We start from the raw sequence: 223,917 nt of genomic DNA on the forward strand, positions 1-223,917 counted from the left end.
ACTCAATGCACAGCGCAAACAGCGTGGAGAGCCGGAGCTGGATTCCATGCAGTTCCTCAAGTTGGTGCGCGAGAAGCTGAAGATCATGCAGATCTCCGACGAACTGCTGCACCGCGCCGTCAACGAAGGTTTCTCCGGCGGCGAAAAGAAGCGCAACGAGATTTTCCAGATGGCGGTGCTTGAACCGAAGCTGGCGATCCTCGATGAAACCGACTCAGGCCTGGACATCGACGCACTCAAGCAGGTGTCGCAAGGCGTGAACGCGCTGCGTTCGCCGGATCGTTCCTTCCTGGTGATCACCCACTATCAGCGTCTTCTGGATTACATCGAGCCGGATTTCGTGCACGTGCTGGCCGATGGCCGCATTGTCGAAAGTGGCGACAAGGCGCTGGCGCTGAAGCTGGAAGAACATGGCTACGCCTGGGTCAATGAGGCAAGTGCATGAGCTCGTCCGCGCCGCTTCCTTTTATTGAAGGTCTGCGCGACGCCGCGAGCTTGCGCCTACCCGGCAGCGGGCGAGCGTGGCTGGACGCCGCGCGCCGTGAAAACCTTGAAGCTTTCATCGCCGCGGGCTTACCCGATACCCGCGCCGAAGCGTGGAAGTACACCGCGCTGCGTGCGCTGGGCCAGCGCCGGTTTGCGCTGGGCGATCCTGCTGCCGCCACGCATGCCATCGACACGCATGTGCTGAAACTTCCCGGCGTGGATGGGCCGCGCCTGGTATTCGTCAACGGCGTGTTTCGCGCAGACTTGTCGCGGCTTGAAGCGCTGCCGGCTGGCCTTACGCTGCAGCCGCTCTCGCAGGTGCTGGAGCAAGATCCGGAGCCGCTGCGTTTTTCGCTCAGCCGCCATTACCGTGAAACCGGTGATATCTTCGCGCGCCTTAACGCGGCGCTGGCCGGGGATGGTGTCGTGTTGCGTGTTGCCGCAAACGCGCGCATCAACAAGCCGGTACAGATCTGCTTCGTCGGTGCGCCGGCGCAAAATGATCTGGCCTGGCATGCGCGCAATGTGATTGAACTGGGTGAGGGCGCCAAGCTCGATCTGGTCGAGCATCACCTTTACAGCGCTCCACATAAGCACCTGGGCACCCTGGTCACCGATATCGTGCTGCAGAATGGTGCCCATCTTCAGCATGTATTGCTTCAGAACGCGGGTGAGGACAGCACGCTGATCCGCCGTGGCAGCCTGCACCTTGGTGCGAAGTCGCAGGCCACGATGCATGTGCTGGAACTGGGCGGCGCGCTGACGCGCCACGATCTGCATGCCGAACTGCGCGGCGACGAGGCGCGATTCGACACCCGCGGTGTGTTCGTGCTGCGCGGGCGTCAGCATGTGGATACGCAGTTGTCGATTCGCCATCAGGCGCTCAATACCGCTTCGGAATCGATCTGGCGCGGCGTGGCCGACGAGCGTTCACGCGGCGTGTTCCGTGGCGCCATCGTGGTGGCTGAAGGTGCGGATGGCGCCGACGCCAGTCTCAGCAACAAGAATCTGCTGCTGTCCTCGCTGGCCGAGATCGACACTAAGCCAGAGCTGGAAATCTATGCCGATGAAGTGAAGGCCGCGCACGGGGCCACTGTTGGTCAGCTTGACGAACGCGCGCTGTTCTACCTGCGTTCGCGCGGTTTGCCACAGGCTGAAGCGCGTGCACTGCTTACGGCGGCATTTTGCCGAGCGGTGTTTGCTTCGCTGCCGAACGAAACCCTGCGCGATTATTTTTCCGAAGCGCTGCTCGCGCATCTGCCCTGAATCACATCATGAACGCCAAGCCCAGCCATCCTTCCGTCGACTTCGATGTACAGCGCGTCCGCTTGGATTTTCCGTTGCTGTCACGCACCGTGCACGGCAAGCCGTTGGTGTATTTCGATAACGCCAACACCAGCCAGAAGCCGCTGTCGGTGATTGAAGCGGTGGATCGTCATTACCGCGAGCACAATGCCAACGTCGCGCGTGCGGTGCATCAGTTGGGCGAGGAAGCCACTGCGGCATACGAAAGCGCACGCGACAAGCTGGCGGCTTTCATCAACGCCGGTTCGCGCAACGACGTGGTGCTGACTTCGGGCACGACGCAATCCATGAATCTGGTGGCCTACAGCTACGCGTTGCCGCGCCTGCAGCCGGGCGACGCGATCGTCACCACGGTGATGGAGCATCACGCCAACATCGTGCCGTGGCAGCTGGTGGCGGCGCGCAGCGGTGCGACAGTCAAGGCCGCGCCGATCGATCAGCGCGGTGAATTGATCCTGGAGAAGTTCTTCGAGCTGTTGACGCCGGAAGTGAAGCTCGCCTGCGTCACGCATGTTTCCAACGTGCTCGGCACGGTGAACCCGGTGCGTGAGATCGCTCGCGAATGCCGCCGCCGTGGCATTCCGCTGCTGGTGGATGGCTCGCAGGCAATGCCGCACCGCCCGGTAGACGTGCAGGCACTCGGCTGCGATTTCTACGCCATCACCGGCCATAAGATGCTCGCGCCGACCGGCACCGGAGCGCTGTGGGCGAAGCGGGAACACCTGCAATCCATGCCACCGTTCTTCGGTGGCGGCGAGATGATTCGCGAAGTGCGCTTCGATGGCACCACCTTTGCCGATCCGCCGCACAAGTTCGAAGCCGGTACCCCCAACATCGCCGGTTTTGCCGGTGTCGGTGCGGCCATCGACTACATCCAGTCGCTCGGTTTCGAAGCGACCCGCGCGTGGGAGCACGAATTGCTTACCTACGCCACGGAGCGCTTGCGCGAGATCCCGGGGCTACGCATCTTTGGTGAAGCGGCCGACAAGGAGCCGGTCATCTCCTTCCTGATCGAGGGTGCGCAGGCCACCGACCTGGCCACCTTGCTGGATCTGGAAGGCGTGGCGGTGCGTTCGGGTCATCACTGTGCACACCCATTGATGCAGTTCTATGGCGTGCCGGCTACGCTGCGCGCCTCGCTTGCGTTCTACAACACCCGTGAAGAAGTCGATGCTTTCATTGCCGCTTTGTTGAAGGTGCGCAAGTTGCTGCTCTGACTCAAGCGCAGGGTTGTAGTGTGCTAACGCAACCCGTGATGGTGCGGAGGGTTGTGGTGAGGTGTGAGTTTGCCCAATACGGCCGGCAGGACCATGCAAGCGACGAGCGCCAGCAGCCACGGGTTCGTCAGTTGATAAGATTTCACCGCCGCCTGCCCAAGTTGCAGCCACTCAGGGCCACACATCACCGCCAGCCCCACCATCATGGCGCACAGCGCGCCGAGCAGTACGCTGCTCAGCCAGAGCTCCGGCTGCCTATCACTGGCCGAACGTCGTTTGACCCTGAGTGCCATCTGGATGGCGAAGTCGTCCGGTAGCTGCAGGTCCAGGGGTTCCCGCAGTGCCCGCGTTACGGCGCGGTAGCGTTGCAGCTTCGCGTCGTCTTCTGGGCCTAGTCCGAACCGCTCCGCCTGCAGCGCCCGTTCCTGCAGGGTCCATTCGCGCTCGTCGACAGGGTCGTGGGGCGGTTGGGGTGAATGGGTCATGAGGGTACTCCTTGCACGGATTCCAGCACTTTGCGCAGGCCAAGGCGGGAACGGAACAGATGGCTCTTGATGGTGCCGTTGGCGAGGCCGGTGATGCCGGCTATGTCCTCGATCGATAGTTCATCGAGATGATAGAGCGTCAACACAGTACGTTGCATGGGGGGCAGCGCTTCGATCGCAGCATGCAGATGTCCGGCCATTTCGCTGCTGGCGTAGGCCGATTCGAGGTCGAAGCCGTCGCCAATGTTCTCCACCAGGCTGGACATATCCTCGTCGGCGCCCAGGTCGACCACGGCGATACGTTTGCGTTCCAGATGGCGAAGGGCAATGGTGTAGGCGACCCGGCCTATCCATGATTTGAGCGTACTTTCAAAACGGTACTGATGCAGGCTCTGATGCACGCGCAGGAAGGTTTCCTGGCAAAGGTCGCGGGCATCTTCCGGGTGCCGGACCATGCGGTAGATGATGTGCCAGCACAGCGCCTGATACTCGCGCACGAGGCGTTCGAACGCACCGGGGGCATTCGCCAGTACGGCTTCGACGAGCGGACGATCCGGGTGTTTGCTCATGCGGCGCGGGTTCCATGACACCTGCATAGATACGGCCGGGGTTATCCTGGTTGCAGCTCCCGATTGCAACCAGTATGAGCCTGGTCGTATCTCTGTGATCACAAGCCCCTCCTGGGTACCTCGACTTCCGGAGAAAAACGTGAACTTGGATGATCTTCACCTTGTCCCGATAGTGCTCTTTGTTTGCGTGACGTTTTGCATCACCTACGTCATCAGGCTACTGGTCGATGCGCGGATACGCCTCAAGATGCTCGAATCCAGTTCGAAGGAGCTTATCGAATCGATCGTACAGCGAGAGCAGCATCTTCGCCGGATGGCCTCCCTGCGCTGGGGCATCGTGCTCGCTGCCGAGGCGCTGGCGTTTGGAGCGATCCAGTATGCGGGCTGGACCACCGTCACCCCTGGTGTGGTTGCCTTGCTGATCGGCGCCTTCGGATTTGGCTCGCTGATTTTCTTCGCTGTCTCGCGCCGCCTTGGCTGAGCCAGGGGGAGCTGGCATGCCTTTCTGCGGCTGCTTATCATCTAAGGATGACTGCAGATACCACTCCCATCTTCCGCCTCGCCGTCAGCGCCGATGTCGAGGCGATCGTCGCCCTGGTCGAGTCCGCCTATCGCGGCGAATCCGGCCTGCGCGGCTGGACGACTGAAACCCATTTGCTGGATGGTCGCCGCACCGATGCCAGCTTGGTTGCTGAATTGTTGAATGCACCGGATGGCGCCGTATTGCTGGCGCTCGAAGGCGATGTACTGCTCGCCTGCTGCCACATCGAAAAGCACGGGCAATCTGCCTACTTCGGCATGTTTGCCGTCAGTCCGGCCCGGCAAAACGCGGGGCTGGGCAAGCAGGTGCTGGCCGAAGCCGAGCGCTACGCGCGAGATGTCTGGCAGTGCGCCGCCATGCACATGAAGGTGATCGACGCGCGCAGCGAACTGATCGCTTGGTACGAGCGGCGCGGCTACCGGCGTACCGGCGAATACTCACCGTTCCCTTATGGCAATGAGCGCTTCGGCATTCCGCGCCGCGACGATCTGCGCTTTGAACTGATGATCAAGCCCTTTTCGGAAGTAACCGCATGAGCGATGCATGGGTGGAAGTGGGTACGCGTTCGGAACTGCTGCCCGGTGAGTTCAAGGTGGTATGGGATGGCGACACTGCCATTGCCGTTTTCAACATCGATGGTGATTTGTATGCCGTGGAAGATATTTGCACACATGACGGCGGTGAACTGGCCGGTGGCGATGTGATCGGATTTGAGGTGGAGTGTCCGCGTCACGGTGCGCGCTTCGATCTACGCACGGGCCAGCCGACGTGTCCTCCGGCTTATGAACCGATTCACCGGTTTCCAGTGCGCGAAAGCGATGGCCTGATCTGGACGCGTGACGATCGTTGAGTACGGCGCATACGTAAGCGTCGCGATATTTTCACGATGAAGCGCTGCATCCTTCGCGGGATGCAGCGTTTTTTATGGGCGATGTCTTCACACTTTGTTCTCAAAGAAGAGCATGTCACGCATTTGAAATGCGGCGGTGCTTTAACAGCGACAGTGTGCGTTGATAGTTGTTGACGATTCTTTCATCGCCGAATTGATACACCGCAACATAAGATTTCAGCGTTTGAAGCAAGTGTGATGTTGTGCACATGGCTCGTCGTCATGTGTGATGACTTCGCAAAAGCGGTGTGGGCGATGCAAAGCATGCACGTAGGTGTCGTCACTATGCGTAAAGGCAAGTCTTAGCGTTGGTCAGGAGCGTGCAACGCACAAGCAGGGAGTCAGTCACGCCAGTGATGTCGTCTGGCGATTCGTCAGCGGGCGTCTGATCGGCAGTATCCAATCGTTCAACACGTGTGCGAGTTCCTCATGGCCATGCCCTGGCTGTGATGGGTGGTTTTGCCTCGAAAAACAAAAACGCAGATGACTGCGCCGGGAAGAGTGTGTCCAGGGGTACCAGGTACCAATCACAAACGTACCAATCACAAGCGCAAGTGCAACGCAGATAGACGATACGCGGGAATGCGTGCACTCGCCAGGAGACTGCGCAATGAACCTCGAGCCGGATATGTCGCTGCCATTGACCACCGCCCAGCGTGGACTGTGGGTAGGCCAGAAGATCGGTGCGGCGGACGCCACGTTGAATATCGCCGAAATGCTGGAGATTTGCGGGCCGGTGCAGCCCGATCTGTTCGTGCGGGCCTTATGGCAGGTCACTCACGAAGCGGAAACCTTGCGCGTGAGCGTGATCGAACATCACGGTCAGCCGCGTCAAATCATTCGGTCAAGTTATCACGGTGACTTTCCGTATCTGGACCTCAGTGGCGAAGCCAACCCACGCGCAGTGGCGGAAGCTTGGATGATGGAGGAGCTGAGCCGTCCCGTCGATCTGGCCAATGACCCTCTATGGGTCAGTGCTTTGTTCAAGGCCGCGGATGATCGGTATTACTGGTATCAGCGCGCACATCACGTGGTTTACGACGGTTACAGCGGTGGCGTGATTGCGCGCCGATTGGCGGAGCTATATACCGCTTATGTGGAAGGGCGTGAGCCTGCGCCCTGCGAGTTCGGCTCGTTGAACGAATTGATCGATGCCGAGTCGGCTTATCGTGATTCGGACCGGCTCCGTCGAGATCGCGATTTCTGGAAAGAAAAGCTCGCTGACCTGCCTGAGGCGGTATCCCTTGCGCGTCTGGGTCCGCACAGCAGCATGGGCGGATTGAGGCGTAGCACCGGCCACTTGTCCATCGACACCGTGCAGCGTTTGCGTGAGCTCGGTAAGCAGACCGCGACCAGCCTGCCGCAAATCCTGATTGCGCTCGTAGCTGCTTATTACCATCGGGCCACCGGCGCGAACGATCTGGTGATCGGCATGCCGGTATCCGGGCGCATCAACGCAGCGCTGCGTCGAACACCCGGCATGGTTGCCAATATCGTGGCCATCCGCCTGAGCTTTACGCCACACACCACGGCGGCGGATCTGTTTGCGCAAGTCGCGCAGACCGTCAGGCAGGCGCTGCGGCACCAGCAATATCGCTATGAGGATTTGCGCCGCGATCTGAGCATGATCGGTAAGGGCAAGCATATTGCATGGCTGGGTGTGAACATCGAGCCGTTCGACTACCAGCTTCAGTTTGCCGGTGCAGGCGTTATTTCGCATAACGTCTCCAACGGTTCCGGTGAAGACCTTACGATCTTCGTCTATGACCGCGGCGACGGCAGCGAGCTGCGTTTCGATTTCGACGCCAATCCCGTGCTGTACAGCGTGGCCGAACTGGACGAGCACCGCCGCCGTCTTGCCTTGCTGGTTGATGGCGTACTGGCCGATCCGCAGCAGCCGTTGCGGCAAATCGACATACTTGGATCGCAAGAACGCGAGCGCCTGTTGCACGATTGGAATGCGACTGCAGCGCCGCTGATGCCGGAAAGCCTGCCTGCACTGATTGCCCAGCATGCACAGCACACTCCCGATGCGCCAGCATTGATTTGCGAAGCAGCAACACTGACTTATCGCCAATTGCATGAGCGTAGCGTGCTCCAAGCCCGCCAACTGATTGCCGATGGTGTGCTGCCGGGCGATATCGTGGCTGTAATGTTGCCGCGCAACGAACAATGGCTGATCGTGTTGTTGGCGATCATGCGCGCGGGTGCTACCTATCTGCCGCTCGATCCGGATGGCCCGCCCGAACGCATCGCCATGATGCTGGACGACGCATCGCCGATCGCGCTGATCGCCCCGCCGGAGTTGTGTGCACGCTTTGGGCTGGGTGGCATGTTGTTGCTGCATCCCGAACATCTCGATGCCTTGCTGGATATCACGGCACCCGAGCCCGATCTGTCTATGCCGGAAAGCACCGCCTACGTGCTCTACACCTCCGGTTCTACCGGCCAGCCCAAAGGTGTGGAAGTCACGCATCGCAATCTAGGCAATCTGCTGCAAGGCATGCGCGAGCAGCTCGCACTTGTCGCCAGCGATCGCTTCCTGGCCATCGCCACCATGGTCTTTGATATCGCGATGCTGGAGCGCTTTCTGCCGCTGACGTCGGGAGCGAGCGTGGTGATTGCCAGCGCCGAGACGGTACGCCATCCGCCGGCCTTGCTGCGTCTGATGCAGCAGCATCACGTGACTCATATGTGGGCCACGCCATCATTGTGGCGGGTCATACTGGCGAGTCCGGACGCGCAGCTGAAACAATTGCATGCCCTGGTTGGTGGCGAAGCCCTGAGTGCTGAACTTGCCGCTCGTTTGCTGCAACAGGCTACACGCGTTACGCAGCTTTACGGACCCACGGAAACCACGGTGCTGTCCACCGCCATCGAATTGAAGGACATTGGCCGAGACGCGCCGCCTATTGGTCGTCCGATCCTCAACACGCGGCTTTATGTGCTTGATCAAGACCAGCAGCCGGTGCAGACGGGAGCTATGGGTGAGCTGTATATCGCCGGCGCAGGTGTAGCGAAAGGTTATCTGCATCACCATCAACTTACCGAAGCGCGCTTTCTGAGCGATCCGTTTGCTAATGATGGCAGCCGCATGTATCGCACCGGCGATCTGGTGTATTGGAACGATAAAGGGTTGCTTCACTTCGTCGGCCGTGCGGATGGTCAGGTGAAAATTCGTGGTCATCGCGTCGAGCTGGGCGAAATCGAATGCCAGCTGGCACGGCATAGCGCGATTGCGGACGCTGCTGTCGCGGTACATCGCGAGGACGATGGTACGTTGGTCCTGGTGGGTTACGTTGTGATGCGTCAGGGAAAGAGCATCAGCATCGACGCTTTGCGCAGCCACCTCGCACGGTTCCTGCCCGAGTACATGATTCCTTCGCATGTCATCGTGCTCGACGCGATGCCCCTCACGGCCACTGGCAAGCTGGACCGGAAAGCCTTGCCCGCACCAACACGTTCCAGCAAGGTCGCCTACGCTGAGCCGGTGACCGATGTGGAAAAGAAACTTGCGTCGTTGTGGCAGCAAGTGTTGGGCGTGGAGCGTGTGGGTCTGCACGACAATTTCTTCCAGTTGGGCGGTGACTCGCTCACTGCGGCAGAAATGGTGGCGCGCTTTCCCGAGCATTTTGGTATGGAATTGCCGCTGGCTAGCCTTTTCGAGGCGTCGACCATCGCTGGCCTGGCGGCCTATCTGCAACGTGCGCAGACGACGGGTGACCCGCTGGCGGTCGTGCTGCCGCTTCGCATGGCGCGTCACGAGCGTCCCTTGTTCTGCATACACCCGGCGATAGGCCTTAGTTGGGGTTACGCGAGCCTGCTTCGTTATCTGGATGAGCAACTGCCGGTTTATGGTTTGCAGTCTCGCGGCCTGCGAGGCGACGCTTCGTTGCCCGGCAGCGTTGCTCAGATCGCTGCCGACTACTTGGTACAGATGCGCCGCATTCAAGCGGAAGGCCCGTATCGGATGCTCGGTTGGTCACTGGGCGGTTTGATTGCCCACGAAATAACGGCCCAGTTGCGGGCGGCGGGTCAGCAGGTGGAATTCCTGGCTTTGCTCGATGCCTATCCGTTTGTCGTGGACAGCGCTTCGTCAAACGCGGGTGAGGCGGAAGAAATCAAGGCGATTCTGCGTTTCCTCGGCTTTCATCATCATGCCGCCGAAAACCCGCCGACGCACTTGGCCGCACTCACTGATCTGCTGTGCAAGGAATACGGCGTTTTCAACATGCCGCTAGTGCAGGAAATCACTCGCAACGATCCGCAACTGATTGAGCACGTCTCGGCCGTTACGCTCAACAACCTGCTGCTCGCGCGCAAGCATGCACCGCAACGCATCGATGCTGATGTGATGTTCTTCCATGCAGCGATCAAGGAGGAGGTTGATCTCAGCGATCAGCTCTATGACAAGCCCGAGGCGTGGCAGCCTTATGTCGGTGGCTGGCTTGATGTGCGCGAAGTGGCATGTCACCACCAGACCATGCTGGACGCGACGCACGCCGCGCAGATCGGCAAGCTGGTGATGCAGCGACTGCATGCACTGCAATCGATCCGCGTACCCGCAGTTTCGTTGCCGGTGGTTGCGGGTGCGACGCAGCCATCTGCAGGGAGTGTGGCCTATGCGTGACGCCATCTCCCATGGTGCTCCTATCGCGATCTTCACCATCGGAACACAAGGCGATATTCGGCCTTGTGTCGCGCTGGGCGTCGGCCTGCAGCGCGCCGGTTATCCGGTGCGGATCGTCACCAGCGACAATTTCGAAGGCATGGTGCGCGCTGCAGGATTGGACTTTTATCCGTTGACGGCCAATTTTCAAACTCTGCTCGATTCCAATCGCGAGATTGCGGATCAGGGCTTGGACATGTCGGCCATGGCGCGCATCTCACGCCGCTTTTACGCGGAGTGGGCGACGCATTGGGCGCGCGAAGGCATGGCAGCGGCCGAAGGCGCGGGCTTGCTGATCGGTGTAGCCAACAGCACGTTGCTGGCCAAAGCGGTGTCCGAAGCGCGCGGCATTCCTTTTGTTGGCGCGCAGTTGCAGCCGCTGACACCTTCTCGTTTCATGCCTCCGCTGGTGCTGTCGGGTGCTGGCAAGCTGCCGCCTGCTTTGAACATGACGATGTACAACGTGCTGCGCCTGTTGGTGTGGCATGTGATGAAGCCGGCCATTAACAACATCGTGCGCCCGCAGCTCGGTTTGCCGCGCTATCCGTGGTACGGGCCGTATTTCAATAACCGTCAGCATCGCGTGTTGTACGGTTTCAGTCGCCACGTAGTGCCCAGACCCGCTGACTGGCCGCCGACCGCGCAGATCACCGGCTACTGGTTTCTCGATCAGCCGGAATGGCAACCATCGCAGACGTTGCGCGAGTTTCTCGATGCAGGATCCAAGCCCATCTATGTCGGCTTTGGCAGCATGGTCAGCACGCGCGCGGAGCAATTTACGGCAAGCGTGCTCGACGCTGTGCGCAGAAGCGGGCAGCGCGCTGTGCTCGCAACCGGTTGGGGTGGCTTGGCCGGCAATGAAGGAACGCAGGACGGACAGCTCTATTTCACTCGCAGCGTGCCGCATGACTGGCTGTTTCCGCGCATGTCAGCCGCCGTCCATCATGGCGGTGCAGGCACTACGGCGGCGGCCGTTCGCGCCGGTATTCCATCAGTGATCGTGCCGTTTTTCGGCGATCAACCGTTCTGGGCGCGTTGCTTGCAACGCGAAGGTGTTGCACCGGCGATCGTGGATCGCCGCAACCTGCAGGCTGAAGCACTTGCTGAGGCCATCGATATAGCCGGGAAGAAACCGATGTGCCAGGCAGCGGTATCGCTGGGGCAAAAGGTGCGCGCCGAGGATGGTGTGGAGCAGGCGATTACAAGCTTGCGGCAATGGGGCTTGCTGGAGCCGTTACACGATGAGCGGGAGACGCGCGAAGCGTGGGTGCACGCTGCTGTGACCTAAAATTTTGTGCTTGCCATAATTTCTCCCTTTCCCACGCGGCAGGGTAGGGTTACGGGTGCGCTGAACCAAACTTCACCACCACACGCTGCCCGATGCGCAGCGGCGTGGCCGGTGCTTGATCAAAAGCGAGCACGCATTCCACGGTACGCGTATTGGCGCGCACCTGCGGGTCATCTTCCAGTGTGCTTGCGCCGAACACATTGCCGATGCGCAACACATGCGCCTTCATCGGGGCCATGCCACTGCCGCTGTCGTCGTCCACTTCCGCTGCCATGCCGTCATGCACGACGCCGACGAAGGATTCATTGAGTTCGGCACGTACGATGCGCGGCGCATCGGGCAGCATCAGCAGGATCGGCCCGGCAGCCGGCGACACAGAAGCACCAGGTTGCACCATGCGTTGCACGATCTGGCCATTGACGGGCGCGCGCAGGCTGCGAAGTTCCAATTGGTAGCGCGCACCTGCAACCTTTTGCGCAGCGAGAGCCACATTGGCGTGCGTGTTTTCCAGTTCAGCGCGAGTTTGCTGGGCGGCCTGACGTGCATCATCGGCGCTTTGGATATCGCCAGCGCCGGCTTTTGCTGCCTGTTCCAGGCGAGACGCACGCAGGTCGGCGGCCTTCACACGCTCATCCAGCGCATCGGACTGTGCTTGTGCCTGTTGCTGCTCGGCCAACGCAGAATCCAGCGCCAGCTTGGCGGGTTGCGGATCGAGCTGGACCAGCAACTGGCCCTTCTGTACCTGTTCGCCTTCATGCACATCCACACTCTGCACCACGCCTTCGCTGGGCATGCTGAGCTTTAGCAGTCCGCCTTCAATGTCGATGCGTCCGCGCGCAATGGCCGAGTAAGCGGGGGCGGCAGCGTTATTGGTCGCCGGCGCATCGCTGTTCGAGCAGGCAGCCAGCAGCGTGGCCGCGAGAAGAACGAGCGGGAGGCGAAGGTGACGCAGATTCATGCAGAAGGCTCCTTGGCCTCGGATGCAGCAACTTGTGATGCGGCGGGAACATGGTCGCTCAGAATACGGCCATCTTCCATCGCCAGTACACGGTCGGCATGGCCGACCAGGCGCGGGTCATGGCTGACGCACAGCACCGTGGTGCCGTGGTTGCGGGCAATGCGATGGAGGATATCGATCACGATCTGGCCGTTGGCGGCATCGAGCGCGCTGGTGGGCTCGTCGGCAAACAACAGTTCCGGTTGCTTGGCCAGCGCGCGCGCAATCGCTACGCGTTGCTTTTCACCGCCGGAGAGTTCGGCGGGGCGCAATTGCATGCGAGGCCCGAGGCCGACTTCTTCCAGTGATTCGATCGCGCGCTGGCGCGCCATGCCTTTGGCCAGGCCCATGTAGCTCAGCGGCAGTTCCACCTGCTCCAGCGCAGATAATGCCGGGAACAGGTTGAAGCCCTGGAACACGAAGCCGGTGTGCTGCAGGCGGAAGTGTTCCAGCGCGCGCATGCTAAGGCCGCTCAGTTCGTGGCCCAGCGCGCGTACGTCGCCCGCGTCGGCCGGCTGCAAGCCGCTGAGGATCGCCAGCAAGGTGCTCTTGCCGCAGCCGGAAGGGCCAGAGATCAGCGTCAGTTCGCCGGCACGCACATCCAGTGTGAGGTCATGCAGCACTGTGCTTTCAACACGCCCGGATACGAACGACTTGCGCACGTTGCGCGCCTGCAAGGCGGGTGTTGCTGTGGATGATGATTGCAAAACCGCAGACATGCTCACCTCAACAAACTGGCAGGGTCAGCGCGCCGCAGGCTGCGCATGGTGGCCAGCCCGGATATGAGCGCTAGCGCCATGCTCAGCGTCAGGCACACCGCGGCAGTCAGCGGATGCAATTCCATCGGGACGCTGCGATTGCGCGCAATCATCAGCAGCACGATGCCGATCACGACGCTGCATACGATGCCGAGCGCACCTACCCAGAACGCCTGTTCCATAATCACTTTGCGCAAGGCGCCGCGGCCGACACCCAGCGCATTCAACGTGGCGTATTCGCGGATCGAGCCAATCACCGCGGCGATCAGCGTCTGGCTGGTGATCACCGCACCAACCAGAAAAACAATGCCGGCCAGGAACAACACGCCTGCGCCCGCGCCGGTATCCAGCATCCAGTAAAGCTGCGACTGGCGGGCAAATTCTCTGGCCGTCCAAACGGTATAAGGGCCGAATGCATTCGAATCACTCAGCCGTTTGGCGATCATCTTCGCTTTGTGCGGATCGCGCAGCTTGGCGACGAAGTACGTCATCATGCCCGCGTCTTCCGGCGCGACATCGAGCACGCGCGCGGTATCCAGCGATGACACGATGTTGACGCCGCCCAGTGCACGCAGGCCGCTGCTCACGCCAACCACGCGCACGCGCTGGCCGTTGATTGCCGCCGTGTCTCCAATGTCTACCCCAAGGCTGTCCAGATCTGCCTTGTCGACAATGACTGCGCCCGGTTCGTTCAATCGCGCACGCAAGGCCGGGGGCAGCGCCTTGGAGAACATCATCGCGTCGGGACTGGGATCGATGCCGGACACGAACACCGACACGCCGCCGGTATCGCGCGGGCCGCGCCAGTCAGCATCCACCCAGCGGAATGGTTCCACCTGGGTGACATCCGGATCCATGCGAAGCCGCATCGCGACGTCCTCGCTGATCGGACGCCCCAGATTCACGCTCTGCGTACCGGGATAACCGGCCCACAAATCACCCGATGACCCGGTGATGTAAACGCTGGCGCTACCGAAAATGCCCAGCACCAGCGCAGCCTGCAGCAATTGCAGCAAGCTGGCGAAGCCCACGGCGAGAATCGCGGGTAGAAAGCGTCGCCATTCGTGCACTAAGGTTTTGCGTGCGAGCGCAACCATCAGTGCAACTCCGGTGTGGCTTGATCAAGCTCACTTCCCCGTATGAAGGGAAGGGGATTGATGACCGCAAAAGGGTGTACTGCGGCGCGCATCAGGGCGCGTCCTTGTGCTGCGGGGCATCGTTTTCTTTGGCGATGTTGATCGGCGGCAATGGCGCGCCGCCCAGAGCCTTATAAAGCGAGACATAAGCCATATCCCGTTCACCGCGTGCCGAGATCAAGCTGAGTTGGGCGTTCTGCTGGGCGATCAGCGAGTCCTGCAGTTCGAGCGTGCTGCCCAGGCCGAGGCTGCGGCGCTTGTCTTGCGCGGCGGCGCTACTGTCCAGCGCCTGCACGACCTGTTCGGCGGCGGCCTCGCGCAGATGCAACTGCTGCAAGTCGCCCATGGCGGTCTCGGTTTCGGCCACGCCTTGCAGCACGGCCTGGCGATAGCTGTAGACGGCGGCCTTCAGTTCGTGGTTCTTGGCATGGGCCTGAGCGACGCGCATACCCCAGTCAAACAAGGGCATGTCGACCACGGGGCCGGCGGAAAAAATGCCTTCGCCGGAACTAATCGTGCGATGGTGGTGCAGGATCGTCAAAGACCAATCCAGCGAGCTACCCAGGCCGATATGCGGATAGACGTCCGAGCGGGCGATGCCCGCTTCACCGGCTGCACGCAACACATCCGCTTCGGCAGCGGCGATTTCCGGGCGTGTACGCAGCAGGTCCGGCGGCGCGCTGGTCAGCTGCCAACTGCCCAATTGCGGTTGGGGACCGGCTTGGTCCAGCCAGGCCGGATCCGGCTCCGGTTGACCCAGCAATGCTGCCAGCTGCTGGGCGTTGGCGTTGATCGCACGCTGCGGATCGCTCAGCGCCATGTCTGCACGCCCCAGTTCAGCCTCGGCGTTGGCCACCTCGGCGGGCGAGGTCAGCTTCAAACCTTCGCGCACCTGCAAAAGCCTCAGCTTTTCGCGATTGGCGTCACGTATAGCGGTAAGCAGCTGCGCCTGTTCCTGGGCCGTACGCAGTTCGACCCAGCATCGCACTACGTCGGCCACCAGCGTGACGTAGGCACTTTGCAATTGCGCATGGGCCTGATCCAGGGTGCCGTCGGCCATACGGTGCGTGCTCTTCCAGGCGCCGAAAAACGGCAATTCCCAGATGGCGTCAAAGCCGGCAATGAAATACGAAGCACTGGCATTCGGTTCAATCACCTGGTTGGTGTCGGCCTTCAGGCTGGGCAGGTATTTGTCGGTAGCGTGCTTATAGAGCGTGCGTGCAGCGATCAGGTGTTCGGTGGCGGCAGCCACATCCAGGTTGTGGTCCAGCGCACGCTGTACCAGCGAGTTCAGATATGGGTCGTTGAACGCCAGCCACCAGCTGCGCAGGTCCGGTTGTGCGGGATTGGTCGGTGAAACGGCAGCGTTGCGCCAAGTTTGGGGCAACGGCGGCTTCAATTCCGGCAAGGGCGCCGCGTGGCAACCCGCCAGCACGGTCAGCACCAACGCAGGAAGCAGGCGGGGCAGGCCGCCAATACGAAGGAATTTGCGCAGGGTTGAATCGTGCACGTGCTGAAGACCGTTGTGAAAGGCGTGCAAGCAAAACGTAAGCATATCTGGTCGGACCCAAGATTTGGCTTACTTACGCAAGGCTTGCTTACCTAGAAAGGAGACCGAAAGGGGGGGGCGGTCAAGATGACTGCCACCCTGATGTTTACCTTGATGCTGGAGTGGCTTGCGCGTGACTGCCTGGAACATCCTCTGCGACTTCGACGGCACTATTTCAGTTGAAGACGTGATCGACTCGCTGCTGGACCGTTTCGGGCGCCCCGGATGGGAAGCGCTGGAGCAAGACTGGCGTGCCGGCCGCATTGGCTCACGTGAATGCATGAGCGGCCAGGTAGCCCTGCTCGATATGCGCAAGGAAGAACTGGATACGCATCTGGATGGCCTGTGGATCGACCACGCCTTTCCGGCGTTCGTGGCGCGCTGCAGCGAATTGCAGACGCCGATCCGCGTCGTCAGCGATGGCCTGGATTACGCCATCCATCGTATTCTCGGTCGCTACGATCTGGATCATCTTCCGCTGGCCGCCAACCACCTGGCGCCGGCCACGCCGCCGCGCCAATGGCAGCTCACCTCGCCGTTTCAGGCGGAAGGTTGCCGCAGTGGTACCTGCAAATGCGCGTGCGTGGCACAAGCGCGCAAGACGAGCGGCAAGACGTTGTTGATCGGCGATGGCGCTTCGGATTTCTGCGCTGCCGATCAGGTTGATTTCGTGTTCGCCAAGCATCGCCTGATCGAACATTGCCGTGCCGCTGGCATCCCCTATGTGCCGATCACCGGTTTCGAGGATGCACTGGATCTGTTGCCGCGCCTGCTTGATGGCAGCTTGCTGGCTGAGCATGTGCAGTCGGTATTGCCGGCGGTTTCCAATTTCTGATTTTTTGATGCGTGCGATGTGTTTCGTCGCTCCGTCATGTCGTCCGTCGTCCCGGCGTAGGCCGGGACCCAGCGACTTGCGGGCCTTCAAAGTCACTGGGTCCCGGCCTGCGCCGGGACGACGGTAAGGCAAGATTGCGGCGCAACGCATAACTTAAGGTTTCTTTCTCACCTCTTCTCTTTGGTATCTCCCCGATGAACGCCTACGACCCCAACGCCCTTGTCGGCGTGATCCCCGACGCCCAACTGCTGGCCGACGAAGCCGAATGGAGTTCCTTCGGCGACACCGTGCACTACGTCGATCCGCCCAAGATCTTCCGCCATGGCGAAGGCAGCTGGATGTACGACACCGCTGGTGTGCCGTTCCTCGATCTGCAGATGTGGTACTCGGCGGTGAACTTCGGCTACAGCAACAAGCGCCTCAACGACACACTGAAGCGCCAGATCGACGTGTTGCCGCAAGTCGCCAGCCAGTATCTGCACCAGACGCGTATCGAACTGGCTAAGACCATCGCGGTGGACGCGCAGCAGAAGTTTGGCATCAAGGGCCGCGTGCACTTCAACGTCGGTGGTGCGCAGGCGGTGGAAGATTCGCTCAAGCTGGTGCGTAACTACAAGAACGGCAAGAGCCTGATGTTCGCCTTTGAAGGCGGTTATCACGGTCGTACGCTGGGCGCGTCGTCCATCACCTCCAGCTATCGCTATCGCCGTCGCTTTGGCCACTTCGGCGAGCGTGCGATGTTCATTCCGTTCCCGTATCCGTTCCGTCGCCCGAAGGGCATGACGCCGGACGAGTATTCCGACGCCTGCGTGCGCCAGTTCGAGCGCCTGTTCGAAACCGAATACAACGGCGTATGGGATCCGAAGGTCAATCAGGCCGAATACGCCGCCTTCTACGTTGAGCCGATCCAGGGTACTGGCGGTTACGTGATTCCGCCGAAGCATTTCTTCAAAGATCTCAAGAAGGTGCTCGACAAGTACGGCATCTTGATGGTGGTCGACGAAATCCAGATGGGTTTCTGGCGCACCGGCAAGCTGTGGTCGATCGAGCACTTCGGCGTCACGCCGGATGTCATCGTGTTCGGCAAGGCGCTCACCAACGGCCTCAATCCGCTGTCTGGCTTGTGGGCGCGCGAAGAGATGATCAACCCCACCATCTTCCCGCCGGGCTCCACCCATTCCACCTTCAACTCCAACCCGCTCGGTACGTCGTTGGGTCTGGAAGTGATCAAGATGGGCTACGAGCTCAATTACGAAAAGACCGTGGCCGAAAAGGGTGCGCATTTCCTCGACGCGCTGAAGGATCTGCAGAAGCGCCACAAGGAAATCGGCGATGTCGATGGTCTAGGTCTCGCCCTGCGCGCTGAAATTTGCACTGACGATGGCTTCACGCCTAACAAGGCACTCTTGGACAAGATGGTCGATATTGGCCTGGCAGGTGATCTTGAGCACAACGGCAAGAAGATCGGTCTCGTGCTTGATGTAGGTGGCTGGTACAAGAACGTGATCACGTTCGCACCGTCGCTGGACATCACGCATGAAGAAATCGATCTTGCCATCTCGCTACTCGATCAGCTGATCACCAAGGCAAAGAAGGCGATGTAAGACGGTTGTGGCGGACAGCTGGACGTCTGCCTATGAAAAAGTTTTTGTCGACATTTCCCATGCAGGGGAAGCTGGCAAACACGGCGGCGCTTAGCGCCGCCTTTTTTTATGCGGCGTAACGTTGCTTTGCGCATCTTCGTGCTGCGGGTTAGGCATCACTCATAGGCACGATGTTCACGTTCATCCCCGCTTGACGGGGAAGATGATTTCTACGCGCAAGCCACCTTTTTTGCTCGCTGCGAAATAACGCACTTTGGCGTCGTGCCATTCGGCGATGCGTTGCACGATGGCCAAGCCCAGGCCACTGCCTTCCTCGGCACAGCCGGGTACGCGGAAGAAGCGTTCGCCGAGGCGTTCGATCCACGCAAGCGGCACGCCGGGACCGTTGTCTTCCACCGCGAGGCAGATGTCTTCGCCTTCACGCGAAAGTGCCACGGTCATCAGGGCGCCACTGCCGGCATAACGCAGGCTGTTGTCGATCAGGTTGTCGAGCATTTCTTGCAGGCGGTGGCGATCGCCGTCGATCCATAACGGACCGGCGGGGCCGTCATAGCCGAGGTCGATATTCGCCGCGATCGCCTCGTGCACACGCTGCCCGACCAGTTCAGGAATCAGGACGGCCATATCAAGCGGCTCGCTATCGCCGTCTTCATGCTCGATGGTTTGCGCACGCGTGAGGGCCAGCAGCTGGCTGGAGGTGCGGTTGGCGCGTTGAATCAAGCGCTGAATGTGGTTAAGTGCGTCTTGGACCGTGGCCGAATCGGAACTGGCCTGCGCGCGCTCAGCGTGCACGCTCAAGCCCGCCAGCGGTGTGCGTAGCTGATGCGCGGCGTCGGCGATGAAGCGTTCCTGCAAGGCAAGCATGGCGCGCAGGCGCGCGAACAGGCCATCGATGGTGCGCGTCAATGGCAGGATTTCCTCGGGTACGTCTTCGTCGCCGATCGGCGCCAGATCGTGCTGGCGGTTGGCCAATTGCGTGGTGAGCGGGTCGAGTTGCCGCAAACCGGTACGCACGCCCAGCCATACCAGCAGGAAGGCGGCAAAGATCAACACGGTTTGCGCGGGAATGCTCAGCAGCAGGATCTGCCGCGCTTCCATGTGGCGGTCGTGCAGGGTTTCGGCGACGGTGACTTCAAGCTCATCCGTGGCGTCGCGCGGATTGGTCATCTGGATGCTGGCCGCGCGCAGGGCGTGCTTTTCGATCTGGATGTCGTAAAGCTGGGTTTCGTTGCCGTCCTTGAACAAGCCATCCGGCGGCAGCAGCGTGGGATTGCCCGCGACCAGACCGTGCTTGGCGCTGAAAACGCTGAAGTAGTTGCGTCCTTCCGGCTCGTATTCCAAAAGGAATGCTGCCTGTGATGTCACGTTGCCGTCCGGGCTTTTGGTCGCCATCAACTGCACCAATGTCAGCGTGTCATCGATCAGATTCTTGTCGTGCACGTGATTGGCGTAGATCAGCGCGCCGACATAGGTGATGAGGCTGTTCATCAGCAACAGCGCCAGCAGCGGCACCATCACCGTCATCAGCAGACGTGTGCGCAGGCTGCGACGCCCCCAGCGCCACTGGCTCATGCCTGCTTGACCTCTTCGAGCAGATAGCCGAGTCCGCGAATGGTGCGTACTTGCGTGCCCGAGTCGACCAGTTTGCGACGCAGGCGGTAGATGGCGATGTCCAGGCCGTTGTCGGTGAGTTCTTCGTCCCAGCTGCATAGTGCTTCGATCAATTGCGCGCGGCTGGTGACGCGGTCGGGACGTGCGGCCAATGCTTCAAGCAGGCCGAATTCGCGTGCGGTCAGTTCCAGCGGGGTGTCGTCCACCCAGGCGCGATGGCCGGGCAGATCCAGGCGCAGCCGCCCCAGGGTGAGTTCCGGCGCACCTTGTGTGGTGTAGCGCCGCAAAAGCGCACGCACGCGTGCTTCGAATTCGGCCAGCGCGAAGGGTTTGACGAGGTAGTCGTCGGCGCCTAGATCCAGCACCCGTACGCGTTCGCGCAGACCTTCGCGCGCGGTGACCACCAGCACCGGCAGCCCGCTGCCGCGTCGGCGCACGCGCTGCAATACCTCGCTGCCATCGAGGTTAGGCAGGCCCAGATCGAGCACCAGCAGGTCGTAAGGGGTGTCTTTGAGCGCGGCATCCGCGCGCGCGCCATCGGCCACATGGTCGACGGCATGGCCGCCTTGGCGTAGCGCGGCGCTAACGCCCGCGGCAATGGATGGATCATCTTCGGCAATCAGGATACGCATGGTTCTCTAGGCTCCGTCAGGCCGGGTGGATTCGGGTGGTTTGTTCATGAATTTCAACATCTTCCCCGATGCCGCATGAATGCCCCATGCCTGGTGGGATGCAGCTTAACGCCTGTTGTTGAATGCGCACAGAGTAGGGTTGTGGGAGCTTGCCGTACTGTTCAAGTCCCTCGCGAGGCATCCCAGCGATCCGAAGGTGGTGCCGTAGGGCATGCAGGGAAGGGGGCGCTTAGCGCCTTTCCATGACTTATGGTTGATGTGGGGGCGACTATGGTTGACCCACGCTTGGTACATCTCTTGGGGAGATCGTTCGATGAGACTTGCAACGGATAGGGGCAAGCCGTGGCTTGCTGCAGTCGTTTTGCTGTGGTCATGCCATGCAGGGGCGCAGGCACCCGTGCAGCCTGCATCGGCAGCATCGACCGCAGTCGCGCAAGACATTCCGTTTGCGCCGGCGCATGACACCATCATCACGCAGAAGAGTTCGCCCGATGCGTGGGGCGGCGAGCGCACCGGCAACGAGCCGACCTTGTCTGATCGCGTGGTGAGCTACACGATCGATGCGGATCTGGATGCGACCAAGCACGCCGTGACCGGCAAAGAACATATGACTTGGCGCAATCGAAGCGATCGCCCGGTAAGCAGTGTCTATTTCCATTTGTACCTGAATGCTTTCCAGAATGAAGGCAGCACCTTTCTCACAGAGCGGAAGGTGCTTGCTTCGGATGGTGGCTCGCGCGGTGTTGGCGTATTGAAAAAGGGACAGTGGGGTTGGATTCGCCTGCAACAGGTGCAGCAGGGCGGCACGTCATTGAAGTGGAGCTTTGTGCATCCCGATGGCGGACCGGAAGCTGACCAGACGGTGGTACGCATCGACCTTGCGCAGCCAGTGCCGCCCGGCGGCACGCTGGCGCTGGATATCGACTTTCTCAGTCAGCTGCCGCGTGTGGTGGCACGCACCGGATGGTGGGGTGATTTCAACCTGATCGGCCAGTGGTTTCCGAAGATTGGCGTGCTGGAATTACCAGGTGAACGCGGCGCCACACAGGTGCGCTGGAACGTGCACGAGTTCCATTTCAACAGCGAGTTCTTTGCAGACTTCGGTTTGTTTGACGTCCATCTGACTGTGCCCAGTGATTACACGGTGGGTGCGGTTGGTCAGTTGCAAGGCGCGCCGGAACAGAAGGACGGCAAGACGACCTATCACTTCGTGCAGGGCGATGTGCACGACTTTGCCTGGGTGGCAGCCAAGGATTTCAAAACTCTGGATGGCACCTACGAAGGACCGGGCAGCCCGAAGGTGGCTGTACGGGTGATCTATCCGCCGGAATATGAAGCCAGCGCCGCGCCAAGCCTGAAATCGAGCATCGATGCGATCGGCTATTTCTCGCGCACGCTGGCGCCGTATCCGTATCACACGTTGACGGTGGTGATTCCGCCTTACAACGCGGATGAGGCGGGCGGCATGGAATACCCGACCTTCTTCACGTCTGACGCGTACAAGTACGTGGAGCCGGATACCTATACGCAGATGCTCAGCGATTTCGTGAACATCCACGAATTCGGCCACGGTTACTTCTACGGCATCCTGGCTTCCAACGAGTTTGAGGAACCGATGCTCGACGAAGGGCTAAATGAGTTCTGGGACAACCGCATGTTGCGCGAGCGACATCAGGATCTTGTGCTTGCTACGCCTTTCACCAAATGGCTGGGCATCACGCCGCACATCGATGGTTTCCAATACGAGCGGATGACGGCATTCTTGCAGCGTCCTCATGATCCACTGGCGCAGAACAGCTGGGACCGCCTTTCCAGCCTCAGCTACGGCACGGTGTACTCGCGCACGACGACTGCCATGCACGACCTGGAAGCCCGCTTGGGGCAGCCTGCGCTGGAGAAAGCGTTCCGTCTGTATTACCAGCGCTGGCGCTTCCGTCATCCTTCCGTAGCAGATTTCCGCGCGGCGCTGATCGACAGCTCCGGCAACGCGAAAGACGTGGACGAGATCTTCAATGACTACGTCTACGGCACGGCTGTGATGGACGATCGCGTCGACGCCATCGATACAAGCGAAGTGTTGCCTCAGGCTGGCGTCACCTGGAAGGACGGCAAGGAAACGGAAGTTGTCGTATCCGACCTGGACAAGCAAATCGATAAGCAGCGCGAGGAGTGGAAGAAAGCGCATCCAAAGGCAAAGCCCGGCGATCCAGGACCTTTCCCCTGGCATAGCACGGTGACGGTCGTACGTACCGGGGTGCCGGTGCCGGAACTGCTGCGTGTTACGTTCGAGGACGGCACGCATGAAGATGTCACGTGGAATGACGATCGTCGCTGGGTACGCTTCGATTTCACCAAGCCTAGTAAGGCGGTGTCGGCGGAGCTCGATCCGGATGCGCACAACTTGCTGGATGCCGACCGGATCAACAACAGCCTGACCAATACACCCGATGGTGCGGCTTCGCGGCGCTGGACGGCGGATATCGCCGCTGTTCTGCAAACCTTCTACTCCATGCTGGGGACGCTGTGATGGCTTACAACATGCCTCGTTCCGCCGGTTTTTCCAGTCTAGGGACTGCCATGAGAGCCGCCGTGCAATGGCGGCTTCTGTTGCTGTGGCTGGTGATCATGCTGATTCCCGCCACGGTGGTGGCTTTGCCACTCTGGCACATGCTGGGCGGTATACTTGATACCTCCGTACATGCCTCCGAATGGGCGCAACACTTCAGCGACCTGATGTTTTCGGACGTGATTTTTGCGTTGAGCAATCACTTCCAATGGCTTGGCGCGGTCGCGATGATCGGGTTCGTGCTGACGCTCCTGTTATCGCCGTTCCTGGACGGCATGATCGTCGGCAGCGGCCGGGCAGGGCGAGCGCTTGGCTTTGGTGAGGTGCTGCAAAATGGCCTGATTGAATACGGCCGCATGTTCCGCGTGATGTTTTGGTCTTTACTGCCGTATGGCCTTCTGATGGTAGTGATGGCAGCAAGCGGAAACATGGTGGGCAAGTACGCCGAAACAGCGGTGCTGGAATCGCAGGTGAGTGCGTATTCCAACCTTATGCATGTGCTGGTGCTGGTTGTCTTTGTGATAGTGCAGTCGATCGTGGAGTCAGCACGCGCGGCGTTCATTGCCGATGTCACGCTGCGTTCCGCGACGCGTGCGTTGTGGCGCGGTATCAGGCAGCTGGTGCGACGGCCGCTGAAAACATTGTTGTTTTATCTGACGGTGACGGTAGTGGGATTGCTGCTGGCGTCAGTGTTTGCGGTTGCGCGTATTCATGTGACGGCGTTTGGCGGCCTGGGTTTCCTGCTTGCGCTGCTGCTGAGTCAGCTGATCGTTGTGATCATCGGCTGGATGCGCGTGGCGAGGTTGTTCGCGTTGGCTGAGGTGGCGCGTACGGTGGTGCCGGTAAGGGCGCAGGCAGAGTATCGCTGACTCGATTGGGTGCGCTGCTGTGAGGGTTGGGTTACGTTGCACTAACCCCACGAGGGCCTTGTGCGAGTTGCACCAATAGCAACTCGCCGCCACCTTCGATCCGAATGCGCTGACGAGGAAGCGCATCGATCCATAGACTGGATCCTGCCTCTATGTTCATCTGCTCATCTTCCACGCGCACTTCAGCCTGACCGCTGAGCAAATACACAAACCACGGCCACGATTCGCGCGCCGGCAACCACATGCTTCCATTCAACGGCCGCGCGATCAGGTTTCCTTCCGCATCACCACGCAGCATCAGGTTGAAAGCGCGCGTGGGGCCTTCCGGCAATTGCGCGTGCGGTGCATCAGCGCCATCAAAATGCGTGACGGATAGTCGCAATAGCGAAACGTCACGCTGATCGCCGAAATGCAGGTGGATGGGTGCGTCCAGTGCAACGAATTGCCGCTGTGTGCCGGGATAAGGCGAAAACGCGCAGTCCTGCGTAATGTCGGCGATGCTCAATCGCCATTGCCAGTTGCTCTCATCCGGTCCACTGGCGATGACGGTGGTTGTTCCTGCGCCGTTGGCCCATGCTTGCGTGCGCAGTGCATCGGCGGGTACGGGGCGGAGTGCGCTCATGCCCAGGCGCGGCAGGGCTCGCGGTGTGGCGGGTAGTAGGCGAAGATGTGGGTGTCGCTGCCGAAGAAATCGATGTCTTCGATATGTTCGCCGCCGAGACGCTCGGCGACGCGATCGGACGCGTCGTTGCCGACGCGGACCATGCTGATCACGCGTTGTATGTGCAACTGGTCCCAGGCGTAAGCGAGTACGGCAGCACCGGCTTCGGTGGCGTAACCGTGGTGACGATGTTCGGGCTTGAGCATCCAGCCCATTTCGATATCCGGCCAGCCTTCCGGATGCAGCAGGCCGGCGCGGCCGATGAATTCACCCGTGGATTTCAGTTCCAGCGCCCACATGCCGTAACCGCGCAATTGCCAGTGGCCGATCAGCATGGCGAGCGAGCGCCAGGCGTTGGTGCGGTCCAGTGGCAGGCCGTCGCCGATCCAGCGCGTGCTTTCCGGGTCGGCGAGCATCGCGGCGTAGTCGCTGAAGTGGCGTTCCGTAAGCGCCGTCAGGCGGAGGCGAGGGGTTTCCAGGGTGGGAATTTGGATCATTTCGGATCAATCGCTGAGACTGGCGCTGTCCAGCACACGGGCTAGCGCGCGGGTCGTTGTCATCAGACTCTCGTACCAGGGTAGACCTACGATTTTCTCACCAGTGGCGGTGTCAATAAAGTCTTCCGCCTGGCCGGGTGGGAGCAGGTGACGATAGTCCACGGTGATTTCAGTGCCGGCAGGCAGGTCTTTGGGGGCAAATACGAAGCCCAGATGCCACAGGCCGGTCGGCTCGAAACTGTGGTTGATGTAGCACTCGTCGGGCCAATCCGGCGAGAGGGTGTAGCGATCCTCGAACCAGCGGGCGCTGGCATACATCTGGTCCGGCTTGGCGAGCAGATCGTCCAAGCGATAGGTCTGGTCGATGGCGTCCGGGGCCGTGATGATCCGGCCTGCGCTCACGGTCTCCTCCAAAAACAAGCCTTTGCCCGCGCCCTGGATCTTGGAGGCGTCGATACGGTAGCGGGGAAGAATCATGTGGGTTGGCGGCGTTGGCAGGCGGTTGATCGGCGCGGAGTGTAGCCCAAGCGGCTGTTAAGGGTATCGTCATGCGGCGAAATGGGCTTTAGGCGATACGGCCCACAACGGGCCGTATCGGCTGGTCAAAAAATGATCAGTTTTGCGCTGCTCCTTCGGTAGCCGGTGCAGCTTTCTTGGCGCGCTTGGGCTTGGCGGGTGCTTCAGCCTCGGTCTTGGCGCCTTCGCCGCTAAGCAGAATGGCGTCGTGGTTCTTCTGCAGCGTGGCCTGGCCGATACCCTTCACCTGGGTCAGGTCGTCGGCGCTCTTGAACGGACCATGCTCCTCGCGGAATGCCACGATGGCTTTGGCCTTGGTCAGACCGACGCCGGTCAGCGATTTGGCGATGGTTTCGGCGTCGGCGGTATTGATGTTCACCGGCGTGGTGGCGAAGGCGGGCAAAGCAACAGCAAGCGCCAGTGCGGCGATGGCGATGATTTTCTTCAACATGCGTGATATCTCCCTGGGTCAAAAGTCGCGGCCTTTTCCGTGCCGCGATGTCACTTTGCGCCGCAGCCGGTGCGCCTTCCCAGTCGGTGAAGTGCTTGCTTACGTGCTCGTCTGAAGCGGCTTTTGTTGTCAGCGCTCGCGTGCGGGATGTGTGCGCAAGCGGTCGTTTCTCACCTGCTGGGGTGAAACGGGGCTGCTAGAATCGCTTTTTCACTTCAGCCATGGAGTCCGCATGGATACCGCGCGTATTACCCGCTTCGTCAGTGATCTTTGGGATGCTGAAATCGTCCCACAGCTGATGGATTACATCCGGATTCCCAACAAGTCGCCGATGTTCGACAAGGATTGGGTGGCGCACGGCTACATGGATGCCGCCGTAAAGCTGATGGAAACCTGGGCTCGCACCAAGTTGCCGTCGTTGCCGGGCGCTACGTTGGAAGTGGTACGTCTGGAAGGCCGCACGCCGCTGATTTACATCGAAGTGCCGGGCCAGAACGACGACACCGTGGTGCTGTATGGCCATCTCGACAAACAGCCGGAAATGACCGGCTGGTCCGAAGGTCTCGGCCCGTGGACGCCAGTGTTGAAGGGCGACAAGCTCTATGGCCGCGGCGGCGCGGATGACGGCTATGCGATCTTCGGCTCGCTTGCCGCGCTGCTGGCGCTGCGGGAGCAGGGCGTGCCGCATGCGCGCTGCGTGATCCTGATCGAAGCCTGCGAAGAATCGGGCAGCTATGACTTGCCGTACTACGTGGATCACCTTGCTTCGCGCATCGGCAATCCCTCGCTGGTGGTGTGCCTGGATTCGGGCTGTGGCAATTACGACCAGCTCTGGCTGACCACCTCGCTGCGCGGCATGACCGGGGGTGAGCTGACGGTGCAGGTGCTGGAAGAAGGCGTGCATTCGGGCGATGCGTCCGGCGTGGTGCCGTCCAGTTTTCGCATCCTGCGCGAGCTGCTGTCGCGCCTGGAAGATCCGGAAACCGGCCGCATCAAGCCGAAGGAGCTCTATGCGGAGATTCCGCCGCAGCGCATCGAGCAGGCCAAGGCCGCGGCCGGTGTGCTGGGTAAGGAGATCTACAGCAAGTTCCCATTCGTCGAAGGCATGCAGCCGGTGACGCACGACCTCACCGAACTGGTGCTCAATCGCACCTGGCGTCCGCAACTGGCAGTGACTGGCGCGGATGGTTTGCCGCCGCTGGAAAGCGCCGGCAATGTGCTGCGCCCCAAGACCGCGGTGAAGCTGAGTTTGCGGGTGCCGCCGACATCGGATGGCGCCAAGGCTGGCGAGTTCGTCAAGCAGTTGCTGGAAAAAGATCCGCCGTACGGCGCCAAGGTCAGCTTCAAGCTGGAAAAGGATGGCAGCGGTTGGAATGCGCCGCAGCTGTCGCCGTGGCTGGAAAAGGCCGTGTCCGCGGCGTCCGAGCAGTATTTCGGCAGGCCGGCGGCGTACATGGGCGAGGGCGGCTCGATTCCGTTCATGGGCATGCTGGGCGCCAAGTTCCCGCAGGCGCAGTTCCTGATCACCGGCGTGCTCGGCCCGCATTCCAACGCGCACGGCCCTAATGAGTTCATCCACATCCCGACCGGCAAGAAGGTCTCGATGGTCGTGGCCGACGTGGTCGCACGCCACTTCGAGCAGGGGAAGCGGTGACCGACGCCACGCAGCTGGCGGCTAATTGGGCGGTGGTGCGCAGGCGGGTCGACGAGGCCTGCCGCGCAGCCGGACGCGATCCGTCCGAGGTGGCCATCCTGCCGGTCAGCAAGACCTTCGGGCCGGAAGCGGTGCGTGCGGCCATAGCCTTGGGCTTGCGCCGTTTCGGCGAGAACAAGGTGCAGGAGATTCGCGACAAGGCTGCTGCCCTGGCCGATGAAGCGATCGAGTGGGTGGTGATCGGCCACCTGCAAACCAACAAAGCCAAGGATGTGGCGCGGCTGGCCAGCGAAGTGCAGTCGCTGGACCGGCTGGAACTGGCAGAAGCCCTGGACCGCCGACTGCAAATCGAAGGCCGCAGCCTGGATGTGCTGGTACAGGTGAAGACCGCTCAGGAGGAAACCAAGTCCGGCCTGCCCGCAGACGAGCTGCCCACCTTCCTGACCCAGTTGCGGGACTATCCCACGCTGCGGGTACGCGGCCTGATGACCTTGGCGACGCTCTCCGAAGATCCTGGCGAGGTGCGGGCCTGCTTCCGCCAGCTGCGCGAACTGCAGGACCGCTGCACTGCCGAGGGCCACGAACTGCCGCGGCTATCCATGGGCATGAGCTCCGATTTTCCGCTGGCCATTGCCGAAGGCGCGACGGAAGTGAGGGTAGGCACAGCGATTTTTGGGAGTCGCCTTAAGGCCTGAATGTGTGAGTTTCGTCGCGCTCCGAACGTAAAGATTGCCTAAATTTTTGGCGGGCCCTCGCCAATTGTGCGTAAGGTTCTAAATTTTCACCTTTTAATTCATGTACTTACGAGACGGCTATAGGGTTTTCGTATTTAGCGGACGATGGAGTTCAGTTAACTTCATCCGAACATGTCGGCGGTTGCGCTTTGTTACTTTCACTGCTTCGTCACGGTCACCGCAGGGGGCGGCGACCGGGCAAAACCGCCCAGAGATCCACAAATGCCCAAAACGCGACTTGTACTCGCCGCGCTTGCCTCGGCTATGTGCCTTTCAAGTCCAGTGCTCGCAGCCACCGCCGATAGTGGTGTTCAGGCACAGGTTTCCGGAAAGATCTCCAGTTCGCTGTTGAGTCCGCTGGCTGCTTTCAGTGCCGCACCCTCTCTGGCGCAATCCACGATTCCTACCCAGCTTCCGATTGCTGCTCTGGCGACTGCCAAGAGCGACACGGCTGACCAGGTGGATGCTGCCGACATCGCAGCCCAGTTCAGTGATGCGAAGACCTCTCAGGATCTGCGCGACATGCTGGTTGGCTTGGCCATGCAGTTGCGTCATGTGCGCTATGTGCGCGGTGGCCGCGATCCTTCCACGGGTTTCGATTGCAGCGGTTTCGTGCGCTACGTGTTCGAACATGCGCTGGGCCTGCAGCTGCCCACCAACTCGGCGTCTCAGTACCTGATCGGCCATATCGTTCGCCGCAACGACATGCAGCCGGGCGACCTGGTGTTCTTCCGCACTGCCGATCGTCGTGGCCGTGGTCGCATCTCGCACGTTGGCATCTACCTGAGCGACGGCCAGTTCATCCATTCGCCGCGTCGTGGCGAGTCGGTACGCGTCGACAATCTGGCCGACAGCTACTGGTCCAAGCGCTTTGCCGGTGCACGCCGTCCGGATGCGATGGCCGAAATCGATTCCAGCACGCATAACGGCTGATTCTTCCTTCCAGAGGAGCTTCAGCGAAAAGGCCACCGTCAGGTGGCCTTTTTTGTTGGGTCAGGCGTGCGGGATACTTAGCGAAATACCCCTCGAGGTTTTCATGCCAAACCGCTTGCCGCCTGTTACCCGTAACTTGCTGATCGCCAATGTCGCCGTATTTCTGCTGCAGCAGGTGATGGGTGATTACCTGGTGGCGCACTTCGCCCTGTGGCCGTGGGGGCCGGATCAGCTTGCGCAAGCGGACAACGGCAGCGTGATCAGCGTTGGCTTTCGCCTGTGGCAGCTGGTGACTTACGCCTTCATGCATGGCGGCTACATGCACATCTTCTTCAACATGTTTGCGCTGTACATGTTCGGCGGCACCATCGAGCGCACGTTCGGCTCGCGCAGTTTCACGCTCTATTACTTCGTGTGCCTGGTGGTGGCGGCGCTGACGCAGCTGGTGGTGGTGAAGTACTACACCCATGGCTACGAGCCGACCCTGGGCGCATCCGGCGCAATCTTCGGCCTGCTGCTCGCCTTCGGCATGCTCTATCCGCAGGAGAAGCTGATGCTGATCTTCCTGCCGATTCCGATTCCTGCGTGGCTGTTCGTGATCGGTTATGGCGCAGTGGAACTCGTGCTGGGCGTGACGGGCAAGCAAGCGGATGTCGCGCATTTCGCCCACCTCGGCGGTATGCTGGGTGGCTTTTTGATGATCGAGTACTGGCGTGGCAAGCTGCCGATCAAACCGCAGCGGCGCCTGATGCGTTGATCGAACAAGTCCACTGACAGGCTGACTTCATGACCCAACATTTGCAGCGCCAGTTGACCTCGCGCCTGATTACCTTCATGGCGCTGGGCATGGCCATCGGCACGGGCCTGTTCCTGGGTTCGGCCAACTCCATCGTGTTGGCAGGCCCGTCGGTGATTTTCGCCTACATGTTTGGCGGCATCATGATCTACATCATCATGCGCGCGCTGGGCGAGATGGCCGTACACGAGCCGGTTGCCGGTTCCTTCAGCAGCTACGCGCATCGCTATCTTGGGCCGTTCGCCGGCTACCTCACCGGCTGGAATTACTGGCTGCTGATGGTGGGTGTGGGCATGGCCGAGAGCACCGGCGTGGGCATTTACATGAAGGAATGGTTTCCCGAGCTGCCGCAGTGGATTTGGGTGTTTGCCAGCGTGGTGATGATCGGCACGCTCAACCTGATGGCCGTGCGCGTGTACGGCGAAATGGAATTTTGGTTCACCATGATCAAGGTGGTGACCGTGGTGCTGATGATTCTGGGCGGCGCCGGCATGATCTGGCTCGGCTGGGGCAATGGTGGGCAGCCGTTGGGTTTTAGCAACCTTTGGGCCCATGGCGGCTGGCTCCCCAATGGGCTGAACGGCATGGTGCTGGCGTTACCGATCGTGGTGTTCGCTTTCGGTGGCATCGAAACCATCGGCATGGCGGCGGGTGAGGCTGCTGATCCGGCGCGCAATATTCCGCGTGCGGTGAATTCGGTGTTGTGGCGCATTTTGATTTTTTACGTCGGTGCGCTGACCGTGATCATGGCGATCTATCCGTGGAACCAGCTTGGTACGCAAGGCAGCCCGTTCGTCAGCACCTTCGCGAAGCTAGGTATCCATCAGGCCGCCGGTATCATCAACTTCGTGGTGATCACTGCCGCGCTGTCAGGTTTCAACAGCACCACTTTCAGCGGCAGCCGCATGCTGTACAGCCTGTCGCATAAAGGGCAGGCGCCTGCTTTTCTTGGCAAGGTCAGTGAACAAGGCGTACCGATCCGTAGCGTCCTGGCGTGCATGGCATGCCTGGTGCTCGGTGTGTTGCTGAACTACCTGCTGCCCGGTCGCATCTTCGCGATGATGATGTCGATTCTCTCATTCAACACCGTGTGGACCTGGATGATGGTGCTGATCGCCCATTTCAGTTTCCGCCGCCGCCACGGTGCTACGGCATTTCCCTTGCGCGTATGGCCGTTGAGCAGTCTGGTGTGCATGGCCTTTTTGCTGTTTGTGCTGGTGATGCTGGGGTATAGCCCGGATACGCGTGTCGCGTTGTATGTGGGTGTGGCGTGGGTGGCGCTGTTGAGCGTTGCGTATGCGGTGTTTGGCGTGGGGCGCAGGATGAGTCTTGCATCTACCGATGCGAATGCTGCGTAACGCTTCGTTTGACTTACGTAGGTTGGTGTAACCCCGAATCAAGTTTAGGGTTACACCAACTTGCCATGCTCAGCGCAGCGCCAAGAAATCCGCACTGACCACAAAACGCACGGCATCCAATCGCAGCCGCGCCTGCGGCAATGCACTGAGCAGCGCAGAGCGTTCTTCCTCGACGTGAGTGACTTCGGCCTCGCTGATCGACAGATTGATGGATTGCAGCGCACGCAGGCGAGCTAATTCAGCGTCCAATGTGTCTCGCGCTTCGTTAACGGCATCGGCAATGCTACCTTGTGCGCGCAACGCTGCAGCGGCTTCAGCCTTCTCCAGCATCGGCGGCACCAGCTTGGCGAGGAATTTGCGATAACGCGCCACTTCAATGGTGCGATCGCCCGCCTTGCGGATAGACGCATCACCCGGCTGGAAGTTGGCGCGTTCAGTGAGCTTGGTGTCGATCGTGACAACGATCGGCTGCGTGGGCAGGAAACGTTCGGCGTCAAGGCTGCGTTCGGCCACGCATTCGAGCACATAGACCGCTTGCAACAGTGCGTTGCGTGGCGGTAACGCGTCATCGACCATGAAGCCGGCATTGCCGCGTTCGCTGGAAAGCGCGAGATCGAGTGCGGCCAGGATCATCGGATGATCGAGCCGCAACAGCGGAAGATCTTCGCGGGAGAGTGCTACATCGCGCGAGAAGGTGATGGATTGCGGACCTTCGGCGAAGCCGGGCAGGGCGTCGGTGGACAGGTATTGCGGATCGAGCAGCACGACTTTTCCACCGAGTTCTTCGGCGTGAATGCCGAAGGATTCGAGCAGGCGCTGCTGGAAGGCGTCGCGCGACGGATCATCGTCTTCGCGGCGGAATGCCTGGGCCAGTTCGTCCGCATGCAGATCGCGGCTGGCGGCGAGTTCCAGCAAATGATCGCGGCCGGCGCGAATCAATTCGGCCATCTGTTCGTGGCTGGCGCGCGTTTCGGCCAGCAACACATCCAGTTCCTGATCGCGCAGATCATCGCCGCGCGCGTGTTCGTCGGCCAGCCGTGCCAAGGGCTCACCGAAGCGACGTAGCAACTCGCGGCCATCCGCGGGACTGGTGCGGAAGGCATCCACGCCTTCGTCGTACCAGCGGGCGAGCACATGCTGCGCGCTGTTAGCAACGGCGATGATGTGGATGCTGATGTCGTGTTTCTGACCGATACGGTCCAGTCGGCCGATGCGTTGTTCCAGCAGGTCGGGATCGAGCGGGAGATCCCACAAGATCAGCCGGTGCGCGAACTGGAAGTTGCGGCCTTCCGAACCGATCTCCGAACAGATCAGCAGGCGTGCACCGTCGGCTTGCGCAAAATAAGCGGCATTGCGGTCGCGCTGGATGATGCCCAAGCCTTCATGGAAACGGGCGATGCCGGCACCGGTGCGCGTGCGCAGCGCCTCTTCCAGGGCAAGCACCTTGGCCTGGCTGCGGCAGATCAGCAGGAATTTGTCTTGCGGATAACGCTCCAGCAGCGCGACCAGCGTATCGATACGTGGGTCATTGCTGTAATCCACCTCCAGCACCGGAACAGGCTGCTGGAGGTCAGCATGGAATTCGGCGAGCAGCGCTTGGCGCGTGTTGTCGTCCTGGCGATCGGTTTCGATGAGTTCCCATACCGGCAAGCGCTGCGGAAAACCGCCGATGCCGGCGCGGCGATTGCGGAACATCGAGCGGCCGGTGCCGTGGCGATCGATCAGCGCGGCCAGCAGTTCGCGGCTGTGTTCGGGCTTGGTGGTGTCGGCCAAGTAGCCTTGTAGCGTCGCATCGCTCTCGAAGGCCTGATGCAGCTGCTTCAGCTCGCCAGCTTCCAACGGTGTGCGTTCCAGCAGCTTGTCGGCAATGTGTGAAAGTGACTGGAAGCGTTCGGATTCGGCCAAATAGGCGTTCAGGTCGTGATAGCGCTGCGGATCGAGCAGGCGCAGTCGCGCGAAATGGCCGCTGCGTCCCAGCTGTTCCGGTGTCGCCGTCAGCAGGATGACGCCCGGCGTGGCGGCGGCGAGCTGCTCGACCAGGGTGTAACGCGGGCTGGCTTCTTCCGGCGTCCAGGCCAGATGATGGGCTTCGTCCACCACCAGCAGATCCCAGCGAGCATCAAGCAATTGGCTGGCGCGCTTGGGGCTATGTTCGAGGAAGCTGAAATCGGCGATGACCAGTTGTTCGTCATCAAATGGGTTGTGGCCGCTGTCGGATTGCTCCACCGCCTCGCAGCGCTCTTCGTCGTAGATCGCAAAGCTGAGGTTGAAGCGACGCAGCAACTCGACGAACCACTGGTAAACCAGCGTATCTGGCAGCAACACCAACACGCGTGACGCGCGGCCGGTAGCGATCTGGCGGGCAATAACCATGCCGGCCTCGATGGTCTTGCCCAGGCCGACTTCATCAGCCAGCAACACCCGTGGTGGATGGCGCGATGCGGCAATCGCGGCCACACGCAACTGATGCGGCACCAGCCCGATACGCGCCGAACCAAGCCCCCAACTGGCTGAGCGGCGCGCATCAGCGCGGCGCTTCAGCCCTTCCAGGCGCAGCTCGAAATGATGCACCGGATCGGTACGACCACCGATCAACCGATCATCGGCCTGACTGACGCTTTGCTCGTCATCCAACTGCCCTTCGTGCAGCTCGCGGCCCTCGCCGCGATAGACCAGCAGCCCTTCCTGCTCCTCGATCCGCTCCACCAGAAAGGCGATGCCCTTACCGGCCACCCGCTGCCCAGCGCGGAATTCGGCGCGCACCAGCGGTGCGGAATCGACCGCATAAGGGCGCAGGACCCCCGATTTGGCAAACAGCACCTGCACCCCGCGCCCTTCGACGCGCAGCACAGTGCCGAGGCCGAGCTCGGGCTCGGCAGTGGAGATCCAGCGTTGACCGGGTACGAACATTTCACAGCCGTTTGTGACAAGGGTCGACAATTATCCGCTCCCTTGGTGGTCGAAGGAACCATTTGTGGTTGATGGGGTGCTCGATGAGCACTAGCGGACGGGAAGAGGGCGTCGCCAACTATCACGACTGTAGTCACAGTTCGTCTATGAGGTGGGGCATATCCCGGTTGGGTCGAATGACCACTCGTCGGGAAAATCTCGTCGTTCGTCAGAAATCCCTTTCATTGCGTGAGTTCGATCCTTTCGGGTTGATGCTGGATAGGTAGACTTGCCATCCAGGGGCTTATGGGGGAATGCCAACCATGCATCGTTTTATCGCGCCAGCGAAGCGCTTTGGTGGGCGTGCCCCGCTAGAAGGGCGTCCTTCTTCTGTCTGCCCGTCTGTGATTGCTGCGCGCAGGCAGGATCGCGGCTTCACGCTTGTTGAGATGATGGTCACCGTTGCCGTGGCGGCGATCTTGCTGGTGATCGCGGTACCGAACTTCACCCAGGCTATCAATGCCAACCGGCTCACGACGGCGGCAAACGCCCTGATCGGCGCGCTGAACAATGCGCGGATGGCAGCGATCCAGCGCAACGCATCGGTCCAGTTCTGCAGCAACTCTGATACCACCAACACGACCGACGCACTGGGCACTGCCTGCGGTACGAATGCTGGCGCAGTCCTCGCGCTGACCAGCCCCGGCGCCACGAGCACCACGCAGGTGCTGGCGGCGCCCTCTGAACTGGGCATTTCTTCGATACAGATCAGCGGCACGATGCAGGCGATCCGTTTCAACGGGCAAGGGCAGGGCTTATATCCCGGCACGGCTACGCCTTTCGACTCCGGTTCCCCGCAAACCGTCCCGGTCGTGGATGTTTGTTCAACCGCACTCAGCACCAACAACCACATCCAGGTGTTCATGGCTGCCGGCAACATCATTACCAGCAGCCCCAGCCCTACTACGGGAGCCTGCCCATGATGCGACATAACGGTTTTCGCATGGCACCTGCCAAGCAATCCGGCGTGGGTTTGATCGAAGTGCTGATCGCCGTGCTGGTGCTGTCCATCGGGTTTCTCGGCATGGCCGCGATGCAGGCACGTTCGCTGTCGATGAACAACAGTTCGATGGCACGCAGCTTTGCTGTCATGGAGAGCTATTCCATCCTCGATGCCATGCGTGCAGATTTGGTTGCAGCGCAGAGTGGTGCTTACAACGTCGCCTCAGTCAACGCCAGCGGCAGCGGCTGCCCCACGGCGACCGGCACGTTGGCCGATGCGCAGCTCACCCAATGGTGCACCCAGCTGGTTGCCGGTCTTGGTGCGTCTGCCAGCGGGTCGATCAACTGCACAGGCAGCCTGGGACTCTGCACCGTTACCGTGACGTACGACGACAGCAAGTCCGTGTCTGCTACCACGGATACTACGGGCCAGCAGACCGTCACTACCCAGGCCATGCTATGAACCGCCGCCCCGCGAAAGCCGTTGTCGGCTTCTCCCTGATCGAGTTGATGGTGGCCATGTTGCTCGGCCTGATCGTCATCGCTGGTGTGACCAGTGTTTTCCTCGCCAACCAGCAGGTCTATCGCACGAATGGCGCGCTGAGCGATGTGCAGCAGAGCACCCGTATGTCGTTCGAGATGCTGGCGCAGAACATTCGCGAAGCCGGGCTGCTGGGCTGCGGCAACAATGGCCAGGTGGCCAATGTGTTGTCGGATGGTCCCTACGGCGATGACAGCGACTGGTGGGCCAACTGGAGCAACAACTTGATGGGCTATGGTGCGGGCACCGCGACCAACCCGGCGTTCACCGGCGCCAATGCGGTCACCAACCAGGTGGCAGGTACCGATTCGCTGATGATATTGAGTGCGGCGGATGTCGGCCTGACCGTCAACACTCAAACGTCGACCAGCACCTCGTTCTCGCTCAACGGCACGAGTACCGACCTTGTTCCCGGCGCGATCATGATCGTATGCGATCCCTGGCAGGCAACCATCTTCCGCGCCAACAGCTATGCCGGGGGCAACCTCGGCTATGGCGGGGAATGGGGAGGCAACACGGTCAATTGTTCCACGGGTCTGGCCTATCCCACGGTGTGCGGGACGGGTAATACCTACATCTACGCTGCCAACTCGCCGATCGCGACCGTGGCGGCGGGCGTGTGGTACCTCGGCACCAACCCGGCCGGAACCACCTCGTTGTACCTTGCCAGCGTGAACACTGCTGCGGGTACAGTCACGCCACAAGAGATGGTGCGTGGCGTAACCAAGATGAGCATCACCTACAACATGGCCAACACGACAAGCTTCGTCCAGGCGTCCGCCGTGACCAATTGGCCATCGGTGGATGCGGTACAAGTCAACTTGACTTTGCAGCAGAGCAGTGGTCCCTACGCGGGTACCTACACCGGTAGCAGCGCGTCCGCCGCTCCGCCGATCAAGCGCGTTTACACCGTCACTTCCACCGTGCGTAACCGGGTGCAATGACATGAGCCGACTTTCCGTACGTGGTTTGCCCGCCCGACTCCCTCCGCGCTCCCGTCAGAGCGGCGTGGCGCTGGCCGTGGCGCTGATCCTGCTGTTGGTCATCACCCTCGTGGGTCTTGCCGCTGTCAGCGGCACCATCGTGCAGCAGAAGATGTCGGCCAATTTCTACGATCGCGAAGTGGCCTTTCAGGAGACCGAGGCGGCCATGCGCGAAGCCGCGTTGGCCATCGAAAACGATACGTCAGCTGGCGCGTCTTTCAATTGCTCGGCATCCAGTGGCAACGTGTGCCAGTCCAACCCGTTCACCGATACCGGCGTGCCTGCCAGCAACATTTACAACGTGACCCAGTACGCCGCCGGCGGCATGGCGGCCAGCCAGCCGCAGTACATCATCGAGTACATGGGCAACTTCCAGGTGCCGAACCCGACCGTGAAGCAAACCAGCAAGATGAGTTACGGTCAAACGCCCGCGCCGCAAACAGCGGATTTCTACCGCATCACCGCGCGCAGCGGCGATCCAACTGTGATCAGTGACCGCGCCTATGTGTTGCTGCAGTCGGTATTCCGAAATTGAGTGATGCAAACAACCTGCCGTGAGCGGGATTCATCCGCGCACGGAACGAACGAATCCGCGCGCACCGCGTGCTGGAAAGTCTTGAAGGGGGCGAACCCATGAACAAACAAATCTGCGTGGCCCTGTTTGCGTTGGCCGCCATCTTGGCAGGCGGCAACGTAGCGGCCCAAAGCAGTTCCAGCTCATCGTCCAGCTCGTCCGGCACCTGTGGACAGGCGGGCGGCACGTGTGCCGAGAATTTCCAAGGCGCGGCGGCCAGCTTGCAATGGACGACCTTGGGGACGAACAACGGAGCTGCATCGTCCAATGCTTGCCTTACAGCAGGTAATGGCACCGGTTCCATACAGGCATGCCCCAGCACGCTTGCCGGCTACGCGATCCCGGCAAATGAACAAACGGTAGGGCAGGGTGCTTTGTTGCTTACGCCCCCCGTGGGCTACCAGACCGGCGCCATCCTGTCCGCATTTCCCCCGTTCCCGTTGAGCCAAGGCATCGACATCACTTTCACCACCTATTCGTTTGGTGGCAACAGCTACAGTAGCGCCTCAACATCAGCCGGAGACGGTGCGGACGGCATTACGTTCATCCTCACGGATGGCACCAAGACTGCTCCGACCACGACAGGCGGTAACGGTGGTGCCATGGGTTACGACTGCTCCAACGCCAACGCTGGTGCTTACCAAGGTATTGCCAATGCCTATCTTGGCCTGGGCATTGACGAATACGGTAACTTCCTCAACAGCGGCAATTGGAGCACCAGCACAACCAATGAAGTTACCCCGCAAGTTCCCCCTATAACGGTGAAGAACAAGACGTATTACTGGGTATACGGCGATAACGGCAGCGCAGGCATATTCAATTCCAACGACGCCTTCAATGGTGAATCGACAACCGCCAACGGTACCAACAAGTGGGGTGGTACAGGGAGCTCGCAGTATCAGCCCGAACGCATTGGCCTGCGTGGTTCGGGCAATACCACCTGGGCAGCGCTGCAAGCACTGAATTCGAGCTACTACTCAGGTTCTACTCCTAATGCGAGCAAGATTTATGCGGCATGCCAGTCCGGTAAATACGTTTCGGGCGGTAGCAGCGGCTCGTACACATACACCGCGCTTCCTGACGGCAATTACAACGCCATCCCCGGTGGTTATGCGGTACTGCCAACCGCGAACTTGATCGCGAACGAATCGACGGGTGTCACGCGTAATCCCACGACGAATTCACAGGGAGTTGCGAACCCGCTCGCATGGCCGATTACCTACGAGTTGAAGATTTCGGCCGGGGGCCTGCTCAGCCTTTCCTATAGCTACAACGGCGGCTCCATGAACCCGGTGATGACCAATACCAACATCGAAACGAGCAATGGCACTTTGCCATCTTCGTTGCGTTTTGGTTTCTCCGCGGGTACCGGTGGCGGATGGAACTCGCACGAGATCACCTGCTTCAAGGCTTCGCCGCTGTCCTCTACCAGTAGCGCGGCGGCCAACACCATCCAGTCGGGGCAGTACAGGACGGGCACGCAGATCTATCTGGCCAGTTATTCAGCTGACCCCTGGTGGGGCAGCTTGCAGGCCATCGCGCTGAATGCGGACAGCAATGGTGACCTTGTCGCCAACAGTACGGCCACCTGGGATGGCAAGTGCACACTGACCAGTGGTTGGTGCGACACCATGGGGACCAATACCAACGGCAATCCGCTCCATGAAGTTACGGCTTCCAATGGGTTCGTGACGCCTGAAAACCGCGTGCTGATGACTGCGACGGGCAACGACGTAACGACGACAGGAAGTGGCGTTGGCTTTTCGATGCAACAGTCGTTGAGTAGTTTTCCTTCGGCCGTGCAAACCGCATTGAATGCCGCTACCAGCGGCGACACCACCAGCACCGGCCAGCAGCGCCTGGACTGGCTGCTCGGTCAGCGCTGCTTCGAGCAGTTGTACAGTAGTACGCAATCCACCAGTGGTCCGTGGGAGTACTCGGGCGACTGCACCACTACATCCGCCGGTAGCCAGAATGCGCGCACCTATGTGCTGGGTGACATCGTTGACTCCAGTCCCACGTGGGTGGGTGCGCCGGTGGCGGGCCAATACAACAATGCTTTCAGCGATGGCTTGTACGGCAGCAACGTTTCGCCGCCGGAAAACCAGAGCAGCGCGCAAACCTACGGCACGTTCGCCGGCAACAATGCGAGCCGCCTCAACGTGGTGTACGTGGGCAGCAACGATGGCTACCTGCATGGCTTCGAGGCAGGCTACTTCACCAGCGGTGTTTTCAGCGATCCCAGCGGCACAGGCATCGGTGACAACGACGGCAAGGAAGTGATTGGCTACATGCCGTACAACGTGTTGCTCAATCAGTCGGCCCAGCTCACCAACCCGCTTTACTCGCACCAGTACCTGGTGGATGCCACGCCAGGCGCGGGCGACCTGTTTTATAACAACCTTTGGCACACCTGGCTGGTGGGTGGAGTGGGCTCCAACGGTAAGGAGATCTATGTGCTGGACGTTACCACTCCGGGCAATTTCTCCGAGAGCAATGCCGGCTCGCTAGTGATGGGCGACTGGACCAACGCTACCATGCCGCATCTGGGCAACACGGTGGGGACGCCTTCCGTCGTGCGCATGCATAACGGCCAGTGGGCGATTATCTTCGGCAACGGCCTGAACAGCGGCACGAGTGCCGGCGTCTACATCGGCTTGGTGACCTCCACCACGAATACGAAGACGGGTGCGGTTGCGGGTGCGGTGACGTTCCTATTCCTGGACACCGGGGTGGGTTCGTCCTCCAGCAAAAATGGCATCGCTTACGTCACCCCTGTGGATCTGGATGGCGATGGCATCATGGATTACCTCTATGCCGGCGACCAGCAGGGCAACGTGTGGCGCTTTGACGTGACCAGCAATAACGCCGCCAACTGGAGCGTTTCCAACTTTGGCAGTGGTACGACATCCACCTGCAGCAATAGCAGCAATGTCAATAATGGCAGTGTGGTCACCGCAGCCTGCTCACCCTTGTTTACCGCAACGTCCACACTGACTAACGGCACCGCTACCAACACCGCATCGCAGCCGATCACCACGAGCATTGTCACGGCCACCGTCCTGACCAATGGCGTGAGCCGCAACATGCTGTATTTCGGCACCGGCGAGCAGACGCCGCAAACCGGCAACTCGGGTGTGCTGTATGCTCCCACGTCCACTGGCTCCGGCAGCACCGCCACCCAGCAGCAGACGTTCTATGGCATCTGGGACTGGAACATGAGTAACTGGAACAGTCTGTCAACCGTCCAGCTTGCGTCGGAAACGGGCAGCAAGACCATTTCGACCAGCAGCCTGTCACCGGTAACCTCCACGGAAACGGCGGTCACCGGTCAGGGGCAGATCACGGGTTATCGCACTTTGTCCGCCGCCACTACCATTTGCTGGGCCGGCAGCAGCACCTGTTCATCGGGCAACTCGCAGTACGGCTGGATGTACAACTTGCCGGACAGCAACGAGCAGATCATCTACAGCCCTGCCATTATCGATGGCGTGGTGGTGGTGAATACGGCCATTCCGCCTGCGGTGTCGAACACCCAATGCACGGCGAACACCCAGACTGGCTGGACGATGGCTTTCGATGCGATCAACGGTGGCCCGGTGGCAGGAGGCTTCTTCACTTCGTCCAGTGGCCTCATCATCAGCGGCGAGCAGTTCAACGGCGTCGGCACGCCCACTGCTGTGAGCTACAACGGCAATATCTATATGGTGAGCCAGACCGTAACGGGCGGCGCAGCCATCTATCGTGTGAACCCGCCCAACAACAACGGTCCGGGCCGAGTCTCCTGGCGCGAAATCAGGAATTGAGCATGAGCATCCAGCAAACATCCAAACCGCAGCGTGCTGCTTCGTTAGGCTTCACCCTGATCGAGTTGATGATCGTGGTGGCGGTCATCTCGATCCTCGCGGCGATCGCGATCTCCTCCTACTCGAGTTACGTGGTCAAGACGAATCGGTCGGCGGCGACGGGCTGCATGTCCGAGTATGCGAACTACATGGAGCGCTTCTACACCAACAGCCTGAACTACGCGGAAACGCCTGCCTCCAGTTCCACGGCAGCTCCCGTGCCGAACCCGGCGACCGGTTCGCCGATATCTCCCATGGTGCTGGATTGTGCATCCACGGCGCAGACTGGCAACAACTACGAGTACGGGGTGCCGGCGCCGACGGCGACGAGCTATATCATCCAAGCCACACCGATCGGTTCGCAGGCCACGCGCGATACGCAGTGCGGCACGCTTACGTTGGACCAGCATGGTACGCGCACCAACTCCGGTACCGGCACTTTGGCGCAGTGCTGGGGTGGTTGAGGCTTAGCTTTCAGCCCACATCCGCAACAGGTTGTGATAGCAGCCGGTGAGCTTCACCCGCGACGCTTCATCACCACCTGTTGCGGCAAGCCGCTGGATGGCGTTGTCCAGATCGAACAACAGCGTGCGCTGACCATCGTCGCGCACCATGCTTTGTATCCAGAAAAAGCAGGCTAGCCGGGTGCCGCGTGTAACAGGATTCACACGGTGCAGACTGCTGGCGGGGTAGAGGATCAGGTCGCCGGCGGGGAGTTTGACGGTTTGCGTACCGTAAGTATCTTCAACCAACAGTTCACCACCGTCGTAGCTGTCGGGTGGGGCGAGGAAGAGGGTGGCGGAGAGATCGGTGCGGATTTTCTGCCCAGTGCCGGGGAGCAGGCGGATCGAGCCGTCGACGTGGCTGCCGAAGTGCATGCCGCCTTGGTAGCGGTTGAACATGGGTGGATAGACGCGATTGGGTAGGGCGGCGCTGATGAATAGCGGGTGCCGTTCCAGCGCAGCGAGCACGATGTCACCCAGTTCGAGTGCTGTGGTGGAGCCTTCGGCGAGCTGTTGATTCTGTTTGACGTGGATGCCTTGGTGGCCTGCGGTGACGCGGCCGTCGACCCAGGGAGCGTTGTTGGCATTGAGCTGGCTGTGAAAGTGGCCTAGCTGTTCGCTGTTGAGCAGGTTGGGGATGTGCACCAGCATGGTGGAACCTCGGATTGATGCAACGCGATGGTGTTACTGCATCAGCGAACTGAGGCTTAGGGCTTTGGGTATAGACAAAGTCGCTGGGTCCCAGCCTTCGCTGGGACGACGAGCAAGCTTACGGCAGGCCAGACATTCGTTGCTAATCACGGCAGTGGCGGCATGACTGTTCCAGCATTAGAACTTATAGGTAAATGTCACCATTTCTGTGCGCCCAATGCCCGGCACGGAGCGACCACCGTCCGATTGGATCAGCGCGTCAAAATAGCGCTTGTTGGTCAGGTTGAGCACGTTGAGACGAATATCGTAGCTGGGCTGATGAAAGGCCACCGTGGCATCCCAGCGGGTATAGCCACCGACGCTGACTGCATCTGTGTTTGCCGCGTAGCGTTGTGACATATAGGTCGGGCCGCCACCAGCTTCCCAGTGTTCGGCAAAGGTGTAAGTGGTCCAGGTGGTGAAGGTATTGCGCGGCGTGTTGGCCGGTATGTTGCCCTGGGTGCCGTCCACGGCTTTGACGATCTTGCCGTCCATATAACTGTAGCCGGAGAAGATCTGCCAGTTCTTGGTCAGGTGGCCGACCACGCCAAGCTCGGCGCCGCGTACGCGGATGTTGCCATCCAGGGTGTATTCGCCGGTTGAGGTTTCGCTGCGCGCGTTGGTTTGTTCCAGGTTATACAACGCGGCGTTGATCGCCACCGCGTCATCCATCAGGTTCCATTTGCCGCCGATTTCGTAGGAGCGATTTTTCTCCGGCGCCAGATCCTGCGTGCCGTTGGTCAACGTGAGCTGCTCCAGCGACGGGTCGAACGAGGTGCCGTAGGACACGTAGTACGACTGCTTTTCATCCGGCTGATAGATCACGCCACCGCGCACGCTGGTGAAGTAAACCGTTTGCTGCGCGTATGCGGGTAGCGAGACCGAGTTGCTGATGTGCGCGTCGAATTCGTCGCGACGCACGCCAGCCACCACCATCCATTGGTCGTTGAGCTTGATGGTGTCGTTGGCGTACACCGCCGCGGTTTTGCCGACCGATTGCGCGTAATTGCCAACCGTGGTGGTGACGTTGGGCGGTGTGGACTCTTGCACGGGATCCAGCAGCGAGAGCAGTGGCAGGCCGTTACGCGTGTAACCCTGGTTGTTATACGTTTCGCGCGCCAGTTCCACGCCGGTGATCAGCGTGTGTTGCAGGCTGCCGGTATCGAACTGGGTGGTCAGGTCGGTCTGACTGTCGAGGATGGTGTCGTGAATGACACGATCGTGGCTGGCCAGCTGCACGTACAGATCTTGCAACGGCACATTGGTGGGATTGCCCAGCGTCTTGTTGAGCGTGACGCCGGTATTCGTCACCACGCTGTTGGCGGCGGTTTCGCGTGCGTTGGTGTCGTATTGGCTGTACATCAGCTGCGTGCGCAGCTTCACGTTGTCGGAAAAGATGTGTTCCAGTCGCGCATTGAATTCGTTGACGCTCTGGTTGGTGCGATCGTCGGTGAGGCCGTACCAGTTCTTGTAGCTCACATCGGCCGGGCGGCCATTGATGGGTGGCAGGCCGTAGTCAGGCATGTCGTGGTTGCGCTGGATCAGTGCGGAAAGCGTGATCTGTGTCGGCGTGCCGATGCCGAAGCGCACTGAGGGAGCAATGCCGAAGTCCTGGTTCTTTTGCACGTCGCGCGTGGTGTGCATGTCCTGGCCGTACACTTCCACACGTGCGGCAGCGGTGTTGGACAGCGGCTGATTGAAATCCGCGGTGGTGCGATAACGATCATCCGAGCCAAGGGTGGTGGTCACTTCGCCAAACGACTTCAACTCCGGCTCCTTGGTCACCTGATTGATCACGCCGCCGGTGGAGCCGCGGCCGAACAGCATGGAAGAGGGGCCTTTGAGCACTTCGATCGCATCCAGATCGAACACGTCGCGGTAGTACTGGCCGGGATCGCGAAAGCCGTCGAGATAGATATCGGTGCGCGCGGTGAACCCACGCAGGTTGATGTTGTTGCCGATCTGGCCTCCTTCCGCACCACCGATAGTGATGCCTGGCACGTTGCGCAATGCATCCTGCAGTGAGGTGGCGCCCTGCGCATCGAGCAGATCGCGATTCACCACCACCACGGTTTGCGGGATGTCGCGCAGCGAGGTCGGCACCTTGGCGCCCACGGTGGAGGTATCGGTTTCGTAGTCGTTGCCGACGATGCTGCCGGTCACGTGCACCGAGCCCAGGGTCTTGGGCTTGTTGTCGCTGGCGTTCTGCGAACTGCTGGCGGTGTCGCTGGGCGAAGCGGTGGTTTGCGCATGTGCTGCGGCGGGAAGGGTTAGGGCAACCAGCAGGGCGGCGTGCAGAGGGGAGGCGCGAAAGTTGGCGGGCATAGGGACCGGATCGGGAAGGTGAAAAGGTGATACCGAACAGATGGTTGGCTCGCTTGAGTGCTTCGCTTGAGCCCATGGCTCTACAACTGCCACCTCAATCCCGCTTGCTGCCCCTGACTAGTTCAGTAAATGCGAATCGTTGTTATTATCACATCAAGTTACGAAGTTGTGAAGCAACTTACGAATCAGATGCTCCTTCTTCGTCCATGGGATCGCTCACGGGTCGCGAGGGGTAGGTGTCGGTTTCCAGCCAGCGCAAAGAAAAAGCCCCGCACTCGCATGCGGGGCTTTTCGTTTTCACATCGCGGCCATTACGCCGTGACAGATGTCGATCGACTTACCAGATCTTTACTTGCTTATCGCCGGAGCGGACCATCGGATCGGTCGGTTTGCACTGGAACGCTTCGGAGAAGGCCGTCATGTTCGACGGCGCACCGATGGCGCGCAGCGAGGCCGGTGCGTGCGGATCGGTGTTCAGACGCAGCAGCGCCTGCTTCTCACGCGTGTTGTTGCGCCACACACGCGCCCAGCTCAGGAAGTAGCGCTGGTCTTGGGTGTAGCCGTCGATCTTTTGCTGCGCTTCGTCCGGATTCTTCTTCAGTGCATTTTGCAGCGCGTCGTAGGCCACGTTGAGGCCACCCAGATCAGCGATGTTTTCGCCCAGGGTCAACTGGCCGTTAACGTGCACGTCCGGCTTGTCCTTGAGCGGTGCATAGTTGTTGAACTGATCGACCAGCTTGGTGGTGCGTGCCTTGAATTGCGCCTTGTCTTGCGCGGTCCACCAATCGGCCTTGTTGCCGTCGCCGTCGAACTGGCTGCCCTGATCGTCGAAGCCGTGGCTGGATTCGTGACCGATCACCGCGCCAATGCCACCGTAGTTGATGGCATCGTCACCGTTGGCATAGAAGAACGGCGGCTGCAGGATCGCGGCCGGGAAGTTGATCGTGTTGGTGCTCGGGTCGTAGTAGGCATTGACCGTCTGCGGGGTCATGCCCCATTCGGTGCGGTCCGTCGGCTTGCCGATGTGGCCGATATCCCAGTCGTAGTTGAACTTGGCCGCGGCCATCACGTCGCCGTAGTAATCACCTTGTTTGATATCAAGGCCGTCCCAGCTGCGCCAGTGATCGGGATAACCGATTTTGGGTAGGAACTTGTTCCACTTGTCGAGCGCTTTCTGCTTGGTGGCATCGCTCATCCAGTCCGAATTCTGGATGTGCTCCTTGAGCGCTTCACGCACGTTGGTGACCAGTTCTTCAGCGCGCTGCTTGGCTTCAGGTGTGAATTCCTTGGCGACATACAGTTGGCCAAGTGCCTCACCCATCGAGCTGTTGACGGTGTCCAGTACACGCTTCCACTGAGGCTTCTGTTCCGGCTGACCGGAGAGGGTCTTGCCGTAGAAATCGAAACGGTTGTCCTGGAAGGCGGTGCTGAGGAACGGCGAGGCATCGTCGATGGCATGGAAGCGCAGGTAGGCCTGCCACTGCGAAAGCGGTGCGGTGGTCAGCAGCTTGTCGAACTCGGCGAAGAACTTCGGCTGCGACAGCGAGAAGCCCTTGTCGATGGTCAGACCTTGTGCCGAGAAGAATTTTTCCCAGTTGAAATGCGGGGTGACCTTGTCAGCCTGCGCCACGCTCACGAAGTGGTATTCGTTGTCCAAGTCGCGCAATTGGGTGGGCGAGAGCGAGGACTTGGCGAGCGACGTTTCGAAGGCGAGCACGTCATCGGCCTGCTTCTTCGCATCGGCATCCGACACGCCGATGAGGGTCAGCGACTTGGCGATGTACGTCTTATAAGCGTCGCGCAGATCCGCCTGCTTCGGATCGGTGTAGTAGTCAGGCGTGGGCAGACCCAGGCCGGACTGGTTGGCGAAGCCGATCTGGATCTTGGCGTCCTTGAAATCAGCACCAGAGCCGAAGTTGAACACCTGCTGGTCACCCTGGGCGAAGCTCTCGTCGATAAACGAGACCACGTCAGCCGGGCTCTTCAGCGCTGCGATCTTGTCCAGCTTGGGCTTGATCGGATCGAAGCCGGCCTTGTTGACGGCGTCCTGATCCATACCCGCCTGGAATAGCAAGCCGATCTTCTGTTCGATCGAGCCGGGCGCGGCTTGTGCGGCGTTCTTGGCGGCCGCATCGACGATATCGTGCTGCGTGTTCAGGCTTTGCTCGGCGAGCTGGTTGAAGGCGCCCCAGCTGGTGTGATCCGACGGAATCGGGTTCGCGCTGATCCACTTGGCATTGACGAAGCCGTTGAAGTCCTGGCAGGCATTGATGCCGTTGTCCAGCTCGTTGACGTCGAAAATGCTGGCCGGTTTAGCGGCGCTGGCGGTGGTCGAAGCGCCAGCCGGTGCGCTGGCGGCGGGTGCCGGAGCCGGTGCTGGCGCGGCGGCCTGTTCCTGCTTGCCGCAGGCGGCCAGGGCAAAAGTGACGCTCGCGGCGAGCAACAACGGCTTCAAGTGCTTGTAGGTCATGAATATCCCTCTGGTGGTCAGTGAATCGCCCGCGGGCGGCTTCCGGTCATGCTGGCCGCGCGGATACGCCTGATGGCGGCCATGACCGCCCAAGCTAGGTCAAAGGTCATGGGCGCCACAGTGTCAAAGGTCAGGGGTGGGGTAGGCGGCCGGAGTGGCCGTTTGTGCGCCAGTGCCGACATTTTTGGCGAGGGCAGCGACGGTCTTATGGCTGTTATGACGCCGCCATCCCTGCGGTTGGACAGAACGCCAAAGTCTGTTCAACACGAAAAGTGAGGCTGAGTCCCGGCGATGCATGCGGGTGCGTCCGGCTGTCCCGGAACCTTCATATCCAGATGGTTCAATTCGGAGCATGCCAAGGGCTGCGCCATCAGTGCGGCCCGTGGCCTGTCGTAAGGGGGAATCCGTAGAAATGGGTGCTGTACCAACCCTGTGTCGTCGTACCCACTCCAGGAGTTTTCACATGTTCAGTCTTCGTATGTTCCGCAAGGCAATCTTGCCTGCGTCGATCGCCTTGATGGGATTCACGCTCGCCTATGCCCAGGTCGATCCAAGCTCGAATCAGAACGCCGATTTCTCTGCACATTCCCCGTGGCACGGCGGCGGCCGCTCACCACAAGATCAGCTTCCCACCGCGACGCCGATCAAGCATCTCGTCGTGATCTTCGATGAAAACCGTTCGTTCGATCATTACTTCGGCACCTATCCGGTGGCGGCAAATCCTCCGGGCGAACCAGCGTTCAAGGCCAGGCCTTTCACGCCACAGGTCGACGGCCTCTCGCCGGCACTGTTGAACGACAATCCGAACAAGCTCAACCCCATCAACGGCGTCAATGCGGTGAATCCTTTCCGCCTTGATCGCACGCAGGCCAACACTGAAGGTCAGAACCACAGCTACACGCCGGAGCAGCTCGCGTACGACAACGGCGCCGCCGACCGTTTCCCCGCCTACACGGGTAACAACACGGTGACCACGACCGGCGCGTTCGGCACGCATGGTCTTGTGATGGGTTACTTCGATGGCAATACCGTCACCGCGATGTGGAACTATGCGCAGCACTTCGCGATGGACGACAACGCTTATACCGACACCTACGGTCCTTCGACACCAGGCGCGATTGCCGTGGTATCGGGCACCAACAATGGTGCCAAGGTTGTACTTGGCTCGGCTTCGACCATCCCTGACACCCAGGGCGGCCTGACTTTGATCGGCGACACCGATCCGGCCTATGACTCGTGCTCCTCGACCAGCAGCACGGTGTCGATGACGTCGAAGAACATCGGCGATCTGCTCAATGCCCACCACATCACCTGGGGCGGTTTCATGGGCGGCTTCGACCTGACGGCCGTGAACGAAAACGGCACCACCGGTTGCCAGCGCAGCACCTATTCGAGCGTGCTGGATGCCACCGAGACCGACTACACGCCGCACCACAACTGGTTCCAGTATTACGCCACCACCTCGAATCCGGCGCACACGCGTCCGACCTCGGTGGAAGAGATCGGCTATACCGACGACAAGGACAGCACGTCCACCCCGGTACATCATGAGTATGACGTGCAAGATTTCATCAAGGCCGTCAAGTCTGGCAATTTCCCGTCGGTGAGCTATATCAAGCCGCCCGCCGTGCATGATGCGCACCCGGGCAACTCCGATCCGTTGGACGAGCAGGAATTCGTGGTGAAGCTCATCAACTTCCTGCAGAAACAGCCCGATTGGGACAGCACTGCCGTCATCATCACTTATGACGACTCGGATGGCTGGTACGACCATCGCTATGCCTCGCCCACCACGTCGTCCTTCGACTCGACCACTACAGAAGGTTCGGTCACCGGCGCCGACCAGCTCAATGGTCCGGGCATCTGCAATGCGACGGGTGCCAAACAGGGCGTGGGCCTCAATGGTGGCACGGTCAACGGTCGCTGTGGCCCCGGCACGCGTACGCCATTCCTCGTGATCTCGCCGTATGCACGCGTCAACTATGTGGATGGCACGCAAATCACGCAGGCTTCGGTAGTGCGCTTCATCGAGGACAACTGGCTGCATGGCGAGCGTATTGGCCAAGGTTCGGGCGATGCCACCACCGGCAGCATCATGGGTATGTTCGACTTCAACCGCCGCCGCTTCGATCTGGCGCAACCGTTGTTCCTCGATCCCAACCAGGGCACACCGATTAACGACTGGCGTGACCCCTGGCATTCCTGATCGCAGGCTCGGCGCGGGATCATTGCCAGATCTCGGCCTAGCACACAGCGAATGAAGCCCATCCCTGCTCCGTGACATGTCGCGGAGCAGGGATGTTTTCCGGGCCGCATCGCATTCCATCACGCTATTGCCTTGGACATGCCTTTGACTTCGGATACCCCGACATTACGCGCGCAAGCACGACATAAGCCGTTTCGGCTGTTCAAAATCCTGCTTGGCGTAGCTTGCGTATGCAGCTGCCTGACGAGCTACGCGTTTATCAACCAAGCCACGAAACTACAAAGCGATACGGCCGACAACAGTGGCATCAATCCGCATCCGGTCCATCTGAAATTGCCGCAGACGAATCCGCTGAGCGCGGTTGCGCAGCTCGGCAAATCCCTGTTCTTCGATCCGATGCTATCGGGTTCCGGACGGCAATCGTGTTCTTCTTGCCATAGCCCCGCATACGGCTACAACCCGCCTAACGCACTGACGGTGCAAGAGGGTGGAAAGGATCTACACCAGGCCGGCTATCGGCCGCCGCTCTCGCTTGCGTATCTGTATCGGCAGCCGCCTTTCAGCATTGGCCCCGATGCAGCCGATAACGACGTAGCGCCAGACCTCAATGCGATCGCTGCATCCGTACGCGGCGATTCGCGCGCGACCAAGCAAGCAGGCGTGGCGCCTGCCGCGCCAGCCATGGTGGCGCAAGGCGGCTTGTTCTGGGACGGTCGCGCCGATTCGCTGCAACGACAGGCGTATTTGCCGCTGCTCAATCCCGTGGAAATGGCCAACAGCAGCATCGATGACGTGGCACACAAACTGGTGAACAGCCGCTATCGCCAATCGTTCACCCTGTTGTTCGGACCTGGCATTGTCAACGATCCGCAGCAGCTGGTTTCCGAGGCTATGTTCGCCATCGGCCGCTTTCAGATCGAAGACCCGTCTTTTCATCCGTTCACCAGCAAGTACGACGCATGGTTGCAAGGGCACGCACGACTGACGGCCACCGAACTGCGCGGGTTGCGCGTTTTCAACGACCCGAAGAAAGGCAATTGTGCAGGCTGCCACCTCAGCCAGCCGAGCCGTGATGGCTTGCCTCCGCTGTTCACCGACACGCAATACGAAGCATTGGGCGTACCTCGCAACACCGCGCTGGTGCTAAACCGGGATCCGCATTACTACGATCTCGGTATTTGCGGCCCGTTCCGCAAGGATCTCGCACACCAGACGCAATACTGCGGCATGTTCCTCACACCCACGCTGCGCAACGTAGACAGGCGCGCGGTGTTCTTTCACAACGGCGCCTACCACACGCTGACGCAGGTAATGGATTTCTACAATTTGCGCAGCGTCGCGCCCGAAAAGATCTATCCGCACGATGCGAACGGCAAGCTGGAGCTATACAACGATATACCAGCGGCTTATCAAGGCAACGTCGATATCACCGATGCACCCTTCGACCGTCACGTTGGCGATTCGCCGCCGCTCACCGCTGAAGATATCCAAGACATCATCACCTTCCTCCATACACTGGACGACGGTTACTCGTCCGCTTCCCTGCGGACAGAGCTCACGCCAGCACGCTCAAATTCATCGCGTTAGCAGGAGCGATGCCGTTGTACACCAGACGACGGTGGCCAAGACGAGCCAGCGTGCCGACGCGAGCAACGGAATGTTGCTCGCGGTTACTTGGTGCCAAGGATGGCCAGCTGTGCTGCATTGAGGCGCAGCACAGGGTAAGCGCCAACGGCCTGTACGCTGTACCACGGGGAACGCTCGAAGAAGAACTCCAGTCGCGCGCGACTGTTCGCAGCAAAGGTCGGATCATCGTGTAGTTTCTGCTCGAATTCAGCCTTCAACTTGGGATCTTTCGCCATCATGTCGCGCGCCAGTTTCTCCAGCACGCGTGGTTCGCCATATTCCTTGGCCTCGAAGATCGCATTGAGATAACCCCAGTGCAGCAGGGAATCCGGTGCTTGAGGTTCGAGTAGTTCAATGGCGACATTGGCGGCGCGTTGGTTCAAGGGCACGATGACCGAGCCGGGCGGAAGCCTGACTTCGGTCGGCGCGGTATGCAGGCTGAAGGTGCGCAGCATCACATGCCCTTCAAAGGGTTCGCTGGCCCATTGCGGCTGATCGAGCTGATATGCCTCCGCCTCGACTTTCTTCATCGGATGGCCAATGCGCCGGTAAGCAATGCCGTGCGTATCCAGCTTTTCGATGATGCTGGTCCATTCGCCTGGGATGACATAGGCGGCAGGCGGGGTGATCGACAGGTCGGGCAGCAGGCCGTTCCAGTTGTCGATGCGGTAGGTCTGCGGCTTGCTGGGATCGTATTGGATCCAGGTATCGTTGGAGATGTCGCTGTGGGTTTGCGTAAACGTATAACCCTTCAGTTCGAACGGCGCTGACGTGGGATCGAGCTTGAAGGTCAGCGGCACTTGCACGTTGGCGTTGCCTGCACGCGCGATCGTGTCAGCATCGGCCTTGCTGGTCGCAGCCAGCAGTGCCGATGGGTCGCGATTGATGTCGCCGAGCAACACAGCAAGAAGATCGTAGATGGCGTGCACGCGCACCGCGTATGACTTCAGCATATGCGTTTCGAGCAGTAACGCGGGACGGTTCTGCAAGGCGGCGTAGCCGGTGGAGAAGCGCGGGCCGGAACCAAAATTTTCGATGCCTTTGCGTGGATCGCGACCGTCCTTGAATTCCAGATAGATTGAAGCCAGATGGCCGCGCTTTTCATACGCAGGCATGGTTTCGTCGACGATCGTTTTCCGCTGCCATCTCGCGATGGCAGGATCGAGCTTGTGCGGATCTTCGGTGTACCAGGTCAGGTCGTATTGGTAATCGGCGCCGTCGGTGGTGTGCACATCGATCAGGAAATCCGGCAGCCATGTCTGCCAGAGTTTCAGCCAGTCCTGCATTTCCGGTGCATCAGCCTTGATGTAGTCGCGGTTGAGATTGAGGTATTGCGACTGGCCGCGAAAGCCCATGCTTTCCGGACCGTTCTGGTTGATGCGGTTGTAGGGCGAGCTGTTCTCGTGCCCGTCTACGCTGAAAACGGGAATGTAGACCAGCACCAAGTGATCGAGCAGGTGCGGATATTTGCCGGTGACAGCGATATCGCGCAGCAGCATCAGACCCGCATCCTTGCCTTCGATTTCACCGGGATGGATGCCGGCTTGCAGCAGCACGATGGGCTTGTGTGCTGCACGCGCCGCGTCTGGCGTGAACGTGCCGTCGCTGCTGGCGATCACGACAGTCATCGGTCGGCCTTGCGGCGAGATGCCGAAGGTCTCCAGCTTGATCTTGCCGGGTGCGGTCTGTTGCAGGCGTTGCAGATAAGCCAGCGTTTGTTCGTAGCTGGGCGTGGTGCGGAACTGCGAGGTTTCGGCGGGCGTGATCCAGTCGCTGTCGTGCGGGCCCGCGGCATGAGTGGTCATGGCGAACGCTCCGAGCAAGAGCGAAAGGAAAACGCGGCGGTAGCTCATGCACGATCCTCGGGTGGCGCGGCCCGCAAACTGGCCGGTGGAGCCGGCAAGGTATCAGGCGCGACCGCACCGCCGGAAATGATAAAAGCCATGGCCTGGTCCATCGTCCAGTCGGTAGGCGTCAGCTCTTCCACGGGTACTACTTCCAGATAGCCACCGGTCGGATTGGGCGTGGTCGGAATATAGACCGCTGCCATCTCGCGACCGGTACCTTCCTCGGTCATCACGCGCGTGACGAAACCCACCACTTTCATGCCCTTGCGCGGGAAGTCCACCAGCACAACGCGTTGCACCCCGCTGGGTTTGTTCTGCAGCACGGCCATCAGTTTCTTGGTGCCGCCGTAAATGGTCTGCACCAGAGGAATACGTTGCAGCAAGGTATCGAAGGTATTGAGCAGGCGCTGGCCGATCACGCGGTTGGCAAGAAAACCGAGCAGATATAACGCAAGCAAGGTCAGCAGCAGCGCCAGCACATAGGTCGCCCAACTCTGGCTGAGCTGATTGGCCGTATGTGGTGCGACGAATCCCAGTGTGCCGAGCAGTGCCGTGACCAGTGGTGCGCCCAGTTCTGCGAGCAGGCCGACCACGAATTTGAAAACCAGCCAAGTGACCCATAACGGCATGAAGGTCAGCAGGCCGGTGATGATGTAGCGTTTGAAGCGCAACCGCTGCATAGGAAGGTTTTTCGAGTGGGGAGTGGGGAGGGCCCATTGTAGGGGAGAGCCCTTCACTGCCGCTTGCCGTCACTTCCCGAATAACCGTGGTGCGCGAAGCATAGGAGCATCCGAAGATGCTAGGACGCTTGCGATGAAGCCACCGGGGTGGCCGCCAAATCGGGGCGTTCGCGTGGCTTGAGTCGAACGTAAATCTGTTTGCGCACGATGGCGATCACCTCGCCAGCCGCCGTTTTTATCTGCACTTCGAACCACCGCAGCACTTTCTCGCCGTCTGCCGCTGCGGTGCGCAGCTCATCCAGTACGCCGGATTCCAGTTTGAAATGGGCATACACATCGGTACGACCGGGAGCGACGAAATCGATCGCGCCAGCTTTGTCCCACACGTAATGGTCTTTGCCCAGGTGATGCAGGATCAGCAGCATCCAGAACGGATCGGTCATGGCGAACAGATTGCCGCCAAACTGGGCCCGCACGTAATTGCGATTCCATGGGCGCAAGCGCAGCACGACGCGCGCCTCGGTGTAGTCCTCGTCCAGGCTCAGCACGCGAATGCTGTTGCACAGGAACGGTGGCCACACGTTCAGCAGGCGACGGAAGAGGGAGGCGCGCATGAAGGTAGTGCTCCGGAGAGGAGCACCTAGCGTACCATACTCATGCGTATGGTTTGTCGGTCAGAACAGCAGCGATGCCATCCGCCGGCGATAGCGGCCCACCAGTTCGGCATCATCCAGCGTGTTGAACGCCGCCAGCAGGCGCTTCTTGGCTTGTCCGTCGTTCCAGTCGCGCGCTTTTTCAAGCAGCAGCAGCCAATGTTCGAGGCCTGCTGCAGGATCGCTACCCAGCAACAGGCGCACGCCGAGCAGATCGTGCGCTTCCCAATCCTGCGGATTGGCTTGCACGCGCTGTTGGAGCACATCCAAGGAGGGCTTGCCTTCAAGCGAACGCACTAGATCAAGCTGGCTGCGCAGGCGTACAGCACGCGAGTCTGTGGCGAGGTTGGCGGGCAGGGCGTTGAGCTCGGCTTCGGCGGCCGAGGCGTGGCCGGCCTGGGCCAGTGCGATCGCCAGTTCGAGCTTGAGTTCGGATTGGTCCGGCGAGGCCGCCAGCTCTTGTTGCAGGCGATTGATGGTCTGCTCAGGCGATTCCGGCGGTGCGGCTTCGGTGGCCTCATCGACATCGCCGTCCAGCGGCTGCAGATGACGGGACAGAAATTCACGCAGCTGGCCTTCCGGAAGGGCGCCGGCAAAACCATCGGCAATCTGGCCGTCCTTCACCAGCATCACGGTGGGGATGCTGCGGATACCGAACATGCCAGCTAATTCCTGGTTCTTGTCGACATCGACCTTGCCCAGGCGGAATGCGCCGTTGAATTCATTGGCCAGCTTTTCCAGCAAAGGCCCGAGGGATTTGCAGGGGCCGCACCAGGTGGCCCAGAAATCCACCAGCACCGGGGTCTTGAGCGAGGCTTGCAGCACCTCGGCTTCGAAGTTTTCCTGGTCCACGTCAAAAATGTGCGGGCTGGCGACGGCAGCGTTCACGAGATGCTCCTGAGAATTCATGCCCACACAGGTCGGGGCAGCGCGAAGCATATCAAGGGATATCGACGGACAACCCCGATGGTATTCGCGAAGAATGAATCAGCGGATTCCGCTTGCGCGCATGAAGGCCCTGGATTTGCGAGAATCAGCCGTATGAATTTGCCATCCTCCCCTCGCGGACAGGTCAATCCAGCGCTCACCTCGACGCTGCTGATCTGCGAGCACTGCGACACGGTTTATCGCCGCCGCCCTCTGGCGCGTGGCGATGTGGCCCGTTGTACGCGTTGCCATGCCGTGCTGGAAAGGCATCAGCGGATTGGCCTGGATGCGATGCTGGCCTTGGTGGCGGGGGTGATGGTGGTGTTCGTGCAGGCCAATGTTTGGCCGATCATCACGCTGAGCTTGAATGGCGAGCAGATCCGCACCCGCCTGTGGGGCATCATTGCGATGATGTGGCAGGAGCATTCGCAGGTGGTGGCGGTGCTGGCGGCAGCGACGCTGTTCTTCTTTCCCCTGTGCAAGATGCTGACGCTGGGCTGGCTGCTGATTTTTGCCCGGGCAGGGCGTCGGGCTCCCGGCTTCAAGTCGTTGATGGTGCTGCTGCACTACATTGGTCCTTGGACGATGAGCGAAGTGTTTGTGCTCGGTGTACTGGTTTCGATCGTCAAGGCACATCTGTATTTCGATGTGACGCCGGATGCGGGTGTGTATGCATACGCGGTGCTGGCGATCTTCATCACGATTTTTTCGGGCATTGATGTGCGCCGGTTCTGGGAGCTGCTTCCGGAGGAGGCGTCGTGAGTGCCTTGCCACGCGCGCACGAACTGGGCCTCATCGGCTGCCATGTGTGCGGCCTGGTCTGCCGCGATACGCAGATCGCCGACGCAGCTTGTCCCCGTTGTGGCAGCGCGTTGCACCGGCGCAAGCCCAATAGCTGCGCACGCACCTGGGCGCTGCTGATTGCCGCCTTCATCCTGTACATTCCGGCCAATCTGCTGCCGATCATGCGCACGGTGAGCCTGGGGGATGTGGACGACAACACCATCCTCAGCGGCGTGATCGAGTTGTGGGTAAAGGGGTCGCCGGATCTGGCGGTCATCGTCTTCACCGCCAGCATCGTGGTGCCGATGATGAAGTTCCTGGTGATCGGCACGCTGTTGCTGAGCGTGCGCCATTGCGGCACCACCTGGGCGCGCACGCAGCGCGCCAAGTTGTACCGGCTGGTGGAGTTCATCGGTTACTGGTCGATGCTGGACGTGTTCGTGGTGTCGCTGTTGACGGCTTTGGTGCAGTTCGGGTTCTTCAGCCAGGTGGAGCCGCTGCCCGGTGTTGTGTATTTCGGGCTTACCGTGGTGCTTACCATGCTCGCCTCCATGAGTTTTGATCCGCGCCTGATATGGGACTGCAAGGACGAAGATGACTGACAAAACACAATCCGATCTCGGAGGCCAACTACCGGAACCGGTGGTGCGTCATCGTCGCGTCAGCGCTTCGTTGATCTGGCTGGTGCCCATCGTGGCAGCCCTGGTGGGGCTGTCGCTGGTGATCAATGCGTGGATGCAGCAGGGGCCGGCCATCACCATCAGCTTCCAGAGCGCTGATGGCCTGGATCCGGGCAAGACCGTGGTGAAGTACAAGGATGTAGTGATCGGCAAGGTCACCACGATCCGCCTCAGCCCTGATCGCAGCAAGGTGAACGTCAAGGTCGACCTTGAAAAGAGTGCAGCGGGCATCGCGGTTTCCGATACGCGCTTCTGGGTCGTGCGTCCTCGGATCGGGCTGGGCGGCGTCTCGGGTATCGATACCTTGCTGTCCGGCTCGTTTATTGGTGTGGATGTTGGCCAGTCGAAGCAGGAGCAGACGGATTTCGTCGGTTTGGAAACGCCGCCATCGGTGACGCACGACGCGCAAGGCAAGAGCTTCATCCTGCATACGGGCGATCTCGGTTCGCTCGATATTGGTTCGCCGGTGTATTTCCGGCGCCTTCAGGTCGGACGCGTGGCCTCGTACAAACTCAATGACGATGGCAAGGGTGTGACCTTGCAGATCTTCATCGAGCGTCCTTATGACAAGTTTGTCACCACCGATTCGCGCTTCTGGAACGCGAGCGGCGTGGACGTATCGTTGGGCGCAGATGGCCTCAAGCTCAACACGCAATCGCTGGCAACGGTGTTGGCCGGCGGCGTGGCGTTCCTGGATTCACCCGGGCCGCATCCCAGTGCGGAGCCGGCGAACGAGAATGCCGTCTTCACCCTGTTTGACACGCAGGCCAACGCGATGGCGCCGCCGGATGGCGAGCCGCATTACATCCGCATGCGCTTCGATCAGCCGTTGCGTGGTCTGACTGTGAATGCGCCAGTCGAATTCCTCGGCATCAATATCGGCAACGTGGTCTCGATCCGCATGGACTACGACGAAAAGACCGGGCATTTCCCGATCTACGTGGGCGCTGTCATCTATCCCGACCGCCTCGGCGCCGCGCACCAGAAATTGGTGGCGCTGGCCAAGTCGCAGGGTGACAACGACGATCTCTCGCACATGATGGGCACGCTGGTTCAGCACGGCCTGCGCGCGCAAGCGAAGATCGGCAACCTGCTGACCGGCCAGTTGTTCATCTCGCTCGATTTCCTGAAGAACGCGTCGAAGGCGGAATACAACCCGGATGCGCGTCCGTTGGAAATCCCCACTGCGCCGGGCAACTTCGACAAGTTGCAGGAGCAGTTGGCGGACATCGTCGACAAGATTCAGAAGATTCCGTTCGACAGCATCGGCAACAACCTCAACGAGACTCTGGCAACGCTCAACAAGACGCTGAACCAGGTCAACAATCAGGTGTTGCCGGAGTTCCAGGGCACGCTCAAAGGTGCCAATCAGACACTGGGTACGGCAAACAACGCGTTCTCGCCGGATTCACCGCTGCAGCAAAACCTCAACAGCACCTTGCAGGAGCTGCAACGCATGGCCCGTTCGCTGCGTACGCTGACGGATTACCTTGATACGAATCCGAGCTCGCTGATCCGTGGACGCAGCAAGGATGCGCCACTGCCGGCCAACAGTCCCACGTCCACCGCCCAGCCGCAGCAAGGGAGCAAGCCATGATTCGTATGCGACACCTGATGGTGGCGTTCGGCGCAGCGGCGCTGGCAGCTTGTGCTTCGGCGCCGGTGCACTACTACACGCTTGTCCCGGCACCGGACAGCACACAGGCCGACGCGACCCCATCCCCGGCAGGCTTCCAGTTCGAACTGCTGCCGGTGGGCATTCCGGCGCAGGTCGATGTGCCGCAGCTCGTGGTCCGGCAAGGTGGGCAATCCGTGGCCTTGCTGGATGGCCAGCGCTGGATCGCGCCGCTGGCTGATGAAGTGCGGAGTGCGTTGTCAGTGGACCTGTCGCATCGCCTGAATGCACAGGACATCGGCAGCGGTCTGCCGGTCGACGGCAAGCCGGTGCTGCGCATCAAGATTGACCTGCGCCGCTTTGAGTCGTCTCCCGGCAACTACGCGCTGATCGACGCCACCTGGTCGATTCGCCCGCTGAAGGGTGACACCGTGCTCACCTGTAGTAGCCACATCAGCGAGAACCCGGGGCAGGGCTACGACGGGCTGGTCGCCGCCCATCAGCAGGCCTTGTCCGATCTGGCTGGACGGATTGCCAGCGTTGCGCCGGCCTTGGCGGCGGGTGGTGCGCCTGCTTGTCCGGCGCCCTGGCTGACCAGCCTGCAGCCCTGAGCTTTGCTCCCTCTCCCCTTTGGGGAGAGGGTTGGGGTGAGGGGTGGCCTTGCAGAGAGCAGCATCCAAGCGTTGACAAGAGTTTTGATGTTGCTCCGCCCGGCGGCCGGCGCAAGCCTTGGCCCCTCACCTCAATCCTCTCCCCGGAGGGGAGAGGAGGCCAGCGCAAAGAGCCATGTTTTATGCCATTTCTGCTAGTCTGGCGCGTTCAACGCAGCGCATGGCGATGGACGCCTTGCGCTAGCGAAAACGCATAACGGCGCCGGATCATGCAGGACATTCAAGACCAGGGTTCCACGAACGATTACAACCCGCAGGCGGTGGAATCCGCCGCGCAGCAGTATTGGAACGCGCAGCACGCGTATGAGGTAAAAGAGGATCCCTCTCGTCCCAAGTACTACTGTCTGGCCATGTTGCCGTACCCATCCGGCGCGCTGCACATGGGCCATGTGCGCAACTACACCATCGGCGATGTGATCAGCCGTTTCCAGCGCATGAACGGTAAGAACGTGCTGCAACCCATGGGTTGGGACGCATTCGGCTTGCCGGCGGAAAACGCGGCGATCAAGAACAACACCGCGCCAGCCAAATGGACTTACAAGAACATCGACCACATGCGTGAGCAGCTCAAGTCGCTGGGCTACGCCATCGACTGGTCACGCGAATTCGCCACCTGCCGCCCGGACTACTATCGCTGGGAACAGCTGATGTTCACGCGGTTGATGAAGAAGGGTATGGCCTACCGCAAAAACGCGGTGGTGAACTGGGATCCGATCGACCAGACCGTGTTGGCCAACGAGCAGGTGATCGATGGCCGCGGCTGGCGTTCCGGCGCGCTGGTGGAGAAGCGCGAGATCCCGCAGTGGTTCCTCAAGATCACCGATTACGCGCAGGAACTGCTCGACGGCCTGGACACACTGCCCGGCTGGCCGGATGCAGTGAAAACCATGCAGCGCAACTGGATCGGTCGCAGCGAAGGTCTGGAAATCCACTTCGCGGTGGAACACTCTGCGTCAGAGCAGGAAGCCGAGCCGCTCACGGTTTTCACCACGCGTCCCGATACCTTGATGGGCGTGACCTTCGTTTCCATCGCCGGCGAACATCCGCTGGCGCTCAAGGCGGCCAAGAGCGATCCGAAGCTGGCTGCGTTCCTGGATGAACTCAAGCATGGCGGCGTGTCCGAGGCTGAGCTGGAAACCCAGGAAAAGCGCGGCATGCCGACCGGCCTGTTCGCTATTCATCCCATCACGGGCGACAAGGTGCCGGTGTGGGTGGCCAACTTCGTGCTCATGGGCTACGGCACCGGCGCGGTGATGGCGGTGCCTGGCCATGACGAACGCGATTTTGAGTTCGCGCACAAATACAGGCTGCCGATCAAGCAAGTGATTGCGGTCGAGGGCGCCGATGCTGAGTACGACCCGCAGCATTGGAAAGAGTGGTATTCGGACAAGACCCGCGCTGATATGCGTGTGGTGAACTCTGGCGATCTCGACGGCAAGACCTATCGTGAAGCCTTCGACTTCCTCGCCGATAAGCTGCAGACGAACGGCAAGGGCTTGCGCCGCGTCAACTGGCGCCTGCGCGACTGGGGCGTTAGCCGCCAGCGCTACTGGGGCTGCCCCATTCCGATTATCTATTGCCCGCAGTGCGATGCCGTGCCGGTGCCGGAAGACCAACTGCCGGTGGTGTTGCCGGAAGATGTCGCTTTCTCCGGCGTGCAATCGCCGATCAAGGCCGATCCCGAGTGGCGCAAAACCACCTGTCCGCAGTGTGGTGGTCCAGCCGAACGCGAAACGGATACCTTCGATACCTTCATGGAATCGAGCTGGTATTACGCCCGTTACACCAGCCCGGGCGCGAACGGTCAGGTGGACGAGCGTGCCAACTACTGGCTGCCGGTGGATCAATACATCGGCGGCATCGAACACGCGATCCTGCATCTGCTCTATTTCCGCTTCTATCACAAGCTGATGCGTGACGCGGGTCTGGTCAAATCGGATGAGCCCGCTACCAATCTGCTGTGCCAGGGCATGGTGATTGCCGAGACCTTCTATCGCGAAAACGCTGATGGTTCGAAGGATTGGATCAATCCCGCTGACGTCGAAATCCATCGCGATGAAAAAGCGCGCGTCACGGGTGCGGTGCTGAAGGCCGACGGCAAGCCGGTGCTGATCGGTGGCATCGAGAAGATGTCCAAGTCCAAGAACAACGGCGTCGACCCCCAGACCATGGTGGAGAAATTCGGTGCGGACACCGTACGCCTGTTCTCCATGTTCGCCGCGCCACCGGAACAGTCGCTGGAATGGAGCGAAGCCGGTGTGGAAGGCATGGCGCGCTTCCTGCGCCGCTTCTGGCGTGAAGTGCTCACGCACGTCAGTCAGCCGGATCATCCAGAGGTCGATCTGACGGCGCTTGATGCCGGTCAGAAAGCCCTGCGCCGCCAACTGCACGAAACCATCCAGAAAGTCAGCGACGACTTCGGCCGCCGCCATGCTTTCAACACAGCGATTGCTTCGCTGATGGAACTGCTCAACGCCTTGAGCAAGTTCTCCGATCAGAGCGACCAGGGCCGCGCTGTGCGTCACGAAGTGCTGGAAACCATGGTGCTGCTGCTCAACCCGGTAGTGCCACATGTCAGCCATACGCTGTGGCAGGCGCTTGGTCATTCGCAGCGCGTGCTGGATGACCAGCCGTGGCCGAAGGTGGATCCACAGGCGCTGGTACGCGATTCGCTGACCTTGGCCGTTCAGGTGAACGGCAAGCTGCGCAGTACCATCGAGGTACCGGCCAGCGCCTCGAAGGAGGAGGCCGAGGCGCTGGCGCGTGCGAACCCGAATGTGGCAGCTTTCCTCGAAGGCCAGACTGTACGCAAGGTCATTGTCGTGCCCGGCAAGATCGTCAACATCGTCGCAGGATGATTTCATGAACCACCGCATGCTCAAGATCGTTTCACTGCTGTCCGTGCTTGCACTCGCGGCCTGCGGCTTCCACCTGCGTGGCAGCGCGGCCTTGCCCAAGGGCATGGAGCGCGTGCACATCACGGTCAGCGGCGGCGGCGATTTCCAGCGCAAGTTGGCGCGCGCCTTGCTGGCATCGAACGTAGTTATTGAGGACAAGGGCGGCCCGGGCATTGCCGAGTTGCATGTGCCGGCGCAGAACTTCACCGTCCAGAGTCTGACGATCAGCGGTGCTGCACAGGTGACCGAATTCGCCGTGCGCTTCCATGTTGCGTTTACCGCATCCGATGCCAACGGCAAGACGCTCGTACCGATGGAAACCATCAACCTGCAGCGCGAATACAGTTACGAGGCCAGCCAGGTGGTGGGTACGCAATCGCAGATGGAGCAAATCCAGGGCAGCCTGATCGATGACGCCATCCAGGCGATGCTGTTCCGTCTGCAAGCCGTTGCGAAGCATGGCGAGGCAGCTGCAGCCAAAGCGGCGGGACCATTGCCGGCGGATGCCAGCACCACGCAGGAGCCGACCCAGTATATGAATCCGTCGTTCGATAGCGGCGATTAAGTCCTATGCCGTTTAACCACGCGCAGTGGCAGAAGGCACTGGCTGCCAACAGCCTGAGCCCCGTGTACCTGCTCGCCGGCGAAGAGTTACTGGTGCTTGAAGCTGCCGATGCCTTGCGCGCAAAAGCGCGCAAGCTCGGTTACACCGAGCGCACCGTGCTCGATGTCGTCGCACATTTCGACTGGGATGAACTGGCCCGCTCTGCCGCCGGCATGTCCCTGTTCGCTACGCGCCGCCTGCTTGATCTACGCCTTCCCACCGGTCGCCCCGGCATCGAAGGCGCCAAGGCGATTACCGAGTTCTGTGCCAATCCACCGCCTGACGTCACTCTGCTGATTACGGCGGTGGAGTGGAGCAATAAGCACGAGGGTGCGTGGACCAAGCAAGTCGACAGCGCGGGTGCCCTGGTAGTGTTCAATGCGCCGCGGCCGAACGAGTGGGAAGCCTGGATCGGTGCACGCCTTGCGTCACGAGGTCTCACCGCTTCGCCCGAGGCCGTTTCCCTGCTTGCTGAGCGTGTAGAAGGCAATCTGCTCGCCGCTGCGCAGGAAATCGACAAGCTGGTAGTACTGCACGGGCAGGGCAGGATCGATGCTGCCGAGATGGAACATCTGGTCGCCGATAACGCACGCTACGATGCGTTCAAGCTCACGGATGCGGCATTGGGTGGCGACGGCGCGCGCGCCTTGCGCATTCTCGATGGTCTGCGCGCCGAAGGCGACGAACTCATCGCCTTGATGGGCTGGCTGGTCAATCAACTGCAATTGGCGCTGCGCTTGGCCAACGCCCACGACTTCGCTGCACAAGCTCGCGCCGAACGCTTGTGGCCCGCGCGCGAACAACTTTTCCGCAAGGCGTTGCGCCGCGCTCCACGCGAACACTGGATGCAATGCCTGGCGCGCGCTGCGCGTATCGACCGCATCGCCAAAGGGCGCGAGGCCGGTGACGCGTGGCTACAAACCCAGCGTTTGATCGCGGCGATCGCCGAGCCGCGTGCAGCGCAGGCGTTGGCGTAATGAATCGCAGGTACGGTCAGTAGGAAGCCTTGCATGAAACCGCTCGCGATCTTTGGCGGCACCTTTGACCCGATTCACATCGGTCACCTCAGCGTTGCCTGGGAAGCCGCCGAACTGCTCGACGCCGAAGTGCGCTTGATGCCAGCCAGCGTGCCACCTCATCGTCTGCCACCCACCGCCAGCGCGGAACAACGTGTGGCGATGCTGCGTGCCGCGTTGCGCGGGCAGTCGCGCCTGACGCTCGATACGCGCGAACTGGACCGCAGCGGGCCTTCCTACACCATCGATACCTTGCATGAACTGCGCAAGGAATTCGGAGATCGCCCGCTGGTGCTGTTGCTCGGTGCCGATGCTTTTGCCGGATTGCGCAGCTGGCAGCGTTGGCGCGAATTGTTCGACGTCACGCATATCGGCGTGATCAATCGCCCTGGCGTTGATACATGTATTTCAGTCGAGCTGGAGCGCGCAGTGGCGCCGCGCCGCACGGAGGATCTTGCCGTTATTCGCAGACAGCCGGCGGGGCGCATGATCGAGCTGGTGGTGACGCCGCTGGAGGTCTCTGCGACACGTATTCGCGAGTTGCTTGCCGTGGGAAGGGATCCGCGTTATCTGCTGCCTGCCGGGTTGTTTGATGATCCGGCGTTGTTGGCACCTTATCGCGAATCGTTTGCGCATTGAGGGCGTGCTGCAGATCTTGTCAGGTGATGCTGCGCAAACCCAACCAATGCCGTGCGCATCGGATTCAACTCACTCGAAACGCCACAAAACTCATCGCCACCGAATTCATGCAATAACGCAACCCCGTCGGCGCCGGCCCGTCATCAAACACGTGCCCAAGATGGCTATCACAGCCCGCACAAGTAACAGCAGTGCGAACCATGCCGTAACTGGTGTCGCGATTCTCGATCACATTCTGCTTCGCAATCGGCTGCCAGAAACTTGGCCAGCCGGTGCCGGAGTCGAATTGTGTCGCCGCATCGAATAACGCGGTACTGCAACCCGCGCAACGATAGAGACCTTTGCTGTTGGGTTTTTCATGCGATCCGCTGAATGCCATCTCCGTGCCGGCACGGCGCATCACGTTAAAGGCAGCGTCGGAAAGACGCTGGTGCCATTGCGCATCGGTTAGCACCAGTTTTTGAACATGACAGGGGCCGAGATTGTGGCCGTCATCGTCGGAGAAGCATTCGAGCAGCATGTCTTGCGCCGGCATGGCCGCCGGAGTGGCGGCTGTCATGACGTTGCGATTTTTTCCTCCAAGCAGGCGGATGGCCGACACGCTGCCAACGGCAAGTGCGGCACCACCACCGAATACGGTGAGGAGGAAGCGGCGCCGATCCATGGTCTTGTTGGCGAACGTGGAGCTCATGCGAATCTCCTGTGAGTCTCAGCCGAAAGTGAAGGCGTAGACGTGTACGCCAGAATCAAGAAAGGTGATTTCGAAAACGCGATCGCCGGTGCCGTGCGTCTGGCGTACGAGCTGATAAAGACGCTGGCTGGTGACGGTACCGTTGCCGTCGGCATCGATATCCGCGCCGTGATCCGCACCTGGCGCCTTGCCGTCGAGTGTGACGCGGAAGCGTACGGGCTTGCCGTCGCTGTCCGGGCCAAGCACAAGATGCAAATCACGGCCTTGAAAGCGGTAGACGATGCTGCCGTCTGCTTGATCGAGTTTCGCGCTTTGTTTGCCGACGATCCAATGACCGTTCAACGCCCATTCGTTGATCTGCAATGTGTCGGGAGCGTGATAGTTCAAGCTGTCGTCGTGTGCAATCTGTCCGCTGGCGAAATGTTCGCTGCGCGCATAGCCGACATAGGTTTCCGGTGAGCGGTTCGTATCACCGGAACTGGCGGCTTCCGCGCCAGCAGCGTTGGGTTGCACGTAGCCAGTGGGCAGGTTCGTATAGCCGGCGTCGCTCAGAAGGCGGCGGATCAGGTCTTCGCTGCCGGCATAGTCGCCTTCGCCGAAATGATGGCCGCGAATCTGGCCTTGGGCATCGATGAAGTAATGCGCGGGCCAGTATTCGTTGTTGAAGGCTTGCCAGATGGCATAGTTGCTGTCGACGGCCACCGGATAGGTGATGCCGAAATCACGCACGGCCTTGGCAACATTGGCGGGATCTTTCTCGAAAGCGAATTCCGGTGAATGCACGCCGATCACCACCAATCCATGATCGCGGTATTTCTGCGCCCACGCATTCACGTAAGGCAGAGAACGGATGCAATTGATGCAGGAATAGGTCCAGAAATCGACCACAACCACCTTGCCACGCAACGATTCAGGTGTGAGCGGCGGGCTGTTGATCCATTGCGTCGCGCCGGACAGGGCGGGCAATTCGCCTTCCACCGGCAGCTTGTCACCGGCTTTGGGCGCAGGTGATGCGGCAACCGGGGCAGGTCGTACAGCGTCGAGCAGGTGTTGTTCAATGCCGTTGGTGCTGGCTAGCGAAACACGCGTCAGCCAACCCGTATCTACACCGAGCGCAATGGCCACGACGCCACAGAGCACCAGTGCGCCCAGGCCACGGCGTACCCATTCGCCCGCACCCAGCGAGCGTTTCATCAGGGCGAAGACACGGCCGCCCACCAGCAGCGCCAGCGCCAGCGAAACGGCGGCACCGCCCGCATAGGTGAGCAGCAGCAACGCAGTCTGCACATTGGCGCCATTCAGCGCGGCGCCGGTGAGTATCGTGCCCAGGATGGGGCCAGCGCAGGGTGCCCACAGCAAACCGGTGGCAATGCCCAGACCTGCTGCAGACCAGGGCGAATCCTTCTGCAGCGACGAACGCTGGCTGAGTGTATTGCCCAGCTTCACAAACGGTCGGCTGATCCAGTCGGCCAGATGTGACGAAAGCAAACTTGCGCCGAATATCGCCAACACCGCCAACGCGAGATAGCGCCCGTACTGATTGGCATGTACAGCCCAGCCGCCAGCGACGGCAGCCAGCGAGGCGACCAGCGTAAAGGTAAGCATCATGCCGGCGAGCATCGGCAGGCCATTGCGTAGGAAAGGGCGGTCCGCCCGCGCAAAGACAAAGGGCAGGATCGGCAGGATGCACGGGCTGAGGATGGTGATCAGGCCGCCCAGGAAGGTTGCAATCAGCAGGAGCATGTATCGGCTCGTTGGATTCGTTTCAGTCGACTATTCGCTGCTCATGATGCGCCGGTTACGTCCGCGGGTGGACCGATTCATTCAAACATGTATGACGCGGTTTCGTTTCTGTAACGGGCGTACGTCCTGGAGCGAAAGTAGCAAGAGGCGCCCGAATGTATGCAGCGATGTCGCAAATCCTGGCTTTGAATACCTTGACCTTTGACGGAACGTGGGTACTACTACGGGAGCGTTTACGCCAAGCCCCGGGTATCGACACGTCCGTGCAAGCCGAATTCAACAGCGCCAGCGAACAGACTGACCGGCAACGGGCAGCATGGATGGCCGCCGCGCAAGCAGGCGACCAGCGCGCCTATGCGCGCTTGCTGAACGAATCGGTCGGGTTGATTCGGGCGGTGGCGCGGCGACAGGGTGTGGCGACAGACGCGCTGGATGATGTGGTGCAGGAAACCCTGCTGACCGTGCATCGCGTTCGCCACACCTTCGATCCTGCCCGTTCGTACGATGCATGGCTGGCGGCGATTGCCGCGCGCCGTGCGATCGATGTCTTGCGCGGGCAGGGCCGGCGCGATCGACGCGAAGTGCACGACGAGCTGGCCTATGACAACCATGCCGATCGCGACGACGCCACCGCCAGTGCCGAGCGGGCGCAGGAAGCGATGCGCTTGCGCAAAGCTATCGATACCTTGCCGCCGGGCCAGCGCGAAGCTGTCGAGCAGTTGGGTTTGAAGGAGCGCTCGCTGGCTGAGGCGGCGAAGTATACCGGTCGCAATACCGGCGCATTGAAAGTGAACCTGCATCGCGCATTGAAGACCTTGCGCGATCGACTGAATGGAGACAGCTGATCCGATGTCCGACGCATCGCGCCACGAAGCCTTGATCGACGTGCTCGGCGCCGAACTGACGCCGGTGCGGCGCTTGGCGCCGCCGTGGCGGCGTGCGTTGGGCTGGCTGCTGGTGGTGGCGGTCATTGCCGTCGTGCTGTTCGTCCGTTATGGCGCCAGCACCATGTTGCATCGCTGGGCTGCGGCGCCGGACCTGGGCTGGGCGGCCATCGGGGCGGTGACTACGGCCATCACGGCGTCCCTGTCGGCCTTTGCGCTGGCAGTGCCGGGCCGCTCCCTGCGCTGGATGTGGCTGCCGGTGCCCAGCGCCGTGTTGTGGATCGGCGCGAGCGGCCTGGGCTGTTTGCGGGCGCACATTCCGGGCATGGCGGTGCTGGATCTGCACGAAGCCAATCATTGCCTGATCTTTATCGTCAGTTTCTCGATCCCGCTGTCGGGCTTGCTCATCTGGCTGTTACGGCGCGCCTGCCCGCTGCGGCCGGTACTGACGGCGGTCTTGGTGGGCCTGGCCAGCGCGTCAGCCTCGGCCAGCCTGCTGGAGATCTGTCACAACTTCGACGCCGCGGCGTCCGATCTGCTGATGCACGCGATCGCGGTGGGCATCGTGATCGTGACTAATGCGCTGCTGGGCGGCCGCTTGCTGTTCCGTGCCTGAGCCGCTGTCGCGCCGATCCCGACTCTGAACGGGGCGGGGGCCGCCAAACCGCTTGACCTGCTGTCATGGCAAGGCGGATATACTGCAGCCGCGCCATCCCGCGCAGTCGATACGCTGAGAGGCCCCAACTCTTGATCACATCCCACCATGCCAAGGCCGTCAACACGGCCACCCTGCGCAAGACCGTTATCGCCGCACTTGAAGATCTCAAAGCCAAAGACATTCGTGAGATCGATGTTCGCGGCAAAACTTCTATAGCCGACCTGCTCGTGATTGCTTCCGGCACCTCGGCACGCCACGTCAAATCCATCGCCGACGAAGTGGTCAAGTTCGCCAAAAAGGCGGGCGTGATGCCGCTTGGTGTCGAAGGCGAACAGGAAGCGGAGTGGGTGCTGGTGGATCTGGGTGACGTAATCGTGCACGTCATGCTGCCGCGCATCCGCGAATTCTATGGGCTGGAACGCCTGTGGACCGTTGGTGACCGCGACGCCGAGGGCGAAGCTGCCCTGGCAACGGGCTAATAAATGAGCCTGCCTCATGCCCTCGCGTAGTCCGCGTTGTTTCTGAGAGGCCGTCAGGTGGCAGTGCGTGACGCAGAGCCATACTCACTGTATGGCCAAGCCGCGCGCTGCCGCATGGCGGCCTCTCAGAAACAACCCTTCGGGCCGGGTCTGTTTGCCCGTATGCCTACGTCATCACTCAGTTGTGTATCGACATACACGCCCTCGTTCTTCCTTGTCCTGCGTGCAAACAGATCCCGGCGCGGACCACGCGAGGGCACGAGGCAGGCTCACTAGCATGCGTGCCCGCCTAATCGCCATCGGCGAACGCATGCCCGCATGGGTAGCGGAAGGGTTTGCCGAATACCGCAAACGGCTATCCCACGATTTGCCTCTTGAATTGATCGAACTGAAGCCCGGCACACGCGGCAAGGGCCGCGATGATGCGCGCGCGATGCAAGATGAAGGTGCTGCCATCCTCGCTGCGTTACCTCGCGACATTCACGTCATCGCACTTGATGGCCGCGGCAAGACCTGGTCCAGTGAAGAACTCGCAGAGCAACTTGCGAAATGGCGCATGGCCGGCCGCGATCTGGCCTTTCTGATCGGCGGTCCAGATGGCCACTCTGCTGAAGTTTTGGCGCGTGCTGATCAAAAGTGGTCATTGGGTCCGCTGACCTTGCCGCATATGCTGGTGCGGTTGGTGCTGGCCGAACAGCTTTATCGCGCAACGACCTTGCTTGCCGGTCATCCCTACCATCGCGCGTAACGCAGGCCGACATAAGTCTCCGGCGCGGTGATGTATCGCGCCTTATCCCAGGAGACCGCATGAGCTTCAGCATTCGCCAAGCCACCATCCATGATCTCGACACGTTGGTGCCGCTGTTCGACGGCTATCGACAGTTCTACCTGCAACCCACGGATCCAGAGCGTGGGCGGCGTTTTCTTGCCGAGCGGTTTGCGCACCACGAATCAGTGATTCTGCTGGCAAGCGATGAGCGGGGTGCAGGACTTGGTTTTGTCCAGCTTTATCCGTTGTTCTCTTCGGTGAGTGCGACGCGCATGTATTTGCTCAACGATCTGTTTGTGTCAGCTAATGCGCGGCGGCAGGGCGTGGCCAAGTCATTGATGACTGTCGCGGCGGATCTTGCACGCAAGCTTGGCGCTGTCAGCATGACGCTAGCGACGGCGTTGGATAACCAGCCTGCACAAGCGTTGTACGAATCGCTGGGATGGCAGCGCGAAAAGCATTTTTGCGAATATGTGTTGGCGCTGACGTAGGTTGGGTTACGCTCTGCTAACTCAACCGACGGATGGAACTGTGGCATGACAGTCACGACGGAAAACATCATCCAGACCGGCGAACCAAGCCGCACGGCATGGCGCGTTGCCACGTTGCGAGCGGTGCATCAATTGCTCGACGAGCCTGTGGTGCTGGACGACCCGATTGCCTTGCCGATCCTCGGTGCCGAATTCGAGGCGGAACTGCGCGAAGATCCTTATGCCTACAATGAACCGCTTGCGCGTGGTTTGCGCGCCGCGTTGGTGGTGCGTAGCCGCGTGGCGGAAGATGAGTTGGCGCGTGCGGTGGATGCGGGCGTTCGGCAATACGTGGTATTGGGTGCGGGACTCGATACCTTTGCTTACCGCAACCCGCATCACGGCGTGGATCTGCGCGTGTTCGAAGTCGATCATCCATCGACGCAGCAATGGAAGCGGCGCTGCCTGCATGAAGCGGAGATTGCCTCGCCGGAAAGCCTGGTTTTCGCACCCGTGGATTTCGAGCGTGGCACGCTCGCGCAAGGGCTGGCGGATGTTGGTTTTCGCAGCGATCAGCCGGCTTGTTTTTCATGGCTGGGTGTGACGATGTATCTCACTGAAACGGCCATCATGGAGACCTTGGGTTTCGTCGCACAGCGACCTAAAGGCAGTTCCATCTGTTTCGATTACCGCGTGCCCGAAGCCATGCTCAATCCGATCCAGCGTGTCATCGGCGAAGTGATGGGGCAACGTGCGGCGGCAGTGGGTGAGCCGTGGATTTCTGCTTTTGATCCTGCCGTGCTGCAGAAGCAGTTGCTTGAGCTAGGTTTCAGCGAAGCGGAAACCTATGATCCGGATACGCTCAATCTGCGATATCTATATCGCCGTAAGGACGGATTGCGTACCGGTGGGCGCGTGATGTGCGCGAGAGTTTGAAGCGTGCCAGATATGACTCCCTCCCCTTGCCAAGAAGGGGAGGAAGTCGATGCAGCTTTATGCTGATTACAGCCCGATCGCCGTTTCAGCCTTCACGTACGGCAGGTTGTGCGCCTGAGCTACCGGCTCACAGGTCACCTTGCCTTCGAACACATTCAGGCCGTTGCGCAGATGGACGTCTTGCGCCAGCGCCTTCTTCCAGCCGTTGTTGGCCAGCGACAGTGCGAACGGCAGGGTGACGTTATTGAGTGCAAACGTCGACGTACGCGCCACGGCGCCCGGCATGTTGGCGACGCAGTAATGCACGACGCCGTCGACCACGTAGGTCGGGTCGGAATGCGTGGTGGCATGCGAGGTCTCAACGCAGCCGCCCTGGTCGATGGCGACGTCGACGATCACCGAGCCCGGCTTCATCGTGCGGACCATGTCATGCGTGACCAGTTTCGGTGCCGCAGCGCCCGGTACCAGCACGGTGCCGATCAACAGGTCGGCGCGGCGCACCAGTTCCTCGATGGCGGAGCGGGTCGAGAACACGGTGGAGATCGAGGTGCCGAACTGGGTGGCGAGACGCTTCAGGGCGTCAGCCGAACGGTCAACCACGGTCACCTTGGCGCCCATGCCTACGGCGATCGTGGCCGCATGGGTGCCAGACACGCCGCCGCCCAGGATCACCACTTCAGCGGCCGGCACGCCCGGCACGCCGCCGAGCAGCACGCCGCGTCCACCCTGTGCTTTTTCCAGCGAGTGCGCACCCACCTGCGGAGCCAGGCGACCGGCGACTTCGGACATCGGAGTCAGCAAGGGCAGCGCGCCGTTAGCGGCGGTCACCGTTTCATAAGCGATGCAGATGGCGCCGGAGGCGACCAGGTCGTGGGTCTGCTCGGCGTCGGGAGCCAGGTGCAGGTAGGTGAACAGGATCTGGCCCTTGCGGAGCTTCTTGCGCTCGACGGCCAGCGGCTCCTTCACCTTCACGATCATGTCGGCTTCGGCAAAGATCTGGTCGGCATTGTCGACGATCGTGGCGCCGGCGGCGATGTAGTCGGCATCGGTCAGGCCCGCGCCGATACCGGCATCCTTCTGCACCATGACCTGGTGGCCGTTATGCACCAGTTCCTGCACGGATGATGGGACGAGGCCTACGCGATACTCGTGATTCTTGATCTCTTTCGGCACACCGATGCGCATGAATATTCTCTCTGAAAAAGGGTGGTCGCGTACCGGACCTCCCGGTTTCGCGCGGATCGCAGTATGATCGAGACATTGCACAATTTCTCGCTGATTATGAGCCTGATTAGGCTTAAATTTCGTATGAAATTCGAAATAATCTGGTATTCGTGGCAGGTATGACGAATAACTTTCCCCCTTTGGATGACCGGGATCGGGCCATCCTCCGACTACTTCAGCAGGATGGCCGTCTGGCCAATCAGGATCTTGCCTTACAGATCAATCTGTCCCCATCGGCGTGCCTGCGACGGGTCAAATTGCTTGAGGAGCGAGGGCTGATTTCAGGTTATGTGATGTTGCTGGACGAGAAAGCGGCCGGTCTGCCAGGCACGGCGTTCGTGCTGGTGACGCTCGACCAACAGGGCCGTGCCGCGCTGGATGCATTTGAGGCGGCCATCCAACGGCATCCGGAAGTCACGGAATGCTGTCTGCTCGCCGGCACCGCCGATTACATGGTGCGCGTGGTCTATGCCGATTCCGCAGATTTCGAACGTATCCACACCGAAATCCTGACTCAGTTGCCAGGTGTGGTACGCGTGCAGTCGACGTTGGCGTTACGTACCGTCAAGAAGACCACGGCCCTACCTATGTGAGTGGCAACAGGGAGTTTGCATGGCACGAGACAAGGGTTTGGAAGAACTGTTGAACGATGAATTGGCCGATGAACATGGCATCACACAGAAGGCGATGTTCGGCGGCTGGGCCTGGCTGTTCAACGGCAATCTGCTTTGCGGTGCCCGCCATGACGGCATGTTGGTGCGCTTGGGCAAAGGCCAGTATGGATGGGCGCTGCATGTGCCGAGTATCGTGCCGATGATGTCCGGCAGCCGTCACATGGATGGTTGGGTGCGAGCCGCTCCCGAAGCCTATGGCGACGACGCGCTGCGCCGCAAATTGATCGATGCGGCGTTGGTGTTCGCGCGATCATTGCGGGCGAAGTAAACAAGTCATCGTCACGCCACGTTATGCTCGACGTGATCATTATTGATGGAGGAAGGCGTGCTTTATCTTGCTTCGCAATCACCGCGCCGTCGCGAATTACTGCAACAAGCCGGGCTGGTTTTTTCCGTGCAGGACGTTAACGTGCCCGAGCATCGCGCGGTAGATGAATCACCGCAGGATTACGTTCACCGGGTCGCACGCGATAAGGCGCGTGCAGGGCTCGCGCGCTTGCAGGCGGACGATGGCGTAGATGCGGTCGTGCTCGGCGCGGATACCGAAGTAGTGCTGGATGGCGATGTTTTCGGCAAGCCGCAACATGCCGATGATGCGGCAGCGATGTTGCGTCGCCTTTCCGGGCGTACGCACGAAGTGATTTCAGCCGTTTGGCTAGTGGCGGAAGGGCGCGAGCAAGGTGATGTCTGCGTGTCGCGTGTTCGCTTCGCGCCGCTCGATGAAGCCATCATTGCCGCCTACGTCGCCAGCGGTGAACCCTTCGGCAAGGCTGGCGCTTATGCGATCCAGGGGTGTGGCGCCACGCTGATCGAACACCTTGATGGCAGTTATTCCGGTGTGATGGGATTGCCGTTGTTCGAAACAGTGCGGTTGCTCAAACGCTTCAATCTGGTTGTGCCGGTGTAACGCTCATACGCACCGGCTTATGTCGCAGCAAACAGTGCAATCAGCGCAAACAAGTTGTAGACCCCATGCGTGATGACCGCAGGCCACAGGGAGGCTGATTTAAGCCGTAGCCAGCACAGCACCGCAGCGAGCAGGATCAGGTTTGGTATGGCGTACCACTGAAAATCCAGACCGCCCAGATGCACAACGCCAAACAGCGTCGAGCAGATCGCGACCGACCAGCGTGTGGAGAGTCGATGCATCAACGCGGAAAGCAGCACACCGCGGAACAGCAATTCCTCGATCATGGGACCAACCGTGATAGCCACGATGGCCAGCGGCAGGCGCAGATTGCCCGATGCCTGACGGCTGAGTTCTTCCACGTTCTGGGTAATGTCGTGACCATGCGCCAACAGCTTCGTGATCATCGCGCCGATAGGCGGCATGATCAGGCCCATCAACAAAGCCGCCACGTACCAATGCGCGGACAACGGTGCATGCCATCCGAAACCTGGCGGTCTTGGCCGTGGCCACAACGCAGGCCATGCACGATGCACGAGCCAGAACATCAGCAAGGCGATGAGCGGTAAGCCCAGGATCACCAGCAGCGCATTGCTGTCGGGATTGGACAATGTGTGCCAGACGCGCGCGTGCACTTGTGCATGCGAGAGATCCGGATGGCGCAGCGTCTCCAGCAAACCAATCGCCGCGCTGACCACCGTACCGGCGGCTATCTGCAGCAGAAAATAAATCACGATCAGACCGAGCGCATACAGTACGCCCGGGATTCGCATCGTGCCCGCCGGCGGTGCCGGCCTGCTGGGCCATATCGTCATGGTGGGGCTTCAGCCTGCCAGCGTGGCACGTACCAACCCCAGCGCCGCCATCACCGCGAGTGCCCCCCAGCCCACCATGCTGACGAGGTAGCCCGGGCCTCGCTTCTTGGCATCCTGCAGATAGGCCAGTGCATACCAGGCACGCCCAAGCACCCAAACCAAGCCGGCCAGCCCTGCCCAAAACACGTAACCGTAATGTGCGGCCAGCCACAATGTGGGGAGGAACATCACCGTGTTTTCCAGCGTATTCATCTGTACGCGATAGGCGCGCTCGAAGGCGGGATGTCCGACGGTTGCCGGGGCTACGATGCCGTATTTCCCGCGTGCGTGACCCACGGCGAACATCACGCCGAATTGCAGGACGACCGTCAGCAGCGTCACCAGGGCGGGCAGGTTTTGGATCATGATGAACTCATGTGGCAAGGAGATGCCACTTTAGCGGTTTGGTGCGAAGCTGTGGGCAGCGGCCAGGGTGGCCGGACGGCGCATTGACAACGTATTGAGTCGGGGGATGTATGGACTGGCAGAAAGGCGAAGAAAGTCAGAATGTGGAAGTCGATAGCGGCGGCGGTGGTGGCGGCCGCGGTTTTGGCGGTGGCCGCATGGGGATCGGCGGTCTGATCATCCTGGCTTTACTGGGCTGGATCTTCTTCAAGAATCCGCTGGCCTTGCTGGACCAGAGCGGTGGTCAGCCAGGTACCTCCGCACCGAGCAGCCAACCGGCACAAGTCGATCCGCAGCAAAAGGAATTCGTGTCGCGCATTCTCGGATCGACCGAAAAGACCTGGGGCGATATTTTCAGCAGCATGGGCCGCACCTATGTCGATCCTAAGCTCGATCTCTTCAGTGGCGGTGTAAATACCGCGTGTGGTGCGGCATCAACCGCGGTGGGGCCGTTCTATTGTCCGGGGGACCAGAAGGTTTATCTGGACCTGGATTTCTTCCGGGAACTGGATACACGCTTTCACTCCAGCGGTGATTTCGCCCGCGCCTATGTGATCGCTCATGAGGTGGGCCATCATGTGCAGAACCAGTTGGGCATCTTTGCCAAAGTGAGTCAGTTGCAGCGGCAAGGTGTGCCGATGGAAGGCGCCGATGGCTTGTCGGTACGACAGGAATTGCAGGCGGATTGTTTTGCCGGCGTCTGGGCCAATCGCACCCAGCAGCGCTTGCAATGGTTGCAGCCTGGCGACGTTGAGTCAGCACTGAATGCCGCCAGCCAGATCGGCGACGACACCTTACAGCGTGAAGCCCGCGGCACCGTGGTGCCGGATTCGTTCACGCATGGCACATCCGCGCAGCGTGTGAAGTGGTTCAAGACCGGCCTGCAGAGTGGCGATATCCAGCAGTGCAATACGTTTAGTGGGCCGCTTTGAATAGCAGATATGCAGCGCTGTTTTTCTGTCGCGTAAAGAGTGCAGATCTGTGCATTTTCGAGATGTCTCATTACGCCTCACCGTCATCCTGGCGAAAGCCGGGATCCAGTGTCTTTCTGCACCAAAGTCGCTGGATCCCGGCTTTCGCCGGGATGACGGTGAGGTAAGACGGCTCCTCTCGCCAAAGTTAAGTCCGGGACGGGGACTGAGCTTAGGGACGTACAGGCTTGGTTTCTGGCACATGCTCAGTATCCAGGTCATTGCTAGACTCTCCCGCGAGTGCGCCAGGGGGCGCGTGCCATCCATCATCCATGACTCATCCGTGCCTGCACTGCGGCGCCTGTTGTGCGCATTTTCGTGTGGCTTTCCACTGGTCCGAAGCTGAGTCGGATATGGGGGGCGAAGTGCCGCGTGAGCTTACGGAAAAACTCGACCCACATCGTCTGGTGATGCGGGGCACGCAGGCGTCCCACCCGCGCTGTATGGCGCTGGAAGGTGTTGTCGGGCAGGAGGCATCCTGCGGTATCTATGCGCGACGTCCTTCCGTGTGCCGGGAAGTGCAACCTTCCTGGGAGTTCGGAGTACACAGCCCGCAATGCGATAAGGCGCGTCTAGCGCATGGCTTGCGGGTGCTGGGTCAGGAAGATTGGGTCACGAAGTCCGGCGCGATCACGCTGCCGTGACGGCCATGTCCTCGGTGTCGAAGCGATAGATATCCATCGCCAGAAATCCTAAGTCGATACCCGCATCAATGCGTTGCGCGGCGGTGTGTTCGCCCGCAGCACCGAGTGCCACATAAAGCGGTAATAGGTGTTCGTCGGTCGGATGCGCACGCTCTGCAAACGGTGCCTGGCGACGGTAATCAAGCAACGCGCCGATGTCACCATCCTGCATCTTCTGTTCGATCCATCCGATGAACGGGCGCACATACGGCGCTTCCTTCTCCTGGCTGTAACCGGCGCGAAAATCGTGCAAATTGTGGGTGATGCTGCCGGAGCCGATCACCAATATGCCTTGCTCGCGCAGGGGTGCCAGGGCGCGGCCCACAGCGTATTGATGCGCGGGTCCGAGGTTTGGCTGGATGGATAACGGCACAACCGGGATGTCGGCATGCGGATATAGCAGTCGCAGTGGCACCCACGCGCCGTGGTCCAGCCCGTGAGTCGGATCGAGTTGCGAAGCGAGTCCGGCTTGGTCAAGCAAGCGTGCGATATGCAAGGCGAGCTCGGGCGCGCCCGGAGCCGGATAGCGAATCTCGAACAGTTCGCGCGGAAAGCCGTAGAAATCGTGGATGGTTTCGGGCTGCGGCGCGCCACCGACGGTGGGTTGATGCGCCAACCAGTGTGCACTGGCGATCACGATCGCCTTGGGCCGGGGCAAGTCTGCAGCCAGCTCCGCCAGTCGCTCGCCGACCTTGCCAGGGTGCAAGGCGGTCATAGGGGAACCGTGGGAGATGTACAGGCTGGGTAGGGTGGTCATGGCCACCACAGTATGGGCTCGTCGCGGTCTTTACAGCAGCTGGCGATGTGAAACGCAGCGTTGCAAATGCAGAACAATCCGTACTGGCCACCGACTATGCATGGCCTTCATTTCCCCTTTTACGGGAATGAAGGCCATACGGATTGTCGTTTACTTCCGCCGCGGCGGCTTCCCACCACCCGGCTTCCCGCCGCCATGGCCATGCGGCTTCGGTTTGCCGCCGTGGCCGCGTGCATGCGCCGGCTTGAAGCCCGGTTTGTGCGGCGGGCGTTCGCCGACGGTATCGTCCTTGCCATCCCATTCGCTGATGCGCAGTGACTGCTGGTTCACCCACACCTTTTTCAGGTGCTGGAAGATTTCACCCGGCATGCCGTCAGGTAGGTCGATCAGGCTGTAATCGCCGCGGATGCTCAGGCGGCCGATGTACTGGGCTTCCAGTCCGGCTTCGTTGGCGATGGCGCCGATGATGTTGCCGGGCTTCACGCCGTGCTCGTGTCCCACTTCGATGCGATAGGTGCGCTTGCCCGCTTCGGTCGCGTGCGGGCGCACCTGGCGCGGTGCGAAGTCGCGTTGATCACCATCGCGATGACGCGGTTCACGTGCAGGACGGCGTGCTTCGCCATCGTGTGCATGGCTGGGACGTGCGTCGCGCTCGCGCGAATGTTCGCGTTGTTCGCGTTTCGTCGGCGGTTCCAGCAGCAGCGGGCGATCACCCTGCGCAATGCGCGCCAGTGCGGCGGCGATTTCGACGGCCGGGATGTTGTGTGCCTGCTCGAACTGCTCGATCAGTTGCTGGAACTGCTCCAGACCGCCCATGGCGAGCGTATCGGAGATGTTTTGCTTGAAGCGCTCAATGCGGCGGTCGTTGACGGCTTCGACGGTCGGCAGCTTCATTTCTTCGATCGGTTGGCGCGTGGCGCGCTCGATCGCGCGCAACATGCCTTTCTCGCGCGGTGTCACGAACAGGATGGCTTCGCCGCTACGTCCGGCACGGCCGGTGCGGCCGATACGGTGCACGTAGCTTTCGGTGTCGTAGGGGATGTCGTAATTCAGCACGTGACTGATGCGTTCCACATCCAGGCCACGCGCAGCGACGTCGGTAGCCACCAGGATGTCGAGCTTGCCGTCCTTGAGCTGCTGGATCACGCGTTCGCGCTGCGGTTGGGCGATATCGCCGTTGATGGCGGCAGCGGCCAGACCGCGCGCCTGCAGTTTCTCGGCCAATTCCTCGGTCGCCTGCTTGGTGCGCGCGAAGATGATCATCGCGTCGAAGGGCTCGGCCTCGAGAATGCGGGTCATCGCATCCAGCTTGTGCATACCGCTCACCCACCAGTAGCGCTGGCGAATGTTTGCTGCGGTGGTAGTGGCGGCCTTGATGGTGACTTCGACCGGTTCCTTCAGATGTCGCTGGGCGATCTTGCGAATCGGCGGCGGCATGGTGGCGGAGAACAACGCCACCTGGCGCTGCGGCGGCATGGTCTGCATGACCTTTTCGACGTCGTCGATAAAGCCCATGCGCAGCATTTCGTCGGCCTCGTCGAGCACGGCAAAGCGCAGTTCGGATAGATCCAGTGTGCCGCGGTCAAGATGATCGATCACGCGACCCGGCGTACCGACCACAACGTGCACGCCGCGACGCAGCGCCTGCAATTGCGGGCCATAGCTTTGTCCGCCGTAGATGGGCAGCACCTGGAAGCCCGGCATATGCGCGGCATAGCGCTGGAACGCTTCGGCCACCTGGATGGCCAATTCACGCGTCGGCGCCAGCACCAGCGCCTGCGGCTTGCCGGGGCGCATTTCGATGCGGGAGAGGATTGGCAGCGCGAAAGCAGCGGTCTTGCCGGTGCCGGTCTGCGCCTGGCCCAGCACATCGCGCCCTTCCAGCAGCGGCGGAATGGTGGCGGCCTGGATCGGCGAAGGCGATTCATAGCCCACATCGGTCAAGGCACGTAGCACTTCCGGTTTAAGCGCAAGCGCAGAGAAGCCAGCGGAAGCCGGTTCGTGGTCAGGGGACGGGGACGACATGGGAGAAACCTCGACGAGGCATGCACGGCGGCATGCAGGAGAATGGACACTATTGTAACAGCCTCAGACGCACATACCCTTGCCTGACAGGTGTTATAGGAACATGAGCATGAAAAATCGCTTGAAAGACCGCATTGCCTTGGTGACTGGCGCTTCATCCGGCATTGGCGAAGCGACCGCTTTGGCCTTGGCCGAGCAGGGCGCCAAAGTGGCGATCGCGGCACGCCGCAAGGATCGACTCGACCAGCTTGCCGGCAAGCTGGTCGAGCTCGGCGCCGAGCCGCTCGTGCTGCCTGCCGACCTGATTCGTGAAGCAGAGGCACAGCGCATCGTGAAGGAGACTGAGGCGCATTACGGCCGCCTGGATATTCTGGTCAACAACGCGGGCGTGATGTACCTGGAACCGGTAGCCGAAGCCGATCTCGGTCGCTGGCGCAGCATGCTGGAATTGAACGTGCTGAGCCTGATCGCTTCCACCCAGGCCGCGCTCGCCGGTATGCGGGCGCGTCGCGATGGACATATCGTGAATGTGGCGTCGGTGGCCGGGCGGGTTGCCAATCCCGCCGCAGCCGGTTACGCCGCGACCAAATTCGGTGTTGTCGGTTTTTCCGAATCGCTGCGACGCGAAATCTACAAAGACAACATCCGTGTCAGCGTGATCGAACCAGGCATGGTGGATACCGAGCTGCGCGAGCATGTCGCGCATGAGGCAAGCCAACGTGCCGTGAACGCGCGCGCAAGTGAGACGCGGCAGCTGCAGGCTGAAGACATTGCCGACACGATCCTGTTCTGTGTCACGCGACCGGATTACATGTGCATCAACGAAGTGCTGTTGCGTCCAACGGATCAGGAGCGGTGAGCGAACACGTAATGGCTGCACCGTTGCTGCAAACACCACGGACTCGCATTCGCCTGGCTGATGATGCCGATGCACCGAAATTGCTGCGTTATCGCCTGGAAAATCAGGCGCATCTGTCATCGTGGGAACCTCTGCGTGAGTCGGAGTACTACACCCTGGCGCATTGTGCGAAGACGATTGCCGAGGGGCGTGTGCATGCGAGCCAGGATCGAGGTTATCCGTTGATCGCATTCGATCTGGATGAGCAGCACATTCTCGCCACGTTTACGTTCGCCAACCTCGTGCGTGGTGCGTTTCAGGCGTGTCACCTTGGGTACGGCGTTGCCGCGCGGATGCAAGGTCAGGGGCTGATGCAGGAGATTTTGCGACCCGGGATAGATTGGGCCTTCGACGAACTGGACCTGCATCGCGTGATGGCCAATTACCTGCCGCGCAATGAACGCAGTGCGAAGCTGCTGACACAACTGGGGTTTGAGCGTGAGGGCTACGCCAAGCGCTATTTGCAGATTGCCGGGGTGTGGGAGGACCACATCCTGACGGCGCGGGTGCGGTCTGAGGTGTGAGCCTTTATATCTCTGCGGAAGACTCAATTTCCCTCAGCGTCATCCCGGCGAAGGCCGGGATCCACGCTTCGCACTCGCCATGGATCCCGGCCTTCGCCGGGATGATGCTGAGGAAAGAACAGATATCTGGAGAATCGTTACGCCTTCGCCGCCGGTCTGCGCCCACCCGAGCGCCGCTTGCGATTACCCATGGCGTGTTCGCCGCCACCATTGCTCTGCTGCTTATGCCCGTGCGGGCGATGCGACGAACCACCCTGCCGCTGCGGGCGCGCCTGGCGCTGTCCCTGTTTCGGACGTGGCGCTTGTGCATCCAGCCGCAACGGTGAAGACAATTCGAAGCCCGGCACTTCGTTGATCGCGATGTCCTGATTGAGCAATTTGCGAATATCGCGCAGCAGCCCGGATTCCTCATGGCTGACCAGCGACAGCGCAATGCCTTCGGCACCAGCGCGGCCTGTACGGCCGATGCGGTGCACGTAATCTTCGGCCACCATCGGCAGGTCGTAGTTGATCACGATCGGCAATTGGTCGATGTCGATACCGCGTGCGGCGATGTCGGTAGCCACCAGCACGGTGATGCGTCCGCTCTTGAAGTCGCTGAGCGCACGCGTACGTGCGTTCTGGCTCTTGTTGCCGTGAATGGCGGCAGCGCGCAAACCTGATTGCTCCAGGTAGCGCACCAGCTTGTCCGCGCCATGCTTGGTGCGGCTGAATACCAGGGTCTGACGACGGCTGTCCTGGCTCAGTACGTGCAACAGCAGGTCGCGCTTGCGTGACGCATCCACCGGATGCACGTGATGGCTCACCGTGTTGGCCACACTGTTGGCTGGCGTGACCGACACCTCGCGCGGTGAATGCATGAACTGCATCGCCAGCGATTTGATTTCCGGTGCGAAAGTGGCGGAGAACAGCAGCGTCTGGCGCTGCTTGGGCAATGTGCCGATGATCCGCTTGAGCGAGGGCAGGAAGCCCATGTCGAGCATGCGGTCGGCTTCATCCAACACCAGTACCTGGATGCCGCTGAGATCGATCGTGCGCTGCTGCATGTGATCGACCAGTCGTCCCGGCGTGGCAATGACGATATCGACACCGCGGCGCAAGGTCTGCATCTGCGGACCCATGCTCACGCCGCCGTAGATGGCGGCGCTGCTGATGCGCAGGTGCTTGCCGTAATCACGCACGTTATCGAGGATCTGCGCGGCGAGTTCGCGCGTCGGCGTCAGGATCAGCGCATGCGGACGGCGCGTGCCCGCTGGTGCGCCGGTTGATAGCCGCTGTAGCAACGGCAGGGAAAAGGCAGCGGTCTTGCCGGTGCCGGTTTGTGCGGCAGCGAGCAGATCGTGACCTTCCAGCACCACGGGAATGGCGCCGGCCTGGATGGGGGTGGGTTCGGCGTAGCCTTGATCGGCAAGCGCGCGCAGCAACGCAGGGGCTAGGCCCAGCGATTCAAATGACATGTAAAGCTCCTGTGTGCAACCCGGAGCTCTTGATGCAGAACCGCGTTGCTGTTTCGGTAGGTATATATGGGGCGTCGGGGAAGCGTGACCGCCCGGATGGGCGTACCCATCCGCGGAGTATACATGAAGCGCAGTTTCGCCGTCGGTGCGCTCGTTCAGGCGTGATAGCCTCCCGCAGTCGCAAATCGGGAGTACCGCATGTCCGTCCTGTCAGCCTTGCGTGAATTGAACCACGAGCAACGGCATACCGTGCTGGCGAGTTTCCTCGGATGGACGCTCGACGCGTTCGACTATTTCATCTTCACGTTCGTGATTGTTGGCATCGCCAATGAGTTTCACGTCGACCGCACCGAAGTCACCTTGGGCGTGTTTCTGACCCTGGTGGCCCGTCCCATCGGCGCGTTCCTGTTCGGCCGCCTGGCTGATCGCTATGGACGCCGGCCGATCCTGATGATCGACGTGATCCTGTTTTCGGTGTTTGAGTTGGCCACTGCGTTTTCGCCGACGATTACCGTGCTTTTGGCGATGCGCTTCCTGTTCGGCGTGGCGATGGGAGGCGAGTGGGGCATTGGCGCGTCGCTGGTGATGGAGTCGATTCCGCCGAAATCGCGTGGGCTGGTGTCAGGCCTGCTGCAGAGCGGTTATCCCTGCGGATTTTTCATCGGCGCACTGGTCAACTGGCTGCTGGTCGACCACATCGGCTGGCGTGGATTGTTCGTCGTCGGTGCCGTGCCAGCCCTGTTGGTGCTGTATATCCGCCGCAAGGTGCCCGAATCGCCGGCCTGGGAAGCCAGTCAGGCCCAGCATGGCAAGCGCAGCCTGGGCGAGGCCATGCGCGGGCATTGGAAACTGGCGATCTACCTGATGTGCCTGATGGCTGCCTTCAACATGTTCAGCCACGGCTCGCAGGACATGTACCACACCTTCGAAGAGGTGGATCTGCATCTGCCGACTGGATCGAGCGCAGCGTTCGTGCTGGTGGCTTTGCTCAATCTCGGCGCGCTGGTCGGTGGCATTTGCTTCGGCGCCTGGTCGGAAAAGATCGGCCGGCGCCGCGCCATGATGATCTCTGCGCTGCTCGCTATTCCGGTCATTCCTCTCTGGACCTACGGTGGCTCAATGCTGCTGTTAGGGATCGGGGCATTTCTGATCCAGGTGATGGTGCAGGGCGCATGGGGCGTGGTGCCGACCCATCTCAACGAGCTGTCGCCGGATGCTGTACGCGGCACCTTGCCGGGTTTTGCCTACCAGATGGGCAACCTGATCGCGGCGGGAACCGCCACGGCGCAATCCTGGCTGGCCAGCCAGCACGGGCTGGGCCTGCCGCTGGTGATGTCGTTGTGGATCGGGGTCGTTGCCCTGCTGCTGGCTGTGCTGGTGTGGCTGGGACCGGAGGCGCGGGGCGTAGGCTTCGGCCAGCCGCGTAGCTGATAGAATCGCCGCTTTCGCTTCTATCGAGAGACAGGCAATGAAGGCTGGCAAGGACAAGGTCATCGCGTTCCACTACACGCTCACCGTGGACGGCGAGAAGGTTGAAAGCTCGCACGAAAACGGGCAGCCGTTGTGGATTCTGCTTGGCCACGGCCAGCTGATTCCGGGTCTGGAAAAGGCGCTGGAAGAGCATGGCGCAGGCGACACGCTGCAGGTCGAGATTCCGCCGGCCGAAGGCTATGGCGAGCGCCAGGAAGGCCAGATCCAACGCGTGCCGAAGAAGTATTTTCAGGACGCCAAGCATCTTAAGCCGGGCACGGTGACCGTGCTGGCGCTGAAGCAGGGCGGTCAGCGCGCCGTGACGGTGCACAAGGTCGGCATGAGCACCGTCGATGTGGACCTCAACCATCCGATGGCCGGCAAGATGTTGAACTTCGATGTCGCGATCCAGGAAGTACGCGATGCGACCGAGGAAGAAATCCAGCACGGGCACGCGCATCCGCCGGGTGCTGAAGCGCACTGATCGCATCACTTCCTCCCCTGCCAGCGAGGGAGGAGAAAAGCACAACGGCGCCAGAGGGCGCCGTTGTTGTTTTCATATCCGCTGAAAATCAAACCAGCGTGATCTCCACATCGATATTGCCGCGTGTCGCGTGCGAATACGGGCAGATATCGCGATGGGCGATATCGACCAGCTCCTGCGCCACGGCGCGATCGATACCCGGCAGGCTCACTTCCAGCTTCACCGCGATGCCAAAACCGGTCGGTTCGCGCGGACCGATGCCGACATGGCCAGTCACCGACGCTTCTTTCAGCGTCACTTTCTTCTCGCGCGCCACATAACGCACCGCGCCTTCAAAGCAGGCCGAATAACCGGCGGCGAACAGCTGTTCCGGATTGCTGCCGTGGCCGCCCGGGCCGCCCAGTTCCTTCGGCACCTTCAGGTCGAAATCCAGCACGCCATCGCTACTGTGGATATGGCCTTCGCGGCCGCCCTTGGCAGTGGCGGTGGCGGTATACAGGATCTTGGTGGGATTGCTCATGGTCTTGGTCTCATTCGTCGTCGGTGGGAGCGGCCAACTGAGCCGCCAGGGATTTGAGCTCGTCACGCAGGTGAGTGAACGCGTCGACGGACATACAAAGTCGTTCGGCCAGGCAGCGCGGGATATCCGCCGCGCGTTCGTACAGCTTATGGCCGGCATCGGTCAGGGAGATTTCCACTTCGCGCTCATCGCTCTGACGGCGGCGGCGGGCCAGCAACCCGGCTTGTTCCAGGCGCTTGAGCAGAGGCGTGAGAGTGCCTGAATCCAGCTGTAGCCGGGCGCCCAACTCACGCACGGTCAATCCATCGCGCTCCCATAACACCAGCATCACCAGGTATTGCGGATAGGTCAGCTCCAATGCGTCCAGCAGGGGGCGGTATGCCGCCGTCATGCGGCGCGACGCAGCGTACAGCGCAAAGCAGAGCTGTTCGTCGAGAAGCAGGGATGGGCTGGCGAGGGTCTTCATGTGGATAAAGATAGCATCAAATTTAATTGTGCACAATATATTTTTTGTGAAGAGGCCGTCCAAGGAGGAGCGGTGAGGTTAGGGCGCATTGACGACCCCCGCAAAAAGGATGCGGTTATTGGATCGGTCACCGATGGTCAGGAAGAACGGCCGGTCGACGACCATCGAGAACGGCGGACTCGGCCGCGCTATGGCGGAGGCTCTGAGGATGACCGACGTGGCTGCCGACGCCTCGGTGGAAACCTCGTCCATAGCAAAGGCTGTTTTGTGCAGAATCTCGCTGATCATCAGCGCGTGTCCTTGGACGATGCCGTGGAATTGCGCGTCATCGGCAAACGGGCGCCGCATGCCGAGTGCTTTCAGTTCATCACCCAGCGTGGTCGAGAAGGTGGATTTCAGCTTGGGCAATTGCAGTGAGCCAGACTCTCGACGCAATCCGCCGAGCATCGCTTTCCAGGATGTTTCGTCGATGGAGGCGAGCCATGTGTGGATGCTGATTTGCTGCTTGGGCAGGAACACCGTCAGCACCAGATGATCGTCGCCGCTGTACGGCAGTTGGATGATCTGGCCGCTGTCGTTCTCGGCGTAATTGAATTTGTTGACCTGGAACATGGTGTCGACATCGGCGGTTTTGCCGCTGGCGAAGTGAAAAGGCCTTGGTTTCGTATCTTTTTTGTCGAAGGGCAACTGCCAGATCCCTTTGAAGTACAACACGGCCGTCAACACGATGCCGGTGTTCGGCACCGTATCCAATACGTGCGTGATCATGCCGTGGGTGTGCTGGCTCACGAAGTCGTTGATGGCGGCCGGCGCGGTTTGCGGGCTGGTGCTTTGCACATGCACGCCTGGCAACCCCGCGGCAAAGGCAGGTAGCAGCTGTTCTACCGGTGCAACCCAGATATCCATGGCCGACTGCGCGGAATTGAGCGACGTGTTGTCGATGCTTTGGTAGTCGCCCGTGAGCGCAACGATTTGCTGCTCGGTTTCACCTTCCGCGCCCGTAGCCACTGCGGCCAGCGCGGTGCGAATGTTGCGCGGGGCAATGATGACGTTGCTATCGGCATGCTCCGCATTGATCTGTTTGAGCAGCGCGAAGCCGAGGGATGCGTCACTTGGCATGGTGGCCTCTGCCCATAGCGGGCCAGACAACGAAAACAGCAGTGCCAGAACTGTCGCTTGCAGGCGCATGCTTGCATGCCTCCTGGGGAAAGACGCGTCGTTAGTCATGGATCGTAGGCGAGATCCAGCATGATCGATAGTGCGCCCGGCAGAAAGGTATGTGACTCCAGGGCGCAATGCCGGGAATCAGTCCAGCAGCCGCTTGCCGTAGACGAAATGATCACGCCAGTAGGGGCCGTCGATGTCGTCCAGGCGCACCGTGCCGCCACTGTTCGGCGCGTGCACAAAGCGTCCTTTGCCGACATACACGCCCACATGGCTGATGTCGCCGCTACGGCCGAAGAAGACCAGATCGCCGCTCATCAGGTCATCCATGCTGCGTACTTTCACGCCGTCGACGGAGGCCATGTCGCGCGAGCTGTGCGGCAGCATGATGTTGGCGGCATTGCGGTAGATGTAGTCGACCAGACCGCTGCAATCAAAACCGCCCTCAGGAGTGTTGCCGCCCCAGTGATAAGGCGTGCCGACCAGGGCCATGGCGCGGAACAGCACATCATTGGCGGTGCCGACCGAATTTTCCGGTGCGCGCGCCGGTTCGTCGGCCAGTTCCGAGTGCGAGGGCTTGTAGGTAGCTTCCCGGCGCGGCGAGCTGGCGCAGGCGGCTAGCAGCAACAGCAGGCCGATCAGTGCGGCTTGGCGCAGCACATGGGCGGATGATCGGTGTTTGTCGGTATCGCTCGCGCTGGCCAGGGCCATAAAAACCTCGGCGTGTTTGTGCCGAGGTTATAGCAAATCAAAGGCTTGGGTGGAAGTTCTCAGAAACTGGAGGAGCTTGGTTGGGAAGGTCCTCCATCGCCGGGCGGCGGGGGCATGTCGGCGCCGGGAGGTGGTGGGGGCATCGGGCCGTCGGGTGATGGGTCATGGGGTGATAAGCCGTGGGGCGGCGGTCCGGGTGGATGGGGTGGCAGTTGGGTGAGGCTGAAGAGCACAGGTACTTTCGTCCAGGCCTCCACCGTCTTGCCGTTTTCCATCCTCGGACTGAAGTGCCATTTGATGGCGGCGTCGCTCGCGACTTTGGCGAGTTCGGGCGAGGCTTTGGTGCTGTCACTGTCGATGGTGACCTGGCGGGCTGTGCCATCGGTGCGAACCAGTACCTTCAATATCACCAGGCCCTGCTCATGGTTTTTGATGGCATCCGGCGGGCAGTGTGGCTGCATCGATGCGTTGAATGGGATGCCCTGCATGGGTCCGTGGGTGCTGCCGGCATGCGCTGGGTCGCTGGTTTGGGCGATGACGGTGCTGCTTGCGAGCAACGCTGTCAGCGCGACATAGCTGAGTCGGCGGCGCCATGCGTTGCATGGTTGGCGACTTATCATGGTGAGATGCTCCTTCGATGGTGACTCGCCTTTGCAAGCGCTGCCAGATCGTAGGTGAGCGGGCCGCAGGCACGCATCGCCCGCGCTGCGGGCGGTTTGGACAAGCAGTTGTCCGCTAGGGCCCAGGAACCTCGATGTCCTGCTGCGACAGAGTCGCGCCACTGGCATTCCATGCGCGCAGGCGATAACGCCCGGGATAGAGGTACAACACGTTGTGCGAACGGGTGTGAGTGAAGGTGTAGCGATCGGCGGGAATGGCTGTATCGGGTTCGTTGGAATAGTGTGCTTCGATGACGCACGGAAGTTGCCCGTTGCACATGTCCAGCGCGATCGGGAACGCCACGCGCTGGTGATTCAGTGTCAACCAATCCGGCCGATCATCCAGGTCGAACGGCGTGCGTGGCAGAACGATTTCGCGGCGCAATACATCTGCCTTCATGATGCCGTTGACATCCAGATCGCGCTCGGCCGCGGGCGGCAGGATGACTGTGACGTCGTGGCGTAGCGAATCGGACGTCCAAATCGTGTCGCTGTGACGGTTACGCAAGACAATCGGCCCCCGCGGCATGAAACCCACCGCCACGGTGCTGTAAAAGCCGAAGTCGATGCCACCCACCGCGACATCGCGAAATTGCACCTGATCGACGCACAAGGGATCGTAGCCGCTCAGTTGCTTCAGCTGCATGGCCATGGGTTGGATATCGTCGCCAAGATTGCCAGGCGCTTTGTCGATATGCGAATACCCTGCGTGCACGAACAGTTTCGCCTTTGGGTCTTTGGCGAAGACCTTCTCATAGAGCGTTCGTGCTTCCTGGGTATCGCGATCATTCAACGATGCCCTTTCCGGATCGTAGGGCACCAGGATGTAGCCGAGCTTGATCGCCTGCCGGATGATTTCACCGTAGAGCGGCTCCAGCAGGTATTCGGTGCCGGACTGATCGGTGGCATAGCCACGCTGCATCAGATTCGGATCCTCTTCACCTAGCGCCTCTACCGCGAAGTACTGGAAACCCAGTGCACGCAAGCGCGGTAGCAGCTCCAGCGTGAGTTCACGCGTGTGCGCGTCGTGATGCGCTTCGTTAATCATCACGATATGGCGCTTGGCAGCCAGTTTCTCGACGGCGTACGCGGCATCGACACTGTGCCAGTCATCGACGGCCGGCAAGGGCATCTTGCGGGGTGGCGCGATGCGATTGTCGAAGGGAAAAGTCATCAACGCCTCGTCGTAGAGGCCAAGCTCGCTGTCCACGGTGGCTAACAACTGCTGCGCAAGCGATTTGTCGTCACCATGCAGGACGGGTATGACCGAAGTGAGGTAGCTATAGCGAGCAAGACCGTTGGGCGCCGAGCCGAACTGGCGGAGCAGTTCACTGGTCGATGGCGGGGCGCTCGAAGGAGTCGCTTCGGCATGCGCGCTGCTGGAGGCCAGCAGCACGGTGGTGCAGAACAGGCACGTCAGGCTCGCTTTGAACATCGGTCGATGTGGGGAAGGGACGATGTTTTGGTTGCGTGGTATCAGCCTGCGACGATGTCCGGCTCGGCGCAAGTACCAATCGGGTATTGATTGCGGGGAAGTGGCATGCCGGAGGGTGGTAAAAGGACATAACGCCGCTTCCCCTGTGAGCCTCTGCGGGCGGGTCGCTACAATGGGCCGATGGATACTTCCCGCAGTGATGTATTGATTCTTGGTGGTGGTGTCGTTGGTTTGTCCTGCGCGCTGTATCTGTTGCGGGCGGGCGCCAGTGTGCGCGTGCTGGAGCAGGGCACGCCCGGTTGCGGCAGCTCGCACGGTAATTGCGGCACGATCACCCCCAGTCACGCCGCACCGCTGGCGATGCCGGGCATGCTGAGCGTGGCCTTACGCTCGATGTTCCGCGCCGATGCGCCGCTGTACCTCAACCCGCGTTTCGATGGGTCACGCCTGCGCTGGCTGATGGGCTTTGCACGTCACTGCAATTGGCGTGATTTCGAACGCGCCGCGCAGGCGCGTGCAGCCATCCTGCAACGCTCGCGGCGGCTGCTGGCAGGACTGATTCGAAGCGAAAACCTTGATTGTGAATTCGTTGAATCCGGCGTGATGTACGTTTATCGCGAGCCTGGCCCGATGGCGGCGGACGAGCATCACCATGTGAGCGTCCTGGAACGCCTTGGCATCCCTGTGCAGCGATTGCGTGGGGATGAGGTAGAAGCGATGGAGCCGGCGCTCAAGCCAGGTGTAAAGGGTGGTTTGTTCCACCCGGAAGATGCGCGCCTGCGGCCGGACCGCTATGTGGCCGAACTCGCGCGACTGGTTCGCGAACGGGGCGGCGTGATCGAAACCGGGACAAAGATCGAGCGCTTCGATACGGAAGCACGCCGCATCGTCCGTGTCGGTACGGAGCGCGGGGATTTTTCTGGCGACCGCGTGGTGCTTGCATTGGGCGCGTGGTCGCCGTTGCTTGGACAACGGCTGGGTTTGCGCCTGCCGATGCAGCCCGGCAAAGGTTATTCACTGACTTACACGCGCCCTGCACTGGCGCCGCGCCACGCACTGGTGCTGCGTGACGTATCCGTGTGCGTCACGACCTGGGACAGCGGTTTTCGGCTGGGCAGCACCATGGAATTTTCCGGCTATTCGGAAGGTCTCAACCGCACCCGTATCGACGCGTTGCGGCGCGGCGCGGCGCAAGGTTTACGCGAGCCGGAAGGTCCGGAGCTGTGCGAAGAATGGTGGGGCTGGCGTCCGATGAGCGTGGACGAAGTGCCGATCATCGGTCCGAGCACGCGCTGGTCGAACCTGCATCTGGCCACGGCGCACGGCATGCTGGGTGTCAGCATGTCGGCAGCGACCGGCGAGCTGGTCGCAGCGCAGCTCAACGACACGAGGCCTACATTGGATCCAACACCATACGCACCCGCGCGCTTCGATCTCTAGCCAAGCAAGAGTGATCGAAACGACTTGATTCCCCTGAGGAGATGATGATGAGCGAACGCTTCGATCTGATCGTGCTGGGAGCGGGTTCGGGAGGTTTAAGCGCCGCGCAACACGGCGCAAGGCTTGGGGCGCGCGTGGCATTGTTCGATGCCGATGTCTTGGGCGGAACCTGCGTGAATCGCGGCTGCGTGCCGAAGAAAGCCATGTGGTACGCTGCACAGATTGCCGATATGCATCGGCTGGCTTTCGATATTGGATTCGAAACGACGCCGATACACCTGGACTGGGCGCGCTTTCGCGATTTGCGCGATCGATACATCGCCGGTATCCGTCAGCGTTACGCCATGCGCCTGGATACGGCAGGCATCCGGGTGATACCGGAAACGGCACGTCTTGTGTCGACCGATACCGTCATCACCGAGCAGGGACTGCAAGCCAGCGCGTCGCATATTGTCGTGGCTACGGGTGCACGTCCACGTCGCCTGGACATACCGGGTTTCGAGCTTGGGATGGTGTCGGACGACATCTTCATGCTTGACGCACGTCCGCGGCATATCGCCATCGTCGGCGGTGGTTATGTCGCGGTTGAATTCGCCTGCATGATGCACAGCCTGGGTTGCGAGGTGGATTTACTGGTACGCGAACATCTGCTCGCGGGCTTTGATCAGGAACTGGTCGAAACGCTTGCCATGCAGATGCAAAAGCGAGGCATCAAGGTACTGCGTCATACCTCGATCAAGGCGGCCCACGGCAAGCGTGATGCCATCACCCTGGAAGCCGCCGATGGTGGCGAACATGGTGTCTACGACGCTGTGCTATGGGCTTTGGGGCGCACGCCGAATAGCAGTGATATCGGATTGGAAAATCTCGGCGTGGCTTGTGATGAAGAGGGCCATATTTTGGTCGACGCGTTCCAGAACACCAGCGTGCCAGGCATCTATGCGGTGGGCGACGTGACTGACCGCCGAGCCTTGACGCCGGTGGCCGTTGCCGCCGGGCGCGCGTTGGTGGATCGACTGGTGGGTGGCCATGCGGACGCAAAGTTCGACGACAGCGCCATACCCAGCGTGGTTTTCGCCGAACCGCCGCTGGGTATGGTCGGTCTCACCGAGCAGCAGGCGCATGCCCGCTATGGCGATGCCGTCAGCGTGCACAGTGGCCGCTATACGCCGCTGCTGATGATGGTGGCCGGACGATCGGAGCAAAGTGTGGTGAAGCTGGTTTGTGTGGGTGACGATCGCAAAGTGGTTGGCATCCATGTATTGGGTCCTGGCAGCGACGAGCTGCTGCAAGGTTTTGCGGTAGCGCTGCAAAAAGGGCTGTACTGGCGCGACCTGAAAGCCGCCATCGCCATCCACCCCACCGCGGCGGAAGAACTGTTGTTGCTGCATTGAGTGTTGCCGCGCCAAACTTGGGTGATGGATACCTTCTCGCTCAAACGCGGCAACGTCCCGTTGCTGATCAGCCTGCCGCACAACGGCAGCCACATTCCTGATGAACTGGCCCGGCGCATGCACCCGCCGGCGCGCCGTTCACCGGATACCGACTGGCACGTCGCGCAACTTTACGAGCCGCTGGCCGAGGAGCTGGGCGCCAGCGTGCTCAAGCCGGTCGCCTCTCGCTATGTGATCGACCTCAACCGTCCTGCTGACGGCCAGGCCCTCTATCCAGGACGGCGGGAAACGGGACTAGTCCCGACCATAGGCTTCGATGGCGAGCCGCTCTACCTGGATGGGCAGGAGCCGGACGCGGAAGAGATCCGGCAGAGGGTCGAGCACTGGTGGCAGCCTTACCATGCCGCCTTAGCCGCGGAGATGGCTCGGCTGAAAGCCGAGCACGGCCAGGTGGTGCTATGGGAAGGGCATTCGATCCGCAGCCACGTGCCGATGCTGTTCGAGGGTCGCCTGCCGGACTTCAACCTGGGCACGGCTGACGGGGTCAGCTGCGGCGCGGACTTGCAATGGAGCCTCACCAACGTGATGGAGGCCCAGTCACGCTACGACTTTGTAGTGAACGGGCGCTTCAAGGGCGGCTACATTACCCGGCACTACGGCAAGCCCGCGGAAGGAGTCCAGGCGGTGCAGCTGGAACTGTCCCAGTACCGGTATATGGACGAAGACAGCTTCGCCTGGGACGCCGCCAAGGCGGCCCTGGTGCAGGACACCATTCGTCAGTTATTGCGGCAGTGCCTGACCTGACCCTGTCGAAAATTCTCACGGGAAGCTCGGGTTGCGCTGCTTGCTTAATTTATGAGCAAAACGTGCGATTTTCTTAATTCCGTTCAGTTCCGGTATGCCGAGACCGAGGCATTGTTAAGACGTCACGCCGCCCGCGTAAGCCGGGTTCCGGCCGGGTCCGTGACAATCAAAAATCTCGAGGCTCATGATCATGATGCGTAAACTTGCGATCGCTTCTCTGCTTGTTGCAGGTGTGGCCCTCTCCGGTTCGGTGTTCGCCCAGGACACTTCGGCGGCCGCTCCGGCTTCTTCGTCGACCTCGTCGGCTCCCGCCAAGCACGCGCACAAGGCGAAGTCGACCACCGGCACCAAGAACACGCACAAGACGAAGAAGGCTGCCAGCAGCGAGCCGGCTTCCAGCAGCACCGCCGGGAAGTAATCGTTGTAAAACGGTTCGGTATACCGAGAACCCCGGTTGGCACTGCCAGCCGGGGTTTTTAATGTGCTTGTCATTGTTGAAGAGCCTTCTGTGGCGTCATTCCCGCGAAAGCGGGAATCCATCGTGCACTGAGGCAAAAAAGCAATCATGGATTCCCGCTTTCGCGGGAATAACGTCTAGGCAGAATGGGGTTTCATAAAAATTCGGGATAGCTGCGAGACTCTGGAAAAGCTATATCCAATAAAGCGTGTGTTTCAGCGTGCTGAAGACGGCAACGCCGCGATGCATTTCAATTCGATCGCGATCGGCGTTGGCAATGCGGTGATGCCCAGCGTGGTGCGGCACGCATCCACGCCTTTGAAATAGTCCGCATAAAGACGGTTGTAGACGGGAAAATCGTTCGCCATATCGGTGAGAAACACCGTGACATCCACCAATTGCTCCCAGTGCGCGCCACTGGCCTCCAGCACCGCGCGCACGTTGGCGAACACCTGCCGGCATTGCTGTTCGATGTCGTAGCTCAGCAACTTTCCATCCGCGTCGTAGACATTGCCGGGAATGGTGTTGGTGCCGGGCTGGCGTGGGCCGACGCCGGAAAGAAACAGCAGATCGCCCACGCGACGCGCATGTGGATAAGCACCGACTGGCGCCGGTGCGCCATCCGTGCGTATCACCTCACTCATCGCTGCACTCCTGCACGGTGCATCACCTGTTGCAGCGCTCGTTCGTAGACTGGGCGCAGGGCTTCGCGTGAGTCGACGTGCATGTCGAGGTCGTGCATGTGACCGTTTGAGAGGCTATAGCACCACGCGTGTACGGATAGTTTCTGTCCGCGCTCCCACGCTTCCATCACAATGGTAGTGGCGCAGACATTCACGACTTGCTCGATCGCGTTGAGTTCGCACAAGCGCATATTGCGCAAGGGCATCGAGTTGAGCGCGTTGAGCATGTCGATATGCTTGTGCGCCACATCACCGACATGGCGCAGCCAGTTGTCCACCAGGCCCAGACGACGTTCGTCCAACACAGCTTGCACGCCACCGCAGCCGTAATGGCCGACGACGATGATGTGTTCCACCTTCAACACATCCACCGCGAACTGGATCGCGCTGAGGCAATTGAGGTCGCTGTGCGACACCACGTTGGCGACGTTGCGCTGCACGAAGATCTCGCCAGGCGGCAGATCCACGATCTGCGTCGCGGGCACGCGTGAATCGGAGCAGCCGATCCATAAATACTTCGGTGACTGCTGCTTGGCCAGCCGCTCGAAGAATTGCGGATCGGCTTGCGTCACGGCGTCCGACCAGCGGCGGTTGCTGTCGATCAGGTCTTGCAGTGGACTGCTCAAGGTCTTTTCCTCAATAACGAATGCAGATGTTGCGCGGCTCGGTGAAGAATCGCAGGGCTTCCGAACCGCCTTCGCGGCCGACGCCCGATTGCTTGCTGCCGCCAAACGGCGTGCGCAAGTCGCGCAGCAGCCAGCAGTTGATCCACACGATGCCGAATTCCAGTTGTGCGCCCATACGATGGGCGCGCGACAGATCCGTCGTCCACAGCGAGGCAGCTAGTCCGTAGCCCGTACCGTTAGCGATAGCCACCGCCTCGGCTTCGTCCTCGAACGGAATCAGTGTGACGACAGGACCGAAAATTTCCTGCTGGTTGGTGGCGGTGTCGTTGGGCAGACCATCGATCACCGTGGGTGCGATAAACCATCCATCCGCGCAACGTCCGGTTGGGGATAGCACATGGCCGCCAGTGAGAATCTGCCCACCCTCGTTGCGCGCTTGTGTGATGCAGCTCATCACTTTGTCGAAATGTTCGCGCGACACCAGTGCACCCAGGTCGCTGGAAGCATCTTGCGGATCGCCGACGCGCAAAGCTTTCACGCGACTAAGATAGCGTTCGCGGAAGTTGTCATAGATCGAGCGTTGAACCAGCAGACGTGAACCGCACAGGCAGATTTCGCCTTGATTGGCGAAGCCCGAACGCACAATCGTGTCGAGATTTTCATCGGAAAGATCAGCGTCCGCGAACACGATGGCTGGATTCTTGCCACCCAATTCCAGTGACACTTTCTTGAATTGTGGCGCTGCCGTGGCGGCAATGCTGGCGCCGGTGCGGGTGCTGCCGGTGAACGACACCGCCTTGATCGCGGAGTGCTCGACCATGGCCTGGCCAGTGGTCGGTCCGCGCCCTTGCACGATATTCAGCACACCGGGTGGAAAGCCAGCTTCGATGCTCAGTTCGCCCAGCAGTGAGGCAGTGCAGGGTGTGATCTCGGAAGGTTTGGCGACAACGGCATTACCGCTGGCCAGTGCAGGCGCGATCTTCCATGTGAACAGATACAGCGGCAGATTCCACGGACTTATGCAGCCGACAACGCCAAGCGGGCGGCGCAGGGTGTAATTGATCGCGCCGCTTTCCATGGCATGCGACTCGCTGTCCCAGCTGATGATCGCTGCAGCGAAGAAACGTAGGTTGGACACAGCACGCGGAATATCCAGGCGGCGGGCGAGGGCGATCGGCTTGCCGCTGTCGCGCGATTCCAGTGCGGCGAACTCATCCAGCCGTGCTTCGATCAGATCGGCCAGCCGGTTGATCAGGCGAGCGCGTTCTTCCGATGGTGTGGTCGCCCACCCCGGCGCTGCCTTTTGCGCTGCCTTCACGGCGGCATCGACATCCGCGGCGGTGGAGTCGGGGCAGTGCGCAAACACTGCGCCGATAGCGGGCTCGTAGATATCGAGCCAGCGATTGTCCAGGGGCGCCTGCAGGCGACCGTCAATAAGATTGGCGAGGCGTGTGCTTGGCATCCCTGCAAGCTTAGAACTTGTGGGCCAGGAATGCACCGGACGGCGTCGTATGTACGATTCAATAAGCCCCTCTCCCTCTGGGAGAGGGGTTGGGGTGAGGGTGCGATCAGCGTGTGATGTTGATGACTTGCACAAGCCTTCGTCGTTTCGCTTCGCCCGGAACCTCACCCGCCTGTCGGCACCCTCTCCCAAAGGGAGAGGGACTCACTCGGGTTCCGAACGGAACAGCAGAGTTCGCCCTACTTGCACACACTCAACTCAACGCCTTCGTTCGTCCACCATCCACCGCGATACTTACGCCGTTGACGTAAGCCGCCGCCGGCGTACAAAGAAACGCGATGACCGCCGCCACTTCACCCGGCTCGCCAAAGCGGCGTGCAGGTACCGCAGCAACCATCTCTTTGGCCAGTTCTTCTTCGCTACGTCCGCTCTTCTGCGATTGCGCCGCAAGCAGGCCATCCAACCGGGCTGTGCGGGTGTAGCCGGGAAGCACGTTGTTGACGGTAATGCCGTCAACAGCCAATTCGCCCGACAAGGTTTTTGCCCACGCCGCAACCGCGGCGCGAATGGTGTTGGACACACCAAGGCCCGGAATGGGCTCTTTCACCGAGGTGGAAATGACGTTGATCAGTCGGCCATAACCACTGCTGCGCATGCCCGGCAGCACGGTTTGCAGCAATACCTGTCCGGCAATCAGATGCTGGCGGAAGGTGTCTTCGAAAGCGGCGGGCTCCGCACTGTTCGCAGGACCACCCGGCGGGCCGCCGGTGTTGTTGATAAGAATCTGTACCGGATGGGCCGCCACGATGTCCGCGACAGCGGTTTGCAGGCCGTGGGTGTCTTGCATATCGACACTCCACCAGTCATGGCGTTGCGCGGCATGTTTGCGCGGCAGGCTTTCGGCGACAGCCTTGAGCTGTTCGGCGGAACGCGCCAGCAAAGTGACGTCGGCGCCAAGTTCCGCCAGTTCCAGGGCTGTGGCGCGGCCAATACCCTGGGATGCCCCACAGACGAGTGCATGACGGCCGCTGAGGTTCAAATCCATGAGTGTTCCTTAAGGATGCTCTGACCCATTCTACGTAGGCGTCACCGGCTCTGTCCGTTCGCAGGCCTTCGGGCCATCGATCCTTACGAGGGTCAGGTGTGGCTATGCCATTGCATCGTCAGTGCCGCAATCCAGCAGGCCCACGCGATCCACTGGCTATAACGCCAGACACGCCACAAGCGTGTGAGCGAAACATTGCCAATCGCGGCAATAGCGGGCGAGCGCAGCACGTGCTGCATGCGCAACCACAGTTGTGGACCATGGGCTGCGGCGCTGCCGGTGCCGGTATCGATGATCACTTTCCAGTGTTGCGGATAATCTTCGCGCAGGTGTTTGGCGATACGAAACGGCAGCACGGCATGCGCGGTGAAGCAGGCCAGGCCGATCAGCAACAGCCCGATATAGACCACAAACGAAATCAAGGACCGCTCCAGCTCAAATGCACGGGAATGTCGTTACGCAAGGTGTGTAGCAGGCCATCGCCTTCTGGCGCTTTGCCGCATACCGCCTTGTTGACGGCTTCAGAATACGCCTTGTCCATCATGCCGACCCAGACCGTTCCATCTGGGCCGTGCTCGATCTTGTAGCTTCCGCCGGTCGACACCGCCGCCGGCGTGTTCGCGCTGGCGGTGGAGAAGGTACTGGCGGATTGTTCCCAGTACGTGTTGTCGGTTTGTTGCTTGCCGGAGCTGTAGACCACCAGATAGCGCGCCCGCTTGTCCGTGACGGTCACGCTGCCGAACGCACCGCTGTCGCTGCTGCTCCAGCCCATGTACTCACACAGTTTCACATCCTGCGTATCGATCGGCTGGAACGCATCGTTGAGCTGCACGATGGTCGGCGCGAACAGATAGCTGCCGCTGCCGACCGAGCGTCCGTTGATCTCCGATTTTACGGCGATCTTGTAAGGCAGCTTGGCATCGGCCGGTAGCTTGAAGCTCAGGAAGTAGCTGTGCACGCCGTTGATGGCCGCCACCAGACTGCCGTTGCCCAGTACGAACTGCTGCGGTGTCCACGGCAGCTGATTCGCGTACGAGAAGTCGGCAAAGCTGCTGCAGCATGGGCTGGCCTGTTCAAGGTCCTTCCTGGCATCAGCCAATGACTTAGGTGGCGGACTCTGCGGGAGCAAGGTCGGCAGCGTGGGCAGCTTGACGCTATGGCAGGCGGCAAGCAGCAGGATGACAACGAACGTAAGAAGCAGTCGTAGACGCATAAGCAATATCGATCAGAACTCGGCACTCCCTGCCGCGCGGGGGTAGGGGATGGCATCACGGATGTTCGACAGTCCGCACACATACACCAGCAGGCGCTCGAAGCCGAGACCGAAGCCGGCGTGGGGTACGGTGCCGTAGCGGCGCAGGTCACGGTACCAATCATAGGTGGCAATATCGAGACCGAACTGGGCCATGCGGCGGTCGAGGTAGTCCAGGCGTTCCTCGCGCTGGGCACCGCCGATGATCTCGCCGATACCAGGGGCGAGCACGTCCATCGCGGCGACGGTTTTTCCGTCGTCGTTAAGACGCATGTAGAACGCCTTGATCTGCTCCGGATAGTTCATGACCACCACCGGACGGCCAACGTGCTTCTCGGCCAGGTAGCGCTCGTGCTCGGTTTGCAGATCGATGCCCCAGGCGACCGGGAATTCGAAGTGCTGGCCGGATTTCTTGAGGATCTCGACGGCTTCGGTGTAATCGATGCGCTCGAACGGCTGGGCGACGAAGTTTTCCAGGCGCGTGATCGCTTCAGGCAGCACGCGTTCAGCAAAGAACGCCATGTCATCGGCACGCTCTTCCAGCACCGCTTTGAAGATCGCCTTGAGGAAGGCCTCGGCGCAGTCGGCGTTGTCGTTGAGATCAGCAAAGGCGATCTCCGGCTCCACCATCCAGAACTCGGCCAGATGGCGCGGCGTGTTGGAGTTCTCGGCGCGGAAGGTCGGGCCGAAGGTGTAGACCTTGCTCATCGCCAGCGCATACGCCTCGACGTTGAGCTGGCCGGACACGGTAAGGAACGCTTCGCGGCCGAAGAAATCCTTGCGGAAATCGATCTTGCCCTTGTCGTCGCGCGGCAGGTTGGCCAGATCCAGCGTGGACAGGCGGAACATGTCGCCTGCACCTTCGGCGTCGGACGTGGTGATGATCGGGGTGTTGATCCAGAAGAAGCCTTGCTCGGTGAGGTGGCGGTGGATCGCCATCATCATCGTGTGGCGCACGCGCGTCACCGCGCCGAACAGGTTGGTGCGCGGGCGCAGGTGGGCGACCTCGCGCAGGAATTCCATCGAGTGCTGCTTGGGCTGGATCGGGTAGGTTTCCGGGTCATCGACCATGCCGGTAACGACCACGCTATCGGCCTGGAGTTCGAACGTCTGGCCCTTGCCCTGCGACGGCACCAGTGTGCCGCTGACGATGACGCCCGCGCCTGCGGTGAGGTGTTTAACCTCAGTTTCGTAATTGCCAAGGGTGGATGGTGCCACGGCCTGGATGGGGTCGAAGCAGGAACCGTCGCTGACATTCACGAACGACAGGCCAGCCTTGGAGTCGCGCCGGGTGCGTACCCAGCCGCGCACTGTCACTTTGCTGCCGGCTTCGATTTTGCCGGAAAGGGCCTGTTTGACGCTGACCACCGTCATGGATTGAAACTCCTGGGAAGAGCGCCCACTTGTTAAGGGCGTGAAGGCGAGCGGGCATGATAATGTAGGCCCCGCCCGCACTGCGACATGCCATCCGTGCCAAGCGCGCCTAATTACTAATTAGAGTCGACCGATCCAGACCCGTTGTCGTTATGACCATTTCGATCACTCCTACCGCCAATCAACGCATGCGCCAATTCCTGGCGCAGTCGCCTGACGCCGCCGGCGTCCGCTTTGGCGTCAAACGCACCGGCTGTTCCGGCTTCGCCTATGTGGTGGACCTGGCCGAAACGGCGGGCAGCGAGGACCAGACCTTCCAGATCGACGGCGTCCCGGTGATCGTGGACACCAAGAGCCTGCCACTGGTCGACGGTACCGTGATCGACTTTCAGCGCCAGGGTCTCAACGCCAGCTTCGTGTTCCACAACCCCAATGCGACCGGGGAGTGTGGGTGCGGGGAAAGCTTCACGGTCGGTTGATCTCGCCTGAAGCGCCTTCAGCGCCGAGAACAGCTCCCCGGCTAGCGGAATAGCGGCCGCTGCGAGTGGCCCAATCAATTCAGCCACTTGCCCCACTTCATCCACTTCGCCTACAATTCCGCTTCTGTCTGCACCCATATACACGCAGGCAGTCCCTTGCCTCACCGCACCGGCGGGAGGCTGCATGGCTCGTAAGGGCCACATCCATAAGGAGTTTCTCCGATGACCTTGCGTCATTACGAAGTTGTGTTTCTGGTCCACCCTGACCAGAGCGAGCAGGTTCCGGCGATGATCGAGCGCTACAAAGCGCTGATCGCTTCCGACGGCGGCAAGATCCACCGCCTGGAAGACTGGGGCCGCCGCCAGCTGGCCTACCCGATCGTGAACCTGGCCAAGGCTCACTACGTGATGCTCAATATCGAAGTGAGCCAGAGCGTGCTGAACGAACTGGAGTCGGGCTTCCGCTTCAATGACGCCGTGCTGCGTCATCTGGTCATCAAGCGCGACGAGGCCGATACCGATCAGTCCTTCATCCTGAAGAGCAAGGAAAAGGACGATGCGAAGTCTTCCCGCCGCCGTGACGACGACGCCGAAGGCGACGACCGCCGTGTCGGTCGCGCTGACAGCGACGACGCCGAACTCGAAGACTGATTAGGAGCGATAGACCATGTCCAAGTTCTTCCGCCGCCGCAAGTTCTGCCGCTTCACGGCCGAAAACGTCAAAGAGATCGACTACAAGGATCTCAACACGCTGCGCCAGTACATCACTGAGAACGGCAAGATCGTTCCCAGCCGCATCACCGGCACGAAGGCTCGTTACCAGCGTCAGCTGGCCACGGCCATCAAGCGCGCACGCTTCCTGGCGCTGCTGCCGTACACCGACAACCACGACGTCTAATCGCGCGTGGGTCCTTCGCCGTTGAGACGAGGGGCAAGCTTTAACCCTCTCGTCGTCTACCAAGTGATAGAGGCGAGAGGGGCAACACTTCGGACAACCGTCCACGGCTGCGCCGGCCACTGCGGTGCTAACGAATTGAGGATTGACCCATGGAACTGATTCTTCTTGAAAACGTGCGTAACCTCGGCAAGCTTGGCGACAAGGTCAAGGTGAAGCCGGGCTACGGCCGCAACTATCTGCTGCCGCAGGGCAAGGCTGTTCGCGTGAACGCCGAAAACCTGGCCGCGTTCGAAGCTCGTCGCGCTGAATACGAAGCCAAGGCCAACAAGCTCCTGACCGACGCCGAGTCGCGCAAGGCGAAGCTGGCCGACGTGTCGGTGACGATCTCCGCCAACGCCAGTCCCGAAGGCAAGCTGTATGGCTCGGTTGGTCCGCGCGAGATCGCTGACGCGCTGCAGACTGCTGGCCACGACATCCACAAGGGTGAAGTGATCCAGGGCGAAGGCCCGATCCGCCATATCGGCGAGTTCGAGGTCGTGATCAGCATGCACGCTGACGTGCAGGGCACCGTCAAGGTGATCGTGATCGGCGAGAAGTAAGCCGCTTACGCCATCTTTCGATGGATGCAGACGGGCGCCGTTCGGCGCCCGTTTGTTTTGGAGCGGCCTGCGGATTTCTTATCCCCAGCTAATCACAAGATATCCACAGACTTATTGTCTCGTTCCTTGAGACTGCGCCGCGTATGCTCGCAGCTTGTGCCTGCCTACATGGCTTTGTGCACCTTCCTTGCTACAGGGAATGTCCATGTCCTTCGTGCCCGAACGCAAATCTGGCAATAACCACAACAACAGTGCCATTGAAGCCCTGCGGGTTCCTCCGAACTCCATCGACGCAGAACAGGCGGTGCTTGGCGGCTTGATGCTGGCGGCCGATGCGCTGGATAAAGTCGCCGACAAACTGGCCGAGGTGGATTTCTACCGCAAGGATCACCGGCTGATCTGGCGCGCCATCAACGAGCTTGCCAACAAAGGTATGCCGTGTGATGCAGTCACGCTGGGCGACTGGTTCGAAGCCAATGGGTTGGCGGAGATGGTCGGCGGCGCGAGCTATCTGATCGAACTGGCCAATACCACGCCGAGCGCGGCCAACATCGCCGCCTATGCAGAAATCGTGCGCGAGAAGTCGGTGCTGCGGCAGCTGATCGATGCCGGTACCGCGATTACCGAAGACGGCTATCGTCCGGAAGGCAAATCCGTGCACGAAGTGCTGGAAACGGCCGAGCAGCGCGTGTTCCACATCGCCGAATCCGGCGCACGCGGCAAGCGGGAAACCGTGTCCATGCGCGAGGCGGTCAAGGATGCGTTCCGCCTGCTGCACGAGCGCTACCAAAATCGCGGTCAGCTCACCGGTATCTCCACTGGCTTCACCGACCTGGACAATCTCACGTCCGGCCTGCAGCCCTCGGACCTGATCATCGTCGCGGCGCGTCCGTCGATGGGCAAGACCGCCTTCTCGGTCAACATTGCTGAAGCCTGTGCTTTGCGCGCCAAGAAACCGGTGGTGATTTTTTCGATGGAAATGTCGGCGTCGCAGCTGGCGTTCCGTCTGATTTCTTCGGTCGGCCGCATTCACCAGCAGCACCTGCGCAATGGCGATCTGGCCGAAGAAGATTGGCCGCGCGTCACCAACGCCATCGCGCTGCTGTCCGAGGCGAAAATTTTCATCGACGACACCCCCGGTCTCTCGCCGGTGGAAATGCGTTCGCGTTCGCGCCGCGTCGCACGCGAGCACGGCGGCCTGGGTTTGATCGTGGTCGACTACTTGCAGCTGATGCAGGTGCCGGGCAACAAGGAAAACCGTGCGACCGAAATCTCGGAAATCTCGCGCTCGCTGAAAGGTCTGGCCAAGGAACTCAACGTGCCTGTGATCGCGCTGTCGCAGCTCAACCGTTCGCTGGAACAGCGCGCGGACAAGCGCCCGATGATGTCGGACCTGCGTGAATCCGGCGCTATCGAACAGGACGCGGACGTGATCATGTTCATCTATCGCGATGAGTACTACAACAAGGAATCGCCGGATAAGGGCCTGGCCGAGATCATCATCGGCAAGCAGCGTAACGGCCCTACCGACACGATAAAGCTGACCTTCCTCGGCCACTACACCAAGTTCGAGAACTACAGCCCCGATACCTATACCGGGCACTTCTAAGAGCCCGTGTACGGTCTCTTGGCGGGTGCTGCCCGCACTTTGCCATCGCAATGCCCTGATCCGCCGCTCGCTGGCCGGTAACCTATGATGCAGCGGGCGTTGTTCCCGCGCCTTGGAACACCTCTTTTGAGCATTCAGGAATCATGAGTCGTACAACCGTCGCCACCATCCATCTGGGCGCGCTGCGCCACAACCTCGAACGGATCCGGTCGTTGGCCGAACCTGCTAAGGTCATGGCGGTGGTGAAGGCGGATGCCTACGGACATGGTCTGGAGCGTGTCGCCCGCGCGCTGGACGGTGCGGCAGATGCGTTTGCGGTGGCCTCGCTCGGCGATGGTTTGCGCTTGCGCGCGGCCGGACATCGACAGCGCATCGTGGTGCTGTCCGGTCCCGATCAGGCCGGCGATATCGCCGAAATGCAACGCCTCGGCCTCGACGCGGCGATCCATCACGAAAGCCAGCTGCGCTGGCTGTCGGAAGCGTCGCCGACACGCGGACGTCTGCGCGTATGGCTGAAGGTCGATAGCGGCATGCATCGGCTGGGATTTGCGCCGGAACGCGCTGCGGCCGTGCACGCGCAATTGTCAACGATGACCGGCATCGATCCGGATATCGGCTTGATGACGCATTTCGCCGAGTCGGAGGTATTTGATGGCGAGCGAACCCGCGAGCAGATCCAGCGTTTCCAGCAGGCGACAACGGGATTGTCCGGGCCGCGCTCGCTTTCCAATTCCGCGGCCGTGCTCGGCTGGCCGGATGCGCGTGGTGAATGGGTGCGCACCGGCGGCCTGTTGTATGGCCTCTCGGTCGTTGAAGGGAAAGCCGGCGAGGATTTCGGTTTTCGCGCGGCCATGACGCTCTCCACGCGCCTGATCGCGATCAACGCCATCAGGCGTGGCGAGCGCATCGGCTACAACGGCTTGTGGGAGTGTCCGGAAGACATGCCCGTCGGCGTCGCTGCGGTCGGCTATGGCGATGGCTATCCACGCAGCGCTGCCGCCGGTACGCCAGTACTGGTCGGCAACCAGCGCGTACCGCTGATCGGACGCGTGTCGATGGATCTCATTACTTTGGATCTGCGCCAGGCGCCTGACGCGAGGGTGGGTGATCGCGTCGTGCTTTGGGGGCCGGAGTTGCCGGTGGAAATCGTTGCCGCCCAGGCCGGTACGATCAGTTATGACCTTACCTGCGGTATGACGCGCCGAGTACTGTTCGTTGAAGACGATAATTGAACAAGGACTGATAAGGGACTATATTTGGTCCTATGTTCCTGGATGGGTAGCGTCATGAGCCTTGCATCACAAATCAAGCCGATCAGCTATCTGAAAGCTAATGCCGCGGAGGTCCTAGAAACACTCGCCGAAACGCATGAGCCCATGATCATTACTCAAAACGGCGAGGCGAAGGCAGTGATTCAGGACATCGCTTCCTACGAAAAAACGCAAGAAACGCTTGCGCTGTTGAAGCTTCTGGCCATGGGGCAAAAAGACGTTGAGGCAGGTCGCACCCAACCACTGAATGAAGTTATCACTCGGCTTCGGGCGAAGTACAAATCAAGCTGATGCGCTACCAAGTACGGATCGGCGAGCAAGCCGAACGCGACCTGGAGTCCATTTATGACTACATAGTCGCTAGTGATGGGGCTGCGCAAGCGCAACAAGTACTCGACGCGCTGATTCAGGTGGCCGAATCCTTGACCGGGATGCCCGAGCGTGGAAATTGTCCGCGCGAGCTGGGCGGATCGGGCTTTACACAATACAGGCAGGTCATTCGTGCGCCATGGCGAATTATTTATCATGTCGTTGGCAAGCAAGTATTTATAGACGTTGTTGCCGATGGCCGCCGTGACCTACGTTCATTGCTCGCGCAACGGTTGCTCGACGCCTGAATGCCTGCCTGTGGCTCGATCTGTCCGACAGATATGTCGCGGATGATGTCTCGCAGCCTGCGACGACTTCCGATTAAGCTCCTGCCACTGAACCCACGTATCTGACCCCATGGCCAAAGCAAAAACTGCCTACGTCTGCGCCGATTGCGGTGCCGAGCACACCAAATGGCAAGGCCAGTGTGTCGAGTGCGGTGCATGGAATACGCTTTCCGAATTCGTGGTGCAACCGGTGCAGAAGTCGATCGCCGCTGCACGGCAGGGTGGTTATGCGGGTGCTGCCAATACTGTGCCGCGAGTGACACCGCTTACCGAAGTCCTTGTCACAGCCGAGTCACGTACCTTGACCGGCATTGGTGAACTGGATCGCGTGCTTGGCGGTGGCCTGGTCGATGGTTCGGTGGTGCTGATCGGTGGCGATCCTGGCATCGGCAAATCGACTTTGTTACTGCAGATGCTCGGCAAGTTGGGCGAGAAACTTCCCAGCATTTATGTCACGGGCGAGGAGTCATTGGCACAGGTCGCCTCGCGTGCGCAGCGGCTTGATTTGCCATTACAGCCGCTGCAGGCACTTGCCGAAACCGGCATCGAGCGCATTCTCGATCAAGTCGCGGCTTCGCGCCCGCGTGTGCTGGTGATCGACTCCATCCAGACGATCTGGACTGACTTGCTCACCGCGGCGCCAGGTTCGGTCAGCCAAGTGCGTGAATCCGCGGCCAAGCTCACGCGTTTCGCCAAAGAAACCGGCACCTCGGTCTTTCTCGTTGGCCACGTCACCAAAGAAGGCGGCATCGCCGGTCCGCGCGTGCTGGAACACATGGTTGACGCCGTGCTGTATTTCGAAGGCGACTCCGGCAGCCGTTTTCGCGTGCTGCGCGCATTCAAGAACCGCTTTGGTGCGGTGAATGAACTGGGCGTGTTCGCCATGTCCGAAAAAGGATTGCGCGAAGTACCCAATCCTTCGGCGATTTTCCTATCTGCACATAGTGGTCCGACATCCGGCAGCGCGGTCATGGTGACGCGCGAAGGCACGCGCCCGTTGCTGGTGGAAGTGCAGGCGCTGGTGGATCAATCCTCGCTGGGCAATCCGCGCCGCGTGGCGTTGGGGCTGGAGCAGAATCGCCTGGCGATGTTGCTGGCGGTATTGCATCGGCATGGCGGCGTTGCCGCTTATGATCAGGACGTGTTCGTGAACGTCGTCGGCGGTATCCGCGTGCAGGAAACTGCAGCCGACTTGCCTGTCCTGCTGGCGGTGCTTTCCTCGCTGCGCGATCGTCCTTTGCCGGAGAAAACCATCGCTTTCGGTGAAGTGGGTCTTTCCGGCGAAATTCGCCCGGTGCCCAATGGCGAGGAGCGTATGAAAGAGGCCGCCCATCACGGCTTTCAACGCGCGATCGTACCCAAGGCCAACGCGCCAAAGAAAGGACGTGTCGGCGACATGGAAGTGATCGGTGTGGAGCGGCTTGCGGATGCGATCGACGCTTGCCGCTAGGTGTGGTTCGTTGCATTGGTGTAGTTGCAATGACGAACCTTTGATCTATATGAGCCTACAAAAAAAAGGGAAATGGCTTATCGCTATTGTGAAAGTGCCGTGTGAGTCTCAATGCGACTATCGAGAGTCATTCCAAGGGAGGCACCATAATGTCGGACTACGCGCAGAACACCTCTGCTGCCAAGGATGCTGTTAAGGCCATTCATTTATTTGCTACGGTAGGATCTCCTACTGCGCGCGGCGGGTGGGTGTCCGATGCATCCTCAGATATGAAGATCTCCGGATTGGCGGTTCCCTGTGTAGGAGATACGGTGACATACAGCGACGGAAGTAAAGCTGTCATCATTGATGGTGCTGGTTTTGGAGCCTCCTACCTTGATAAACCATTCGCCTTGGTCGGGAGCCGGCTTGATAACGGCGATCACATCACTGCCACCCTCCAAGCCTGTGGGCATGGTGTAACCGAATATCAGGGTAAGCCCATCGAAGGGCTGTTCGATCCGTCCTACGTCCATCCATTCAAGGTATTGGATGTTTGACGATTGGCCGTCGCCAACGAATTCTTTGTAAGAGACGTCATCCACGGGTGCCATGCCATCCGGTTGCCAGCCTATGGCACGCCGTGTCGAGACCGTCATTCAACAAGATGGAGCTAGCACATGTCAGCGATAGCCAAGTTCGGCGATCCCACGACAACGGGCGGGCATGTTCTCGCTTTTTCAACCAATACCGCCAACGGTGGTGTAAGCGTCGCTTGGCACGGTGATAAAGCAACTTGTGGGGTCTGCAAAGGTGGGCCATGGCCGATTGTTGGATCAGGCACACACATGCGAAATCAGGGTCGCCCGGTGGTTGTGCATGGCGATTGGGTGCTCTGCCCTTGTAAGCGTAATCGCGTGATCGCTATGGCCACGAATATGAATTACGGACATCGTAATGAAAATGATGGGCAAAGAGGCGCGAAGCAGGTTGGGTATGCGGGAAGGATGGTGAAGGCTTGGACTCCTGATGCCTCTTCTGATGTTCAAGCTGAGAGCGATGAGGAAATTATAGAGCAGGGCTTTGCTCTACTTGAAAACGGTACGACACCTGTCGACGGATACCGTTATGACCTTTACTTCGAAGGCGTTCTGCACACAAGCAAGGGGACGTATTCATCGGATGGTAAAACGGTAGGCGTCCAAGGACAGAAAACCTTGAGGCTTGTCACATGGATGGCGCGAGACTCAGCGAGTAAAGATTTATGAATGATCCATATCCCTTCGGTAGTGCTTATTCGGGTGAGTCGGATTACTGCGAATCAACTAAGAGCGCACCCGAAATACTGGATGCGCAAACCAAGCAGTTGGCAGCGATGGCTTATGGCGAGGCGTCGCCGAAAAATAACTCAGATGAAATGATGGCGCTGGCAAGTGTCTTGGTACGTCAGCGTGACGCGCGTGGTTATAGCGATATACAGACGTTCGCAAAGAAGGAGCGAACGTTTTCTTACGTGGTGAGTGATGGCAATGTACGCTATCGGACAATGATGAGGGCTTCTGACGAGGATATTGCGCGCAATGCTGGTATGCAGGCAGCTGTTGCTGCTGCGCGAAATGCTCTGAATTACGGTCCAGATAAGTCCAATGGCGCTTACTTTTGGGATGGTGCTGACATTAAGAGCAATTATGCCAATCATGCTAAAGTTAAAAGAGGCGTGAGATTCACTGATCTGAGTCATAATATTTACGGGATAAAGGAGTCGATCAAGCTTGTTATTCAATACCAGTACACGAAGAAGAAAAACAAGAAGACAGGGGATGTCGTCGTTGAGCAAAAAGAAATTGCTAGGTATGACCATCTTTATGAGTCCACTGCTGGAGTCGGTGGAACAATTTTTTGGAAATTTGGTCAAGACTACATGAATGCTACGCACGCAAAACCATATAAATGAAGATAGTCTTTCTCGTTACTCTCTTGATCGCCATGTCCAGCGCAGTATCTGCTGCACCGCCGTCTGAGTTGTTGGTGCGTAGCTGCCTTCAGGATAAAAGTGCGTCACCTTCTATAGTCGTTAGTGATCTCGATACTTCCGCCATTATTGAGGAAAATGATTACTCCGATGGTTTTAACGCGCCTTATTTTTTCAAGTACAAGGGAGGGGATGTTGGATACGCGGAGAGCAAGCATGCCAAGGCTATTATTTTTAAGGGCAAGCTTTATCGGTTATCGTCAGCCATCCTATTGGGGGACAATCATGGCTCTGAGCGGGACGCATTTACACCTAGCCTCGCAGACTGGAGCATGGTCGAGGAAGGAGGGCAGGAGTATCTTTGCGTCAGTTTCAATTTTGACGGATTGGGTCAGAGTGGAGACTTTCAATACGTGCACGGCGGCTACCTTCTAAATACGCGGACTCAGGAGCTGTATTACTCTGTGCGTTACATCCGGCCATACAAATGAATAAGCTCGTATTTGCTGCCTTATTGGGTGTCGTGTCTGGATCAGTTTTTTCTTCGCCACCGTCCGAACTGCTGGTGCATAGCTGTCTTCAACATGAGGCGGCTGCGCCGTCTGTGACTGTTAAGTTGCTTGATCCGCATGAGATCGTGGAGCAGGATGATTATGCGCAGGGCTTCGATGCTCCTTACACTTTTCAGTACAAAGGAGGGGATGCGGGATATGCGAAAAGAAAAAGCGATTTGGCTTTAATTTACATGGGAAAGCTTTATAGGCTGTCCTCGGCGATGCCGCTAGGAGACAACCACGGAGTTAAGCCGAGTTCGTTCACACCTTACCTGGCACATTGGAGCATTGTCCAACAAGGAACGCAGCAGTATTTCTGCGTCAGCTTCAATTTTGATGGGTTGGGTCAGAGTGGAGACTTTCAATATGTGCACGGCGGATACCTTCTGAATACGCAGACTAAGGAGCTGTATTACTCAGTGCGCCACACTCGCCCATCCGGTGAGTAGTGCAGTCAAACGGTGGCTGTATCTCTGTCCGCTGCAGCTGACGCCCGTGGAACCTTAATCGACGCTAGGGTGCCTTGATCCTAGGCTATGCTGGCGCGCGATCCTCGGCAGTGCCTGCTGAGCGATTGCTTCCAAATATGTGTTGGTGCCATTCAGATCATCCGAGTGTCCACGTTGGTGGAACACCAAGCCTTGGTGTCTGGTGAGGTTTGCTGGGTTTTAGTCGACGGCCCGGTGCAGGATCAATTCCAGCACGAACTTCGAGCCAAAGAACGCCAGCACCAGCACAGCCATGCCGGTCAGTGTGAGATTCACTGCGCTGCGTCCGCGCCAGCCATGCTTCCAGCGGCCGTAGAGCAGGGCGCCGAACACCAGCCAGGCGAAGACCGACAACGCCATCTTCATCAGGTTTTGGCCGAGCAGGTCGGTGATGAACAGGATGCCGGTCAGCAACGTCAAGGTAAGCAGCATGAAGCCCGCGCCGATCAGGCGGAACAACAGCGACTCGGTCAAGGTGAGTGGCGGGAGCGCGCTCAGCCAGGAGCCCAATTGACGATGCCGCAATGCGCGTTCCTGCACGGCCAGCAGAATCGCCATGGCAGCAGCGATGGCGAGCACGGAGAACGCCAGCAAAGCGATGGTCGCATGCAGCTTGATGTGCCAATCCATCGATATCGGCGCCGTTGGCGGTGCCAGAAAGCTGTCGATCCAGACCAGCGCCGCGCTCAGCGGAAACACGATCACGCCTAGTGCCGCGACCGGGCGGGAAAGGTTGACCAGCAACGTCAGTGCCGACACGACACAGGCCACCAGCGACAACGCCGCAAAGAAATGCAGATCCAGCGCACCGCGATGCATCGCGAGCAATCCACCTGCATGGGCGAGTACGGCGATCGTGGCAATGGCGAGCGCAGGGCGGGCGAAGGTCGCTGGCGCCGACTGGCTTCCGCCAAATAGCGGCCGCGCCAGCAGCAGACTGGCGAGCAGGTAGCAGACGATGGCGAAGATCGAGAGGGCGGGCAGCATGGCGTGCAAGTGTCGCATACGCGATTCATGGGGTGAACGCGGTGAATTGCCTCCCGTGTGCGCCTTACGGATCGCGTATGTCCCGCAAGGGGCCGAACGGCTCGTTGACCTCGGCTGGCAATCGCTTTCACGAGTGAGCCGGGCAGGTCTGGTATATTGCGCGGTCAATCCTGCTATTCAGCCCTCATCATGTTCGAGTCGCTCAGCCAACGCCTCTCAGCCACCGTCAACCGCCTGCGCGGGCGCGGTCGCCTGACCGAGGAAAACATTCGCGAAAGCCTGCGCGAAGTGCGCATTGCCTTGCTCGAAGCCGACGTGGCCTTGCCGGTGGTGCAGGCGCTGATCGAGCGCGTGAAGGTACGTGCGGTCGGCCAGGACGTGTTGAAGAGCCTTTCGCCGGGCCAGGCGCTGGTGAAGGTGGTCAGCGACGAGCTGACTGCCTTGATGGGCACGGCCAATAGCGAGCTCAATCTCGCCCAGCAGCCGCCAGCGGTGGTGCTGATGGCCGGCCTGCAAGGCGCCGGTAAAACCACCACGGTGGCCAAGCTGGCCCGCTTCCTCATTGAGCGCAAGAAGAAGCGCGTGATGGTGGTGAGTTGCGACGTATATCGTCCGGCCGCGATCGAACAGCTGCGCACACTGGCCGAACAGGTCGGCGTGAACTTCTTCCCGTCCGAAAGCGGCCAAAATCCGGTCGATATCGCCAAGGCGGCGATTTCGGCGGCGCGTAAGGAAGTGATGGATGTGCTGCTGATCGACACCGCCGGCCGTCTGCATGTCGACGAAGCGATGATGGCCGAGATCAAGGCGCTGCACGCCGCGGTCACGCCGATCGAAACGCTGTTCGTGGTCGACTCGATGACCGGCCAGGATGCCGCCAACACCGCCAAGGCCTTCAGTGAAGCGCTGCCGTTGACCGGTGTGGTACTGACCAAGACCGATGGCGATGCGCGCGGCGGCGCGGCGCTGTCGGTGCGCTATGTCACCGGTCGCCCGATCAAGTTCCTCGGCGCGGGTGAAAAGACCGATGCGCTGGAGCCATTCCATCCGGACCGCATCGCTCAGCGCATTCTCGGCATGGGCGACGTGCTGTCGTTGGTCGAGGAGGTCGAGCGCAAGGTCGACCAGGAAAAGGCGCAGAAGCTCGCCACCAAGGTGATGAAGGGCAAGCGCTTCGATCTCAACGACATGCGCGACCAGCTCGAGCAGATGACCAACATGGGCGGTCTGGCCGGCCTGATGGACAAGCTGCCGGGCGTTTCCGGCCTTCCCGACACGGTGAAGTCCAAGGTCGACGACGGCGAAATCAAGCGCATGGTGGCCATCATCAATTCGATGACCAAGAAAGAGCGCCGCCATCCCGACCTGCTGAACGGCTCTCGCCGTGCCCGCGTGGCGCGCGGTTCGGGCACCCAGCCGGCGGACGTGAACCGCCTGCTGAAGCAGTACATGCAGATGGAAAAGATGATGTCCAAGCTCTCCAAGGGCGGCACCAAGGGCCTGCTGCGGCAAATGCGTGGCGCTATGAAGGGCATGGGCGGCGGGTTCCCGCCGATGCGCTGAAAGTCGGGAATCGTCAATCGGGAATCGCAAATGGTTAAGAGCGGTTGCCTGCGGGCTAGGGATCTACGCTTGCCCCGATTCTCGATTCAGCTAACCCCTTCCTTTTTCCCAAGATTTCATTAAAATGTCCCGTTTACCGCGTCCGTCCTAGGACGCGTTTGCCGAGCATGCCGGCAACTCTGGAGCTTTTACTATGGTTAAGATTCGTCTTTCGCGCGGCGGCGCCAAGGGCCGTCCGTTCTACCACGTCGTTGTGACCGACTCGCGCAGTGCGCGTGATGGCCGCAATATCGAGAACGTAGGTTTCTACAACCCCGTCGCTTCGGGCAAGGACAAGCGCCTTGAGCTGAACGTCGCACGCGTTCAGGAATGGGTGTCCAAGGGTGCCCAGCTGAGCGACAAGGTCGCCGCGTTGGTGAAGGAAGCCGGCAAGCAGCAGGCTGCCTGAGTATGACCGCAGCCGGTCGGCGCGTCCTGGTGGGACGCATCGTCGGGTTGTACGGCGTGCAGGGCTGGCTCAAGGTTGAATCCTGGACTGAGCCCCGCACGCAGATCTTCAAGTACCAGCCCTGGCTGCTCTCATCGGCGCCGGATCAGGAAACGGAGATCGCAAGTGTCAGCGGTCGACCCCAAGGCAAGGGCCTCATCGCCAAATTGCCGGGGGTGGACGACCGGGATGCCGCAGCAGCACTGGTAGGACAGGATATTTATGTCGCCCGTGAACTGTTGCCGCCGCCTGGTAAGGACGAGTACTACTGGGTCGATCTCGAGGGTCTCGAGGTCGTCACCACGGAAGGCGTGGCGTTGGGACGGGTCACTCACCTGTTCGCCACCGGCGCCAACGATGTGGTGGTGGTAAGGGACGGCGAGCGCGAGCGGCTGGTTCCTTTCGTCCAGGGTGTTTACGTGCGTTCGGTGGATTTATCCGGTGGACGCATGGTGGTGGACTGGGACCCTGAATTCTGAAGATTGAGGGTCCGATGCGCATTGATGTCGTCACGCTGTTTCCCGACTTCATGCGTCAGTGCGCCGCTGTAGGTGTCGTAGGACGCGCGCAGCAGCGTGAGCTGTTGCAGGTGGAAACCTGGAACCCGCGCGATTACGCCACCGACAATTACCGTACCGTGGACGGCCGCACCTGCGGCGGTGGTCCCGGCATGGTGATGCTGATCGAGCCGTTACGCGCAGCCCTTAGGGCCGTACGTGACGCGGCACCGGGTCCGGTGCATGTGATTTATCTCAGTCCGCAAGGAGCGCGGCTGACGCAGGGTAGGGTGGAAGCGCTGGCGAAATTGCCGCGCATCGCCTTGCTCTGTGGACGTTACGAAGGTGTGGACGAGCGCCTGCTGGCGCACGAGGTCGACGAAGAGCTTTCTATCGGCGACTATGTGCTGTCCGGCGGCGAGCTTGGAGCCGCGGTGATCATTGATGCCGTGGGCCGCCTGCAGGAAGGTGCGCTGAATGACGCGCAATCGGCCGAGCAGGATTCGTTTTCGAACGGACTGCTCGATTGCCCGCACTATGCAAAACCGGTGCACGATGCACTGGGCGACGTACCGGAGGTGCTGCTTTCCGGCGATCACGCGGCCATTCGCCGCTGGCGTCTGAAGCAGTCGCTGGGACGGACCTGGTTGCGACGTCCCGATTTATTGGCGCAGCGCGTGCTGGATAAAGAGTCCCGTGCGCTGTTGGATGAATTCCGCCGCGAATATGCTCGAGAAGAGCAGGCACAGAAGCCATCGCGGCAAAACGATGCGGTCAATGAAGACCGCAATCATTGAGAAAAGACAGGTGTTGCCATGAACAAGATCATCGAACAGTTCGAAGCCGAGCAGATCACCCGCCAGCTGCCGGAGTTCGGCCCTGGCGACACCGTGGTGGTCAACGTCAAGGTGAAGGAAGGTAACCGCGAGCGCGTACAGGCGTTCGAGGGTGTCGTTATCGCCAAGCGCAGCCGCGGTCTGCATTCCGCTTTCACCGTGCGCAAGATCTCGCACGGCACCGGCGTGGAGCGCGTGTTCCAGGCGCACAGCCCGACCATCGAGTCGGTGCAGGTGAAGCGCAAGGGCAAGGTCCGTGGCGCCAAGCTGTATTACCTGCGCGGTCTGGAAGGCAAGGCTGCCCGCATCAAGGAAGACATCGGCGCCGCTTCGTCGGCCGACTGATTCCGGCGCACATCGTGCAAAGAAAACCCGCGGAGCGATCCGCGGGTTTTTTGTTTATAGCCTTTATAGCCGCGCAATATGGCGCTTTAGCCCTCACCTCTACAGCGACGCGAAGCTAGTCCCGTGGATGTGCAGGTTTTATAGGTTCACCGCCAACCGCTGCGGCTCCTGCAGGAAGTTGCCCTGCACAAAGTCCACGCCGCAAGCGAACAGCATCGAGGTGCTGGCCGCATCCTCCACCCATTCGGCCACGGTCATGCGCTTCATCTCATGCGCCTGCTGGCAGATCTCGGTGATCTTTTTCTGGTTTTCCGGATGCTGCGGAAGATCGGCCATAAAGCTGCGATCGATCTTCAGATAGTCGGCATCGATATGGTTAAGCAGCTGGAAGGAATTGAGGCCTGAACCGAACTGTTCCAACGCAAAGAAGCCGCCGAGTTTTTTCCAGGCCGTAATGAATTCCTGCGCCGGGCGCAGCATGGTGACGACCTTGCTCTCGGTCATTTCCAGCACCATCCGACCACTCTTGAGATTGGCCTGTTTCAGCGTGCGCTCCAGCCACGGCAGCAGGTTGGCTTGCTGCTGCAGCGACTCAGGCGTGAGCTTGATGAAGAAGGTGGTCGGGAAACCAAGCCGCTCGCGCGACTTCAGCGCGCTGATCGCCTGGTTCAGTACCCAGCGGTCGATTTCCGCGTTGAGACCGTGCTTTTCGGCAATGGGCATGAAGAAGCCTGGCGGCACTTCGCCCTGTGGGCCGTTCATGCGCAGCAGTATTTCCGAGTAATCGCCTTCGGCATCCTGCAGGCTGATGGTTTGCTGGTGATATAGCGAGAACTCGTTCTGGGTTAACGCCTGCCGCAACAGGCCCAGCCAATTGCGCTCGCGTTCCGCGTCGGCCTTTTCTCTTGCAGCCGGATCATGCAGCTCAATGCGGTTGCCACCCTGGCTCTGTGCGCTGCGCAGGGCCTGGCTGGTCTGGTTGAGCAGCATGTCGGTATTGGCATTCTTTTCGCCCAGCAGGCTGCCGCCGATGCTGGTGGTGAGCGTGATGGACTGCGTACCAAGATCGAAAATGCCGCGCGCGATCAGCTGCTGCAAGTTGCTGATCCAGGTGCGGATGTCGTCGTCGTTTTCGGTTTGCAGGATCACGCCGACGGTATGTTCGGCCAGCAGACCGGCGACATCTTCCTGGCCCAGTTGTGCACTGACGCGTTTGGCGAAGGCAGCCAGCAATTCATCAGCCTTGCCCAAGCCGATGCCGTTGACGATCTGGCCCCAGTTGTCCGGTTCGATCAGCAGCAGGGTCTGGCCCTTGCGCCCTTCGCTGGCGGCGGCGACGGCGTTGTCGATCAGTTCCAGTGTGCGTGCGCGGTTGAAAAGCCCGGTGACGGAGTCACGCTGCAGTTGCTCAACCAGCGCCGGATCGATCTGCTGGCGCCGGAAGACGATTTGCAGGCAGGGCTCGCCTTCGAAGGTAGCGTGGGCGAACTCCGCCGTGGCCGGAAATGTGCTGCCGTCCGCGCGGCGCGCGTGCAGTTCCAACCGGTCGTTGGCTTTCTCACCACGGGACAGCGCACGCAGCAGATTCTTGAAGCTGTCGGCATTGGCCGGCCCGATCAGGTCCAGGACCGGCAGACCGAGCAGATCGTCGTAGTCGGCGTAGCCAAAAGTATCCAGGTAGGAACGATTGGCGCGCACGTGCATGCCTTCGTGCACATAAGAGATGGGGTCGTTGGAGGAGTCGAGCAGGGCATCGCAGCGGCGCTCGGATTCGCGCAGGGCCGTTTCGAGCCGGCGAACTTGCCGGCGCGTGTTGAGTGAGTCGAATTCGCGCTTGATGACCGTGATCAGCTGCTTGGGTTGGCTGCGCGAGGCGACGCCTTGCACGCCATCCTGGAACATTTCCGCGACGCCCTGATCATCGATTTTCGTCACGCAGGCGATCAGTGCGATATCGCGCGCGCTGGCGTCGATCTGCTGAGCGACGTTGCGCAGCGGCAATCCGTTCACGCCGGGGTTGAATAGCACGAGGTCGGGGCCGAGCTCTTCCAGCGCAGTGTGGATCTGCTCCGTGGTCGTTGCCCTCGCGGGCCGTACCGCAATGCCCGCGTTACGCAACAAAGTGATGATCTGTTCCGCGTCCTCGATCGAATTCTCGATGAAGAGGATCTTTATAACGGAGTCTGTCTTCATGGGCGCGTCGTGCTTCCTTGGATAGGGCGGCCCCTGCGGAAGGTGTCCGAGGGCTCACCGGCACTACATCGAAGTTTTAGCGGATTCCGTTCAGCCTCGCCACCGTTAATTCACATAAAGGTGACGAAGCGCATTCCTTGCTTACATTGGCCGCTTGGAAGGATCGCCTTCAACTTCGCGGACCAGCTTGGGAACGAGATAGCCGGGCAGGCGAGTGCGGATGGTCTCTACCAACGCCTGTGCCTGCTCATCGGTGACTTCGAAATGCGCCGCGCCCTGCACGCGATCGAGCTGGTGCAGGTAGTAGGGCAGCACGCCTGCCGCGAACAGACGCTCGGACAATGCCACCAGCGCATCGGCGTTGTCGTTGATGCCACGCAGGAGCACCGACTGGTTAAGAAGTGTTGCACCCGCCTCGCGCAGGCCTGCGCACGCTGCGTCCACGGTGCTATCAAACTCGTTGGCATGATTAGCGTGCAGCACCACCACTTTCTGCAGCGGCAGCGCATGCAGCCATTCAAGGAAGGGCGCGTCGATACGCTCGGGCAATACCACTGGCAGGCGTGTATGAATACGCAGGCGAGTGATGTGCCGAAGTCCGGCCAGCCCGCGGCTGAGCTCCTCAAGCTTGCTGGTGGCCAGCGACAGCGGATCACCGCCGGAGAGGATCAGCTCGTTAATCGACTTGTCATGAGAGACGTGCTCCAGGGCCTCTTGCCACTGGTTTGCCGCGGCCATCTCATCGCCATACGGGAAGTGCCGCCGGAAGCAATAGCGGCAATTGATCGCGCAACTGCCACTGGCAATCAGCAGCGCTCGACCCTGGTACTTGTGCAGTACACCTTGCGCTTCGCGGGAAGCCAGGTCGCCGACGGCATCGGTCACGAAACCCGGTGTCTGTTCCAGTTCAGCCAGTTGTGGCAGCGCTTGCAGCAGCAACGGATCCCGCGCATCGCCAGGGCGCATGCGGGCCACGAAGCCGCGGGGGACGCGTAGCGCGAAGCCGGCATCATCCGCAGGCAGACGGCCGGCGAGGTGACCCAGCGCGAGCAGGTCCAGCAGCTCGCGGCTATCGGTGACCGCCTCGCGCCAAAGCTGCCGCCAGTCGGATGTGACAGAGGGTGTAATGCGGGCGCCAGAGCTTGCGGTTATCATAGTGGGCTGGATACGGGCCTGCTGGCCCCTAAACAATCTATTTTAGCCGCTATTGGGCGGCAGTTTTCCCTATTGGAGCGAAGTAAATGGCCAGTTACGACCTTAATGGCGTCAAGAACGGTCTGAAGATCATCGTCGACGGCGATCCGTACATCATCACCGAAGCCGAGTTCGTCAAGCCGGGCAAAGGCCAGGCCTTCACCCGCATCAAGATCCGCAACCTGCTCAACGGCCGTACGACGGAAAAGACCCTCAAGTCCAGCGACTCCTTCGAGGGCGCGGACGTGGTCGATACCGACATGCAGTTCCTCTACAGCGACGGCGAATTCTGGCACTTCATGCATCAGGAGTCGTTCGAGCAGCATCAGGCCGACGCCGCCGCCATGTCTGATACAGCCAAGTGGCTGAAGGGCGAGGAAGAGTGCGTGGTCACCCTGTGGAATGGTCGCCCGATCTCGGTGCAGGCGCCGAACTTCGTCCAGCTGAAGATCGTCGAAACCGACCCGGGTCTACGCGGCGATACCTCAGGCGGCGGTGGCAAGCCGGCCAAGCTGGAAACGGGCGCTGTGGTGCGCGTGCCGCTGTTCGTGAATCAGGAAGAAATCATCGAAGTCGACACCCGCACCGGCGAATACACCAAGCGTGTCAAGTGACACATCGGCTCGCGCTTTAGCGCGGCTTGCCGATGTGTCATCCCGGCGCAGGCCGGGATCCAGTTCCAATAAATGTGCGAAGCACACAAAACCTAAACACCTTGAGTGCTTCGCGTAATTTAAAACTGGGTTCCAGGCGTCAGCGGAACGACACTCAAAACCCCTGGGGCGGACATCGTAAGATGTACCGCCCCATCTTGTATCCATCCCCAGCAAGGCAATTGACCGATGAGCCAGCACGCTCCGCAGACTGTTGATCTACTCATCGAGGCCCGGTGGGTCGTTCCGGTCGAGCCGCACAACATTGTGCTGGAACACCACGCCGTGGCCGTGAACGGTGACCGCATTGTCGCCATCCTGCCGATTGCGGAAGCGCGGCAAGCCTACGCGCCGCGAGAGCGCGTCGAACTGGGTGATCACGCGTTGATCCCCGGTCTGATCAATAGCCACACGCACAACCCGATGACCCTGCTGCGCGGCCTTGCCGACGATCTGCCGCTGATGGTCTGGCTGCAGCAGCACATCTGGCCGGTGGAGGCCAAGGTGATCGGTCCGGAATTCGTGCGCGATGGCGTCGAACTTGCGGTCGCCGAAATGATCCGTGGCGGCACCACCTGCGCCAACGAAAACTACTTTTTTCCTGATGCCATCGGTGCGACGTACCACAAGCTTGGTTTCCGCGCGGTGGTCGGCTTGCCGGTCATCGAATTTCCCACGGCGTGGGCGCGTACGCAGGACGAATACTTCGAGCGCGCTGCCGAAGTGCACGACGGCTTTCGCCATGATGCGCTGATTCGCACCGCGTTCGCGCCGCATGCGCCATATACGGTCTCGGACGAATCATTCGAGCGCATTCGCGTGCTGTCCGATCAGCTCGACATCCCAGTGCATCTGCATCTGCATGAAACCGCTCACGAGGTGGAAGACGAGCGCAAGAAGAGTGGCCTGCGTCCGTTCCAGCGCCTGCAGAAACTGGGTCTGGTCAACGATCGCCTGATCGCCGTGCACATGACCCAGCTCACTGAGGGTGAAATCGCAGCATGTGCTGAATCGGGCGTGTCAGTGGTGCATTGCCCCGAATCCAACCTGAAGCTCGCCTCCGGTTTTTGTCCGGCGGAGAAGTTGCGCAAGGCAGGCGTGAATGTCGCTGTCGGCACCGACGGCTGTGCTTCCAACAATGACGTCGACATGTTTGGCGAAATGCGCACCGCGGCGTTGCTGGCGAAAGCGGTGGCTGAGGACGCAGCAGCTTTCGACGCGGGGTATGCCTTGCGTTCTGCCACCATCAACGCAGCCAAAGCGCTGGGCCTGGAAGCCAGCGTCGGTTCGATCGAAATTGGCAAGCAGGCGGATCTCGCCGCGGTTCGACTCAGTGATCTGGAAACCCAGCCGTTGTTCCATATCGTGTCGCAACTCGTCTATGCCACAGGCCGCCACCAGGTCAGCGACGTATGGATTGCTGGTAAGCGCAAACTGGCGGCACGAGAACTCGTCGATATGGACGTGCCCGGCATCCTGGCGCGCACACATGCCTGGCGCGAACGCATTGCTGCGGTGGATTCGGTTTGAAGGCAATGAATATGAATCGTTATCTCGTCATGTTATTCCGCCGTCCGCAGGTCGATCCCGCTGTGGTGCCGCTGCACCAGCAGTTCCTCGAGGATTTGCGTGCACAAGGCCGCAACGAGATGTCCGGTCCGTTTGGCGACAAATCGGGCGGTGCCTATCTGTTGCGTGCTGAGTCGATGGAGCAGGCACTGGCGATTGCCCACAGCGATCCGGCGCACACCAGCGGTGGATGGGATATCACGCTTTACGAATGGAACGCGCGTTAAATTGAGCGAATTAGCTGGAGTCTTCACCATGACCGCACAAAACGTCAGCCACGACGAAATCGCCCGCTTCGACAAACTGGCGGCACGCTGGTGGGACCCGGATGGCGAATCGCGCCCGCTGCATGATCTCAATCCGGTACGACTCGACTACGTGGCTTCGCGCGTTGCGCTGCGCGGTGCGAAAGTCGCCGATGTCGGCTGCGGTGGCGGTCTGCTTAGTGAAGCATTGGCCCGTGCCGGTGCGGATGTGGTCGGTATCGATCTCGGCTTGAAGGTGATCGAGATTGCACGACTGCACCTGCACGAATCCAATCTTAAGGTGGATTACCGCAAGCAATCGTCCGAGGAACTGGCTGCGGCCGAACCGGCCAGTTTCGATGCTGTGTGCTGCATGGAATTGATCGAGCACGTGCCTGATCCCGCCGCGCTGGTGAGGGATCTGGCGGCCATGCTCAAGCCGGGCGCGCGCCTGTTCATGTCCACGCTCAATCGCACACCGGCGGCGTTCGGTGCGGCGATTCTCGGCGCGGAATACCTGATGCGAATGCTGCCGCGCGGCACTCACCATTACGCCCAGTTCCTCAAACCCTCCGAGTTGGCGCGCCTGCTTCGACAGGAAGGTTTGGAGCTGGAGGACGTCAGCGGCTTTGGCTACAACCCGATGACGCGCAAGGCATGGCTGAGTCGCATCACTGCCGTCAATTATCTTCTCTGCGCACGCAAGCCCGCATGAAATCACTACCTAAATCGCCGCAAGGCGTACTGTTTGATCTGGACGGCACCTTGCTGGACAGTGCGCCGGATCTGCACGCTGCACTGGCTGTCTATTGCGACGAAGTCGGTGCAGCCGTGCCGTCATACGCCATGGTTCGCGAGGTCGTGTCGCGGGGTTCGCGCGCCATCCTGCGTTGCGCGTTTGCGGAAACCGACGAGCAATTGTTCGAGCGTATGCCACGCTATCTCGAGCTTTATCACTCGATGATGTCGCGGCACACGCGCCCGTTCGAAGGCATCGATCCGCTGCTCGATGCGATGGAAGCCAACGGTCTTTCATGGGGCATCGTCACCAACAAACCGGGTTACCTCACCGATGAGTTGATCCGTCGGATTGGCTGGAATGATCGCGTTTGCGCGGTGGTTTCCGGCGATACGTTGCCGGTGCGCAAACCCGACCCTGCGCCGGTGCTGCTGGCCTGCGAACGCGGCGGATTGGATCCCGCGCGCTGCCTGTTCGTCGGCGACGACCGGCGTGATGTGCAGGCCGGCAACGACGCGGGACTCTATTCGGTGGCTGTGCATTGGGGTTATCTCGATGGTGGCGATCCGCACGTGTGGGGCGCCGATGCGGTCGTCGAACATCCGCGCCAGCTCGCCCAGATGCTCCAGTTGAAGGTGGTGGCGTGAGCCTGGATGTTTCCCAGCACGGCGCCCTGCAGAGCTACATCGACAAATGGCTCGCCGTGCAACCCCAGCAGCGGATGGCGCTGGTGTTTGTCGATCCGGGCAAATATCCCGGCCATGTCGCGCTGGCGGCGCTGGAACAGGAGCTGCTGTCGGCGGCCTACGGCATTCGCGAACCGCACGTAGCTGCCACCAAGCTCAACTGGTGGGCGGAAGAACTGAGTGGCGCTGCTGCCAGCGGTGGCCGTCATCCGTTGACACGAGTGCTGTTCGACGATGAGCGCGCACACGCGCTGCCGCAGGAACAGTGGCTCGCGCCGGTGCTGGCAGCGATGGCGCAGTTGGAAGAGGGCACGGCGGTGGATTTCGCGGCCCAGCTCAACGCCGCCTCCGCGCTGCACGGCGCGCTGGCTAACTTGGAAACGGTCTGGTGGTATGGCCAGGCGGTATCGTCCGAACGCGCCGCGCGCTTGGCCACCTTGAGCCATCTGCTTTACGCGCTGCGCCGTCTGCAGGACGATGCCGAGCGCGATCGCCTGCCGCTGCCGATGGCGAGGCTGGCCCGCTTCAGCTTGAACCGGACCAGCCTGCGCGAGTCCAGCGACGCCCGAAATCAGGCCATCAAGGCCCAACTGGATGATTTGACGTCGGCCTGGACCGAGGCGGCACGCCTGGATGGTCCTTTGAGCGTGTTCCGCGCGCTTGAGGCCGGACAGGGTGAGCGTCTGGTGCGCAAGGCCGCAGGTGCGGGCGAGCCCCTGGCGATACTGCAGCAGGGTGGTCCAGACAGCGGCTTTCTGGCCACGCTGCGTGCCTGGCAGGCAGCGCGACATTGGCGGACCCGCGTTGCCGCGTAAACGCACTGTTTCCTTGTCTGGGCCTGTTGCGACGCGGCAAGCTGCCCCAAGATAGAAGGGTCTCGCGGTGCCCGATAGCCGGGCTGTTACAGGACATTCCCATGCATACCCACGAAAACACCGTTCGTCTGATGCCCGATGTCGCCACCCAGGCGCAGCCGCATCTGGTTGGCGCGCTGGATTGGGTCGGCATGGATGGTATCGAAGTGCCCGTGCAATTTGATGCCGGCAACGGCGAGGTGCAGCGTTCCAGTGCCCAGGTTGGCGCCTTCGTGAACCTCACCAGGCCGGATCGTCGCGGCATCCACATGTCGCGTCTCTATCTGCTGGTGGATCAGTACCTGAGTTCGCAAACCGTCGATGCGGCGATGCTTGAATCCCTGCTGCGGGCTTTCCTCGAATCCCATAAGGATCTGTCCGATCGCGCGCGCATCAGCATCCGCTTCGACCAACTGGTGCGCCGCGCCGCGCTGCGCAGTGACAACAGCGGCTGGCGCACCTATCCGGTATCGATCGAAGCCAGTCTGTGCGAAGAAGGTTTTCGCATGGAGCTGGGCACCGAGGTGGTTTACTCCTCGACCTGTCCGGCCTCCGCCGCCCTGTCACGCCAGTTGATCCAAGAGCAGTTCACCAAGGATTTCGATGCCGGCAAGCCACTCGATCACGCTGCCGTACTGGCCTGGCTTGGCAGCGAAAAGGGCATCGTCGCCACACCGCATGCCCAGCGCAGCGTCGCCCGTTTGCTGGTGCGCTTTGTCGACGGTGCGCCGTTGAACTTGATCGCGCTGCTCAATCGCGTCGAACACGCACTCGGCACGCCAGTGCAGACCGCCGTGAAGCGCGAAGACGAGCAAGCGTTTGCACTCGCCAACGGCGGTAACCTGATGTTCTGCGAAGACGCCGCGCGCCGCATTCAGCGTGCTTTGGATGCCGACGACGGCATCGCTGATTTCCATGTGCGCCTTGAACACCAGGAAAGCCTGCATCCCCATGATGCCGTGGCCTACGCCAGCAAGGGCGTGTCCGGTGGCTACGGTGAGCGGGCCTGATCAGGCCCGCACGAGTTTAAGCTCCCCTGCATGGCGCGGTTGCTATGATCCGCGCCAGACAGATAAGGAGTTGCTATGAAGTTTCGTCACGGCTTGCTGTTGGTCGGCGTGCTTGCACTTGCCGGGTGCAGCTGGATGCCTCATTTCGGTAAGGACAAGACGCCCAAGCAGATGACGCTGATGAAGTCACTGACCGGCGAAGTGGACTACAGTCTCGCCCACGAGATACCCGCCGACGCGTATCTGGAAGTTACGCTGGCTGATGTCAGCAAGCAGGATGCGCCTGCGCGTGTTATTGCCACCGATCACATCGCGCCCATCGGACCGTCACCGGTGACCTTCGTGCTGAGCTATGAACCGTCTCAGTTGGGCGATGGGGTGGATTTTGCGGTATCGGCACGCATCAAGCAGGGCGATCGCACGCTGGCGCTCAACGATACGCAGGTGAGTGTGCTGGGGCGATCCGGCAACGAAGGGCCGGTGCGGGTGGTGATTGCGGAGATTCATTGAGGCGAGAGAACTCGCCGAAGTGCTTCACCTTGAGGTCATTGACCACCTTGCCTCACCGTCATTCCGGCGCAGGCCGGAATCCATGGCAAGTACGAAGCGTGGATTCCGGCCTGCGCCGGAATGACGGTGAGGGGTAATGAGCATCACTCATGGCGTTGTGAGTGATGCTCGTGCAGGCGAACTTAAGCCTCTTTCTTACCGATCAAACGTTAACCGCTCGCCCTGCACCGTATCGTCAACCCGCGAGCCATCCCACACCTTGCGGCCATTGACGAAGGTCGCCGCAATCGAGCTGCTGAAGGTATAGCCCTCAAACGGCGACCAGCCACACTTGGAAAGGACCTCTTCGCGCCGCACGGTGTGTGACTTACGCGGATCCACCAGCACCAGGTCCGCGGCATAGCCTTCGCGCAGGAAACCGCGTTCGTGCACGTCGAACAACTGAGCCGGCGCATGGCACACGGCTTCCACCACGCGTTCCAACGTCAATTTTCCTTCCGTCACACGCTGCAGTGCCGCCTGCAGCGCAAACTGCACCAGCGGCAGGCCTGAGGGTGCCTTGTCGTAAAGCTGGCCTTTTTCTTCCAGCAAGTGCGGCGCGTGATCGGTGGCGAGCACGTCGATGCGGCTTTCTGCCACAGCCTTGATGATGGCTTCACGGTCCGCGGCTGTCTTGACCGCCGGATTGCATTTGATCAGGAAGCCGAGGCGCTCGTAGTCCTCGTCACTGAAATGCAGGAAATGCACGCAGGTTTCAGCGGTGATCTTCTTGCCCTTGATCGGGCCGGGCTGGAATAGCGCCAATTCGTCGGCGGTGGAGATGTGCAGCACATGCAGGCGCGTACCATGCTTCTGCGCCAGCGAGATGGCGAGCCGGGTCGACTTGATGCAGGCTTCGCGCGAACGGATCAGCGGATGTTCGCGCGCGGGAATGTTATCGCCATATTTTTCGCGTGCCTTGGCATGCAGGGCATCGATCATCGGCGTGTCTTCGCAATGGGTGATGATCGGTGTGGGCGTGTCGCGGAAGATGCCATTGAGCGTTTCGGGATTGTCGACCAGCATATTGCCGGTGGATGCGCCCATGAACACTTTCACGCCTGGCGCGGCTTTGGGGTCCAGCGCGCGGATCGCGTCGAGGTTGTCGTTGCTGGCGCCCATATAGAACGCGTAGTTCACTGCCGAGGTTTCCGCGGCGCGGGCATACTTGGCTTCCAGCGATTCGCGGTCCAGCGCCGGCGGCTTGGTATTGGGCATCTCCATGAAGCTGGTGATGCCGCCAGCGGCGCAGGCGCGCGATTCGTGCGCGATATCGGCCTTGTGTGTCAGGCCCGGCTCACGGAAATGCACCTGGTCGTCGATCATGCCGGGCAGCAGCCACAGGCCGGTGGCATCGATCACCTCTTCGCCCGGACGCGCATCCAGGCCGCCGCCAATCGTCTCGATGTGGCCATGCTTCACGCGCACGTCGGCGTAGAAGCGGCGGCCCTCGTTGATCAGTTCGGCATTCTTGATCAGCCAGTTGTTGGACATGGGGACTCCAGTGGAAAGGCGGGAAACGTCAGGCTAACGCTCATTCTAATGCTCGTCGCTCCCTGTTCCCTGTTTTCCATGCGCAGCGCGACAGCGCGGCAGATGAAAGTGCTCGGGAACCGGATCGCTGCCGCCTTCGCACAGCGGCTGACAGCGTAATATGCGCCATCCGGCCATCAGGCTTCCTCGCCACGGACCGAAGCGGGACACGGCAATGCGTGCATAATCGGAGCAACTGGGGTAAAAGCGACAACGCTGTCCCAACAGGGGGCTGACAAAGCGCTTGTAGAGTTTGAGTAGGAAAAGGATCAATCGACTCACGGCATTCATACTGCCGAAACGCCTGTAGCACTTAAGGATGATCTAATCGATTCTACGCGGGTGGCATTTAGAGCACCCTTAATGCTGCAAGTATTCCAGAAGGAAGGTTGCCGGTGTGAGGGTATTGGGCTATAACACCGGGCCGCCACAGCCAAAATGGTGAAGGTAAATGGCGAAAACCACGCATAACTCCACCGCCGCCAAGAAAGCTTCAAAGGGAAAGGCGGGGGGCAAGGGCAGTGAAGCCAAGGTCAGCAAGGCCAAGGTCGCTGCGGGCAAGTCTGCCAAGACCGCCGCGCCGGCCAAGAAAGCGGCGGTGAAGAGCGCGCCAGCCAAGACGGCTGCCAAAAAGGCGCCGGTCAAGAAGGCTGCCGTCAAGAGTGTCGCCAAACCTGTCGCCAAGCCGCAGCCGAAGAAGGCCGAGCCGGTCAAAAAGGCTGCTGCCAAACCCGAGCCCAAGCATGCTGCTCCGGCCAAACCAGCGCCTGCCAAGCCAGTTGCCGTCAAACAGGCGCCGGCGAAGAAGGCTGCTGAGGAAAAGATCACTGCCAAGCCGGCACCCAAGCCTGCTCCGGCGCCAGCAAAACCACCGGTCGCCGCGAAGGCTCCGGCCGTAAAAACTGCAACACAGCAACCCGTATCATCACAGGCCGCCCGCCCCCTTCTGGGCAAGGTAGCCAGCGCCGTCGGCCCGACGGCGCCGCGCGTAGCCAACGCCACCGCGAATCACTCAACAACCAAGAAGCAGAAGACCACGCAGTCCTCAATGAATAACACCGCAACAACCCTCGATAATGGCGTGACCCGTGAAGACGGGCGTTACGCGCTGCCCCTGACCACCAACATCGATCTGCCGCCAGGCTACCGGCCTTCTTCCAACGAGGAGTACATGAATCCTCGTCACCTGGCTTATTTCCGCAACAAGCTGCGGGAATGGCGCGATCAGTTGGTGGAAGAATCCCGCCAAACCATGGAGAACCTGCGCGACGAAGTCCGCGATGTGGGTGACGAAGCCGAACGCGCCACTCGCGAGACCGAAAACTCACTGGAACTCCGCACCCGCGACCGTTACCGCAAGCTGATCTCCAAGATTGACAAGGCCCTGCGCCGGATCGAGGAAGGCCGCTACGGTTACTGCGAAGAGACTGACGAGGAAATCGGCTTGGAGCGTCTTGACGCCCGCCCGATCGCCACCTTGTCGCTCGATGCGCAGGAACGCCGTGAGCATCTGCAGAAACAGATGGGCGACTGAGTCTTCTCGGCACCTGGAAAAAGCAAAGCCCCGCCATGTGCGGGGCTTTGTCGTTTGGCGCCCTCTCCCTTTAGGGGACAGGTTGCTGTCTATAGTTTGTCGGCGGCGTACGTCTTCAGCTTTGCCAGCATGGCCGCCAAGCCATTCGAGCGGGTGGGCGACAGATGCTTGGCCAACCCGATCTGCTGAATGAACGCCGGTTCAGTCGCGACGATTTCCGCGGCAGAACGGTCGGAATACACGCGCAGTACCAAGGCGATCAGCCCGGAAACAATGGCCGAGTCGCTGGTGGCGTCGAAATGCATGTGTGAGGCATCGCCGCTTGGCACCAGCCAGACCATGGACTGGCAACCGTGCACGCGGTACTCCTCGGTTTTCCATTCGTCCGGAAAGGGAGGCAGTTGTTTGCCGAGATCGATCAAGTATTGGTAGCGCTCGGTCCAGTCGCCGAAGAAGGCGAATTCCTCGGCGATATCCTGTTGGGCCTGGGCGGCGCTGGCATTGGCAATCGTGTTCATGTGCTTATTATCGCGCGGATCGCCATGCCAGGTCCGAATCAATGCTTTACGACGCTCCAGCGGGTGCCCTGGGCGCCGTCTTCGATCACCACACCCATGGCGGTCAACTCGTTGCGGATGGCGTCCGCCCGGGCGAAATCCTTCGCCGCACGTGCGGCGCGGCGCGCTTCCAGCAACGCCTCGACCTGCCCAGCATCCACGTCCTGGCCGCTGGCCTGTTTGAACCAGGCTTCCGGATCGTCCTGCAGCAGGCCCAGTAAAGCGCCCGCCCCAAGCAGGGCAGCCTTGGCGATGGCCGATGGCGCTTGGCGCGCGGCATCGGCCAGCACGGACAGCTCGGCCAAGGCTTTGGGTGTGTTGAGGTCGTCGTTGAGTGCGTCCTCGACCAGCTCAGGCACCGGCAGCGGCTGACCCGGATCGAGTTCGATATGGCTGAGGTCGCGCAGTACGCGATACCAACCATCCAGCGTACTGATCGACTGGGCGATGGCCGCGTCGGACCAATCCAGCGGCTGGCGGTAGTGGCCACGCAGCAATAGCAGTCGCAAGGCTTCCGGCGGATGCATCTTCAGCAGCTCATGGACATGCAATACGTTGCCCAGCGACTTGGACATTTTGCGTCCATCGAACGTGAGCATGCCGTTGTGCATCCACCAGCGTGCGAACACCTTGCCACCATGGGCGCAGGTCGACTGGGCGATTTCGTTCTCGTGATGCGGAAACTGCAGATCCACGCCGCCGGCATGGATGTCGATGGTTTCGCCCAGGTGCGCGGCGCTCATCGCCGAGCATTCGATATGCCAGCCTGGACGACCGCGGCCCCAAGGACTGTCCCAACCGGGCAGCTCCGGCGTGGAGGGCTTCCACAGTACGAAGTCGGTGGGATTCTTCTTGTAGGGTGCGACCTCGACGCGCGCACCGGCGATCAGCTCGTCAGTGTCACGCCCTGAAAGTGCGCCATAGGCCGGGTAGGAACTTACGTCGAACAGCACATGGCCTTCGGCGACATAGGCATGTCCGCCAGCCACCAAGGTTTCGATCATCGTGATGATCTGGCCGATATGCGCGGTGGCGAAGGGTTCGATATCCGGCGGCGCGGTACCAAGCTTCGCCATGTCTTCGCGATAAGCCTCGGTGAAGCGTCCAGTGATGGTGCCGATCGGTACGCCTTGCTCGATGGCGGCGTTGTTGATCTTGTCATCCACGTCGGTGATGTTGCGAGCGTAGACCACCTGCGGGTAATACCGGCGCAACAGTTTGACCAGCACGTCGAACACCACCGGGCCACGCGCATTGCCGATATGCACATAGCTGTAGACCGTGGGCCCGCACAGATACACCGTCACCCGGTTCGGATCGAGTGGCGCAAACGGCTCGATACGACGGCTGAGGCTGTTATAAAGCGAGGTCGGCATGGGCGATAGGTCCGCGGTCTGGGTCGTGCAGGCAAAGGAGTCGGGCATCTTATCAAGGTCTTGCGGCCAGACTGACGGGATGTATGTCGAATGTGTCTTAAAGTTCCAATTCTCAACACAAAATTAGGCACTAAGTTGCGGTACTTCTAAGCGTGGATTCAGCGTGAATTTGCTGCAATTTCACTATGCGCGATAGGCGCTTTCATCCCCCCTTTGCGGAGGTTGTTCATGAATAACAAGATGCTGTTGCTTCCCCTGCTGGTGCTCTTAAGCGTGTCCACCGGCGTGGCAGCGCAGACCGGCTATGGCAATTATCCGCCGCCCCCGCCGCCGCCGGGCGCTGGCCCAGCGCCAGCGCCGGGTGCCGGTGGTGATAACGCGCACTATGCCTGGGCTGATGTGCTGCGTGTCGATCCGGTCTACGGCATGGTGCAGACGGCCACCCCGACACAGCAGTGCTACGACCAGCAGGTCGTCCAGCAGACGCCCAGCAACAAGGGTATCGGCACGGTACTGGGTGCTGTGGTTGGTGGCGTACTGGGTAGCACCATTGGTCATGGCCGCGGCAATACTGCCGCGGTGGTTGGCGGCGCTGTGGTCGGCGGCGCGGTCGGCAACTCGGTCTCCAGTGGCGGCCAGACCGTCACCTCTGACCAGACTGTCTGCCAGCCGGGTAGCCAGGTCACTCAGCAGCGTCAGATCATTGGCTACGACGTTGAGTACCGCTATCACGGTGACGTTTATATGTCGCGTCTGAGCTATGACCCGGGTGAGCGCCTGCGCGTGCGGGTCAACGTGGCGCCTGCCGACTGATCAACGCATCCCTTTGATGAAGGCGGCCGCTGCCTGGGCACGGCCGCCTTTGTTTTGCTCGCTCCCCAAAGTCGAATACATCCTATGTTCTCCCCGCATGGGGTCTCCGTACGGTTTTCTGTTGCATGGCAACGAAAATCCAGTCATGATTAAAGTTCAACCACCCGGAAGCCTCATGTCCGCAGCCGTCTATACCGCTACCGTGCTTACCAGCGCCCGCATGGCCGCTGGCATGACATCGCGTGCGCGTCGACCGCTGGACCGACATTCGGCCGGGTAGGCTGTCGCCACGTTGCATGCGTAATACGACGACAAAACCCGGCCTTCGTGCCGGGTTTTTTGCTTTTTTGGACTGGAGTCAACGATGTCGCTTCGTCACTTCCTCACCACCCAGGATTACAGCCGCTCCGAGATCGACGCACTGCTGGAGCAGGCCGCTGCGTTCAAGCGTTCGCCGCGCGGCCAGCAGCTTGCCGGCAAATCGGTGGCACTGCTGTTCTTCAATCCGTCGATGCGTACGCGCACCAGTTTCGAGCTGGGTGCTTTCCATCTCGGCGGCCATGCCATCGTGCTGTCACCCGGCAAGGACGCATGGCCGATCGAGTTCCGTCCGAACGTCGTCATGGATGGCGAGGCCGAGGAACATATTGCCGAAGTCGCGCGCGTGTTGAGCCGCTACGTGGACTTGATCGCGGTGCGCGCTTTTCCGAAGTTCCAGGACTGGTCCATCGATCGCGAAGATGCCGTGATCAAAGCTTTCGCGCAATACGCGACAGTGCCGGTGATCAATATGGAAACGATCACTCATCCCTGCCAGGAACTCGCGCACGCGCTGGCGCTTAAAGAGCGTTTCGGCGATCTCACCGGACGCAAGTACGTGCTGACCTGGACTTATCACCCCAAGCCGCTGAACACCGCGGTGGCAAATTCCGCGTTGCTGATCGCCACCAAGATGGGCATGGACGTGACCTTGCTGTGTCCCACGCCCGATTACGTGCTGGACGAACGCTACATGGCTTTCGGCGAACAGAACGCCAAAGAAAATGGTGGCTCGCTCAAGGTCAGTCACAACATTGAGGAAGCCTATCGCGGCGCCGATGTGGTCTACGCCAAGAGCTGGGGTGCGCTACCGTTTTTCGGCCGCTGGGAGCAGGAAAAGCCGACCCGCGATGCGAACAAGCATTTCATCGTCGATGAAGCCAAGATGGCGCTGACCAACAACGGCGTCTTCAGCCATTGCCTGCCGCTTCGCCGGAACATCAAGGCCACCGACGCGGTGATGGATTCGCCGTCCTGCATCGCCATCGACGAAGCCGAGAACCGCCTGCATGTGCAGAAAGCGGTAATGACTTCGCTGATCGGCCAGCGCTGATCAGAAGAACAAGCCATGTATCTGCCAAAGTCCTTCCACGAAACGCGCATCGATGTACTGCATGCGCTGATTCACGACTATCCGTTCGGTACCGTGGTGATGCATACGTCCGATGGATTGGTGGCCAATCACTTGCCCTTCGAATTGGCAGGCGACACGTTGCTGCAAGGACATGTCGCGTGCGGCAACGAGTTGGCCAAGGCCGATGGCGCGCAGGTGTTGGTGATGTTCCAGGCTGCAGACGGCTACATCAGCCCCAACTGGTACCCCAGCAAGCATGAAACCGGGCGTGAAGTGCCGACCTGGAATTACGCTGTGGTGCATGTCCACGGCCGTCTGCGGGTGATCGAAGACAAGGTCTGGTTGCGCGGCTTCCTGGAAAGACTGACGGATCGTCACGAGGCAGCGCAACCCATGCCCTGGCACGTCAACGATGCGCCCGAAGATCACATCGAAAAAATGCTCAAGGCGATCGTCGGCCTGGAAATCACCATCGATCGTATCGAGGGCAAGTTCAAGTTGAGCCAGAACCATCGTGATGCCAATCGCGCCGGCGTGATCAAGGGGTTGGGTGAGCGTGCCGGTTTGCGCGATGACGAGCTGACCGAACTTATGCAACAGGCCGAGGGTCGCAGGAATGGCTGAAAAACATCACCAATATCCCGTCGAAGTCGTGTGGACCGGCAATCACGGTACGGGTACCAAGACCTACCAGGGCTACGGCCGTGAGCACGAAGTCCGCATCGCTGGGAAACCCGTCATTGGCGGTTCTTCGGATGCTGCTTTTCGTGGTGATGGCACGAAACACAATCCGGAAGATCTGCTGGTTGCCTCCCTGTCCAGCTGCCACATGCTCTGGTACCTGCATCTTGCAGCGGTGGCCGGCGTGGTCGTCACCCACTATGTCGATGCGGCGGTAGGCACGCTGGTCGATCGTGGCGATGAGGGACGCTTTACCGAAGTAGTGCTGCGTCCGCAGGTGACGATCAGCGCCGACAGCGATCCGGCCCGCGCCGCGGCGGTGCACCAGGATGCCCATCACGCCTGCTTTATCGCTAACTCCGTCAACTTTCCGGTGCGTTGCGAACCGCGCATTGTCATCGAATCGCCGTAAAACCTTTCTCTTAAATTAGCCTCTCTTTTGGACCTCGCATCATGAGCAAAGATATCGTTCTCGCCTTTTCCGGTGGCCTCGACACCAGCTTCTGCATTCCCTACCTGCAACAGCGCGGCTGGGCCGTGCACACCGTGTTTGCCGACACTGGTGGTGTGGATGATGAAGAACGCGCCTATATCGAAGCACGTGCGAAAGAGCTGAAGGCAGCCAGCCATGTCACCATCGATGGCGGCCCGGCGATCTGGAATGGTTTCGTCAAGCCGTTCGTGTGGGCGGGCGAGGGTTATCAGTCGCAGTATCCGTTGCTGGTATCCGACCGTTACCTGATCGTGGATGCGGCGCTGAAGCGTTGCGCCGAACTGGGCACCAAGGCCATCGCGCACGGCTGCACCGGCATGGGCAATGACCAGGTGCGTTTCGATCTGGCGGTGAAGGCGCAGGGCGATTACGAAATCGTGGCGCCGATCCGTGAGATCCAGAAGGAACACACCGAAGTCCGCGCCTACGAGCAAAAGTATCTGGAAGACCTCGGCTTCGGCGTGCGCGCCAAGCAGAAGGCCTACACCATCAATGAAAACTTGCTCGGCCTGACCATGTCCGGCGGCGAGATCGATCGCTGGCAAGCGCCGGGCGAAGGCGCCGTGGGCTGGTGCAAGCCGCGCGCCGAATGGCCGTCCAAACCGTTGCGTCTGAAGATCAGCTTCGTCAACGGCGAAGCCGTTGCATTGGACGGCGAAAAGATGGCCGGCCACACGATGCTGGCCAAGCTCAACAGCTTGCTCGCGCAATATGGCGTGGGCCGCGGCATCTACACCGGCGACACCACCATCGGCCTGAAGGGCCGCATCATTTTCGAAGCACCGGGCCTTGCTGCCTTGCTGGTTGCCCATCGTGCGTTGGAAGAAACGGTGCTCACCAAGCACCAGAATCGCTTCAAGCCGGATGTGGCGCGCAAGTGGGTGGAACTGGTGTACGAAGGCTTCTACCACGATCCGCTGAAGACCGATCTCGAAGCGTTCCTGGCCTCCAGCCAGGCAGCCGTCAACGGCGACGTCACGCTGGAGACCAACGGCGGCATCGTCAACGCAGTGGCCGTCGAATCCAAGCACATTCTCAATGCCAAGGGTGCAACTTACGCGCAGGCGGCAGACTGGGGCGTGGCCGAGGCAGAAGGCTTCATCAAGCTGTTCGGCATGAGCAGCACCTTGTGGGCCGAGGTCAACCGATGAGTGTGGAACTCGACAGGAGCACGCTGTTAGACACGACGCTGGCGCACCTGCGTGCATTGGTTTCGTACGACACACGCAATCCGCCGCGCGAAATCGGCACCGGTGGCATCTTTGACTATTTGCGCGAACACCTGCCAGGTTTCGAAGTAAAGGTCACCGATCACGGTGCGGGCGCAGTGACGCTATATGCCGTGCGTGGCAAGCCGAACTATCTGTTCAACGTGCACCTGGACACCGTGCCGGATTCGCCGCACTGGACCCAGGATCCTCATGTCCTGAAGGTGACGGAAGATCGCGCGATCGGCCTGGGCGCTTGTGACATCAAAGGTGCCGCCGCCGCACTGGTGGCAGTGGCCAATGCCACAGCCGGTGATATGGCGCTGCTTCTATCCACGGATGAAGAGGCCAATGACCCGCGTTGCATCGACGCCTTTCTCAAGGAAGGTCATGCTTATGAGGCCGTCATCGTGGCCGAACCGACGCGTGGCGAAGCCGTGCTCGCGCATCGCGGCATCCATTCGGTGCAGATACGGTTTACCGGGCAGGCCGGGCATGCTTCCGGCGAGCTGCGGCCCAGCGATAGTGCCTTGCATCAGGCGATCCGCTGGGGCGGCGCGGCGCTTGATTACGTCGACCGCCAATCGCACGAACGCTTCGGTGGTTTGACAGGCCTGCGTTTCAATGTTGGTCGTGTTGAAGGCGGCATCAAGGCCAACATGATTGCCCCGACGGCGGATGTGCGTTTCGGCTTCCGCCCGCTGCCCAGCATGAATCCCGATCATCTGCTGGAAACCTTCCGCACGCTGGTCGAACCACAGCCGGAAAGCTATACAGAGCTGTTCCGTGGCGTTTCCCTGCCAGCCGGTGACACGGCGACAGCCGAAACACGACGCCTCGCTGCGCGTGATATCGCCGACGAACTGGGTATTCCCGTCGGCAACGCCGTGAACTTCTGGACTGAAGCGGCTCTGTTCTCGGCGGGCGGTTATATCTCCTTCGTCTACGGCCCTGGCGATATCGCGCAGGCGCACACCGCCGACGAATGGGTCGCCCTGGACCAACTGCAGCAATACGCTCAAACCATCTACGAGATCGTGAACCGTGGAAGCGCATAAGAACACCCGTCAGACCATTGTGCGCCTGCTCTCCGCGATGGGCAGCGCCAAGGAAATCCAGCAATACCTCAAGCGTTTTTCACAGCTTGATGCCAAGCGCTTCGCGGTGGTGAAGGTCGGCGGCGCCGTGCTGCGCGATGAGCTGGCCGATCTCACTTCGTCGCTGACCTTCCTGCAGCAAGTCGGCTTGACGCCGATCGTGCTGCACGGTGCAGGTCCTCAGCTGGATGAAGAGCTTCAAGCGGCCGGCATCACCAAGCAGACCGTCAATGGTTTGCGCGTGACATCACCCAAGGCATTGGGCATCGTGCGTCGCGTGTTCCAGCAGCAGAACCTGCGGCTGGTGGAAGCGCTGCAGGCCATGGATACGCGCGCCACCTCCGTGCCGTCCGGCGTATTCATGTCCGGCTTTCTGGACAGGGATGTGTACGGTATGGTCGGCAAGGTCGACAGCATCAATCTCGCGCCCATCGAGGCCAGCTTGCGTGCGGGCTCCATTCCGGTCATCGCCAGTCTGGGCGAAACCGACGAAGGCCAGTTCCTCAACATCAACGCCGATTTTGCCGCCAACGAGCTCGTGCGCGTGCTGGAGCCGTACAAGATCATCTTCCTCACCGGCACCGGTGGCTTGCTCGACGACAAGGGACAGGTGATCGACTCGATCAACCTCAGCACGGAATACGATCACCTGATGGCACAGCCGTGGCTTAATGGCGGCATGCGCGTGAAGATCGAGCAGATTGCCGATCTGCTGCAAAGCCTGCCGTTGACCTCGTCAGTGTCGATAACGCGTCCGTCGGAGCTGGCGAAGGAACTGTTCACGCACAAGGGTTCCGGCACGCTGGTGCGCCGTGGCGAAAAGGTCTTCCGCTTCGAAAGTTGGGAGGGCGTGGATCGCGAACGCATGCGCACGCTGATCGAGTCGAGCTTCGGCCGCAAGCTGGTCGACAATTATTTCGATCGCACCACACCCTATCGCATCTACGTGAGTGAAAACTATCGCACCGCGATGATCCTCACGAATGAAAACGGCCTGATCTATCTCGACAAGTTTGCCGTGCTCGACGATGCCCAGGGCGAAGGTCTTGGCCGCGCCGTGTGGCTGGTGATGCGCGAGGAAAATCCGAGCCTGTTCTGGCGTTCACGCCACGGCAACCAGATCAACCATTTCTATTACGCCGAATCGGATGGCTGCTACAAGCAGGAGCGCTGGAAAGTGTTCTGGTACGGTCTGGATGGCTTCGACACGATTGCACGTTGCGTTGCGCATTGCGCCACGCGCCAACCGACTCTGGTGGATTAACGGTCATGACCACTTCCAAGAAACGCATTGGTATCGTCGGCGCGCGTGGTCATACGGGTGCGGAACTGATCAAGCTGGTTGCGGCGCATCCGTCGCTTGAACTGGCCTATGTGTCCTCGCGCGAACTGGATGGACAACGCGTGGATGCGCAGGTCAGCGAATATCACGGCGATCTGCGTTACACCTCACCCGCGCACGATGAACTTCCCGCGCTGGATGCCGATGTCGTGGTGCTCGCTTTGCCCAACGGCAAGGCGTCCGTGTGCGTGGAAGCGTTTGACAAGGCAGGCAAGGATCCCGTCATCGTGGATCTTTCCGCCGATTATCGCTTTGACAGCCATTGGTACTACGGCCTGCCGGAACTTACGCGCAACAAGTGGCGTGGCGAGAAGCGCATAAGCAATCCCGGTTGTTATGCGACTGCCATGCAGCTTTCCGTGGCGCCGCTCAAGGACGTGCTGGCCGCACCGCCGGTGTGTTTCGGCGTATCCGGTTATTCAGGCGCTGGTACCACGCCTTCTGACAAAAATAATCCGGAGAAGCTGCGCGACAACCTGATGCCGTATTCGCTCACCGGTCATATGCATGAGAAAGAAGCGAGCCGGCACCTGGGCATCCCGGTGGAATTCATGCCGCATGTTGCACCGCATTTTCGCGGCTTGACCGTCACCACCAATCTCTATCTTTCCCGTCCGCACAAGCGCGAAGACATTCTCGCGCTGTTTCAGCAGGCGTACGCTGGCGAGAAGCTGGTGCGCGTGCTGGACGAGGCGCCGTGGGTCAGTCAGATAGCCGGCAAGCATCACGCTGAAATTGGCGGCTTTGCGGTGTCGGCCGATGGTAAACGCGTGGTGGTAGTGGCGACCCTGGATAACTTGCTCAAGGGCGCAGCCACGCAGGCGGTGCAGAACATCAATCGGGTGATTGGTGTGGATGAGTACGCGTCGATACCGGTTTGACGCCCTCTCCCCTCCGGGGAGAGGGCTGGGGTGAGGGGCGCGCTTGCCGTGAGCTCAAGATGCCTCGAAAGCATGCTTCAAACATCTTTTAGTTTTCATTCAATTTCACCGCAAGACTGGCCCCTCGCCCCAACCCTCTCCCCGGAGGGGAGAGGGAGCCAAGAAGACGAGACCAAGCGCATGACCGACCTCCTTTGGCAAAAAGCCGGCGTCGCAACCAACGCCAAGATCATGAAGTTCCTTGCCGGCGACGATGTGCTGCTCGATCGCGAGTTCTTCCTGCACGACATCACTGCCAGCAAAGCGCACGTGGAAGGTCTCGCGAATATCGACGTGATCAGTACGCAGGAATTGCAGGATCTCAAGCGTGAACTCGATACGCTGGCCGATGATTTTCGCGCGGGTAACTTCGTACTGGATGAGCGATACGAAGATGGCCATTCCGCCATCGAGGCACGCTTGACCGAGCGTCTCGGCGATGCGGGCCGCCGTGTGCACACCGGACGCAGTCGCAACGATCAGATCCTGGTGGCAACCCGTTTGTGGCTGAAGGAAAAACTGGCGGAGCTGGAGGCGCACTGCCGCACCATCGCGGATGTGTGTTTGCAGCGGGCCGCACAACCTGCACTGGCCTTGCCCGGCTACACGCACTTGCAGCGTGCAGTCGTTTCTTCCACGGCGATGTGGTTCGCGGGCTTCGCTGAAGGCTTTATCGACGATGCCTGGCGCGCACGGCAAACCGCTGCCTGGATCGATGCCAACCCGTTAGGTACCGCAGCGGGTTATGGTGTGAATCTGCCGCTCGACCGCGCACATACCACGCAGGCACTGGGCTTTTCTCGCATGCAGGTATCTCCCATCTACGCGCAGCTATCGCGTGGCAAGTTTGAAATGGCTGTGATGGAAAGCATCAGTAGCGCCATGCTCGATGCGCGCCGCCTCGCCTGGGATCTGTCGCTGTTCACCACGGCGGAATTCAATTTCGTATCGCTGCCGTCTGAATACACCACTGGCAGCTCCATCATGCCCAACAAGCGCAATCCGGACGTGGTCGAGCTTCTGCGCGCATCGTACGCGACGGTTGCGGCGTCGCGTTGCGAGATCGAGCAACTGCTTTCGCTGCCTTCCGGCTATCAGCGCGATCTGCAGTTCTCCAAGGGTTCGTTGTTCCATGGTGTAACGCATGGACTGGCTGCGCTTGAACTGCTGCCGGACTTGCTGGCGCGGATGCAATGGAACGAAGCGACCATGCGTGCCGCGATCGAGCCGGCCATGTATGCCACGGATGTGGCGATCGAGCAGGCTGCGGCTGGGGTGCCGTTCCGGGACGCGTATCGTGCGGCAGCGGAAGCGGCGACGGCTGCAGGACAGGGACGCACGCCGGAGGCAAGTCTTGCGGCGCGCACGTCGCCGGGCGCTGGCAACGATCTTCAGTTGGATGTGTTGAAGCAACGTCTCGCCCATCTTTCGGCTTGATGGAGGCACCATGGCCGCAGTCAGCACGAGCAATGCGGAGCATTACACCTGGGGACAGGCTAGTGATGGCTGGCACTTGCTAGCCGCGGACGATCTGAGCGTGATCGAGGAACGCATGCCGCCCGGTGCTTTCGAGCAGCGGCATCGGCATGTGCACTCGCGTCAGTTCTTCTATGTACTGGAAGGCGAGGCGACACTGGAACTCGATGGCACATCGCATCGCCTGCATCGTGGCGAAGGCTTGCATGTGGCGCCGGGGAGCGCGCACCAGATGCGCAACGAGAGTAATGGCGAGGTGCGTTTCGTCGTGATTTCTGCACCGAAGAGCCACGGCGATCGCGTCGCTGCACCCTTGGAAACCGTCATCGCATGACAATGGCCACACGCCAACTTCCCGAGCGTGCACTGCCATCTTGGCAGCGTGCCGTTCTGAAGGTGGGAAGCAATCTGCTTGCCGCCGATGGCGGTGGATTGACGCCGCGCTACGCAGAGGGTTTGGCTGCCTTTATCCATGCCAGCCATGCCGCCGGGCGCCAAGTTGTGCTGGTTTCGTCGGGTGCGGTTGCGGCAGGCCGCGCCTTGATGCGTGAACATGCTGCGCCTGGGGTTGATCTTGCGGCGCGCCAGGCGCTTGCCGCGCTTGGCCAAGCGCCCATGATTGCTCTGTGGCAGGGTTTGTCGGAGCGGCCGGTCGCACAAGTGCTGCTTACCCATGACGACCTGCGCAATCGCCGCCGTTATCTGAACGCGCGCGCCACCTTGCGCGAGCTGCTTGCTTTGGGTGTCCTGCCAGTCGTCAATGAAAACGACACTGTCGCCGTGGACGAACTCAAGCTGGGCGACAACGATAATCTGGCCGCGATTGTTGCCGCGCTGGTCGACGCGGATTTGTTGCTGATCGCTTCCGACGTCGATGCACTGTACAGCGCTGATCCGCGCCGCGACCCTCAGGCGCAGCCCCTTGGACACGTACCCGAGCTCACGCCCGAAGTCATCGCCATGGCCAGCGGTAGCGGCACTGCCGTAGGCACCGGCGGCATGCGCACCAAATTGGAGGCGGCCGCCAAGGCGGCAAACGCAGGCATTCCTACCGCCCTGTTCAGCGGACGCGATCCTGGAACGGTGGGTGCACTGGCGCAGGGTTTACTGCGTGGCACCCTGATCGACGTGGCCCGCAATCGCATGCAGGCGCGTAAATACTGGTTGCGACATGCGCCAGCAGGCAGCGGCCGGATTCGCGTGGACGCCGGTGCCACACGCGCGCTGCTCGGTGGGCGCGCATCGCTGTTGCCCGGCGGTATCGTTGCGGTGTCGGGCGAATTCCACCGCGGTGACCTGGTGGAAATCGTCGATGGCGCCGATCGGCCAATCGCACGTGGCCTGTGCCAATACAGCGCTGTTGACGTGATGCGCCTGGCAGGTCGTCACAGCCGGGAGATCGGTCAACTGCTTGGCTACAGCTATGGCGCCGAGATCGTACATCGCGACGATCTAGCTACCCTTGTGAATCCTGAAGCGACTGCTGGAGGAATGGACGCATGAGCGAAATTCGCAACCTGGCTCTGGCATGCCGTGACGCGGCGCAAGTGATGTTTGCACTAGATAGCGACACCAAGCGTAAACTGCTACGCGACATGGCCGATGCACTGGAAGCGCAATGCGACATCATCCTTGCTGCTAACGCGCATGATTTGCAGGAAGCCCACGCGAAAGGCATTCAGGGCGCGATGCTTGATCGCCTGAAGCTGGATCAGCCACGCGTAGCCGGCATCGCCACCGCTGTGCGCGAAATCGCCGCGTTGCCTGATCCGGTGGGTCTCGTGACCCGTCGCGAGACTCGTCCGAACGGACTGGAAGTGGAGCGTGTGCGTATTCCGCTCGGCGTGATCGCGATGATCTACGAAGCACGCCCGAACGTTACCGCTGACGCCGCAGCGCTGTGTCTGATGGCGGGCAATGCGGTGATCTTGCGCGGCGGCTCGGAAGCCATCCACTCGAACGTAGCGATTGCCAACGTACTGCGCGACGTACTCGAACACCATGATATTCCCTCTGCAGCCTTGACCTTGATCGAGGATCTGCGTCGGGAAACCATGGTTGAGCTGCTGCAGCTCAGCGATATCGTGGATCTGGCGATTCCACGTGGTGGGGAAGGCTTGATCCGCTTTGTTGCCGAACACGCACGCGTGCCGGTGATCAAGCACTATAAAGGCGTCTGTCACCTCTTCGTCGATGCGTCTGCTGACGAAGCGCTGGCGCTGAATTTGCTGGTGGATGGCAAGACTTCGCGGCCCGGTGTTTGCAATGCGTTGGAGACATTGCTGATTCATCGCGATATCGCTGCTTCCTTTTTGCCGCAAGCGGTACGGGCGCTGGAGGAACGTGGTGTCGAATTGCGTGGCTGCGAGCGCTCCCGTGCGATCGCTCCAGGCATGCGTGCCGCCACGGACGACGATTACGCAGCGGAGTTCCTGGACTTGATCCTTGCCGTGCGCGTGGTCGACGATCTTGGCGCAGGCATCGGTCATATCCAGCGCTTCGGTTCCGACCACACGGAAGTGATTGTCACGCGCGACCACGAAGCAGCACGCCGATTCATACAAGCGATTCGTTCTGCGGTCGTCATGGTCAATGCGTCGTCGCGCTTTTCTGATGGCGGCGAATTGGGTCTGGGTGCCGAAATCGGCATTTCCACGACCCGCCTGCACGCCTACGGTCCCATGGGAGCTGAGGCGCTTACCGTGGAGCGATTTGTGGTGCGTGGTGAAGGGCAGACCCGGCATCCTGCCAGCCGCCTGGAGGGTGGCTAGACAAGGCTGTTGACCCGTTTCGCGGTTGGGAAGCGGGTCAATGACGTTTTAGCGGGTGTCCGACTGTCGTTTTCAGCCGAGGGCTTGAGTCAAGTCAGTTTTTTCCAGGCGCGTACTGCTTCCGCAAATGCCAGGCAATCGGCAAAACGGTTGTAGAGCGGGGCCGGCGAAATGCGGATCACATCCGGCTCACGCCAGTCGCCGATGATGCCATGCTCCATCAGGTATTCGAACAGCGCACGCCCTTGCTCGCGACCACCAAGCACGCGAATGGAGAGCTGTGAACCGCGGCGTTCGGCTTCTTTGGGTGTGATGATATCCAGCACATCAGCCAGCTGAGTTTGCACCAGCCATTCCAGATAGCCGGTAAGTTGCAGCGATTTTTCGCGCAGGCGTTGCATGCCTGCGCGATGGAAAATCTCCAGCGAGATACGCAACGGCACCAGCGCGAGAATGGGTGGGTTGGAAAGCTGCCAGCCATCCGCTCCGGCCGTGGGCACGAATTCGGGTCCCATCTGGAATCGTGTGTGCTTGTCATGCCCCCACCAACCAGCGAAGCGGGGTAGGGTGGCATGAGCATGCCGAGCGTGTACGAAAGCACCGCCAACGGCGCCAGGACCCGAGTTCAGGTATTTGTAACTGCACCAGATGGCAAAGTCGGCACCGCTGTCATGCAACTGCAGTGGAAGATTGCCAACAGCGTGGGCGAGATCGAAGCCCACGACGCAGCCGTGTTTATGTGCAAGCGTGGTGATCGCTTTCAGATCGAACGTCTGGCCGTTGCGGTATTGCACCCCAGGCAGCATCACCAGTGCGATGCGCGAGCCATGCTCAGCCAGCGCGCGTTCGATGGCGCCCATGGAAAGGGTGCCGTTCGGCTCATCGCCTTCCAGCTCGATCAGCGACAGCTTCGGGCTGAAGCCGTGATAACGGATCTGCGATTCCACCGCATAGCGATCGGTCGGAAAGGCACCCGCTTCGATCAGGATCGCATGACGATCGGGCGTAGGGCGGTAGAAGCTCACCATCATCAGGTGCAGATTGACGCCCAGCGTGTTCATCGCGACGACTTCTTCAGGCTGAGCGCCGACGACTTCAGCCAGATGATCGCGCACGAATTCGTGGTAATCCATCCACGGCAAACGGCCTTTGAAATGGCCTTCTACGCCTAGTTCACCCCAGTAGCTGAGTTCTGCGTTGACCGCTTCGCGCACGGCGCGCGGCTGCAGGCCCAGGGAGTTGCCGCAGAAGTAGTGGCTTTCGCCGCCTTCATGCGGCGGGATCAGAAATTCGTCGCGAAACGTGCGCAGCGGATCGGCGGCATCGCGAGCCTGGGCCCAGGCGGTAGTGGCTTCATACGGTGCGGACATCAGTGCATTCCAACTTGGTTCGTACATGGCCCGTGAGACGGGGCATGACAGATAGACAACACGCGGGCGATCAAGTGCCTAGCGTCGAGGCAATCGAGCTGCAACCTTTGTCAAACGTCGCCGCCCATTGCTGCCCCGCTTCGCTGGCCGACGGGCGTGCGCAACGCAGCTGTATCGCATGACCGTCGTGGAACCAGTAGCGCTCGATATAGGTGTATGGCGTGCCGCTCTCGCTCGCTGTGTAGACGAAACTGTTCTGGTCGCTCGATCTGCTCTGGCCGGGCTGATAGTCCTTCAGCTGCTTCGCCTTGGCGACGGCGCCGCCGACGTAGTCGTTGAAGTCCTGCAGGTTCGTTACCTGCTTCACCGTGACGCTGACACGCGCGAGCGTGGTGCTTGCGCTGGGTGATGGATCGGGCACTTGGAACACGCGTACTTCCGGATCGCCATCGACCTGCATGATGCCTACCCAGTTGGACGGCGTGCTGAAGTGCACACTGCCGGACGCCATGCTGACATCGTCGGCTTGCGCCACTGTGAAGCCGCCAAGCAGCAGTGCGGTAGTCACGATCATGTAACGCCGGAAATTCATGCGTGCTCCTGAACATTATTGGAAAGGAAGCGTTGTTGCGGCAGCCCCAGCCACTCCAGCGCCGTGCCGTGAAACAGGCGGGCGCGGGTCGGGTCGTCCAGTTTCAGCGACTCGATGCCGCTACCCGGTTCCTGCTCCCCCAGCGGGAAAGGATAGTCGGTACCGAGCATCACGCGGTCGACGCCGGTCACATCCAGTAAATAGCGCAGGGCCTGTGGATCGTGCACGCAGGAATCGAAGTACAGGCGCTTGAGGTATTCGCGCGGATTGCGGGGGTTGTCGGTGGCGACCAGATCCGGCCGCATGCGGAAGCCGTGCTCGATGCGACCGATCGTCCACGGGAAGCTGCCGCCACCGTGGGCCAGCATCACCCGCAGCTTGGGCAGGCGTTCCAGCACACCACCGAAGGCCAGGCAACATGCTGCGCGCGATTGCTCGGCAGGCATACCCACCAGCCACGGCATCCAATACTTGGGCATGGTGGCGGCGCCCATCATGTCCCAGGGATGCACCATGATGGCCGCGCCCAGGTCGGCGGCGGCTTCGAAGAACGGGAACAGTTCCGGTGCATCCAGATTCCACTCGTTGCAGTGCGAGCCGATCTGCACGCCGCACAGACCCAGTTCGTCGATACAGCGTTCCAGCTCACGGATAGCCAGCTCTGGCGATTGCAGCGGTACGGTGCCGATACCTGCGTAGTGCCTTGGGTAATCGCGGCAGATCTCGCCCATGTGATCATTGAGGTGCCGGTGCAACTCCAGCGCTTGATAGCCTGGAGCCCAGTACGAGAACAGCACTGGCACGGTGGAAATGACCTGCACGCTCACACCGAAGCGGGCGTAGTCGGCGATGCGATGCTGCGGGTCGAACGAGGATTCCCACACCTCGCGGAAGAACTTGCCGTCCTTGTAGATGCGATGCCGGCCGTCGGTATGGTTCATCACCGGAAAGGCGTCGTTGCCGAACTTGGCAGCGAGGTTGGGCCAGTCGCGCGGGAGAATATGGGCGTGGGTATCGATTTTCAGCATGCGCCAAGTGTAACGCCTGCCGGTGTCTGGGACCTGTGCAGCCGAATGACTCCCGCCTTTGCATGTCCCGCGAGGACTGCCATCAGGCTGGGGTGGGGTTATTCGCTTTTGCGCAATGCAACGTAAGTGCGGAGCAATCCCCTTCCGGCCTCTTATGTTCCGCAGAGGGAGGCGCGTGCATCAGGGATGTACGCGCTTAATCCCCTGCGCGGCTGCCGTTTCCTGCGGCCCACGCCCCACGACATACGCAAGTGTGTTGACGTTGTCGACCAGCCGATCGCTGATGCGAACCAGTTGCTCGGCGCGCGGCTTGTCATCGGCCATGGCCAGCAGGGACGACAGGCTGCGCTGCAATTGGCGCAATTCCGGCGCCACCGGCGGCGGCTGATTGTCGCGCAAGGCGATGGCCAGAGCGTCCAGGTGTGAAGCAGCCCGTTCGATGAAGTGCGTGACTTCCACCTGTTCCGGCAGGTTGTCGCAATCATGCAGCAGGGCTTCCAGCGTCATCGCGGTGCGCGCCAGGCGATTGCCGTTGAGGAACAGGGCATTGGCCAGTTCCAGCAGTGCCAAAGGCGTGGCCGGTTCCGCCTGCATGCGGTCCAGGGATGCTTGCGCGTTGGTGCGGATAGTACGGGCGGCAGTGCGCGCTTCGCGGTGCGCGTCGCGCCGTTCGGGACGGCCCAGCGCACGCAAGTAGTTGGCGTAGGCTTCCAGCATGTCCGACAGTGCGGCACGTGCACGGCCACGTTCCCAGGTTGGCCATACGATGTAAGCCAGCAAGGCCATGCCGCTGCCCAGCACGGTATTCAATACGCGATCCACTACAGCCGTGCCGGAATGGACGCCTTCAAACGAAAGAAAGATCACCACCGTGCCGGTCAGCGCCGCTACCGCAATGCCGTAATGCGCGGTGGCGAGATAGCGGAACGCCATGCACAGCACCGCCATCAGGGCCAGATGCGTCCAGGCGTCATGCGGCGTGATATGCAGTAGCGCTGTGGTCAGCACCAGGCCAAGAATGGTGCCGACAACACGCAGCAAGCCGAAATTGAAGGTGGCGGCGAAATCCGGACGCAGCACAATGGCAGCGGTCATCGGTAGCCAGTAGCCGTGCGGCAGGTGCCAAAGGCGCGAGACCAGCAAGGCTATGCTCAAGCAGACCGCACAACGCATCGCATGACGGAAGGCCACCGAATGCGTGGTGAGATTGGCGCGCAAGGTACCGAGTGCCGAGTTGCCGCGCAGCGCCCGAGGCAGCCGCATTTCCGCGTCAGCAGCGCGGATTTCGCCGCGCGAGCCAGCCCAGTTCGCATTGCGCACTGCCGCGGCCAACTGGCCCGAAAGCGCGTGGATATGCGCCGCGATGCTGTCGTCACGCGTATTGTTATCGAGCAAGGCGCGTTCGCTGGCTTGCAAGGTCTGCAGCGTGCGCGAGGCTTGTTCCGGTGATTCACCTGCTTCGAGCGCCTCGGCGACGGCGACCAGCACGCGCGCGGCATCGTTGCGGAACATGGTAAGGATGTTTTCGGCGCCATGCAGATCGCTCATGGCGACCAGTTCAAGGCGGATGCGCTCGGCCAGTTCCAGCAGCACCGCGAAGGCCTCCATCGCACGGCCGCGCGCGTGATGACGGCCGAGCAAGGTTTGCTGCAGCGTCGTCATCGCGTCGGTCAGGGCGGGAACGTCCTCAGCATCCTGCACGTGCTCTCCCGCCAGTGATGCCAGGCCACGATAGACAGCGGCCAGCGCGTAGCGCTCCGGACGATATCGTTGCAACGGCCATGCAGCTACCGAGAACAACGCCAGCAGCAAACCGCCGGCGAAAATCAACGCCGCGCCGGTGAACGCCTCATGCACGGTGGCGGGCGTTGCGGCGGTGACGACCAGCAGAATCATGCTGGTCATGCCGACGCGTGCGATATCGGTACCGAATACCACCAGCAAGCCGCCAAAGAAGCCGAACGCTGCCATCGCCAGCGTGATCGGCAAGAGGTCGCCGCCGATCAGAAAACCGCACAGAGACGCCAACCCTGCCGCCAGTGATGCCAGAAACAGCTGCCATAGCCGTTGGCGATACGGGCCGGGCTGATCGGAGAACATAGTGTCCAGCGCGCCGGCAGCAATCGCCAGACCGGCTTCCTGATGGCCGGTGAGCATGCCGATCGCCAGTGGCAGCACGACCGCGGCCGTATTGCGCACGACCACCCACAGCGGCACATCCGGACGCTTGGTCGCAGTCAGGCTTTGCAACACGCTGGTGCGTAGCGAGTAGGCTCGGGTTGACATGGCGGGGGACGATGCCGTCGATGCATCGATTCTGCCTTACTCGCGTGGTCGGTGTCGCGTGTGGAGCGAACGAAAAACAGGAAGGATGTGTTCCTTCATCACCGACACGGGTATCTCTATTTCCCGTAAGAAGAACTCTTGCCTCACCGTCATTCCGGCGCAGGCCGGAATCCATTCTCAGAACTTCGCGCACGTCGCACCTTGGCAAAACAGCAGCTTGCGGACCTGTACTGAAGATGGATTCCGGCCTGCGCCGGAATGACGGTGAGGCGGGATGGGTATTTTCGAAGAATGCTTCGACGCTATCTCTCTCTGCGATAGAGAAGTGCAAAGAGCCGTACTTACGCGCGCCCGGCAAATTCACCCGTCAGCGTATTCACCCACACCTTTTCATCATTGGTGATGTACTCAGGCACCTGGATTTCGATGCCGGTGTTGAGTTTGGCGGGCTTGGTGCGCTTGGTGGCGCTGGCACCTTTCAGTTCCGGTGCCGTGTCGACCACGGTCAGCGTCACGCTGGTGGGAACCTGCAGGCCGACAGGCGCATCGTCGATCACCTGCACGTAATAACCTTCCACGCCTTCCACGATGTACCCGGCATTGTCACCGACGACTTCCGGGCCGAGCGTGTACTGCGTGTAATCTTCGTTATCCATGAACACGAATGCGTCGCCGTCCATGTACGAAAAGTTCGCCGGACGACGCGCCAGATCCACTTCTTTGAGATCATCATCGGCACGCAGGCTGAGGTCGAACTTGCGCCCGCCGGGAATCGAATACAGCGTAAAGCGGAACGTAACATTGCCGCCACGCGCGGTCGGCGAGCTGCGCTCGATATCACGTACCTGATAGACGGTGCCTTCGTGCTCGATCACGTTGGCTTTCTTGACGTCGGAAGCTTTCATGGATTTAAGCCGGGAATGAAGAGTAGGGAGTAGGAAATAGTCAAAAGCGTAGCGTGCGAGAGCGGGATGAAGAACCGGGTCTTGCGACTACCGATTCCCCATTCGCCCATTCGTTACTTGGACTGCAGCCGCACCGCGCCATCCAGGCGAATCGTTTCGCCATTGATGTAGCGGTTACCGAGGATGAAGGCCACGGTGGAGGCGTATTCATCCGGCTTGCCCAGGCGCGAAGGGAAGGGGATCGAGGCGGACAGGGATTCCTGCACCTGCGGCGGCATACCGTCGACCATCGGCGTCCAGAAGATGCCCGGCGCGATGGTGGCGACGCGAATGCCGAAGCGCGACAGCTCGCGCGCCATCGGCAGGGTCATGCCCACCACGCCGCCCTTGGAGGCGGAATAGGCGGCCTGGCCGATCTGCCCTTCGTAGGCGGCCACGCTGGCGGTGTTGATGATCACGCCGCGCTCGCCGTCCTCACCGGCTTCGTTGCCCTGCATCAGGGCCGCGCCGGCCTTGGCGACGTTGAAGCTGCCGACCAGGTTCACCATCACGGTGGTGGCGAAGGTGCCCAGGGCCATCGGACCATCTTTGCCCAGCACGCGGCCGGCACCCAGGATGCCCGCGCAATTCACCACCACGTTCAGGCCACCCATGGCTTCACGGGCGGCGGCCACGTTGGCAGCCACGCCTTCTTCGGAAGTCACATCGGTACGGAAGAAACGCGCGCTGCTGCCCAAGGCCTTGGCTGCTTCCTGACCCTTGTCCTCGTTCACGTCGAACAGGGCGACCTGGCCGCCGTTCGCTGTCAGGTGCTGGGCAACGGCATGGCCGAGGCCGGAGGCGCCGCCGGTGATGATGGCCTTGACTTGATTGAGCTGCATGGGGGAGTTCCCTGGAACCTAAAACTGCAATGGTAGCGCACCGGCGCTGGCCCTCGCTCCCATGCGCTGGCTGAACGGCGGCACGGAACATTCACGTAGCATTCGGGAGGCTGACGCAATCTTGATGTTCGCATCGAGGCGATGAACTTCGAAACGGTACCTGACAACGCCATGGATTGCGGTATCCGCCACAAGGAAAGTGCCCATGCGATTCCCGTGCAGTAACAATTTTACGAGGAGTACGTCATGAAGAAAGAACTTGGAGTAATGGTCTTTTGCGGCGCGATGCTGGTGTCGTCGCAATTCGTCATGGCCCAGGCCTACCGTCCGGGACCGCCCCCGCCGCCTCCGCCGTCCCGCTACCGCGGCATGTACGATCAGGGTCGCCACGAAGGGTGGTACAAGCGCGGCGGTTACGTCCCGGCCCAATACCGCCGCGGCACCTACGTGGTTTCCGACTGGCGCCGCTACCGGCTGCAGCCGCCGCCGCGTGGTTATCAGTACATCCGCAGCGACAACGGTGATTTTCTGCTGGCGGCGATTACGACCGGTGCCATCTTGAGCATCATTGCAGCCAGCCATTGATAGCGGGTCATGCCTGACATCAAGGGATAACTGTTTGTCGGAGCGTCCATCTCACTGAGTGCGTCGTCCCGGCCAAGGCCGGGACGAACCTTCATGGCGCGAGCAATTCCCGCAATGCCGTCGAATCAACCATCGATGAAAAAGCATGTACCGCCGCAGGTGGATTCGTGGCGGGTTGCAGCTCTTTCTGCCACACGCCCACATCCCACCATCGCTCCAATTTGTAACCGGCCTTACGCCACACGCCAGCGGGCGTGAAACCCATCGCTTCGTGCAAGGCCACACTCACTTCGCCAGGTAGCGTAATCACGCCAACCGCCTGGTTGATGCCTTGCAAGCGCATGACATCCAGCAGCACGGCATAAAGATGCCGCGCAATGCCGCGGCGTCGGGCGTCGGCATGCACATAAATGGACGTTTCGGCAATCCAGTCGTAAGCGGCACGTTCGCGAAATCGTGTGGCATACGCGTACGCAAGCACCTGTCCGTTTTCTTCCCAGACCAGCCATGGATAGTGCTGGAGCCGGGTGAGAATGCGTTGTCGCATGGCGTCGGCGCCAGGCAGTTCGGTTTCGAAAGTGATCGCCGTGTCGATGATGGTGGGAGCGTAAATGGCGTGAATAGCGTCGGCGTCTTCAGAGCGTGCGATGCGGATCATTTCATGTATTTCCAATTGCGGTGTTTGCCTTCCGTCAGCCACTCCACGGCAGTAGCCATGCGTTTCTGCCGGGTGGCATCGGTTTTGGCTTCGGTGATCCAGTCGACGTATTCGCGTTGCGCACTGGGGCTGAAAGCTTCGTAATGTTTGCGGGCCGCTGCGTGTTGTTTCAGCAGTGCCGCAAAATCGGAGGGCAATGCAGGTGATGGTTTGCGTGCAGCTTTGGGTCGTGGTTGCTTGGTGCCCGTTTCGTTGACCGCCATGGCCTTGCGGACATAGGCGGCAAGCTCCTTTTTGCCCGGCAGATCCTTCACCGAAACAATCTTGCCAAACTGACCCATGCCTTCATCGGCCGAAGTGCCCACGACTTCCTTGTAATGGCGGAAGTGAAAGCTGCAATGTTGCTTGAACGCTGCCATCGCACATATCAGGCTACCCCTGTAGCTGAAGTGAGGGCAGCGCCATTTGATGGCTTCTTCCACCTGCGGGCAGGCGGCGTGCACAAGTGCGCGGAGGTGGTCGAGGATAGGGCGTGCGAAGTCAGGCGCTTGCTTGATGTAGTCATCGACGCGCGGATCGTAATGGGGTTTGGCCGATGTCATTCGGGATCCCTCGCATGTGCTTCGCCAGAGCGATAAAACCCTATAGTTCGAGAATATAAAAACGATCGCAGCTGAAATGGCCGGTGCCACCCATCGGCGCATCCATCGTCGTAAAACCGTGCCTGCGATACAGCGTCTGCGCGGCATCCATGCCGGTAAGGGTTTCAAGATAACAGCGCTTGAAGCCGAAGCCACGCGCCGCATCCAGGCAACGCGCCATCATGGTATTGCCTGCACCGATACCGCGTGCCTCAGGCAGAAAGTACATCTTGCGAAGCTCGCACACATTAGCGGCGCCACCCTCAAGTGGTGCGACACCGCCGCCGCCGATCACGCTGCCGTTGCGCTCGACCACGAAATAGACACTGCGTGGACGGGAATAGGATGTGTGCATGTCATCCACTTCGGCATCGTGAATGGCGAAGCCGGGGCCATCGGCGCCGAATTCCGGCATCACGGTGCGAATGATGGAAGCGACTGCAGCGTTGTCGCGCGGTTCGATGGGGCGAATGATGAAATCGGGCATGCAGGTAAGCTTAGCGTCTGTTGGAAGCGAATGAACAGGAACAGTGTCCTGTTGGCTTTCCATGGTCGATGGCGCTTCCCTAACCCTGGTGCCGTCATTCCCGCGGAAGCGGGATTTAGGCACGAGGCCACAATGGATTCCCGCTTCCGCGGGAATGACGGCATCAGGGTAGATGCCTATGGGTGTCAGGCGGCGGTACGCGCCTTGGTCACGCGGCTGGCGGTAGGTTTATTGAGCTGTGCAGAAAGCCAGGCGCCGGTGGCGACCAGCAGGTCCAGGTCGATGCCAGTCTGCATGCCGATGCCGTGCAGCATGTACACCACATCCTCACTGGCGACGTTGCCGGTGGCGCCTTTGGCGTAAGGGCAGCCGCCCGTGCCGGACACGGCACTGTCGACGACACGCACACCTTCGTCCAGGCAGGCCATGATGTTTGCCAGCGCCTGGCCGTAGGTGTCGTGGAAGTGCACGGCCAACGCGTGCATGGGGACTTCCTGCGCCACGGCGTGCAGCATGGCGCGTGCTTTCATGGGCGTGCCGACACCGATGGTGTCGCCCAGCGAGATTTCATAGCAGCCCATGTCGTAGAGGCTCTTGGCCACACGTACGACATCGGCTACCGGCACGTCGCCCTGATAAGGACAGCCGAGTGCGGTGGAAACATACCCGCGAATTTTTACGCCTTCGGACTTGGCGTGTTCCAGCACCGGCTGGAAACGCACCAGCGATTCGGCGATGGTCGCGTTGATGTTGGCGCGGTTGAAGGCTTCAGATGCAGCGGTGAATACCGACACCTCGGTAGCGCCGGCTGCGCGTGCCAGTCGATAGCCTTGCTCGTTCGGCACCAGCACGGGATATCCCACGCCGGGTACCTTGCGGATCTTGCGAAACACTTCCTCTGCGTCGGCCAACTGCGGTACCCAGCGCGGACTGACGAAGCTGGTGGCTTCGATGGTTTTCAACCCGGTGGTGGACAGCCGGTCGATCAGCGCGATTTTTACATCGGGCGGCAGCAATGTCTTCTCGTTCTGCAACCCGTCGCGCGGGCCGACTTCGACGATGCGGACTTCAGATGTGTTCATGTGAAGCTCCTGCAACCGGGCGAGAGTTCAAGGCTTGAAACGAACGAGCACGGTATCAGCTTCCACGAACTCGCCCTGCGCTGCACTCACCAATTCAATGGTGCCTGCGCGTGGCGCCTTCAAGGCCAGCTCCATTTTCATCGCTTCCATCACCAGCAGCTCCTGACCTTCTTCGACGTTGTCGCCCGCCTGCGCCTTGACCAGCACGATACGTCCAGGCATGGGCGCGATGATCTGGTTGCCGCCGGCGCCTTCCTTCGATTCCCAGGCGAACGCAGCGGTACGAACGAATGCATGGCGCTGTCCGTTGACATCGTGCAGCGAGACGCGCTCCTGATCCGCACAAATCGGCAGTCGAACACCCTGGCCATCGAAGCGGGCACTGAGAACGCCATCGCGGTGACGCGCGCCCTGCACCTCGCAACGGGATTCACCGTGCTGCAACTGGTAGCTGCCTTCATGACCGTGTGCTTCGATTTCGTAACGCTGCTCACGCAAGGAAAGCGCAACGATGCGCTTGCCGGCGTGACCGATGCGCCAGGCATCGGCGCGCGACCAGGGCGAGTACGGATCAACGCTGCGCAGCGCATCGCTGACGACCGTTCCTTCGTCATGGAGCAGGGCAGCAGTGGCGGCAGCAAACAGGACATGATCCGAGGGTGCGGCATCGCCGGTAAGAAATTCGCTAAGGTGACGATCCAGATAACCGGTATCGATACGGCCTTCGATCACCACCGGATGGCGCACCAGCCGTTCCAGGAACGCGATGTTGGATTTCGGTCCGGTGATCTCGCATTCCGTCAGCGCTTCGCGCAGCCGCTGCAGGGCTTGGGCGCGATCGGCGTCGTACACGATCAGCTTGGCAATCATTGGATCGTAAAAAATCGTTACGGTGTCGCCTTCGATCACGCCGCCGTCCAAGCGCACGTGACGTGACGGCGTGGGCAGTTTCAGCGTGCGCAGCTTGCCCGAGCCCGGCAGGAAGTTTTGGTCGGGATCTTCGGCATACAGGCGCACTTCGATGGCGTGTCCGTGTGCCTGGATTTGATCCTGGCGCAACGGCAGTGCTTCACCCTCGGCGATGCGCAATTGCCACTCGACCAGATCCAGGCCCAGCGTCTCTTCTGTTACTGGATGTTCCACCTGCAGACGGGTGTTCATTTCCATGAAGAAGAACGTGCCGTCCTGCCCGACGATGAATTCCACCGTGCCGGCGCCGACGTAGTTCACCGCCTTGGCGGCTGCAACGGCAGCTTCGCCCATGGCCTTGCGGCGTTCAGGCGTAAGGAACGGGGAGGGCGTTTCTTCCAGCACCTTCTGATAACGGCGCTGCGCCGAACACTCGCGTTCGTTCAGATGGATCACATGGCCGTGACTGTCGCCGAATACCTGGAATTCGATATGGCGCGGATGTTCGACGTAGCGCTCCAGGATCACCCGCGTATCGCCGAACGAACTGGCCGCTTCGCGTTGCGCGGACGCTAGCGCATCCACGAATTCCTTTTCGGCATGCACGATGCGCATGCCTTTGCCACCGCCGCCAGCTGCCGCCTTGATCATCAGCGGAAAGCCGGTTTTGCGTGCCTGTTCGGCAAGGAAGTCGGTGTCCTGATTCTCGCCGTGGTAACCCGGTACCAGCGGCACCTGATGCTTTTCCATCAAAGCCTTGGCGGCTGCCTTGGAACCCATCGCGTCGATGCTTTCCGGGCGCGGGCCGATAAAGGCAATGCCGGCGTCGGTGCAGGCACGTGCGAAGCCAGTGTTTTCGGAAAGAAAACCGTAGCCAGGGTGGATCGCCTGTGCACCGGATTTTTTTGCGACCTCAAGAATCGCATCGCCGCGCAGATAAGAATCTGCCGGACGCGGGCCGCCGATCGGCCACGCTTCGTCGGCCAGGCGTACGTGTTGTGCGTCCTTATCGGCCTCGGAATAGATCGCAATGGTGTGGATACCCAGCCGGCGGCAGGTGCGAATGACGCGGCAGGCGATTTCGCCGCGGTTGGCAATCAGTACGCGCTCGAACATGCGGAAGGGCCTACGGGTTCTGCAAAGCCCATAAAACTAACAGATCTGCGTGACACCGCCGATGCGCGGCGCAGCAATACAGTGTTCCAGCGCGTGACTATCCTGGGAATGCCGGGCTGGTGGCTCGGCGTTCCCAGGCGTCGCGAGGGCTATTCGCCTTCCCAGTAATCGACCGTATCGCCCTGGCGCATCACAATACGGATAACTTGCGGCTTGCCTTCTGCGTCGGGACCGAAGTCGCCGAGGATGCCGTACTTGCCGGTATCCGGATACTCACAGATTTCCGGAGATAGCTTGCTGCTTACCGCCAGATAGCGCAGTTCGTCCATGCCGGTGTTGATGATCTGATGCGCGCTTTCGGGACCGCCGGGCGGGCAGGCGATGATGTCGCCCTGGCGGATCGGGTGCCGTTGCGTGCCGATGCGCACCTCGCCTTCACCTTGCAGCACGAAGAACATTTCTTCGTTCACGCGATGATTGTGGAGCGGAAAGGCGCGCTTGCCCGGTGGTACGGCGGTGATGTTGTAGCCGAGCTTCTGCGCGCCGAGCTGGGCGGAAATCCAGCCGATGCGCGCATCGTAACGCTGTGCTGACTCGCCAGTGGGAGCAAAGGGAGGCGGGAACGGCTGCAGTTGGACGTCGGCGGCGTTGACGATGCGCTTCATGGCATATCTCTTCAAAGGCGAGGAAAGGTCAGGGCGCTAGCGTAATGCGGCCTGCTGCCAGCATGGTGTCAGCTGGCTTGCGTCCAGGCCGGCGCGCGCTTGTCGAGGAAGGCACCGAGTCCTTCCTGGCCTTCTTCAGAGATGCGCAAGCGGGCGATCAGCGCTGCGTTTTCCCGGTCGATGCGTTCGGCCTCTGTGGCGGTGAAGCCATGCATGCCGAAAGCGAGCTGCTTGGCTTCACGCTGCGCCGATGGCCCCGCTTTGGCGAGCAGCTTGAGCACGTTGTGCACGGTGTCGTCCAGGTATTCGGCTGGCACGGCCTGATGCAGCAGCCCAATCTGCGCAGCCATGTCGGCGTCGAAGATTTCGCCGGTCAGGAACAGGCGGCGCGCGTGGCGCAAACCGATGGCGGCGAGTACGTACGGCGAGATCACGGCAGGCACCAGGCCGAGCTTCACTTCCGTCAGGCCGAACTTGGCCGTGCTCACGCCGATGGCGATGTCGCAACAGGCAATCAGCCCGACGCCGCCACCGTAAGCGGCGCCGTTCACGCGGGCGATGGTCGGCTTGGGCAGAAACTGCAGCGTGCGCATCAGTGTCGCCAAGCGCAGCGAATCCTCGCGATTCTCTGCCTCGCTGGCCTTGGCCATGCCGCGCATCCAGTTCAGGTCCGCACCGGCGGAAAAGCTCGCGCCCACACCAGTCAGCACCACGACGCGCACGGACGGATCCTCGCCAGCGGCGTGCAGGGCGACCGTCAGCTCGGCGATCAGCCGGTCATCGAAGGCGTTGTGTACGTCCGGGCGATTGAGGCGGAGTTCGCGGATACCGGCGTGGTCAGCGATCTGGACGGAGGAGGGCATGAGTGATCCGGGATGGGGAATTCGTTCAAAGCGTAGACCAAGCCCCTCTCCCGGCGGGAGAGGGGGAGAGGCGGGGGCGATCAAGGCATCAGGACAAAGCTTTAGGCAAGCAGTCGGTATGGCACGTCCCCGTCCTTCTGCCAACGGGAAAAGGGACTGGCTGCGCTAGATGCGAAAAGAGGTTACAATGCGAACCATTCTTATTTAGAAGCGTAGCAACCGTGCGCCTGTCCGACCTGCCGAAAGGTGCCTCTGCCGTGGTTGAACGAGTTGAAGATGCCCATGTCAACGACCCGATTGCGCAACGCTTGCGCGATCTAGGTTTTGTCGAGGGCGAACGGGTGCGGCTGGTGGCGCGTGGCCCGGTTGGCGCGGATCCGCTGCTCGTGCAGATCGGTTACACCCGCTTCGCTTTGCGTCGCACCGAGGCGGCGCGTGTGACGGTGCAGGAGGTTGCATGAGCGCCGGTACGCTACGCATCGCTTTGGTGGGTAACCCTAACTGTGGCAAGACGGCGCTGTTCAATCAGCTCACCGGCGGTCGCCAGAAAGTGGCCAACTACGCTGGGGTCACCGTCGAACGCAAAGAAGGTCGGTTCACCGCGCCATCCGGCCGCGTGCTGCAGATTCTGGATCTGCCCGGCACCTATAGCTTCGATGCCACCAGCCCTGATGAACAAATCACGCGCGATGTGCTGGAAGGCAACTATCCGGGCGAAGCTGCGCCGGATCTGATCGTATGCGTGGCGGACGCTACCAACTTGCGCTTGCATCTGCGCTTCGTACTGGAGGTCAAGCGCCTCGGCCGCCCGGTGGTGCTCGCGCTGAACATGATGGACACCGCACGCCGCCGTGGCATCGAGATCGATGTGGCCGAGCTGCAGCGCCGTCTTGGCCTGCCGGTGGTGGAGACTGTCGCAGTCAAGCGCGGTGGTGCGCGTACGCTGATCGAACGCGTGGATGGCGAAGTGCCAAGCGCAGCGCCAGCGATGCCGGACGACGCGTCCAGCCGTGCCGGTCTGCATGCACAGGTGCGTGAGTTACTCGATGCAACCGTGCACATGCCGCGCGCGACTGCCGCGCTGGATGATGCGCTGGATCGCTGGGCGCTGCATCCGGTGTTCGGCCTGATGATCCTCGCCGTGGTGATGTTCCTGGTGTTTCAGGCGGTGTACTCGATCGGCAAGCCGATGAGCGATGCCATCGGCGACGGCTTTGACTGGATCGGCGCGCATCTTGCCATCTGGCTGCCGGAAGGTCCGTTGCAAGGTTTGCTGAAAGACGGCATCTGCACCGGTCTGGGCACCGTACTCGGCTTTCTACCCGAGATCCTGGTGCTGTTCTTCTTCATTCTTACCTTGGAAGAGTCGGGCTATCTGCCCCGCGCGGCGTTCCTGCTCGATCGCATGATGCTGTCGGTGGGGTTGACCGGGCGTTCGTTTATTCCGTTGCTGTCGAGCTTCGCCTGCGCAATCCCCGGCATCATGGGCACGCGCAGCATCCAGGATCCACGTGATCGTCTCACCACCATCCTGGTGGCGCCGCTGATGACGTGTTCCGCCCGCTTGCCGGTGTATGCACTGCTGATCGGCGCGTTCATTCCCATGCATCGCGTGCTTGGCATCTTCAACTTGCAAGGTCTGGTGCTGTTTGCGCTGTACGTCGCAGGTATTCTTGGTGCGATGCTGGTGGGTTGGATCATCAAGCACATGCGCCGCGATCGCAGCGAGCATGCGTTGCTGATGGAGCTGCCTTCGTATCGCGTGCCGCAACCACGTGACGTGATGATCGGCTTGTGGGAGCGCAGCATGATCTTCCTCAAGCGCCTGACCGGTGTGATCCTGGCGCTGACGGTGATCATGTGGTTCATTTCTACGTTCCCGTCGCCGCCTGCAGACGCAACCGGTCCGGCCATCGATTACAGCATTGCCGGCTATCTCGGCCGCGGACTGCAATACATCTTTGCGCCGCTGGGCTTCAACTGGCAGATCAGCCTTTCGCTCATTCCTGCCTTTGCCGCACGCGAAACGGCGGTGGCTGCGCTGGCGACCGTCTATGCGGTAGGCGGCAGTGCCGAAGCCGGTGGTCTTGCGCATGCGCTGACCGGTAATTTTTCGCTGGCAACGGCGTTATCGCTGCTGGTGTGGTTTGCCTTTGCACCGCAGTGTATGTCCACGCTGGCGGTGATTCGCCGCGAAACGAATTCATGGCGCAACGTGGTCATTTCTTTCAGCTACATGTTCGTCGTGGCCTATGCCGCGTCGTTGATCACCTATCAGGTGGCGAGGTTGTTCCTGTGAGCACGAACCTGCTTATCCAATACATCGTGATCGCGCTGGTCGTGCTGGCCAGTGCCTTGTATGCGTTCCGTAAGCTTGCACCGGCGCTGACCAGCCGCTGGCTGGCCTCTACGTCGATCCATTTGAGTCAGCCCGAACACGCTGCCTGGGTGCGCGCATTCGGTCGCCGTCTGCAGCCCAAGCAAGCCACCGGCGATTGCAGCGACGGTTGCAGTACATGCAGCGCTTGCGGGCCGAAACCGCCGGCCAACGCAAAAGGTGATGCGGTGCCGCTCGAATTCCGGCCACGCCGTCATCCATAACCTGCCGACATGACACCTCCCCCTGCGAACAGGAGGAGGCGCACACGGCAGAGCTTGAAGCGATCAATCCGACCAGGGCGTGCCGCCCGAGTAGTCACTGCTCATCGTGGTTTCCAGCTGCGAGATGATGCTCGAATTGGTGATGGTCAAACCCAATTCACGGTTCTCGGTCAGCGATGCGTTGGAGAAATTTTCCGAACCCACGAAAGCCGATTGGGTCGAAGCGCCGTAGTCGGCCACGATGGCCTTGGCGTGGATGTATAGCGAAGTGCTGTTGTCCGGATAGGTGCTGATGTTCGCACCAGCATTGGCCAGATCATCGAATTCGCTGGCGTAGTCGTTGTCGTCATTGGTCATCACAATGGTGACGCTCACGCCATTTTCAGCGGCGTTTTCCAGTGCATTGACGATCGCGCTGTCGCTCATCTCTTCGTTTTCGACGAGCAGGCTGGTCTGCGCGTTATTGATGATGTTGAGCAGGGACGATTCGGAGTTGGTCGGACTCCACACCAGATCATCACCATTGGACGGGGTTACCGACGAGTGCGTGAAGTCTTTGGCGAAGGTAGCTTCGATCGCGGCGATATCATTGGCATCGTTCTCGAGCACGGCGAAGTCGCGCGTGGTGCTGTAGTAACGGCTGGTGAGGTTGGCTGTCATGATGGCCGTCTGCGCGTTCGAGGTTGCGGCATCGATGGTGATCGTCTTCTGATGCGTGGCCTGATACTTGGTCCAAGCCCAGACGACGTTCACGCCGCAGCTTTGCAACTGGTCGTAGGCAGCGGTGTTGTTGCTCTTTTCCAGGTTCACGTCGAGGATCACGCGCACGGTCACGCCGCGGGCAGCAGCGTTACACAGATCAGTCTGCGCGGTGGTGTCCTGCAACTCATACATCGTCATGTCGATGGTCGACTTGGCCGAGTTGATCAGGTTGTAGATCGAGGTGTAGCCATCGTCGGGGAAAATCACCAGCGTCTGCGTGCTGGTCTGCGCGGCGGCCGGCAGGGCGGCGCCGAAAGCGCAGGCGGCGACCAGCGCGGCGGACAGAAGGGTCTTGGTGACGTTGGAGCGCTTGCAACGGCTATTCATGATGTGATCCTTATCGTCGAATGAAAGATGGACGCATCTCCATGCGTTATCGACTGCCGCTCTCCCTGGGCGGCCCCGGCTGACCGGTCCACCCGGTCTTCCCCAAAAGGCGCATGCACGCCTCAGCCGAAGCGGCGATATCAACCGTCGTGGATGACATGGATCTTTCTAAGAGATTGCAACGCGCAAGTGCGTTTATGCAGCGTGTGCCTTCGTCACGCTTAGGTGAACGTGAAGCATGTGTGGATGTGATGAAACAGTCTACGCAAGCTTGCTTGTTGCTGACGTAATGCTACGTTGGAATCAGTGGCGTGCGAGTTTCGGATGCAGGTGTGCGCGGTAACGCCACATGTCGGCGAACCATAGGCAGAAGGTGATGATGGTCGCTGCATATGTCGTGGCGGAACCGCCGTCGCGAACCGTTTGCAGTAATGGACTGCCGACAATGATGAGAATAAAGAAGAGTGCGGGGAGCAGTTGGCGAATCTGCAGGGCCAGTTTACTGGTTGCGGAAATTCTTCGGCGGAACCGGCGCACCGCGAATACGCATGTCAACAGGGCCAACCATTCGACGTAATGTGAGCCGGTCATCGCGTATAGCGCCAGATTACACAAGCAGATTGCAGGTATCGCGAGACGCCGCAGCCAGGGTCGACGTGAAGAGTTAGGCTCCGGCAGGCCTTGCCAATGATCGAACCATGCACATCCGGCATAAACCAGCCATAGTGCAAAGATGCCGATCGCGACGGTCGGAGGGATGGCTGCCATGGCCGACAATCTGCCGCTTGTTGAGAAGCCGGGCAACAGCAGTAGTAAAGCAAGGGAGCTGAGAGCAATGCACAGCGCCACAACTGCCGCGCGCAAGCTGCCAATTGCGAATCGCTGTTGTGTCATCGGGCCGCCAACGGCTGCGGCAGATAGCCAAAATCGTGTGTGCTCACGGTCGATCGATGGCGGCAGGGCATCGAAGCGACCATTGTTCGACAACGTTTGGGCAAGGCGTCCCAATTCACGTCCGCGGCCTAGCTGCAGTGCGGTGCGCAGCACGCGCGACCAGCGGAAGGAACTTTGCAGCAGCGCGACGTCTTTTCCGAGCAGCGCGACATCGGGCTGTTGGCCCCACATCTGGCGCATACGCAGTGCCAAGTGACGATGATTACGGGGAATGAGTTCCCACCAGATTCTCTGTCGTTGGCGAAGTTGTTGTAAGGCTAATGGATTGATGCCGGATAACACGTGGTCGAGATCGAAAAAATGCAACATGGCGTCGAGGCTATCCGAAGACATGGCTTGCGGAGTTTCGAACAATCGATGAATGACCAGTTGGCCAGTCTGCTGTTTGGTGATGATCGACCAGAATTCATGGCGGTTCTGCAGCCATTGCAGCATAACCTTACCGTCATCTATTTCTGCTGTGGTGCGAATTACCTCATCCGCCAATGCTGGAATATTGACCGTGAGCCGCTCTGCATTTGGCGTGCTGGCTACCTGTGCGGAGGCTGACGTAGTGGTCGCTAACCGAGTCAGTTCAACAGGGATGGCAATGACATCATTTCCGGTTTTCGCTGTATCCATGTTGCTGTTCGCAACATGGGCAGGCGATACCGACGGCCTGTTTACGTGCGTCAGCGCTGTTTTGTACGCCGCGTGCAAACGCTGGAACCCCTCCGGATTCTCGTCGGGCCGCGTGGTACGCAACAGCCGCGCGTACGCACGCTTGACGCTCGCTGCGTCTGCATCCATCGGCAGCTCCAGCAACTCGAAAGCCCATTTCACAGCTGTGTTTCCAGCGAATCGAGTGCGCTGCTGAATTGCCGACGGTGATCCTCGATCGTGCGCTCATCCTGATTTTCGAGTGTCTGACGGAACTGCCCGATCCATTGCTGCAGTACCTGCCGCGCGGCCAGGTGTTCTTCGAACAGGCGTTCCGCGCGTGCGAGCAGGGCAAGGTTTTCCTGCTTGTCGCGCGGATGGATTTTCAGTTCCGACAACGCAGCGAGGCGGGCGCGAATCTCGGTGTCGGTCAGCAAGCCGGGGTTCTGTTCCAGCACCAGCTCGTGGCGCAGACCGTTGGCCTTCGGCGTAGCTTCGATTTGCAACACGCCGTTGATGTCGTAAGTGAAACGCACCACGACTTCGTTCTGCTGAATGGACAGGGTCGGGTTGAGCGGGATATCCAGCTCGCCGAGTTTGATGTTGTTGGTCACCAGAGGATTCTCGCCCTGATAGACCTTCAGACTGAGGGTTGCCTGGCGCTCGGCCATGGGCCAGTAGCTGCTTTCGCGGCTGATCGGCACCACGCTGTTGCGCTGGATGATGGGCGAGAACAAGCCATTTTGAATGTGACCTTGCGCGTCGCGCTGGCCGATCTCCACGCCCAGGGTGTAAGGGCAAACATCGGTGAGGATGATTTCATCCAGCTTGGCGTCGCGGCTTTTCAGTCCGGACGCGACGCAGGCACCCAGGGCAATGGCTTCATCCGGATTGACGTGGCGCAGCGGCAGCTTGCCGAACATGCGCGCAATCAATCGCGATATCAACGGCATGCGGCTGGCACCGCCAACAAGCACAATCTCGTTGAGCTGGTCCGGGCGTAGGCGCGCATCACGCAGCGCGCGTTCGAGCGGCGCACGCATGCGCTGCATCAGTGGCTCAGCCAGATGCAGAAAGCGATCCTGGTCGATGCGCCACGTGATCTCGTGTTTGCCGATCTGGCCTTCGATGGAGGTTTCTGACTGTTGGCTCAGGCTACGTTTGACGGCTTCCAGCCGGCGGCGCAACACGCCGCGCTCGATGGGTGAAAAATCGTCAGCGCGTAGTTTTATGTCCGCCAGACAGGCGTTCTGCAGCACATCCAGGAAATCTTCGCCGCCGAGGAAATTGTCGCCGGCGCTGGCATGCACTTCGACCACGCCCTCGAACATTTCGAGCACCGATACGTCAAAAGTGCCGCCGCCAAGATCGAACACCAGGAAGCGACTGCCTTCCTGCCGCTCCTGCAAACCATAGGCGAGCGCAGCGGCGGTGGGTTCGTTGATAAGACGTTCCACCTTGATGCCCGCCAGTTCACCTGCCGCGCGGGTGGCTTTGCGCTGTGCATCGGAAAAGTAGGCCGGTACGCTGATGACGGCTTCTTCTATCTTCGTGCTGAGCGCCGCTTCAGCATCCGCGAGCAGGGAACGCAGTACCAGCGCGGATAACTCCTCCGGCCGGAAACTGCGGCCGCCGAGCTGGGTTTCGCGTGGCGTGCCCATCCAGCGCTTGAAGGCTGCGATGCTGGCGCGTGGATGGCTGATCAGGCGATCGCGAGCCGCCTCGCCGATCAGCATATGTCCATCATCGTCGACGCTGACTACGGATGGGGTGAGGTAATCGCCCAGCGGATTGCGGAACAATTGCGGTCCCGTATCGCTGTAGTAACCGATAAGCGAATGCGTAGTGCCCAGATCGATGCCGACGATCATTGCGTTCTTGCCCCCTGAAACGTCCTTGAAATGGAACTCCAGCAGATCTGCATGACTCTACAGCGCTACTGTCTTGCCAGGACGTCATTCCCGCGCAAGCGGGAATCCATTGCAATAGGGTTTGCCAAATACTTGAAAAGCAATGTTACGGCTCTGGCAGTACTCAAATGGATTCCCGCTTGCGCGGGAATGACGGCACGGTAGCGGTTAAACGTCACACTGAAGAAACATATGGTAACTGCCGCTCACCGGGCATGGTTACATGCGGAACACCCCGTAGCGTTGGGGTTCGATCGGCGCATTCAAGGATGCGGAGATCGCCAGCCCGAGCACGCGGCGTGTATCGGCCGGGTCGATGATACCGTCGTCCCACAGCCGCGCACTGGCGTAATAGGGATGGCCCTGGCGCTCGTACTGCTCGCGGATCGGTGCTTTGAAGGCCTCTTCTTCATCGGCACTCCAGCTTTTGCCGGCGGCTTCGATGCCATCACGCTTCACCGTCGCCAACACGCTGGCGGCCTGTTCACCACCCATCACGCTGATGCGCGCGTTCGGCCACATCCACAGGAAGCGCGCACCATAGGCGCGACCGCACATGGCGTAGTTGCCGGCACCGAAGCTGCCGCCAATCACCACGGTGAATTTCGGCACGTGCGAGCAGGCCACCGCGGTGACCATCTTCGCGCCATCTTTCGCGATGCCGGCGTTCTCATACTTCTTGCCGACCATGAAGCCGGTGATGTTCTGCAGGAATACCAGCGGCACATTGCGCTGGTTGCACAGCTCAATAAAGTGTGCGCCCTTGAGGGCGGATTCGGAAAACAGGATGCCGTTGTTGGCAATGATGCCCACCGGGTAACCGTGGATATGCGCAAAGCCGCACACCAGGGTCTTGCCGTAGCGCGCCTTGAATTCGTGGAACTCGGAGCCATCGACGATGCGCGCGATCACTTCGCGGATATCGAAGGGGCGGCGTGTGTCCTGCGGAATCACGCCGTAAAGTTCTTCCGCCGGATAGCGCGGTTCGGCCGGGGCCTGTAGTGCAAGCGGCATGGGCTTCTTGCGGTTGAGATTGGCGACGATGTCGCGTGCGATCGACAACGCGTGCGCGTCGTTTTCGGCAAAGTGATCCGCCACGCCGGACACAGCCGTGTGTACGTCCGCACCGCCCAGCGCCTCGGCATCCACCACCTCACCGGTGGCAGCCTTTACCAGCGGCGGACCACCCAGGAAGATGGTGCCTTGCTCACGCACGATGATGGTCTCATCGCTCATCGCCGGCACGTAAGCGCCGCCGGCCGTGCACGAGCCCATCACGACGGCGATCTGCGGAATCCCCAGGCCGGACATGCGCGCCTGGTTGTAGAAGATGCGACCGAAGTGTTCCTTGTCCGGGAAGACTTCATCCTGCATCGGCAGGAAGGCGCCGCCGGAATCGACCAGGTAGATGCAGGGCAGGCGATTTTCCAGGGCGACTTCCTGCGCGCGCAGGTGCTTCTTTACCGTCATCGGGAAGTAGGTGCCGCCCTTGACGGTGGCATCGTTGGCGACGATGACCACCTCGGTACCGTGCACGCGGCCGATGCCGGTGATGATGCCGGCAGCGGGCGCGGCATCGTCGTACATGCCATGGGCGGCCAGCGGCGACAGTTCGAGAAACGGTGAGCCCGGATCAAGCAGGGCGCGAATGCGTTCGCGTGACAGCAGCTTGCCGCGTGCCGTGTGCTTTTCGCGCGCTTTCGCGCCGCCACCTTCGGCGCTGCGCGCCATTTCATGATGCAGGTCGTCGACGAGCGAGCGCAGGCTGGCGCTGCTGGCCTGGAATTCGGGGGAACGGGGGTCGATCTGCGAAGTGAGGACGCTCATGGGGGATACTGCGACCGTCTGGGCAAACCCCGGATGATAACGGCGCGGGTGGTCCTTCTGCATTTGCGTTTGCAACCAAAGGATCGGGATGCCGTGGCTTGTCCGTCACCGACAGCGCGATCGCCACGACCTTCCGCCTGCAATGTTTCCAGTCGACCGGCCATAAAAAAACCGGCCGCACAGGGCGGCCGGTTTCGTGGAAGCCTTGGTCGAAGGATTAGTTACCCTTCGAGGCGTCCTTGGCAGCGTCGGCAGCCTTGCCGGCAGCCTGCGATGCATCAGCAGCAGCGCTCTTCATCGCATCGCCAGCGGCCGGAGCGGCTGTGGAAGCCGGAGCGGCACCCGCGGTGGAGGCCGGAGCAGCAGCCGGAGCAGCCGCGGTGGAAGCCGGGGCAGCAGCCGGAGCGGCAGCGGTGGAAGCGGAAGCAGCGGCCTTCTGAGCCTGGTCAGCAGCCTGCGAAGCTGCTTGCTGGGCCTGATCAGCCGACTTCTGTGCGTCCTGCGCGGCATCCTGCGCGCCATTGCTGCAAGCCGCCAGCAGCGCGACAAGCGCGGAGGCGAGAAGGGTACGCGTGAACTTCATGGTGGATCTCCTTAGCCGTGGAATGCCAATTTGGCACGATTATTAATAGCGCGTTCGTGTTAAGTACGCTACCAGTTTTATGAACAACTTTTATGTCGCATTAAACCCACAGCGGGGGCGCGACGGCCCACGCTGCGTGGATAGATGACTACAGCTTAGTCCAGAAGCTCCACCGCGATGGCGGTAGCTTCGCCGCCGCCAATGCAAAGCGCTGCGACGCCGCGACGCAAACCACGGGTTTTCAATGCGTTGAGCAGGGTCACCACCAGACGGGTGCCACTGGCGCCGATCGGGTGACCCAGGGCGCAGGCACCGCCGTTGACGTTGAGCTTGTCGTGCGAGATGCCCAGTTCGCGCATCGGGGCCATGGCCACCACGGCAAAAGCTTCGTTGATTTCGAACAAGTCGACGTCGTCAACCTTCCAGCCTGCCTTGTCCAGCACTTTGCTGATGGCCGACACCGGGGCGGTGGTGAACCATTCCGGTTCTTGCGAATGGGTGGCGTGGGCAACGATACGCGCCAGTGGCTTGATGCCGCGGGTCTTGGCGTCATCGGCCGTCAGCAGTACGACAGCGGCGGCGCCATCGGAAATGCTCGATGAGCTGGCGGCGGTAATGGTGCCGTTTTCCTTGCGGAAGGCGGGCTTGAGCGAAGGGATCTTGCCAATGTCCGAACGGCTGGGCTGTTCGTCAGTATCGACCTGCACATCACCCTTGCGGCCGGAAACGGTGACCGGAACGATTTCGCCGGCAAAAGCCCCGGAAGTCTGAGCGGCTTGCGAACGCTTCACCGATTCGATGGCGAATGCATCCTGCTCTTCGCGGGTGAAGTGATACTTGTCGGCGCACAGCTCGCCGAACACACCCATCGCCTTGCCGTCATACGGATTGGTAAGACCGTCCCACGCCATGTGGTCGACCAGCTGGCCGTCGCCATAGCGGATACCGGTACGGGCGTTGACCATGTGCGGGGCGTTGGTCATCGATTCCATGCCGCCAGCCACCACCACGGCAGCCGAGCCGGCCTTGATCAGATCATGACCCAGCATGATCGCCTTCATGCCCGAACCGCAGACCTTGTTGACGGTGGTGCAGCCGGTGGCGACCGGCAGCCCGGCTTGCAGCGCCGCCTGGCGGGCAGGGGCCTGGCCGAGGTTGGCGGGCAGCACGCAGCCCATGATCACCTCGTTCACATCGCCGGAGGCAATGCCGGCCTGTTCCATTGCGGCACGGATCGCGGTAGCGCCGAGCTTGGGAGTGGGTACGCCGGTGAACTGGCCGAGGAAAGAGCCGATGGCAGTGCGCTTGGCACCTGCAATAACAACGCTGACGTCCGACATGGTGGTCTCCGAAGGAGCTTTGATGCGTACCCCGCCAAGGGCAACGCTGGGGGAAATAACTTGCGGATTATCGCAGTCTTCGACGCAAAGCAGCAAACCTAAATTTTCGGGAGAAATCGCGCACTAGGGTGCTCGCAATCCTATAAAGCAAGCGAATAAGCTATAGCTTGGATACCGCACGGGAGTGGCGGTAGTCCGACATGTTGTGGGGACCAACATCGCAAATAGGGGTAAGGGTCATGGCAACCGGAATGCTGGCTTGGCGACGCCGCGAAGTCGCCGTATTGATTTGTCTTGCGCTGGGATTGAGTGCATGCGGTGGGGGCGGCGGGAACAGCAGCGTCAAATCGACCTCGTCGTCGACACCCACGCCATCGCCCACGCCATCGTCGCCTTCGCCTAGCTCCAATGTGCCGACGCCACCCATTGATGCACAGCTAACGCTGACCAATACCTATGCCGCGCATCAGCAAGGCTATACCGGTGTCGGCGTCACCATCGGTGTGGTCGACAGCGGCATCATGCCCAACAACCCCGCAGTGGCCGGGCGGGTTGGCACGGAATACATTGACGTCGATCCAACGACCAACAACACCAGTATTCCCGATGTGGTCGGACACGGCACGTGGGTCTCGGAGATTGCCGCGGGCGTATCTTTCGGGCAATTCGCCGGCGGTATTGCGCCGGCGGCGAATCTGGTATCAGCGCGCATCATTGATGACAACGCGCCTGACGATAACGGTTCGACAGCGCCGTCGCAGGTCACTACGTCAGATGCAACGTTCATGCAGCAAGTCAATCAGCAGATGATCAGTTCCGGCGTCCAGGTTGAGAATAATTCCTGGGGCGGTATTACATGGGATACGACAAATACTTCATTAAACCAGGCATTCGCCTCAGCGTACCTTCCTTTCATCCTCAATGGAGGTTTGGTGGTATTTGCTGCGGGCAATGATTCGCAGGCTAATCCGAGCACCATTGCCTCACTGCCGACTGTGGCAAATAACGGTACGCTGCAAAATGGCTGGTTGGTTGCAGTTGCTTTAAACAGCAACAACCCGACGCAGCTTGATAGCTATTCGAACAAGTGCGGCATTGCGATGAACTACTGCCTGGCTGCCCCAGGCGATGTGATCGTGTTGGACAAGGACACACTCGCCAGTACGACCAATCCGACCTACTACATCGTGGAAGGTACATCGTTCGCCGCACCAGAAGTGTCCGGTGCCGCAGCATTGGTGTGGCAGGCCTATCCGTATTTCTCCAGCTTTTTGGTGCAGCAGACACTATTGGGTACAGCCACCCCGTTGGGAGGGGCGCAGCCGAATCCTACATTTGGTTACGGTGCGCTCAATGTTGGGGCTGCGGTGAATGGTCCGGAGCAGTTTAACTGGGGCACTGTCGAGGTCGGCTTTAAAGGTACGTCGTTTTGGAACAACCCTATATCCGGTTCGGGTGGTTTGACCTTCGATGGTCCCGGCACGCTCAACCTAACCCAGCCCTCTACTTATACCGGGGATACGGTGGTTAATGGCGGTACTCTGAATGTCGTATCTATAGCATCGAGTCTCACCAATGTGGCAGCAGGGGGGGCGCTGGCCTTTACAGGTGCGCCGCCGGCTTCGACACCGTCGATGGCTGGCAATGTCTGGAACCAAGGGGTCCTCGCTGTCAGTCCGACCAGCAACCTCACAATTAGCGGCAATTATGTGCAAGGCAATGAGACGCAATTCGGAGCTTACGTAGATCCTGGCGAATTGGCGATATCGCTCGGTTCCTCATTGCAAGTATCTGGAACCGCAGTACTTCCGCAAGGTTCAAAACTTTATGTCTATGGCGCTAACAACGGCTATGTAGCCAATGCGCACACCGAGGTTTTGTACGCAGCAGGCGGATTGACGGGAACGTTTGCCAGCCTCTCGTGGCCGTCGAGCGTGGTGCTGCAAGCGACACTCGGTTACAGCTCGAATGACGCATATCTCAATGTCTCCAGCATCAGCCTGACTCAGGTTCCAGGGGTATCATATGCCGGAGCCACCTACGCCTCGGCTGAGCGTGCGCAAGGGGCTTTCAACACCATCAACAGCGCGATTCAGAACAGCGGCAACGCACAGCCGTTGCCGAGCAGTTTCGTTGGAGGCGCGGCTAGCATCCAGCAGTCGCAGACCACGGCCGCGTTGCAACAGTCCTTGAATAGCCTTTCCGGCCAGATGTACGCCGCTAGCGCCGCGATGACTTTCGAAGCGATCGATGCCGATACGCGTGCGTTGTCCGACCGTTTCGACGCTTTGCTCGATCATCCACAACTGCTCAGCCTCAACAAATTCCAGAGTTGGTCGCAGAATCTGGGTTATCAAGGCAGCATGGCACGCAGCGGTTTCGACAGCCTGGGCTTCCAGCTCAACGGCACGATGATCGGCGGTGATCGCGCTTTTGGTAATGGCGGGGTCGTGGGTTACGCGATCAGTCAGAGCCAAGGGCTTGGCAATATCGAACAAAGCGCGGACCAAGGTTTCAGCCGCGCGCTGGAAGGCATGGTTTACGGCGGATTCGTCCAGGGCAACTGGTACACCATGGGCCGCTTTGGCGTGGGCAGCGACTGGCAGGATACCCGTCGCGAGTTGATCCTTGGCGGTCAGACGGCTGGTGTGTCGAGCTTCAGCAACGGCAGCTACGACGTTATGTATGGCGAAAGTGGTTATCGCTTCAATTTAGGTGATTGGAAATTCACACCGTTTGCCAATCTTGAATACGCCAGCGTCGACCGTGATGGCTTCAACGAGCAGGGTGGCGACGGCTTCGGTCTGATGTCGCCCACGCAATCCATACAGCGCTGGCAGGGTGGTTTCGGCTTGCGCAGTTCGCGGCAGTGGATCATGGCGAACGGAACCAGCCTAAGCCTGCAGGCGCGTCTGCTATGGCAGGATGCGTTCGCCATGCACGGTGTATCGCCGAATGCCAGCTTCACAGCCTTGCAGCAATTCACGCCGATCGAGGGTATTGGTTTGTCGCGTTACGGCAGCGTGGCCGGGTTGTCATTGGACTGGCGCTTCTCGGCGCGCTCGAATCTGTCGTTCGGTGTGGACGAATACAACGCGCAACACGAGCACGCGACGATGGGAACGTTGAATTACAGCCTGCATTTCTAACAGGTTCTTGTGCATACAAAAGCAAAGGCCCGCCATTGGCGGGCCTTTTGTTGCCGGTTCCAGTCGACGCGTATCAGGCTTTGCCGTGGAACAGCTCACGCCCGATCAGCATGCGGCGGATTTCATTGGTGCCGGCGCCGATCTCATAGAGCTTGGCGTCACGCAGCAGACGGCCGGCGGGAAATTCATTGATATAGCCGTTGCCGCCCAGCGTCTGGATGGCTTCCAGTGCTACCTGTACCGCATTCTCCGAGGCGTTTAGCAGGCAGGCGGCTGGATCGATGCGTGATTTGACGCCGGCATCGAACCCGTTCGCCACCATGTAGGCAAAGCCACGCGAACTCTGCAACTTGGTGTACATGTCGGCAATCTTCGCCTGCATTACGCCGAAGGTACCGATCGGTGCATTGAACTGCTTGCGCTCGCGTACATAGGGCAGCGCCAAATCCAGTGATGCCTGCATCAGGCCGATCGGACCACCAGACAGCACTAGGCGTTCCGTGTCCAGACCGCTCATCAGCACGCGCACGCCTTCATTCACTTCGCCGACGATGTTTTCGGCGGGAATCTCGCAATCTTCGAATACCAGCTCGCACGTGTTCGAGCCGCGCATGCCGAGCTTGTCCAGCTTTTGCGCCGTGCTGAAGCCCTTCATTCCCTTTTCGATGATGAAGGCCGTCATGCAGCGGCTGCCGGCCACGCGCGGCGCGGTACGCATGTAAACGAGCAGCACATCCGCATCCGGACCATTGGTGATCCACATCTTCGAGCCGTTGGCGACCCACACGTCACCACGTTGTTCGGCCTTGCAGGTCATCGAACCGACGACGTCAGAGCCTGCGCCTGGCTCGCTCATCGCCAGCGCACCGACGTATTCGCCGGAGCACAGCTTGGGAATGTATTTGCGACGCTGCGCTTCGTTGCCGTTATGGAAGATGTTCTGCACGCATAGATTGGAGTGCGCGCCGTAGGACAGCCCCACCGAACCGGATGCACGGGAGATTTCTTCCATGGCGACCATGTGTGCCAGGAAGCCCATGCCGCTGCCGCCGTATTCCTCCGGAACGGTGATGCCCAACAGGCCCATGTCACCCATCTTGCGCCACAGGTCGTGTGGGAACTGGTTCTCGCGGTCGATATGATCGGCGCGCGGCGCGATCTCCTTCTCTGCGAAGGCGGCCACGCTTTCACGCAACATGTCGATCTCTTCACCGAGCGGGAAAGGGCGCATCACAAACTCCTGGGGAAGGGGATTTAGCCCGCAAATTGTAGCTCAGGGAGCTGAGGGGACTCTGACGCAGCGCATCAGGGGAGCCATTCCTGCCCGGAAGCTTCAGTCCCGCGCAATGGCTGAATCCCTCTCGCCGTCAAAGGTTAAGAGGGCCGGACCTTCTCACTGCACGTGGGCGAGCTTGCCCTTCATGATCACCCCCGACATCAGAAAGCCCACGTGGCATTCATAATTGTGGCTGTCGCGGTATTCATTGCCATAGTCGCTGACGATGTCGGTCACCGCATTGGCACCGGCTTTCTTCGCCATATCCTGAAGGCTGATCAGCGCCGATTGCAGCGCCCAGTCGCAGGTGTCCTGATCCTTCTTGCCGAAGGCGTTGGTCTTGCGGTTGACCATCACTTCGTCATTCACCACATTTACCACGGTGACTTGTCCGTTCGGCGTGTTACCCGCCAGATAGAACTTCACCGTACCGTCCAACTTGCCAGCCTTGGTGGCGGCGTCGATGGCGTTTTGGAACGGGAAGTGCACGATCTTGTCGCCCGCGTAGGCAAGGCCGGGTGCGGCGAGCAGCAGGGTTAGAAGTGCCAGCGTTTTTGCTTTCATGCCAAAGATCTCCTTGATCGGGTTAATGGCCGAGGGCGACGCTTGGCGGTGTCATGAATGACTTCGCGTACCGCCTGTTTTCTTTCAACACAAGCCGCCGTTGACGGCGAGTACCTGCCGCGTGATGTAGCCGGCTTCCGGACTGAGCAAAAACTGCACGGCCGCAGCGACTTCTTCCGCCGTACCGGCGCGCTGCATGGGGATCATTTTCATGATCTCTTCCAGCGGTACATCTTCGCTGGTCATATCGGTGTCGATCAGACCGGGCGCGACGCAATTGACGGTGATCTTGCGTTTGGCCAATTCCACGGCTAGCGCCTTGGCTGCGCCGATCACACCAGCCTTGGACGCGCTGTAGTTGACCTGGCCGCGGTTGCCGATCATGCCGGATACCGAAGTGATACAGACGATGCGTCCCGCCGCGCGGCGACGGATCATCGGCATGATCACGGGATGCAGCACGTTGTAGAAACCATCCAGATTGGTGCGCAGCACCTGGTCCCAATCGTCATCCGTCAGGGCAGGAAAGGCGCCGTCGCGTGTCAGGCCGGCATTGCATACGATGCCGTAGTACGCGCCGTGCGCCGCCACATCGGCTTCGAGTGATGCCGCACAGGCGGCGCGATCGGCCACGTCGAATTGCAGGATGCGCGCGTGGCGGCCCAATTCTGTAATGGCATCGCGTACCTGTTCGGCTTCGTCGCGGCGGCTGCGGCAATGCAAAACCAGATCGTAGCCGGCTTGCGCCAGACGCAAGGCGATCGCGCGTCCGATACCACGGCTGGAGCCGGTGACCAGAACGGTATCAGTCATGCTGTGTCACTCCAGCAACGTGTTGAAAAAATGAATCGGCATCGGGTGGGCGATAGACATTCAAGCGTGCTTCCGCGTGAATATCCGGTGCATCGATGCGGCAGCTGAAAACGGCCATGCCATGCGCGTCATGAAACGTCCGCTCCACTTCGATGCGCAAGCGCTGGCTGAGCGGAAACGCGTCGGTGTTGCACTGGTAGTGGCGCGTGCCGAGCAGAAAGCCGAGTTGCACGGGCTGCTGGTCAGCACGTGCCCGGCAGCCGGACCACGCGGCAATGCTCTGCGCCATCAATTCCACGCCAACCCAGGCGGGCAGGCTGCCGTCGGCATCCTGAAACAGGCCTCCGGTCCGCACGGTTTTCACGCAAACAATGCGCTCGCTTTCGACTTCCTCAATGCTGTCGAGCAGAATCATCTCCCCGGCGTGCGGTAATACCTCGTCGATCGGCCAGGGCGTCATGCCGGATCCCCCAGAATCAGCGAAGCGTTATTGCCGCCAAAAGCAAAGGAATTGCTCATCAGGTAACGACGGCCACCGGCAGGCAGATGGCTGCCAGCCTGGATCAGATGGAGCGGCAACAGTGCAGGGTCGGCCTCGCCATCCCATACATGCGGCGGCAGGCGGCGCTCGGCCTGCTCATCGGTGAGGCTCAGCCAGCAGAACGCGGCTTCCAAAGCGCCCGCCGCTGCCAGCGTATGGCCGGTGAGCGATTTGGTGGAAGAGCAGGCGACGTCCGATCCGAACGTGGCCGTCACCGCAAGGCTTTCCATGCTGTCATTGTGCTCGGTGGCCGTGCCGTGCAGGTTGATGTAGTCGATCTGGCTCGCATCCAGTCCGGCACGGTGCAAGGCGTCGCGCATTGCTTTCTGCGCACCGTTCCCCTGCGGATCGGGCGAAGACATGTGATACGCATCCGAGCTTGCGCCGCCGCCCAACAGTTGCACGGCACTGGTTTCGCGTGTCATCAGGAACAGCGCGGCGGCTTCGCCAATGTTGATGCCGCGGCGATGTTTGGAAAAAGGATCGCAGCGCTGCAGGTCTACCGCTTCCAGCGCGTGGAAGCCGTTGATAGCCAATCGGCACAACGTATCCACGCCGCCGCACAGCACTGCGTCGCACACGCCCATGCGCAGCAAACGTTGCGCGCTGAGCAAGGCGCGCGCGCCGGAGGTGCAGGCGGTGGAAATGCTGTAGCAGGGGCCCGATAGTTCGAGCCATTCCGCCAAAAAAGCTGCGGGCGCACCCAACTCTTGATGCGCATAGCGATAGTCGGCGGGCCATGCGCCATCACGGCGGTAGACGCCAATACCGTGTGTGGCCTCTTCGATGCCGGTGGTGCTGGTGCCAAGCACAACGCCGATGCGCGCGTGACCGTAGCGTTCGATCGCAGCCCGAATATCCGGTTCGATCTCCAGCGCAGCAGCAAGCAAGAGCCGGTTGTTACGGTTGTCGCGATGACCGCGCAGCGCATCGGGAATAAGGGGCAATTCTGCGCGTACGCTGCCAAGCGGTGGCGTGTGCCCGGGAATCCAGCCTGTCTTCGGGCGAATACCACTGTCATCGCCTGCGAACAGCGCTTCGGCGACGGCGTGCTTGCCTGCACCAAGATTGCAGATGATGCCCAGTGAGTTGAGATAAGTATTCATACAAGCTTCCACAAGCACTCAGAGCAGCCGGTCCATCACAAAGCAGGCTCGTTGCCCCGGCCTGCGTCGGATGACGGTGTCGCAACGTTGCAGCGACCGGTCAATCATGCGCCGGTTTACGTACAGCGGCATTCACCAGCGTTTCTTCCCGCTGCCCGGGAGGTGGTGGCGCGCGTAAGCCCCAGCGTTCCAGCAACCCGAAATCCTTCGAGCGGCTCCACCAAAGATAAGGGAACGACACGTTCTGTGCCCCAAACACAAAACCTTGCTGGCGCAGCATCTCCAGATATTCCTCTGCGCTCTTTTGCACGTCCATCGGATGGCGGAAGAACCAGCGGATCACCCAAGTGTCGATATATGCCTTGGTGGATTCGGCAAACAGCAGCAGGCCACCGGGTTTCAGCACGCGCCAGAACTCGGCCAGAGCTTGCTCCTGTTCTACCAGGTGATGAAAGGTCTGGTGGCAGAACACGATGTCTACGCTCTGGTCCGGCAGCGGGATCTCCGCGCAATCGGCGGTCAACAGATCCACGCGGATGCCCTCGCGTTCGGCTTCGGCTTCGGAAAGACGGATGCTATGCGGATCGGCATCCAGTCCCAGCATGCGCGATGGCTGAAAAGCATCGCGCAGCAGACGGAACGACTTGCCCTGACCGCAGCCCACATCCAGCAGCGTGCCGCCTTGCGGCAACGGTTCATCGATCAGTCGTTTGAGATCGTTGATGGCTACACGCAGCACATGATGTTGCCAGGTATGACTGCGCAGAAAATGAAAGCCGATGCGGGTTTCTTCGACGTAGGTGGGGCTTGCGTAATTCATGACACGACCGGAGAAGAAGGTGTTGACGGATGCTTGCGTAACCTACGCTCGACCGCCTCGGTGAAAACGTCGGGCGATACCAGTTGCATCTCGCCGCTGGCGATCTTTACCGCAACTTGCACGCTGCTGGCGCGCGTGATGCGCTGGCCTGTCGCGCCGTCCTGGATCAGGTAATGGATCAGCAGCCGGTTCTGCCATTCGATCAGATCCGCGCGCACACTCAGCTTCTGCCCGAAACGCGCGGCTTGCACATAGCGCAACTGCAGATCGATGACTGGCCAGGCGTAACCGGATTCGCGCATCTGCGTGTAGTTGTGACCGATATCGTCGAGCAGTGCGCAACGCGCCACCTCCAGATACTTCACGTAATGGCCGTGCCAGACCACATCCATCGAGTCGACGTCGAAGAACGGTACCTGGATATCGATGGTGGCATGCAATACGCCGCTACTTCGCATCGTTTGTCTCCGGTCCGGCCGGTTGCCAGTATGCGTAGAAATTGAACCACTGTTGCGGCGCCATCAAGCACTGCTGGGCAAGATGATCGGCATAGCGCTGTGCCCAGCCTTGAATGGCGGCCTCGCGCTGGCCGCGTTCCCAATGCGCGGTGTCCAGAAACGGGTCGAGATGAATGCGGTAACGTCCGTCCACCTTCAGGCAGCACAGCAGGTTCACCGGACAACGGAGCAAGCCGGCCAGCAGCCACGGACCCTGCGGAAACGCTGCCGGATGGCCCAGAAAGTTCACCGTCACGCGCCGGCCATCGTGCAAGGGAACACGGTCGCCGGCAATCGCCAGCCACTCGCCACGCTCCACCCGTTGCGACAGATCCATCATCATCGCCGTATCCAGTTCGCTCACCTGGATCAATCGCATGCTGCGATCGCCTGCTTCACCGAGCAAGCGGTTGAACTGTGCCACATGCCGGTTGTGCACCAGCACGTTGAGCGGCACCTGTTCGCCGAGTTCCGCCATGGCGCGGCAGACATCCGGATTACCCAGATGCGTCACCACCAGAATCTCGCCGCGTCCTTCCCGCTGACTGCGTAGTAGGCGAGGGCGGATGCCGGAGGGGTCGACCAAATCCACTTGTTCGAAGCGCAGACGGCCACGCCAAACATCAAGGCGGTCGAGCAGGTTGTCGGCGAAGGCGATGAATTGACCGAACACACTGCCGAGTGTGGGCAGCAGCGTGGCGTTGCCGCTCCACGCGGCCAGGTAGGTTTGATATTGCCGAATGTTGCGCCGCGCACTGCGCGCGGATGCAAAGAAATACAACACGATCAGATACAGCACCGGCGTCAGCAGCCGGCGTCCGAACAGGCGCACGCTGAAGGCTGTCAGCCGCATCAGGAACAGGCTGCCGCGTTCCTTCTGCGTGGACCAATGACGTTCCTGTGCTATCTGTTCGCTCATGGTTTGGCACTCCATGCCAATCGGCCCGAAGAAAACGCCTTATCGCCGTGGCGATAGGCGAAGTGCAATTTATCGCGCACCGTATCGTGATGCAGGGTGAGGTCCGCACGTTCGCCGGGGCGCAGTAGGTGCTGGAACTTCAGCGCCTCCATCGCCGTGCAGCGTGACGGTGTTCCCAGTCGCGTAGCGGCCAGTGCCAGTGCCCAGCCGATCTGTACCACACCGGGAACCACCGGCGCCTGCGGAAAGTGGCCAAGGAAATAAACCAGATCAACTGGAACGTGCAGCGTCAGCGTCCAGACACCGTCGTGCTGGCTTTCTTCAATTAGCGAGGCATCGCGTGGCAACGGCGCCTGCAGCCATGCGCCGATCTGCTGTACGGAAGCAGAGACAGGCAGTGCATCAAGCAGACGCCATGCGATGGGTGCACCCGTATAGTCTGTACCTTGCTGCAAGTGATCGATCACGTACCGCCGACCGCGCTGACACAGCGCTTCGATACCCGCGCTGCTGAGCGCAAGCACAATGCCCGGTTTATCCGCGCTGGCATGACCGCACCGCGCGTCCGTCACCCAGGGATGGGTGCGCAGCCGCTCGGCGGTGCGGACCAGATCCATACTCATGCCGCGCCTCGCAGACGCTTGCGTAGCAGCCATTCGCCGACAAACAGCGTGCCCATGATGAAGTACACCAGCAGGCCGTTGTATAGCGTCCACCACGCCAACGGTGCCCACAGCGTGAGCACGGCGGAGACCACGCCGTTGAAGACGAAAAATCCAACCCAGACCCAGGTGACCTTGCGCGTATAGGGAATGGCTGCATCCGGCAGATCCGGCTCGCGCACGCGTGCGATGCGTTCCACCAGCGGCGGTCCGTAGACCAGGCTCAGGCCGAACGCGCACAGCAGAAGTGCGCTGATCAGGGTGGGATACCAGCGTTCCAGCACTTCGTTGCCGCTGAAAGCGAGCAGGGCGCAATAAGTGAGCGCCGCGCCCAACATCAGCTTTCCGCCGGGTTGCTTCAGCAGCGCCGGTGCGCGAATCAGCCAGATCGCGCCGAGTACCAGCGCGAACATCGGTGGCGGCACGCGATCCATGCCGAAATACACCACGAACGGGTAGAGCACCCCGACCAGTGGCAACAGGATCGAAGTCAGTTTCTGCATGCGTCCTGCTGTGCCTGCACGAAGGCGGCAAGGCTGGCCACGGTAGTGAAGTGCTGGCGGGCATCCTTGGAATCGGAAGCGATGCGGATGTCATAGCGCTTCTGCAGCGCCAGCGCCAGTTCCAGCGCATCCACGGAATCCAGGCCGAGACCTTCGCCGAACAGCGGCAGGTCGGGCGGAATATCGGCGACGGTGACATCCTCCAGATTGAGGGTGTCGATAATCAATTGGGCGATGTCTTGCTGTAGGTCATTCACGATGACGCAAGCTCCCTCAGGAAAAGTTGATGCAGGTGTTCATTGAGACGGCGCGATGCGATCGGCAGCGCGGCGTGAGCATTGAAGGCGTTCGGGTCGATGTCCTTGCCCACGCGCAAGGTCACTTTCACCCTTCGTTCGGGAATGCGATACCAGGGCTCGGCCTTGGTCAGCGTGGTGGGTTTGACAGTGATGAACACCGGCGTGATGACGCGCGCACCACGTAGCGCGATGGCCGCCGCGCCGCGATGAAATACCGGTGCACAGTTCGGCGCGGTGCGCGTGCCTTCCGGGAAGACGATCAGCGTTTCGCCGCCACGCAAGACATCGGCGGCTTGCTCGAGCATGTCCGGGCTGCCGTTATTGCTGATGTAATGCGCCCGGCATACAGGGCCGCGGGTGAAAGGATTGCGCCACAGGCTCTGCTTGACGATGCAATTGGCGTTGGGGATGTGCGCAATCAGAAACACCACATCGATCAGTGACGGGTGATTGGCAATGATCATCTGGCCCGGACGTCCAAGCTGATCCGCACCCTCAAAGTCATATTCCAGCGTGCCGCTGCGATACATGAACTGCACGTGCAGATAGAACGCCTTGCTGATCGCAGCACGTGCGCGCCGCTGCCGCGTTTGTGCGTCGCCCGGCAGCAAGCCGAGTACAGGCAGTATGACCAGCCGCAGCACCATGCCGCCCAGTCCGAACAGTGCAAAGCTCGCCCCGGTGGCCAGCAGCCGCCAGGCTTGGTTGCCTGCGCTTGAACGCCTCACGGTAGTCGCTGCCAGATCCATCGACGTGTCTTCCATGCATGTTCAAGTGTGTCGCTGCGCATGCAGAGCGCGCGCACGAATTCAAGCGCGTGCGGCCATGCACCCGGTGCGACATCATCACGATTCGGCTCCAGGCGCAGCTGCCAGCGTTCGCCAGCCTGTGCGCCATGATCCGTCCCGATTCCCCGTACTCTCAGCGCCAAAGCATACGAAAACGGTACGTCGTCGATCCAGTCCCGGTAGGGTTCCGGCGGGTATTCTTCGGCCACCACGATGAGCACGGACGGCGCGCCATCGCTCAATAGCGCCGCTGCCTCCACCATGGCATGCTCAAAAGTATCCGCCTCGCCGGCGATGGCTACTGATTCGCCGTGCTGACCGCGCAGGATCGACCATTGCCCGGCAATCGCGTTGTGCACCGACAGGCCAAACTGCGTGGGTGATAAGGGTTGCTGATCAGCCACTTCGCTGAGCAACGCATAGGTGCGTGGTGTTTCACCGTGACGGGAAGCAAACACGAACGGCAGCTGTTCGCCTTCACCACACAGTGGCCAGGCGACGTGCAGGGTCATGCGCGCCAGACGGCTGAGGCGGCGGCGCTGCATGGCGGGGAGAAAGTCGCAACTGGGCTGAGCTTCTGTATCGGTGACGCTCACGGGATCTCTCGACCATGCTCGCCAAGCCTCATGGTTTTCGAGGCCGGGTGCCCAGGCGTGCCATTGATCGATGATGAAGTTCATGCGAAGGCTCGCGCGTTTTTCTTACTCCCCAGTTTGCAGGGCGAGGAGTAAAAGCGCGTGTAGTGCTGAATGCTCATCACTCACACGCCTTGAAGATCAACGACGTATTAATGCCGCCAAACGCGAAGTTATTGTTCATCACATAACCCGTGTCGATCGCTCGGCCTTGTTCCACGATGTAATCCAGTTCAGCGCATGCCGGATCGGGCTCCTGGAGATTGATGGTTGGTGCAAACCAGCCGCGACGCATCATTTCCACGGCCCACCATGATTCCAAAGCACCGCACGCGCCAAGCGTATGGCCGACATAACTCTTCATCGAGCTGACCGGTATGCGTGCGCCAAGCACATCGGCCGTGGCGTGGCTTTCCGCGATATCGCCGCGATCGGTAGCGGTGCCATGTGCGCTCACGTAGCCGATGGCCTCGGGTGAAATCTGTGCATCTTGCAAGGCCAGCCGCATGGCAGCGGCCATCGTTTCGCTGGTTGGCTGGGTAATGTGGTTGCCGTCGGAGTTGCAGCCGAAGCCGACGACCTCGGCGTAAATGCGCGCGCCACGCGCACGGGCATGTTCATACTCTTCCAGCACCAGCGTGGCGGCACCTTCGCCGACCACCAGTCCGTCGCGGCTGCGATCGAAGGGGCGAGGTGTGAGATGGGCTTCGTCGTTGCGCGTGCTGGTTGCAAACAAGGTGTCGAAGACGGCAACGCTGGGGCCGGAAAGCTCTTCAGCGCCACCGCACAACATCAGCTTCTGCTTGCCCTGCTGGATCGTTTCGTAACCGTAGCCAATCGCCTGGCTGCCGGAGGTGCACGCACTGGACGTGGGCAGGATGCGCCCCTTCAGGCCGAAGAACACGCCGATATTCACCGCCGTGGTGTGCGCCATCATTTGCACGTAGCTGGTCGCGGTGACGCCTTGCATCGAACCGGTTTCCAGCATGCGTCCCATCACGCGTATCGGTTCGACGCTGCCGCCGGACGAGCCGTAGGCCACGCCCATGCGTCCATCGGCAATGCTGGCGTCGCTATGTAAACCGGCATCGCGCAAGGCCTGTTCGCTGGCAGCGACTGCCAGTTGCGCGACACGTCCCATCGAGCGCAGATGTTTACGCGGCCAATCAGGCAACTGGAAGCTGTCGACCGGGCAGCCAAGGCGGCTGTTCAGTGAATCGAAGAAATCCCACTCGGGCATCCTGCGCACGGCATTGCGGCCTTCGCGCAAGCGCGATTCGATCTGTGACCAATCGTGTCCCAGCGGCGTAATGCCGCCCATGCCGGTGATGACGACGCGCTTCATCGGCGAGTGCTCCGTGCAAAGTAAAAAGAATTCATGAGGAAATGGCCCGGTGATCCGCGCTCGTAGGCACCAGCAGCGCGGTGAAGCCGATCCCCAACAGCAAGGTGAGGCCGAAATCACGCAACGCAGGCATTGAGCTCAAGGACAACAAGCCGAATGACAACAAGGCAGTGATCGCAGAAAGCAGCACGCTGGCGTACATCGCACCAGGGCGATGCGTCACGTGCGGTTCGCCTTCGCGCAGGAATACGGCGTAGTTCGCGCCCACGCCGAGCACCAGCATCAAGGCCATCCAGTGAAACAGCGTCAGCGGTTGATGCAAATAGCCAAGCGCTGCCAGCGTGAGCCCGATGCCAACCACTGGCGGCGCCAGCACGCGCGGAACGCCGCGCCATCCATAGCGCCAGCCGAACACCGGCACGATCAGTAGGATCGCCGCCACCAGCCAGATGCTGGCGTAGCGTCGGTAGCGTCCGAACAATTCGGAAATGCTGGCAGGCTTGTCCACCAGCGTGACCCCGGGCAGGTCCGTCGCGGCTTGTTGCAGCAGGGCACTTGATGTGTCGCCTTGCGGCAATACCAGCGAGGCGGCGCCATCGCGCACGTCATCGCCCATCCAGAGGTAGCGGAAGGGTGTAGCGATAGGGCTCTTCAGCCAGGTCTGCAAGTCGAGCGGTTTATCCGGCCATGCCTGGATAAAAGCATCGATGTCGGTCTCACGAAATCCGGCGCCGCTCAGCCATTGGCGCATGCGATCAGGTTGTGCAAACAACGGTGCCAGCAAGGATTGATTGGATCGCTGGCGCTGGAGCGACGGCACCATGCCGGCCAGTCCTAGCCATCCCTGCAACTGGTTGGTATCGACCAAATGCTGCAATCGCTGCTCCAGCGCTTCCTCCCGTTGCAGTACCTGTTCGGCGTCAGCACCTTGCACCAGATAGAACTGCGTGCCGTTGCCGAGGCCGGTGATGTCGCGGATCTGTGCTTCCTGTTGCGTCAGCGCGACGGGTGGTGCGATCAGCAGATGCACGTCGTCATCGTGGCGCAGTTGCCACCATCCCGGTACGGCCAATGCCAGCGCAACGATGGCGAGCAGAGCGCCGCGGCGCCCGGATGTGACGCCGGAAACAAGCTTCTGCAAGTGCATGGCGCTGTGCACGGAAGCGTTGGATAACGGTTTCGCCGGACGTTGCAGCAACGCCGGCAGCAGCCAGAACACGCTCAGGCACGCCACCGCCATGCCAGTCATCGCAAAGCATGCCATCTGACGCAGTGCTGAAAACGGCACCAGACCGAGCAACGCGTAGCCCAGCAGAGACGTTCCCAGCGCAAGCAGCAAGGCAGGGCGCACTTGCCGTAATCCTTGGCGCGGTTCCCATGTTGTGCCCGCGTTGGCGCGGGCGCTGAGATATTGGATGGAATAATCCACCGCTTCGCCCAGCAGTGCCGCGCCGAATACCAAGGTCAGCAGATAGATCTGTCCAAAGACCAGTACGCTGACAGTCGTCGCCGCGATCACACCCACTGCCGTGGAGAGAAATGCCAGCAGCAACGGTCCTGGCGAACGGAACACGCCCAGCAACAGCAGGGCGATGCCGATGGTGGACACCACGCCAACCAGATGCACATCGTGTTCGGCACCGGCACGCGCTGCTGCGGCGTAGAACAGGGCGCCGGTGCGCAGGATGCGCGTGCCGGGCTGATCGTGTTCGACGGTCTGTTCGGCCTGATCCAGCGCTTGCAGGGCGCGGTGCTGGATCGCATCGTCGTACGAGGAACCGTTGAGCGTGGCGGTGACCATCACATAGCTGACATCGTCGCGGTGTGCGGTCAGCAGATTGTCTTCGGGCAGCAGGGGCGAGCGGCTCCATGGCTGCTGGTCCAGCCAGTGCTGCAGCCAGCCGAAGGGATCATCCTGCAGGCGCGTGCCTACGCCGGTGACGAAGGGCTCGTTCACACGCTGCGCCAGCGTCTTGGTGGGATCGTAATCGGCTTGTGCCAGCGCCGTGCGGTCGGTATCGGTGAGCAGGCTGAAGCGATGTGCGAGATACGGTGCAACCAGTTGCTGCAAGTCGAACGGAGGAAGTTCGGCAGTCACCGAAGCAAAGACATCGTCCTTGGTTAGCGCCTGACCGAGTTGGCGCGCAGCAGCTTTGGCACGATCGTCGTCGGCGTTGGCCACCAGCAGGATCACGCGGTCGCCATTGGCATGCGCGAGCCGCTGCGCGGCCACTTCCGCCAGCGGATTGCGTTCGGTGGCCGGCAGCATCGCGAGCAGATCGGTCTGAATCGGCGAGTGGCCGCGGCCGAACAGCAACCATGCGCCGAGCAACGCGATCAACAGTGTTGCCGCACCAAACCAACCCGCGCGCAGCCACAGACCCCGTTGATTCATGGCAGGCCGAGCGCTTGTTCTTCTAATGCCGTGAGCGCGCGGCCATCGCGCGTTTCGGTCATTCGGATATCGGTTTGCGTGCCGTCCTGCATATCGATATGGATGCCTTGCAGAAACGCACCACCTTCCAGCCGAATGCCGCGAAGCACTTGTGCCACGCGTGCCTGCTTGGGTGTGAAGCGCAAGGTCCATTGGAGGGTGTTGCCATCGGCCGCGACACTGAACTGACGCAGCACCGGATCGATCTGGCCTGCAAGCATCGCTTGCAGCATCTGCGCGATCTGGCTGACGCCGCGCTCGTTGCGTACGGCTTGCGCATGCCCGGCCGCATCGATGCTTACCGTCTTGCTTCCCGTCAGCGCAAGGGTTTGCTGATAGGGTTGTTGTATCTGCCACAGCATGCCGTGACCCGCTACGAACAGCAGTTGCCCGCTGCTGTTCTGCGGTTGTGTCAATGCCGGGTTGGTACGTTGTTGCGTAAAGTTCGCGCGCACGGACGGATGCTGCCTGAGCTGCGCGAGCACGTCGTGCAGCAAATCAGACGACGTGCCGGCCTGCTTTGCGTCTTGCTCCTGCGATAGCGCGATACTTTGCGCGTGAACGGACACCGCGATGCACGACAACAGCAAGCACGCGAGCCATGTCAGGCCGAAGCTGCGCGCGTTGCGTGCCGAGCGAGGGAGGGTTCGATAGCGGGTGTTCATGCGGCGCATTCCAGCCTGCGTCGCCTGCGCCACAACAACATCGGGGCGCGCGGCAGCATGCCCAGCAGAAGGCGGGTGTGCATGGCGGAAATGCGCAGGTTGTCGTGCAGCATGCGGAAATGGGATAGACCGTTTTCCGGATAGATCACCCGGGTTGGCAGATTCACGATCGGCACGCCACGCCAGATCAGGCGTACCGCCACCTCTGTATCGAAATCCATGCGGGCCGGCAGGGGCGCGCGATCGATCTCGTCACAGGTCGCTTCCAGCGGATACAGACGGTAACCGCACATCGAATCACGTAGCGTGAACGAGAGCGTTTCCAGCCAGACGCAGACGTGGGTGACATAACGCCCGTACAGCCGCGCGCGTGGCACGCTTTCGTCGTAGATCGGCTGACCGCAGACCAGTGACTGCGGATGGCTGCGGCCGGCAGCAAGGAATCGCGGCGCATCGCCGGCATTGTGCTGGCCATCGGCATCGATCTGCAGCGCATGCGTGTAGCCGGCATCGCGTGCCGCGATCAGTCCGGCGGTCAGGGCGCGTCCTTTGCCGCCATTGCGCGGCAGGCGGATGAGTGTGACGGCGGTCTCTCTGGCCGTCAGCGCATCGAGCACGGCACGGGTGGCCTCGTCGCTGCCATCGTCCACGATCATCACCGGCAGATCGTGCGCGCGCATGGCCCGCACCGTCTCGACGATGGTGTCCTTGTGGTTATAGATGGGAATCAGCGCGCAGGGCCGGAAGTGCTCTGCGACGGATGCGGACGCCTGCGGCATGAACGTGTGTTCAGCGCGTAAGCAGTGTGCGGACCGTGGCGACCACGTCGCCCACGGTTCGTACGTTTTTGAAATCTTCCGGCTTGATGCGCATGCCAGTCATGTCCTGCACCTGGATCGCCAGGTCGACAGCATCGATGCTGTCCAGCTCCAGGTCGGTGAACAGGTGGGTATCTGGCGTGACCCGGGACGGATCGATCTCGAACGTCTCGCGCAGCACATCCTTCAGCCTGAGCAGGATGTCGTCATCGCTGATCCCGGTTTCCATGATTGCGCTCATACCTATACACCTGCTCTTGCGATCTTGCATTCCCTGTCCGGGTACTTATCGTGGGCGGTCGCCTGCGCGCATTGATTGCGACGCAGCGGACCGAAGCCAGATAAGGTCCGGGCCGTGATAAGGAATCCATTTTTATAGCCCGCCGAGCGGGCCCCCCTGAGCTTTGCCAATGTGGGCAAAGCCTTACGACACTTTTTCTTACGACGGAAGTTTAACAGAACTGCCGGAACGTTCGGGGTCTGCCGGCGCCTGCGGCGTGAAAAAATTTCGCCGGCAGAACGTTTTACAACACTATCCAGTGCAGTTTTTCCGGGGCAGTCGTTTTCAGGTATCAGGCTCGCCCGATCCGGCGTTGGCACCCCGCTGGCGAAGGCCCTCATCAACCCGGCATGTATCAGATCGTAGCGGCGCGCGGCGCCATGAACGGCCTGATGACCCAGGTGATCGGGAGTTACATCCTTGATCACCTACTGGATGACGCCGATCACACGCCAGAAGCCAAGCAGCGCGATCCGGATGAGCTGGTTGCGGCGTTGAAGATGTATATCAAATAGGTACTGCCGTTTTAACCCTCGCATGAACCCCTCAACGTCATTCCGGCGAAGGCCGGAATGACGTTGAGGGCGGTGACGCTGAGTTCTTTCATAGCGTCAGATCTAGGAGCAGACCCGCAGCTCTTCAGATCTCCAAATGCAACCGAGCACCATAAATCATCACCGGCCCCCGCCTATCCGCGTTGTAACCCGGATTCCGAATCAGCTGAAGATCCGGACTCAACTCAACCCCTTTCATGACGTGATAGTTGTAATAGGTTTCCATCACGTCTTCCCGTGCGTAATGCGGTAACTGCCCGTCACCCAGGAATCCACCAAGACCACCTGCAGCCAGATATTCGCGATGCTGGCGGTTAAGGCCGGCGGTGGAGAAGGCGATACCGAAGACATCATCCGGACGGTTCCAGCGGTTGCCGTTTACGGACAAACCACCTGACAAGGCGTTGTCGATTTCCGTGAACGCATATTCCTCGATCCGGTCATTGGCCGAGCTGGCGCGCAGGAACAGGCCGATATCGCTGCTGAGACGTTGTTCAAAGCTGATCCCGTAGCCGACCTTGGCCGCATCCTTGCGCACGGCGGTGACATCCGGCGGATTGCCCGTGCCCTCCGCGGCTGCAATGGCATCCATGTAATTGCCGGCCCAGGTGCGATTGCGGAACACCAGCACGCGCAGCAGGCCGGGCAGGTCGCCGAGCTTGTGATCGTGTTCCACTTCCAGTTCATCACCGTGATAGCGAGCGATGTCTTCGTTGAGGGTGGTGAAGTTGGCAACCTTCGGCTCCATGAACCGACCGATGCGCACCGCCCAATTGTCCCAATAGAATTCGGCAGCGCCGCCGACCGTGTAAGCGCGTGCGTCGGCGGCGTAATCCCAGGCGCCGTACGTGATCATCGACCAGTTCAAGAATTGGGTGCGCGGATCGTTGGCATAAGTGTTCTTTTCGAACAGGTCGGTAAGAGTGATCTTGCCCACGGTGAACACGAGGCGGTGCGAATCGTAGTTGCTGGCCAACTGATTAGGGCCGTCATCCACGTGCGTGGTATCGCCACCGAGGTTGAAGGTCTGCCGCAGGAACCAGCGCGCCCAGTAACCGCGCGGCTTGGTGCCGCCGTTCTTCTGGATCTCGCCATTGGGAATGCTGGCCAGGCCGAACAGATGGGAAAACGGCTTGCCGACCACCGCCTCCGGATCGAGGTACAACTCGCCGCCTTTCCAGAAACGCGCGCCGATATACGTGGTGAAGGTCCAGGTGTAGCTGTATTCCGGTGTCGGCAGCAGACTTTGCGGACCCGTGTAGGGAGCGCTGAAGCCGTCTTTGTGCTGATACACATACGTGGTCTGTGCGTGGATGTTCCAGCGCTCTTCGGATGTATCACTGCTGTCTTTGCTTTCGGCGGGTGCGGGCAACGAGCCGCGTGTGGTATCCGCCGATGCGACGGTAGCGTCTTGTGTGCGGCCTTGGCTTGAGAAGGCCATGGTGCCAAGCATCAGCATCAGGGCGGGCGTGTGCTTCTTGGTGATCGTCCGTGGGTTTAGCATGGGAATGACTCGTAGTTTTCAGGTTTTGGGCGCAGCGCTCCCCGCAGCAAGCGCAAGCGTTTGCTGATCGGAGCGGTGCGTGACCGCGGTGAGGTATCGAGGGTTTTTGCTCGTCGTCCCGGCGAAGGCCGGGACCCAGTGACTTGGCTACGTAAAGGCGCCAGGTCCCAGCCTTTGCCTGGACGACGGGTATGCTCAAGACTTGGTGATGATCATCTCCACCACCTTGACGATTGCCAGAATCAATGCAGCGGCGAGATACGCGCGAAGCACACCCAGCCATACGCGGCGACGCAAACTCAGTTGCGCAGGAGGTAATTGATTGAGCGGCGGCATGCGCCACTCAGACTTATCCACCTGGCTGTCGGGTACCGTGGCGCTTGGATGACGCCAGTGGGAAACGCCGATAGCCATCATTCCCAGTGCGGCGATGATGGAACCGCCCACCAGCACGGCAATGATTTGTCCGCTGGTGATCGACGGATAAAGCACCGATGCCGTCAGGATGATCGATAGCAGCACCAGTATCGCGACTACCGCTCCGGTGAACAGATTGGTCGCCGGTTTGTTTACCCAGGGACCCAGCACGGCTTTGTCGTTGCACAACAGCAACAGGAATACCGAAGCACCCGGCAAGAGGATACCGGCCAGTGTTTGCACGGCGTTGGTGATGATGCCAAGGGGAACATTGGGCAGCAGCACGAGCGCCGCGGAAATCACGACCAGAATGGCGTAAACACCGTAGAAGGTTTTCGCTTCCGTCGGTTTGCGATGCAGCGAGTGATTCAGCGACAGCACATCGCCAATCGCATACGCCGTCGACAGCGACACTGCCGCCGCACCGATGATACTGGCGTCGATCAGCGCAATGGAGAACAACACCGATGGCGTGGCGCCGATGTATTTGGCGATGCCATCGGCAACGGCACCGGCGTCCACGAACTGGCCCATTTCCGGCTTGCCGGCAAAGGTGGCGGCAGTAAAGGCGATCATCGCCACCGCGCCCATCACCACCAGCGCGATGCCGATCCACAGGTCGGCCTTTTCATAGGCCATGAAGCGCGGTGTGATGCGTTTGTCGATCACATAGCTTTGCTGGAAGAACAACTGCCACGGAGCCACCGTGGTGCCGACGATAGCGATGATCAGCAACATCACTTCGCTCAATGGCGCGCCTTTGGGCATGCTGGGAACAAACATGTGGTGGGCAATCTGGCTGATCGGCGGATGCACCATCAATAACACCGGTACCAGGAGCAGGCTGCCGAGGACCAGCAGCAAGGCGAAGCGTTCGAAGCGACGAAAATCTCCGGTCGAAGCGGTGATGATGATCAGCGCGGCAGCGATCGCAATGCCCCAGTCGCGCGACAGGCCAAGATGATCCAGGCCAAGGCTGATGCCAATGAATTCCGTGACGATGGTCAGTGCGTTGAGAATAAAAAGATCGATAACGCTGAAGGCGCCCCAGAATTTGCCGAAGCGTTCAAGAATCAGACGTGCATGACCCACGCCTGTCACGACACCGAGTCTCAGCACCATCTCCTGGTTCACGTATAACACCGGGATCAGCAGTGACAAGGTCCAAAGCAGTACCGTGCCGTAATTTTGTCCCGCTTGGGTATAGGTGCTGAAAGCGCCGGCGTCGTTATCGCCGACCATCACAATCAGTCCGGGGCCGACAATGGCCAGCAGCGTGCGTAGTCGAGCTCCCCAGGTCGTGCGTTGCGTAGTGTCGTTTTGCGCGATGGTGCCGAGTGCGCCGCGGATATCGCCCACATGGGCGCTGTCCAGAACGGCCGAGTCGGCAGCTTTCTTCAGTTCGATGATGCTGCTCATAAAAGCCTTGTCGCATGGATGAATCAGTAGGCCGCCATGCCGGTGTTCGCCGGCATGGCGGCGATGGGTTCAGGCACGTCGTGCCGGTTTCAGCAGGAATACTTCAGTGGGTGAACGCGGCGTGCGGCCTTGTACCAGCAATGCCTGACCATCACGCTGCACGCGATGGAGCAGGGCACGCATCGGGCGGAACTCGTCGCGCAGGCCGTCGAACACCTGCATGGCGGCGCTGATCTGGCTGTGATCGCCCTGATCGACGAACAGATCGGCTATCACCGAATCGTGATGGGGAAAGGTGCGCAGCACGATGTGAATGTCCTTGCCGGTCATCGCGCCGATCACGCCATGACTGGCCGCCGTCGTGAAGTAGTCATAGCGGATCGGAAGATGGCGGCGGGCAATGTGTTCCATGCAGCGCGTCTGGATAGCTTGTGGATCGGACAGCACGCTGTTGGGCGTGCGGCAATCGAACCACTCACCGATGAAATGGATGTTCTTCATAACAATGTCTTCGCTGGTTTGCCGGCTTTTTCGCCGGTCATGGATGGAAAGCTCCGGCCGCTACGGAAGCGGCCGGAACCAGCTGCAGATCGGATCGATCAATGCGGAAAGGGCCGCCGTCTTGTTTCGCGGAGTCGCTGCATGGCGGCGCGCAACAGTCCGGTGATCAGTCCTGGCGAAGACGGTCTGACCGGTGTGCGGCAGGCGAGAAATACATTGAGTAGCCGGTCAGGCGTGTGGATCGCCCGGCGTGATGGGTGCAAGAAGAGTGAAAGTTGCATGGCTCGGTCCTCGTGGTTCGCCGCATGGGGCGACACGGACACGAGCCGGCATCAAGTCGATGTGACTTGTGCAGGAAGTATCGCGTGCGCGTCCAGGCGGATGGCTATGGAAGAGTCGCTATCAGTCGCTGGAGGAGGTCGCATATCGCGTTCCTTTTGGGGTTTATCGAGAAGGAGGGCGCATGCCGGCGTGGCTGGTGCGCCGTGGCATGCGAATAACAGGATGACGATGCACAGAGCCACGATACATAGGCGGTTCCATGGTGGCGTCCACGATCCAACGGCATTCCAGTGCACCGGAAACCGGGTTGCGAGACCACTGCGCACGCAGCGGTGTGGAATGACGTACGGGAACATCGTGGTGCAGGGTGACGGCAGACAGGACATGCCGCAGACGGCTGATGCCGCGCGATGCCTTGCGTCGATGGAAGGTGCTGGCCGTACGAGGACGGGCCGCACGCAATTGCAGCTTATTCATGACTCACCTCGTAAAGCGCCAGTGGCGGCGCAAGAGGTGAGCCGGACTTCCCTAGTCGTGGAAAGCGCCGGCCAACCGCACGCGGTCGCCGTTGGGGCTTACGTTGGATAAAGGCGGCGCCAACATCGGACCGATAGATCCGAAGCCAGCGCAGCGACTAGGAGGTTTACTGTCCATGTCTCGCTGTTGGGTTATCTGACAAGTGCCCGAGGGATTCCCTTAAGGCCCGGGCAAGATACCCATGGGGGTATCAGGGTGTCAACCAGAATCAGCAAAAAATAACGGAGAAAATATGCGCGGAATCCGTCAGTAAGACGTCAGCTTGCGCGAGAACCACGCAGCCTTGAAACTCTCACTATGCCACATACCGTTCGCGACAAAACTAAGCTATTGAACCGCGCCAAGCGGCTTCGGGGCCAGATCGAAGCCATCGAGCGATCGCTCGACGAAGAGGACGACTGTTCGGTCGTACTGCACCAGATCGTAGCCGCCCGCGGCGCCATCAACGGCCTGATGACCCAGGTGATCGAGGGCTACATTCTTGACCATCTACTGGATGACGCCGATCACACGCCGGAGGCCAAACAGCGCGATGCGGATGAGCTGATTGCGGCGTTGAAGACCTATATCAAATAGCTACTGCTTTTCTTTAACCCTTGCATCACCCGCTCATCCCGTCGTCCCGGCGAAGGCCGGGACCCAGTGCCTTTTGCCCTTATGCAGAGTCGGGTATGAAGAACAAAGTCGCTAGGCCCCGGCCTGCGCCGGGGCGACGGGGTGGAAGCATTTCGTATCGACCAACAAAAAAAGCCGCCGGTTACCCGACGGCTTTTTCTTCAACACCACAAGCAGCCAATTACTGCCCGCGCATACGACCCGCAAAGCGCGGTGCGCCATTGCCCATGTGCGGCAGCTTGATCTTGCCGATCGAGTCGATGCGCTCTTCGGCCAGACGATCCGCAGCCTTGTAGGTTGCCACGTTCTCCGTCTTGCTGATTTCGAAGATGCGACCCAGGTTGTAATAGATCGTGCGCATCATGCGCATCGCGCGTTCGCGGTTGTAACCGTCGATTTCCAGCGACACGTTCATTACGCCACCGGCGTTGACGGCGTAATCCGGTGCGTACAGCACGCCACGGCGAGTCAGTTCGTCGCCGATGGCATCGTTGGCCAGCTGGTTGTTCGCTGCGCCGCAGATGATCTTCGCCTTGATGCGATCGATGGTCTGCTCGTTGACGGTGCCGCCCAGTGCGCAGGGTGAATAGACGTCGGCGTCGACATCATAGATCTCGTCCAGGCCCACGGCTTCGCAACCCAGTTCATCCACGCAACGCTGCACGGCGTCCTTGTTGATGTCGGTGACGAACACCTTCGCACCCTGCTCGCGCAGCAGCTTGATGAATTCGCTGCCCACGTGGCCGGCGCCCTGCACGGCGTAGCTGTACTTGCCCACGTCTTCGTTGCCGTGCTTGAAGTGCAGTGCAGCCATCAGGCCTTGCAGCGTGCCGTACGCGGTGAACGGGGACGGATCGCCCGAACCGCCGTGCACTTGATGCACGCCAGTGACGTATTCGGTTTCGCGGAATACATATTCCATATCGTTCACGTCGATACCCACGTCTTCAGCCGTGATGTAACGGCCGTTGAGCGAGTTGACGAAACGGCCAAAGGCGCGGAACAGCGCTTCGGACTTGTCTTTCGACGGATCGCCGATGATCACCGCCTTACCACCGCCCAGATTCAGGCCGGCCACGGCGTTCTTGTAAGTCATGCCGCGCGACAGGCGCAGCACGTCATTCACCGCATCCTGCTCGGTCTTGTACGGCCACATGCGCAGGCCGCCCAGTGCCGGGCCCAGCACCGTGTTATGGATCGCAATGATGGCCTTCAGGCCGGCGTCCTTGTTATGGCAGAAGACGACTTCTTCGTGGCCTGTTTTGGCGATGGTTTCGAAAATCATTGGAACATGGACTCCACGTTTGACGGTGCCGGGGAAGGCGACCACTTAGTTGAAGCGTTATGGCCCCGCCAAGGACCTGACGCCTGAAACTCAAAGCCCCAGCAAGAGGCTGGGGCGACGAGTTAGCCGCATAAGTTTAGTACGAGTCGGATGGTGGTGCTGGTGCGGCGCAGCAAAGCGGGCTTTAGTGCGGGATTGTGTGTGGGTGATACACATGCCGGCCATAAAAAAACGCCCCGCCGAAGCGGGGCGTTTTGAGCCTCATTGCAATGTCTGCGATCAGCCAGCGATCCAGATACCAGCGCGGAAATGCCAGCCGCCCTGACCACGTTCCCAGTGCGGGTGCACGTAGTGATAACCCGGACGTACCGCTTCCCAGTGACCGTGCATGGCGACATAACGACCGCCTTCCCAATGCCAGTAACCGCGGGCCCAGATATAGCCGGGACGCGGCGGCGGAATCACTTCCACCACTTCAGTGGGCGGCGGCTGCGGAGCAACCACTTCCACATAGGCCGGCGGAGGCGGCGGCGGTGCTTCATAAACAACGCGACGTGGCGGCGCGGGCTGCTCCACCACGCAACCGGTGGTGATGGCAGTGACGCCAGCCAGGGCGACCAAGGCTGCAAGACGTAATGACATGAAACGTTTCCCCAGACGAAATGTGGATCGAAAATTCTGCCGATCCGAGCAGAAATGCGCGCAAATTTAAACGGTGCTCAAGCCGTGGATACCTGCGCTCCATCGCGAGAGGGAGCGCAGGTCGCCGCGGAATCAGCGAGCCCAGTAACCTTCATGCCAGTGCCAGCCATCGCGGCCCTGCACCCACACGCCCGGGCGCCAATGCCAACCTGGACGCTCATGCACCCACATGCCCGGCACCCAGTCATGGCGATGCCAGCCCGGATTCCACTGCCAGTGACCGGGGATCCAGACCCAGCCATGACGCGGGGGAGGAACCACTTCGTAACGCGGTGCTGGCGGGGCAACGTTGATACCGACGCCAACGACAACCTGCGCGGACGCAGGCGGGGTATAGCTAACACTGGCCAACGCAAGGCCGATGCCTGCAACAAGGGCCAATTTGCGGGTCAAGCTGATCATGGTGTCCTCTCCAGATTTATAAGCAGCCGCGATAGGCGGCTGGCAGTACGGGAAACGCAATCGTATTTCGCAATGTTGACGTTATTGCTTTCGCTTGTTCAGGAAGCAGCCGAATTACTTGCGATCCCGCGGCACGCATGCCCTTCAATTCCCCTGGTGTCGCGTCCGCCTCGCTGGCGGCTCCAAACCGGCCATTGATACCGGGCGAGGCTGACCTTTGGCTTACCGATCCCGCTCGCATCCTTGGCGTGGATCACATTTGTTGTATGCGGCCACGTCCACCGTTGCATGCAGCCTCATCCACAGCGTGAAACCCCATCCGCGGAGTGAAACCTCATCCATCAGGTGAAACCCCACCCACGACGTAAAACCCCATCCCGTCGTCCCGGCGCAGGCCGGGACCCAGTGACTTTCGCTTCTGTCCAGCCACACAGAAGCCGAAGTCACTAGGTCCCGGCCTGCGCCGGGACGACGGGGTGGGGTATTGAGGGCAGTGGTTGAGGCTATTGAAATAAAACGAACGATCGTGCTATTTTTCCGCCATGAACGCTGCCACCACCCCCAGCAAAGGCGCCACCACCCGCGAGCTGATCCTCGATCACGCCTACGAACTGGCCCGCCAGGACGGCCTCGAGGGCCTTTCCATCGGCGCTCTGGCCTTGGGCGTGGGCATGTCCAAAAGCGGTGTGTTTGCGCACTTCGGTTCGCGCGAAGACCTGCAACTGGCCCTGCTGAACGCCACCACCAAACGCTTCTTCGATTTCGTGATGCTGCCGGCGATCAAGCAGCCGCGCGGCATAAAGCGCCTGCGCGCAATCCTGGAACGTTGGACCGAATGGGCGCGCATTCACCAGAGTGGCTGCGTGTTGATCAGTGCCGTCGTGGAATACGACGGCCGCGACGACAGCCCGCTGCGTCAGCGCGTCAAAGCGCAGCAAACCGACTGGCGCAATGAATTGAAGCGCGCCATCAGCTTGTCGATCGACGCGGGCGAACTGCGCGACGACACCGACACCGACCAACTCGCTTTCGAAATCTATGCCTTGATGCTCGCCCTGCATCACGACGCCAGCCTGTTCCATTTTGACGAAGCCCGCCGCCGCACCTGGGCGGGTATTGACCGTTTGCTTGCCAGTTATCAGCCCTGAACCCCCAGGAGCGCGCCATGAAGCAACAGACCTCTCGCTCACACCGCCATGCGTCCAGTCACGTGTGGAAACTCGGCGCTATCCGCATCAGTTTTGCCGTGGGCGGACGGCTGGCTCCGCGGCGCACGGTAGAGCGTGCCGCGCGCTTGTTCGCCACACCATTCGCCAGCAGCCGCAGCCGCGCGCTGGCAGCCAAACCGGATGGTGAGATGCAGCGCGGCCAGTTGCAGGTCAACGGTGAAACGATCGCGACCTACGTATGGGGCGATCCCACCACACAGCCCTACGCATTACTCGTACACGGCTGGTCCAGTTTCGGTCTGCGTTTTCTCGCTTGGGTAGCCAAGCTGCGTGCGTTGGGTTTTGCCGTCGTCAGCTTCGATCAGCCTGGACATGGTGCCAGTACGGGCGGTTTGTGCACCTTGCCGGATTTCGTCGCAGTGACGCGTGCGGTAGGTGCGCATTACGGCACAGCAGCAGTGGCCATCGCGCATTCGATGGGCGGTGCTGCGCTTGCGCTGGCGCAAGATGAACATTGGCACGCAAAACGTCTGGTGTTGATTGCACCGGCAGCGGATCTGGAAGCCGCCGCCAACCGCTTCATTCACTTCGTGCACTTGGGCGAACATCTGCGCGATCCGTTTTTCAGCTGGTTCGAACGCCGCACCGGTATTGCGCCGCGTGATCTGGCAGCGCATCACCATGTCCCCATGCTCGGCCAGCCCGGCCTGATCGTGCACGATCTCGACGATCACGAAGTGCCGTGGGACGAAGGCGAGCGCTACGCACGCTACTGGCCGGGCGCGCGTCTGCTGACCACGCAAGGTCTTGGTCATCACAAAGTCGTGGATGCGCCGGAAGTCATCGATGCCACCTTGGCATTTATTCGTGGCGAATGCGTCGGTGATCGCATCGTTGCATCGCCCAACCTGCCATTCGGCCTCGCCTGAAAAAACGCCCCCGCCAAAGCAGGGGCGTTTTTTGCTAACGCTACTTACGCCTGATAGTAACGTTCTTCGTCGAGCGCCCCTTCCGATTTCGCCACCATCACCGCTGTCACCGCATCACTGCTGACGTTGACGGCGGTACAGCACATGTCGAGCAGCCGGTCCACCGCCGCAATGATCGCGATGGCCTCCAGCGGCAGTCCCGCTGCGGACAACACCAGACCCATCACCACCAGCGCCGCGCCGGGAATGCCGGCGGCGCCGACCGATACCAGTGTGGTCGTGAGCAACGCCATCACCAGATGTGTCAACGTCAGTTCAATGCCATACGCGTTGGCGGCAAAAACGGTGACGATGCCAAGATAGATCGACAACCCAGCCATATTGACGGTACAGCCCAGCGGCAGGACGAAGCTGGTCACCCGCACGTCGACACCCATGCGCTCTTGCGTGTTTTCCATGTTCAGCGGCAGCGTCGCCGCGCTGCTCGCTGAGGAGAAGGCGAACAACTGCACGGGAAATACCTTGCGCAGAAAGGGCAGGGGGTTGAGGCGGAACACCAACAGCATCACGCTGTAGACCACCAGCATGAAGAAGATCATCACCCCATAGCTCACCGCCACCAGTGAACCCAGGTGGCCCAGCACGGCGAATCCGTGGTCCGCCGTCACGTACGCCATCAATCCGAACACACCGATCGGTGCAAACTTCAGCACCATGCCGATCAACTTGAACACCACCGATGCCATGCTCTCGAAAAAGCTGCGCACTTGCTCGGCCTTTTCGCCCGCCAGGTTGATCGCCAGGCCAAAGAAGATCGCAAACAGAATGGTGGGCAGCAGCGCGCCTTCCGCAAACGCCTTGAACGGATTGGAGGGAATCGCGCTCATCAGCGCTTCTTTAAGGCTGACCGGCGCAGCGGTAGCCGCAGTGGCCTCGTTGACAGTGAGGCCAAAACCCGCGCCAACCTTAAACACCATCGCCGCGGCCATGGCGAGTGCTGCGGCGATGATCATGCTGATCACATAGATCGTGATCGATTTCCAGGCGATGCGGCGCATGGCCGCCATGTCGGAGATCGATGTAATGCCCGTCACCACCGATACAAACACCACCGGCACCACGCACATGCGAATCAGCGCCATGAAAATGTCGCCAAGCGGTTGCAACATTTTTGCGGGTTCACCTAAAAAGTGTCCAAAAGCAACACCTAGCACCATCGCTATCAGAATCTGATGCCACATCTGCAAGCTGAATCGTTTGGTGGAAGTCATGGCCGTTGTCCCTGTTGGAAAGGTGCGAACCAAGCTTGCGATATCCCCTGCATGTTCTTTGAGAAGCGCAACGGACGTTGGATGACTGGTAAAAATTCCGTTGTGCGGTAGGCGGCCATGCGCAGGCGTGCGGGGAATATGCCGAGCCGGCCCAGCAGGCTACATACCGCGCTTAGTATCGTCTGCTGGGGATTGGCTACAAGCGTTCCATCCCCAACCCCACTAGAATGTCGGAATTGAACGCACACGTTGTCGGAGTCCCCATGAGTTCCCCCGCCAAGCACGTACCTGCCAGCGCCGCGCAGGCCGAAACCAGTCCCCTGCGTTTTGTGACGGCCGCCAGCCTGTTCGATGGCCATGACGCCGCGATCAATATCATGCGCCGCATCATTCAGTCGCAGGGCGCGGAAGTGATCCATCTGGGCCACAACCGCTCGGTGGAAGATGTCGTTCGTGCTGCACTGCAAGAAGATGCCGACGCCATTGCGCTGTCCTCCTACCAGGGCGGCCACGTCGAATACTTCAAGTACATGGTCGACATGCTCAAAGAGAAGGGCGCCGGTCACGTGCGCGTCTTCGGCGGCGGCGGCGGGACCATCACCCCGGAAGAAATCCGCGAGCTACAAGCCTACGGCGTGGAACGCATCTACCACCCCAACGACGGCATGAAGCTCGGCCTCGCCGAAATGATCGAAGACGTCATGCACCGCGCGGGCAACGCTGCCGCCAAGCGCGAGCAAGACGAATCCTTCGTACCCGCCAATATCAACATCGATGACGAAATCAGCATCGGCCACATGCTGTCCGCCATCGAAGAAGGCAAGCTCGCCGACGCCGAACTCGCGCGCCTGCGTAAAGAATGGTCGCTCGCCGGCAAACACACGCCCGTGCTCGGCATGACCGGCACCGGCGGCGCCGGTAAATCCTCCGTCGTAGACGAACTGCTACTGCGCTTCCTGCACGCCTTTCCGCAGATGCGCATCGCCGTGCTCGCCGTCGATCCCACGCGTCGCCGCAGTGGTGGTGCGTTGCTGGGCGACCGCATCCGCATGAATGCACTGCGCAGCCATCGCGTCTACATGCGCTCCATGGCCACGCGTCGTCAGCACGCCGCCACCAACGAAGTGCTGCACGACTGTATCAACTTCTTGAAGAGCCAACCCTACGATCTGGTGATCGTCGAAACCGCCGGCATCGGCCAAAGCGATTCGGAAATCGTCGACCTCGTCGACTTCCCCGTCTACGTGATGACCAGCGACTACGGCGCCGCCAGTCAGCTCGAAAAAATCGACATGCTCGATTTTGCCGAACTCGTCGTGCTCAACAAATTCGACAAACGCGGCGCCGAAGATGCGCTGCGCGACGTGCGCAAACAATGGAAGCGCAACCGCACCGCCTTCACCCTGAAAGACGAAGACGTGCCGGTGTATCCCACCATCGCCAGCCAGTTCAACGATCCAGGCGTCACCTGGATGTTCACCAACCTTTGCCGCCTGATGCACGACAAGCTCAGCGCCAAGGGCGGTGAGCACGGCATCGAAACCGCACACTGCGATTTCAAACCGAATCTCGACACCACCGTCAAAGAACCACGCGCCACCGTACTCATCCCCGGCGCCCGCGTGCGTTACCTCGCGGAAATCGCCGAGCAGGGCCGCGGCATCAACGCCGGCATCGAGCGCGAAGCCGAATACGCCAGCAAAGCGCAGCACTACTACGAATCGCTCAAAGACCTAGGTGACCCCAAACTCCCGCGCGAGCTGGAGCGCTACGAACACGACGACCTCCACCCCGCCACACCCCACAACAACGTCGTCCCGGCGCAGGCCGGGACCCAGTCAAATAATGCGCGCGAAGCGCACCCTACCCAACTGGATTCCAGCCTTCGCCGGAATGACGAACATGTAGTCGACCGCACGTTGGTCCTACTCCGCCAACGCTACAACGCAGCCCTACGCGAACTCAGCCACGAAGCCGTGCACCTGCTGCGCGACTGGCCCGCGCGCTACAAGTCCGTCACCGCCGACGTCAACGAATACAAAGTCCGCGACAAAACCATCCGCGTCGAAAACTACCGCGACTCGCTCAGCCACCAAAAAATTCCGAAAGTCTCGCCGCCCAAAACCAAAGACTGGGGCGACCTGCTGCGCTTCTTGATGCGCGAAAACCTTCCCGGCTATTACCCCTACACCGGCGGCGTCTACCCATACCGCCGCAGCGGCGAAGATCCCACCCGCATGTTCGCGGGCGAGGGCACACCCGAGCGCACCAACCGTCGCTTCCACTACCTAAGCCAAGGCGGCGCCGCCACGCGCCTCTCCACTGCGTTCGACTCGGTCACCCTGTACGGCGAAGACCCGGCTCCGCGCCCCGACATCTTCGGCAAGATCGGCAACTCCGGCGTTAACATCGCCAGCCTCGACGACATGAAGAAGCTGTACTCCGGCTTCGATCTCAGCGCGCCCAGCACATCCGTCTCGATGACCATCAACGGCCCCGCGCCGATGCTGCTGGCGATGTTCATGAACACCGCCATCGATCAAAACGTCGAGAAATACCTCAAGGAAGATCCCGCCCGCTGGGCCGCCGCCGAAAAGCGCATCGCCCAGCTTTACGCTCATGGCAAACGCCCGACGTATTCCGGTGAACTACCCAAAGGCAACGATGGCCTAGGCCTCGGCCTGCTCGGCGTCTCCGGCGATCAACTCGTCGATGCCGACACCTACGCCAAGATCAAAGCCGAAACGCTCAGCAACGTGCGCGGCACCGTGCAAGCCGACATCCTCAAAGAAGACCAGGCGCAAAACACCTGCATCTTCAGCACCGAATTCGCGCTGCGCATGATGGGCGACATCCAGCAGTACTTCGTCGACCACAAAGTCCGCAACTTCTACTCCGTCTCCATCTCCGGCTATCACATCGCAGAAGCCGGCGCCAACCCGATCAGCCAGCTCGCCTTCACCCTCAGCAATGGCTTCACCATTGTCGAGTACTACCTCGCGCGCGGCATGAACATCGACGACTTCGCGCCGAATCTCAGCTTCTTCTTCTCCAACGGCATGGACCCGGAATACACCGTCATCGGCCGTGTCGCCCGCCGCATCTGGGCACGCGCCATGCGCGAACGCTACGGCGCCAGCGCACGCAGCCAGATGATGAAGTACCACATTCAAACATCCGGCCGTTCCCTGCACGCGCAAGAAATCCAATTCAACGACATCCGCACCACCCTGCAAGCGCTGTACGCACTGTTCGACAACTGCAACAGCCTGCACACCAACGCCTACGACGAAGCTATCACCACGCCCACCGAAGAAAGCGTGCGCCGCGCCGTCGCCATCCAGATGATCATCAACAAAGAACTCGGCCTCAACTTCAACGAAAACCCCTGGCAGGGCAGCTACGTCGTCGACGCCCTCACCGACATCGTCGAAGAAGCCGTCTACAAAGAATTCGAAGCCATCAGCGAACGCGGTGGCGTACTCGGCGCCATGGACACCATGTACCAGCGCGGCAAGATTCAGGAAGAATCCATGTACTACGAACAAAAGAAACACGACGGCAGCCTGCCGCTGATCGGCGTCAACACCTTCCTGCCCAAAGACCACGGCGGCGAAATCGCCACCGAAATCGAACTCATCCGCAGCACGGAAGAAGAGAAAGGCCAGCAGATCACCAACGTCAAAGGCTACGGCGACGCGCGCAATGCGTTGGCGCCGGAGAGCCTTAAGGTGCTACAGAACACCGCGCGCGAGCGGAAGAATGTGTTCGAGCAGTTGATGGAGGCGGTGAAGTACAACTCGTTGGGGCAGATCTCGCACGCACTTTATGATGTGGGTGGGGAGTATCGGAGAAATATGTAGGTTGCTAGCTTTGCTATGGGTCTCAAAAGCCCGTTCATGGACGGGCTTTTTTGTTGCGCAGTTTCTGTTTGCACGCGTCTCAACTCATCCTGGCTTATGGCTACCGAATAAAGCTACGATATTCTCATAGAATCATCAGTGGAAATAATTACCGATTTGCCGCAGCTCTTCGTGCTGCAACTTTGCCGTTTTGTTGAATTTTAATAACCAACTCGCCCACTGTTGTGGATGGTCTGCCAGAAGTGCAGCCTTCTGCATCGCGGGACTGATTTAATAAGCACGCGCGTTGATATGCAATGTCGAAATGTTCCTTGATACTATCGAAGTCAATGTTTGGTGAGCTCTGGTGGTTATAGGTCGGCATGTGTTGATTAAGAAGTTTTTGAAGGATATGTCGATCATCCTGCGCGCCGTAGTCAACTAGATGCAATATTGGCCACAATTCAAAGCATGGATTGGAGAATGCCACACATACCTTATGCTCTTTAGCGAGAGCTAGCGCTTCATCCACATCATGATCATCTTTATCGAAGATGGCCCAGACTCTAAAACATCCGTCCACAGGTCCTAACTCTTTTTGCTTGCGGTACTTTGCAAGTAACTTTTTTCGCTCTTGTATTGCTGCCCGCACCACTGTCAGTGGAACACCTGTTTTATCGAGAACACGCACAACCACCATGCCGGATCCGTAATATTTTGCGCAGTCGAGAATGTATTTAGGCTCTGTGACCAGTCCTTCACATGCGATTACGATTTCGACGCGGGCGTTAACACGTTCAACTTTACGTTCAAGAGAGGGAGATGGGGGGAAGCGTCTCATTCGTCCCCCTGCTCAACATTGGCTTGAATTAGTTCGCCGAGACCGAAGTAAGGTACAGCTCCAAATTGCCCGGCAAGGTACCCTGCTTCGAGGTTGGCTTGTGATCTGACTTTAATTTCCGCTAGAGAATAGAAATGTGAGGCGCCATCGCCGTCCTTCTCAGCAAACCATATCTGATCACGTCGAAGCAAATTACCGGAAAGTATGTTCGTGTCGTGGGTCGAAAATAAAAGCTGCGCTTGGCCCGGATTGCTTTCCGGGTCAGAAAATAGTCGGATGAGTTCGCGGCTCACAAGAGGATGCAGGGTGGTGTTCAGTTCATCGACCACCAAGACTCCGCCATTTATTAGGCGAGTTAGGGCTGGGCCTAATAGCTTTAGTAGTGAAATTGTTCCGGCGCTTTCAAGATTTAGTGGAATTTTGTGTGATTTTCCGTCAGCGCCCGCATGAAGAAGTTCGACACGCAAAGAGTTTTCTTTTTCCACTTCGACAGCTTCGGATGATATGTGGCGCTTTACAAGAAGCTCGAATTCGCTAATAAATGCCTTTGCTTTTTCATCTATAGGCACGCTGCTAAAATTCATGTCAGTAATGCCGATGTCAGCTGCTGTCAGAAATCGTAATGCTGATTTTTTTTGATCCTCATCGTCGCCAAAGTGTTTTTTAAGTTGACTGGAAATCGAGCCAAGGGAGGTCTGAGAGTTTTCTGTTCGACGGGCGAAGCTATTCCGAAAGAAATCATATATGATGGATAACTGCTCGTGGGAGTTTTGTGCTGCAGCGGATAAAAACAAGCTATTAGGTCTTACGAGCTTCGCGATTTGTCGATTTTCACCTCGAAGGCTTTTGCCAAAATAGAAAACATCTTCGTTTTCAATGTTTCGATGAAATAGGACGGACCGTGTCTGTCGAGCCGCGACAATAGGGTATGCGTATAACCACTCACTTAATACGCGCTTATCATCAATTGAGTAACCATAGTGATATCTGGTGTCGCCTATGATGATGTCTGCGTCGTATGTGGCGGGCGCGCTACTGGACCCGTCATCTAATAAGAACGGTTGGTAGGGCGTGCGGTCATCTGCGTCGCCTTGCTTATGCGAATTGCTTATGAAGCGCACAAAGCAGTGCAGCCCATGCAGCATTGTCGACTTTCCAGATGCGTTTGCGCCATATAGCGCAAGAACTGGCAAAAGTCTTATAGGACTCCGGGTCGTAGATTGTGCTTTATCGACCGTGTTTGAGGTGGGCTCAATCAGGCCTGACTCAGCATCTTTCAGCTTCGAGGCAACCAAGGAAATCTCTTGGTAGTCGCGAATCGATAGATGATTGCGAATTCCAAATCTGATTAGCATGGCGTCCTCTAAGTGAGAAATTTGCCATATTTTTGCAGAAATCGACCTTGAATGGAATGGTTGACCCCTTTGGGGCTGAGGGGTGAAGGGAGTCACCATTTTGCCGCTCAGGTGAAAGAGCATACAGTCGCTCGCCTCGGACCATCGCGGAGGATGGTGTCTCCCGAGTTAGTGGGGCCAAAAAGCTAGGGCCGGAGTGCAATTCGGGGGTATTGCGGTGGAATGGGAAAAAAGGGGTCAAGGAAATAAGAAAAAAGGGGCAGAGCCCTTTTTCGGAGCCGCCTATGTCTGTAGATGCAAGAAGCTTTTCCTATCCGACGCGACTTGCCTGGATGCTCATGGCGCTATCGATATTGCTTGCAGTGGGGTTGGTGTTATCTCCCGGCAGTATGAAGCTGCCGGGCTGGTTGATCATGGGTATCATTATTTCCGTACCCTTTGGTCTTGGCTTGATGGCGCTGCGTTATCGGATTGTCGTCGGAGCGACGACGATTGACGTTATCGGCTTTAAGCGCAGGTGTTATGCCTTAGCCGAAGCAGAGCGCATTGCGGTTGAACGTACTGCCAAGGGAGGCCGAGTCGCGATCATCTTTTTCAAAGACGGTACTAGTTTTACTGTCTCCGATACGGTTGCCGAATTCAGAGATTTTTTAAACCTTCTGAGTGAGCGCACATCGTTGCCCATTGCCAAGCCGGTATGGGATCCCAACATATTGCACTAAAGGGGATGGAAGTCATCGAGTAACGGTGCCAAGTGCCATTATCGGGTCTATTACCGCCTGCATGACGCTAGTCCTCGAGCAGGTTAAGCACAATTGGAGCAGCATAAAATGTGATGCTTCGCTCAAATTGAGCTTTCAGCGTGAGATGTTTACTCCCGCAAATCGATCTATGCTCGTCGAGCCGCGATGTGCGGCCAATGATGGAGTAGATGATCATGGGTGAGCTCAACGTCGAAACAGAACTGGCATCAACGATTCGCCCGCTGGCGCGGCTTAGTGCCACCGGCTTCGGTGCGGAGTGGGCGGATCCGAGCAGAGGTCACTTTCTGACCGTGATAACTTTGACTTCGTCCATTCACACGCCGGCAGATGGCGGTCTCGATTACGATAAAGGTTGATTTCAACCGGTTGGCTCAATGCGCCTTGGCGACAAGGCGCATTGTTGTGACAGGAGACGTCTTTCGTGACACACGCAGTCCACATGCTTGCCTTCGAGGATGATCCGCACGTCATTGCATTGCGCTGGGCGCTTGAGCGGATGGGCGTGCCGGTCGTGCATAGCACTGGCTTGGCGCAATGGCGGGGTCGCGAGATCGGCGTCGAGATAGGGCCGGGACACGCAAGGCTGCCCGACATGGGCGACGCGCCTATCTCGGTTTGGAACCGCCGCCCGCAAGCGCCAAAGCCGAAGCCCGGCTTGCCGCAAGATGAGGCTTTCCTTGCCGGTGAGTGGCGCACTTTTTACGAAAACCTGGTCGCGACTGCGCCGCAGCTGCTGCCTTCGTTCTGGGTCAACGCACCCGCGGCAGCTTGGAATGCCGAGAACAAGCTATTGCAATTAGTGGCGGCGCGCGAGATTGGACTGACGTTTCCCGATACGGTGATGGGCAACGACGCGGGCGCGGTGCGACGACTGGCACAAAATGGCCGCGTCGTATTCAAGGCATTTCGTCCGCACGCATGGCAAGAAGAGGGCGGGGTCGCCGCGACGACTACCATACTGGATAACGACCATTTGCCCGATACACGGGTAATCGAGTTTTGCCCAGGCATCTACCAGCGTTATGTAGAAAAGACCTCTGATATTCGCGTTACCGTGGCCGGTAACCGATTGCTGGCGGTGCGCCTGCATCGACGTTCCAGAGAGGCCTATGTCGATTGGCGAATCCACGTGCTCGATAAGGATTTCTTCGCCGAGCAGATAACGCTACCTGCCGCGCTGGAGCAGCGTATCCAAGCCTTGATGGCGTCGCTAGGGTTGGTTTTCGGTTGCCTCGACTTTGTGGTCGATGCCGATGGTGCGTATCAGTTCCTGGAAATCAATCAGGCCGGACAATTCTTGTTTCTGGAAGACATGATTCCAGACATCGGCGTCATGCGCATGATGGCGTCGTTTCTGGCTGCGGGTGCGCGCGACTACTCAGTGGTCGAAGACGCTTCGCTCACCATGGCGGAATTTCGCGCCAGCGAAGCTTATGCCGCCATGGCGGACCGACTGCACATCGATGAACCTTCGATCGTTTGATCCCAAGCGAGCGTGGCGGCGCCAGTCGCCGTTATCGTTTTAAAAAGCTTTTTTTCTAACGCGCTGGCGTTTTATATAATAGACCCAACTCAATCTGAGTGGCGGCTTTGTCACATGGAAAAGAGCTTACTTCCGAGCGCTGATCGAGGCGCATTGATTCCCAGCTTGTATCCGCGGAGCTATCGCACGCCCGTTTCTTTTCGGCTATGGCGACTGGGCTTGGCGATTGTTTTTCTTTACATCATCTACGTCATCGCCCATCTGTCGCCTCCTGCGCATCACGCCAGTGAGCGCCTGTGGTACGCGTTGATCCTCTTGATGTTGATCGGTTGCGTGATTGCCAGCCTAAGGTCTTTTGTCGTTACGAAGAAGGTCGAGCTAACCGCTACGTCGCTCACAGTGACCCAGATGTTCTCCAAGACGGTACGCATACAGCGCAAGGATATCGCTACATGCTACGTGTTCCAGACGAGATGGATGTGCGTCGTTATTAAGCACCGGAATCCAAGGGTCGCGCCAATCCGGCTGACCTTCCTGAATTACGATGATGCCTTCTGGGAATGGTTTTCCGGCATTCCTGGCGAGCGCGAGCCGAGCAGCCAAAATTGGTGGTCGCGCTAAAGAGGACCGCCAAAAGGGGCAGGGTCATTTTTCAGACACAACTCTGATCTGTACTTCGGTCGTCAGCGATCCAGCCTTCTCCAATTTCCTCAAAGCGCACGTGGGTGGCTTCGGTGGAGCCTGCACTCATTTCCATCAGTGTTTCGACACCTTTTAGCGCGAGCGTCATGGCGCGTGGGTCCACGTAGGGTGAAAGTTGAAGTGCATCCCGCACGAGGTGGACGATGCCTTGGGCGCTTTCCAACAGCATGTACGCATCGTCCAACAGGGCGAGCGGGTTGCCGACGGGAGAGGCGTAGTAACTGGTGTTGAGGGTGAGCCAGGCTCCTGGGGCTTTCTCTTTCATCGTTGTTCCTTTGCGCGATGAGGTTGGCCGCAATTCGCGACGCTGTGCATGTGCACGTTTAGATCACGCCGTACATTGCATACGGCGTGATGGGCTGCAGGAAAAATCCTGCAAGGACTATCGGGATTGGTTGACCCGTTTAGTCGTTAGCCCTGATTGCCCGACATCGCTTCGGGAAAACGATGGTGAAGAAATACGTTGAGCGCACTCGTTGCGCGGGACGAGGACAGGCGAGTGCCGTATCATCGGGCTTAGCCATGATTAACTCCAAGAAGTTAGTTGTGGTTAGCGGATCGTATGGGCTCCACCCCATGCGGTCCGCGCTACTTCACTTAGCGTCGGGCGATTGGGTATCACGAGAACGCCACGCCCGACTCGGCGACCTTCGCATGCCAACCGCTCAACGTCTGTCAGCGCACGCTGATCAACGACTACGGCCGACGCTGTTTACCAGATATCTCAATATCGTGACTAACGGCATATAAGCACGACGAATGACGCACCCCAAATTCGACAATTCAGAAACGCGATGAAAGTCGTTACTTGCCTTTAACGAACTTCGTCCTTTTTGTTTCGCCTTTTGTCTCGTTTTGTTTCTTTGGCCCAGCTCACAATCGCCCCACGGACATAGGCGTCCGTTTGGAGGCCATTATGAAACGCCTACTTATTGCCTCGACCATCGCGCTCGGCCTTGCCTGTGTTGGCAGCGTCAGCGTTGCCCAAAACCAAACACCTGCCACCAATTTGCCTAATTTCACCGTCATCGCACCAGCGGCCCAATACGAGACCTACTTCGTCAATTTACCCACGGGTTACGGATTGGAGGCCCTTGTCGGCAACACGCACAGGCAGTACATGCAAGCGGAGCGGGCAGCCGAAGGATCGGAAGCCCTACGGAAGCTGGGTGTTGCCTCGCAGCCGTTCGTCGCGGTGGCGATCGACAACTCGGCCCAGCCCGGTGTCGCCGAACGGGTCCTGCTGACCGACTCCGTCCAAAACACGGTTGCCATCGTGGACGTGTATTGCAAGCGAGACGCACCGAAAGGCAAACATTGCCTGTTGGTTCCTCAGCAAGTTTAGGTTTGCGTATAGCCAGTGTCTGGTCTTCGATGCACGAACAGCATGAAGGCGGCCGTAGCCGCCTTCATGCGAATGGATTATGTGGATCAAGCGGTGACTTCACTGCTCGTAAAGTGTGTCGAACTTGGTAGCTCTTCCGCCGACGATGGTAATGACTATCGTCTTACCCTCTTGCGCATATTGCCACTGCTCACCGGCTGCCAGCTGATTATTAGGTAAGCCACCCGGCCGCTGTTCGCTCACGAAAGTGCGCACCGTTGGTTGCCCCATCAGTTGCACCACGCGCACCGCGCTATCGCCGATTGTCAGCACCTTGCTGCCAACGCGTAGCGAACTTGATGCGTGGACAGTAACGCTGACGAGCAATAAGGCAAAAACCATATAACGGGTCATGTGTAGCTTCCTAAGTGCTTTTTTACGGTACCGAGATTCGCACATCAAACAGGCGTCCGTCGACGGATTAGAGCTGTTTTAGAACATATCCGAAGGACGCCCCATAACATTTGTTGCTGTTGACTGTTCCTGTCAGGTAATAGCCCGAAGGCACTGGGGAAAAGGGACAGACGACAACGCCATCGTAAGGCTGATTGAACGTCCAGTAATCTCCATGTAGGTCCCCATCAGTGCAGTTCGGCGTTTGGGCGCCTGCAGTCACGACATAGCCGTCTGGTAGGCGCGAAAAGCTGCACGCGGAGACGCCTTCGGTGACCGGTTTTAAGGTGTAACTGTTGAATCCGATACATTGATTGCTGCTGTTAACGTGGTCGACGACATAGCCGGAGGGCCTCGCAGAGATGCTACACATCGCAGCACCTGCGCTAGCGGATTGAACTCGGTAGATGGACGCGCCATTACACGTAACCTTGTCGGTGTTGGATGCGCTTGTAACGATGTAGGCATCCGGGATGGGCGAAAGCGCGTCGCCACAGATCGACATGCCATCGGTCACGCTGTGGATGATGCCTTCATCGAACAGTGGAGCGCATTTGGTCGATGTCGCCAAACTGGTCACTACATAAGGCGCGGGCTCGGCACGGTTATTACAAACCGTCATTCCATCGGATGGTAGGTCTACCGCGTAGGCATACCCTGTGCCCGCGGAGTTGCAGGGCTGGCTTAGCTGGACACTTGTAATGACGTAGCCGGTCGGCATCGGCCAACTTTGGCAAACCGGGTCCATTTGCCCAATCGAAGTGTTCGACGCCCGTGCGACCTGCGGCGCCCAGGTAGCGGCAAGTATGACGAACAACCAAGCTAACAACCAAAATACTTTGCACATGTGAAATAGTTTCATGCGTTCCATGTCTCTAATTCCTCCGTGACTAGGGGATATAACGTAGTTGATAGGCCGTGTTCCAATCTTGGCATCCGTTGTAGGACACCGTCGCGGCTACGACGTAACGGTCAGGAATGGGTGAAAAGGTGCACACGACAACACCGTCATAGGCTGCGTGCATGGTCAGTGTTTGGTAGTTGGAGCATTGGCCGGAGCGGTCTGCACCTGTCACAACGTATCCGGCCGGTACATGCGAATTTGCGCAAGCTTGGACACCGTCCGTGGTGGGACGTAGAACATACCGTTCTTGCACATCGCATGCGGCGACGGGCTCCACCGCGCCGATTACGAAGGAATCAGGGTACGGGGAGCCCTGGCAGATGCGCAGGCCGTCTACGGACTGATGCAGTTCGTTTCTTATCATTGTCCCGCAGGAACCATTACCGGGAATGGATGCGGTGAACGACCAGCCGTCCGGAATGTGCGAGCCACTGCATGCTGTGGCGCCTTCTGAAACGGGTTGAATCATGTAGACGGACGTAGCACCAGCGCACGGGCTGCGGAGTTGATCCACCTGCGAAATATTTTGTACATAGTAATCGGCAGGGAAGGGCATTCGGATGGGTGCGCCGCCGATGGTTTCACTCAAATTACATACATTTAAGCTGCTTTGAGCGGGCGCAACCGTAAACGAAAGAAGGTTTGGACAGCCAGTTTCTGCGTTGATTGCGATCAAGGCGTAATTGGGGGGGACAGCTACATTCGGGCAAACAGTGTAGCTATCACTTGCCGTACTGCTTTGCGGTGAGGCGCATAGGTTTTCAATTGCACCCAACAAAAATGCTGAAGCGAATACCAGGCACGTTGACGATGTAAATCGAAATAGCGATTTGATACGTAACACGATTGGCCTCCCTTGCAAGCGATTGCGAATAGAAAGCTGCCGTGTGATTGACGCTAACAAAGAGGTTTGTTTGACCACAGTGGCGATTGCGCCGCAAAGCGTGTAGGGAATGACTGTCGTTGAGTAGGTGCTCGCGAGGTGAGCGGGTTAAAACGGACGGGTGCTGCGGTATCCGCACTTTTTTCATTTCACTTCATTCATGCGATTAAGCGTGCCGAAATTGCCCCGCGCATCGGCGGCTTCCCGTCGCTACACTGCGCGTCACGCTTTCCTGGCCATTCCCATGTCCGCTCCGGTTCGACTTGCACATCGTGTCTCAGAGCTGTTTGGCCTCTCACGCGCCGAGGCCGAGCAATTTATCCAAAACGGCTGGGTGTCGGTGGACGGGCAGGTGATTGAGATGCCGCAACACAAGGTAACCGTCGAGCGTGTCGAACTCGACCCTGAGGCTCGCCTGGATGCGGTGGAGCCGGCCACGATCTTGTTGCACAAGCCAGCCGGCTTCGACGCGAGCAACGTTTACAAGCCCGCCAGCACCCTGGTGACACCGGAGACACGCTGGGCGGATGACCCCAGTAGTGAACGTCTGCTGCGACGTCATTTCCATCGTTTGACACCGCTGGTGCCGTTGGACACCGAGGCCAGCGGCCTGATGGTACTGACTCAGGACGGCCGGGTGTGGCGCCGCCTGACCGAGGATGCTGGCCTTATCGAGCACGAATACATCGTCGAAATCAGCGGCCAGATCGCCCCCGACGGTTTGCGCCGGCTCAACCACGGCCTGAGTTTCAACGGTCATGCGCTGCCACCGTGCAAAGTCAGTTGGCAGAACGAGACCCGGCTGCGCTTCGCGATCAAGGGCGTGCAGAACGGGCAGTTGCGCGATATGTGCGCGCGGGTCGGGCTGGGTGTCGTGTCGATCCGCCGATTGCGCATCGGCAAGGTCGCGTTGGGCAAAGGCCCGAATGGCGCGATGCCGCCGGGGATGTGGCGCTATCTTCCGGTGGGCGAGAAATTCTGAAACTGAGAAGCGTCGGCTGCTTCTATCAGACTCTAGTCTTCTGCTGCCGCTTCGCGGCCCTGCTGTCGGATCAGCATTTCTTCACGCGCATCGTTGATGGACTGGCGAATGCTGTCCAGATCGACCTCGGTTTCGTCCGGCGTGAACTCACCGGTCAGTTCCGTATCGGGTCGCAAATCGCCGGCTTGGAATAGCGCCCACATCTCCTCGCCGTACCACGTGTCCAGCAGCTCGGGTGCCCAACGTCCAAGATATGCGGTGAGGTTGTTGACGTCACGCAGCAGCATCGTGCGTGCCGCATTGTTGCCCGCGGCACTGACGACTTGCGGGAAATCGATCACCACCGGCCCATCCGGCCCGACCAGTACGTTGTACGGGGACAGATCGCCGTGAATCAGCCCGCAGCACAGCATCAACACCACCTGCCGCACCAGCACACGATGGTATTCACGCGCCTGCTCCGAACTGAGTTCAATCTCACCGAGACGTGGCGCGGAGAAGCCTTCGGCGTCGGTGACCAGATCCATCACCAGTACGCCGTGGAAATAGCCGTACGGCTCAGGCACGCGCACGCCAGCGGCGCGCAATTGGTAGAGCGCATCGACCTCGGTGTTCTTCCAGGCCACTTCCTGCTGTTTGCGACCGTACTTGCTGGCCTTACCGATGGCACGCGCTTCACGGCTGCCTCGTACTTTGCGACCTTCCTGATATTGCACGCGCTGCTGGAAGCTGCGCTGCGTCATGTCCTTATAAACCTTTGCGCACCGTATTTCGTCGCCGCTACGGACGACGTACACAGCCGCTTCCTTGCCGCTCTTCAGCGGGCGCAGCACTTCATCAATGACGCCGTCATCGATCAGCGCCTGCAAGCCTTGGGGGGTCTTCACGGTATCTCTTGGGAGTCATTGGCGCCGCGAGGGCGGCCATTAACCGCGAATTATCTCATTTTCGGGCGGGGGAGGCCATCGAGAGCGGGGAGCCCGTGCTGCGGCCCTGTCCTCGGGCTTGTTTCAAGAGAAAAACGACTCTGATCCTGAGGTTTCCCACGCTTTTCGTGGCTCGAAGAAAAAGCGGTTTGCCACGAAAGGAGCTCAATCTTGCCGTGCGTCATTCCCGCGAAAGCGGGAATCCATTTTCGCTTTTTGAATCAGGGCCACATGGATTCCCGCTTTCGCGGGAATGACGGCACGGCAAATCAAAACCTTTCGTGACGATTCGCCCTTCTTGGCCTTAGCTCCAAAATCAGCCCGCGCTCTGCTCCAGGAAGGAGCGCACTTCAATCGGGAGCCCGGTTGCCTGAACCAGTTTCCGAGCCCATGCCAGGGCCGCGTCCCGATCGGGAACCTGGATGATCGAAAGGCCGCCGATATGTTCCTTCGTTTCCACAAACGGCCCATCCGTCGTGAGCACGTCGCGGTCACGCCGCTGTAACACGGTCGCGGTGCTCGGGGAATCCAGTCCACCGGAATAGACCCAAACCCCAGCGGCCTTCATGTCCTCACGGATGTCCCGCACGTCTTGCATGATCTTATCCAGCACCTCGCGGGGCGGTACGTCGCCATCTGTATTGGGCTGATACACGGCGAGCAGATACTTGTTCACGGTGATCTTCTCCCTATCGCGTGGACGATGATGGGGTCTACTCACATACCTCGACGAATGACTCGCATCAAAATCGACGGGTAAAACGAGGTCGCCGCACTAAAGGGGTTAAGCCGCTTAACTGTCTCCAATCCTTTTCCCGGGCTTCCACGCGAGCCACGCCAGCGTTGCGGCCAACAGGGTCATTATCAGCGGGAATGTTGGATCGAAGAGTGCCATGGTGAAGCACAGATAAGTGCCCAAGCCTACCGTGCACGTAATGATGAGCGCTCCCAGGGAGGTCCAGCGCGGTATCAAGATGAGCAGTGCACCTGCAATATCCAAGGCTCCGCTGAAATAGCGGAACCATTGTCCCCAGCCGATCGCGTCAAAGAATGGGATCGTCCCCATGGTTCCGGTGACCTTTTCGATCCCGATCCCCAGAAAGGTGACGCCCAACAGGATTCTGAGAATCCAGGTGATGATGCGGCGCGCTTTGCCAGCTGTCTGCGAAGTCATCGTCTTCTCCCTTCTTTCTTTGACGGAAGAGCCGAATGAAGCATCCTCGTTCCTTCGAGTCATTCGGAAGTAGAGGCCACGGTTGATCTAGCTCAAGTCCACCTTCTGAAGAACAAGGGCGGCCGTGGCCGCCCTTATACAAACTGATGTCTATCAAGCGGCGACTGTTTCAGCCGTTCCCGTCATGATGTCGTCGCCGCACACGTCTCGCCATAAGTGATACATCACCCCGAACATTGCCGTGAACGTCACGAGTATCAGGGCGATATAGAGCGGAATCGCCAGCACGAGCACCAGCCAGGGGCCGATGAGCTTGCCAATCAGGGCGAGCAGAAAGACAACTATCCCAAAGCAGAGAGCGACTGCGATCCAGATAAGAATGGAGCCCAGTGCAAGCATGAGCAGTGGCAGTAGATTCTTCAGCGCCCCGACGATGCCGTCGCCGATGGCACCGAATACGCTGCGATTGCTGAGTGTTACCTGGCCGAGGCCGATCGAGTAGAAACCCATCATGAAAATGCCGATCACCCCGCATAGTAATAGGGTGATCCCAAAACCGTCGGGCAATGAGGTCGGCGGCGGTTGATGGTTGGCTCGTGCGGTCAGCGCTTGCGCGTACCAGTGGGCAGTGTCGCCCCCCGTCATGGCGATAACGATGGCGAACATGGCGAAGTAAACCACCATCATCACAACGCCGTAGCCGATCAGGCGAAGCGCTTTGCCCTCTCGATAAGGTTTGACGACGTCACTTGCACGGACGGGCAGCTCTTGCTCTACCGCATCGATCACCCGTAGATAGCCTGCGTAGATCGGCAAGATGAGTAAACCGAGTAGCGCGGATACAGCCGAGATCCAAACGAAGGCCGTTGGCTGCGGCGGCGTACCCCCATGTAGCGCATAAAATTCCAATGCGAGTGTGATGAGCGTCGGAATCAGCACTGCCAGCATCACAAGAATGGCCCCGCTGAAGATTGGCTTCGGATAACGGAAGCCCACGCTAATACCCCGATTCAGCCAACCAAAGCCGGCCGACGGTCCCCTGGATCGTGTTGCCATGGTATTTCTTCCTTGATGATCGGCGCCCCCGCGCCGTGCCGGCCAAGCATAGCAAGCTCAGAGGGGCGTCGTGCTCTACCCAATAAAGGGGGGAAAGGCTATGGCAAGACATGGGGTACAGAAACGGCCACGTAGCGACGATTTCACATAGCCGCTTTGGCACCTGCTTTCCATCGCGCCGGGCTCAGCAAATTACTGCTCCGTATTCGGAGTCGATTGTCGTGCGCCGTGTCTGGTATCGGGTCTAAATGGGTCTGCACTACCCATGTGCTTGCCGCAATAATTTGCGTGCCTGATTTCGCGCTACCTTATCTCTGGCAAGCATGTTGTTTTAGAGGAAAAGACCTGGCTGCTTTTTGATGCGCAGAGAAAAAGTGGTTTGGTATCCTTTCCTCATTCGTAGCGATGGCACCTTCAAGGCTGGAGAGAGTTGGTCATGACCATGCGTACACGCGCCCTGTTGGCAACGGTGATGCTGTTGGCAGGATGTTCCACTGACCCATCCATCTCGGTCATACATCGCGTTGCCCGTGGAAGCACGGTTGCCGTGGTGGCGTTCCAGGATTGCACTATCGCGAATCAGACGGACTGTGACGGCTCGGGGGCGACTGCGGGCTCCATCTTTGTTCGCGTGCTTTCGCAAAAGCAGAACCTGCACGCCATTTCTTTGCCGAGACCTGTGGGACCCAAGGCGCCGTTCAGTGACGATGCGGCGGTCGCTTATGCCAAGGCAAAAGGCTACCGATATGTCCTCAATGGCGAAGTCCAGGATTATCACCGCACCGGACACTTGGCACTTCACTCGGATCGCGCGGGTGTCTCAGTACGTGTGCTGAATACCTCTAACGGGCAAGCGGTGGTGACTTATACCTATCAAGAGGATTCAAAGACGCACCTCTCGTCGCCCGACGACATGCTGGAAGATATGGCAAAGCAGTTGGCCACTTCCATTGTCGCTGAGTCAAAAAGACAGCACCAAGGTGATTTTCTGATTTACAAGGGAAATGGTGGAGGCTGAGGTTTCCCCACGCTTTTTTGCTCGAAGAAAGACTCTTTGCCGCAAGAACTCATTCTTGCCTTACCGTCATTCCCGCGAAACCGCGGCGGATTTCGCGGGAATGGCCGGCATGGGGTGCCTCAGGGGAGGAGGCTGAGTTGGCCGCCCGTTCAGGCACCGCCAAAGAGTGCAAGCGCTTGCTCATTAAAGCCGTTGACTAAACCATGTTCGTTCGGACCCGCATTGCCACGGAACTGTTCGGCGGCGTTGACGACGATCTCGTCTGCATCCGTGCCGAGAATTTTCATCGTTTCGGCAATAAATTGATCAAGCGGCATGGCTTGTTCCGCCTCTTGGCTGTTCATGAGTTCGGTGCGCACCCACGGTGGTGCGATCTCAAGGACACGAACGCTTGTGTTACGCAGCATGAAGCGTTGCGACAGTACGTACGAATGAATCGCCGCCTTGGTCGCGGAATAGATGCCAGTCACGGCCATCGGAACGAAGGCAAGCACGGAACTTGTGTACGCCACGACTGCATTGTTCTTGCTCTTTAAATGCTCGATCAGTGCGGACGTCATACGGATCGGCCCGATCAGATTCGTTGTGATGGTTGAGGTCAGCAGCGCGTCATCAATCTTTCCGGCAACGGTATCGGCTTGCATGATGCCGGCGTTGTTGATGAGCACATTGAGTTCGGGATGATCGGCGATCAGTTTGGTCGCCACGCGATCGATGCTGGCCGGATCGGCGATGTCGAGTTCGATCGCTTCCATGCCTGGATTGGCTGCGATAACAGCATTGAGGTGACTACGCCGCCGGCCGGCAATGATGACCTTGTTGCCCAGCTTGTGCAGCGCTTCGGCAAGTCCGCGACCAATACCCGAACCACCGCCGGTGATGAAGATAGTGTTGCCAGTGAGTTTCATGAGAGTTTTCCTTGGAGGGGATCAAGCAGGGAAGCGATTGCCGAACATCGGCAATCCGCTCTTGGATTCGGTTTGCGTTGCTTCGTCTTGCAACACGTCCCAGTGTTCAGCGAGCTTGCCGTCTGCGATGCGGACGACATCCGCGGCGATCCATGCTGCTGGACGACCTGTGCCGGAGAAACGTCCATGCACGATGACGTAGTCGCCTTCGGCCAGGATCAGGCCATGTTCGTAACGCAGCGTGCTGGGAGTACTGCGAACCAGATTGAACAGACCTTCGCGGCCCGGTTCGATATGCGCGCTGTGTTGGATGTAGGTGTTGGACCAAAACCGCTCAGCGGCGTCGTAATCACGTTTGTTGAACAACGTGTCGAACGCTTCCAGGACAAGGGCCTTGTTCTGTTCCGGTGACGTCTTTGACATGCTCGTTTCCTCTTCAATGACAAATGGCTCAAGCGCGGTTCGTCGATGAAGCCGGCCGCACTGGGCGTTTAGCTGCCTGACACGGGAATGGACTCACGATGGTGATCACCATCGACATGGGCTAGAATGGCGCCATCACGGCCGATTGTCAATGGTGATCGACATTGTATTTTGAGGTCGCGCCTCATCGGGCGCCGAAAAGGAGTAGGCATATGGGCGTTTCAAAGCAGCAAGCTATTGAAAATAAAAGGGCTATCATTGCCGCCGCGGAAAAGCTCTTCCGTGAGCGCGGGGTGGCCGCAGTGGGGCTGGCCGAGCTGACCAAGGCCGCGGGCTTCACCCAGGGCGGCTTCTACAACCACTTCAAATCGAAGGACGCTCTGGTCGCCGCCGTCATGGAGAAGGCAATGGAAGATGGCGCGGCCCTGCTCGTTGAGGGCATTCAGGCGTCGAAAGCGGAGGCACGCGACCCCGTGGAACGCCATATCGAGTGGTACCTGTCCCACGATCATCTGGCCAATATCGAGGCGGGTTGTCCGCTCACGGCGTTCGCCGGCGATGTTCGGCGACTGGGCAAGGAAGCGCGGCAATCCTATGCACACGGACTGACGTGGAATTTCGATCAGATGGCGAACCTGATCGCAGGCGATAGCCCGCAAGAGAAAAGAAAAAAAGCCATCGCGCTTTTCAGTCAGATGGTCGGTTCACTGGTGCTCTCACGCGCCGTCGTCGACGCTGATCCCGCTCTCGCTGATGAAATACTGAAAGATGCGCGCCAGCAGTTGCTGCAGGCGAGCCATGCTTGAACGGGAAATAGAGTCCAGCACTAGCTACCGAGGTGGCTCCGCGTTTTCAGCTTTTCGAGCGTAGTTTTTTCGGTACTTGTACCGACCATTTTGCCTAGCCGTCATTCCGGCGAAGGCCGGAATCTATGGTCAATACGAAGCATGGATTCCGGCCTTCGCCGGAATGACGGCTAGGTAATTTTGCAGATGAGGGCTACTTTGCCGATTTCGCTAAGATCATCGAGCAAAAAACATGGGGATACCTCAGCGCCAGCTATCGTTATTTAAACGGCGCAGCTTCTTTTGCGAAATCGCTAATCAGGTAAATGGTAAAACGGATTTTCAGCTATTTGTGTTGCTTACTGATACGGCTTGCCGCAATGAATTCGTTGGCAGGTCTGGTCAAGCATCCGGAAAAAATCGGAGTGTAGCGTCCGTTTCGGATCGAGCGCGCTACGTCGCCTTTCAAGAAGACGAAGTCAGTGGGCAAGCAGAATTAAACACCCTAGCCCATGCCGATAGCTGATGCCAGACCCATTCGAATCATTGCAAGCCGCCTGCAGCCCTTATAGCGTGCATGACGATCGAACGAGGCGCGCTCAAACCCCTGGGCCGCGTCGAATCAGGTATCGATCGATCTCCTCCAACCACGTAGTCAATGAGGCTGGATCTGCAGCGTCGGTCCACTGCGTGAATGACCTTTCAATTAGCTGACACGTCATGTTCCCCCATGCTCTGCGTTATGCGGCGCCCGTGTTAAGTGGCTGTTTGTTAGTGGTTCTGTTGGCGATGTGCGGTGATGCGCGTGCTGACTATGAGCCCACGACAGATGCCGATACTCAATCGGATGCCACAACCGACAATTCCGACATTGCGCGCTGTCATCGTTATGACAGTTTGCAGCCGCGAGGTACAACCAGTCCTCTGGTCAGTACTTGCGAGACGGTGTCACCGGAGTGGGGCGGGCTGCGCGAGGATCTGGCCGATAGCGGTTGGCTGATCGAAGGTGGTGGATCGGTGGGATTTTCCTACGACCTGTTCCAGCATGATGAACATCCTCAACGTTATATCGGCCAAGATCCCAGCTACAGGACCAATCCGTTTGTAGCGATCACCTATGATTTGAGTCGAATCGGTTTCCCTGATGCGACGCAATTGGTGTTCAACGTGGATTTTCAGGCGTTCTCTTACGCCGGCGAGAACCCAACCGGGCTTTCCTTCAATAGCTTCTATATCAACCAGCATTTCAATGATGGGAGGGTGCAGCTGCAATACGGTTATGACGAGCTGTCAAACCAGTTTTATGGCTTCTCCCTTGGTACGAGCGCAACTGCATCGACAGCCGGTATCTCGAGCTCCATCCCGTTCGAGGTCGGTTTGATCAACAACAAAACCGCGCCAGAGGCCAACCTGCGCCTGGCGTTGCCCGATCACTTTTACGAGCGCTTCGGCGTTACCCGTAGCGTGGATCCCGAAGGGGTACAGGCGGATTGGGATAGCAATAATTTCTTGGGCCTTAAATGGCATATCCCCGGCGCCAAGGCGCTGTACATCAATGAGCTGGGTTACCAGACCGATGCCGCTCCCGGGCAGAGAATGGCATGGTTGCGACAGGGCGTCATTTATAACGAAAGCCACTATCCTGATTTTCAAAATGGCGGGTACGCGGGCAGCAATTACGCCTACTATCTGGTCGGTGATTACCAGTTGATCCAGACCGATCCGACGCGTTCTTTTCGTGGCCTGTACATCAATGCCAAGGCCGACTATTCGCCACCTGATCGCAACGTTTACGCCAGCGATATCGGCATCACGCCTTATGTCTTGGGTCCTTTTGGACGGCCAGACGACGTGCTGTCGCTCAGCTATACATTTAATCGGCTGAGCAAGTCTTTCCAATGCATGGAGCAGGCACGCGGTATCTCCGCAGTGGATTACAGCTCCACCTATGCGCTCGCTTATGTTTATCGCTGGAGGCGCGGCATCTATCTGACCCAGCAACTCAGCTACACCGTCAACCCGATTCCAGCACCGAAGCGGTCACCGGCTCTGACCTGGATGAGTTCGTTGTCGGTCTATTACTGAGCATGCGCGGTTCAAAAGCGCAAAAAGTGTCGTGACGCTGCACCATCACTGACCCGGCACAGGTGTCGCCTGATAAAACACATTCAGCCATTTGCCATCCCGTTTCATCCATAAGGACGAAACGTAGCTGTCGAGCTGGAAGGCTTTTCCATGATCGAGTCCCGCTGCCTTGACGTGGTAGGTGACGAGTGCGGCGGCCTCGGCGACGAAGTGAACGTCGAATCCGGAAAGCTTGCATTGATCGAAGCGCACGTTTGAGTCCATGGCGGACGCCTCGCTATCTGCTCGATCTACCACGCCGGTGGCGTCGACCGTAAAGAAGTCAGGAGCATGAAGGGCCCTGTAGGCAGCGGCATTTCGCTTGATGGCCAGATTCCAGCTTGCCCGTTCTTCGACAATCAAGCGTTGCCCAGTCGTGTCGTTCACTGCGTCGGGCGCAGAGGTGGGGCTGGCCGCGGTATCGCAAATCCCCGGCAGCTCAGCGTTGGCTATCCATGGCAGCAGCAAAGTGGCCAGGACGATGGGTAGAGAAATTATTCGTTTATTTGTCATGTAATTAGAATGATATTAGGATCAATAAACAGTCAATCGAATAGATTTCGGAATTATGGCCGCTGAGATCGATCTCGACCGAACAGATTTCGCCATCCTGCGCCTTTTGATGAAGGATGCATGGTTGTCCAACAAGCAGATCGCTGCAGCGGTTGGCCTTGCGCCATCAAGCTGCCATGAGCGGATCAAATCGCTTAGGGCGCGCGGTGTTCTGCTTGGCGCGCATGCCGAGGTGAATCTCCAGGCGATCGGGTTCGCCTTGGAGGCTGTGCTGTTCGTGCAGCTCGGCAAGCTGGAAATTGAGGTTGTCGATAACTTCGTAAGCGCGACTGCTGCTGTTCCGGAAGTTCGCGGCGTATTTCTTGTGTCTGGTCGTGCTGACCTGGTTGTCGATGTCGTTGTGCACGATATGGAGCATTTGAAAGCCATCATCTCGCAGCACTTCAATCGCCATGCTGTCGTGCAGCGCGTGGAAACATCCGTTGTGTTCAATCGCAAGCAGCAATACGGTATGCCGCTTGCGTCGAGCGATATGTAGGCAACATCAGGCTTTTTTGCGCGTCAAAACGGGGACACGTCGCTTCAATGTGATCGTGGCGCGTTTGACCACGATTTCATCACGGCCTAATGAGGGCTGGAGTAGATAGCTGCATGGTCTGTCGAGCGGTGGGTCGATCCTGAGTTTACGCTCGCAGTACGTTGGCACCTTGAGGCATCGTCATGGGTTTATTCGGCGATTGCTTGGCTTAGTGCCGATTTTTCTCTCTATCTATCGTCCTGAGCGTAGGAGGAGATCATGCACGCGTTGAAAATTTCGAGTTTGATGACGCGCCTGAGCGCGTCATCACTGGCATTAGTGGCATGCCTGCTTGGATCGGTTATCGCCGCCGCGCCGACTACAAGTTATGCGCAAGGCATCACGCTGGTTACATGTGTAGGAACTCACACCGCTAGCTGGACGCCGGGCCTTACGGATACCGCGACGGACGTCGAGGTTTCCACGAGTAGCCTGTGGTCTTGTCCGTTGGCCGGCACGTCTGCTTCGTCCTCACAGCAGTTCGAGCAAGAGCTGTCCTGCGATTCGCTATTGGATCCGACCAATGTAACGTGGGTCATCGCGTGGGCGAACGGCCAGAAAAGTACGGCGCAATTGAGTGGTGATGTGGAGAACATTGACGGTAATCTGGTTATTCCACTGACCGGAACGGTAACCAATGGCCTTTATGCTGGTGACACGGTTGCCATTACGGTGACCGATACAAATTTGGGTGCGACGCTGGACGATGTTTGCAGTTCACCGGGTGGTCTGACCAATGCAAGTGGCCCGACCATTTTGACGATTACCGGAGTGAGCCTCTAAATCACCACCACGGATAACGGCGCCAAAATATAGCGGTGTTCGCTGCCGTTATGGTCAGGCGCCGTTATTTTTTAGACAACTGCGTTTGGTTGTCTAGATCACTGCGCGCTTTCCGCAATCCTAGGCGTATTAACTATCTGCCTCCAGTTGGCTGGATGTGGGTTGCTACGGAGTTCGGTCATGGCGCACGCCAAACACGTTGATCAGTTATTGGACTTGTTGTCGAAACAAGGAGAGAGTGCGTATTTTGGCGAGCCTGTCTCCGTGCTTGAACACTGTCTGCAGTGTGCGCATTTTGCCGAGCAGTCTCATGCCAGCCCATCAACGATCGTGGCGGCGTTGCTGCACGATATTGGGCATGTACTGCACGGCTTGCCTGAGGACATTGCGCAGCATGGGTTAGATGGTGCTCACGAGGAAGTGGCTGCAACGTATCTGGCCAGATGGTTTGGCGAAGACGTCACCGAAACGGTGCGCTTGCACGTTGCCGCCAAGCGCTATCTGTGTGCAACCGATTCGGCCTATATCAGCCGGCTATCGCCTGCTTCCATCGAAAGCCTCCAGCTCCAGGGCGGTCCGATGAGCAACGAGGAAGTTGCCGCATTTGAGGCGTTGCCGAACGCTCGCGTGGCGGTCCAACTTCGCCGTTGGGACGACGAAGCCAAGATTCCGAAACTCGATGTGCCGGGATTGGCGCACTATCGTCCTATCCTTGTGCAGGCGTCCACGGCGGGAGAGCCGTAAGCCCAAGGCAAGTCCAGAAATGGAACGGGATTCGGTTCACCGGCAGACTGACAAGTGCAGATGCGCTATCGACCCTGTTGACGCTTTCGCAGCGGATCGAGCAAAGACTTCAGTCCGTTGTGATCAAGCTCAAGCATCAAGGCCAACAAGTTGCCCAGTTCGCCGGGTGGGAAGCCTTTGCGCGCAAACCAGGTCAGGTATGCGCCGGGCAGGTCGGCGATCAGGCGTCCCTGGTATTTACCGTACGGCATGGTGACGGTTACCAGCCGCTGCAGATCTTCTGGTTTCATGTTGCTTGGTTCGGGGCGATAATGGGACGGAGTGAATAAAGGTAGCTCAGATCTGCGTATGGCAGCGAGCTGCTTGCTAGCCGTTAATGTGCCTCCGCTTTTGTTACGCCAGTACCAAGGAACACCCGCATGCTTCCCCAGGGATCCCTGCCAGGCTTTGATCTTGCCATTCCCGCCGATCGCCTGTTCCTGGCCATTTTCCCTGACCCTGCCTATGCGACCCGTTTCGAAGCGTTTGCGGCCAAGCATCTCGCAGCCCGTCGCATGGACGGCAAGCCGGTGGAAGCGAGTCGGCTCCATCTCACGCTGTTCCATCTCGGCGATTACACCGAACTCCCTCCTGGCCTGGTAGCCCAAGCTGCCGATGCACTCTCTCATCTCAGCGCTGAGCCTGTCACGATCCGCTTTGACCAGATCGGCAGCTTCAACAACCGCAGCACCCACGGTGATTTCGTCCTTTCCGCCAGCGATGGCAACGAAGCCCTGTGTGCGCTCCACCAGCAACTTGCAACGCACCTGAATGCTGCCGCCTTGAATCCCTATACCAAGGGCTCATTTACGCCGCACATGACGCTGGCCTACAACAAGCCAACGGTGCCGTTCCAGCACATTGAACCCGTGGTATGGCCGGCGCATGAAGTCGTGCTGATTCATAGCTTGCTTGGCAAAACCCGGCATATCCGGTTGGCCGACAAGCCGCTGTGCTGAAGGTAGATCGACTTCTGCGCCTTCTTTAGTGCGGGGGTTTTTACATCTTGCGTGCAGAGTTAACCTAAACAGACGCGTCGTTGAATTTTCAGTGACGACAGGAATCCAGACGTGGAAGGTAACAATATGACTGCTTTGTTGGCTCCTTATCCGATTGGTACCTCTGGCCAGCCTTGGGGCGAATCGGAGAAAGCCGCGTGGCTGGCGCGCCAATCCTGGCAGCGAAGCTACGAAACGGATGTGCTTGACGCGATCGAGCGTTTGCGTTCCCGCTTCGACGTGTCGGAATACGGGCGCCTGAATTACGTCCCGGCCAGCTACCCGTTGCTGGCAATCCGATCTCGCGACTGGCGTGACGATTTGCCGACCATGCTGGTGACCGGCGGCGTGCACGGCTATGAAACCAGTGGTGTACACGGCGCTCTGCGCTTCGCTGAGCAACACGCTGCCGATTACAGCGGACAGGCCAATATCCTGATCGCGCCGTGTGTGAGTCCGTGGGCTTATGAGCGGATTCAACGCTGGAATCCGCATGCCATCGATCCGAACCGCTCGTTCCGTGCGGACAGTCCCGCCGGGGAGTCCGCGGCGTTATTGGCTCTGATTGCACCTCTGCATGGCCGCATTCTGATGCATATCGACCTGCACGAGACGACGGATACCGATGAGACCGAATTCCGGCTCGCATTGGCGGCCCGCGATGGCGTCGCTTTCGAGCCGGGGGAAATTCCGGATGGTTTCTATCTGGTCGATGACACCGAGAATCCGCAGCCAGCGTTCCAGCATGCAGTATTGGCCGCGGTAGCGAAGGTGACGCACATCGAGCCTGCTGATGCGAAGGACGAAATCATTGGTTCGCCGGTGGTGGCGCCAGGTGTGATCCGTTATCCGCTGGTGAAGCTCGGCCTCTGCGCTGGTATTTCTGGTGCGCGTTACACAACCACGACCGAAGTTTATCCGGACAGTCCGCGCGCTACGCCGGAGCAGTGTGTTGCTGCGCAAGTGGCGGCAGTGCGTGCGGCAGTGGATTACGCATTAGCGAATGCGGTGTGACGCGATGATCGTGATCGCGCCTATTCCAGCGTAAAAAGCTGTTTTTCCGGCTTGATCGTGGTCACCCTTTGCTTCAATTTGGCATACGCTTCGGAAGCGCGAAATTGCGACATGGTCACGTTTTTCAGGGCCTTGATGTCAGCGTTGGGCTGGCCGCTTGCCAGTAGCGCCGTCATGGTCTGCAACACGGGGTAGGCGGGACACATGTCCTCGACAAACAGGAATTGGCCTGCCTGGTTTACTTCCAGAAAGTAATAGTTTCCGTCGTGATCCACGGCCAAGTCGATGCAGCCTAAGACAAGGCCAAGCTCGCGCATCAGCGCGCGCAACTTGTCCTCGACGTGCGCAGGCAGCGTTATGGCCTCGGCCTTGAGTTCGGGGGCGTTGCTGTATGGGCGCCAATCGACAAAGCCGCCGCTCGCGGTTTTGCGTAGGCTCAGCGCAAACAGGTGCTGTCCCATGATGGTGACGCGGATATCACAGGACTTTTCGATATAGCGTTGATAGATGCCGGGACAAACGGCGATGGATTCAGCCGGCAAGTCGCTGCGTTCATCAAGCAGGGTTACGCCGACAGCGTGCTTCTTGCCGGTCTCCTGATCTTCCCACTGATGAATCAGAAAACTCTTGAAGATGATGCGTCCCCATTTTTTTCGCAGGGCGTCGACTTGGTTGGCATCGGTGGTGACGACGGTTTCGGGGAAGGGCAAGCCGAGCCGACGGGCGACGCTGAGCTGCACCAGCTTATGCTCCGCGCGGATCGCCTCCGGGACACGATTGATCCATAACGCGTCGCCATAGGCATCAGCCAGGCTAAACAGGTTGCGCTGGAACATGCGCCATTCCAGGGCTGCAAAGGCGCTGTCTTCTTCAGCGCAGGTAGGTTGCGGATCGTGCAGTCGTCGATTCCAGACGGCGCTGATACGACGCCCGGACAACGTGGTGTCCTGCAACTGTTCGTTTTCGGCGTTGATGTGAAAACTGTAGTGAAATCCCGGCTTGGCTTGCAGTGAAGGTGCCAGGACGGTTGCGACACCCTGCTGTTCCAGCGCCCAGGCTACGGCGCAGGCATGTGGATCCGTATCCGGCGCAAATATCAGCACGCTGTGTTGCATGGCATCCCCTTCAGATCCAAAAGACGCGCCCCGCGAAAGCGGGGCGCGCTGTCCAACACATTCAGATGCTCAGGCAAGCATGCCGAATTCGGGTTCCGGATGGAAAGTGGTGACGACCGACAGGAACAGCTCTTCGTTGTTCTGTTCGTCTACGGTCTTGGTGACTTCCATGGCATTGATACGGGCAAAAGC

At 60.0% G+C, this 223,917-nt stretch carries 224 protein-coding genes (2 of these 224 cut by a window edge); 115 read left to right on the forward strand and 109 right to left on the reverse strand.

Going from position 1 to position 223,917, the window contains the following annotated elements; all coding sequences use genetic code 11:
* The 3 genes in view from sufC to ISN74_RS04235 are tightly spaced (at most 8 nt apart) and all read left to right on the forward strand, a layout consistent with a single transcriptional unit that may run on beyond the window.
* Positions 1 to 445 carry the 3' portion of a Fe-S cluster assembly ATPase SufC gene (gene sufC / locus ISN74_RS04225; protein ID WP_188797673.1) on the forward strand. Its footprint begins 305 nt before the window's first position, so only the last 445 of its 750 coding nucleotides appear in the window; its start codon lies beyond the left edge, outside the window; the stop codon is at positions 443 to 445.
* Positions 442 to 1,752: a Fe-S cluster assembly protein SufD gene (gene sufD, locus ISN74_RS04230; RefSeq protein ID WP_188797675.1), complete on the forward strand. Its 1,311-nt coding sequence runs from the start codon at positions 442 to 444 to the stop codon at positions 1,750 to 1,752. Before sufC ends, sufD begins: the two co-directional genes overlap by 4 nt.
* Positions 1,753 to 1,760: 8 nt before the next feature.
* Positions 1,761 to 3,008, forward strand: a complete 1,248-nt coding sequence (locus ISN74_RS04235; protein WP_188797677.1) for a cysteine desulfurase — start codon at positions 1,761 to 1,763, stop codon at positions 3,006 to 3,008.
* A 23-nt stretch (positions 3,009 to 3,031) separates the two neighbouring features.
* On the opposite strand, the gene ISN74_RS04240 is transcribed toward ISN74_RS04235, so the two are convergent.
* On the reverse strand, positions 3,032 to 3,493 hold the full coding sequence (locus ISN74_RS04240; protein ID WP_188797679.1) for a hypothetical protein: 462 nt from the start codon (positions 3,491 to 3,493) through the stop codon (positions 3,032 to 3,034).
* A complete protein-coding gene (locus ISN74_RS04245; RefSeq protein ID WP_188797680.1) occupies positions 3,490 to 4,062 on the reverse strand; it encodes an RNA polymerase sigma factor in 573 nt (190 codons plus the stop codon). The genes ISN74_RS04240 and ISN74_RS04245 overlap by 4 nt, the downstream gene beginning before the upstream one ends.
* Positions 4,063 to 4,201: 139 nt before the next feature.
* Here ISN74_RS04245 and ISN74_RS04250 point away from each other — a divergent pair, with 139 nt between their 5' ends.
* The 5 genes from ISN74_RS04250 (at position 4,202) to ISN74_RS04270 (ending at position 11,449) form a co-directional block, all read left to right on the forward strand.
* Entirely contained in the window at positions 4,202 to 4,543 is a 342-nt protein-coding gene (locus ISN74_RS04250; protein ID WP_229678991.1) for a hypothetical protein, read from the forward strand.
* 47 nt (positions 4,544 to 4,590) lie between these two features.
* The gene (locus ISN74_RS04255) at positions 4,591 to 5,139 is read left to right on the forward strand and encodes a GNAT family N-acetyltransferase (protein ID WP_188797682.1); all 549 of its coding nucleotides are present in this window, start codon (positions 4,591 to 4,593) and stop codon (positions 5,137 to 5,139) included.
* The gene (locus tag ISN74_RS04260) at positions 5,136 to 5,453 is read left to right on the forward strand and encodes a non-heme iron oxygenase ferredoxin subunit (RefSeq protein WP_188797684.1); all 318 of its coding nucleotides are present in this window, start codon (positions 5,136 to 5,138) and stop codon (positions 5,451 to 5,453) included. Before ISN74_RS04255 ends, ISN74_RS04260 begins: the two co-directional genes overlap by 4 nt.
* 649 nt (positions 5,454 to 6,102) lie before the next feature.
* Positions 6,103 to 10,122 (forward strand): non-ribosomal peptide synthetase, encoded by a 4,020-nt coding sequence (locus tag ISN74_RS04265; RefSeq protein WP_188797686.1) that lies wholly within the window; start codon positions 6,103 to 6,105, stop codon positions 10,120 to 10,122.
* Positions 10,115 to 11,449, forward strand: coding sequence for a glycosyltransferase (locus ISN74_RS04270; RefSeq protein ID WP_188797688.1), 1,335 nt, complete (start codon positions 10,115 to 10,117; stop codon positions 11,447 to 11,449). Before ISN74_RS04265 ends, ISN74_RS04270 begins: the two co-directional genes overlap by 8 nt.
* A gap of 49 nt (positions 11,450 to 11,498) precedes the next feature.
* Here the strand turns inward: ISN74_RS04270 and ISN74_RS04275 are convergent, their stop codons facing one another.
* The 4 genes from ISN74_RS04275 to ISN74_RS04290 form a co-directional block, all read right to left on the reverse strand.
* Positions 11,499 to 12,407, reverse strand: coding sequence for an HlyD family secretion protein (locus ISN74_RS04275; RefSeq protein ID WP_188797690.1), 909 nt, complete (start codon positions 12,405 to 12,407; stop codon positions 11,499 to 11,501).
* Positions 12,404 to 13,165, reverse strand: a complete 762-nt coding sequence (locus ISN74_RS04280; protein WP_188797692.1) for an ABC transporter ATP-binding protein — start codon at positions 13,163 to 13,165, stop codon at positions 12,404 to 12,406. Before ISN74_RS04280 ends, ISN74_RS04275 begins: the two co-directional genes overlap by 4 nt.
* Before the next feature lie 2 nt (positions 13,166 to 13,167).
* On the reverse strand, positions 13,168 to 14,301 hold the full coding sequence (locus ISN74_RS04285) for an ABC transporter permease (RefSeq protein WP_188797694.1): 1,134 nt from the start codon (positions 14,299 to 14,301) through the stop codon (positions 13,168 to 13,170).
* A gap of 91 nt (positions 14,302 to 14,392) precedes the next feature.
* Positions 14,393 to 15,850 carry an efflux transporter outer membrane subunit gene (locus ISN74_RS04290; protein WP_229678993.1) on the reverse strand — a complete coding sequence of 486 codons (1,458 nt, stop codon included), beginning with the start codon at positions 15,848 to 15,850 and terminating at the stop codon, positions 14,393 to 14,395.
* Between the two features lie 172 nt (positions 15,851 to 16,022).
* Here ISN74_RS04290 and ISN74_RS04295 point away from each other — a divergent pair, with 172 nt between their 5' ends.
* Together ISN74_RS04295 and ISN74_RS04300 are read left to right on the forward strand one after the other, a co-directional pair.
* Complete coding sequence (locus tag ISN74_RS04295; protein ID WP_425488830.1) at positions 16,023 to 16,724, forward strand: MtnX-like HAD-IB family phosphatase; 702 nt, start codon at positions 16,023 to 16,025, stop codon at positions 16,722 to 16,724.
* Positions 16,725 to 16,918: 194 nt separating this feature from the next.
* Positions 16,919 to 18,328 (forward strand): aspartate aminotransferase family protein, encoded by a 1,410-nt coding sequence (locus ISN74_RS04300; protein ID WP_188797700.1) that lies wholly within the window; start codon positions 16,919 to 16,921, stop codon positions 18,326 to 18,328.
* Positions 18,329 to 18,508: 180 nt separating this feature from the next.
* Here the strand turns inward: ISN74_RS04300 and ISN74_RS04305 are convergent, their stop codons facing one another.
* Together ISN74_RS04305 and ISN74_RS04310 are read right to left on the reverse strand one after the other, a co-directional pair.
* On the reverse strand, positions 18,509 to 19,900 hold the full coding sequence (locus ISN74_RS04305) for a sensor histidine kinase (RefSeq protein ID WP_188797702.1): 1,392 nt from the start codon (positions 19,898 to 19,900) through the stop codon (positions 18,509 to 18,511).
* Entirely contained in the window at positions 19,897 to 20,571 is a 675-nt protein-coding gene (locus ISN74_RS04310; RefSeq protein WP_188797704.1) for a response regulator, read from the reverse strand. The genes ISN74_RS04305 and ISN74_RS04310 overlap by 4 nt, the downstream gene beginning before the upstream one ends.
* Before the next feature lie 313 nt (positions 20,572 to 20,884).
* On the opposite strand from ISN74_RS04310, the gene ISN74_RS04315 reads away from it, so the two are divergent.
* Positions 20,885 to 23,098 (forward strand): M1 family metallopeptidase, encoded by a 2,214-nt coding sequence (locus tag ISN74_RS04315; protein WP_188797706.1) that lies wholly within the window; start codon positions 20,885 to 20,887, stop codon positions 23,096 to 23,098.
* A gap of 50 nt (positions 23,099 to 23,148) precedes the next feature.
* Positions 23,149 to 24,006, forward strand: a complete 858-nt coding sequence (locus ISN74_RS04320; RefSeq protein WP_229678995.1) for a hypothetical protein — start codon at positions 23,149 to 23,151, stop codon at positions 24,004 to 24,006.
* A 31-nt stretch (positions 24,007 to 24,037) separates the two neighbouring features.
* Here the strand turns inward: ISN74_RS04320 and ISN74_RS04325 are convergent, their stop codons facing one another.
* From ISN74_RS04325 to ISN74_RS04340, 4 genes are all read right to left on the reverse strand, one after another.
* Complete coding sequence (locus tag ISN74_RS04325) at positions 24,038 to 24,628, reverse strand: HutD/Ves family protein (protein WP_188797710.1); 591 nt, start codon at positions 24,626 to 24,628, stop codon at positions 24,038 to 24,040.
* The gene (locus ISN74_RS04330) at positions 24,625 to 25,164 is read right to left on the reverse strand and encodes a GNAT family N-acetyltransferase (RefSeq protein ID WP_188797712.1); all 540 of its coding nucleotides are present in this window, start codon (positions 25,162 to 25,164) and stop codon (positions 24,625 to 24,627) included. Before ISN74_RS04330 ends, ISN74_RS04325 begins: the two co-directional genes overlap by 4 nt.
* Positions 25,165 to 25,170: 6 nt before the next feature.
* Positions 25,171 to 25,641 carry an SET domain-containing protein-lysine N-methyltransferase gene (locus ISN74_RS04335; RefSeq protein WP_188797720.1) on the reverse strand — a complete coding sequence of 157 codons (471 nt, stop codon included), beginning with the start codon at positions 25,639 to 25,641 and terminating at the stop codon, positions 25,171 to 25,173.
* Between the two features lie 136 nt (positions 25,642 to 25,777).
* On the reverse strand, positions 25,778 to 26,131 hold the full coding sequence (locus ISN74_RS04340) for a ComEA family DNA-binding protein (protein ID WP_188797722.1): 354 nt from the start codon (positions 26,129 to 26,131) through the stop codon (positions 25,778 to 25,780).
* 232 nt (positions 26,132 to 26,363) lie between these two features.
* On the opposite strand from ISN74_RS04340, the gene ISN74_RS04345 reads away from it, so the two are divergent.
* The 5 genes from ISN74_RS04345 to ISN74_RS04365 all read left to right on the forward strand — a co-directional run bounded on the left by ISN74_RS04345 (position 26,364) and on the right by ISN74_RS04365 (position 31,606).
* Positions 26,364 to 27,785: a M20 family metallopeptidase gene (locus ISN74_RS04345; RefSeq protein ID WP_188797724.1), complete on the forward strand. Its 1,422-nt coding sequence runs from the start codon at positions 26,364 to 26,366 to the stop codon at positions 27,783 to 27,785.
* Entirely contained in the window at positions 27,782 to 28,480 is a 699-nt protein-coding gene (locus ISN74_RS04350; protein WP_188797726.1) for a YggS family pyridoxal phosphate-dependent enzyme, read from the forward strand. The genes ISN74_RS04345 and ISN74_RS04350 overlap by 4 nt, the downstream gene beginning before the upstream one ends.
* A 261-nt stretch (positions 28,481 to 28,741) precedes the next feature.
* Positions 28,742 to 29,452, forward strand: a complete 711-nt coding sequence (locus ISN74_RS04355; protein WP_188797728.1) for a C40 family peptidase — start codon at positions 28,742 to 28,744, stop codon at positions 29,450 to 29,452.
* Between the two features lie 103 nt (positions 29,453 to 29,555).
* On the forward strand, positions 29,556 to 30,209 hold the full coding sequence (locus ISN74_RS04360; protein ID WP_188797730.1) for a rhomboid family intramembrane serine protease: 654 nt from the start codon (positions 29,556 to 29,558) through the stop codon (positions 30,207 to 30,209).
* 29 nt (positions 30,210 to 30,238) lie between these two features.
* On the forward strand, positions 30,239 to 31,606 hold the full coding sequence (locus ISN74_RS04365; RefSeq protein ID WP_188797732.1) for an amino acid permease: 1,368 nt from the start codon (positions 30,239 to 30,241) through the stop codon (positions 31,604 to 31,606).
* A 69-nt stretch (positions 31,607 to 31,675) separates the two neighbouring features.
* On the opposite strand, the gene rapA is transcribed toward ISN74_RS04365, so the two are convergent.
* Positions 31,676 to 34,516, reverse strand: a complete 2,841-nt coding sequence (rapA, locus tag ISN74_RS04370; protein ID WP_188799509.1) for an RNA polymerase-associated protein RapA — start codon at positions 34,514 to 34,516, stop codon at positions 31,676 to 31,678.
* Between the two features lie 302 nt (positions 34,517 to 34,818).
* Between rapA and ISN74_RS04375 the strand changes: the two genes are divergently transcribed.
* The 6 genes from ISN74_RS04375 to ISN74_RS04400 all read left to right on the forward strand — a co-directional run bounded on the left by ISN74_RS04375 (position 34,819) and on the right by ISN74_RS04400 (position 41,904).
* Complete coding sequence (locus ISN74_RS04375; RefSeq protein ID WP_188797734.1) at positions 34,819 to 35,478, forward strand: GspH/FimT family pseudopilin; 660 nt, start codon at positions 34,819 to 34,821, stop codon at positions 35,476 to 35,478.
* Positions 35,475 to 35,960 (forward strand): type IV pilus modification protein PilV, encoded by a 486-nt coding sequence (gene pilV / locus ISN74_RS04380; protein ID WP_188797736.1) that lies wholly within the window; start codon positions 35,475 to 35,477, stop codon positions 35,958 to 35,960. The genes ISN74_RS04375 and pilV overlap by 4 nt, the downstream gene beginning before the upstream one ends.
* On the forward strand, positions 35,957 to 36,982 hold the full coding sequence (locus tag ISN74_RS04385) for a PilW family protein (protein ID WP_229678997.1): 1,026 nt from the start codon (positions 35,957 to 35,959) through the stop codon (positions 36,980 to 36,982). The genes pilV and ISN74_RS04385 overlap by 4 nt, the downstream gene beginning before the upstream one ends.
* Before the next feature lies 1 nt (position 36,983).
* Complete coding sequence (locus ISN74_RS04390) at positions 36,984 to 37,556, forward strand: pilus assembly PilX family protein (protein ID WP_229678999.1); 573 nt, start codon at positions 36,984 to 36,986, stop codon at positions 37,554 to 37,556.
* 98 nt (positions 37,557 to 37,654) lie between these two features.
* The gene (locus ISN74_RS04395) at positions 37,655 to 41,401 is read left to right on the forward strand and encodes a PilC/PilY family type IV pilus protein (RefSeq protein ID WP_188797738.1); all 3,747 of its coding nucleotides are present in this window, start codon (positions 37,655 to 37,657) and stop codon (positions 41,399 to 41,401) included.
* Between the two features lie 2 nt (positions 41,402 to 41,403).
* Entirely contained in the window at positions 41,404 to 41,904 is a 501-nt protein-coding gene (locus tag ISN74_RS04400; RefSeq protein WP_188797740.1) for a type IV pilin protein, read from the forward strand.
* A gap of 3 nt (positions 41,905 to 41,907) precedes the next feature.
* Here ISN74_RS04400 and ISN74_RS04405 read toward each other — a convergent pair whose 3' ends face one another.
* The 3 genes from ISN74_RS04405 to ISN74_RS04415 form a co-directional block, all read right to left on the reverse strand.
* Entirely contained in the window at positions 41,908 to 42,594 is a 687-nt protein-coding gene (locus ISN74_RS04405; RefSeq protein ID WP_188797742.1) for a Fe2+-dependent dioxygenase, read from the reverse strand.
* Between the two features lie 177 nt (positions 42,595 to 42,771).
* Positions 42,772 to 44,958: a TonB-dependent receptor gene (locus ISN74_RS04410; protein WP_188797744.1), complete on the reverse strand. Its 2,187-nt coding sequence runs from the start codon at positions 44,956 to 44,958 to the stop codon at positions 42,772 to 42,774.
* Between the two features lie 337 nt (positions 44,959 to 45,295).
* Positions 45,296 to 47,428, reverse strand: a complete 2,133-nt coding sequence (locus tag ISN74_RS04415) for a M13 family metallopeptidase (RefSeq protein WP_188797746.1) — start codon at positions 47,426 to 47,428, stop codon at positions 45,296 to 45,298.
* A gap of 463 nt (positions 47,429 to 47,891) precedes the next feature.
* On the opposite strand from ISN74_RS04415, the gene ISN74_RS04420 reads away from it, so the two are divergent.
* Together ISN74_RS04420 and ISN74_RS04425 are read left to right on the forward strand one after the other, a co-directional pair.
* On the forward strand, positions 47,892 to 49,634 hold the full coding sequence (locus tag ISN74_RS04420; RefSeq protein WP_188797748.1) for a phospholipase C: 1,743 nt from the start codon (positions 47,892 to 47,894) through the stop codon (positions 49,632 to 49,634).
* A 144-nt stretch (positions 49,635 to 49,778) separates the two neighbouring features.
* Positions 49,779 to 51,221, forward strand: coding sequence for a cytochrome-c peroxidase (locus ISN74_RS04425; protein WP_229679001.1), 1,443 nt, complete (start codon positions 49,779 to 49,781; stop codon positions 51,219 to 51,221).
* 83 nt (positions 51,222 to 51,304) lie between these two features.
* On the opposite strand, the gene ISN74_RS04430 is transcribed toward ISN74_RS04425, so the two are convergent.
* From ISN74_RS04430 to trxA, 4 genes are all read right to left on the reverse strand, one after another.
* Positions 51,305 to 53,113 carry a M14 family metallopeptidase gene (locus tag ISN74_RS04430; protein ID WP_188797751.1) on the reverse strand — a complete coding sequence of 603 codons (1,809 nt, stop codon included), beginning with the start codon at positions 53,111 to 53,113 and terminating at the stop codon, positions 51,305 to 51,307.
* Positions 53,110 to 53,787 (reverse strand): DUF502 domain-containing protein, encoded by a 678-nt coding sequence (locus ISN74_RS04435; protein ID WP_188797753.1) that lies wholly within the window; start codon positions 53,785 to 53,787, stop codon positions 53,110 to 53,112. Before ISN74_RS04435 ends, ISN74_RS04430 begins: the two co-directional genes overlap by 4 nt.
* A 119-nt stretch (positions 53,788 to 53,906) precedes the next feature.
* Entirely contained in the window at positions 53,907 to 54,401 is a 495-nt protein-coding gene (locus ISN74_RS04440; RefSeq protein ID WP_188797755.1) for a DUF4442 domain-containing protein, read from the reverse strand.
* 60 nt (positions 54,402 to 54,461) lie between these two features.
* Positions 54,462 to 55,349 carry a thioredoxin gene (gene trxA / locus ISN74_RS04445; protein ID WP_188797757.1) on the reverse strand — a complete coding sequence of 296 codons (888 nt, stop codon included), beginning with the start codon at positions 55,347 to 55,349 and terminating at the stop codon, positions 54,462 to 54,464.
* Between the two features lie 132 nt (positions 55,350 to 55,481).
* Here trxA and ISN74_RS04450 point away from each other — a divergent pair, with 132 nt between their 5' ends.
* The 8 genes from ISN74_RS04450 (at position 55,482) to nadD (ending at position 64,272) form a co-directional block, all read left to right on the forward strand.
* On the forward strand, positions 55,482 to 56,129 hold the full coding sequence (locus tag ISN74_RS04450; protein WP_188797759.1) for a paraquat-inducible protein A: 648 nt from the start codon (positions 55,482 to 55,484) through the stop codon (positions 56,127 to 56,129).
* Positions 56,126 to 56,752: a paraquat-inducible protein A gene (locus ISN74_RS04455; RefSeq protein ID WP_188797761.1), complete on the forward strand. Its 627-nt coding sequence runs from the start codon at positions 56,126 to 56,128 to the stop codon at positions 56,750 to 56,752. The genes ISN74_RS04450 and ISN74_RS04455 overlap by 4 nt, the downstream gene beginning before the upstream one ends.
* Positions 56,745 to 58,427 carry a PqiB family protein gene (locus ISN74_RS04460; RefSeq protein WP_188797763.1) on the forward strand — a complete coding sequence of 561 codons (1,683 nt, stop codon included), beginning with the start codon at positions 56,745 to 56,747 and terminating at the stop codon, positions 58,425 to 58,427. The genes ISN74_RS04455 and ISN74_RS04460 overlap by 8 nt, the downstream gene beginning before the upstream one ends.
* Positions 58,424 to 59,056, forward strand: coding sequence for a PqiC family protein (locus tag ISN74_RS04465; RefSeq protein ID WP_188797765.1), 633 nt, complete (start codon positions 58,424 to 58,426; stop codon positions 59,054 to 59,056). Before ISN74_RS04460 ends, ISN74_RS04465 begins: the two co-directional genes overlap by 4 nt.
* 269 nt (positions 59,057 to 59,325) lie before the next feature.
* Positions 59,326 to 61,974 (forward strand): leucine--tRNA ligase, encoded by a 2,649-nt coding sequence (gene leuS, locus ISN74_RS04470; RefSeq protein WP_188797767.1) that lies wholly within the window; start codon positions 59,326 to 59,328, stop codon positions 61,972 to 61,974.
* 4 nt (positions 61,975 to 61,978) lie between these two features.
* The gene (locus tag ISN74_RS04475; RefSeq protein WP_188797769.1) at positions 61,979 to 62,578 is read left to right on the forward strand and encodes an LPS-assembly lipoprotein LptE; all 600 of its coding nucleotides are present in this window, start codon (positions 61,979 to 61,981) and stop codon (positions 62,576 to 62,578) included.
* Between the two features lie 5 nt (positions 62,579 to 62,583).
* A complete protein-coding gene (gene holA, locus ISN74_RS04480) occupies positions 62,584 to 63,594 on the forward strand; it encodes a DNA polymerase III subunit delta (protein WP_188797772.1) in 1,011 nt (336 codons plus the stop codon).
* 33 nt (positions 63,595 to 63,627) lie between these two features.
* A complete protein-coding gene (nadD, locus tag ISN74_RS04485) occupies positions 63,628 to 64,272 on the forward strand; it encodes a nicotinate-nucleotide adenylyltransferase (protein ID WP_188797774.1) in 645 nt (214 codons plus the stop codon).
* 64 nt (positions 64,273 to 64,336) lie between these two features.
* Here nadD and msrB read toward each other — a convergent pair whose 3' ends face one another.
* On the reverse strand, positions 64,337 to 64,963 hold the full coding sequence (msrB, locus tag ISN74_RS04490; RefSeq protein ID WP_229679003.1) for a peptide-methionine (R)-S-oxide reductase MsrB: 627 nt from the start codon (positions 64,961 to 64,963) through the stop codon (positions 64,337 to 64,339).
* An 18-nt stretch (positions 64,964 to 64,981) separates the two neighbouring features.
* Positions 64,982 to 66,706, reverse strand: coding sequence for a cytochrome c biogenesis protein DipZ (locus tag ISN74_RS04495; protein ID WP_188797777.1), 1,725 nt, complete (start codon positions 66,704 to 66,706; stop codon positions 64,982 to 64,984).
* Positions 66,707 to 66,873: 167 nt separating this feature from the next.
* Between ISN74_RS04495 and ISN74_RS04500 the strand changes: the two genes are divergently transcribed.
* The 6 genes from ISN74_RS04500 (at position 66,874) to ISN74_RS04525 (ending at position 70,902) form a co-directional block, all read left to right on the forward strand.
* Positions 66,874 to 67,551, forward strand: a complete 678-nt coding sequence (locus ISN74_RS04500) for an RNA polymerase sigma factor (RefSeq protein ID WP_308420745.1) — start codon at positions 66,874 to 66,876, stop codon at positions 67,549 to 67,551.
* A gap of 4 nt (positions 67,552 to 67,555) precedes the next feature.
* On the forward strand, positions 67,556 to 68,206 hold the full coding sequence (locus ISN74_RS04505; RefSeq protein ID WP_188797779.1) for an NrsF family protein: 651 nt from the start codon (positions 67,556 to 67,558) through the stop codon (positions 68,204 to 68,206).
* A 131-nt stretch (positions 68,207 to 68,337) separates the two neighbouring features.
* On the forward strand, positions 68,338 to 68,727 hold the full coding sequence (gene rsfS, locus ISN74_RS04510) for a ribosome silencing factor (protein ID WP_188797790.1): 390 nt from the start codon (positions 68,338 to 68,340) through the stop codon (positions 68,725 to 68,727).
* Positions 68,728 to 69,004: 277 nt separating this feature from the next.
* A complete protein-coding gene (gene rlmH, locus ISN74_RS04515; RefSeq protein ID WP_188797792.1) occupies positions 69,005 to 69,475 on the forward strand; it encodes a 23S rRNA (pseudouridine(1915)-N(3))-methyltransferase RlmH in 471 nt (156 codons plus the stop codon).
* Between the two features lie 59 nt (positions 69,476 to 69,534).
* Positions 69,535 to 69,987 carry a GNAT family N-acetyltransferase gene (locus ISN74_RS04520; protein ID WP_188797794.1) on the forward strand — a complete coding sequence of 151 codons (453 nt, stop codon included), beginning with the start codon at positions 69,535 to 69,537 and terminating at the stop codon, positions 69,985 to 69,987.
* Positions 69,988 to 70,032: 45 nt separating this feature from the next.
* Positions 70,033 to 70,902, forward strand: coding sequence for a class I SAM-dependent methyltransferase (locus tag ISN74_RS04525; protein WP_188797797.1), 870 nt, complete (start codon positions 70,033 to 70,035; stop codon positions 70,900 to 70,902).
* A gap of 66 nt (positions 70,903 to 70,968) precedes the next feature.
* On the opposite strand, the gene ald is transcribed toward ISN74_RS04525, so the two are convergent.
* On the reverse strand, positions 70,969 to 72,087 hold the full coding sequence (gene ald / locus ISN74_RS04530; RefSeq protein ID WP_188797800.1) for an alanine dehydrogenase: 1,119 nt from the start codon (positions 72,085 to 72,087) through the stop codon (positions 70,969 to 70,971).
* Between the two features lie 158 nt (positions 72,088 to 72,245).
* Here ald and ISN74_RS04535 point away from each other — a divergent pair, with 158 nt between their 5' ends.
* The 3 genes from ISN74_RS04535 to ISN74_RS04545 are packed head-to-tail and all read left to right on the forward strand — an operon-like array spanning position 72,246 to position 73,707.
* Entirely contained in the window at positions 72,246 to 72,719 is a 474-nt protein-coding gene (locus ISN74_RS04535; RefSeq protein WP_188797801.1) for an Lrp/AsnC family transcriptional regulator, read from the forward strand.
* A gap of 19 nt (positions 72,720 to 72,738) precedes the next feature.
* Positions 72,739 to 73,068, forward strand: coding sequence for a TfoX/Sxy family protein (locus tag ISN74_RS04540; RefSeq protein WP_188797803.1), 330 nt, complete (start codon positions 72,739 to 72,741; stop codon positions 73,066 to 73,068).
* Positions 73,069 to 73,125: 57 nt separating this feature from the next.
* The gene (locus ISN74_RS04545) at positions 73,126 to 73,707 is read left to right on the forward strand and encodes a Maf family protein (protein WP_229679005.1); all 582 of its coding nucleotides are present in this window, start codon (positions 73,126 to 73,128) and stop codon (positions 73,705 to 73,707) included.
* A 17-nt stretch (positions 73,708 to 73,724) separates the two neighbouring features.
* Here ISN74_RS04545 and ISN74_RS04550 read toward each other — a convergent pair whose 3' ends face one another.
* Positions 73,725 to 74,480 (reverse strand): CPBP family intramembrane glutamic endopeptidase, encoded by a 756-nt coding sequence (locus tag ISN74_RS04550; protein WP_203546701.1) that lies wholly within the window; start codon positions 74,478 to 74,480, stop codon positions 73,725 to 73,727.
* 51 nt (positions 74,481 to 74,531) lie between these two features.
* The gene (locus tag ISN74_RS04555) at positions 74,532 to 74,924 is read right to left on the reverse strand and encodes an MAPEG family protein (protein WP_188799514.1); all 393 of its coding nucleotides are present in this window, start codon (positions 74,922 to 74,924) and stop codon (positions 74,532 to 74,534) included.
* A 113-nt stretch (positions 74,925 to 75,037) separates the two neighbouring features.
* Here ISN74_RS04555 and ypfJ point away from each other — a divergent pair, with 113 nt between their 5' ends.
* Both ypfJ and ISN74_RS04565 read left to right on the forward strand, forming a co-directional pair.
* Entirely contained in the window at positions 75,038 to 75,898 is an 861-nt protein-coding gene (ypfJ, locus tag ISN74_RS04560) for a KPN_02809 family neutral zinc metallopeptidase (protein WP_188797809.1), read from the forward strand.
* A 311-nt stretch (positions 75,899 to 76,209) separates the two neighbouring features.
* Entirely contained in the window at positions 76,210 to 76,581 is a 372-nt protein-coding gene (locus ISN74_RS04565; RefSeq protein ID WP_188797811.1) for a YkgJ family cysteine cluster protein, read from the forward strand.
* Here the strand turns inward: ISN74_RS04565 and ISN74_RS04570 are convergent.
* Both ISN74_RS04570 and ISN74_RS04575 read right to left on the reverse strand, forming a co-directional pair.
* On the reverse strand, positions 76,568 to 77,377 hold the full coding sequence (locus ISN74_RS04570) for a dioxygenase family protein (protein ID WP_188797813.1): 810 nt from the start codon (positions 77,375 to 77,377) through the stop codon (positions 76,568 to 76,570). The two genes, ISN74_RS04565 and ISN74_RS04570, sit on opposite strands and share 14 nt — an antisense overlap.
* Before the next feature lie 150 nt (positions 77,378 to 77,527).
* Positions 77,528 to 79,402, reverse strand: coding sequence for a DEAD/DEAH box helicase (locus ISN74_RS04575; RefSeq protein WP_188797815.1), 1,875 nt, complete (start codon positions 79,400 to 79,402; stop codon positions 77,528 to 77,530).
* Between the two features lie 109 nt (positions 79,403 to 79,511).
* Here ISN74_RS04575 and ISN74_RS04580 point away from each other — a divergent pair, with 109 nt between their 5' ends.
* Both ISN74_RS04580 and ISN74_RS04585 read left to right on the forward strand, forming a co-directional pair.
* Complete coding sequence (locus ISN74_RS04580) at positions 79,512 to 80,261, forward strand: SDR family oxidoreductase (RefSeq protein ID WP_188797817.1); 750 nt, start codon at positions 79,512 to 79,514, stop codon at positions 80,259 to 80,261.
* The gene (locus ISN74_RS04585; RefSeq protein WP_229679007.1) at positions 80,258 to 80,824 is read left to right on the forward strand and encodes a GNAT family N-acetyltransferase; all 567 of its coding nucleotides are present in this window, start codon (positions 80,258 to 80,260) and stop codon (positions 80,822 to 80,824) included. Before ISN74_RS04580 ends, ISN74_RS04585 begins: the two co-directional genes overlap by 4 nt.
* A 137-nt stretch (positions 80,825 to 80,961) precedes the next feature.
* Here the strand turns inward: ISN74_RS04585 and ISN74_RS04590 are convergent, their stop codons facing one another.
* Positions 80,962 to 82,281: a DEAD/DEAH box helicase gene (locus ISN74_RS04590; protein ID WP_188797819.1), complete on the reverse strand. Its 1,320-nt coding sequence runs from the start codon at positions 82,279 to 82,281 to the stop codon at positions 80,962 to 80,964.
* Between the two features lie 198 nt (positions 82,282 to 82,479).
* On the opposite strand from ISN74_RS04590, the gene ISN74_RS04595 reads away from it, so the two are divergent.
* Together ISN74_RS04595 and ISN74_RS04600 are read left to right on the forward strand one after the other, a co-directional pair.
* A complete protein-coding gene (locus ISN74_RS04595; RefSeq protein ID WP_188797822.1) occupies positions 82,480 to 83,712 on the forward strand; it encodes an MFS transporter in 1,233 nt (410 codons plus the stop codon).
* Between the two features lie 37 nt (positions 83,713 to 83,749).
* Positions 83,750 to 84,235, forward strand: coding sequence for an FKBP-type peptidyl-prolyl cis-trans isomerase (locus ISN74_RS04600; RefSeq protein ID WP_188797824.1), 486 nt, complete (start codon positions 83,750 to 83,752; stop codon positions 84,233 to 84,235).
* Between the two features lie 88 nt (positions 84,236 to 84,323).
* On the opposite strand, the gene ISN74_RS04605 is transcribed toward ISN74_RS04600, so the two are convergent.
* The 6 genes from ISN74_RS04605 to ISN74_RS04630 all read right to left on the reverse strand — a co-directional run bounded on the left by ISN74_RS04605 (position 84,324) and on the right by ISN74_RS04630 (position 89,190).
* On the reverse strand, positions 84,324 to 84,755 hold the full coding sequence (locus tag ISN74_RS04605) for an organic hydroperoxide resistance protein (RefSeq protein ID WP_188797826.1): 432 nt from the start codon (positions 84,753 to 84,755) through the stop codon (positions 84,324 to 84,326).
* A gap of 10 nt (positions 84,756 to 84,765) precedes the next feature.
* Positions 84,766 to 85,221 (reverse strand): MarR family winged helix-turn-helix transcriptional regulator, encoded by a 456-nt coding sequence (locus ISN74_RS04610; protein WP_188797828.1) that lies wholly within the window; start codon positions 85,219 to 85,221, stop codon positions 84,766 to 84,768.
* A 78-nt stretch (positions 85,222 to 85,299) separates the two neighbouring features.
* On the reverse strand, positions 85,300 to 86,409 hold the full coding sequence (locus ISN74_RS04615; RefSeq protein ID WP_188797830.1) for a serpin family protein: 1,110 nt from the start codon (positions 86,407 to 86,409) through the stop codon (positions 85,300 to 85,302).
* A gap of 117 nt (positions 86,410 to 86,526) precedes the next feature.
* The gene (locus tag ISN74_RS04620) at positions 86,527 to 87,096 is read right to left on the reverse strand and encodes a C40 family peptidase (protein ID WP_188797832.1); all 570 of its coding nucleotides are present in this window, start codon (positions 87,094 to 87,096) and stop codon (positions 86,527 to 86,529) included.
* A 59-nt stretch (positions 87,097 to 87,155) separates the two neighbouring features.
* Positions 87,156 to 87,716, reverse strand: a complete 561-nt coding sequence (locus ISN74_RS04625; protein ID WP_188797834.1) for an energy transducer TonB — start codon at positions 87,714 to 87,716, stop codon at positions 87,156 to 87,158.
* A gap of 115 nt (positions 87,717 to 87,831) precedes the next feature.
* The gene (locus ISN74_RS04630) at positions 87,832 to 89,190 is read right to left on the reverse strand and encodes a hypothetical protein (protein WP_188797835.1); all 1,359 of its coding nucleotides are present in this window, start codon (positions 89,188 to 89,190) and stop codon (positions 87,832 to 87,834) included.
* Positions 89,191 to 89,370: 180 nt separating this feature from the next.
* Here ISN74_RS04630 and ISN74_RS04635 point away from each other — a divergent pair, with 180 nt between their 5' ends.
* The 3 genes from ISN74_RS04635 to hutG are packed head-to-tail and all read left to right on the forward strand — an operon-like array spanning position 89,371 to position 92,828.
* The gene (locus ISN74_RS04635; protein ID WP_188797837.1) at positions 89,371 to 90,630 is read left to right on the forward strand and encodes an NAD(P)/FAD-dependent oxidoreductase; all 1,260 of its coding nucleotides are present in this window, start codon (positions 89,371 to 89,373) and stop codon (positions 90,628 to 90,630) included.
* Between the two features lie 47 nt (positions 90,631 to 90,677).
* A complete protein-coding gene (gorA, locus tag ISN74_RS04640) occupies positions 90,678 to 92,024 on the forward strand; it encodes a glutathione-disulfide reductase (protein ID WP_188797839.1) in 1,347 nt (448 codons plus the stop codon).
* Positions 92,025 to 92,048: 24 nt separating this feature from the next.
* Positions 92,049 to 92,828: an N-formylglutamate deformylase gene (hutG, locus tag ISN74_RS04645; RefSeq protein WP_188797841.1), complete on the forward strand. Its 780-nt coding sequence runs from the start codon at positions 92,049 to 92,051 to the stop codon at positions 92,826 to 92,828.
* Positions 92,829 to 92,942: 114 nt separating this feature from the next.
* Here hutG and ISN74_RS04650 read toward each other — a convergent pair whose 3' ends face one another.
* From ISN74_RS04650 to asnS, 8 genes are all read right to left on the reverse strand, one after another.
* Positions 92,943 to 93,395 carry a hypothetical protein gene (locus ISN74_RS04650; protein WP_188797843.1) on the reverse strand — a complete coding sequence of 151 codons (453 nt, stop codon included), beginning with the start codon at positions 93,393 to 93,395 and terminating at the stop codon, positions 92,943 to 92,945.
* Between the two features lie 105 nt (positions 93,396 to 93,500).
* Entirely contained in the window at positions 93,501 to 93,929 is a 429-nt protein-coding gene (locus ISN74_RS04655) for a RidA family protein (RefSeq protein ID WP_188797845.1), read from the reverse strand.
* Entirely contained in the window at positions 93,926 to 94,594 is a 669-nt protein-coding gene (gene can, locus ISN74_RS04660) for a carbonate dehydratase (RefSeq protein ID WP_188797847.1), read from the reverse strand. Before can ends, ISN74_RS04655 begins: the two co-directional genes overlap by 4 nt.
* A gap of 10 nt (positions 94,595 to 94,604) precedes the next feature.
* Complete coding sequence (locus tag ISN74_RS04665; RefSeq protein WP_188797849.1) at positions 94,605 to 96,056, reverse strand: aldehyde dehydrogenase; 1,452 nt, start codon at positions 96,054 to 96,056, stop codon at positions 94,605 to 94,607.
* A 253-nt stretch (positions 96,057 to 96,309) separates the two neighbouring features.
* Positions 96,310 to 97,101 carry an SDR family oxidoreductase gene (locus tag ISN74_RS04670; protein WP_188797851.1) on the reverse strand — a complete coding sequence of 264 codons (792 nt, stop codon included), beginning with the start codon at positions 97,099 to 97,101 and terminating at the stop codon, positions 96,310 to 96,312.
* 92 nt (positions 97,102 to 97,193) lie between these two features.
* Positions 97,194 to 97,523: a hypothetical protein gene (locus tag ISN74_RS04675; RefSeq protein WP_188797852.1), complete on the reverse strand. Its 330-nt coding sequence runs from the start codon at positions 97,521 to 97,523 to the stop codon at positions 97,194 to 97,196.
* On the reverse strand, positions 97,520 to 98,314 hold the full coding sequence (locus tag ISN74_RS04680) for a MalM family protein (protein WP_188797854.1): 795 nt from the start codon (positions 98,312 to 98,314) through the stop codon (positions 97,520 to 97,522). The genes ISN74_RS04675 and ISN74_RS04680 overlap by 4 nt, the downstream gene beginning before the upstream one ends.
* 12 nt (positions 98,315 to 98,326) lie before the next feature.
* Positions 98,327 to 99,727 (reverse strand): asparagine--tRNA ligase, encoded by a 1,401-nt coding sequence (gene asnS / locus ISN74_RS04685; protein WP_188797856.1) that lies wholly within the window; start codon positions 99,725 to 99,727, stop codon positions 98,327 to 98,329.
* A 152-nt stretch (positions 99,728 to 99,879) separates the two neighbouring features.
* Here asnS and ISN74_RS04690 point away from each other — a divergent pair, with 152 nt between their 5' ends.
* The 14 genes from ISN74_RS04690 (at position 99,880) to ISN74_RS04755 (ending at position 109,643) form a co-directional block, all read left to right on the forward strand.
* The gene (locus tag ISN74_RS04690) at positions 99,880 to 100,206 is read left to right on the forward strand and encodes a HesB/IscA family protein (protein ID WP_188797858.1); all 327 of its coding nucleotides are present in this window, start codon (positions 99,880 to 99,882) and stop codon (positions 100,204 to 100,206) included.
* Positions 100,207 to 100,428: 222 nt separating this feature from the next.
* On the forward strand, positions 100,429 to 100,857 hold the full coding sequence (gene rpsF / locus ISN74_RS04695; RefSeq protein ID WP_188797860.1) for a 30S ribosomal protein S6: 429 nt from the start codon (positions 100,429 to 100,431) through the stop codon (positions 100,855 to 100,857).
* 16 nt (positions 100,858 to 100,873) lie between these two features.
* The gene (gene rpsR, locus ISN74_RS04700; protein ID WP_074552179.1) at positions 100,874 to 101,104 is read left to right on the forward strand and encodes a 30S ribosomal protein S18; all 231 of its coding nucleotides are present in this window, start codon (positions 100,874 to 100,876) and stop codon (positions 101,102 to 101,104) included.
* 149 nt (positions 101,105 to 101,253) lie between these two features.
* On the forward strand, positions 101,254 to 101,703 hold the full coding sequence (gene rplI / locus ISN74_RS04705; RefSeq protein WP_188797862.1) for a 50S ribosomal protein L9: 450 nt from the start codon (positions 101,254 to 101,256) through the stop codon (positions 101,701 to 101,703).
* Positions 101,704 to 101,908: 205 nt separating this feature from the next.
* Positions 101,909 to 103,312 (forward strand): replicative DNA helicase, encoded by a 1,404-nt coding sequence (gene dnaB, locus ISN74_RS04710; protein ID WP_188797864.1) that lies wholly within the window; start codon positions 101,909 to 101,911, stop codon positions 103,310 to 103,312.
* 143 nt (positions 103,313 to 103,455) lie between these two features.
* A complete protein-coding gene (alr, locus tag ISN74_RS04715; protein WP_188797867.1) occupies positions 103,456 to 104,544 on the forward strand; it encodes an alanine racemase in 1,089 nt (362 codons plus the stop codon).
* A 54-nt stretch (positions 104,545 to 104,598) separates the two neighbouring features.
* A complete protein-coding gene (locus ISN74_RS04720; RefSeq protein ID WP_188797868.1) occupies positions 104,599 to 104,874 on the forward strand; it encodes a type II toxin-antitoxin system Phd/YefM family antitoxin in 276 nt (91 codons plus the stop codon).
* A complete protein-coding gene (locus tag ISN74_RS04725; RefSeq protein ID WP_188797870.1) occupies positions 104,874 to 105,200 on the forward strand; it encodes a type II toxin-antitoxin system RelE/ParE family toxin in 327 nt (108 codons plus the stop codon). The genes ISN74_RS04720 and ISN74_RS04725 overlap by 1 nt, the downstream gene beginning before the upstream one ends.
* A gap of 109 nt (positions 105,201 to 105,309) precedes the next feature.
* Complete coding sequence (radA, locus tag ISN74_RS04730) at positions 105,310 to 106,689, forward strand: DNA repair protein RadA (protein ID WP_188797872.1); 1,380 nt, start codon at positions 105,310 to 105,312, stop codon at positions 106,687 to 106,689.
* A gap of 149 nt (positions 106,690 to 106,838) precedes the next feature.
* Positions 106,839 to 107,228 (forward strand): PAAR domain-containing protein, encoded by a 390-nt coding sequence (locus ISN74_RS04735; protein ID WP_188797874.1) that lies wholly within the window; start codon positions 106,839 to 106,841, stop codon positions 107,226 to 107,228.
* Positions 107,229 to 107,348: 120 nt separating this feature from the next.
* A complete protein-coding gene (locus ISN74_RS04740) occupies positions 107,349 to 107,936 on the forward strand; it encodes a PAAR domain-containing protein (protein WP_188797876.1) in 588 nt (195 codons plus the stop codon).
* Positions 107,933 to 108,622, forward strand: a complete 690-nt coding sequence (locus ISN74_RS04745; RefSeq protein WP_203546702.1) for a hypothetical protein — start codon at positions 107,933 to 107,935, stop codon at positions 108,620 to 108,622. Before ISN74_RS04740 ends, ISN74_RS04745 begins: the two co-directional genes overlap by 4 nt.
* Positions 108,619 to 109,131 carry a hypothetical protein gene (locus ISN74_RS04750; RefSeq protein WP_188797878.1) on the forward strand — a complete coding sequence of 171 codons (513 nt, stop codon included), beginning with the start codon at positions 108,619 to 108,621 and terminating at the stop codon, positions 109,129 to 109,131. The genes ISN74_RS04745 and ISN74_RS04750 overlap by 4 nt, the downstream gene beginning before the upstream one ends.
* The gene (locus ISN74_RS04755; protein WP_188797881.1) at positions 109,128 to 109,643 is read left to right on the forward strand and encodes a hypothetical protein; all 516 of its coding nucleotides are present in this window, start codon (positions 109,128 to 109,130) and stop codon (positions 109,641 to 109,643) included. Before ISN74_RS04750 ends, ISN74_RS04755 begins: the two co-directional genes overlap by 4 nt.
* A gap of 219 nt (positions 109,644 to 109,862) precedes the next feature.
* Here the strand turns inward: ISN74_RS04755 and ISN74_RS04760 are convergent, their stop codons facing one another.
* The gene (locus tag ISN74_RS04760) at positions 109,863 to 110,687 is read right to left on the reverse strand and encodes a cytochrome C assembly family protein (RefSeq protein ID WP_275411499.1); all 825 of its coding nucleotides are present in this window, start codon (positions 110,685 to 110,687) and stop codon (positions 109,863 to 109,865) included.
* Positions 110,688 to 110,858: 171 nt separating this feature from the next.
* Here ISN74_RS04760 and ffh point away from each other — a divergent pair, with 171 nt between their 5' ends.
* From ffh to rplS, 5 genes are all read left to right on the forward strand, one after another.
* Entirely contained in the window at positions 110,859 to 112,232 is a 1,374-nt protein-coding gene (ffh, locus tag ISN74_RS04765) for a signal recognition particle protein (protein WP_188797883.1), read from the forward strand.
* A gap of 193 nt (positions 112,233 to 112,425) precedes the next feature.
* The gene (rpsP, locus tag ISN74_RS04770; protein WP_188797885.1) at positions 112,426 to 112,680 is read left to right on the forward strand and encodes a 30S ribosomal protein S16; all 255 of its coding nucleotides are present in this window, start codon (positions 112,426 to 112,428) and stop codon (positions 112,678 to 112,680) included.
* Between the two features lie 2 nt (positions 112,681 to 112,682).
* Positions 112,683 to 113,198 (forward strand): ribosome maturation factor RimM, encoded by a 516-nt coding sequence (rimM, locus tag ISN74_RS04775; protein WP_188797887.1) that lies wholly within the window; start codon positions 112,683 to 112,685, stop codon positions 113,196 to 113,198.
* A gap of 14 nt (positions 113,199 to 113,212) precedes the next feature.
* Positions 113,213 to 114,013 (forward strand): tRNA (guanosine(37)-N1)-methyltransferase TrmD, encoded by an 801-nt coding sequence (gene trmD / locus ISN74_RS04780; RefSeq protein ID WP_188797889.1) that lies wholly within the window; start codon positions 113,213 to 113,215, stop codon positions 114,011 to 114,013.
* Positions 114,014 to 114,031: 18 nt separating this feature from the next.
* A complete protein-coding gene (rplS, locus tag ISN74_RS04785) occupies positions 114,032 to 114,397 on the forward strand; it encodes a 50S ribosomal protein L19 (protein WP_188797891.1) in 366 nt (121 codons plus the stop codon).
* A gap of 138 nt (positions 114,398 to 114,535) precedes the next feature.
* Here the strand turns inward: rplS and ISN74_RS04790 are convergent, their stop codons facing one another.
* Together ISN74_RS04790 and epmB are read right to left on the reverse strand one after the other, a co-directional pair.
* Positions 114,536 to 116,590: a GGDEF/EAL domain-containing response regulator gene (locus ISN74_RS04790; RefSeq protein WP_188797893.1), complete on the reverse strand. Its 2,055-nt coding sequence runs from the start codon at positions 116,588 to 116,590 to the stop codon at positions 114,536 to 114,538.
* Between the two features lie 141 nt (positions 116,591 to 116,731).
* The gene (gene epmB, locus ISN74_RS04795) at positions 116,732 to 117,745 is read right to left on the reverse strand and encodes an EF-P beta-lysylation protein EpmB (protein WP_188797895.1); all 1,014 of its coding nucleotides are present in this window, start codon (positions 117,743 to 117,745) and stop codon (positions 116,732 to 116,734) included.
* Positions 117,746 to 117,831: 86 nt separating this feature from the next.
* On the opposite strand from epmB, the gene efp reads away from it, so the two are divergent.
* The 8 genes from efp to ISN74_RS04835 all read left to right on the forward strand — a co-directional run bounded on the left by efp (position 117,832) and on the right by ISN74_RS04835 (position 124,050).
* Positions 117,832 to 118,398, forward strand: a complete 567-nt coding sequence (efp, locus tag ISN74_RS04800; RefSeq protein ID WP_188797897.1) for an elongation factor P — start codon at positions 117,832 to 117,834, stop codon at positions 118,396 to 118,398.
* A 228-nt stretch (positions 118,399 to 118,626) separates the two neighbouring features.
* Positions 118,627 to 119,967 (forward strand): TRZ/ATZ family hydrolase, encoded by a 1,341-nt coding sequence (locus ISN74_RS04805; protein WP_188797899.1) that lies wholly within the window; start codon positions 118,627 to 118,629, stop codon positions 119,965 to 119,967.
* Between the two features lie 11 nt (positions 119,968 to 119,978).
* Positions 119,979 to 120,233, forward strand: a complete 255-nt coding sequence (locus tag ISN74_RS04810) for a YciI family protein (RefSeq protein WP_188797900.1) — start codon at positions 119,979 to 119,981, stop codon at positions 120,231 to 120,233.
* 28 nt (positions 120,234 to 120,261) lie between these two features.
* Positions 120,262 to 120,966, forward strand: a complete 705-nt coding sequence (ubiG, locus tag ISN74_RS04815; protein ID WP_188797903.1) for a bifunctional 2-polyprenyl-6-hydroxyphenol methylase/3-demethylubiquinol 3-O-methyltransferase UbiG — start codon at positions 120,262 to 120,264, stop codon at positions 120,964 to 120,966.
* Positions 120,963 to 121,637, forward strand: a complete 675-nt coding sequence (locus tag ISN74_RS04820; protein WP_188797905.1) for an HAD family hydrolase — start codon at positions 120,963 to 120,965, stop codon at positions 121,635 to 121,637. Before ubiG ends, ISN74_RS04820 begins: the two co-directional genes overlap by 4 nt.
* Positions 121,634 to 122,491 carry a squalene/phytoene synthase family protein gene (locus tag ISN74_RS04825; RefSeq protein ID WP_425488831.1) on the forward strand — a complete coding sequence of 286 codons (858 nt, stop codon included), beginning with the start codon at positions 121,634 to 121,636 and terminating at the stop codon, positions 122,489 to 122,491. The genes ISN74_RS04820 and ISN74_RS04825 overlap by 4 nt, the downstream gene beginning before the upstream one ends.
* Positions 122,492 to 122,592: 101 nt before the next feature.
* On the forward strand, positions 122,593 to 123,540 hold the full coding sequence (folE2, locus tag ISN74_RS04830) for a GTP cyclohydrolase FolE2 (protein ID WP_188797907.1): 948 nt from the start codon (positions 122,593 to 122,595) through the stop codon (positions 123,538 to 123,540).
* Positions 123,541 to 123,615: 75 nt separating this feature from the next.
* A complete protein-coding gene (locus ISN74_RS04835) occupies positions 123,616 to 124,050 on the forward strand; it encodes a YbaY family lipoprotein (protein ID WP_188797908.1) in 435 nt (144 codons plus the stop codon).
* Between the two features lie 195 nt (positions 124,051 to 124,245).
* Here the strand turns inward: ISN74_RS04835 and ISN74_RS04840 are convergent, their stop codons facing one another.
* Both ISN74_RS04840 and yidD read right to left on the reverse strand, forming a co-directional pair.
* Positions 124,246 to 125,583 (reverse strand): dihydroorotase, encoded by a 1,338-nt coding sequence (locus ISN74_RS04840; RefSeq protein ID WP_188797910.1) that lies wholly within the window; start codon positions 125,581 to 125,583, stop codon positions 124,246 to 124,248.
* Positions 125,584 to 125,628: 45 nt separating this feature from the next.
* Positions 125,629 to 125,913, reverse strand: a complete 285-nt coding sequence (gene yidD / locus ISN74_RS04845) for a membrane protein insertion efficiency factor YidD (protein ID WP_188797912.1) — start codon at positions 125,911 to 125,913, stop codon at positions 125,629 to 125,631.
* 160 nt (positions 125,914 to 126,073) lie between these two features.
* On the opposite strand from yidD, the gene dksA reads away from it, so the two are divergent.
* Positions 126,074 to 127,156, forward strand: coding sequence for an RNA polymerase-binding protein DksA (gene dksA / locus ISN74_RS21090; protein ID WP_229679009.1), 1,083 nt, complete (start codon positions 126,074 to 126,076; stop codon positions 127,154 to 127,156).
* A gap of 89 nt (positions 127,157 to 127,245) precedes the next feature.
* Here the strand turns inward: dksA and ISN74_RS04855 are convergent, their stop codons facing one another.
* Together ISN74_RS04855 and cysS are read right to left on the reverse strand one after the other, a co-directional pair.
* A complete protein-coding gene (locus ISN74_RS04855; protein ID WP_188797914.1) occupies positions 127,246 to 127,674 on the reverse strand; it encodes a SufE family protein in 429 nt (142 codons plus the stop codon).
* Between the two features lie 38 nt (positions 127,675 to 127,712).
* Positions 127,713 to 129,089 carry a cysteine--tRNA ligase gene (gene cysS, locus ISN74_RS04860; protein WP_188797916.1) on the reverse strand — a complete coding sequence of 459 codons (1,377 nt, stop codon included), beginning with the start codon at positions 129,087 to 129,089 and terminating at the stop codon, positions 127,713 to 127,715.
* Positions 129,090 to 129,317: 228 nt separating this feature from the next.
* Here cysS and ISN74_RS04865 point away from each other — a divergent pair, with 228 nt between their 5' ends.
* The 12 genes from ISN74_RS04865 (at position 129,318) to ISN74_RS04920 (ending at position 141,283) form a co-directional block, all read left to right on the forward strand.
* Complete coding sequence (locus ISN74_RS04865; protein ID WP_229679011.1) at positions 129,318 to 129,902, forward strand: glycine zipper 2TM domain-containing protein; 585 nt, start codon at positions 129,318 to 129,320, stop codon at positions 129,900 to 129,902.
* 364 nt (positions 129,903 to 130,266) lie between these two features.
* Positions 130,267 to 131,274, forward strand: coding sequence for an N-acetylornithine carbamoyltransferase (locus tag ISN74_RS04870; RefSeq protein ID WP_188797918.1), 1,008 nt, complete (start codon positions 130,267 to 130,269; stop codon positions 131,272 to 131,274).
* Between the two features lie 15 nt (positions 131,275 to 131,289).
* Positions 131,290 to 131,919, forward strand: a complete 630-nt coding sequence (locus tag ISN74_RS04875) for an FMN-binding negative transcriptional regulator (RefSeq protein ID WP_188797920.1) — start codon at positions 131,290 to 131,292, stop codon at positions 131,917 to 131,919.
* A complete protein-coding gene (locus tag ISN74_RS04880) occupies positions 131,912 to 132,388 on the forward strand; it encodes an OsmC family protein (RefSeq protein WP_188797922.1) in 477 nt (158 codons plus the stop codon). Before ISN74_RS04875 ends, ISN74_RS04880 begins: the two co-directional genes overlap by 8 nt.
* A 38-nt stretch (positions 132,389 to 132,426) precedes the next feature.
* The gene (locus ISN74_RS04885; protein WP_188799521.1) at positions 132,427 to 133,620 is read left to right on the forward strand and encodes an argininosuccinate synthase; all 1,194 of its coding nucleotides are present in this window, start codon (positions 132,427 to 132,429) and stop codon (positions 133,618 to 133,620) included.
* Positions 133,617 to 134,735, forward strand: a complete 1,119-nt coding sequence (locus ISN74_RS04890; RefSeq protein WP_188797924.1) for an acetylornithine deacetylase — start codon at positions 133,617 to 133,619, stop codon at positions 134,733 to 134,735. The genes ISN74_RS04885 and ISN74_RS04890 overlap by 4 nt, the downstream gene beginning before the upstream one ends.
* Positions 134,736 to 134,772: 37 nt before the next feature.
* Positions 134,773 to 136,038, forward strand: coding sequence for an acetylglutamate kinase (locus ISN74_RS04895; protein WP_229679209.1), 1,266 nt, complete (start codon positions 134,773 to 134,775; stop codon positions 136,036 to 136,038).
* A 5-nt stretch (positions 136,039 to 136,043) separates the two neighbouring features.
* Positions 136,044 to 136,997: an N-acetyl-gamma-glutamyl-phosphate reductase gene (gene argC, locus ISN74_RS04900; protein WP_188797928.1), complete on the forward strand. Its 954-nt coding sequence runs from the start codon at positions 136,044 to 136,046 to the stop codon at positions 136,995 to 136,997.
* 180 nt (positions 136,998 to 137,177) lie between these two features.
* Complete coding sequence (argH, locus tag ISN74_RS04905; protein WP_188797930.1) at positions 137,178 to 138,473, forward strand: argininosuccinate lyase; 1,296 nt, start codon at positions 137,178 to 137,180, stop codon at positions 138,471 to 138,473.
* Between the two features lie 10 nt (positions 138,474 to 138,483).
* Positions 138,484 to 138,846 (forward strand): cupin domain-containing protein, encoded by a 363-nt coding sequence (locus ISN74_RS04910; RefSeq protein ID WP_188797931.1) that lies wholly within the window; start codon positions 138,484 to 138,486, stop codon positions 138,844 to 138,846.
* Positions 138,843 to 140,015 (forward strand): glutamate 5-kinase, encoded by a 1,173-nt coding sequence (gene proB / locus ISN74_RS04915; RefSeq protein WP_188797934.1) that lies wholly within the window; start codon positions 138,843 to 138,845, stop codon positions 140,013 to 140,015. Before ISN74_RS04910 ends, proB begins: the two co-directional genes overlap by 4 nt.
* Positions 140,012 to 141,283 (forward strand): glutamate-5-semialdehyde dehydrogenase, encoded by a 1,272-nt coding sequence (locus tag ISN74_RS04920; protein WP_188797936.1) that lies wholly within the window; start codon positions 140,012 to 140,014, stop codon positions 141,281 to 141,283. Before proB ends, ISN74_RS04920 begins: the two co-directional genes overlap by 4 nt.
* A gap of 89 nt (positions 141,284 to 141,372) precedes the next feature.
* On the opposite strand, the gene kynU is transcribed toward ISN74_RS04920, so the two are convergent.
* From kynU to ISN74_RS04950, 6 genes are all read right to left on the reverse strand, one after another.
* Positions 141,373 to 142,653, reverse strand: a complete 1,281-nt coding sequence (gene kynU / locus ISN74_RS04925) for a kynureninase (protein ID WP_188797938.1) — start codon at positions 142,651 to 142,653, stop codon at positions 141,373 to 141,375.
* A 70-nt stretch (positions 142,654 to 142,723) separates the two neighbouring features.
* Positions 142,724 to 143,245, reverse strand: a complete 522-nt coding sequence (locus tag ISN74_RS04930; RefSeq protein WP_188797940.1) for a hypothetical protein — start codon at positions 143,243 to 143,245, stop codon at positions 142,724 to 142,726.
* A complete protein-coding gene (locus tag ISN74_RS04935; protein ID WP_188797941.1) occupies positions 143,242 to 144,273 on the reverse strand; it encodes an amidohydrolase family protein in 1,032 nt (343 codons plus the stop codon). Before ISN74_RS04935 ends, ISN74_RS04930 begins: the two co-directional genes overlap by 4 nt.
* Before the next feature lie 180 nt (positions 144,274 to 144,453).
* Entirely contained in the window at positions 144,454 to 146,559 is a 2,106-nt protein-coding gene (locus ISN74_RS04940) for an FUSC family protein (RefSeq protein WP_188797943.1), read from the reverse strand.
* Positions 146,560 to 146,900: 341 nt separating this feature from the next.
* Positions 146,901 to 147,464, reverse strand: coding sequence for an elongation factor P-like protein EfpL (gene efpL / locus ISN74_RS04945; protein ID WP_188797945.1), 564 nt, complete (start codon positions 147,462 to 147,464; stop codon positions 146,901 to 146,903).
* Between the two features lie 113 nt (positions 147,465 to 147,577).
* On the reverse strand, positions 147,578 to 148,345 hold the full coding sequence (locus ISN74_RS04950) for an SDR family NAD(P)-dependent oxidoreductase (RefSeq protein ID WP_188797947.1): 768 nt from the start codon (positions 148,343 to 148,345) through the stop codon (positions 147,578 to 147,580).
* 246 nt (positions 148,346 to 148,591) lie between these two features.
* Between ISN74_RS04950 and ISN74_RS04955 the strand changes: the two genes are divergently transcribed.
* The gene (locus tag ISN74_RS04955; protein WP_229679013.1) at positions 148,592 to 148,930 is read left to right on the forward strand and encodes an RcnB family protein; all 339 of its coding nucleotides are present in this window, start codon (positions 148,592 to 148,594) and stop codon (positions 148,928 to 148,930) included.
* A gap of 91 nt (positions 148,931 to 149,021) precedes the next feature.
* On the opposite strand, the gene ISN74_RS04960 is transcribed toward ISN74_RS04955, so the two are convergent.
* From ISN74_RS04960 to ISN74_RS04990, 7 genes are all read right to left on the reverse strand, one after another.
* A complete protein-coding gene (locus ISN74_RS04960; protein WP_188797949.1) occupies positions 149,022 to 149,588 on the reverse strand; it encodes a GNAT family N-acetyltransferase in 567 nt (188 codons plus the stop codon).
* Positions 149,585 to 150,190: a YdeI/OmpD-associated family protein gene (locus ISN74_RS04965; RefSeq protein ID WP_188797951.1), complete on the reverse strand. Its 606-nt coding sequence runs from the start codon at positions 150,188 to 150,190 to the stop codon at positions 149,585 to 149,587. Before ISN74_RS04965 ends, ISN74_RS04960 begins: the two co-directional genes overlap by 4 nt.
* Before the next feature lie 40 nt (positions 150,191 to 150,230).
* Positions 150,231 to 150,716, reverse strand: a complete 486-nt coding sequence (locus tag ISN74_RS04970; RefSeq protein ID WP_188797953.1) for a GNAT family N-acetyltransferase — start codon at positions 150,714 to 150,716, stop codon at positions 150,231 to 150,233.
* A 185-nt stretch (positions 150,717 to 150,901) separates the two neighbouring features.
* Positions 150,902 to 151,798, reverse strand: coding sequence for a hydroxymethylglutaryl-CoA lyase (locus tag ISN74_RS04975; RefSeq protein ID WP_188797955.1), 897 nt, complete (start codon positions 151,796 to 151,798; stop codon positions 150,902 to 150,904).
* A 27-nt stretch (positions 151,799 to 151,825) separates the two neighbouring features.
* Entirely contained in the window at positions 151,826 to 153,823 is a 1,998-nt protein-coding gene (locus ISN74_RS04980; RefSeq protein ID WP_188797957.1) for an acetyl/propionyl/methylcrotonyl-CoA carboxylase subunit alpha, read from the reverse strand.
* A 149-nt stretch (positions 153,824 to 153,972) separates the two neighbouring features.
* Positions 153,973 to 154,488, reverse strand: a complete 516-nt coding sequence (locus ISN74_RS04985; protein WP_188797959.1) for a cupin domain-containing protein — start codon at positions 154,486 to 154,488, stop codon at positions 153,973 to 153,975.
* Positions 154,489 to 154,556: 68 nt separating this feature from the next.
* Entirely contained in the window at positions 154,557 to 155,351 is a 795-nt protein-coding gene (locus ISN74_RS04990) for an enoyl-CoA hydratase-related protein (RefSeq protein WP_188797961.1), read from the reverse strand.
* 221 nt (positions 155,352 to 155,572) lie between these two features.
* On the opposite strand from ISN74_RS04990, the gene ISN74_RS04995 reads away from it, so the two are divergent.
* From ISN74_RS04995 to ISN74_RS05005, 3 genes are read left to right on the forward strand one after another with little or no spacing between them, the layout of a single operon-like run.
* Positions 155,573 to 155,812 (forward strand): FeoA family protein, encoded by a 240-nt coding sequence (locus ISN74_RS04995; RefSeq protein WP_188797963.1) that lies wholly within the window; start codon positions 155,573 to 155,575, stop codon positions 155,810 to 155,812.
* Positions 155,809 to 157,650 carry a ferrous iron transporter B gene (gene feoB / locus ISN74_RS05000; protein WP_188797965.1) on the forward strand — a complete coding sequence of 614 codons (1,842 nt, stop codon included), beginning with the start codon at positions 155,809 to 155,811 and terminating at the stop codon, positions 157,648 to 157,650. Before ISN74_RS04995 ends, feoB begins: the two co-directional genes overlap by 4 nt.
* Positions 157,647 to 157,952 carry a DUF6587 family protein gene (locus ISN74_RS05005; protein ID WP_188797967.1) on the forward strand — a complete coding sequence of 102 codons (306 nt, stop codon included), beginning with the start codon at positions 157,647 to 157,649 and terminating at the stop codon, positions 157,950 to 157,952. The genes feoB and ISN74_RS05005 overlap by 4 nt, the downstream gene beginning before the upstream one ends.
* Before the next feature lie 63 nt (positions 157,953 to 158,015).
* On the opposite strand, the gene ISN74_RS05010 is transcribed toward ISN74_RS05005, so the two are convergent.
* From ISN74_RS05010 to ISN74_RS05035, 6 genes are all read right to left on the reverse strand, one after another.
* A complete protein-coding gene (locus tag ISN74_RS05010) occupies positions 158,016 to 159,041 on the reverse strand; it encodes a phospholipase D-like domain-containing protein (protein WP_188797970.1) in 1,026 nt (341 codons plus the stop codon).
* 303 nt (positions 159,042 to 159,344) lie between these two features.
* On the reverse strand, positions 159,345 to 160,817 hold the full coding sequence (locus tag ISN74_RS05015; protein WP_188797972.1) for a J domain-containing protein: 1,473 nt from the start codon (positions 160,815 to 160,817) through the stop codon (positions 159,345 to 159,347).
* Positions 160,814 to 162,505 (reverse strand): molecular chaperone HscC, encoded by a 1,692-nt coding sequence (locus ISN74_RS05020; protein ID WP_188797974.1) that lies wholly within the window; start codon positions 162,503 to 162,505, stop codon positions 160,814 to 160,816. Before ISN74_RS05020 ends, ISN74_RS05015 begins: the two co-directional genes overlap by 4 nt.
* Before the next feature lie 258 nt (positions 162,506 to 162,763).
* On the reverse strand, positions 162,764 to 164,371 hold the full coding sequence (locus ISN74_RS05025) for a carboxyl transferase domain-containing protein (RefSeq protein WP_188797976.1): 1,608 nt from the start codon (positions 164,369 to 164,371) through the stop codon (positions 162,764 to 162,766).
* Positions 164,372 to 164,588: 217 nt separating this feature from the next.
* On the reverse strand, positions 164,589 to 164,954 hold the full coding sequence (locus ISN74_RS05030; protein ID WP_188797978.1) for a hypothetical protein: 366 nt from the start codon (positions 164,952 to 164,954) through the stop codon (positions 164,589 to 164,591).
* Between the two features lie 155 nt (positions 164,955 to 165,109).
* Positions 165,110 to 166,294 (reverse strand): acetyl-CoA C-acyltransferase, encoded by a 1,185-nt coding sequence (locus ISN74_RS05035; protein WP_188797980.1) that lies wholly within the window; start codon positions 166,292 to 166,294, stop codon positions 165,110 to 165,112.
* A gap of 239 nt (positions 166,295 to 166,533) precedes the next feature.
* On the opposite strand from ISN74_RS05035, the gene ISN74_RS05040 reads away from it, so the two are divergent.
* Entirely contained in the window at positions 166,534 to 169,443 is a 2,910-nt protein-coding gene (locus tag ISN74_RS05040; protein ID WP_229679015.1) for a S8 family serine peptidase, read from the forward strand.
* 73 nt (positions 169,444 to 169,516) lie between these two features.
* On the opposite strand, the gene ISN74_RS05045 is transcribed toward ISN74_RS05040, so the two are convergent.
* The 18 genes from ISN74_RS05045 to ISN74_RS05130 all read right to left on the reverse strand — a co-directional run bounded on the left by ISN74_RS05045 (position 169,517) and on the right by ISN74_RS05130 (position 184,369).
* Positions 169,517 to 170,674 (reverse strand): isovaleryl-CoA dehydrogenase, encoded by a 1,158-nt coding sequence (locus ISN74_RS05045; protein WP_188797982.1) that lies wholly within the window; start codon positions 170,672 to 170,674, stop codon positions 169,517 to 169,519.
* Between the two features lie 162 nt (positions 170,675 to 170,836).
* The gene (locus ISN74_RS05050; protein WP_188797984.1) at positions 170,837 to 171,283 is read right to left on the reverse strand and encodes an excinuclease; all 447 of its coding nucleotides are present in this window, start codon (positions 171,281 to 171,283) and stop codon (positions 170,837 to 170,839) included.
* An 84-nt stretch (positions 171,284 to 171,367) separates the two neighbouring features.
* Positions 171,368 to 172,096 (reverse strand): 3-oxoacyl-ACP reductase FabG, encoded by a 729-nt coding sequence (fabG, locus tag ISN74_RS05055; RefSeq protein ID WP_188797986.1) that lies wholly within the window; start codon positions 172,094 to 172,096, stop codon positions 171,368 to 171,370.
* Entirely contained in the window at positions 172,089 to 172,556 is a 468-nt protein-coding gene (locus tag ISN74_RS05060; protein ID WP_188797987.1) for a hotdog family protein, read from the reverse strand. Before ISN74_RS05060 ends, fabG begins: the two co-directional genes overlap by 8 nt.
* Positions 172,553 to 173,743: a beta-ketoacyl-[acyl-carrier-protein] synthase family protein gene (locus ISN74_RS05065; protein WP_188797989.1), complete on the reverse strand. Its 1,191-nt coding sequence runs from the start codon at positions 173,741 to 173,743 to the stop codon at positions 172,553 to 172,555. Before ISN74_RS05065 ends, ISN74_RS05060 begins: the two co-directional genes overlap by 4 nt.
* 100 nt (positions 173,744 to 173,843) lie before the next feature.
* A complete protein-coding gene (locus ISN74_RS05070; RefSeq protein ID WP_188797991.1) occupies positions 173,844 to 174,563 on the reverse strand; it encodes a class I SAM-dependent methyltransferase in 720 nt (239 codons plus the stop codon).
* Positions 174,560 to 175,021 carry an acyl-CoA thioesterase gene (locus tag ISN74_RS05075; RefSeq protein WP_188797993.1) on the reverse strand — a complete coding sequence of 154 codons (462 nt, stop codon included), beginning with the start codon at positions 175,019 to 175,021 and terminating at the stop codon, positions 174,560 to 174,562. The genes ISN74_RS05070 and ISN74_RS05075 overlap by 4 nt, the downstream gene beginning before the upstream one ends.
* A complete protein-coding gene (locus tag ISN74_RS05080) occupies positions 175,011 to 175,979 on the reverse strand; it encodes a lysophospholipid acyltransferase family protein (RefSeq protein ID WP_188797995.1) in 969 nt (322 codons plus the stop codon). Before ISN74_RS05080 ends, ISN74_RS05075 begins: the two co-directional genes overlap by 11 nt.
* Complete coding sequence (locus ISN74_RS21095) at positions 175,976 to 176,602, reverse strand: ApeI family dehydratase (RefSeq protein WP_188797997.1); 627 nt, start codon at positions 176,600 to 176,602, stop codon at positions 175,976 to 175,978. The genes ISN74_RS05080 and ISN74_RS21095 overlap by 4 nt, the downstream gene beginning before the upstream one ends.
* Entirely contained in the window at positions 176,599 to 177,144 is a 546-nt protein-coding gene (locus ISN74_RS05090) for a COG4648 family protein (protein ID WP_188797999.1), read from the reverse strand. Before ISN74_RS05090 ends, ISN74_RS21095 begins: the two co-directional genes overlap by 4 nt.
* Positions 177,132 to 177,401 (reverse strand): phosphopantetheine-binding protein, encoded by a 270-nt coding sequence (locus ISN74_RS05095; protein ID WP_188798001.1) that lies wholly within the window; start codon positions 177,399 to 177,401, stop codon positions 177,132 to 177,134. Before ISN74_RS05095 ends, ISN74_RS05090 begins: the two co-directional genes overlap by 13 nt.
* Positions 177,398 to 178,171 carry a lysophospholipid acyltransferase family protein gene (locus ISN74_RS05100; protein WP_229679017.1) on the reverse strand — a complete coding sequence of 258 codons (774 nt, stop codon included), beginning with the start codon at positions 178,169 to 178,171 and terminating at the stop codon, positions 177,398 to 177,400. Before ISN74_RS05100 ends, ISN74_RS05095 begins: the two co-directional genes overlap by 4 nt.
* Positions 178,168 to 178,911 carry a beta-ketoacyl synthase chain length factor gene (locus ISN74_RS05105; RefSeq protein WP_188798003.1) on the reverse strand — a complete coding sequence of 248 codons (744 nt, stop codon included), beginning with the start codon at positions 178,909 to 178,911 and terminating at the stop codon, positions 178,168 to 178,170. Before ISN74_RS05105 ends, ISN74_RS05100 begins: the two co-directional genes overlap by 4 nt.
* 76 nt (positions 178,912 to 178,987) lie before the next feature.
* A complete protein-coding gene (locus tag ISN74_RS05110; RefSeq protein WP_188798005.1) occupies positions 178,988 to 180,211 on the reverse strand; it encodes a beta-ketoacyl-ACP synthase in 1,224 nt (407 codons plus the stop codon).
* Between the two features lie 31 nt (positions 180,212 to 180,242).
* Entirely contained in the window at positions 180,243 to 182,606 is a 2,364-nt protein-coding gene (locus tag ISN74_RS05115; RefSeq protein WP_188798007.1) for an MMPL family transporter, read from the reverse strand.
* Positions 182,603 to 183,310 carry a LolA family protein gene (locus tag ISN74_RS05120; protein ID WP_188798009.1) on the reverse strand — a complete coding sequence of 236 codons (708 nt, stop codon included), beginning with the start codon at positions 183,308 to 183,310 and terminating at the stop codon, positions 182,603 to 182,605. The genes ISN74_RS05115 and ISN74_RS05120 overlap by 4 nt, the downstream gene beginning before the upstream one ends.
* Positions 183,307 to 184,089 (reverse strand): glycosyltransferase family 2 protein, encoded by a 783-nt coding sequence (locus ISN74_RS05125; protein WP_188798011.1) that lies wholly within the window; start codon positions 184,087 to 184,089, stop codon positions 183,307 to 183,309. The genes ISN74_RS05120 and ISN74_RS05125 overlap by 4 nt, the downstream gene beginning before the upstream one ends.
* A gap of 10 nt (positions 184,090 to 184,099) precedes the next feature.
* Positions 184,100 to 184,369: an acyl carrier protein gene (locus ISN74_RS05130; protein WP_203546703.1), complete on the reverse strand. Its 270-nt coding sequence runs from the start codon at positions 184,367 to 184,369 to the stop codon at positions 184,100 to 184,102.
* Positions 184,370 to 184,758: 389 nt separating this feature from the next.
* Between ISN74_RS05130 and ISN74_RS05135 the strand changes: the two genes are divergently transcribed.
* Complete coding sequence (locus ISN74_RS05135; protein ID WP_188798013.1) at positions 184,759 to 184,923, forward strand: metal-sensitive transcriptional regulator; 165 nt, start codon at positions 184,759 to 184,761, stop codon at positions 184,921 to 184,923.
* Between the two features lie 124 nt (positions 184,924 to 185,047).
* On the opposite strand, the gene ISN74_RS05140 is transcribed toward ISN74_RS05135, so the two are convergent.
* The 4 genes from ISN74_RS05140 to ISN74_RS05155 form a co-directional block, all read right to left on the reverse strand.
* On the reverse strand, positions 185,048 to 186,466 hold the full coding sequence (locus ISN74_RS05140) for a carbohydrate porin (RefSeq protein ID WP_188798023.1): 1,419 nt from the start codon (positions 186,464 to 186,466) through the stop codon (positions 185,048 to 185,050).
* 195 nt (positions 186,467 to 186,661) lie between these two features.
* On the reverse strand, positions 186,662 to 188,302 hold the full coding sequence (locus tag ISN74_RS05145) for an NRAMP family divalent metal transporter (RefSeq protein ID WP_188798025.1): 1,641 nt from the start codon (positions 188,300 to 188,302) through the stop codon (positions 186,662 to 186,664).
* A 69-nt stretch (positions 188,303 to 188,371) separates the two neighbouring features.
* Complete coding sequence (locus tag ISN74_RS05150; RefSeq protein WP_188798027.1) at positions 188,372 to 188,803, reverse strand: S-adenosylmethionine decarboxylase; 432 nt, start codon at positions 188,801 to 188,803, stop codon at positions 188,372 to 188,374.
* A 444-nt stretch (positions 188,804 to 189,247) separates the two neighbouring features.
* On the reverse strand, positions 189,248 to 189,562 hold the full coding sequence (locus ISN74_RS05155) for a hypothetical protein (protein ID WP_188798029.1): 315 nt from the start codon (positions 189,560 to 189,562) through the stop codon (positions 189,248 to 189,250).
* A 357-nt stretch (positions 189,563 to 189,919) separates the two neighbouring features.
* Here ISN74_RS05155 and ISN74_RS05160 point away from each other — a divergent pair, with 357 nt between their 5' ends.
* The gene (locus ISN74_RS05160; protein ID WP_188798031.1) at positions 189,920 to 190,198 is read left to right on the forward strand and encodes a metal/formaldehyde-sensitive transcriptional repressor; all 279 of its coding nucleotides are present in this window, start codon (positions 189,920 to 189,922) and stop codon (positions 190,196 to 190,198) included.
* A gap of 220 nt (positions 190,199 to 190,418) precedes the next feature.
* On the opposite strand, the gene ISN74_RS05165 is transcribed toward ISN74_RS05160, so the two are convergent.
* The 3 genes from ISN74_RS05165 to ISN74_RS05175 form a co-directional block, all read right to left on the reverse strand.
* Positions 190,419 to 191,522, reverse strand: coding sequence for a Glu/Leu/Phe/Val dehydrogenase (locus tag ISN74_RS05165; protein ID WP_188798033.1), 1,104 nt, complete (start codon positions 191,520 to 191,522; stop codon positions 190,419 to 190,421).
* Between the two features lie 279 nt (positions 191,523 to 191,801).
* On the reverse strand, positions 191,802 to 192,164 hold the full coding sequence (locus tag ISN74_RS05170; RefSeq protein ID WP_188798034.1) for a YXWGXW repeat-containing protein: 363 nt from the start codon (positions 192,162 to 192,164) through the stop codon (positions 191,802 to 191,804).
* Positions 192,165 to 192,296: 132 nt separating this feature from the next.
* A complete protein-coding gene (locus tag ISN74_RS05175; RefSeq protein ID WP_188798035.1) occupies positions 192,297 to 192,626 on the reverse strand; it encodes a YXWGXW repeat-containing protein in 330 nt (109 codons plus the stop codon).
* A gap of 542 nt (positions 192,627 to 193,168) precedes the next feature.
* Here ISN74_RS05175 and ISN74_RS05180 point away from each other — a divergent pair.
* Together ISN74_RS05180 and ISN74_RS05185 are read left to right on the forward strand one after the other, a co-directional pair.
* On the forward strand, positions 193,169 to 193,774 hold the full coding sequence (locus tag ISN74_RS05180; protein ID WP_188798036.1) for a TetR/AcrR family transcriptional regulator: 606 nt from the start codon (positions 193,169 to 193,171) through the stop codon (positions 193,772 to 193,774).
* 17 nt (positions 193,775 to 193,791) lie between these two features.
* On the forward strand, positions 193,792 to 194,724 hold the full coding sequence (locus ISN74_RS05185) for an alpha/beta hydrolase (RefSeq protein ID WP_188798037.1): 933 nt from the start codon (positions 193,792 to 193,794) through the stop codon (positions 194,722 to 194,724).
* A gap of 44 nt (positions 194,725 to 194,768) precedes the next feature.
* Here ISN74_RS05185 and ISN74_RS05190 read toward each other — a convergent pair whose 3' ends face one another.
* Positions 194,769 to 195,995: a dicarboxylate/amino acid:cation symporter gene (locus ISN74_RS05190; protein ID WP_188798038.1), complete on the reverse strand. Its 1,227-nt coding sequence runs from the start codon at positions 195,993 to 195,995 to the stop codon at positions 194,769 to 194,771.
* A 263-nt stretch (positions 195,996 to 196,258) separates the two neighbouring features.
* Between ISN74_RS05190 and ISN74_RS05195 the strand changes: the two genes are divergently transcribed.
* On the forward strand, positions 196,259 to 199,858 hold the full coding sequence (locus tag ISN74_RS05195) for a methylmalonyl-CoA mutase family protein (RefSeq protein WP_188798039.1): 3,600 nt from the start codon (positions 196,259 to 196,261) through the stop codon (positions 199,856 to 199,858).
* Positions 199,859 to 200,006: 148 nt separating this feature from the next.
* Here ISN74_RS05195 and ISN74_RS05200 read toward each other — a convergent pair whose 3' ends face one another.
* Positions 200,007 to 200,678, reverse strand: a complete 672-nt coding sequence (locus tag ISN74_RS05200) for an RloB family protein (RefSeq protein ID WP_188798040.1) — start codon at positions 200,676 to 200,678, stop codon at positions 200,007 to 200,009.
* Complete coding sequence (locus tag ISN74_RS05205; RefSeq protein WP_188798041.1) at positions 200,675 to 202,156, reverse strand: AAA family ATPase; 1,482 nt, start codon at positions 202,154 to 202,156, stop codon at positions 200,675 to 200,677. Before ISN74_RS05205 ends, ISN74_RS05200 begins: the two co-directional genes overlap by 4 nt.
* Before the next feature lie 161 nt (positions 202,157 to 202,317).
* Between ISN74_RS05205 and ISN74_RS05210 the strand changes: the two genes are divergently transcribed.
* The 4 genes from ISN74_RS05210 (at position 202,318) to ISN74_RS05225 (ending at position 204,901) form a co-directional block, all read left to right on the forward strand.
* Positions 202,318 to 202,755, forward strand: a complete 438-nt coding sequence (locus tag ISN74_RS05210; RefSeq protein WP_188798042.1) for a hypothetical protein — start codon at positions 202,318 to 202,320, stop codon at positions 202,753 to 202,755.
* Between the two features lie 215 nt (positions 202,756 to 202,970).
* The gene (locus tag ISN74_RS05215) at positions 202,971 to 203,153 is read left to right on the forward strand and encodes a hypothetical protein (protein ID WP_188798043.1); all 183 of its coding nucleotides are present in this window, start codon (positions 202,971 to 202,973) and stop codon (positions 203,151 to 203,153) included.
* Between the two features lie 65 nt (positions 203,154 to 203,218).
* Positions 203,219 to 204,280 (forward strand): MvdC/MvdD family ATP grasp protein, encoded by a 1,062-nt coding sequence (locus ISN74_RS05220; protein WP_188798044.1) that lies wholly within the window; start codon positions 203,219 to 203,221, stop codon positions 204,278 to 204,280.
* Between the two features lie 114 nt (positions 204,281 to 204,394).
* Complete coding sequence (locus ISN74_RS05225) at positions 204,395 to 204,901, forward strand: hypothetical protein (RefSeq protein WP_188798045.1); 507 nt, start codon at positions 204,395 to 204,397, stop codon at positions 204,899 to 204,901.
* 31 nt (positions 204,902 to 204,932) lie between these two features.
* Here ISN74_RS05225 and ISN74_RS05230 read toward each other — a convergent pair whose 3' ends face one another.
* A complete protein-coding gene (locus ISN74_RS05230) occupies positions 204,933 to 205,247 on the reverse strand; it encodes a hypothetical protein (protein ID WP_188798046.1) in 315 nt (104 codons plus the stop codon).
* Positions 205,248 to 205,898: 651 nt separating this feature from the next.
* On the opposite strand from ISN74_RS05230, the gene ISN74_RS05235 reads away from it, so the two are divergent.
* The gene (locus tag ISN74_RS05235) at positions 205,899 to 206,327 is read left to right on the forward strand and encodes a hypothetical protein (RefSeq protein ID WP_188798047.1); all 429 of its coding nucleotides are present in this window, start codon (positions 205,899 to 205,901) and stop codon (positions 206,325 to 206,327) included.
* Positions 206,328 to 206,426: 99 nt separating this feature from the next.
* On the opposite strand, the gene ISN74_RS05240 is transcribed toward ISN74_RS05235, so the two are convergent.
* Positions 206,427 to 206,720 carry a DUF2845 domain-containing protein gene (locus tag ISN74_RS05240; protein WP_188798048.1) on the reverse strand — a complete coding sequence of 98 codons (294 nt, stop codon included), beginning with the start codon at positions 206,718 to 206,720 and terminating at the stop codon, positions 206,427 to 206,429.
* A gap of 67 nt (positions 206,721 to 206,787) precedes the next feature.
* Positions 206,788 to 207,630, reverse strand: a complete 843-nt coding sequence (locus ISN74_RS05245) for a hypothetical protein (RefSeq protein ID WP_188798049.1) — start codon at positions 207,628 to 207,630, stop codon at positions 206,788 to 206,790.
* 1,160 nt (positions 207,631 to 208,790) lie between these two features.
* Between ISN74_RS05245 and ISN74_RS05250 the strand changes: the two genes are divergently transcribed.
* Positions 208,791 to 209,528: an rRNA pseudouridine synthase gene (locus ISN74_RS05250; RefSeq protein ID WP_188798051.1), complete on the forward strand. Its 738-nt coding sequence runs from the start codon at positions 208,791 to 208,793 to the stop codon at positions 209,526 to 209,528.
* A gap of 32 nt (positions 209,529 to 209,560) precedes the next feature.
* Here the strand turns inward: ISN74_RS05250 and ISN74_RS05255 are convergent, their stop codons facing one another.
* From ISN74_RS05255 to ISN74_RS05270, 4 genes are all read right to left on the reverse strand, one after another.
* On the reverse strand, positions 209,561 to 210,415 hold the full coding sequence (locus ISN74_RS05255) for a PA4780 family RIO1-like protein kinase (protein ID WP_188798052.1): 855 nt from the start codon (positions 210,413 to 210,415) through the stop codon (positions 209,561 to 209,563).
* Positions 210,416 to 210,770: 355 nt separating this feature from the next.
* Complete coding sequence (locus ISN74_RS05260; protein ID WP_188798053.1) at positions 210,771 to 211,130, reverse strand: YciI family protein; 360 nt, start codon at positions 211,128 to 211,130, stop codon at positions 210,771 to 210,773.
* Positions 211,131 to 211,247: 117 nt separating this feature from the next.
* Complete coding sequence (locus ISN74_RS05265) at positions 211,248 to 211,628, reverse strand: DoxX family protein (RefSeq protein WP_188798054.1); 381 nt, start codon at positions 211,626 to 211,628, stop codon at positions 211,248 to 211,250.
* 153 nt (positions 211,629 to 211,781) lie between these two features.
* Positions 211,782 to 212,684: a hypothetical protein gene (locus ISN74_RS05270; RefSeq protein ID WP_188798055.1), complete on the reverse strand. Its 903-nt coding sequence runs from the start codon at positions 212,682 to 212,684 to the stop codon at positions 211,782 to 211,784.
* 436 nt (positions 212,685 to 213,120) lie between these two features.
* On the opposite strand from ISN74_RS05270, the gene ISN74_RS05275 reads away from it, so the two are divergent.
* Positions 213,121 to 213,702 (forward strand): hypothetical protein, encoded by a 582-nt coding sequence (locus tag ISN74_RS05275; protein ID WP_188798056.1) that lies wholly within the window; start codon positions 213,121 to 213,123, stop codon positions 213,700 to 213,702.
* A 149-nt stretch (positions 213,703 to 213,851) separates the two neighbouring features.
* On the opposite strand, the gene ISN74_RS05280 is transcribed toward ISN74_RS05275, so the two are convergent.
* Both ISN74_RS05280 and ISN74_RS05285 read right to left on the reverse strand, forming a co-directional pair.
* Positions 213,852 to 214,610, reverse strand: a complete 759-nt coding sequence (locus ISN74_RS05280; RefSeq protein ID WP_188798058.1) for an SDR family oxidoreductase — start codon at positions 214,608 to 214,610, stop codon at positions 213,852 to 213,854.
* Between the two features lie 21 nt (positions 214,611 to 214,631).
* On the reverse strand, positions 214,632 to 215,033 hold the full coding sequence (locus ISN74_RS05285) for a nuclear transport factor 2 family protein (RefSeq protein ID WP_188798059.1): 402 nt from the start codon (positions 215,031 to 215,033) through the stop codon (positions 214,632 to 214,634).
* 212 nt (positions 215,034 to 215,245) lie between these two features.
* Here ISN74_RS05285 and ISN74_RS05290 point away from each other — a divergent pair, with 212 nt between their 5' ends.
* Positions 215,246 to 215,839 carry a TetR/AcrR family transcriptional regulator gene (locus ISN74_RS05290; RefSeq protein WP_188798061.1) on the forward strand — a complete coding sequence of 198 codons (594 nt, stop codon included), beginning with the start codon at positions 215,246 to 215,248 and terminating at the stop codon, positions 215,837 to 215,839.
* 699 nt (positions 215,840 to 216,538) lie between these two features.
* Complete coding sequence (locus tag ISN74_RS05295) at positions 216,539 to 217,903, forward strand: carbohydrate porin (protein ID WP_188798063.1); 1,365 nt, start codon at positions 216,539 to 216,541, stop codon at positions 217,901 to 217,903.
* Between the two features lie 45 nt (positions 217,904 to 217,948).
* On the opposite strand, the gene ISN74_RS05300 is transcribed toward ISN74_RS05295, so the two are convergent.
* Positions 217,949 to 218,455 (reverse strand): nuclear transport factor 2 family protein, encoded by a 507-nt coding sequence (locus ISN74_RS05300; protein WP_188798065.1) that lies wholly within the window; start codon positions 218,453 to 218,455, stop codon positions 217,949 to 217,951.
* 55 nt (positions 218,456 to 218,510) lie between these two features.
* Here ISN74_RS05300 and ISN74_RS05305 point away from each other — a divergent pair, with 55 nt between their 5' ends.
* The 3 genes from ISN74_RS05305 to ISN74_RS05315 all read left to right on the forward strand — a co-directional run bounded on the left by ISN74_RS05305 (position 218,511) and on the right by ISN74_RS05315 (position 220,559).
* Positions 218,511 to 218,993, forward strand: a complete 483-nt coding sequence (locus tag ISN74_RS05305) for an Lrp/AsnC family transcriptional regulator (RefSeq protein ID WP_188798067.1) — start codon at positions 218,511 to 218,513, stop codon at positions 218,991 to 218,993.
* A gap of 258 nt (positions 218,994 to 219,251) precedes the next feature.
* A complete protein-coding gene (locus ISN74_RS05310; protein ID WP_188798069.1) occupies positions 219,252 to 219,815 on the forward strand; it encodes a hypothetical protein in 564 nt (187 codons plus the stop codon).
* Between the two features lie 180 nt (positions 219,816 to 219,995).
* The gene (locus tag ISN74_RS05315; RefSeq protein WP_188798071.1) at positions 219,996 to 220,559 is read left to right on the forward strand and encodes a phosphonate degradation HD-domain oxygenase; all 564 of its coding nucleotides are present in this window, start codon (positions 219,996 to 219,998) and stop codon (positions 220,557 to 220,559) included.
* Positions 220,560 to 220,624: 65 nt separating this feature from the next.
* Here the strand turns inward: ISN74_RS05315 and ISN74_RS05320 are convergent, their stop codons facing one another.
* The gene (locus tag ISN74_RS05320) at positions 220,625 to 220,849 is read right to left on the reverse strand and encodes a DUF3820 family protein (protein ID WP_188798073.1); all 225 of its coding nucleotides are present in this window, start codon (positions 220,847 to 220,849) and stop codon (positions 220,625 to 220,627) included.
* Positions 220,850 to 220,978: 129 nt separating this feature from the next.
* On the opposite strand from ISN74_RS05320, the gene thpR reads away from it, so the two are divergent.
* Both thpR and ISN74_RS05330 read left to right on the forward strand, forming a co-directional pair.
* The gene (gene thpR, locus ISN74_RS05325) at positions 220,979 to 221,557 is read left to right on the forward strand and encodes an RNA 2',3'-cyclic phosphodiesterase (protein ID WP_188798074.1); all 579 of its coding nucleotides are present in this window, start codon (positions 220,979 to 220,981) and stop codon (positions 221,555 to 221,557) included.
* 126 nt (positions 221,558 to 221,683) lie between these two features.
* On the forward strand, positions 221,684 to 222,610 hold the full coding sequence (locus ISN74_RS05330; protein WP_188798076.1) for a M14 family metallopeptidase: 927 nt from the start codon (positions 221,684 to 221,686) through the stop codon (positions 222,608 to 222,610).
* A 20-nt stretch (positions 222,611 to 222,630) separates the two neighbouring features.
* Here the strand turns inward: ISN74_RS05330 and ISN74_RS05335 are convergent, their stop codons facing one another.
* On the reverse strand, positions 222,631 to 223,725 hold the full coding sequence (locus ISN74_RS05335; protein ID WP_188798078.1) for an ATP-grasp domain-containing protein: 1,095 nt from the start codon (positions 223,723 to 223,725) through the stop codon (positions 222,631 to 222,633).
* Positions 223,726 to 223,794: 69 nt separating this feature from the next.
* Positions 223,795 to 223,917: the 3' portion of a hypothetical protein gene (locus ISN74_RS05340; protein WP_188798079.1), read on the reverse strand. The gene runs 45 nt beyond the window's last position; the window shows 123 of its 168 coding nt (coding positions 46-168); the start codon falls outside the window, past its right edge; it ends in the stop codon at positions 223,795 to 223,797.

It is taken from the genome of Dyella caseinilytica, from assembly GCF_016865235.1.
GTDB classification, from domain to species: domain Bacteria; phylum Pseudomonadota; class Gammaproteobacteria; order Xanthomonadales; family Rhodanobacteraceae; genus Dyella_B; species Dyella_B caseinilytica.

What these genes read in the sequence shown, in the direction of transcription:
- ISN74_RS04495 (WP_188797777.1), bottom strand. Translation starts at nt 66,706, where the DNA reads ATGCTCCTGCTGATTGCAACCTTCCTGGGCGGCCTGATCACCATCCTC.
- ISN74_RS05225 (WP_188798045.1), top strand. Translation starts at nt 204,395, where the DNA reads ATGGAAAAGAGCTTACTTCCGAGCGCTGATCGAGGCGCATTGATTCCC.
- ISN74_RS05200 (WP_188798040.1), bottom strand. Translation starts at nt 200,678, where the DNA reads ATGAGACGCTTCCCCCCATCTCCCTCTCTTGAACGTAAAGTTGAACGT.
- ISN74_RS04890 (WP_188797924.1), top strand. Translation starts at nt 133,617, where the DNA reads ATGAGTGTGGAACTCGACAGGAGCACGCTGTTAGACACGACGCTGGCG.
- ISN74_RS04320 (WP_229678995.1), top strand. Translation starts at nt 23,149, where the DNA reads ATGAGAGCCGCCGTGCAATGGCGGCTTCTGTTGCTGTGGCTGGTGATC.
- ISN74_RS05250 (WP_188798051.1), top strand. Translation starts at nt 208,791, where the DNA reads ATGTCCGCTCCGGTTCGACTTGCACATCGTGTCTCAGAGCTGTTTGGC.
- cysS (WP_188797916.1), bottom strand. Translation starts at nt 129,089, where the DNA reads ATGCCGACCTCGCTTTATAACAGCCTCAGCCGTCGTATCGAGCCGTTT.
- ISN74_RS04520 (WP_188797794.1), top strand. Translation starts at nt 69,535, where the DNA reads ATGAGCTTCAGCATTCGCCAAGCCACCATCCATGATCTCGACACGTTG.
- yidD (WP_188797912.1), bottom strand. Translation starts at nt 125,913, where the DNA reads ATGAATGCCGTGAGTCGATTGATCCTTTTCCTACTCAAACTCTACAAG.
- ISN74_RS04570 (WP_188797813.1), bottom strand. Translation starts at nt 77,377, where the DNA reads ATGACCACCCTACCCAGCCTGTACATCTCCCACGGTTCCCCTATGACC.
- ISN74_RS04740 (WP_188797876.1), top strand. Translation starts at nt 107,349, where the DNA reads ATGTCAGCGATAGCCAAGTTCGGCGATCCCACGACAACGGGCGGGCAT.
- ISN74_RS04460 (WP_188797763.1), top strand. Translation starts at nt 56,745, where the DNA reads ATGACTGACAAAACACAATCCGATCTCGGAGGCCAACTACCGGAACCG.
- ISN74_RS04840 (WP_188797910.1), bottom strand. Translation starts at nt 125,583, where the DNA reads ATGTCCAACAACTGGCTGATCAAGAATGCCGAACTGATCAACGAGGGC.
- ISN74_RS04630 (WP_188797835.1), bottom strand. Translation starts at nt 89,190, where the DNA reads ATGTTCAAAGCGAGCCTGACGTGCCTGTTCTGCACCACCGTGCTGCTG.
- trmD (WP_188797889.1), top strand. Translation starts at nt 113,213, where the DNA reads ATGCGCATTGATGTCGTCACGCTGTTTCCCGACTTCATGCGTCAGTGC.
- rapA (WP_188799509.1), bottom strand. Translation starts at nt 34,516, where the DNA reads ATGTTCGTACCCGGTCAACGCTGGATCTCCACTGCCGAGCCCGAGCTC.
- ypfJ (WP_188797809.1), top strand. Translation starts at nt 75,038, where the DNA reads ATGGACTGGCAGAAAGGCGAAGAAAGTCAGAATGTGGAAGTCGATAGC.
- ISN74_RS04880 (WP_188797922.1), top strand. Translation starts at nt 131,912, where the DNA reads ATGGCTGAAAAACATCACCAATATCCCGTCGAAGTCGTGTGGACCGGC.
- ISN74_RS05025 (WP_188797976.1), bottom strand. Translation starts at nt 164,371, where the DNA reads ATGAGCGTCCTCACTTCGCAGATCGACCCCCGTTCCCCCGAATTCCAG.
- ISN74_RS04975 (WP_188797955.1), bottom strand. Translation starts at nt 151,798, where the DNA reads ATGAACACATCTGAAGTCCGCATCGTCGAAGTCGGCCCGCGCGACGGG.
- ISN74_RS04235 (WP_188797677.1), top strand. Translation starts at nt 1,761, where the DNA reads ATGAACGCCAAGCCCAGCCATCCTTCCGTCGACTTCGATGTACAGCGC.
- ald (WP_188797800.1), bottom strand. Translation starts at nt 72,087, where the DNA reads ATGCGCATCGGTGTGCCGAAAGAGATCAAGAATCACGAGTATCGCGTA.
- ISN74_RS04410 (WP_188797744.1), bottom strand. Translation starts at nt 44,958, where the DNA reads ATGCCCGCCAACTTTCGCGCCTCCCCTCTGCACGCCGCCCTGCTGGTT.
- ISN74_RS04260 (WP_188797684.1), top strand. Translation starts at nt 5,136, where the DNA reads ATGAGCGATGCATGGGTGGAAGTGGGTACGCGTTCGGAACTGCTGCCC.
- ISN74_RS04865 (WP_229679011.1), top strand. Translation starts at nt 129,318, where the DNA reads ATGAATAACAAGATGCTGTTGCTTCCCCTGCTGGTGCTCTTAAGCGTG.
- ISN74_RS05045 (WP_188797982.1), bottom strand. Translation starts at nt 170,674, where the DNA reads ATGCGCCCTTTCCCGCTCGGTGAAGAGATCGACATGTTGCGTGAAAGC.
- ISN74_RS05185 (WP_188798037.1), top strand. Translation starts at nt 193,792, where the DNA reads ATGAAGCAACAGACCTCTCGCTCACACCGCCATGCGTCCAGTCACGTG.
- ISN74_RS05130 (WP_203546703.1), bottom strand. Translation starts at nt 184,369, where the DNA reads ATGAGCGCAATCATGGAAACCGGGATCAGCGATGACGACATCCTGCTC.
- ISN74_RS04305 (WP_188797702.1), bottom strand. Translation starts at nt 19,900, where the DNA reads ATGAGCCAGTGGCGCTGGGGGCGTCGCAGCCTGCGCACACGTCTGCTG.
- ISN74_RS05105 (WP_188798003.1), bottom strand. Translation starts at nt 178,911, where the DNA reads ATGAACTTCATCATCGATCAATGGCACGCCTGGGCACCCGGCCTCGAA.
- ISN74_RS05080 (WP_188797995.1), bottom strand. Translation starts at nt 175,979, where the DNA reads ATGAGCGAACAGATAGCACAGGAACGTCATTGGTCCACGCAGAAGGAA.
- ISN74_RS05120 (WP_188798009.1), bottom strand. Translation starts at nt 183,310, where the DNA reads ATGAACACCCGCTATCGAACCCTCCCTCGCTCGGCACGCAACGCGCGC.
- ISN74_RS05145 (WP_188798025.1), bottom strand. Translation starts at nt 188,302, where the DNA reads ATGAGCAGCATCATCGAACTGAAGAAAGCTGCCGACTCGGCCGTTCTG.
- ISN74_RS04620 (WP_188797832.1), bottom strand. Translation starts at nt 87,096, where the DNA reads ATGGCCCTGGCCAGCGCGAGCGATACCGACAAACACCGATCATCCGCC.
- ISN74_RS04615 (WP_188797830.1), bottom strand. Translation starts at nt 86,409, where the DNA reads ATGCGCCTGCAAGCGACAGTTCTGGCACTGCTGTTTTCGTTGTCTGGC.
- ISN74_RS05305 (WP_188798067.1), top strand. Translation starts at nt 218,511, where the DNA reads ATGGCCGCTGAGATCGATCTCGACCGAACAGATTTCGCCATCCTGCGC.
- ISN74_RS05135 (WP_188798013.1), top strand. Translation starts at nt 184,759, where the DNA reads ATGTATCAGATCGTAGCGGCGCGCGGCGCCATGAACGGCCTGATGACC.
- ubiG (WP_188797903.1), top strand. Translation starts at nt 120,262, where the DNA reads ATGACCGCACAAAACGTCAGCCACGACGAAATCGCCCGCTTCGACAAA.
- ISN74_RS04820 (WP_188797905.1), top strand. Translation starts at nt 120,963, where the DNA reads ATGAAATCACTACCTAAATCGCCGCAAGGCGTACTGTTTGATCTGGAC.
- ISN74_RS05190 (WP_188798038.1), bottom strand. Translation starts at nt 195,995, where the DNA reads ATGACTTCCACCAAACGATTCAGCTTGCAGATGTGGCATCAGATTCTG.
- ISN74_RS05155 (WP_188798029.1), bottom strand. Translation starts at nt 189,562, where the DNA reads ATGAATAAGCTGCAATTGCGTGCGGCCCGTCCTCGTACGGCCAGCACC.
- rlmH (WP_188797792.1), top strand. Translation starts at nt 69,005, where the DNA reads ATGCGTGCCCGCCTAATCGCCATCGGCGAACGCATGCCCGCATGGGTA.
- ISN74_RS05165 (WP_188798033.1), bottom strand. Translation starts at nt 191,522, where the DNA reads ATGATTTTCGAAACCATCGCCAAAACAGGCCACGAAGAAGTCGTCTTC.
- ISN74_RS04400 (WP_188797740.1), top strand. Translation starts at nt 41,404, where the DNA reads ATGAGCATCCAGCAAACATCCAAACCGCAGCGTGCTGCTTCGTTAGGC.
- ISN74_RS05010 (WP_188797970.1), bottom strand. Translation starts at nt 159,041, where the DNA reads ATGAATAGCCGTTGCAAGCGCTCCAACGTCACCAAGACCCTTCTGTCC.
- ISN74_RS04810 (WP_188797900.1), top strand. Translation starts at nt 119,979, where the DNA reads ATGAATCGTTATCTCGTCATGTTATTCCGCCGTCCGCAGGTCGATCCC.
- leuS (WP_188797767.1), top strand. Translation starts at nt 59,326, where the DNA reads ATGCAGGACATTCAAGACCAGGGTTCCACGAACGATTACAACCCGCAG.
- ISN74_RS04910 (WP_188797931.1), top strand. Translation starts at nt 138,484, where the DNA reads ATGGCCGCAGTCAGCACGAGCAATGCGGAGCATTACACCTGGGGACAG.
- rpsF (WP_188797860.1), top strand. Translation starts at nt 100,429, where the DNA reads ATGACCTTGCGTCATTACGAAGTTGTGTTTCTGGTCCACCCTGACCAG.
- ISN74_RS04340 (WP_188797722.1), bottom strand. Translation starts at nt 26,131, where the DNA reads ATGTTGAAGAAAATCATCGCCATCGCCGCACTGGCGCTTGCTGTTGCT.
- ISN74_RS04720 (WP_188797868.1), top strand. Translation starts at nt 104,599, where the DNA reads ATGAGCCTTGCATCACAAATCAAGCCGATCAGCTATCTGAAAGCTAAT.
- ISN74_RS04265 (WP_188797686.1), top strand. Translation starts at nt 6,103, where the DNA reads ATGAACCTCGAGCCGGATATGTCGCTGCCATTGACCACCGCCCAGCGT.
- ISN74_RS05060 (WP_188797987.1), bottom strand. Translation starts at nt 172,556, where the DNA reads ATGACGCCCTGGCCGATCGACGAGGTATTACCGCACGCCGGGGAGATG.
- ISN74_RS04475 (WP_188797769.1), top strand. Translation starts at nt 61,979, where the DNA reads ATGAACCACCGCATGCTCAAGATCGTTTCACTGCTGTCCGTGCTTGCA.
- ISN74_RS05300 (WP_188798065.1), bottom strand. Translation starts at nt 218,455, where the DNA reads ATGACAAATAAACGAATAATTTCTCTACCCATCGTCCTGGCCACTTTG.
- ISN74_RS05215 (WP_188798043.1), top strand. Translation starts at nt 202,971, where the DNA reads ATGGGTGAGCTCAACGTCGAAACAGAACTGGCATCAACGATTCGCCCG.
- ISN74_RS04690 (WP_188797858.1), top strand. Translation starts at nt 99,880, where the DNA reads ATGACCATTTCGATCACTCCTACCGCCAATCAACGCATGCGCCAATTC.
- ISN74_RS04255 (WP_188797682.1), top strand. Translation starts at nt 4,591, where the DNA reads ATGACTGCAGATACCACTCCCATCTTCCGCCTCGCCGTCAGCGCCGAT.
- kynU (WP_188797938.1), bottom strand. Translation starts at nt 142,653, where the DNA reads ATGTCCGCACCGTATGAAGCCACTACCGCCTGGGCCCAGGCTCGCGAT.
- ISN74_RS04500 (WP_308420745.1), top strand. Translation starts at nt 66,874, where the DNA reads ATGTCGCAAATCCTGGCTTTGAATACCTTGACCTTTGACGGAACGTGG.
- ISN74_RS05235 (WP_188798047.1), top strand. Translation starts at nt 205,899, where the DNA reads ATGAAACGCCTACTTATTGCCTCGACCATCGCGCTCGGCCTTGCCTGT.
- ISN74_RS04935 (WP_188797941.1), bottom strand. Translation starts at nt 144,273, where the DNA reads ATGCTGAAAATCGATACCCACGCCCATATTCTCCCGCGCGACTGGCCC.
- ISN74_RS05270 (WP_188798055.1), bottom strand. Translation starts at nt 212,684, where the DNA reads ATGGCAACACGATCCAGGGGACCGTCGGCCGGCTTTGGTTGGCTGAAT.
- ISN74_RS04590 (WP_188797819.1), bottom strand. Translation starts at nt 82,281, where the DNA reads ATGTCATTTGAATCGCTGGGCCTAGCCCCTGCGTTGCTGCGCGCGCTT.
- dksA (WP_229679009.1), top strand. Translation starts at nt 126,074, where the DNA reads ATGGCGAAAACCACGCATAACTCCACCGCCGCCAAGAAAGCTTCAAAG.
- hutG (WP_188797841.1), top strand. Translation starts at nt 92,049, where the DNA reads ATGGATACCTTCTCGCTCAAACGCGGCAACGTCCCGTTGCTGATCAGC.
- rpsR (WP_074552179.1), top strand. Translation starts at nt 100,874, where the DNA reads ATGTCCAAGTTCTTCCGCCGCCGCAAGTTCTGCCGCTTCACGGCCGAA.
- ISN74_RS04435 (WP_188797753.1), bottom strand. Translation starts at nt 53,787, where the DNA reads ATGCAGCGGTTGCGCTTCAAACGCTACATCATCACCGGCCTGCTGACC.
- ISN74_RS05020 (WP_188797974.1), bottom strand. Translation starts at nt 162,505, where the DNA reads ATGATCGTCGGCATCGATCTGGGCACTACGCATTCGCTTATCGGTTAC.
- ISN74_RS04405 (WP_188797742.1), bottom strand. Translation starts at nt 42,594, where the DNA reads ATGCTGGTGCACATCCCCAACCTGCTCAACAGCGAACAGCTAGGCCAC.
- ISN74_RS04575 (WP_188797815.1), bottom strand. Translation starts at nt 79,402, where the DNA reads ATGTCGTCCCCGTCCCCTGACCACGAACCGGCTTCCGCTGGCTTCTCT.
- ISN74_RS05210 (WP_188798042.1), top strand. Translation starts at nt 202,318, where the DNA reads ATGTCTGTAGATGCAAGAAGCTTTTCCTATCCGACGCGACTTGCCTGG.
- ISN74_RS04835 (WP_188797908.1), top strand. Translation starts at nt 123,616, where the DNA reads ATGAAGTTTCGTCACGGCTTGCTGTTGGTCGGCGTGCTTGCACTTGCC.
- gorA (WP_188797839.1), top strand. Translation starts at nt 90,678, where the DNA reads ATGAGCGAACGCTTCGATCTGATCGTGCTGGGAGCGGGTTCGGGAGGT.
- ISN74_RS04805 (WP_188797899.1), top strand. Translation starts at nt 118,627, where the DNA reads ATGAGCCAGCACGCTCCGCAGACTGTTGATCTACTCATCGAGGCCCGG.
- ISN74_RS05125 (WP_188798011.1), bottom strand. Translation starts at nt 184,089, where the DNA reads ATGCCGCAGGCGTCCGCATCCGTCGCAGAGCACTTCCGGCCCTGCGCG.
- ISN74_RS04390 (WP_229678999.1), top strand. Translation starts at nt 36,984, where the DNA reads ATGAGCCGACTTTCCGTACGTGGTTTGCCCGCCCGACTCCCTCCGCGC.
- argH (WP_188797930.1), top strand. Translation starts at nt 137,178, where the DNA reads ATGACCGACCTCCTTTGGCAAAAAGCCGGCGTCGCAACCAACGCCAAG.
- ISN74_RS05065 (WP_188797989.1), bottom strand. Translation starts at nt 173,743, where the DNA reads ATGAATACTTATCTCAACTCACTGGGCATCATCTGCAATCTTGGTGCA.
- ISN74_RS04605 (WP_188797826.1), bottom strand. Translation starts at nt 84,755, where the DNA reads ATGAGCAATCCCACCAAGATCCTGTATACCGCCACCGCCACTGCCAAG.
- ISN74_RS04245 (WP_188797680.1), bottom strand. Translation starts at nt 4,062, where the DNA reads ATGAGCAAACACCCGGATCGTCCGCTCGTCGAAGCCGTACTGGCGAAT.
- pilV (WP_188797736.1), top strand. Translation starts at nt 35,475, where the DNA reads ATGATGCGACATAACGGTTTTCGCATGGCACCTGCCAAGCAATCCGGC.
- ISN74_RS05205 (WP_188798041.1), bottom strand. Translation starts at nt 202,156, where the DNA reads ATGCTCTTTCACCTGAGCGGCAAAATGGTGACTCCCTTCACCCCTCAG.
- ISN74_RS04275 (WP_188797690.1), bottom strand. Translation starts at nt 12,407, where the DNA reads ATGAATCTGCGTCACCTTCGCCTCCCGCTCGTTCTTCTCGCGGCCACG.
- ISN74_RS04325 (WP_188797710.1), bottom strand. Translation starts at nt 24,628, where the DNA reads ATGAGCGCACTCCGCCCCGTACCCGCCGATGCACTGCGCACGCAAGCA.
- ISN74_RS04790 (WP_188797893.1), bottom strand. Translation starts at nt 116,590, where the DNA reads ATGAAGACAGACTCCGTTATAAAGATCCTCTTCATCGAGAATTCGATC.
- ISN74_RS05180 (WP_188798036.1), top strand. Translation starts at nt 193,169, where the DNA reads ATGAACGCTGCCACCACCCCCAGCAAAGGCGCCACCACCCGCGAGCTG.
- epmB (WP_188797895.1), bottom strand. Translation starts at nt 117,745, where the DNA reads ATGATAACCGCAAGCTCTGGCGCCCGCATTACACCCTCTGTCACATCC.
- ISN74_RS05050 (WP_188797984.1), bottom strand. Translation starts at nt 171,283, where the DNA reads ATGAAAGCAAAAACGCTGGCACTTCTAACCCTGCTGCTCGCCGCACCC.
- ISN74_RS04430 (WP_188797751.1), bottom strand. Translation starts at nt 53,113, where the DNA reads ATGAGCTACCGCCGCGTTTTCCTTTCGCTCTTGCTCGGAGCGTTCGCC.
- ISN74_RS05265 (WP_188798054.1), bottom strand. Translation starts at nt 211,628, where the DNA reads ATGACTTCGCAGACAGCTGGCAAAGCGCGCCGCATCATCACCTGGATT.
- ISN74_RS04550 (WP_203546701.1), bottom strand. Translation starts at nt 74,480, where the DNA reads ATGCGAATCCCGGGCGTACTGTATGCGCTCGGTCTGATCGTGATTTAT.
- alr (WP_188797867.1), top strand. Translation starts at nt 103,456, where the DNA reads ATGAGTCGTACAACCGTCGCCACCATCCATCTGGGCGCGCTGCGCCAC.
- asnS (WP_188797856.1), bottom strand. Translation starts at nt 99,727, where the DNA reads ATGACGGTGGTCAGCGTCAAACAGGCCCTTTCCGGCAAAATCGAAGCC.
- trxA (WP_188797757.1), bottom strand. Translation starts at nt 55,349, where the DNA reads ATGAATTCTCAGGAGCATCTCGTGAACGCTGCCGTCGCCAGCCCGCAC.
- efp (WP_188797897.1), top strand. Translation starts at nt 117,832, where the DNA reads ATGGCCAGTTACGACCTTAATGGCGTCAAGAACGGTCTGAAGATCATC.
- ISN74_RS04625 (WP_188797834.1), bottom strand. Translation starts at nt 87,716, where the DNA reads ATGATAAGTCGCCAACCATGCAACGCATGGCGCCGCCGACTCAGCTAT.
- folE2 (WP_188797907.1), top strand. Translation starts at nt 122,593, where the DNA reads ATGCATACCCACGAAAACACCGTTCGTCTGATGCCCGATGTCGCCACC.
- ISN74_RS04395 (WP_188797738.1), top strand. Translation starts at nt 37,655, where the DNA reads ATGAACAAACAAATCTGCGTGGCCCTGTTTGCGTTGGCCGCCATCTTG.
- ISN74_RS05330 (WP_188798076.1), top strand. Translation starts at nt 221,684, where the DNA reads ATGACTGCTTTGTTGGCTCCTTATCCGATTGGTACCTCTGGCCAGCCT.
- ISN74_RS04745 (WP_203546702.1), top strand. Translation starts at nt 107,933, where the DNA reads ATGAATGATCCATATCCCTTCGGTAGTGCTTATTCGGGTGAGTCGGAT.
- ISN74_RS04595 (WP_188797822.1), top strand. Translation starts at nt 82,480, where the DNA reads ATGTCCGTCCTGTCAGCCTTGCGTGAATTGAACCACGAGCAACGGCAT.
- rimM (WP_188797887.1), top strand. Translation starts at nt 112,683, where the DNA reads ATGACCGCAGCCGGTCGGCGCGTCCTGGTGGGACGCATCGTCGGGTTG.
- ISN74_RS05040 (WP_229679015.1), top strand. Translation starts at nt 166,534, where the DNA reads ATGGCAACCGGAATGCTGGCTTGGCGACGCCGCGAAGTCGCCGTATTG.
- ISN74_RS05230 (WP_188798046.1), bottom strand. Translation starts at nt 205,247, where the DNA reads ATGAAAGAGAAAGCCCCAGGAGCCTGGCTCACCCTCAACACCAGTTAC.
- feoB (WP_188797965.1), top strand. Translation starts at nt 155,809, where the DNA reads ATGAGCGCCGGTACGCTACGCATCGCTTTGGTGGGTAACCCTAACTGT.
- ISN74_RS04565 (WP_188797811.1), top strand. Translation starts at nt 76,210, where the DNA reads ATGACTCATCCGTGCCTGCACTGCGGCGCCTGTTGTGCGCATTTTCGT.
- ISN74_RS04870 (WP_188797918.1), top strand. Translation starts at nt 130,267, where the DNA reads ATGTCGCTTCGTCACTTCCTCACCACCCAGGATTACAGCCGCTCCGAG.
- sufD (WP_188797675.1), top strand. Translation starts at nt 442, where the DNA reads ATGAGCTCGTCCGCGCCGCTTCCTTTTATTGAAGGTCTGCGCGACGCC.
- ISN74_RS04990 (WP_188797961.1), bottom strand. Translation starts at nt 155,351, where the DNA reads ATGCCCTCCTCCGTCCAGATCGCTGACCACGCCGGTATCCGCGAACTC.
- ISN74_RS04540 (WP_188797803.1), top strand. Translation starts at nt 72,739, where the DNA reads ATGGCACGAGACAAGGGTTTGGAAGAACTGTTGAACGATGAATTGGCC.
- ISN74_RS05240 (WP_188798048.1), bottom strand. Translation starts at nt 206,720, where the DNA reads ATGACCCGTTATATGGTTTTTGCCTTATTGCTCGTCAGCGTTACTGTC.
- ISN74_RS04310 (WP_188797704.1), bottom strand. Translation starts at nt 20,571, where the DNA reads ATGCGTATCCTGATTGCCGAAGATGATCCATCCATTGCCGCGGGCGTT.
- ISN74_RS05035 (WP_188797980.1), bottom strand. Translation starts at nt 166,294, where the DNA reads ATGTCGGACGTCAGCGTTGTTATTGCAGGTGCCAAGCGCACTGCCATC.
- ISN74_RS05195 (WP_188798039.1), top strand. Translation starts at nt 196,259, where the DNA reads ATGAGTTCCCCCGCCAAGCACGTACCTGCCAGCGCCGCGCAGGCCGAA.
- ISN74_RS05075 (WP_188797993.1), bottom strand. Translation starts at nt 175,021, where the DNA reads ATGCGAAGTAGCGGCGTATTGCATGCCACCATCGATATCCAGGTACCG.
- ISN74_RS04930 (WP_188797940.1), bottom strand. Translation starts at nt 143,245, where the DNA reads ATGAATTTCCGGCGTTACATGATCGTGACTACCGCACTGCTGCTTGGC.
- ISN74_RS04580 (WP_188797817.1), top strand. Translation starts at nt 79,512, where the DNA reads ATGAAAAATCGCTTGAAAGACCGCATTGCCTTGGTGACTGGCGCTTCA.
- ISN74_RS04980 (WP_188797957.1), bottom strand. Translation starts at nt 153,823, where the DNA reads ATGTTCGAGCGCGTACTGATTGCCAACCGCGGCGAAATCGCCTGCCGC.
- ISN74_RS04895 (WP_229679209.1), top strand. Translation starts at nt 134,773, where the DNA reads ATGGGCAGCGCCAAGGAAATCCAGCAATACCTCAAGCGTTTTTCACAG.
- ISN74_RS04270 (WP_188797688.1), top strand. Translation starts at nt 10,115, where the DNA reads ATGCGTGACGCCATCTCCCATGGTGCTCCTATCGCGATCTTCACCATC.
- ISN74_RS05160 (WP_188798031.1), top strand. Translation starts at nt 189,920, where the DNA reads ATGCCACATACCGTTCGCGACAAAACTAAGCTATTGAACCGCGCCAAG.
- ISN74_RS05150 (WP_188798027.1), bottom strand. Translation starts at nt 188,803, where the DNA reads ATGAAGAACATCCATTTCATCGGTGAGTGGTTCGATTGCCGCACGCCC.
- ISN74_RS04365 (WP_188797732.1), top strand. Translation starts at nt 30,239, where the DNA reads ATGACCCAACATTTGCAGCGCCAGTTGACCTCGCGCCTGATTACCTTC.
- ISN74_RS05070 (WP_188797991.1), bottom strand. Translation starts at nt 174,563, where the DNA reads ATGAATTACGCAAGCCCCACCTACGTCGAAGAAACCCGCATCGGCTTT.
- ISN74_RS04760 (WP_275411499.1), bottom strand. Translation starts at nt 110,687, where the DNA reads ATGCGACACTTGCACGCCATGCTGCCCGCCCTCTCGATCTTCGCCATC.
- ISN74_RS04665 (WP_188797849.1), bottom strand. Translation starts at nt 96,056, where the DNA reads ATGCCAAGCACACGCCTCGCCAATCTTATTGACGGTCGCCTGCAGGCG.
- ISN74_RS04420 (WP_188797748.1), top strand. Translation starts at nt 47,892, where the DNA reads ATGTTCAGTCTTCGTATGTTCCGCAAGGCAATCTTGCCTGCGTCGATC.
- ISN74_RS04385 (WP_229678997.1), top strand. Translation starts at nt 35,957, where the DNA reads ATGAACCGCCGCCCCGCGAAAGCCGTTGTCGGCTTCTCCCTGATCGAG.
- ISN74_RS04970 (WP_188797953.1), bottom strand. Translation starts at nt 150,716, where the DNA reads ATGCCCGATTTCATCATTCGCCCCATCGAACCGCGCGACAACGCTGCA.
- ISN74_RS04600 (WP_188797824.1), top strand. Translation starts at nt 83,750, where the DNA reads ATGAAGGCTGGCAAGGACAAGGTCATCGCGTTCCACTACACGCTCACC.
- ISN74_RS04875 (WP_188797920.1), top strand. Translation starts at nt 131,290, where the DNA reads ATGTATCTGCCAAAGTCCTTCCACGAAACGCGCATCGATGTACTGCAT.
- ISN74_RS05320 (WP_188798073.1), bottom strand. Translation starts at nt 220,849, where the DNA reads ATGAAACCAGAAGATCTGCAGCGGCTGGTAACCGTCACCATGCCGTAC.
- thpR (WP_188798074.1), top strand. Translation starts at nt 220,979, where the DNA reads ATGCTTCCCCAGGGATCCCTGCCAGGCTTTGATCTTGCCATTCCCGCC.
- ISN74_RS05335 (WP_188798078.1), bottom strand. Translation starts at nt 223,725, where the DNA reads ATGCAACACAGCGTGCTGATATTTGCGCCGGATACGGATCCACATGCC.
- efpL (WP_188797945.1), bottom strand. Translation starts at nt 147,464, where the DNA reads ATGAAAGCTTCCGACGTCAAGAAAGCCAACGTGATCGAGCACGAAGGC.
- ISN74_RS04535 (WP_188797801.1), top strand. Translation starts at nt 72,246, where the DNA reads ATGACGAATAACTTTCCCCCTTTGGATGACCGGGATCGGGCCATCCTC.
- ISN74_RS04950 (WP_188797947.1), bottom strand. Translation starts at nt 148,345, where the DNA reads ATGCAGCTCAATCAAGTCAAGGCCATCATCACCGGCGGCGCCTCCGGC.
- holA (WP_188797772.1), top strand. Translation starts at nt 62,584, where the DNA reads ATGCCGTTTAACCACGCGCAGTGGCAGAAGGCACTGGCTGCCAACAGC.
- ISN74_RS21095 (WP_188797997.1), bottom strand. Translation starts at nt 176,602, where the DNA reads ATGAGTATGGATCTGGTCCGCACCGCCGAGCGGCTGCGCACCCATCCC.
- ISN74_RS05295 (WP_188798063.1), top strand. Translation starts at nt 216,539, where the DNA reads ATGTTCCCCCATGCTCTGCGTTATGCGGCGCCCGTGTTAAGTGGCTGT.
- ISN74_RS04415 (WP_188797746.1), bottom strand. Translation starts at nt 47,428, where the DNA reads ATGACCTACAAGCACTTGAAGCCGTTGTTGCTCGCCGCGAGCGTCACT.
- ISN74_RS04635 (WP_188797837.1), top strand. Translation starts at nt 89,371, where the DNA reads ATGGATACTTCCCGCAGTGATGTATTGATTCTTGGTGGTGGTGTCGTT.
- ISN74_RS05290 (WP_188798061.1), top strand. Translation starts at nt 215,246, where the DNA reads ATGGGCGTTTCAAAGCAGCAAGCTATTGAAAATAAAAGGGCTATCATT.
- ISN74_RS04920 (WP_188797936.1), top strand. Translation starts at nt 140,012, where the DNA reads ATGAGCGAAATTCGCAACCTGGCTCTGGCATGCCGTGACGCGGCGCAA.
- dnaB (WP_188797864.1), top strand. Translation starts at nt 101,909, where the DNA reads ATGTCCTTCGTGCCCGAACGCAAATCTGGCAATAACCACAACAACAGT.
- ISN74_RS04335 (WP_188797720.1), bottom strand. Translation starts at nt 25,641, where the DNA reads ATGATTCTTCCCCGCTACCGTATCGACGCCTCCAAGATCCAGGGCGCG.
- ISN74_RS04655 (WP_188797845.1), bottom strand. Translation starts at nt 93,929, where the DNA reads ATGAGTGAGGTGATACGCACGGATGGCGCACCGGCGCCAGTCGGTGCT.
- ISN74_RS04855 (WP_188797914.1), bottom strand. Translation starts at nt 127,674, where the DNA reads ATGAACACGATTGCCAATGCCAGCGCCGCCCAGGCCCAACAGGATATC.
- msrB (WP_229679003.1), bottom strand. Translation starts at nt 64,963, where the DNA reads ATGAGCTCCACGTTCGCCAACAAGACCATGGATCGGCGCCGCTTCCTC.
- ISN74_RS05170 (WP_188798034.1), bottom strand. Translation starts at nt 192,164, where the DNA reads ATGTCATTACGTCTTGCAGCCTTGGTCGCCCTGGCTGGCGTCACTGCC.
- rplS (WP_188797891.1), top strand. Translation starts at nt 114,032, where the DNA reads ATGAACAAGATCATCGAACAGTTCGAAGCCGAGCAGATCACCCGCCAG.
- ISN74_RS04960 (WP_188797949.1), bottom strand. Translation starts at nt 149,588, where the DNA reads ATGATCCGCATCGCACGCTCTGAAGACGCCGACGCTATTCACGCCATT.
- ISN74_RS04650 (WP_188797843.1), bottom strand. Translation starts at nt 93,395, where the DNA reads ATGATTGCTTTTTTGCCTCAGTGCACGATGGATTCCCGCTTTCGCGGG.
- argC (WP_188797928.1), top strand. Translation starts at nt 136,044, where the DNA reads ATGACCACTTCCAAGAAACGCATTGGTATCGTCGGCGCGCGTGGTCAT.
- ISN74_RS05110 (WP_188798005.1), bottom strand. Translation starts at nt 180,211, where the DNA reads ATGAAGCGCGTCGTCATCACCGGCATGGGCGGCATTACGCCGCTGGGA.
- ISN74_RS05115 (WP_188798007.1), bottom strand. Translation starts at nt 182,606, where the DNA reads ATGAATCAACGGGGTCTGTGGCTGCGCGCGGGTTGGTTTGGTGCGGCA.
- ISN74_RS05140 (WP_188798023.1), bottom strand. Translation starts at nt 186,466, where the DNA reads ATGCTAAACCCACGGACGATCACCAAGAAGCACACGCCCGCCCTGATG.
- ISN74_RS04750 (WP_188797878.1), top strand. Translation starts at nt 108,619, where the DNA reads ATGAAGATAGTCTTTCTCGTTACTCTCTTGATCGCCATGTCCAGCGCA.
- ISN74_RS04355 (WP_188797728.1), top strand. Translation starts at nt 28,742, where the DNA reads ATGCCCAAAACGCGACTTGTACTCGCCGCGCTTGCCTCGGCTATGTGC.
- ISN74_RS04755 (WP_188797881.1), top strand. Translation starts at nt 109,128, where the DNA reads ATGAATAAGCTCGTATTTGCTGCCTTATTGGGTGTCGTGTCTGGATCA.
- nadD (WP_188797774.1), top strand. Translation starts at nt 63,628, where the DNA reads ATGAAACCGCTCGCGATCTTTGGCGGCACCTTTGACCCGATTCACATC.
- rpsP (WP_188797885.1), top strand. Translation starts at nt 112,426, where the DNA reads ATGGTTAAGATTCGTCTTTCGCGCGGCGGCGCCAAGGGCCGTCCGTTC.
- ISN74_RS04285 (WP_188797694.1), bottom strand. Translation starts at nt 14,301, where the DNA reads ATGGTTGCGCTCGCACGCAAAACCTTAGTGCACGAATGGCGACGCTTT.
- fabG (WP_188797986.1), bottom strand. Translation starts at nt 172,096, where the DNA reads ATGACTGATACCGTTCTGGTCACCGGCTCCAGCCGTGGTATCGGACGC.
- ISN74_RS05280 (WP_188798058.1), bottom strand. Translation starts at nt 214,610, where the DNA reads ATGAAACTCACTGGCAACACTATCTTCATCACCGGCGGTGGTTCGGGT.
- ISN74_RS04315 (WP_188797706.1), top strand. Translation starts at nt 20,885, where the DNA reads ATGAGACTTGCAACGGATAGGGGCAAGCCGTGGCTTGCTGCAGTCGTT.
- proB (WP_188797934.1), top strand. Translation starts at nt 138,843, where the DNA reads ATGACAATGGCCACACGCCAACTTCCCGAGCGTGCACTGCCATCTTGG.
- ffh (WP_188797883.1), top strand. Translation starts at nt 110,859, where the DNA reads ATGTTCGAGTCGCTCAGCCAACGCCTCTCAGCCACCGTCAACCGCCTG.
- ISN74_RS04375 (WP_188797734.1), top strand. Translation starts at nt 34,819, where the DNA reads ATGCATCGTTTTATCGCGCCAGCGAAGCGCTTTGGTGGGCGTGCCCCG.
- ISN74_RS05285 (WP_188798059.1), bottom strand. Translation starts at nt 215,033, where the DNA reads ATGTCAAAGACGTCACCGGAACAGAACAAGGCCCTTGTCCTGGAAGCG.
- radA (WP_188797872.1), top strand. Translation starts at nt 105,310, where the DNA reads ATGGCCAAAGCAAAAACTGCCTACGTCTGCGCCGATTGCGGTGCCGAG.
- ISN74_RS04505 (WP_188797779.1), top strand. Translation starts at nt 67,556, where the DNA reads ATGTCCGACGCATCGCGCCACGAAGCCTTGATCGACGTGCTCGGCGCC.
- ISN74_RS04955 (WP_229679013.1), top strand. Translation starts at nt 148,592, where the DNA reads ATGAAGAAAGAACTTGGAGTAATGGTCTTTTGCGGCGCGATGCTGGTG.
- ISN74_RS04440 (WP_188797755.1), bottom strand. Translation starts at nt 54,401, where the DNA reads ATGCGCGCCTCCCTCTTCCGTCGCCTGCTGAACGTGTGGCCACCGTTC.
- ISN74_RS04965 (WP_188797951.1), bottom strand. Translation starts at nt 150,190, where the DNA reads ATGACATCGGCCAAACCCCATTACGATCCGCGCGTCGATGACTACATC.
- ISN74_RS05245 (WP_188798049.1), bottom strand. Translation starts at nt 207,630, where the DNA reads ATGGAACGCATGAAACTATTTCACATGTGCAAAGTATTTTGGTTGTTA.
- ISN74_RS05315 (WP_188798071.1), top strand. Translation starts at nt 219,996, where the DNA reads ATGGCGCACGCCAAACACGTTGATCAGTTATTGGACTTGTTGTCGAAA.
- ISN74_RS04735 (WP_188797874.1), top strand. Translation starts at nt 106,839, where the DNA reads ATGTCGGACTACGCGCAGAACACCTCTGCTGCCAAGGATGCTGTTAAG.
- ISN74_RS04465 (WP_188797765.1), top strand. Translation starts at nt 58,424, where the DNA reads ATGATTCGTATGCGACACCTGATGGTGGCGTTCGGCGCAGCGGCGCTG.
- ISN74_RS04985 (WP_188797959.1), bottom strand. Translation starts at nt 154,488, where the DNA reads ATGAAGCGCATCGTCAACGCCGCCGACGTCCAACTGCAGCCGTTCCCG.
- ISN74_RS04725 (WP_188797870.1), top strand. Translation starts at nt 104,874, where the DNA reads ATGCGCTACCAAGTACGGATCGGCGAGCAAGCCGAACGCGACCTGGAG.
- ISN74_RS04940 (WP_188797943.1), bottom strand. Translation starts at nt 146,559, where the DNA reads ATGTCAACCCGAGCCTACTCGCTACGCACCAGCGTGTTGCAAAGCCTG.
- rplI (WP_188797862.1), top strand. Translation starts at nt 101,254, where the DNA reads ATGGAACTGATTCTTCTTGAAAACGTGCGTAACCTCGGCAAGCTTGGC.
- ISN74_RS04300 (WP_188797700.1), top strand. Translation starts at nt 16,919, where the DNA reads ATGAACGCCTACGACCCCAACGCCCTTGTCGGCGTGATCCCCGACGCC.
- ISN74_RS04280 (WP_188797692.1), bottom strand. Translation starts at nt 13,165, where the DNA reads ATGTCTGCGGTTTTGCAATCATCATCCACAGCAACACCCGCCTTGCAG.
- ISN74_RS04240 (WP_188797679.1), bottom strand. Translation starts at nt 3,493, where the DNA reads ATGACCCATTCACCCCAACCGCCCCACGACCCTGTCGACGAGCGCGAA.
- ISN74_RS04670 (WP_188797851.1), bottom strand. Translation starts at nt 97,101, where the DNA reads ATGGATTTGAACCTCAGCGGCCGTCATGCACTCGTCTGTGGGGCATCC.
- ISN74_RS04525 (WP_188797797.1), top strand. Translation starts at nt 70,033, where the DNA reads ATGACAGTCACGACGGAAAACATCATCCAGACCGGCGAACCAAGCCGC.
- ISN74_RS04680 (WP_188797854.1), bottom strand. Translation starts at nt 98,314, where the DNA reads ATGCGTCTACGACTGCTTCTTACGTTCGTTGTCATCCTGCTGCTTGCC.
- ISN74_RS04345 (WP_188797724.1), top strand. Translation starts at nt 26,364, where the DNA reads ATGGATACCGCGCGTATTACCCGCTTCGTCAGTGATCTTTGGGATGCT.
- ISN74_RS04610 (WP_188797828.1), bottom strand. Translation starts at nt 85,221, where the DNA reads ATGAAGACCCTCGCCAGCCCATCCCTGCTTCTCGACGAACAGCTCTGC.
- ISN74_RS05175 (WP_188798035.1), bottom strand. Translation starts at nt 192,626, where the DNA reads ATGATCAGCTTGACCCGCAAATTGGCCCTTGTTGCAGGCATCGGCCTT.
- ISN74_RS05030 (WP_188797978.1), bottom strand. Translation starts at nt 164,954, where the DNA reads ATGAAGTTCACGCGTACCCTTCTCGCCTCCGCGCTTGTCGCGCTGCTG.
- ISN74_RS05090 (WP_188797999.1), bottom strand. Translation starts at nt 177,144, where the DNA reads ATGCAGAAACTGACTTCGATCCTGTTGCCACTGGTCGGGGTGCTCTAC.
- ISN74_RS05275 (WP_188798056.1), top strand. Translation starts at nt 213,121, where the DNA reads ATGACCATGCGTACACGCGCCCTGTTGGCAACGGTGATGCTGTTGGCA.
- ISN74_RS04330 (WP_188797712.1), bottom strand. Translation starts at nt 25,164, where the DNA reads ATGATCCAAATTCCCACCCTGGAAACCCCTCGCCTCCGCCTGACGGCG.
- ISN74_RS04450 (WP_188797759.1), top strand. Translation starts at nt 55,482, where the DNA reads ATGAATTTGCCATCCTCCCCTCGCGGACAGGTCAATCCAGCGCTCACC.
- ISN74_RS05310 (WP_188798069.1), top strand. Translation starts at nt 219,252, where the DNA reads ATGCACGCGTTGAAAATTTCGAGTTTGATGACGCGCCTGAGCGCGTCA.
- ISN74_RS04360 (WP_188797730.1), top strand. Translation starts at nt 29,556, where the DNA reads ATGCCAAACCGCTTGCCGCCTGTTACCCGTAACTTGCTGATCGCCAAT.